This is a genomic window from Desemzia sp. FAM 23989, assembly GCF_045528345.1.
Taxonomy (GTDB): Bacteria; Bacillota; Bacilli; order Lactobacillales; family Carnobacteriaceae; genus Desemzia.
The window spans coordinates 115343-337137 of sequence record NZ_JBGQQT010000001.1 but is presented as its reverse complement, the minus strand read 5'-3'; the positions used below and the strand labels follow the sequence as shown (position 1 = coordinate 337137).

The following is a 221795-nucleotide window of genomic DNA, read 5'->3' as shown; positions in this document are numbered from 1 at the left end:
CACCTTTGTTCCGTTCCACTTGTCGAAAGGCTTCGTTTAAATTATTTCTGGATAGGATTCTATCCAATGTCCTGTTTTCATGCATGTTTGTTACTCCTTTTCTGTTCTCGTAAGGCAGCTATCTACTTTTACGCTGTTGTAACCAGTAGTCTTTGGCGACCTCCAATAAAGATGTTTGTAACGATAAAATTGTTCGGTCCTTCGCTCTTTCTAGCTTTCACTAGCTGTCTTCACTACTACGACCTCGGCTGACTTCTCATGAGTCAAGCACTTATCACTAAGTGTATTTGGGATAACATCATGAGACCTCCCCAGTTAAGGTGCGAACTCTTTCACTCCATCTATCTGCCACATTTATGCTTCGAGTTATAACAGTTATCGGACTTCAGCTTCTTTCGCAGCCTTATCCACTCGACTCACCTCTTATATGGTTTCTGTTCGTCAGACCAGAGTTTTGCCTTGGGCTTCCTTCAGATTCCACCTCACGGTGGACACCCTTGCCGTCAGCTATATGCTTACCACTGTCAGGTCGCATTCGGGACTTGCACCCGTTAGAGTTCGCCCATGCTGGGCGAACAAAAAAGCAGACGTTTCAACATTGGAAACGTCTGCATCTTCTAGGTAATTTTCTTCTTAAAGACTGTCTTTGATCATTTCACTAAATAAACCATAGACGAAATCATTCGGTTCGAATTCTTGTAAATCGTTCATACTTTCTCCAAGACCTACATATTTAACCGGAATACCTAGTTCCTTACGAATAGCCAATACGATACCACCTTTGGCTGTTCCATCCAACTTAGTCAGCACCAATCCTGTAACGTCGGTTGTTTCTTTAAATTGACGCGCTTGGATCAAGGCATTTTGCCCAGTTGTAGCGTCTAAGACCAACAAAACTTCGTGAGGACCGTCTGGAATTTCTTTAGAGATCACTCGTTTCATTTTTTCTAATTCTTTCATCAAGTTAACTTTATTCTGTAAACGTCCCGCTGTATCCACAAAAAGAATATCTGCATTTTCTGCTTTAGCACGTTTGACAGCATCGAAGACAACAGAAGCTGGATCTCCACCCGCTTTACCGGAAACTACAGGCGCTCCAACTCTTTCTCCCCATACTTCCAACTGTTCGATTGCTCCTGCTCTAAACGTATCACCAGCAGCAAGGATCACTTTTTTACCTTCAGTAATGTACTGATGAGCCATTTTAGCGATAGTTGTTGTCTTTCCTACGCCATTTACTCCGACAAATAATACCACAGTAAGCCCATCCTCGTTCAATGCAATAGAACGGTCTCCTGTTTCGCTTTCTTCGTAAATAGCAACCATTTTTTCAATAATCACTTGTTGGACTTCTTTTTTTCCTTTAGGATTTCTCAATTTCACTTCTTGTCTCAATGCTTCTGTGATTTCCATCGTTACTTCAAACCCAACATCCGATTCGATTAAGACTTCTTCCAATTCTTCGAAAAAATCCTCATCAACAGTGCGGAAATTCGCAAATAACTCGTTCATTCGACTGGAAAAAGATTTCCTTGTTTTTTCTAATCCTTTTTCGTATTTTTCCGTGGTTTCATTTTGTTCAACTGGTGCTTGGTCCTGTGTTTCTTCTGGTTTTTCACCAGTAAACGCTTGTTTAATACGATCAAATAATCCCATATCTTCATCCCCTTTTCTTCATGTCCTCACTTGTTCAGTTAAGCATGATCTGTATTCGTCAAAATAAATTTCTTAATAGCTTGGGCGATCCCATGGTTATCATTTGTATCTGTAATGTAATCGGCAACCTCTTTTAAAGCTGTAGTAGCGTTGCCCATCGCAACACCCATCCCAGCAAACTCAATCATAGCATGATCGTTAGCTTCATCTCCAAAGGCCATTACTTCATTTGCTTGGAACCCCAGTAAATGACATAAAATTTCGATTCCTTTTCCTTTATCGACTTCATTATTCATCATTTCAATCAAAATAGGACGAGATTTCATGATCGTGAATTTTTCATAGAATTCGGGTGGGATACCTTTGATTTCTTCGTTCAATACCTTTTCTTCGTAACAGAAAATAATTTTATTGAATCGACTGTCATCTGGAAGTTCTTCCAAAGTAGTCGTCACAAACGGCAACGCTGGTTTAGTGCTGCTGTACCATGACTCTCTGTCTTTCGGATAGGGAAGCTCATAAATATTGTCCAAATCTAACAGATTACACGGCAAATTAAGCGACTTGCTCAAGTTGTATAATTCTACAGCGTCTGCCTTGGTCAGTGACTTCTCAGATAAAATTTCCCCTGTGTCTGCCTTTTGGACTAAACCGCCATTATAAGTAATCACATAATCTCCAGGCTCTCTTAAATTCATTTCATCCAGGATGGCCGCTACACTCAGTAACGGACGTCCTGTACAAATCACGACTTTAATGCCTAGATTTTTTGCACGATTTAAAGCTTCTTTATTTTCTAACGATATACTTCCATCACTCTTTAAAAGTGTCCCGTCTAAATCAACGGCGATTAATTTCATCATGTTAGGATACGCTCCTCTATTTTCAAATATTACTTACCTGAAGGCATAGTTCCGATTTCTTCCAAACGGACAGAAACAATTTTTGAAACACCCGATTCTTGCATTGTAACTCCGTAAAGGCCGTTTGCTTCTTGCATCGTACCCTTTCGATGAGTAATCACAATAAACTGCGTGTCCTTTTCAAATTTACGCAAATAACGTCCGAAACGAACTACATTTGCTTCATCTAAAGCCGCTTCTACTTCATCTAAAATACAAAATGGAACAGGACGAACAAGTAAGATAGAAAAAAGAAGGGCAATAGCTGTCAATGAACGTTCTCCACCCGAAAGCAAACTCAATTGCTGCAGCTTTTTACCAGGAGGCTGAGCAATTATCTCGATTCCGGTAGTCAATAAGTTAGATGGATCCGTCAATTTTAATTCAGCTGTTCCACCGCCAAATAATTGTTGGAAAACAGCAGAAAATTGACCGCGTATCGCTTCAAACATTTCTGAGAAACGTTTAGTCACTTCCGCATCCATCTCATCCATCGTCTCAAACAAACTATTTTTGGCATCCTCCAAGTCGGCTTTTTGTTCCGATAAGAAGGTATACCGTTCATTGACACGTTCATACTCATCTATAGCTGCTAGATTCACTGTACCCAATTCTTCAATGCCTTGCTTCAATAGTTTGACTGTTCGTCTGGCGTCTTCTAAAGATACGGTGATTGTAAAGTCTTTAGCAGCTTCAAACGTTAATCCATATCCTTCACTCAAAAGAGTCAGTCGGCTCTCAATAGCTACATCTAAGCGGTTCATTGCGATTTCGATAGTCGCTCTTTTTTCTAACACAGATTGACGTTGATTGTGTTTAATGGACATTTGCTGATCCAATGCCTCCATTTTTTCTTCCACTAGTTGTTTCTCTTGTTTGTGCTGTTTCAACAGCTCTTCGACCTCTAATTTATCAGTTTTCAGCTGTTTCAACGTTTCTTCGATCTCTTGTTTGGTCAGTTGATGATTGCCGTCAAATTGATTCGTTTCTTTCAGCTGATTTTCCAAGATAGTCAGTTGTTGTTCAAGTTGACTGGTATATTGACTTAAACGCTCTTGCTCTTTCGCCAACCCGTTTAAATGCTCCTGAAGAGTAGCTGATCGAGCGATCAATTGCTGATAATTTTCAGTTAATTGTGTTTTTTTCACTTCTTTTTCTTCGTTTTGAGAAGAGACCATATCCATTTGCTTCGTTAAAACGGTCATTTTTTCTTGCACAGCTGTCAATTCTGTTTGGATAGCGTTCAATCGTTCAGCTGTTTCGTCGGCTTCTTGTTTAGCAGCCGATGCTTCATATTCTTGAGCTTTCAATTCTCTCGTTAATCGGTGAATTTCCTCTTCTAGGTGATTGGACTTGCTCTTCAATTCTTGTTCTTCCAATCTTTTTTGCTCACCGATTTCACGGTATTCGTTTAATAACTGCTCTTCTTTTCTTTCAGATTGTTTAATACCGCGTATATCGATTTCTTTTTGCTGCATCAATTCATCCATCTGTTGGATTTGTCCTTTTAAAGACTGCAAATCATTTTTTCTAGATAGTAAACTGCCTTTATTGCCTTTTTTGTTCGAACCACCCGTCATTGAACCTCCAGCATTCATCACATCTCCTTCCAGAGAAACGACTCGATACTTGTAATGGAAATGTTTAGCTAATTGATTAGCAGCTTCTAAATTTTCAGCTATCAATGTCGTTCCCAGTAAGTTTTGCAAAATCGTTTTCACTTGTTCTGGGTATTGGATGATCTCGCTTCCGATGCCAATGTATCCTGCAATAGATTTAGCTTGTGTTTGAATGGATTCGGGTAAAAATCTTGGTTTGATCGATGTCAAAGGTAAGAAAGTAGCTCTTCCTGAATGTTTTTGTTTTAAAAATTGGATAGCGCGTCTCCCGCTTGTCTCGTCTTGGACTACGATATGTTGTCCAGCGGCTCCTAGAGCTATATCAATAGCTAATTCCAGTTGTTTAGGTACTTCAATCAATTCTGTAACCGCTCCAACTATTCCGCCTATCCGATCTTTTTGCTTCAACACTTCCCTAACCCCTTGATAGAAGCCAGTATAGTCATCGCTTAATTCTTTTAAACTGTCTCGTTTTGCTTTAGCTTGCTGCAACACACGCATAGCATCGTATAACTGATTTTCTTTAACTTCTCGATCTTTTTTTAAGGCTTGCAGCTGAGCTTGTTTTTCTTGGAATTGCAGTAGTTTCTCTGCAATCTCTTGTTGCACAAGTGTTAACTGTTCTTTTTTAATACGCGATTGCTCTGTCAATTGTTGAACGTCATTTTGCAGATGATGCTTAGACGACTGAGACCTCACATTCCGCAGTTCGTACTGAGAAGAATTTTTCAACAAATACGTTTGTTCATTTTTTAAAGATGTCTCTTGTTGCATCATATCAATGTACTCATCACGCAAATTATCTTCCATTTGCTTTTGATTACCAGATAATAATTCGCGTTCTTTTTTAACTTCTTTCAACTCTTTTAACAACTGCTTCTGTTCGTTTTCTTTCAACTTGATACTGGCTGTAACTCCATCTAATTGACCTAATGTTTCTTGCAATTGAAGAGCCAATTGTTCTTTGGATTGAAGGGCTTTTTCTTTGTTTTCTTGCGTGTGTTTCGTACGTTCACTTAAAACATTTTTCTTTCCTTCCAACTGCTCAATAGACTGAATAGAATGAACTAATTTTTCCTGATACAAGTCTACTTGTTGAGACAGTTGCTGCTTCTGTTCACGAAAAACGGTTAAATCAGTTTCCATTCCTTGAGTATTTTTTTTCATCTCCACTAATTGGCTGTCGAGCTGTTCCATTTTTTGCTGTTGTTCTTGCCATTCTAATTTGAACTGATTGATCTCAACCGCTGCAAGCCCAATTTCTACATCTCTTAGTTGTTCTTTTTGTTGAAGATAATCTTTTGCAATGGTACTTTGAATTTTCAACGGCTCAATTTGCGTTTCCAATTCATAGACAATATCTTGCACACGATTTAAATTATCTTTTGTTTCGATCAATTTCTGTTCCGCTTTTTTCTTTTTCGTTTTGTATTTCAACACGCCAGCTGCTTCTTCAAAGATTGCGCGTCGATCTTCTGGTTTGCTATTAAAAATGGATTCAACTTTCCCTTGAGAAATAATGGAGAATGATTCTTTTCCTAATCCCGAATCCATAAATAAATCGACGATATCTTTTAAGCGGCATGCTTGTTTATTAATATAAAATTCACTATCTCCTAATCGATTCAAGCGTCTGGTAATACTGACTTCCGAAAAATCAAGAGGCAAAAATTGATCTTGATTATCCAATACCAGTGTTACTTCTGCTATATTAACTGGTTTACGTGATTCTGACCCTGCGAAAATGATGTCATTCATTTTCCCACCACGTAAACTTTTTGCGGACTGTTCTCCCATTACCCAACGAATGGCTTCAATAATATTGCTCTTTCCACTTCCGTTTGGTCCAACAACAGCCGTTACGCCTTCGTTAAATTCGATAGTCGTTTTAGCAGCAAAAGACTTAAAACCACTAATATCTATTTTCTTCAATTGCACGAAGACTGGCTCCTTCCTATATCCTCACACTGGATAAAATACAGTTTTTATCCATATACATATGTTTATTTTTATCATACACTTAAAAATTTGATGTCCTTCTATCATTACACAAACAACGAACGTTAGCAAAAACACCTAACTTTCGTTGTTTGTGTAATGTATAGAAAGATCCCCATTTTATTCTACGCTCTTTAAATTCTCTAAGGCGTTAGCAGCAGCTACTTGCTCTGCAGCTTTCTTGGATTTTCCTTTTCCTTGCCCAAGAATATTGCCTTCTGCATGGACTTCCACCAAAAATTCTTTTTCGTGTGCAGGTCCGACTTCTTCTACCAATAAATAGTCTATGGCAACTTCTCCATTGCGTTGTAAAAACTCTTGCAAATTGGTTTTATGATCCATCACATGTGAAAAAGCACCGGACTTGATCCGCGGAAAGATTGTTTTATCTAAGAAACTTATCACGCCTACTAGATCTTGGTCTAGATACAAAGCTCCTATAAATGACTCGAACAAATCACATAATAAAGAAGGTCTTTTTCTTCCATTCATGCGCTCTTCGCCTTTACCTAAAAGAATGTATTGGTCGAATCCACATTCTTTAGCAAACTGGCTAAGGCTGGCTTCACAAACGATAGCAGCTCTCAAACGAGTCAATTTGCCTTCTGGAAGATTTGGGTATTCTCTAAACAAGTACTTCGTTACGGTTAACTCTAGTACTGCGTCTCCCAAAAATTCAATACGTTCATTGTCCTTCAAATCCAATTCCCGGTGCTCATTCACATATGATGAATGGGTAAATGCTTCACTTAAAAAGTCAGTGTTGTTAAATTCTATTTGAAACGTTGACTTCAATTTTGCTAAGAACTCTTTATTCATTTGTGATTCCCCTTTTTCCATCATAATACTCTTACTGCCTTATTATACTGGTTTTTGCAACAAAAATAAACGTTTATTCATGAAATCCCACGTCATACGCATGAAAAGTAATTTTCTCCTAAAAATTAAGGTCTTCTTTTTAAAACGCGCTCTTAATAAGTAGGGGCGGCTCTATGAGGTGAAATTTCCTCCAGAAATATCACTGGTCTCAAATGAGTCACAGCTTAAAAAGCGTGTCTCAGTATTTTGAGAAATTCAAAAAAGCAAGTCTTCCTCTTCACTCAACAGATGAAAAATCTCGTTCATGTCGCCCACCTCCGCATTTTTCTTTTAGCAGACTAGAGATGTGAGGATTCGTAATCTTATTTTCTATTTCATTTTTTTCATGCGTATGACGTGATGAAATTCGATTTTAGCCTATACAAAAAAGAAGCAAGAGCATGACACTCTTACTTCTTTTTAGAAAAACTGGAATTATTCAGTTACTGCTTCTTCTTGAGTAACTCCAACTGCATGCCATCCAAATTCTGGATCTGCATCATAACCCCAGTCGTAGTTAGCTACGCGGTTGTTTACTGGTAAGATTTCATTACGGAACAATGTCGGGATGATTGGTGCTTCTTCAGAGAAGTACTCTTGCCAATCGTGGTATTGAGTCGTGATCCATTCGCTATCCCAAGCATTACCGTCTGCATCATCCGCTCTTCCAGAAATTTTGTCAAGAAGGGCATCATTTTCATCACTACTCCAACGAGTGTAGTTGAATGCTGAATTTCTTCCATACAAGCCTTCTGGGTTAGGATCAGTACCTGTTCCCCAAGCTCCTTGATAGATATCGATTCCTTCATCATCTGCTTCAAGACGGTCATAGAAACTGTTGAACTCAAGCAAACGCCCATCTGTTAATTGTACGTTCAAGCCAATTTGTGCCCATGATTGCATGTAATATTCAGCAATTGGTTCTGCTGTATCTCCACCAGCCATAGAAGCAAAGTTGATGACCAATTGTTCACCATTTTGATCCTCACGGAAGTTATCTCCATCTGTATCTTCAAATCCAGCATCATCTAACAATTTATTTGCCATATCTGGATCATATGTGTAACCTTCAACGTCCGCATTATGGAAATCTCCAAATGCAGGGATGATAGCCGTATTCGCATTTGAACGCAATCCGTTATAGAATTGAGTCGCTACAGCATTGTTATCGATAGCGTATCCCATAGCTTGGCGCAATTCTTTACTTGCCATTTTAGCATCAGGATTTGGCACAACTTCGCTGGCTTCAGAATCCCAAGTTCCTAATTTGAACCCAATGTAAGTGTATGCTAATTCTTCTCTACCTAATAACGTGTATCCAGGAAGATCTGCATATGTTGGGTATTCATCAGTCGGCATAGATAAAGCTAGATCGTATTCGCCATTTTCAAGAGCAGCAACGATACTTTCTGGAGGAACAACTTCAACAATAACGTTGTCTAAAATAGGTGCGCCTTTGTAGTAATGTTCGTTAGCTACAAATTCAACTGACTCTCCCGGAACGATGTTCGAAACAGCAAATGGTCCAAAGCCAATTGGATTGTTGCGGATTTCTTCTGAACCTTCCAGATCAGCAATAGCAATATTTTCTAATTGGTGCTTAGGCATTGCGCCAGCCCAAATTCCACCACCAGATTGAAGCATTCCTGGGTGAACTTCTAGGTATTCAATTGTAATACTTTTATCATCATTTACAGTAATTCCAGAGATGGTATCTGCAGCACCACTATTGTATTCTTCCATCCCTACAATATTTGTAAAAGAAGAGTCGTAACGAATTCCTGTATAATCAGGACTTCCGATTACTTCATATGAATACAGTAAGTCTTCAGCAGTAACAGGTTCCCCATCTGACCATGTTACACCTTCATTAACTGTTAGTGTCGCTGTTTTTGCTTCTTGATTAAAATCTAAACTAACAGCTCCATCATTTGTAATTTGGAAATTTTCATCTGTAGAAAAAATTTCTTCCACAGCGAATTGCATTAAATCAGCATCGTATGCATCTTCGTAAAGTTCCAAACTGAAGAGTCCTTGGAAAGGAGAACTAGTAACTAAAGCTACGTTTAAAGTTCCGCCGTCCATAACTTCGCCTTCGTTTGTTACAGCAGATTCAAACTCAACAACTCCTGCTTCTTCAGTGCCTTCAGAAGCGTCCCCGCCATCTGCGGATGATTCTGTCGTGTCATCCGTTCCACCACCACATGCAGCTAAAATTAACGCAAGTGCAGCCGAACCTGTTAATAAACCTAATTTTCTTTTGCTCATGTAACTCTCCCCTTTTCTTATCCTAATCGTTGTTTAGAGTCTGCCGCACGTTTCAATGCTTGGCCGACATAGTTTATACACAACATCAATACTAAAATCAATAACGATGCTGGCAACCAAACCCATGTTTTATTCTCCAAAATATCTGGAGAAGTAGCGTAACTGACCAAAGTTCCTAAACTTGGTGTACTGGACGGTAGCCCGAAACCAAGATAAGAAAGGCCAGTTTCAATTCCGATGTTTGCCGCAAAATTCAAGGTCAAATCAACAATAATGATTGAACTTAAGTTAGGCATAATTTCTCGGAACATAATTTTTAAAGAACTGGTCCCCATTGTTTTAGAGGCACTAACATAATCACGTCTGCCTTCAGATAAAGCTTTACTCCGAACGAGTCGTGCTTGTCCAGTCCAGTAGAACGCACTCATAATAAAAATAAATGTCCAAACATTATAGTTTGGTATGATGGTAATAAATACAATGATCAACATTGTTGTAGGCAATACCATAATAAAGTCAATGATACGCATTAAAATATTGTCTACTAATCCTCCGTAATAACCAGCGATTAAACCAACTGTAATCCCAATCACTGTTGTGATAAAAGTAACCGCGATCCCTATTAAAATAGAGTTTCTACCACCAATTAATAATTGACCGAATATATCCCGTCCACCGGAATCTGCTCCAAGCAGAAACTTATCTCCTGGTGGAGCATACTGGTCTAATAAACTGACCCACATGATCTTATCTTGATCAATAACATAAGATCCTATCATAACGCCGACAATCAAAAGTACCAAAAGAACTAAAGCAATCAAAGCACCTTTGTCTTTAGCAAATTCTCTAACAATAACTTTAACTCCCATAGGCGGGACACTGGTTTTCATATCTTGAGTTTGTGCTTCTGTATTTGTATTAGCAGCCATTTATTTCATTCCTTTCATCTGATTTCCCGCTGTTAGTCAATGCGAATACGAGGATCTACAATTGTCATGATAATGTCCGACAAGAGCGTACCTACTAAAGTAGCTACCCCAAACAGCAGAGTCAACGCCACAATGACACTGTAATCACGAGAAGTTAAGGAACTAATAAACAATTGCCCCATTCCTGGAAAAGCAAAGATTTTTTCAATAAATATTGATCCGCCGATTAAACCGGTGATTTGATACCCCATTGTCGATGCAATCGGCAATGCAGAGTTTCTAAAGATGTGACGACTATAAACCACTTTTTCAGGAACCCCTTTTGAGCGGGCAGTTTTAACGTAGTCTTGTGTTTTAGCATCTACTACTTCACTTCTTAAGTATTGAATGATCGTTGTTGTCCCAAGTAAAGCATAGGTGATAGCTGGCAATATCAAGTGGAAGCCTTTATTTAAATAATAGTCCATTGAACCAGCAGCTAGAGTAACATCAACCGATCCACTAGTTGGGAACCAATTCAGCGTATAGCCAAACAGCCACAACATTAGCAATGCCAGAACAAAAGTTGGAATAGCGTAACTCACATAATTATAGACTACCACTATCTTATCCAACCAAGAGTTGTTGTACCGACCAGCCAGCATTCCTAGTGGAATAGCGATCAAGTACGTCAAAATAAAGGATAATAAAGATAACAGAACGGTATTCCCTGCACGCTGCCCTATGATAGAGGAAACAGGAATCTTATACGTATAGCTTTGTCCAAAGTCCCCTTGAACAGCATTTCCCAACCAACGAACATATTGAACTGGAATAGGATCATTCAATCCAGCTTGTTCACGTAAGTTTTCAATAACAGCAGGATCTGTTTGCGGAGTAATTAATCCAGTAAATGGGTCCCCCGGCATCGCTTGAGCTAAAGCAAAAACTATAATGCTCAGAACAAAAACTTGAGGAATCATGACGAGAACACGTCTTAATATTGTTTTCCACATTAGAAATCTCCTCCTTTATCGTCTGGTTTCAACGCGACAAGATGAGTGTCTGTCAGAGATTTCAAATCATATACACGATTGTTTTCGTCATAATAGTGACTTTCAGATTCAGTGTATTCTTTCTCCACTGCTTTTCGAATGGCTTTATGCTCTTCACGACCTCTGGGATTGATATCCGGAATCGCAGATAGTAAACGTTTCGTGTAAATGTGTTGAGGATTGTTGAAGATTTCATTTTTACTTCCTACTTCAACAAATCTTCCTCTGTGCATAATAGCAATGTCATCAGACATGTGTTTTACAACACCCAAGTCATGTGAAATAAATAAGTAACTTAATTGATATTGATCTTGGATGTTGCGCATAAAGTTCAATACTTGAGCTTGAACAGACAAGTCCAACGCTGACGTAGGTTCATCTGCAATGATCAATTTAGGCTGACAAGCAACTGCTCGCGCAACACCGATACGTTGGCGTTGACCACCTGAAAATTCATGCGGGTATTTATACAGCGCATCTTCCGGCATACCGACAATATCTAACAACTCAAGGATTCGTTTTTTCTCTTCTCCTGGAGTCAATTTAGTAAAGTTGCGGATAGGTTCTGCAATCACATCAATAATACGTTTCTTTGGATTAGAAGAAGAAGCAGAATCTTGGAAGATCATTTGAACTTCACGGTTGTATTCTTCATACTTTCCAGATCGCTTTCTAGCTTTATTGGTGACATCTTCTCCATCATAAAATACTTGACCAGAAGTAATCTTTTCTAATCCAATAATGGATTTTCCAATAGTCGTTTTTCCAGAACCGGATTCTCCGACAAGGCCATATGTTTTCCCAGTTTCTATTTCAAAAGAAACACCGTCCACTGCACGTACGTGATCTTGGATCGTATTAAAAAAACCGCCGCGTATTGGATAATGTACTTTTAAATCTTTAATTTCAATAAACCCCATGCTACTCATCCTCCCCTTCAAAATGGAAATGTTTGTAGCAAGTACATCTGACAAAATGATTTGGTGCTACTTCATGCAAGGTAGGATTTTCTTCATGTTCTTCATCTGCGATCCACGGAATACGCGGAGCAAATCGACATCCTGTACGTTTCATTTTAGAAAGTGAAGGTACCGTTCCTTGAATTACATGCAATTCTTTGTTCTCATCTTCTAATTCATCGCTGTTTTGCGGCATTGAATTTAGTAAAGAACGCGTATAAGGATGCATTGGATTTTCAAACAGTTCCAGTGCAGTAGCTTCTTCAACGATTTCCCCTGCATACATTACAGCCACACGGTCAGCCATTTCAGCCACAACACCTAAGTCATGAGTGATCAGGATGATTCCAGTTCCGGTTTCTTCTTGCAAGTCTTTTAATAAATCTAAGATTTGTGCTTGGATGGTCACATCCAAAGCTGTAGTTGGCTCATCAGCGATAATGATCGGCGGTTTACATGATAACGCAATCGCGATCACTACCCGTTGTCTCATTCCACCCGATAATTCGTGAGGGTATTGTTTCATCACGCGTGGCGGATTTGGGATACCAACTTGATTCAGCAATTCTAAAACACGATTTGTTCGGGCTTCACTATCTAATTTAGTATGATAGATCAACGCCTCAGCAATTTGATCATGGATGGTCATCAAAGGATTTAGTGACCCCAGGGGATCTTGGAAAATCATCCCGATATCATTTCCGCGGATGCGATTATACAATTGTTCATTCAAATTAAGTAAATTCAAATCTTTATATAGCGCTTCCCCTTTGATTTGAGTGTTTAATGGATCGTGTAAACCTACGATAGAAGTAGCTAAAGTGCTTTTTCCACTACCAGATTCTCCAACAATCGCTAAAATTTCATTATTTTCTAATGTTAATGAAACATCATCAACAGCATTGTAATATTGATCATTAATTCTAAACGCGGTTTCTAAATGATTGATTTCTAATAAAGAACGTTCTACGGCCAAAATTATACCTCCTAAAAACATTACATCCCATCAAATATGAGAAAAGTATTAAACTTGCATAATAACTAATTTAATAACATAATTGAATTATACACAGCGAAAACTTACATTGCAATAGTTTTTTAATCATTTTATCATAAAAATGTCTTTAAAATATAAAATATGAGCATTTCATTTGCAAATTCAAGCTTCTTATAATTCAAGCTTCTAATTTACCAAAAGCTGATATTATACAAAATGAACCAGAAATTTTTTTCTGGTTCATCGTCTGTTCATTTATAATTATTTACGGTTATTTGCGATATAAGTAACAGCATTTCCAACTGTGGTTATTTGTTCAGCATCTTCATCTGATATTTCAGTTCCGAAAACATCTTCCATCTCCATCACTAATTCCACAATATCCAATGAATCAGCTCCCAAATCATCTTTGAACGTCATTTCTGCCGTTACGCGGTCTTCATCAATACCAAATCGTTCTACAATAATTTTCTTTACCATTTCAAAGGTTTCTTCGTTAGACAATCAATACACCTCCAACCCTCATTTACAGTCTATGACTATAGTATTCTAACTTTATCCTTTACTATTTTAACTTTATTCCTAAAACATGTCTATCTTTTTTTAGAAAACGTTCTTTTTGTCTTTAGGGATTTTATTCCTCTATGCTTTTTTCAGCTTCATTTTTTGCTTCAAAAGTAGTCACTAAATCTTCCATAACGTTTGAAGACAACATTTCACGAATCTGCTTGATGGTATAATATACAGCTTCCTTTTCTGTAGAGCCATGTGTTTTTACAACGGGAGCTTTCAATCCAAACAGAACTCCACCCCCATGTTTGGAATAATCCAAGACATCTTTCAGATTGGCTAAGCTATCTTTTAACAGCATTCCGCCTAATTTAGCTTTGGTTCCATTTTCCATGATGGCTTTTTTAATTAATTTCATCATGCTCAGTGCTGTTCCTTCCACAGTTTTCAACACAGCATTCCCCGTAAAGCCGTCTACCACCACTACATCAGCTACACCGTTCAACAAATCGCGTGCTTCAACATTTCCAATAAAGTGAATGTCTTTGTTTTCTTTTAATAATGCATAGGCCTGTTTACTCAGTTCATTCCCTTTATTTTCTTCTGTCCCATTGTTTAACAAACCGACTCTTGGTTTGTCGATTCCACGTAAAAAATGAGCGTAATAGCTTCCAAGTGTAGCAAACTGATTCAAATTTTCCGGCTTGCTGTCTGCATTTGCCCCAACATCCATCATATTGAACGCATCGATCCCGCCGCCAAGAGCAGGCAATGTAACCATCAATCCTGGACGATCGATTCCTTTTATTCTCCCCACTACTAATAAACCCGAAGCTAGTAGAGCTCCGGTATTACCAGCTGAGAATAAAGCATCTGCCCGACCTTCTTTAACAGCTTTGGCAGCCAATACCATCGAAGCCTCTTTTTTCCTGCGTACTGAACGTACGGGGTCATCTTCACTATTGATTTTTTCATCCGTGTGAATAATAGTAATGTTTGTTTCATTAATTAGATATTCACGTATCGCACTTTCTTTTCCATACAACTGAAACTCGATATCCTTAAATTCTTGAGCAGCCAGCACCACCCCTTCCACAATCGCTCTTGGCGCATTATCGCCGCCCATTGCATCTACTGCAATTCTCATGTTACTTTTCCTCCTCTTAGGCTGATTCCACTTCATCAGCTTCTATTTAACATTCTTAGTTAATGAAAAGTGTCAGAATCCACCGATTCCATCTCTATTGCTTTTCTTAATGCTGCAAAATCCGGATGAGTATAAAAATCAGAGCGTTGGACCAACTCTGCTGCATCTAAACGTGCCGTTTCCAAGGCTGCAAAATCGTTCACAATATCTCCTATTTTAAAGTCTGGTATTCCTGATTGTTTATTTCCAAACACATCACCTGGACCTCTTAATTCTAAATCTTTTTCACTCAAGATAAAACCATTATTTGTTTCGGTCATTATTTTCATGCGTTCTATTCCGGCATCACCTTTAGGGTCAGAAACAAGAATACAATAAGATGCTTTGTCTCCTCTTCCTACTCGACCTCTAAGCTGGTGCAGTTGTGCCAAACCAAAACGGTCAGCATCATAAATCACCATAGTAGTAGCATTAGGTACATCTACTCCTACCTCAATAACCGTTGTAGAAACTAACACTTGCACTTCATTTTGTTGAAACAACTGCATGACAGCTTCTTTTTCAGCCGGCTTCATTTGACCATGCAATAATCCCACTTTGTATTTACCCTCGTAAAACTGTGACAATTTGCGGTAAACTTCTGTAGCATTTTTCACGTCTAAACTTTCAGATTCTTCAATTAACGGACAAATCACATAAGCTTGCGAACCAATATTCAATTGCCTTTCAATGAACTCCAATGTATGTTCAAATTGTTTTGGTTTTACCCAAGTAGTCTGAATCGGCTTTCGTCCAGCCGGCATTTCGTCAATGATAGAAACATCCATTTCTCCAAAGGCCGTAATGGCTAGTGTTCTTGGAATAGGGGTTGCCGTCATAAACAGCACATCTGGTTCGATTCCTTTGCTACGCAATTTTTTTCTTTGATTGACTCCAAAGCGGTGTTGCTCATCAGTAATCACTATTCCTAGACGGGCAAATTCAACATTATCTTGAATCAGCGCGTGCGTACCAACAACCACATCTATTTCACCCGTACGCAATTGCTCTTCAATAATCCGTTTTTCTTTTGCCGTTGTCGAACCCGTCAAAAGCGCTGTTTTGATTTCCAATGGATCAAATAAGCTGTTCAAGCTTTTCATATGTTGTTCAGCCAGAATCGTCGTTGGCACCATTAAAGCCGATTGAAATCCGGCAGTAGCAGCCGCATAGATAGCAATGACCGCTACTAAAGTCTTTCCGCTTCCTACATCTCCTTGTAATAAACGATGCATATGAACGGGCTGTTTTAAGTCTTTACAGATTTCATTAACGACTCTTTTTTGAGCATTGGTCAATTCAAACGGAAGGGTAGCAATAAACTGTTTCAACCGATGGATATCGTAATCGATCGTTGTACCATAACCCATTTTTTTCTGTTTTTTTCTTAGGAGCTGCATTTTTGTTTGGTAAACCAAAAATTCGTCAAAGACCACTTCTCGACGTGCTTGCTTTGTTTGTTCGGGCGAAACAGGAAAATGCATCGCATAAATGGCTTCTTTATGTGAGATCAACCGATATTTTTGCCGCAATTCTTGAGGAATATTTTCAGGGATCACACATTTATATTCTTCGTAGGCTTGCTTTACTAGATTCACAAGGGTTTTCTGCCGGATCTTTTTATTGACATGATAAACGGATTCGAAATCCGAATCTTCTTGAGCAGAGGACTGTCCGACTATTTTGATTCCAGATAAACTTTTTCGTTTGTCATCCCATTTCCCATAAACGGTTATTTCGTTTCCAGCGACTATTTGATTTGCCAAATAGGGCTGATTAAAAAAAGTCACTACAACAACTGCATGGTCGATTTTCATGCGAAAAGACAACCGACTTTTTTTGTAACCAAAGCGAGAAACAACTGCATCCGCAAGAACTTCTCCTCTTAGACTTGTCTTTTCTTGATCGACCAGCTCAAAGAGATCCTTTACTTGAATATCTTCATATCGAAACGGAAAATGATTGAGCAAATCAGCAATAGTATGGATTCCTAAATCTTGTAAGGCTTCTACTCTTTTCTCCCCCACATGTTGAAGTACCGAGACAGAGTCATAGATTGTTTTTTCCATCATATCTGACAATCTAAGGATGAAAAAATCACTTTTCTTCAGATTGTCTCAAGCCTCCTTTCATTAGGTAATATCTATAAAAGGAGCCGGGATAGAATCCAAGCTCCTTTTATACTACACATCATACTGTTTAGTTGAGTTGAGTTTTAAAAACCAACAGTAGCAATCAGAGGATGAATAATACTTGTGTAGTTTTAGGTGTTTTTCATCCTCTTTCTCTATGTAGTGCTTTATCATGCTTCCTGACTGAATTAAATCAATCAAAAGTAGACAGAAATAAAATAGAAAATCGATTTATTTTTGTCTACTCTTGATTTTATTCTACAGAAAGAAGGTAAGGATAAACAGGCTGTTTACCTTCATGAATTTCAACTTCTATATCTGAGAATTGAGCTTCAATTTCTGACGCAATTTCTTCAGCTTCTTTTTGCGGCACACCTTCACCTAAAAGAATCGTTACAATTTCGCTATCTTCGGTAAGCATTTGTTGTAACGTTTCAATAGCAGCCTCTTTACGCTTTTCTTTAGACAAAACAATATCTCCGTCTACAAGTCCCATAAAGTCATCTTTTTTGATCTTAACACCGTTGATTTCAGTGTCACGTACAGCGTTAGTAACTTGTCCACTGATGACATTTTCCAACTCACTGCTCATTTCTGCTTTGTTAGTCTCTAAATCATTTTGCTCATTAAAGGCCAACATAGAAGTCATTCCTTGAGAAATCGTACGACTTGGAATCACAGCTACAGGAATCTCACTCTCTTGAGCAGCTTGTTCTGCAGCCATAAAGATATTTTTATTGTTTGGCAACACCAAAACTTGTTCTGCATTTACTGCATCAATCGCTTTTAAAATATCCTCTGTACTAGGGTTCATTGTTTGTCCGCCATTGATGATGTAATTAGCCCCTAAACTTTTGAATAGGTCTTGGATACCTTCACCAGCTGCTACAGCAATAATACCGTAAGGAACTTTTTTAGTCGGTTTAGCAGGCTGATCATTGTCCATCAATGCGTCATGTTGTTCACGCATATTGTCTACTTTGATTTTGACCAGTGAACCAAATTTTTGACCATAATTCATCACTTCACCTGGTTTTTCAGTATGCACATGAACTTTAATAATCTCATCATCATTGACAACTAGTAAAGAATCACCGATTTCGCTCAAATGATTGCGGAAAGTATCGTAATCAAATTCACTATCGACAGTTTCTCCTTTTCCAATATGAACCATGATCTCAGTACAGTAACCATATTGAATATCTTCCGTTGCGATATGATTGTGAACTCCCCTGTGGTGTTCAGCATTGATCATATCTGTCATTTCACTTTCAGTAGGTTGATATACTTCTTCTTCAACGACTTTACCAGATAATGCTTCTAAAAAGCCTTCAAAAACATAAACTAGTCCTTGTCCGCCACTATCCACAACGCCTACTTCTTTTAAGACAGGTAGTAAATCCGGTGTTTTAGCCAAAGATTTTTTAGCAGAAGACAAGACAGTTTCCATGACCTCGATCGTATCGGTAGTTTGCTCAGCTTTTTTCTCACCAGCTTTTGCAGACTCACGGGCCACTGTTAAGATTGTTCCTTCAACAGGTTTCATTACAGCTTTATACGCAATTTCAACTCCTCTTGTAAAGGCACTCGCTAAATCAGTTGCATTGATCGTTTCTTTCCCATCTAAAGCTTTACCAAATCCTCTAAATAGTTGAGACAAAATAACTCCAGAGTTTCCTCTGGCTCCCATTAAAAGTCCTTTAGCTAATGCTCCAGCCAATTCTCCGACATGATCCGAATGATTTGACGTTACCGCTTTTGCTCCGCTTGTCATGGATAAGTTCATGTTTGTTCCAGTATCGCCATCCGGCACTGGGAATACGTTTAAAGAATTCACGTATTCTGCATTTTTTTCTAATCGTTTTGCTCCACTAGCTACCATTAAACGGAACTGTTTCGCTTCAATATTTTCAACTTTCACCGTTAATTTCCTCCTTATGTCACTACGTCAAGAAACGGTGACATTAACCTTCTATTTCTAGTCTTGTATTACACGTACACCTTGAACAAAAATATTTACTGCATTCGCAGAAATACCTAACATAGATTCCAAGTTGTATTTTACTTTTTCTTGTACATTACGACAAACTTCTGAAATTCTTGTCCCATAGCTGACAATAATATACACATCTACAGCTACGCCATTATCTTCTTGGCGAACAATCACACCTTTAGAATAATTTTCTTTTTTCAAAATCTCGTTTAAATTATCACGGATTTGATTTTTACTAGCCATTCCAACGATCCCGAAAATTTCGGTTGCTGCTCCGCCTACTACTGTAGCAATCACTTCATTTGAAATATCCACTAGTCCATATTGTGTTTTGATTTTAACTGCCATGTTTAAAATCCTCCTCTTGACTTAAAAAGTCATAAATAACTACCTTACATTGTAGCATAGCATATTGAAGAATAAAAGATAAAAGCGAAAACCAGCTTATCTATAGACCTATTCTCTCATTTTTCTCCCTATTTTGCTAATCGTAAATTAATTGTGTCAAGTAAAAATACTTGAAAGAATTATCTTGCAAATAAGATAAAGATATGCTAAATTGTTTAGGTATGAAGATTGAAGCTTTGCTTCAGTTATTGGCAAAGGAGGAAAGTAAAATGGCAAAAGTATGTTATGTAACAGGACGTAAAGCAAGAAGCGGTAACAACCGTTCTCACGCAGTAAACAAAACAAAAAGAAGTTTCGGCGCTAACTTGCAAAAAGTTCGTATTTTAGTTGACGGAAAACCTAAACGTGTATGGGTTTCTGCTCGTGCTCTTAAATCTGGAAAAGTTGAACGTGTATAATTTTTCTACTTATAAAGAAGATAAAAAAAGCCTAGGCATTCAAGCTTAGGCTTTTTTATTTTGTTTATACCTATCAATCTTTGCTTTGAATTACGGCAATCAACCCTTCTGTAAATGAAAAAGAAGCAGTCTGTTCTTTAAATTCATTACTAGCCAACGAAATTGGATAAGCATAATCTTTTTCTTCCAAGGTGTACTTGACCTCTCTTAAAGACAACTTCTTAACCGGTGTCATGCAAACAAAAGCGATGTATTTTTTATCGTTTTCTTTCGTAACCGTATATTCACCAGGAAGATAAAACGAAACTGTATTCAATTTATCGTACAAATAAATTTTTGATGCTTGGTGCTGGAATCTTGGCTGGAAGATAAAAAACAGGTTACTCATTAAATGGTCTAAACGTCCAGCTGTGGCCCCATAAACGGATATTTTATCGGCTGAGTATTCTTCTAATGCTAATTGGATAGCCAATTCTGTATCTGTATCGTCTTTTTCAGAAGGAAATGAACGGACATCCGTTACTTTTGTGGTTAAAAACTTCATTTCTTCTTTCGTAATTGAATCAAAATCACCTATTGCGATGGCGGGAACAATCTTCTGTTTTAACAGCCGAATAGCCCCATGGTCCACACCAATCCACATCACAGCTTCTTTTTCAGCAGCGTAAACATCCGTCGGAAGAGCTGTTTCCGGACCTCCGACCATAATTTTTATGTGTGTCATTTTTGAACCGCTTCTCTCAATTGTTTCATGCGTTCTAAGGGTTTATCAGCTGAATAAATATAAGAACCAGCTACAAAAACAGTCGCTCCTGCTTCATGACACCATTTGACTGTTTCATCATTGATTCCCCCGTCCACTTCAATTTCATAGGAATAGTCGTTGGTATCTTTCAGTGCTTTCAACTGACGAATTTTTTCAAGGGACGGTTCAATAAAACTTTGTCCGCCAAATCCTGGATTTACGGTCATGACTAAAATCAAATCTACATCGCTTAATAACGGTTCGATTACAGAAACCGGCGTGCCTGGATTGATCACTACTCCGGATTTGACTCCTGCATCATTGATCAATTGGATCGTCCGATGGATATGAGGCGTACTTTCGACATGCACGCTGATGATGTCTGCCCCTGCTTTAGCAAAATCGGCAATGTAATTTTCTGGATTTTCAATCATTAAATGGCAGTCCAAAGTTAACTTTGTCGTCGAACGAATCGCACTGACAGCATTCGGCCCAAATGTAATATTTGGCACAAAATGCCCATCCATCACGTCGATATGGATGTAATCGGCACCTCCAGTTTCAACCAGTTTAATATCTCTTTCTAAGTTGGCAAAATCTGCACTCAAGATCGATGGAGCTAATTTCATTTGTTTTCCTCATTTCTTTTTAGAGTAATCGGGTTTGCGTTGACTAATTTCTTCATAAAACTGGAGATAGCTGGCGTAGCGGTATTCAGCAATCGTACCTTCATCAACCAGTTCCTTTACTTTACAGCCTGGTTCCTTGTGATGAATGCAGCCTCTGAAGCGACACTGATCTTGGACTTGAACGAAGTCTGGAAACAGTTCCCTTAAATCAACCAACTCAATCTCTGCCAAGTCGATCGCACTGAAGCCTGGAGTATCTGCTACTAAACCATCATATAGAGGAATCAATTCCACATGTCTGGTGGTATGCTTACCACGTCCTAAAGACATCGATATCGCAGCTGTTTTTAACACTAATTCTGGCGAGATCGTATTCAGCAGTGTAGATTTCCCTGCTCCAGATTGTCCCATAAAGACGGTCAAATGAGTTGCAAAATGACTGCATAGATCTTGCACAGCTTGGTCTTTTTCAGCATTTGTCGGCAAATACACTGTATAACCGATTGATTCATAGTACTGTTGGTATTTTTTTAAAGATTGGTACGTCTCATCATCGATTAAATCAGTTTTCGTAATGTAAATGATCGCTTCTATTCCTTTATTCTCTAAGGTCACTAAAAACCGATCTAATAATTGAGTAGAAAAATCCGGTTCTACCGCTGATGTCACGACTACTCCTAGATCAATATTTGCGATTGGCGGTCGTACCAATTCATTTCTTCGTTCTAAAAGTTCTTGAACGACACCTTCCTCTTTGTTTCCACTCTCAAATTCTACAAAATCTCCCACTAAAGGGGTTAGATTGCGGTTTCTGAAGTTTCCTCTCCCTCTAGTCTGATAGGTTTCTCCTTGGTAATAGACGTAATAAAATCCACTTAATGCTTTCCTGATCTGTCCTTGTGGCAAATAGGCGCCCTCCTCAACTCTCTTTTCTCTTTAACTTTACTCAACTCTGAACCAGAATGCAAACCTAAAATCAGAAACGTCCATTAATCTCATGCTTTCAAAAACTTAAAAAAGAATAAAACACACTCTCCATGGACTAGGGCAAAATAATTTTGCTTGTCCGTAGAGAGTGTGTTGATTTTACACAGCAGGTTATTCTATTCGTCTGTATCAGGAGCAGCAACGTTGGTGTTTTCTTCAATCGTTTCGCCATCACGTACAACACGGTAACTTCCTGTTGTTCCTTCTTCTAAAATAAAAGGTATTTCTAAATCATGGTCTTCTGTGATCGTAAATTGCTGGAACAATGTGTTCAAGTTATGTTCAGCATCTTCAATATAGATTTCAATAGTATTCGGTACAGGCTGTGATTCAGTCGAACTTTCTTCCGATTCGTTTTCTGAGGATTCATTTTCTGAGGATTCGTTTTCTGAGGATTCACTTTCCGAGGAAGATTCAGCCGCATTTTGATACGGAATCGTTACAGGAACCGTAAATTGACGTGCCGGAATATCTTCTTTTCCAAGGGAGACTACAATGCTTAATGAATCCCCCTTGTAAACGATCGTTCCAGGATCAATATCTTGCGAGATCACATATCCGACTGGGACCTCTTCAGAATATTCTTCCGAAATCTGCAGACTCAATTCATTTTCAGAAGCAAAATCTTCTACACTCTTTTGAGAATATCCATTAAGATCTCTCATCTCAGTTCCAGCTCTTCCGCTGCTGACAGTAAACGTAACCGTCGTCTCCGATGGTACTACTTCTTCATCTTCCCCGATGTCTTGTGAAATGATAGCTCCTTCTGGAATCTCTTCACTGTTTTCTCCCACACTCTCTACTGTAAATCCAATCTCAGTCAGTTCAGCTCGAATTTCCTGATAATCTTCGTTCGTGTAATCCATGAATTCAACTGTTGCTTTTCCTGAACTGATAAACAGATCAACTTGTGTGTTTTCTTTGACACTATTGCCGATAGTCGGGTTTGATCGAACAACAAATCCTTCTTTGATCTCTTCATTCGGTTCTTCAACCACTTCATCAACACTTAAATTCACTTTTGAGAGTTCCATTTCTGCTTCTTCCAGCGTCATCTCTTCCAAGTTTGGGATAGTGACATCTTTAGGCGTTAATAAATAAGCCGCGATGGCAACTCCAATGGCTATGAAAAAAAGACTTAACAAGACTATCCATATCCATCTTCGTTTTTTCTTTTTCTTTTCCGGAACCGACTCTTCTTTCGGTTCTTCTGTCACGACTGGAATAACCATGGTATCTTCCAAATCCGTTTCTTTTGTGACTGATATGGGAGTAATGACTTTCGTCTCTTGCAACATGCTGGCAGGAGCATACGGCGGCTCATCCACTCGACTAGGAGATAAAGCTGTTTCAAGATCCATTTCCATTTCACGAACTGATTTGTACCGGTCAGCTGTTTCTTTAGCAGTAGCTTTTAATACCACATTTTCTAATGCTTGCGGTATTCTGGGATCAAACTTTTTAACCGAAGGGATACTTTCTTGGAAATGTTTTAATGCGATCGAAACAGCTGATTCACCTTCAAAAGGTACACTGCCAGTCAGCAACTCATATAAAATAATCCCCAACGAATAGATATCCGATTGGTTGGTAGCCATTCCTCCGCGAGCTTGCTCTGGAGAAAGGTAATGAACGGACCCTAGTAATGAATTAGTTTGTGTAATAGAAGATTGTGAAACAGCAACGGCTATTCCAAAATCGGTAATTTTTACAACGCCGCTTTCATCTATCAATACATTCTGCGGTTTTAAATCTCGATGGATGATTTGATTTTGATGGGCATAAGAAACAGCTGACAAAATTTGACTCATGATATTCAAGACTTTACGATATGCAATCGGGAAATTATTGATAATGTAATCTTTTAAATCCATACCTTCAATGTATTCCATGACAATATATTGTGTATCGTTTTCTTCGCCTACATCATAAATACTGACAATGTTCGGGTGGACCAGTTCAGTGGAGGATAAAGCTTCACGCTTGAAGCGACGGATAGTATCTTGGTCTTTTCTAAAATCATATCTCAAGACTTTAACGGCAACATCTCGATCTAAAATCAAATCATGAGCTAAGTAAACATTAGCCATTCCGCCGCTGCCAACTGGTTTTATTATTTTATAACGACCATTTAATTTTTTTCCGTTTTCCATTCTTTAAACCTCCTTTCTTCCATTTAAATCAATAATGATCACAGTAATATTGTCTACTCCGCCGCGCTCATTGGCTAAATCAATCAGCATAGTCGCTTGGCTTTCCAACGGTTCAGTTATATTCAAGATTTTTTCAATTTCTTTATCTGCTACCATATTGGTCAATCCATCCGAACACAATAAAATAGGGTTATTGGACCCGTATGCATACGTATCGATGTCGATTCCCAACGTTTCCTCAACACCCAATGAACGTGTCAATACATTCTTTTGAGGATGATTTAAGGCTTCTTCTTCGGTCAATTGACCATTCCTCATCAATTCGCCTACTAACGAGTGATCGTCCGTAATTTGAACTAAGCGACCATCGATCAAACGATAGGCACGACTGTCTCCTATGTTTGCAATCACATAACCGTCCACAGCTTCTGCGACTGCTACTAAAGTCGTTCCCATTCCATTTAAGTCCGGGTACTGACGGGCTTTTTCGACCAATCGCTGATTTTCTCGATTGATACGTACTTCCAGCCATTCCGCAGCATTTTTTGCAGAGTCGAACTCGGTTTTTTCCCAATTATTTCCTAAATGGGATACAACCATCTCGCTGGCAATATCTCCAGCCCGATGTCCTCCCATACCATCACACAATACAGCTAGTGTTAAGCCGTTTTGATTCTTGTATGTATTTGCAAAATCCTGATTTGTTCCTCTTTTTCTACCTTTATCGGTCTTTACAACCAATCTCATACCGACACCTCTTTTTCGCCTGTTTCAAATCTAAGTCTTGTGGCTTTTTCTCTATGTAAGGAAAATATAAGACACTAAAAAGGACAATCTCTCAGAAAAGATGTCTTTTCTGTGAGATTTCCACGTTTATTTCTTTCTTAACGCACTGATAAAAAAACCATCTGATTCAAAAGCATGAGGATAGATTGTTAAAAAACCATCCGTTAGACACTCTTTTGCAGGTCCTTCAACAAAAACCTCTTCTTTTTCAAATTCAGGATGCCCTGTTAAGAAGGCTTCCACGGTTTGACTATTTTCTTCTCTAGTTATTGTACACGTACTATAGATTAGAAGTCCACCAGATTTTAATTTAGGCGCGACATGTTTTAAAATATCTAATTGAATGGTGTGCAATTGTTCAAAATCTTGTGGTTTCTTAGTGTACTTGATATCGGGTTTTCTTCTCATCAAGCCTAAGCCGGAACAAGGAGCATCTACTAATATCCGATCAAAAGTGTCATCGGCAAATATTTCGTCGACCTTACGAGCATCTTGTTCAAACCCTTCAACAACATCTGCTACTTGCAATCTTTCCGCATTTTCTTTGATCAATTTGACTTTGTGTTTGTGCAGATCAAGTGCTGTTACTTTACCACCTGCTTCTTTAGAAAGAAAAGAGGCAATGTGCGTGGTTTTTCCGCCTGGAGCGGCACAAGCATCTAAAACTTGATGGTGTGGTTCTACTTGCAACGCAGGAGCGACCAGCATAGAGGTCTCATCTTGAATCGTGATCTTTCCACTTTTGAAAAGTTCAGAAGACGCAAAATGTCCACTGTCGCTAACTATTCCATGTGCTGAAAGTTCACTTTTGCGCACATAAAACCCTTCTTCTTCCATGTAATCGAGTGCATCTTGCAGGGTCGTCAATTTTTCATTCACGCGGGCACTGGAATGGCTGGGAGACAATAATGATTCTCCCAGCAATTCCGTTTCTTCGTATCCGATCTCCGCAATGAATTTCTCTACCAGCCATTTAGGCAGACTATACGAAACACTTAGACACTCGACTGGATCAGCTATGTCTTCAACAGTTGGGAATCCTTTTCTCTCAGCATTTCGTAAAATACCGTTGATAAATTTACTGATTCCTACATGACCACGTGTTTTTGCTATCTCCACAGCCTCAAATAAAATAGCATGCGCTGGTATTCTTTCCAAATAAACCATTTGATAAATGGATAATCGCAATAAGTTTCTTACCCATGTATCTACTTTTTGATTTTTTTTCAAGAATCGACTCAAATAATAATCCAATGTGATTTTACGTTGCAAGACACCATAAACCAATTCTGTCATTAAACGTGCATCAGCAGAGCTTAAATTATTTTTTTGAATGGCTTCATTCAAAAGAAGATTTGAATAAGAACCACTTTTTTCAGTTTTATCTAAAATTTGCATAGCTTGGTAGCGGCTGCTTTTCTTCACCGCTCGTTTAGCTGAAGGTTGTTCTGCCATGTTATCCTAAGACCTCTCCCGTATTAAGTTTACTGCCTATCCCACTGACAAATGCAGCTGCTGACATTCTTGTTTTACCAGCTGGTTGCACCTCGTCCAGCTGCACCACAGTATGGTTTCCACAGGCAACTAATATACAGTCTTTTTGAATATCGATCATCGTTCCAGGTGCTTGATCGGTTTGATTGGACAAAGGTGTCACTGCCCAGATTTTTAACCGTTCGCCCTCTAAAAACGTATAGGCTCCTGGGAAAGGACGCATGCCTCTGACTTGATGATCAATGGCTGCGGCTTCTTTGTGCCAATCCAATACTTCTTGTTCACGAGTAATATTAGGTGAAAAAGTTACTTTTTCTTCCTCTTGTTTGATAGGATGAATAGTCCCATCAATGATATGAGGGATCGTTTCCATCAATAAATCTCTTCCTAAGATGCTCAAGCGGTCAAACAAAGTTCCGACATCATCCGCTCTAGTGATCGGCAATGATTTTTGAGAAATAATATCTCCCGCATCCATTTTTTTCTCCATGTACATAATCGAAACTCCAGTTTCGGTTTCTCCATTGATCAAAGCATAATGAACAGGAGCGCCGCCACGATACTTAGGCAGTAAAGAGGCATGAACATTTATCGCACCGAGGTGAGGAACATTCAATAATTTTGTAGGCAAAAATTGTCCAAATGCAGCTGTGACGATTATATCAGGATTCATTTCCATAATTTTTTCCATTTCTGGAGATCCAGAGATTTTTTCTGGCTGTAAAACTTCAATACGGTGTCTTAAGGCCGCTTCTTTCACTGGCGTAGGCGTCAATACTTTTTTTCGGCCTACTGGTCTATCTGGTTGTGTTACTACAGCTATTACTTCGTAATCTGATTCCACCAAAGATTCTAATATAGGTACAGAAAAAGCTGGTGTTCCCATAAATACTATTTTCATTGAGCAAAACTCCTTTATCTCGCTTGATAACATACTGTGATTATTTTTTGCTGTTTTTTCATTACATAAATTGCTGCGGTTCTTTATCTATCGCAATTGTTAAACCTTTAGCCATTTCTTTTTGTGATTCGTTTAAGATTTGGTGCAGCAAAGGAATCAATGTGGGTTCTGATTTATATTTTATCAATACTTGGTAATAAAAACGGTTATTGACCCGCGCAATAGACTTAGGCGTAGGACCCAACAGGATCGTGTTTTGGTTCAATTGCGGCGCCAGAAAATTGACGATGTCATACATTTTTTTGGCGGCTACTTTTTCTTCTGTATGACTAGCTGTGATTGAGACTGTAAAATAATAGGGCGGATAATTCCCACGATGACGAATGATCATTTCTTTTTGGTAGAAATGATCGTAATCGTGTTTTTTAGCCAATTGAATGGAATAATGTTCAGGGTTAAACGTCTGAACAATCACTTCACCTGTCAATTCAGCCCGTCCTGCTCGACCACTCACTTGAGTCAGCAGCTGAAAGGTTTTTTCACTGGATCGAAAATCCGGCAATCCCAGAGAGGTATCGGCATTCAACACCCCTACTAAAGTAATGTTCGGAAAATCTAATCCTTTAGCGATCATTTGTGTTCCCAATAGAATATCGGCTTCTTGGTTTCCAAAAGCACTCAAAATTTTCTCATGGGCACCTTTTTTACGAGTCGTATCCACATCCATCCGAATAACTCTAGCTTCAGGAATCACTTGCTCTAATTCCTCTTGGATTTTTTGCGTCCCGGTACCATAATACCGGATTTTAGAACTTTTGCAAACAGGACAAGTGTGAGGGATCGCTTCTTCGTGTCCACAATAATGGCATTTCATACTTTTAGTATCCATGTGGAGTGTCAAAGAAATATCACAGTTTGGACACGGCAGCACAAAACCGCAATCTCGGCACATCACGAATGAGGAATACCCTCTTCGATTGAGCATCAATACAATCTGCTCTTTTTTAGCCAAGCGATCGCGAATTTTTTCTTGCAATACTAATGAAAAACTGCTGCGATTTCCGCTTTTCCCTTCATCACGCATATCTACAATAGCCACTTCCGGCAGCATTCTCTGATTGACTCGATCAGGCAATTCCACTAATGTATATACTTTTTTCTGAGCTCTGGCACGAGATTCTAAAGAAGGTGTTGCGCTCCCTAAAATCAATGGACAATTATGAAATTCAGAACGCCACGCAGCGACGTCTCGAGCATGGTAACGTGGATTTTCATCTTGCTTGTAACTGCTCTCGTGTTCTTCATCCATGATAATGACCCCTAAGTTTTTCACCGGTGCAAATATAGACGAACGAGCACCAACGACTACTTTTGCTTCTTCTCGTTCAATCTTGCGCCATTCATCAAATTTTTCACCGTCAGATAACCCACTATGCAAAACAGCTACTTCATCTCCAAAACGACCTTTAAAACTCGTCACCATTTGAGGTGTCAATGCAATTTCCGGGACCAGCATCAATGCCGTTTGGCCCTTTTCCAATACGGAAGCAATGGTTTGTAAATAAATCTCCGTTTTCCCGCTGCCTGTAACTCCTCTTAACAGAAAAGTCTCTGACCGCTGATGAGTGACTGCTGATTGAATCGCTTCAAAAGCTTGTTGCTGTTGTTCAGTCAGTATATGAGGGGAAGTTTTTTCAAAGGTCTGCTCTTTAAATGGATCTCTGTACACTTCTTCTTCAAACACTGTCAGCCAATGTTTCTTTTCCGCTTCACGAATGACCGGAGACAGCAGCTCGTACAGTTTGCTCAGTTCTTGAGTACTGATGGATTGCTCAGACAAAGATAATGACTGCAGGATATCTAATAAACGCAGCTGCTTTTTAGCTGTTTTTCGCAAACTCATTTTTTCCTCTTCCAATTGTTCAAAAGACAGAGCTGGCTTTACCATTCTTCTTTTTTTCTTACTGGCACGATTTTTTACAGAATAGACCACTTCAACAACATCTTGTTTCTTGAGTTGCGTCAATCTTGGTAAAATTCCGCGGTTTACGGCATCATCCCAGGTAATTTCATCTTTTCCTTTGAACAATTCAAAAAACTGATCTTCATCCAGTTCATCAATGAGACGAATACTTTTCTCATACTTGGCCCGCAATACTGCCGGAAGCATCGTTTGATAACACGTTATTTGAAAACTGAATGTTCTGTCTGCCATGTCTTTTCCTAATTGAATCAATTCATCGTTCAAAACGGGATGTAAGTCCATTACACCTGATATTCTTTTTAATTTCCCGCTAAATGAAGCTTCTTCAACTACTGAAACGACAAATCCTTGGACAACTCTTTTCCCTTGTCCAAAAGGAACTTCTACTCTCATTCCCGGAAAAATTTGTTCTGCAAATTCTTCTGGTATTTGATAATCATATGGTTGATTTGTTTGCATCGTTGGAACATCAACGATCACTTTAGCGATTAAATTCAAAATCACTTCACACCTTTACTTGCTCATTTTCTTAATCACTTGCTGAATGATCTCCTCAGCAACCTCTTTTTTGGATCTAACGGATACTTCCACCGGTTCTTCATCCGTTGAAAAAATGGTCACTTCGTTCGTATCTTTATTGAATCCGGCATGCGGTTTGGAAACGTCATTGGCTATGATCATATCAGCCTTCTTCTTTTCCAGTTTTCCTTTCGCATAGCTTGCTACATCATGCGTTTCGGCCGCAAACCCTACTAAGTATTGATGCGTTTTTTCTTGACCCATTGTAGCTAAAATATCTGTTGTTTTAGCTAAAGAAATCGTTAGAACAGCTTCACTTTTTTTAATTTTTTGTCTGGCTTGATCTATAGGAGTGTAATCGGACACGGCCGCTGCCATAATGACTGCGTCCGCTTGTTCAAATTGATCAAAAACAGCATCATACATTTCTCTTGCAGAATCTACAGGGACCAGCTGGACCCCAAAAGGTTTTTTTAACGCAGAAGATGCAGATACCAACGTCACATCTGCTCCCATATCTCTAGCTGCGGCTGCTAAGCTGTATCCCATCTTCCCAGAAGAATCATTGGTAATGTAGCGAACAGGATCGAGCCGCTCTTTAGTTCCCCCGGCAGTTATTACAAATTTCTTTCCGCTTAAAGGCAAGTCTTGTTGATGTTTTAATAAGAAGCTTTGAATAGTCTCTACAATATTTTCCGGCTCTGGAAAACGTCCTTTTCCATCGTAACCTTCTGCTAAAAATCCTGTATCAGGTTCCATAATAAAGTGCCCATCGTTCTCCAACTGTCGCCAATTGCGTACCGTAGCTGCATTTTCTAACATATGCGTATTCATTGCAGGAACAATCACTATCGGAGCAGTTGTCGCCAACAATGTAGTGGTCACAAAATCATCTGCGATTCCATTAGCCATTTTTGCCATGATATTGGCTGTAGCAGGTGCTACAACAGCCAACTCAGTCCAATCTGCTAAATGAACATGACTGACATTTGCAGAATCCTTTTCGTCAAAAATATCTGTATACACATCGTGTTTGCTTAATATTTGTAACGTATAAGGCGTTATGAATTCTGTCGCTGCTGATGTCATAGCTACTTTCACTTCAGCACCTCCTATGATCAATCGTCTTACCAAGTCTGCTGCTTTATAGGCAGCGATACCGCCAGTAATGTATACCGCTATTTTCTTCCCATTTAACACTCTGATTTCCCCCGATCTTTAGTGCATTTTTAACCATGCATTCTTCTCTATTCTACTAAAAAACAACCCATTTGTCTTTAAAGAGAATGGAATAAAGCGATTGCCGCATTGAATATACGCTATGTCTTAAAGATTTCGCACTATAAAAAAAACAAAAGAGTGGAACATTTTTACGCTGTTCCACTCCTTTATCGATTGATTAAGCTTCTGGTTCTACTGTAGTAGGATCAATCACTAAATCCCCACTTGAAATTTCTTCTAAAGCTCGTCCAACATTTTTAAATGATTTATATTCTTCCAGCATTGGCATTGCTTTTGCTTCCAATTCATACGCTCTTTTACTAGCTACGATTACTAAAGAATATTTTGAATCTATTTTTTCCAATAATGCATCTATAGAAGGATCCAACATCATAATTCTCACATCTCCTCAACGATTTTTTTATATCTGTTTATGACTCTAGGTACTTTTAAATGTTCACTTTCGATAATATGTTTGATTTTAGCGACTGCATTCTCTACTTGATCATTCACAACAGCGTAATCATAGTGATCCATCATTTTGATTTCTTCAACAGCTTTTTCCAAACGTTTTTCGACTAAAGCTATTTCTTCAGTGCCTCGATTAAGAATACGGGTTTTGAGCTCCATAATATCGGGGGGAGTTAAGAAAATAAAAATTCCGTCAGGCATTTTTTCGCGTACTTGCCTTGCTCCATTGACCTCGATCTCAAGGAAAACATCTTTACCCTTGCACAACGTTTCTTCTACATACTCAAGCGGTGTTCCGTAGTAATTGCCTACATATTCAGCATACTCTAACAAGCCGCCAGTTTCAATCAATTTTTCGAAGGCTTCTCTAGATCTAAAAAAGTAATCTACTCCATCTTCTTCACCAACTCGTTGGTTACGAGTCGTCATAGAGATTGAATATTCAAAATCGATTTCTCCACTATCAAAAATTGCTTTTCTTACTGTCCCTTTTCCTACTCCGGACGGTCCAGAAAGAACAATCAATAAACCACGTTCAGTCATATGTTACCCTTCCTATCTACACAGTTTACACCTAAAGATGATCCTCATTACATGAATTCAGACTCTTTTAAAAAATCTGTCAACTTTTTCATTTCTTCATTGGTTAACGTAATCCCTTTACTCATTTTATCATGTTCAGGAGACCATTCGCGTAAATCAAATTTTGGTGGATTACCATTCCAGCTAACTAGATTCAATTCTTTCTGCCAACCCTTTGCATTCTGAGAAAGTACTAAAATTTCTTCTTTGATGTCAAAAGAGATTTTTTGTGCCATTTCGTTCACCTCGATTAAGAAAATTGAAAAAGTCTTTTTAGATTTTTTTTGCTTATCTTCTAGTTTAACATAAAACAGTAACTTACTGTACTACTTTTTAACTTTTAAAGGCTTTATTTGGTATTTTACCTAGTTATAAATAGAAACTAGCCTCTTTTGTTTAAAAAGAATAGAAATAACGCAATTAAAAAAGGATATGGACGAACACGAATTATCAATTGGACTTTCCAATCGTTCAATTCATTTTTATGCTGGTTTTCTAAAATCGATAAGAAATAAAAACATACTTTAAGATTGGATAATAAAGGAATACTTTCTCTAAATTCTTCTTGCCATTCTTTAGCTGTCTTGATGATATCACTCGTTCCCGAATTTTGAATAACTGCGATGACATCATCAAAAGACATTTTTTGAGTCATTTGTTCATATTTCGCTTTAACTTCTTTTTCAAATTCATCAAACGTATAAACTTTTGTTGGGTGCAGATGAAACATCTTACCTGTCAATTCATGAAAAGCATAAGTAAATGCTTCTTTTTGAACTCTGCCATACCAGTTGATATTCAATTGTTCCAATAAAAACCGCTGATTTTTTTCGTCTAGCAAATAATTTTTTATCTGCTGCTGTGACTGTTCAAGAAATAAAGCCACTTCTTTATAAAACTGATTATAATGATCTTGAAAGCTTCTTTTGTCAAATGTATACCACGAACCTTCGTACTTGCCAAATTTTTTCATGGCATCCAAGTAGCCTAGTTGAATATTGACTTCAGCTCGATTTCCGTCGAACAACAACATATCTCCTAAGGGCCACTTGCTGGTAATATGATACGATTCAACATTATCAGGGACAGAATAGTTTCGGACTTTCCCGTTGATGTTGATGTCTGCAATGATGAGGTGTGTGGGATTCCGTTTAAGAGCCACATCTACCGGAACATTTTCGCTATAGCCTCCATCTATATATTCTTTATCTTCAATCATTGTAGCAGACATAGCAGGATACAGGGATGCGCTCGCTAAAAGATAAAGATCCAACTGCCCTTCCGGAATATCTTCAAGGTAAAAAATCTGTCTTTCTCTGCTGACCATTTCAGTAACTGTCAGTCCAAATTCAATCCCGCTCTTTCGAATTTCACTTTCTTTAATGATGTACTCTCTAATTAAAGTCAGCAGCGGCTTAGAACTTATCCCTCTGTTTTTTATGGCCGTTAATAAGAATTTACTTAATATCTCACTGTATTCGTTAAAATTAGACGGCTTGGAAGACAACTCAAACTCTACAACGTGATTGACTTCTAATTCTTTCCACATCCGCTCAGCTAGTTCATAATCTCCTTGTAAAATCACCGCCCCGTTCAAAGCTCCTACAGAGGTACCTGTAATAATATCTAACGCTACTCCCAACTCTTTCAATGCTTTCCAAACGCCAACTTGATAAGAACCACGCGCACCGCCTCCACCAAGAACCAGGGCTATTTTTTTGTCTTCTGGTTGAGGTTGTAATAAGTTTTCTGCTTCCTTCATAAACTAATCCGCTCCTATAGTACGTATTGCTTACAGTATAACTGGAATTCAGTCTTATCTGAAAGAAAAGCGCATTTTACCTCCTTATGGGTCAAAAAAATAGAGAAGAAAGAAAACCAAATTGGTCTTCTTTCTTCTCCTTACAGACTAGCACCAAAGGATGAGCAGTAAACAACTACCGATTACCCCATATCCTTCACTTTCATCAATCGAGTGATTTCAGCACGTTCGCTTTCATCTAATTTCATTTGAATGAAATAAATGGTTTCTTCCAATTGTGGAATAGTGCGGTATTCCAATGCATTCACTCGACGTCTTGTGCTTTCAATTTCATCCGCCAATAATTGACACGTTTTTTCGATTTCTGACAACTCCAAAAGTTCCTTCATAACAGCTGACATTTCTTCGATAGAAACATCTAATTCACTATTGGAATTTAAATAACCATAAGAAATATCACTGGTATTGTCATCTTCTTCGGAGTAATCAAAATTCATTACCGGAACGTTAACACTCATAATATTTTTTTCATAAACACTTAAATTAACCGTACGTGGAGGAACTGCCACCAATTCTTCAATGTATTTTTCATTCAGCAATGATTTCGCCATGACGAAAGATTGCATTGCAGAAATCAGCTTGTCTTCTACCACAGTACGCAGTTGATTGTTTTTTTTGATCAATTCAATAAACTGACGCATCAATTCATCTTGTTTATCTTTTAATAATTTGTGCCCACGACTTGCCAGACTCAATCGGTCTTTCAAGTTCGCCAGTTCCATACGTGTCGGATTAACGTTCAACTTAGCCATTTAGGTTCACTCCCCTTTTGGTAAGTATTCATCTAACATATCATCTTTAATCCGTTTCAATTCAGTTCTAGGCAAGATTGACAACAATTTCCATCCCAAGTCCAGCGTATCTTCGATAGTACGGTTTGTATAGAATCCTTGGTTTACATATTCTTCCTCAAATTGAGTCGCAAATGCTGCAAACTTTTTGTCTGTATCGGATAAAGCAGATTCTCCTAAAACAACTGCTAATTCCTTAGCTTGTTTTCCCTCTGCATAAGCAGCAAACAATTGGTTCATCGTAGCAGAATGGTCTTTTCTGGTTTTACCTTCCCCAGTCCCTTTATCTTTCAAACGAGACAATGAAGGCAATACATCGATTGGAGGTTCAACATTGTTGTTGTACAACTCACGAGAAAGAATAATTTGTCCTTCAGTGATGTAACCAGTCAAGTCAGGGATTGGATGAGTAATATCATCCTCTGGCATAGTTAAAATAGGAATTTGTGTTACAGAACCTTCTGAACCAACTAAACGGCCAGCACGTTCAAACAATGTTGCCAAATTGGTATACAAATATCCAGGATATCCACGACGCCCAGGAACTTCACGACGAGCAGCAGAAATTTCACGTAATGCTTCACAATAGTTTGTCATGTCCGTCATGATAACCAACACGTGCATTCCTTTTTCATAGGCCAAATATTCAGCTGCTGTCAAAGCCATACGTGGAGTAGCGATCCGTTCAATAGCAGGATCATCTGCTAAGTTAAGGAAAACTACTGAACGGTCAATAGCACCTGTTTTACGGAAGTCTTCCATAAAGAATTCAGCTTCTTCAAAAGTGATCCCGATACCAGCAAAGACAACCGCAAATTTTTCGTCAGAATTCAATACTGAAGCTTGACGAGCGATTTGAGCAGCCAATTCCTTATGTGGTAAACCTGATCCAGAAAATACGGGCAATTTTTGTCCACGAACTAATGTGTTCAGGTGGTCAATACTTGAAATACCGGTTTGAATAAATTCATCCGGGTAGTCACGAGCCATAGGATTAATCGCTTCACCATTGATATCTAAGGTTTTTTCCGGAATAATTTCTGGGCCACCGTCGTTTACTTCACCCATCCCGTTAAACACACGACCAACCATGTCTTCAGAAACTCCCAAAGATAAAGGTTTACCGGTGAAACGGACTTTGGTGTCACGTAAGTTGATTCCAGAAGGACCTTCGAAGATTTGAACCATGGCTTTGTCGCCATTGATCTCTAAAACTTGGCCTCTGCGTTTTTCACCGTTTTGCATTTGAATGTCTACTAATTCATCAAATTTAACACCTTCGACACCTTCAACAGTCATCAAAGGACCTACAACTTCATTGATTGTACGGTATTCTTTAAGCATCTGTATCCATTCCTCCTTTTTCAACAACTTGGTGAATGGTTTCTTGAATAGAGTTACGTATGTCTGCAAATTGAGCAATTTTATTCTCAGGTAAGAACTTACCGCGACCAATACGTTCTCTTACGTCTACCGTGCCTTGGATGATTTCATCAAAGTAGGCGCCTAATTCCATTCCTTTTTTCGCTTCTTCTTCAAAAGTCAGAATTGTGTGCAACATTTCGTATTGTTTTTGGATAGAAGTGGTGGAATCTACATCATCAAAAGCATTTTGCTGCAAGTAGTCTTCACGGATCATACGTGCAATAACTAATTTCAAGCGGTCTCTTTCAGATAATGATTCTGCCCCAACTAATTGAACGATTTCTTGTAGTTCTGCTTCATCTTGTAGTAAAGAAGAACTGCGAGTAACCATTTTGTTCCAGTCAACACCTAATGTTTCACCAATGTAAGCTGTCATTTCATTTACATAAAGTGAATAAGAGTCCAACCAGTTAATGGCTGGGAAGTGACGTTTTCTTGATAGACCTGCATCTAGTCCCCAGAATACTTTTGCTACACGCATAGTATTTTGAGTAACCGGTTCAGAAGTATCTCCACCCGGAGGCGAAACAGCCCCAATAGCAGTGATGCTCCCTTCTCTGCCTTCATTACCTAAAGCAACAACTTTTCCAGCACGTTCGTAGAATTCAGCTAAACGACTTCCTAAATAAGCTGGATAACCTTCATCCCCTGGCATTTCTTCTAAACGTCCAGACATTTCACGCAACGCTTCTGCCCAACGAGAAGTAGAGTCAGCCATGATAGCCACACTATATCCCATATCACGGAAGTATTCTGCAATCGTAATCCCTGTATAAATAGAAGCTTCACGAGCTGCAACGGGCATGTTTGAAGTATTGGCAATCAAAATCGTACGTGCCATAATCGATTCGCCTGTATTCGGATCAATCAATTCAGGGAATTCGTTGATAACGTCCGTCATTTCGTTTCCACGTTCTCCACACCCAACATATACTACGATATCTACATCGGCATATTTTGCGATTTGGTGTTGTACAACTGTTTTTCCAGCACCGAAAGGACCTGGAACAGCAGCTGAACCACCTTTAGCAACTGGGAATAACGTATCGATAACACGTTGTCCTGTTTTTAAAGGCGTTGTAGGGTTTAATTTACGAGCTGCTGGGCGTCCCTTACGAACAGGCCATTTTTGAGTCATCGTAAATTCTTTTTTGCCTTCTTCTGTTTCAAGTACGTAGATCGTTTCTGTAATGTTGAATTGTCCAGCTTCAATAGCTGTTACTGTTCCTTCTACTCCCACAGGAACCATAATTTTATGGTCCACAACTGGTGTTTCCTGAACATGTCCAATAACATCTCCAGTAGATACTATAGTTCCAATAGTAACTGCTGGTTTGAATTCCCATTTTTTCTCACGGTCTAGGGGTTCAATAGAAACACCACGACTTAGATAGTTACTTTCTGCGCGATTCAAGAAAGTATCTAAGGGTCTTTGGATTCCATCAAACATTTGTGACATAATCCCAGGTGCAAGTTCAACAGATAAAGCTTCTCCTGTTGTTTCTACTGGTTCTCCTGGTCCTACCATTGAAGTTTCTTCATATACCTGAATGGAGGCAATGCTTCCTCGCATTTCAATAATTTCACCAATCAATCCAAGATTCCCGACTCTACAGATATCTTGAATATTGGCATGTTCCATGCCTTCAGCCGTAACAAGCGGCCCAGAGACACTTACAATTTTTCCTTTATCCAAACTGGTTACCTCCTATAAAATATTTTGTCCCACTGCTTTTTCAACATTATCTTGAATGCGTTTTTTCCCAATATTCAATGTTCCAGTATGATTGGGGATCAAAATAATTGCGGGTTGTATTTTGCTGTCATAACGACTAATCGTATCTGGTATCTTTTCCCCCAATGCTTCAGTGAGGTAAATAATGCCATACTCATTTTTGGCTAAGTGATCAACCGTTTTTCTGGCTTCTTTGGCTTCAGATGCGTAGAAAACATCAAAGCCCAACATTTTAAATGGTAAGATAGAGTCTTTATCTCCAACTACTCCAATTTTATGAGCCATAATTCATACGCATCCTTTCTCTTACGCTCTCTATTGGCAGGCCGTTTTCTTTCCCTGCCAAAATCATCCGCAAGTTTTTAACTTCTGTTTCTTTAGCGTGAATAAAGGCTAATAATGGGAGCGGACCAAAAGGCTGTAATTTAGCTTTTTGCATCGTTTCCATCACAGCATTATCTGTTTCTAAATCAACTTTTACTGGAGATAACTCATGTGTTTCAGTGTCCAATGAAGCTTGCACAATAGAAGCAAAATTACCTTCAGATAAGATTTTCCCAGCACTTTCTAGATCCTCTTTGCCTAACTCTACTAATTCTTCTTTTGGAATATTACCAGAGCTGGACAAAATAGTGACTAAGAAATTACGGCTTTTTTGTTGTTTAATGGCTCTGGATAAAGTAGATAAGTTATTCAAGTCAATGTAATATTTCACAAAATCAAGAATTTTTGCATTACCTATTCTTTCAGCCAACCATCTTAAATGAGTAAAATAACGACGATCCAAGATAATGTCTACAGATTGAATATTGTGGTATTCTTCCTCTGCAATTAAGACTTCTTGTATGCTGTCGATATACGCTTGATCCAAGTCTTCTGAGGTACCCACCTCAACAGCTTGTCGGTAAGCAGACATTGGTGCCTTCCCGATCGGAATCAGCATTGAGTCAAAGTCTTCTCCTGTGATTTTAGCTTTAAATAAAACTTTTAGATTGTGATACGTATACCGCAATGAAAACAGTTCCACTAAGTCAGGATCAGGACTTAGTGCAAACATTTCTGCATAGACACGTTGCAATTCTTTCGTCAGCAAGGCATCGTAATCTCTTGTTTCTAAAAGTTCTTCTACATCATTACGGTAAGGAGTATCTTTTAAGACCAGAGTTGCTTCTTCAAAACTATTGGCTTGCAACATACGTTCAAATTGATCATTTTGAAGGAGACTGCTCTCATAAACGCGAATTCTTGCATTCGATCCAGCAAATGCTGTATCTTTCATTTATTCTCCTCCTCCTTATTGAAACAATTTTTGTGATACAGTTGGTAAGACATCTTCTCTCGTATCATCTACTAAAGCATCAAAAATGTAGTTGTAGTCGATACCTTTGTGACGAATAACAAATCCTGCTTTTTTAGAAACTTGCTCATCACTCAGACGAACATTGTTTCCTGCTTGATTTTGCTTTTCTATCCATTGAGAAGAAACAAATGAACGAGATTTTTCTCCAACCACTAGTTCTACTTCTTTGTTTTCGTATTGCTCCAAAACAGCAGCTAGAAACTGTTGGAATTCCTCTTGATTCAATTGTTCCATTCGTTCTTTAGCTGAATCGAATACAGCAGTTATAGCTTGTTGTTTTTCAGCTAACAATTGATTTCTTTTTTGATTGGATAAGGCATTTTTATCTTTTTCATATTGAGCTTTTTGCTCAGCTTGAATTCGTTCTTGACGTCTTTGCTTTTCCATTGCCAATTCCTCAGTTGAAGCTTGAATTAATTGTTGCGCTTCTTTCTCTGCTTCTTGAATAACGACTTGAATTTCTGATCGTTTATTTTCCATTAATCGATCTGTGAGTAATTTTAAGTCAGCCATGTTTTCCCTCCATTCTGTTTTACTTTATAGACTATAGAATGAATCATTAGCCATTTAATACAAGTAAGAATGAAATAACAAACCCTAAGATAGCATAAGTTTCTACCATGGCAGAATAGATAATCCCTTTAGTTGCATGTTCAGGTTTTTTAGCTAAAATTTGGATACCTGCAGAAGCAACGCGTCCTTGATACATACCAGAAAACAGACCAGTAAAAGCAATTGGTAAAGAAGCCATAAACATATACAGACCTTGAGCTAAAGTAGTATCTGCTCCTGAATTTAAGAAAATCAAGAATGCAATAACGAATCCGTAAAGTCCTTGAGTACCTGGAAGCAATTGAAGAATCAATGCTTGACCGAATTTTTCCGGTTGTTCTGTTGTTAAAGCTGCAGCAGCTTCCCCTGTCATCCCAACACCTTTAGCCGAACCAATACCTGCGAAGATTGTTGCCATACCTGCTCCTAATGCAGCGAACATTAAACCACCATTATTTTCAGCAAAAAAAGTTAACCAGTTTTCCATTTGTAATTCCTCCATTTATAAATATATCAATTTTTTTAAACTATTTTGTGTCTTTCTTTAGATAAATGTGTTTTTCGAGAGTTTTCAGTGGGGATAAAGCTCTACCGCCACCTTCAAAAAACTTGCCGAAAAACTCAACGTATTGCAAACGTGCGGTATGCACATAAGCACTTAAATAAGTTAAGAAGATATTTAATGCATGCAATGCAACAATCAACACTATCCCTATAGTAAATCTAGCAGCCACAGGAAGATAGAGTACAATTGAGTTGAAAGCGACAGCAATACTCCCACCTGATATTCCAAGAGCCATCAGTCTAGTATAACTTACCAAGTCACCTACATACCCTGTGACACCATATAAATTATACAAACCTAACGCAAATCCTAGGCCTTTTTTCTTAGATGCCAAAGTAGAAATAAGAATAATTCCGATAACATTTGCAAAGATTAAGACGTAGGATACTATACGAATGATATCATTCGGCATAACCATCATGTCTACAACTAATAGAACTAAACCGATTAATACACCAGCCCAAGCCCATCCATCGACATAACTTGATGCACGTTGTTGTTGTTTCCATTTTACAACTCCGTTTATCACTAAGCCGTACACCAATTGAACAAAACCAAAGACAACAGAAAGAATGAGAATAGTGATGACATCATTCGTTGTCGATAATAACTGTACTGGCAATGCGGCCCCGAAGAAACTTCCGTAAATGAGTCCCCATACGATGACTGAGTAAGATAGCAAATGGAAAAAGCGTATAAATCTTGCTGTACCTTTGTCTAAATTAAAGAGCTTCAGTGCAGCAAATGTCGCAGCCATCAACACAAGTCCGTAACCTAAGTCAGCACTCATCATACCAAAGAATACTAGGTAAAAAGGCATCATTAAAGGCGTAGGATCTATATCATTGTATTTTGGTAAACTGTACATTTCAGTTACACTTTCAAAAGGCTCAACTACAGAGTTGTTTTTTAATACTGTGGGAACAAAATCATAATCTCTCATGCGGATTTCATCTGACATGAGAGCATAATTTTCCTGCCCCACATGTTTGTCTAATATGATAGTTAAGTCAGCAACTTCTTCTTCTTCAAGCCACCCATTTAAAATAAACAAACTGCTTCCATTTAATAATAAAGATTTAGCGTTCTCACGCTGTACTAAATTAGAATAATATTCTTCTGACAACTTTAGATTGTCAATATCAGAACTATAAGCGCGAAGTTTCTCTTTCAACTTATTTTCTTCTTCAGAAAGTTTATTCAATGAGCCTAAAACTGATTTCAATTCTTCTTTAGGCACATCTTGGTATGGATAATTCAATTTTGTGAACTGGAATTGATTCAACACTTCATTTACTTCTGCAAATGAAGCCGATGGTGCGATGACTAAATACGCTGCTTCATCTTTATATCGGAATATTTCTTCAACATAAGCAAAACCAGATTCTTTTACAGCATCGTTAAAATCTTCAGCATTTACTGAAGAAATAGTCCCGATTCTTCCGGTTGTAACTTTAAAATCCTCTAAATCATTCGGATTAAAGTCTAATCGTTCCCATCTTCTTAAGAAATTTTCAGTATCCGTCAAATTTTTCCGCTGTTGATTAATATCAATTATTTCTTTTTCAATTTGTCTAACTTCATCAATTACTCGATCTAAAGGAAAATCAGCCACTTTTTGTTCCAATTCTTTTAGTGTATACTCTTTTCTTCCTTGTCGCATTTTTTTCAAAGCACTGGGTTGTTTGACGTATTGATTTAGATAAGCCAATGTACTTTGAATCGTTTTCATATTTTCCTCATAGATGCCTCTGTTTTGAGGTAGAGTTTCACGAGAATAATAATCAAGTAATTCAGTTTCTTCTAAAGTTGACAAATCAAATAGTTCAAGCTTTTGCAACTCTTGTACTGCTTTTAAAAGCTGCTCTTTATTGGCTTGTTCCGCTAAAAGTGTTATTTGTTTCATTTTAGCTATTGCCATAACGTTTAAACACCACCTTCAATAGTTCATTGACAACTTCATCTTTATTCTTTTCAACAACTTGTTGAATCTTCTCTTTTTCTTGAGCAACTTCCTCTGCAATAACCTGTTTATCATTTGCTAACAATGTGCTGTATTTCTCTTTTTCATCCTCTTCAAATTTCGTTAAATCTTGTTCAAGGATTTCTTTATTGTGTTGAATTGTTTTTTCAGCATCTGAAACAATTTTCCCTGCTTCAGATTGACTATTTTTTCGCAATTCTTCAATTTTTTCTTCAGCTTGTTTAACATATTCAACAGCTTCGAGTCCCATTCCTTCACCCCCTTAAAAGTGCAAAAAAAGACATCAGCAAAGAAGAATCTTCTCACCCTAGAAGACGTCTTCTTGAAAGCTAATGCCCAACCGATTTTGCTTATTTAACTAATAAAACATTAACACAATCGAATTATTTCGTCAATATAGACTAAGCATGCAAGATCTATATCGGTTATTCAATCAGGGCGTTAAGTTTTTTTTAATAATGAGTAACAATTGCATTACTCTATATAGAATTTATCTTACTCTGGACATTTCCTACATACTAAAAATAATAGCACTTTTTTACTGTTACAACAATATATATAGTATAACATATACCAACTTTACACGCTTAAAAATATTTAATCAATAATAACGAACGTCTCTTATACTCTTTCTTCTCCCATAGAAAAAATCGAGAGTGAACCATACCCAGTATGAGACGCAATCGTTGGTCCATACGGATAAATCTTGATATCTTTTACAGTGATTTGCTCTAGGAGTTCTTGTTTTACCATCTCAGCTTCGTCTGGTACACCTACATGCCCAATAAAAATTGTTTGTTGTTCAGGGTTTATAATTCCTTCAACGGTTTTACTCACTAAATGGTGTAAAGACTTTTTACGTCCTCGGACTTTACCAGCTGGTACTAAACCTCCTGCCGGATTAACAACTATGATAGGTTTTACGTTCAATAACGTTCCTAAAGTAGCTGATAACGCAGAGACTCTTCCTCCGCGTTCCAAATGTTTAATGTCATCAACAGTGACCCACGAATGGAGCTTCATTTTATTGTCTTCCAGCCATTTAGCAACTTCCTCTATTGAAGCTCCTGCTGATTTGCGCATCGCAGCTTCATAAACTAGTAAACCTTCTCCTAGACAAGCAGCTTTGGAATCTACAATAGTGATATTCACATTTGTATAGTCTTCTTTTAATTGTTCTACAGCCGCAACAGCATTATTGTAAGAACCACTTAAAGCTGAAGAAAAAGCTATATACAAAACAGGAATCTCTTCTTTTACGTACTTTTCAAACACATCGATATATGTACCAATATTGATTTGAGAAGTAGTAGCCATAGCTCCTTCTTTTAATTCTTGAAAAAATTGATTGCGGTCAAATATTTTGCCCATATCATCAACCAATTCTTTTCCATTCATATGAACAGTTAAATTCACTACATCGATGTCTTGTTCTTCAATAAACGTATAAGGCAAATCGCAACAAGAATCTGTGATCAATTTATAACTCATTCAACTCACTCCGACCTTTAGTATTTTATTCCTTCTTTATTATGACAGGTTTTGCGAAAATTAAAAAGAGAAAATAAAAGATTGCATTATTGAACATTTGTTCGTATAATATAGAAAACGAACAAATGTTTGGAGGATGCACACATGGAAAAAAATAGTGCCGTAACATTATCTGCTTTTAGCTTTTTGCAAAAAACAAAATTATTTTTGACAGATGCCGCTTCACCCACTCTACTGCCCCAAATGCCAATGGAACAAATCCTTTATTTTTTAGAACAGGCTCACTTAAAATCCAAACCCATTATCATTCAAACCACTGATCGAAGCAACAGTTTCGCTTTTCATGAATACACTGGAAAACTAATGATCTCTCCTAAAGATAACGAGAAAATTATTCTGTCTAGTTTAGATAAAAAAACAATCTCTATGATCAAAATGGATGAAATTCGCTATATCCAATTGACAAAACGCACTGCTAAATAACTCAAAAAAAAAAAACAAAAGATACAGGATTCCGTATAAATGAACCCTGTATCTTTTGTTTTTTAGTGCTTAATTTTTTGGTTGCGCTACCTTTGACTCGAACAATCGGGTGGATTGTGTCGGATCTAATTTTTTTTCGATCCATCCTAAAACGACATCGGCAATAACAGCCATTAAAGCAGTTGGAATAGCACCAGCTAGGATAATCGCTCCACCATCAGTGGCATTAACCCCTCTTGCGATAATGTCCCCTAATCCTCCAGCACCAATAAAGGTTCCTATGGCTCCGATACCAATACCAACTACAAGGGCATTACGAATTCCACCCATGATAACCGATAAAGCTAACGGCAATTCTACCATTGTAGTGACTTGCCTTCTTGTCATTCCCATACCTTTTCCAGTGTCTAGCAAACTGTCATCTACACTTCGGACTCCCGCATAGGTATTTTTTAGAATCGGCAGTAGAGAATAAAGGAAAATCGTCACGACTACGGTTGTAGCTCCTAAACCAAAACCTAACATCAATATCGACAGCATAGCTAAGGAAGGGATCGTTTGAAGCACATTGGCTATCCCGATTACCCATTTAGCTAAATTTCCATGTCTGGAAATCCAAAAACCGATTGGGATACCAATGATGGCTGCAAATAAAACGCCATATATCGACATCAAAAAATGCCGAATAAATTGACTCCACACATAAGCACCGTTTTGAGAGAAATAATAAATCAATTGCTCGAAAACATTCATGTCTGTAATATTCATGCTATTCCCCTCCGTTCGTAGAAACTGACGTATCTTCAAAATAGTTGTTGTCTTGTAAAAATTCTTCCGCAACTACTTGCGGCTCTTTTAAATTGTTGTCTGCTTCATAATTCATTGTTTGCATCTGTTCTTCACTGATCGTTCCTTCTAGTTTCAATAAAATTTCTTCTAATTCGGGATAATTTTCTAATACCTCATTAGTAGCAACAGGACTTGCATCGTAAGGAGGAAATAACCTCAAATCGTCTTCTAGAACTACCAGATCATAACTGGCAATACGTCCATCTGTAGAATAACCTAAGATGATATCCATTTCCCCAGCGGCCAAAGCATCATAAACCAAACCGATTTGCATAGGGTAAACTCTGTTAAAGTCAAATCCATAAGTATCTAAGAAAGCATCGTACCCGTCTCCTTCTCGTTCGATCCACGAATTGTCCACACCAGCCTGCATATCTTGAGCGTATGGTTCCAAATCACTGATTGTTTCCAAATCATATTCATCAGCTGTTTCTTGTGTCACCATAAAGGCATATGAGTTAGCAAACCCATATGAAGGGAACCACGTTTGATCAAATTCCGTTTGGAACCCTTCTACAACTACTTTCAGGGCTTCTTCAGAATCTGTGATCGGCGCATGACCTAATTCTCCCGTCAATGAAGTCCCAGTATATTTAACACCAGCAATATTTGCATCTCCATTTAATAAAGCCTGATGACTTACTGTTGAAGAACCTAAATTATTGATGACTTGAACATCTATATCATCCATATAATGCTCGACCATTCCCTCAACTACATAACTCATGATCAATCCTTCTGTCGAAGTTACACCAGCTACTGTGATTCCTTCACCAGATGTCCCGCTTCCAAGACCTGGTAGAGAACACCCTGCTAAAGCCAACGCGCTAAAAAGCGACAAGGCAATCGTTTTTTTCTTCTTCAAATATTTCATGTTGTATCCTCCTATTTCGCAGTTCGCAAGTTGACTGGAGTGACTTTTTCTTCTACTTTTCCTAAAAGAAAATCTACCAGCAACGCTAGTATGGTAACAGGGATCGTTCCACCAATAATCAACTCGGGAATATATAAGTTTAAGCCGTTAAAGATAAAGTCGCCTAAACCGCCTCCGCCAATGTAAGAAGCTAAAGTAGCCCATGCAATAACATACACACCAGATAAACGTATGCCAGCCATGATAACAGGAGCTGCTTGCGGCAACTCAACAGAGAAAATCAATTGCCTATTAGTCATTCCCATCCCTTTAGCTGCATCGATCAAATCTTTGTCTACTCCTTCCATCCCAATATACGTATTTCTCAATATTGGCATCAAAGAATACAAAAATAACGCAATAATAGCTGGGAATTTTCCAATTCCGAACAATGGAATCATTAAGGCCAATAAAGCCAGTGATGGTATAGTCTGCAACACTGTGATTGCACTAATGAATCCACTTGCGATTCGTTTATATCTAGTCAGTATAACTCCGATGGGTACAGCTAAAAGTATCCCTAAAACTAAAGCAATAGCGGATATATATAGGTGCTCCCATGTCAATAATAGAAGTTGCGAACCATTGTCAGTTAAAAAATCTATCATGCATACCCGTCCTTTCTATTGCTCTCCACTTATTTCAGGAGTAGTTCCCAAGGGAATATCTTTTGCTTCTTCCAGATCTCCCCAAATATTGTCGTACACGATTTCTGCAAGAGAACCTCTTGTTACCAATCCAATCAATTTCCCTTTTTGATCTACGACCGGGATATTTTTAAATCCGATTTTCAACATACGTTGAACAGTATCACGCAACAATGTGCCCGAACGGACAAAGCGGATTTCACCTTGCATCACATCACCAACACTGGTCGCTGTTCTGCGGTAACGGTCAATGTCTTCCAGTCCTACCATTCCTTTTAAAACACCTGAGTCATCAGTAACAAATAAGGTATCTACTTTACGGTCGCGCATCAATCGAATAGCATCTTGTAAAGATTTCCCTGGAGTTACAGAAACGGGATTTTTGATCATGATTTGGTCAACAGTCTGAATGGAAGGTCTAGCTTGCAATAAGCGGTCTTCTCCGAGGAAATCTTCAACAAATTGATTTGCGGGGTTGGCTAAAATATTTTCAGGAGTGTCAAATTGCACCACTTGACCATTCTGCATAATGACAATACGGTCAGCCAATTGCAATGCTTCGTCCATATCGTGAGTAACAAAAACAACGGTGCGTCCCATCTCTTCTTGAAGGTGCTTGACCAATTCTTGCAAAGCATCTCTCGTGATCGGGTCTAACGCACCAAAAGGTTCATCCATGAGAATAATATCCTGATCAGCAGCTAATGCCCGAATAACACCAATCCGTTGTTGTTGCCCTCCAGAAAGTTCATTAGGGTAACGATCTAAGAACTCTTTAGGCAGATCCACTCGTTTGATCAATCTTTCTGCTCTTTCCCTTTTCTTTTCCTCTGGCCATTTCAACAATTTCGGAACCAAAGTAATGTTTTCATAAACCGTCATATGCGGCATAAGTCCGATTTGTTGAATCACATAGCCGATTCCTCTACGCAGTTCAACTGCATCCTTCTTCATGATATCTTCCCCATCAATCAGAATTTGGCCTTTACTAGGTTCGATCATGCGATTGATCATCCGCATAGAAGTTGTTTTCCCACTCCCACTCGTTCCAATAAAAACAATAAACTCCCCATCATTAAAGGTTAAATTTATATTTTCTACTGCTTTTGTGCCGTCTTTATATATTTTAGATACATTCTTAAATTCGATCAATTTAGTCCACCTCTTTAGGTTTTATTTTTAATTGTACTTTATACAAGTGTTGCATAAATGGAAAGAAATTACAAATAATCTGCTCAAACACAAGTTTTCATAACATTTTCAAAATAAACTGCTTCATTTACAAGGATGCAAAAAAAGGAAGTAGTTGATTAACCTGCTTCCTTTTGATAGCCTTTACTTATTATAAAATCGGTGACAATAAACGTGAGAAACTTTGTTTGAATTTGACCCATGAAGATTGTTTTTCGATTAATTCCCTCGTAAATAAATAACTTTTTTCCATATCTTTAAAGAAATAAGCTTCTTGTTGCTTGGCTATTGCCGGGTCATACATGAAAGCATTTACTTCAAAATTCAGTTTAAAACTTCGGATATCAAAGTTGGCTGTACCCACTGAGCAGATTTCTCCGTCGATGACGATCGTTTTACTGTGCAGGAATCCATTATCATAGATGTACACTTCTGCTCCCGCATCTACCATTTGCGCTGCATACGATAACGTAGCTTGGTAAATAAAAGGATGGTCCGGCTTATTGGGAATCATAATTTTAACATCTATTCCCGACATAATAGCTATTTGCAACGTTTCAATCAGTGCATCATCTGGCACAAAATAAGGGGTTTGGATATAAACAGTTTTATCTGCCATACTGATCATTTTGATGTACCCTTTTTTTATTTGTTGGATCTCTGTATCTGGACCACTGGATACGATCTGCAGGTTGGTTTTCCCTTTTCGTTGGATATAAGGAAAATACCTCTCTTCATATTCTATTTTATTGGTAGGTACAGCTGCATTCCAGTCCATGATAAACCTACTTTGCAAGGCCAGCACTCCATTTCCGATTATTTTTAAATGAGTATCTCGCCAATAGCCGAATTTCTTGTCTTTGCCCAAGTATTCGTCTCCTACATTAAAGCCGCCGATATACCCGATTTTTCCATCGATAACGACAATTTTGCGATGATTTCGGAAGTTAATTCGAAAATTGATCAAGCCCAATTTTGATCCAAAAAAGGTCTCGACTTGTCCGCCTAATTCTTTTAATTTTTTAAATGAAGCCAGTTTCAAAGCGCGAGAGCCTAATGCATCGTAAATGACCAAGACTTCTACGCCTGCTGCTGCTCTATCTTCTAAAGCTTTCAACACCATATTTCCTATCTGATCATTATGAAATATGTAATAAATCATATGAATATGATTTTCTGCTTTGTAAATATCGCGAATCAGCGATTTAAATTTTTCTTTGCCGTCTGTAAACATTTCTACGACATTTCCTTTTGTTAACATGGATTCGCTGCTTTCCAAAAACAAACTGGTAATTTCTTTCGAATCCTCAGTGGACTGTTGGCTAGACAACAATTTTTCTTCTTCGATCAGCATTTGTTTCTGAGCTTCCACCAACTCTGGCATACCGATACTTTCTTGAGCTTGTATATCAAAAATCTTTTCTCTGGAGATCTTTTTGCCAATAAAAAAATAAATGATAAATCCTATACCCGGCAAAAAGTTTAATACCAGCAACCACGCCCAAGTAGCTGCAATATCTCTCTTTTCTCGAAACACTGTAACAGCTGCAAATACAGTATTGACCGTTAATAACAATGAAATAAAATAAAAAACGTAGTTCATTAAAGCTCACATCTCTTTCCAACATTCTTATTCTTCAAATAAAAACACTACTCATTGAACACATAGATATCGACTTGTCGTGTCATCACCTTAGCTATCATACTCTTTTTTTCTCATCAGCCATAGTAAGAAAGGACATTTTTTCTTTTATCCACTCTCCCAGCATCCGTTCCATAGCTGATTCGCCTTTTACAGGGTACATAGTTGCGGTTTTCTGCAATTCATTATAATATTCTATAGCTTTAGAGTAATTTCGTTGATGGAAAGCTTCATAAGCCATCATTAACCGTTTCTTATTCGGCAAATAAGTCGTCATTTTAATGTATTTCTGTAATTCATTGGTATAAAATTTCTTCACTATGAACGGGTCAGCATCTTGAATCAACTCTAAAAACAAGCGTTCACAAGTTAATTCATTCTTATATAACACTGACATTTCTTCTATATACGGATCAAAAGCTGTTAAGCATAGTCTCGCTTCTTCAAATTTCAACTGATCTATATACCAGTTATATTCCAATAAATACATGGCGACTTTTAAAGGATTGGAATAGTCTTTTTCTCCTTCTAATTGAAGAGTTGTTAGCGGAATATCTTTCACTCGTTTTCCTTGTGTCATCAAAGCATTTATTTTGAGTTGGGTGTAAAAAGCGTATTTATTTTTCTGATTTTTTAACAACAAATACAAATTGTAGCCATCATTTGGTATGCCTCCCATTTTCATCGGAATTCCATTGGTTGCTGCTGTAAACAAACCTGCCAATGCAAAAGCACTCCAAATTATCGTCAAGACAGGTGAAAAAAATACACCGTTAAAGATTAGCCCAAATAGTGCGATAGAAAGCACTGCATTCACTAAAACTCCGCCTAAATTATATAACACAAATGGAAAATCACCCTCGTTATATGCAGGAGGGGACATCAAACATTGCCCTCCTGTACCAGGTAAGTTCATTCGTTTTTGTTGGATACTTCCTTCTTCTTTGACAAATGTCAAGGAACCTATTCGGAAAGAAACATAAGCATAGCCGGTCATCAACCCAAATACCAAATGACCCATTTCATGAAGTAAAATATGTATCAAATAACTGATAAAAAAAGCTATGAACCCAATAAACAACAGACTTAAATTTAATTCAATTGCATCAGTTTCCAAAAATACTCCTGCAACAAAGCCAATTGTTAAACCGACAATTGCTGAACCTCCCATTACAAGAATCACGGTACTCCACTGGGATTTCTTTCTTTCACTTTTATTTTTTGTCATATGTGCTTCACTTCCTTATGGGTTGGTTGATGCAGTCTCCTAAAAAGGATAACATTACTTATTTAGTATGTACTAGTCGAAAAAAAAGTCAATCATAATTTTGACCGACAACCCTTTTTAGCTTCAAAAAAAGACGAGATAGTAATATCCCGTCCTTTGATCTTGTATTAAAGTGTTGCGGATGAAAATAATTGTGGGGCTGTTTTTTTGATCGCTATCAGTAAGATGCTGACTACGACCGCTGTGATTACTCCACTCAAAATCTGTGTCACGAAAGAATACAATAAAGCACTCATCCCTTCTGGTGCGTAGCTGCCCCAGAAATAATAACCTGCTACAAAATGCCAGAAGAACCGTGCCATCGTACCGGAAAATGTTCCCAGAACAATATACAGATTCAATTTAACCGTCTGATCGGTTTGACTGAGCGAATGGATTTTAGCAGCAAATAATCCTCCGAAACCTGCAAAGGCAAAGGCAATAAAATATTCAATAAATCCTTGTAAAGGACTTAGAATATAGGCATTACCAATTACAAAATGCAAGATCCCCCATAAAAAACCAGCATAAACTGCTGGAACAAAACCTCTCCTAAACGCATAAAGCGTGAGAGGCACCATCCCTAATGAAACTGTAAAAGACGGACCGATATTTGTTGGGATAAGCGATAATACAATGGCTAAAGCAGCTATAATCGTCCCTTCTATCCACACACCAAACTTTTTGTTGCGCATAAAAAAACCTCCTTTATAATTTGAACAATGCCAAACAACAAAGGAGGAGATCACTTGAGTAATTAGACTACATACTTTTGTGCTCTGTCACAATTCCTACGCTCGTGCTAACGAACAGGTTCGAAGGGTCAGAATCATCGATTCAATCTCAGCTTAAAAAAGCACCCCTTTGTGATGGACGTTCATTCAGTTTTTACCTATTCACTATACCGAATATTTCAACCCTTGTCAATACTGCTCTCCGGGTTGAAACGATTTGATTAGTCTAACTTTTTAGCTAATACAAATTCTATACTGTCCCCTATGTTGATCCGTTGTTGAGTATTTGAAAAACCTGATTGAATATACAGCATTTGACTGCTGATATTGTCTATAGAGACAGACAACACAATTTCGTTGATCATGGGATAATGATAGCGCACATAGTCGGGCAGCAGTTCTAAAGACTTTTTAGCATATCCTTCTCCTTGATAATTCAAATCAATCGAATGTGCTCTAAATAGAATTGCTTTTGGATTGTCTGTAAAAGTGGACACCCCTACTCCAAGTTGAAGGATAAAAAAACCAATCAATTCCTGCCCCTTTAAAATCAAAATCGGGTGTTTTTCAGTTTCATGCATACTCTCGGTTAAAGCATCCATTGGCTTAACAATATAAGAATTTGAATCAATGGCATAATTTTCTAATTTTGGAGCATCTTCTATAACCGCTTCTCTTAGAATTATCTTTTCCATAGCCCTTCACCTTGCCTTTTTCATTATTCTTTTTCAGTATAAGAATAACAGACAGGACTAATAAATGTCTCTTGAAACGTTCTTAATTTCTCTGATTTGCAATACTCTGATTACTTCAACCCATCCCACTCCAAATAAAATTCTTGCAAAAACTGTTCCATAAACTGGTGTCTGTTTTCAGCAAAAGATCTTCCTGTTTGAGTATTCATCGTGTCTTTCAACTTTAATAATTTTTCATAAAAATGCATGATCGCTGTATCTTCTCCAGATCGATACTCTTCGTAAGATACCCCTTCTCTCGGCATTTTAGAAGGATCATGAATCAACCGACCACGGGAACCCGAATAAGCCATTGTTCTGGCAATACCGATTGCTCCAATGGCATCTAACCGATCTGCATCTTGCACGAGTTTTCCCTCTATAGAAGTCATCTCTATTTTATTGGTTCCACCTTTATAGGACAAGTTCAGCACAATAAATAAAAGAGACTCTTTTTCGGCGTGGGTTAAAGATAGCTGATTCAACCAATCGGTTAATTTTTTTTCTCCTGCTTCAGGTGTCTCATTTAATTTTTCATCTGGGACATCATGCAGCAATGCAGCCATCTCACAAATAAAAGCATCTACTTCCCCGGGTTCTTCAGCTGCCATTTGCAAGGCTAGATTACGTACACGATGAATATGCCACCAATCATGTCCGGAAGCGTCTTTCTTCAATAACTGAAAGACAAACTGTTCTGTCTGCTTTAAAATCTCTTTTTGAAGGTCTGTTTTCATATTTTGTCCTCTCTAAACTTTTTGAACGACCCATTAAGGGTTTTAAATAAGGCTAGGACAAATGTCCTAGCCTATGCCTTAATTTATCTTCTGCGTTTTGAATTGCTGACTTCCATAATGATCGGTAAGATAACCGGTCTTCTGCGTGTCTTATCGAACAAGAATTTGCTTAATGAGTCTCTGATGTCTTGCTTCAAAGCTCCCCATTCAAATTCATTTTGCTGTAAGTTCTCTTCAACGACTTTTTGGACCATTTCGCTGCTTTGTTCAATCAATTGCGTATTTTCTTTGACGTATACAAAACCACGAGTCATGACTTGTGGACCAGACGTAATTTCTTTTGTTTTACGATTAATTGTCACCACAGCGATCAGAATCCCATCTTGAGACAATAGCTTACGGTCACGCAAGACAATATTTCCGATATCCCCGATTCCAATACCGTCTACCATAGTATTCCCAGATTCTACTTGGCCAGACATCGTCAAGCGGTTGTGAGAATATTCCATGATATCCCCTTTGCCAGGAATAATGATATTTTTATATGAGATCCCTACTTCATGAGCTAAGTCAGCATGAGCTGCCAACATACGGTACTCTCCAGTTACAGGAATGAAGTACTTCGGTTGGATCAAGTTGATCATCAACTTCAGATCGTTCGGTGTAGCATGTCCAGAAGCTTTCAGATTATCGGTGATTTGTTTTACTTCTCCACCAGCACGGTAAACCATATTTTCAGTAGTGGCTACTGTAACTTCCATTTCATTTGAAGGGCTAGTCACGATATAAACTAGATCGCCTTCTTTGATATTCACTTGCGGATGCTTGCCTTTTGCCATACGTTGTAAGGTTTGGATCGGTTCGCCGGTGCTTCCTGTTTCAAGTACAACGATTTCTTGGTCTTCGTATTTTTCAATCTCTTTTACAGAAACGATCAATTCATCGCTTGGCAATTGCAATTTGTCTAATTTTAATGCTTTGTCGACAATCTCTTCCAAATGTTTTCCGGTAATAAAGATTTTACGATTGGAACGATGTGCTGCGTCCAATACTTGTTGGATTCTTAGAATATTGCTGGCCACAGCGGCCACAATGATTCGTCCATTTGTATTTTGGAAAGTATCCAATACTTCTTCAGCAACTTTCAATTCACTCACATTTTCAACAGGACTTTCAGCTTCACTAGAATCACTTAACAGTGCCAATACATTGCTTCTGCCGATATCGCTGATGCGGTTTAAATCTGTTTTATACATCGGTTTAGCACTCTGATCAAACTTAAAGTTTCCTGTATAGACAATGCTGCCTTCATCCGTTTTAACAACGATTCCGACAGAATCAGGGATAGAGTGAGTGGTTCTAAAGAAACTCACTACTGCGTTGCCAAATTCAATTTCGGTATGCTCATCGACTACATGGTAATCATCAAAATGAGCCACTTGTCCTTTTTCTTCGACACTCATTTTAGCTAACGCCATTGTTAATTCAGTACCAAATACCGGCACATTGAATTTTTGCAGAAAATAAGGTAAAGCTCCTATAGAATCTTCATGTCCATGTGTTAAGAACACTGCAGTAACACGATCTTTATTTGCTTCTAAATAATCAAAATTTGGAATGACAACATCGATTCCAAATAATTCTGTTTCTGGATACATCAATCCGCAATCCAGAACAAAAATTTCTTCATCTACTTCCACAACGTACATATTTTTACCATTTTCACGCACGCCACCAAGTGGAATGATTTTAACTTTACTCATTACTTCACCTCTTTGGTTTTCTTTCATTACATTGTTGATACTTTTATGGATAACAAATTGCTAAGATACTTTCTTTTTCTTCAGGCGTACATTCTACTAAAGGCAATCTCAATCCTCCAACAGCTACCCCATTGTGATTCAACACACATTTAGTGGGTGCCGGAGAAGGAACAGAAAACAAACTGTCCATTTTTGGTAACAGCTCAGCAGATAGTTCAGCCGCTCGTTTCAATTGCCCGTCTTCTAAAGCGTCGTACATCTCGGACATTTCTTTACCAAATACTTGACTGGCTACCGAAACCACCCCATTGGCTCCAATGGCTTTAGCTGGAAGGGATAAATTATCTTCACCGGTGTAAACCAAAAAGTCTTCAGACGTATGTGAGATGATTTGGCTCATCGCATCCAACCCTGCACATTCTTTGATCCCTATCACATTATCAATGCCAGATAAACGAATAGTCGTTTCTGGATCTATCGACACACTGGTTCTGCCTGGAACATTGTAGATCATGATTGGTAATGCGGTACTTTTGGCTACAGCTTCAAAGTGAGCGAATAATCCAGCTTGATTCGGCTTGTTATAATATGGAGTAACAACCAATGCTGCATCGATACCGTTGATTTTTTCCACTTCTTGCGTAAAAGAAATCGTTTCAGCAGTATTGTTTGAACCAGTCCCTGCAATAATGGGAATACGTCCAGCAACATATTCAACCGTTTTTTGATACAAAGCCAATTTTTCGTCATGGGAAAGGGTTGGTGATTCGCCTGTTGTGCCACCGACCACGATTCCTTCAGTGCCTGTTGAAATTAAGTATTCGATAAATCTTTTTAATTGTTCATTGTCTACTTTATTTTCTTGATCAAAAGGAGTGACCATTGCTGTAATGATTCTTGCACGTTGAATATCCAAACTCTCACCTTCCTGTAATGCGATTTTTTTACGCTTTGACGCTTAATAAACCTAATTCATGCATTTTTTCGGCTATTTGTACCGAATTCCATGCCGCACCTTTTAATAAATTATCGGATACGATCCACATATGATACCCAGCTTCATCGTCTAAATCTTTTCGAATACGACCGACAAACACTTCTTTTTCGCCCTGTGTAGCTAATGCGGTGGGATAAAGCTGTTGAGTCGGGTCATCTTGAAGAATGATTCCGGGAGCTTCATTTAGCAACGATTGAATTTGTTCCACTGAAGCTGTTTCATCTTTCACTTCAATATAAACGGATTCTGAATGGCCAAATACCACTGGGATCCGCACACATGTAGCGGATACTTTGATTGCATCGTCTCCCATGATTTTTTTGGTTTCATTCGTCATTTTCCATTCTTCTTTTGTATACCCCTCTTCATCAAAGACATCGATTTGAGGCAACGCGTTGAATGCGATTGGAAAATGCTTCTTGTCTCCACCAGAAGGTAGGATATGAGCTTCGTACGGCTCATCGTTCAACATGTGCTGTGCTTGAGCATGCATTTCTTTTAGAGCAGCATTTCCAGCACCACTGACTGCTTGATAGGTAGAAACAATCACTCGCTTCAGCCCAAATTTATTTCGTATCGGATGTAAGGCTGCTACCATTTGAATGGTCGAGCAATTAGGGTTCGCAATGATTCCTTGGTGATGTTTTAAAGCTTCAGCATTCACCTCAGGTACAACCAAAGGAACTTTTGGATCCATACGGTATGCACTCGTATTATCGATTACGATTGCTCCGCGCTTCACGGCTTCAGGAGCAAATTGTTTTGATATGTCTCCTCCCGCACTAAATAATGCAATATCGATTCCATCAAATGATTCATTGGTTGTTTCTTGAATTTCAATTTCTTCGCCATTAAAAAGTAGTTTTTTCCCAGCTGAACGTTTAGAAGCCAATAAGGTTACCTCTTTGATTGGAAAAGCTGCGTTTTCCAACATTTTGATCATTTTGGTTCCCACTGCTCCAGTGGCTCCAACTACTGCAACTGAATACCCATTCATAACTTTCACTCCTGATCGATTACTATTTAACTTATATTGATGCTTTCGAATAATACCCTTACTCATTTTAGCATAATTACTGGCGAAATCATACCAAACAAAATCTTTAGGCAGCTGCTGACAGGATTTGAACTCTCTATTTTTTTATTTCTCTCTATTTTCTTTATAATGGCAGTGAAGTATTCTGATCACTCGTCTATAGAAACAAAAACAGAAAGGATGAAGTACAGATGATTTCAAAAGAACACAAAGAATCATTTACATTAACAGAACAACTCCACCATTCCATCGTTTCTGGTGAGATGTTAACTCATTGGAAGTACCAGAACATTAAAAACTCAGCCTTCTATCCTTCTGTGCATTATGCCATCTCGATGCATGATTATGGCTGGCAAAACTTTGATAAACAGCCTTTTTGGAACGATCGAACTCAGCAACCTTATTCTTTTATCGACTTTCCTATGATGGCAAAATTAGTCCTTTATCAACATGGGATAGATGTAATAGAAAAAGAAATCCCTATGCGGCTCTCTTGTGCAGCTGTCATTATCAAAACTTTTTTGCTGAAGAAAAAGCTGCTGCTGCTAAACAATTTGTGCAGCATGAGGAACAGCGTCAGTTCCAGATCAAAAAGACTTTGCCTCATTTCGATGAAGCACAATTTTTGTATCATTTTGGGTTGCTTAATCTCTTAGATGGGATCTCTCTTTTTACAGCGATCACTGAACCAGAAACTGATAAGGAAACTACTCACCCATTTTTCAAAGACGGGTTGGAGATTCCTGACGTTTTAGGCTTAACGAACGAACGGATAAAATTAAATTGGGTAGATGAAAAAACCATAGAGATCAATCCCTTTCCTTTTGAAGAATCTTTCAGTTGTACGTTTAAACAAAAAGAACTTGCTAAAGAAACTATTGCCCAAGACGGCTTTCTTAAAGCTTATGCAGAACAACCCTACAAATACGTCTCTATCCGCCTCACACCAACTGAAGAGTAAAAAAGAGAAGACCGCACTGAAAAACTCAGCACGGTCTTCTCTTTGGTTCATTAGTTTGATTCCGTTTTTTCTTGTTCGTCATCTGCCATCAATACTTTGTGTGAAAGATTGATGCGTCCTTGACGGTCAATTTCAATAACTTTAACTTCTATTTTATCTCCAATATTGACCACATCTTCTACTTTTGCTACGCGTTTAGTGTCTAATTGAGAAATATGCACTAAACCATCTTTACCTTTAGCAATTTCAACAAATGCACCGAATTTTTCAACACGTTTGACAGTACCGTTGTAGATTTGACCTACTTCGATATCTTTTGTCAATTCTTCAATGATTTCTTTGGCACGTTGAATCATTTCAGCGTCGTCAGAAGCAATGCTGACTTTTCCATCTTGATCGATATCGATTTTTACGCCAGTTTCTTCAATGATAGCATTGATTTGGTCTCCGCCGCGGCCAATAACTACTTTGATTTTTTCTGGTTTGATTTGCATCATTTCGATTTTTGGAGCGTATTTGCTCAATTCTTTGCGCGGTTCAGAAATAGTAGACACTAATTCATCTAAAATCTCCATACGAGCTTTTTTAGCTTGAGTCAATGCTTCAGTTAGGATTTCTTGAGTGATACCTTGGATTTTGATATCCATTTGCAATGCTGTGATTCCTTCAGCAGTTCCAGCAACTTTAAAGTCCATATCGCCTAAGTGGTCTTCCAACCCTTGGATATCGGTTAAAACAGTGTGGTTGTTTCCATCACTGACTAATCCCATTGCAATACCAGCAACTGGAGCTTTGATCGGTACACCGGCATCCATCAATGCTAAGATTCCTGCACAAATACTTGCTTGAGAAGAAGAACCATTTGATTCCAACACTTCTGAAACAACACGGATCATGTAAGGGAAATCTTTTTCATTAGGGATTACTTGAGCCATAGCTCGTTCGCCTAAAGCACCATGCCCAATTTCACGTCTACCTGGCGCACGGCCACGGCCAGTGCTACCAACTGAGAATTGAGGGAAATTGTAATGATGAATAAATCGTTTGCTTTCTTCAATGCCTAAGCCATCAATAATTTGATGTTCTCCTAGAGGCGCTAAAGTTGCAATAGACAACGCTTGAGTCTGTCCACGTGTGAATAAACCAGAACCATGAGCTCTTGGTAAAACACCTGTTTCAGAAGCTAATGGACGAATCTCATCGATTTTACGACCATCTGGGCGAATTTTATCTTCCGTAATCAAACGGCGTACTTCATCTTTTTCCAGATCTTCAACAATTTTCTTGACTTCTTTTTTGATACGAGCTGCTTCATCATGATCAGCGTATTTAGCTTCAAAAAAGGCAACCGCTTCTTTTTTAACGGCTTCTGTTTGTTCAGCACGTTCTTGTTTGTCAAAGATTTGGATCGCATTGACCATTTTTTCTTTGTAAGCTGCTTGTACTTCTTCTTGCACATCTGCATCTACTTCTAATAATAAAACTTCCATTTTTTCTTTTCCAACAGCTGATTGGATTTCTTCTTGGAAGGCTACTAATTTTTTGATTTCTTCATGACCGAACATCAGCGCTTCTAACATGCCTTCTTCAGACACTTCAGCAGCTCCACTTTCAACCATGTTGATAGCTGTTTTTGTCCCAGCTACTGTTAACTGGATATCAGACTCTTCATCTTGTTGAACAGATGGGTTAATGATCAATTCACCATTCACACGGCCAACATTTACTCCGGCAATAGGACCATTAAATGGAATATCAGAAACAACCAAAGCCAAAGATGATCCAAGCATTGCCGCCATTTCTGGAGAGCAGTCTTGTTCAACAGACATAACGGTATTCGTGATTTGGACTTCATTACGGAATCCTTCTGCAAACATTGGACGAATCGGGCGGTCAATTAAACGAGCTGTCAATGTAGCATTTTCGCTAGGGCGGCCTTCACGTTTGATGAATCCTCCTGGGATTTTCCCTACGGCATACATTTTTTCCTCATAGTTTACTGTTAGTGGAAAGAAATCCACATCCATTGCATCTTTGCTGGCAACAGCAGCTGTTAAAACAACCGTGTCTCCATAACGAACCAAAACGGCTCCATTTGCTTGCTTAGCTAACTGTCCTATTTCCACTGTTAAAGGACGGCCGCCAAGTTCGGTTGTAAAAACTTGTTTTTCTGTCATGTGTTGTTCTCCTTTTTTCCGAGAACTATTGGTATCCATGCAATCTACTAAACAAATGTCAGTATTTAATGTTTAAACGCTCACATTTGCATAGTAGGATAACGGATAGATCAACGTTCTCTTTGTATAAGTGATTTCTACTGCTTAACTAGCTGGTAAGCTAAACGCCTAGCTACACTCTCTCAAAAAACGAGTTGCGAAAAGCAGTCTATACGTCCTATAAACTAATACCAACTGTCAGGTAAATAGCACCTGTCTGTTGGTATTTTCTTATAGGCGAAAGGCTAAACGCTTTTCGTCACTCTCTCGAAAAAAAGCGAGATTCCTTAGAACCCCGCTTTTAATATAGACAAACGGATCTTAACGACGTAAGCCTAAGCTCTTGATTAATTCACGGTAACGTGCAACATCGTTGTTACGTAAGTAAGCTAACAAGTTACGACGGTGACCGATTTTTTTCATCAATCCACGGTAAGAATGGTGGTCTTTTTTATGAGTACGTGCGTGCTCATTTAAGTGGTTGATTTCGTCTGTCAATACAGCAATTTGTACTTCTGGAGAACCAGTATCTCCTTCGTGTCTTGCGTATTGTTTGATGATTTCGTTTTTGCGTTCTTTAGAAATAGCCATTTCTAAACACCTCTTTCTGATTTTTTCCTTTTACTGAGAAGTCGTTGGTGAATCGTACAACCAAGTAAAAGGTCTGTGCTTAGCGCACATCTAAATACTACAGAACTTTCTCTTAAAATGCAAGTATTAATCTGGTAATTCCCCTCATTTTACCGAGTTCTTTTTGACACCATTATATTTTGTATTCCGCTCTAATCTCAAGAATAGTATCTCGTAAGTTAGCCGCTTTTTCAAAATCTAATGCTTTAGCAGCAGCTCTCATTTCAAGCTCCATTGTTTCTACAAGCTGAACTCGCTCAGCTTTATTTAATTTCGAAATTTTCCTTACTGGAATATCTTTCGTTTCGTCCACTGCAGTAGTAATAGAAATCAAATCACGAACTTCTTTTTTGATCGTTTTCGGAACAATTCCATGATCGGTATTGTATTGCATTTGAATAGAACGGCGGCGATCTGTTTCATCTATAGCATACCGCATCGAATCAGTGATTCTGTCTGCGTATAGAATTACTTTACCATTCTCATTACGTGCTGCACGCCCGATAGTTTGGACCAGTGAACGTTCACTTCTTAAGAACCCTTCTTTATCCGCATCTAAAATAGCGACTAAAGACACTTCCGGCACATCGAGTCCCTCTCTCAATAAGTTGATTCCGATCAGAACGTCAAATACACCTAAACGTAAATTCCGGATGATTTCTGTTCGTTCTAGAGTCTTCACATCACTATGCAAGTATTCTACCTTTAAGCCGATCTCTTTTAAATAATCCGATAGGTCTTCGGACATTTTTTTAGTCAAGGTTGTAATAAATACCCGTTCATTTTTCTCGATCCGTTCATTAATTTCACCAATCAAATCATCGATTTGACCTTCAATCGGATGAATTTCGATAACAGGATCCAATAACCCGGTAGGACGAATAATCTGTTCTACCACACCATTGGTCCGTTCTAATTCATAAGGACCTGGAGTAGCTGAAATGTACATAATTTGATTGACATGCTCTTCAAATTCTTCTAATCGTAACGGACGATTATCTAAAGCGCTCGGCAGACGAAATCCATGTTCAATTAATTGTTGTTTTCTAGCTCTATCTCCGTTGTACATCCCTCTGATTTGAGACATCGTGATATGTGATTCATCCACTACAAATAATGAATCATCTGGAAAGAAGTCTAATAATGTATACGGAGATTCTCCTGGTTTCCGACCGTCCATATGGCGGGAATAATTCTCGATCCCTGGACAATACCCCATTTCCAAGAGCATTTCAATATCATAATTGGTTCGTTGTTCAAGACGTTGCGCTTCCAGCAGCTTATTTTCTGCGCGCAATTCTTTGAGTCTCGCATCTAATTCTGCTTGAATAGTTCCTACTGCGTGACGTGTTTGTTCATCATTGGCCACAAAGTGTGTAGCCGGAAAAACAGCTACGAATTCTACGTCTGCTTTGACTTCTCCGGTCAAAACATCCACTTCACGGATACGCTCGATCTCGTCTCCAAAAAATTCCACTCGCACGGCTTCACTATCTCTAGACGCTAAAAAGATCTCCACGACATCACCCCGAACCCGAAAACGTCCACGTTGAAAATCAATATCGTTTCGTTCAAATTGCATTTCGATCAATTTACGCAGCATGTCATCTCGACTGATCTCCATCCCAACTCGTAAAGACAAGACAAATTCTTTATAGTCCAATGGGTTTACCAATCCATAGATACAAGAAACTGAGGCTACAACAATCACATCTCGTCTATCGATCAATGAACTGGTAGCGGAATGACGTAATTTATCAATTTCATCATTGATACTGGCTTCTTTTTCAATGAATGTATCTGTTTGAGGAACATACGCTTCCGGTTGATAATAATCGTAGTAACTTACAAAATATTCTACCGCATTATTAGGGAAAAATTCTTTAAATTCACTATATAATTGTCCAGCTAATGTTTTATTGTGTGCAATGACCAATGTGGGTCTATTCACTTCTTGAATGACGTTGGAAACCGTAAATGTCTTCCCAGTTCCTGTTGCACCAAGTAATGTTTGCTCTTTAACTCCTGTTTGGAGCCCTTTAACCAACTGTTTGATAGCTTCAGGCTGGTCCCCACCAGGTTGATATTGAGAAACTAGTTCAAATCTTTTTTCTGACATATAATCTCCTCGCTTCTGCATGACTCACAACACAAATATCTCCTTTATATTCTAGCACTGAACGTATGTTCTTACAAGGTAAAGGGCCGTTATAACAAATGAGGTGTTACATAGTTTTGACAACAACCACTCGTTAGTTGGATAACCCCACTCTTCCCTAACCGAATAATTCTGGTCGGCAAAGCCTAAAACACAAAAACTCTGCTGGATAGGGTCAACCTATCCAACAGAGTTTTTGTGTTTTGTGAGTTGTTTGTAATGAACTTTTGGCGATCGTCAAAAGTTTTGAAATGAACTTGCAGCACTAGATCAAGCTACCACACAACAAAAAAGAGCCTGGAACACCAGACCCGATTCATTGGATTATTTAGCTAATTTAGCTGATAAACGAGATTTATCGCGAGCTGCTTTGTTTTTGTGGATTAATCCTTTAGATGCAGCCATATCAATTGATTTAACTGCACTGTTGAATAAAGCATTTGTGTTGCTGTCTCCAGCTTCAACTGCTTTTTCAAATTTTTTCACAGCTGTACGCATTGAGCTTTTTTTAGTGTTGTTTAAAACTGCTGCTTTTTCATTCGTACGAACACGTTTAATTGCTGATTCGATGTTTGGCATTTAGTACACCCCTCTTTCCTTATAGAACAACTAAAATAATTGTAAAATTATTTCAACATCGTTTATTATACCGGATGAATCTCTTGAATGCAATATTAAAGTGTAAAGTTTTTTTACTTGATAGGATAGAATAATGAATTTTTCTTATTTCTGTCTCCCTATTCCTTTTCCCTCAGCAAATTGCAAGATAAACAATTCAAATTGCATTTTACGATCTCCCTGACCCGTTTTCAATCGGTATTCCGTTTCGATCAATCCTTCAAACGCTTCAGTTAATGTACGCTCATCATGCTTTCTAATCTGCTGGCTAGCCAATTTCACTCGAAATGGATGAACTTTCAGAGTTGTCGCAATTTCGTTTTGCTGGAATCCCTGTTTCGTTAAAATAAATACTTGGATCAACAAACGAAATTGATTCGTCATGATCGCATTGATTTTAATAGGGTCTTCTTTTTGCAACAACAATTCTTGGTACAGATCCAGTGCTGATCCTGCTTGTTTTTTCAACACCATTTCATTTAAAGCGAAGATATTTTGTTCCAGTGATTTCGAAATCAATTCTTCAACAGCCGGCTTAAGTATTTTTTTAGACTCCATTGCATATAAAAACAACTTCGGCAATTCTCCAACTGCCGTACTTAAATTGGCATCTGTCAATTGAATCATCGTATCAAAAGCTTCAGGCGTAATTGTATAGCCTTCGTTTGCAATTGTATCTTGCAAAAATTTCCGAGTGTCTTTTTCTGACAACGCTGCTATATCAATCGTTGTTGCTGATTTTTTGAGCTGCTTGACGACTTTCTTTCGTTGATCTAGTTTTTCATATGGGGCAAAGAAAACCAATACAGTCGAAGGCGACGGATGTTGTAAATAATCCACTAATCCCTCGATATCATGCTCAATTTTTTGCTTGGCCTTTTCACCCGTTAAAAATACTGGGCGGTTGACGAAAATCAACCGGCGTTCCCCAAAAAACGGAATACTTTCCGCATCATTCAGCACTGTACTTAACGGTGTTTCTTCCATATCAAATGAACTGAAATTCAAATCCATTTCATCAGGAGAAATCACATGCTCAATGAAAGCTTTTTTTAACTTATCCGCTAAATAGTTCTCCGTTCCGAGCACCAAGTATACCGCAGATAATTCTTTTTTAGTTATCTTAGCCAGTTCAGTTGTATAATTCAACTTCTTCCCCACTTTCTATATCTCTTTAATCGTACAAATTGCATCGCTAGAAAGCAAGTCTATTTTGCCTATTTTTACATTAGAAGTTGGTTGCACTCTGTAAGATCGTATTAAACCGTCCTAATGGATCAAACCACAGATAAGGAAAGTAAACATAGTGAATGGCTCCCTGTTTATCTGTCCGGTAGATTTTTAGGTTCTCTTGTTCCAATACATCAAGCACTTCAGTATGGGGATGACCAAACTGATTGTTTAACTTAGCGGAAATCAGCGCCACTTGAGGTTCTAACCGCTGTACAAAAAGTTCACTCGTAGAGGTATTGCTGCCATGATGACCCACTTTCAAAATATCTGCTTTTAACCCAGGAAACTGATCTAACAATTCTTTCTCTTCCTCGATCCCCATATCTCCAGTAAACAGCCAATTGTAAGCGCCAATCTTGCCATACAATACAAGTGAATCTTCATTTTCCCCCGTCCCCGTCTCAAATGGCCACACCACATATAAAGAGGAAGTCACTTTGAATGGTGTCTCGCGGTCAGCTAATACACCAGTAAGAGCAACTCCGTTTTTCTTGAGGACTTGAGCTGTATCAGAAAACAATTCTTTTTGCTCCGTTCCTGCCGAGTAAATTACTTCCTCAATGGGCAGCTCATCGGCTAATTCAGCTAATGCCTGAATATGATCGGCGTCACCATGCGTTGCAAAAACACGATCTAAATGTCTAATGCCTTTTGCTTTCAACAAAGGGATCAGATTTCTATTGGCAACAGTTGACGGTTGTTGTTTTTCGGTCCATTCTTCTCGTTCAAAAGAAACCGTCCCTCCAGTATCGATTAAGTAGTTTCCTTTTCCGAAAGGTTCTTTAATAAGAATCGCATCTCCTTGACCCACATCAATAACGATCACTTCTGTTATAGGAGAATACGCTTGGTATTGAGCCACGACTATTAAAGCAACCAATGCAACAACAGATGCTTTTCCAATGCCTTTTTTTGTCTCAAGAGCAATAAACCAGATTGTAAGGACAACACAGAATACGATCATTAAAATCAGCGGTATTCTTCCCGTCACGATCAGATTAAAGGGTATCTTAGAGAAACTTTTGGCTATCCATTCAGGAAAACTCAGCACTTTTTCAAATACGGCTAACAAGCCCGAGAATAAGACAGTATCTCCAATCAAAAAGGAGAATACCAAATAGATCAGCAAAGGTATCAGAACCCACGAAAAAAAAGGAATGAAGATAAGATTCGCTATCGTTCCGATCCAGGGAAACTCAAAGAAATGGAACATCAGCACCGGAATCGATGCTACCGTCATCACAAATGAAATCAATAAATTGTTTTTTAAATACGAGTGTTGAGGAGCTAAAAACGTCTTAGAAAATAAAATCAATAATAAACTCAATAAATAGCTCAATTGAAACCCTACACTGCTGATTTGATAAGGATCGATCAACAAGGCCAGCAATAGTGTGATCGACCAAGCATCAAAACTGGAGAGTTTCCATTGAAAACGGTGAGCGCTCAATGTCATAAAACTAACGACCACAGCTCTAAAAGCACTTGTTCCCCAACCAATCAAACTGCCGTATAAAAAAAGAATCGGCACTATTATAAAATAACTCGTTTCTTTCGTTACCCCAAACCGCAATAAAAGGTACGACAATCCAGCGAATAAGAATTGGATATGTAAACCAGAAATACTCAATAGGTGCAACAACCCCAAGTCTTTAAAATCCTGCAAGAGTTCCGTCTCAAATGATCCCACATCCCCAAGAAGAAGTGTTTTCATATAATTTCCTACTTTAGGTGTGACTTGTTCCTCAATATGCCGCACCAGCCGCTGCTTTAAATGGAGTAAAGAAAATTGTTGCCAATAGCTGTTCGTTTTTGGACTAGTGACCAACGATAAAGTATCTGCTGAAAGTACCCAATGGATCCGTCTATTAAAAAGGTATTCTTGGTAGTCAAATTGATATTGATTGCGATTGCTTTCTGGTTCTGTCAGAATCCCTTCAATCTTTATTTTTTCGAATGATTCTTGAGACTGCCACCACTCTTTTTCTTCAAGAGTCTCAGCATAATAAAACACGACCACTTCTTCAGATACTTGTTTCTGCTGATCAGTTTCTTGAACGGTACCGTAAAATTGCATCTGATTGCCATCGTATTTGATATCCGTTGGTTGGACATCGACTACAAATTGTCCGGCTTCGTTTAACAACTCGGTATGGTTTGAATAATGATGCCAACAAGTCGCTAAACCTATCATACCACCTATAGCTAGTGAACAAACCAGTACCTTTCTATTCTTTAATGAATAGAGACGGACTAAACCGTATAAAACCAACAAGACTGTCAGCCAATAAAATTCGCTTACCACCATACAAACCAGTAGCAATGAGAAAAGAGCAGAATAAAGGTAGTATCCTGTCAATTAAGATTCATGGATGTGTCCAGATTGATTGGTTTTAGACTGTTCTTTTACGAGAAGGTCTAATTTTCCAAAAAAATCTGTCGGTAAACTTACTTTTTCGCATTGAACATGGGCTTGTTCAATCAATTTCTTTGCATACTCATTATTGTGGTAATCTTCTAAGTAATAAATTTTCTTTATTCCTGCTTGCAGAACCATTTTTGTGCATTGCAGACAAGGGAAATGAGTCACGTAAATTTCTGCGTTTTCTGTTTCTACACCAAACTTGGCACACTGGAGAATAGCATTCATTTCTGCATGGATTGTACGCACACAATGGCCATCTACTACATAACACCCTTCATCAATACAATGGCTGTCTCCACTTACAGAACCATTATAACCGCCTGCAATGATTCTTTTTTCTCGAACGATCGTTGCCCCCACCATTAAGCGCGTACAAGTACTCCTTTGCGCTAACAATACACTTTGAGACATAAAATATTCATTCCACGGAATTCTTTCTATCATTCTAATCCTCCTACTTTCCATTCACTGCACGCGACCCTTATCTCATGCGGAACATACAAATAATTACTTCAAGTATACAAAAGCCCAAAATGAGTTGCAACAAGACTTTTAGTCTTCGTTACTGAGAACCTACTACTACAAAGTCTTTCAGTGCTTCAAAAGTTTTGTCTCCGATTCCAGACACGTTTTTCAATTCATCAGTGGATTGAAATGAACCATTTTCTTCACGATACTGAATGATCTTTTCTGCTTTCTTTTCTCCTATGCCATTTAAAGTTTGCAACTCTACTGCATCCGCTGTGTTGATATTTACAGTTCCTTCTTTTTCTTCACTCTCATTTCCGTTTAAATTTCCACTTAAGCTGGTTTCATCAGTGATTTCTTTTGCTTCTTCTCCTATGAGAGGTACATACACCACCATTTGATCTGTTAATTTTAAAGCTAAGTTGATTTGAGATTGGTCCGCGGAGATCAAAAATCCTCCAGCTAGTTCAATTGCATCCATCAGCCGCATATCAGAGGTTACTTGATAAACTCCTGGATTGCTCACAGCTCCTTTTACATCTACATATAGATCTTGTCCCTCTTCAGTTATCCCTTCTGCACTCTCTGCCTTCATAGATTCTTCCTCTTGCATAGGCTCCATCAAATATTGTTCAGTCGTCTCCTCCACTCCCATCTCTGATGTCGTTTCATCTTTTGAGTTCATGAATAGAAATAACGTAACAACAAAAAATAGGAGTCCCATTATACCAACAGCTGCACCGTTCCATAATGGAACTGTCATTATTTTTTCTTTGAACTTTTGCAACATCTTTTAGCACCTGACTTTCCGTTTTTGTCCCATAATTTCTCCTTTTTCTAACTATACGAAAAAGAGCTTCTTTTCATTAAAATTTTTAAAGCAAAAAAAGAGCAGAGACCTTTGTCGTCTTCGCTCTTTACAAACCTCTTCTTTTTGGTTGTTCTTGGTTTAATCTAGTTGATTCAAGTAATCGACCGCATCTTGAATATTTTTTACCGGTACAATTGTCATGTCAGTGTCTATTTCTTTTGCAGCCGCTAAAGCTTCTTCATAATTGCTTTTTAGATCAGGATAATTTTCTAGGATCACTGGATCAATTTCATCATCTGGAGCAAAGAAAATGGTAGCTCCTTCATCGTCTGCAGCAACAACTTTCTTCTCGATCCCGCCGATTCTCCCAATGGTTCCATCAGCTGCTATCGTTCCAGTACCGGCAATTTCATGGCCGTTCCTTAACTCTTCATTAACGAGTTGCGTATAAATTTGTAAAGCAAACATAAAGCCGGCAGATGGACCGCCAATGCCGTCAGAATCTATTTCTACTGGAATATCAGTAGTAATGGAAGTATTGTCCACCAAACTGATCCCTAATCCAGGATATTTAGTTTCTTCCATTTCCATCAATGGAGCAGAAACGGTATTTTCTTCTCCGTTTCTTTGGTAAGTCACTTCGATAGCTTGATCAACTTCTTGGTTTTGAACGTATTCAATAAATTCTTGTGAACTCTTAAAAGTATTCCCGTCTAAAGCAATGATCGTATCTCCGACTTGAAGCAGCCCTTCAAAATGGGAATTTTCTAAAACAGACATGACATACACTCCATTATATGAAAATTCATACGGTTCATTGGCTACTTCAAATGCTGCTTGAACAGCACTATTGATGGAGCTGGTCATATAATATTGCTGAAGGTTATTGTATTCTTCAGATGTCGTGGTTGTCCCGAACAATTCTTCTTCAGTGTAACCATCATGAAAAGGCAAAAATTTTGTTAAGTACGTCAAAGGCGTCGCTCTGCGAACCGCCACTGTGGTCAGCATGTAACTCCCTGGTTCTTGGTCCGCTTCATTATCGACTTGGACCAGTTCATTCAAATGAACAGCTGATCCTGGAGATTCAATATAGTATGGCATAGGCATAAACAACGCCCAAAATACAGCTGCTACAATGAGGATTACACTGATACTTTTGATGATTTTTTTATTCATTCCCACACATCCTGTGCCCGTTATTTACCAAAAACTACTCTATTTCATATTTTTTCTTCATCGCCACGTTGACATTATCCGGTACTAAACCCGATATATCTCCTCCGAACATAGCCACTTCTTTAATCAAACTTGAACTGACGAACCGATACCGTTCATCTGATGCTAGAAATACAGTTTCTACTCGGCTGTTTTGCGTTTTATTCATTGCCGCAATATCCGCTTCGTATTCAAAATCTTTCACACTTCGTAAGCCTCTGAGCAGAATATCAACATTCAACTCATCCGCCAAATCAACAGTCAGACCTCCAGAGTGTTTAACAACTTCAACATTGGATAAAGATGCTACATTCTCCAGGATCAATTGGATTTTTTCATCCTCTGTAAACAACGCTTTTTTCGAAGTATTGGTGGCTACTGCAATGATAACACGGTCAAATAATGTAGCTGCACGTTTGATTATATCAATGTGCCCGTTAGAAATAGGGTCAAAACTTCCTGGATACAACGCAATTTTAGACATCTTTTTCCTCCGTTTCTATCATTAGTTCGTAAATCCCTATAGTGGTGATTCCATATTGTGCTTTTTTATACAGTTTTGCCTGATGAATCTCTTCTGGCAGAGCAACATTTTTGTCTACTTCACACACAATCAATGCATTCGAAGAGAGCAGCTCCCTTTTAAGCATTTGAGCTATTTGTGCGGGGATTTGTTGTTCTGCATACGGAGGATCCAAAAAAACTAAATCAAAACGCATTTTTTTGCTTTTCAGCGTTGTTAAAGCTCTAGTCGCATCACTGCGAATCACTGTAAATTTTTCTTCTTCTTTAGTAACAGCAATATTCTCTTGAATCGTTTTGATCGCCATAGGAGCTTTATCAATCAACACCGCTCCATCCATCCCTCTTGAGACTGCTTCAATAGACAATCCACCCGACCCGGCAAATAAATCCAAGCATTGTCCACCATCAAAATAAGGACCAATCATATTAAACAAGGATTCTTTTATTTTGTCTGTTGTTGGTCGGGTACTATTACCAGGTACCGCTTTTAATCTTCTTCCTCCATACTCTCCAGAAATCACTCTCATACACAATTTATTCCTCTCAATGGTATTTGGCAAATGCAAAACAAGGAATACCGTAAAACGATGTATTCCTTAGTTCTATACATTACGGGGTAGCTTGTCCTAACCCGCTAAAGGCTTCTTCAGTTGTTTTATCTTCAGCTGTTTGACTGAGTTCACCTAAAACATGATCAAAGTCCATATTGACATTCGCCCGGTAAGAACGTTCTACTTTACGCACAAAGTGAAAACTGTTCAGCTTCTTTTCAGTTAAATCGATTTCTGATCGGTTTACGTAAAGTACGACATACTTCATCCGCTTGGAAACATAATGTATTAATCCTTGTCTCTTCAAAGTTTTCATATGTTTTAAACTATATACCCAAACGATGATCCCTTGTCTTTCATTAATATTTAATTCCATAATGTACCTCCAATCCCTGACACGATCTTTTCAATGATAAAGTGTTTTTATTTTTCTACATTATACAACTCTAGTCACACTACTACAACTCGATTTCAGAACCGTCATCTAGTATCAGCAATAATTCGTCTCCTCTAAATGAAATACCTATTCGTTTCATAGCTTTATCCATCACAATTTCACGGTATTCAGCTAAAGTAAACCACTGCAGCACATAAATAGAAGGATTTGTTTGAACAGGCTGGTACAACAATCTGACATTATCTAATTGGATCTCCTCTTCATTTAAATAGGCTTGAATGGTACTTTCATCTAGCAGATTGATTTGAGGAGTCTCTTGTGTAGATTGTTTATTTTCAGAATCTGTACCGGCAGTTTGCTCTTTTTCCTCAACGGTTTCTACCGATGCCTCTTCATTAATGACTAATGCATCATTACTAGATTCTTGCTGTGAAGCGGGTTCCATAGCAGCTTCTTCGTTCTCCTGTGTGAGTTCATTAAAGTCATACAATTCATTTCCCACAGCAGATAAAACGAGACTGTATTCCAATGCCTCTAAGCCCATTTTTTCTCTCAGAATGTTGATGTATTGAAGAATTTGATCCGACTTAACCTTTTCTTGAATAGCCTGATTCATTTGAACAAATGCCTCTTCAGTAAGTGATGAAAAAGTACTGACTTCATATAATCCCGAATGAATCAAACTTTCATTGTTCATATAGTGGATTCCCACAATGGTATTCGTGTGACTGTCCATCGTCAAAATTGCATACGTTTGATTGTCAAAGGCTACTAAAGGCTGATTATTCAGTTCGTCTTCATTTAGATTGATTTGAACCAGCTGATTCTCATACCGGACTTCAAATGTTGGATCAAATGAAGCTACTTGATACATATCCGCTCGCTCCATCCCCATTTCAAATGGAGGGATCTCAACAGCTGAACCCAATACTAAGATTTCAGCGATAACATAATTAGTGACTGTCAGTTGCAGATAATGGGTATTTTCGGTGCCATAGATCCATAATTCGCTGTCATCCGCTATAGTTTTGATTACAGAAGGATCTCCATAGTCTACTATAAAATCATCTACAGCCATGCCTACATAATTAGAAAAACCAGCTGCTGGAACAAGCGTCTGTTCCAAGTCTGATGGTTCTAATCCAGATGCAGATTCCAACTCTTCACTAGAAGACTCTTCCGGAATGACGATCGGTTCTGCTCGGTCAAAATGAAAAATAAGAGGGAAAAGATAAGATCCCAATAGAAAAACAATAAATAATACGAACGTTTTTCTAACTGTTTTCATCTCTATTTCCCTCCATTAAATCACTTTTTATTTTGGATGCTTATCTAGCTACTGTTTCGATCAACAAGTCACCCGAATCGATCACATCGCCCACTTCAACGTAAATTTGATCGACAACACCTTCTGTGGTTGCTTTAATTGTCGTTTCCATTTTCATGGCTTCTGTAGTGATCAAAGACTGGCCTTTTATTACACGGTCGCCTTTTTTCACAGAAATGTCTAAAACAGATCCAGACATTGTCGCACCTACATGTTGTTTGTTTGTAGGCTCTGCTTTTCTGCGTAATGCTGTGGTACTGGTAATGCTCAAGTCTTTGATTTCGATTTCTCTGCCTTGACCATTTAATTCAAAGTACAATACGCGCATACCTTCTGAATTAGGTTCACCGATTTGATTTAACGTAATGATCAGCGTTTTCCCCTTTTCAATTTGGACTTCAATTGTTTCACCTGTACGCATTCCGTGGAAAAATGTCATAGTATCTAACAATGTCACATCCCCATAACGATTGTATGATTGCGTATAATCTAAGAACACTTGAGGATACATCAAGTAACTCAAGACTTCTTCCATCGTTGGTTCTCTATCGATCGCTTCTTGCAGTTCTTGTTTAACTGTATCAAAATCGACATTTTCTGCCAGTGTTCCTGGTCTTTCTGTAAAAGGTTTCTTATCTTTTAGAATGATGCGTTGCAACTCTTCAGGGAAACCTCCTGTAGGCTGACCTAGATTTCCCATGAACAGGTTGATGACAGAATCTGGAAAATCGATCTCCATTCCTTTTTCAAATACATCTTCACGAGAAAGCTTGTTTTGGACCATGAATAAAGCCATATCACCGACTACTTTAGAAGACGGTGTTACTTTAACAATGTCTCCAAACATCTGGTTCACTATGGTATACATTTTCTTGATGTCATCCCATTGCGATTCTAAACCAACGGCGATTGCTTGTTGTTGCAAGTTGGTGTATTGACCACCAGGCATTTCATGTTGGTAGACCTCCGTTTGAGGCCCGGTAACTTTGATCTCAAAGTCTTTGTAATATCGGCGGACATCTTGCCAGTAGTGATCAATTTGTTCCACGTTATCAATCTCAATTTTTGGACGTCTGTCGCTTGATTCAGTCGCGTAATACAAGCTGCTCATACTTGGTTGGCTCGTTCTGCTGCTCATTGCACTAGTAGCAACATCAATGACGTCAACGCCTGCTCGAATGGCTTCTGCATAAGTGAAAATACCATTCCCACTAGTATCGTGAGTATGCAAATGAATCGGCAGATCAATCGTTTCTTTCAATTCACTGATTAACTGGTAGGCTGCTTGCGGTTTTAGAATGCCCGACATATCCTTGATTCCAATCATGTGAGAACCCAGTTGTTCAAGTTCTTTAGCCATTTCTTTATAGTAATTCAATGTATATTTCGTTTGTGCCGGATCTAGGAAGTTTCCGGTATAACAAATCGTTCCTTCAGCAATTTTCCCGTTATCCCTTACAGCTTGAATACTTTTTTCCATTTGCGGAATCCAGTTTAAACTATCAAAAATACGAAACACATCAATACCGTTGGCAGCTGCTTGTTTGATAAAAGCTTCGATCACGTTGTCTGGATAATTTTGATATCCTACCGCATTAGAGCCTCTAAACAACATTTGAAACAATACGTTCGGCATTTCTTTACGCAGTTTTTTTAATCTATCCCATGGATCTTCATTTAAGAAACGGTAAGCCACATCAAAGGTAGCTCCGCCCCACATCTCAGTAGAAAAGAGTTGCGGCAAAGCTTTTTGAGTATCCGCAGCGATTTCTAAGAAGTCTTGAGTACGTACGCGAGTGGCCAATAAGCTTTGGTGAGCATCCCTAAACGTAGTATCCGTCAACTGGACAGCTTGTTGTTCTTTTAACCATGAACTAACCGCTTCTGCACCATTTGTGTCCAACAGTTGTTTGGCAGTAATCATCGGTTCTTTCGGTAAAATCAGTTGTTTAGGCTTCCGTGGTTCTTCAAAGAATGGTTTTTGACCATGATCGATTCCCGGGAATCCATTTACACTGATATTTCCAATATATGCCATCGTTTTGTTTCCACGGTCACGAACTGCTGAAAATTGATACAATTCTGGAGTAGAGTCGATAAACGTTGTTTTAGCATTTCCAGAAAGGAATTCTTCGTGCGCAATCACATTTTGCATAAACGGAATGTTTGTTTTTACTCCGCGAATACGGAATTCTTTTAAAGCGCGCATCATTTTTTGAGCAGCTAATTCAAAAGTACTCGCTTGGACACAAGCTTTTACCAATAGAGAATCAAAGAACGGTGTTACAACTGTTCCTTGGAACCCATTGCCTGAATCTAAACGAATTCCAAAACCACCTGGAGAACGATAGGTATTGATTTTACCAGTGTCCGGTAAAAAGTTGTTCAATGGGTCTTCAGTCGTAATACGGCATTGGATAGCAGCTCCCATTAATGGCATATCAGCTTGTTGAGGGATATGGATATCCTTGTGCAAATCCAATCCTTGAGCAATCAAGATTTGGGCTTGGACAATATCTACTCCTGTGATCATTTCTGAAATTGTATGTTCTACTTGAACACGTGGATTAACTTCAATAAAATAATACTGATTATTTTCTAGTAAAAACTCCACTGTACCAGCATTCTCATATCCAACATGTTGCATCAATTGAACCGCAGATTGACACATTTCTTGACGCAATTCTTCAGAAATGGACACACACGGTGCCACCTCCACAACTTTTTGATGACGTCTTTGGACAGAACAATCTCTTTCATATAAATGAACAATATTCCCTTGTTTGTCTCCCAATATTTGCACTTCAATATGTTTTGGATTTTGTACATATCTTTCGACATATACTTCTCCACTACCAAAAGCGGCTTTAGCTTCACTTTGAGCGCGTTGGAAGCTTTCTTCTAATTCTGAGCTATCATAGACTACACGCATCCCACGTCCGCCGCCTCCAAGAGCAGCTTTAATAATAATTGGATAACCATGTTGGTCTCCAAATTCTTTTACTTCATTTAAGTTGTTTACTGGACCATCTGTACCAGGAATGGTTTGCAGTCCTGCTTCTAAAGCGGCTTGTTTAGCTTTGATCTTATCTCCGAAGATATCCAGATGATGCAATTGAGGGCCAATAAATATAATGCCTTCTTCTTCACAACGACGAGCAAAATCAATATTTTCAGATAAAAATCCATAACCTGGATGAATAGCTTCTGCGCCGCTTTCTTTAGCAATACGGATGATATCTTCAATATCCAAATAAGCTTCAATCGGTTTTTTTCCTTTTCCCACTAGGTAAGCTTCATCCGCTTTGAAGCGGTGGACTGATTTTTCATCTTCTTGCGCATAAATCCCTACCGTATCTATTTGCAATTCTGTAAGAGCTCTGAAAATACGAATTGCAATTTCTCCTCGGTTAGCTACTAAGACTTTTTTCATGCTATCTCTCCTCGTTTATTGGACTCAAGTTGTTCAGCAAACCTTTCTAAAGCAGAATGTTTGCCACAACTAGCCAGCAATTATTTTTTTTATGTATTGCCTTGTGTTGTTTTTGTCATCAATTCTCTTCTTTTTGAGGTAGCACTCACATTTAATACGACTCCTATTGAAACCGAAAGAATCAAAATGCTGGATCCTCCGTAACTAATAAACGGAAAAGTAACCCCAGTGATAGGCATTAATCCTAAGATCCCCCCCAAGTTAATGGTCGACTGGATGAGCAACATGGTAGCAATTCCAATACATACCAATGAGCCAAAAGAATCCTTGGTTTTAATACCGATTAAGTAAATGCGCAGAATTAAAAATCCAAACAGCAGAACAACACTTAAAACACCTACAAGTCCTAATTCTTCACCTAATATCGACATGATAAAGTCCGTGTAAGGTTCAGGCAGATAACCAGTTTTTTGGACACTTTCTCCAATCCCTACCCCAAACAAACCACCTCGACTTAACGCGTAATAAGAGTTGACCAATTGCAGCCCTGTCGATTCAGAAACAGCAAAAGGATCCCAAAATGCTAAAAATCGGTCATATTGATAGCCTTCAATAAAAGGCAGACTAGTCCCAAAGCGACGAATCAATTCCATTACGCCCCATATAACGGTACTACCTGCAACTGCAAGACCTAACCCAAACTTATAAGAGATTCCGCTGGTTAAAACCATTACTACTCCTATCGCCAGTATAATAATAGCTCCCCCAATATCCGGCTGTAAGATGATAGGAAATACGATCCCAATCACGAACAGTAACAAAGGTGCTAAAAAGGCATTGACTGTTTCTCTTAGATCTTGAACAAACCTTTGCTGTCTTTTTGAAAAAATAAAAGCAAAATACCAAATAACCACTACTTTAGCAAATTCTGCTGGCTGTATTCTTCCAAGAGGTCCTAAATCGAGCCACCCTTTTGCTCCATTGATTTCTTCTCCAAAAGCCAAAAGAGACAGCAACATGATTACAATAATGCTAATGGCTGAAATAACAAAGGCCTTATGTTTTAAGATTTCTAGCCGAAGCATATACGCGAAGAAACAAAAGAACAATCCAGCTCCTGCAAATATTGCTTGTCTGATAAAATAATATTGTGCGTTATCAAAATTCTGCAACGCTATAAAACTACTGGCACTGTATACCATTAAGATTCCTATACTGGTCAACACCAAGTAAGGTATCAAGATATAATAGTCAAGATAACTTATTTTCTTCATGAAAGCGGCTAATTTAGCCTTAGCCCCCTTTTTAAATTATGGTCTGTCTGATCTTAATTGCTTTATAAGCTATTTAGTACAGGAATAGGGTGGTTTGTTTCTTCCATTGACCATTCAATCAGAGCTTATAAGTATTCATTATACACCACTTATCGTCAGTGTCCTGTACTGAATTTTTTCTCTGTAGCTTCACCCTATCATCTTCCCAATAACCAATGAGTTTATTATAACAACAAAAAGCCCCCGCAACAATAAGACAGCTACTTTGATTCCTATTTTTTTTAAAAGAGAGTTTAATTATCTAGGTTATTTCAACAAGCAAAAAAAGGGCTGAACTTTTTACAGTTCAGCCCTCATGAAATAAGAAGAGGCTTATTATTTCATTTTATTTTTCTTAGCAGATTTTTCACGTTCGTTTTTGTTAAGGATTTGTTTACGCAAACGGATGCTTTCTGGTGTCAATTCACAATATTCATCATCTGCAATAAATTGTAGTGATTCTTCTAGTGTTAATTTACGCGGAGTTTTAATCACGTTTGTTTGATCTTTGTTTGCTGAACGGATATTTGTTTTTTGTTTTTCTTTAGTAATATTAACGGTGATATCATTGTCACGACTATTTTGTCCAACGATCATACCTTCATAAATTTCAGTACCTGGTTCAACAAAAATCGTTCCGCGATCTTCAACACCCATAATTCCATAAGTGGTTGCTTTTCCAGTTTCAGTAGAAACCAAAGTTCCATTACGGCGTCCGCCAATGTTTCCTTTAACCACTGGAAGATATTGGTCAAACGTGTGATTCATAATTCCGTAACCGCGAGTCATAGATAAGAATTCAGTTGAATATCCGATCAAACCACGTGCTGGAGTTAAGAAAATCAATTTTACTTGTCCGTTACCATTGTTTACCATATCAATCATTTCACCTTTACGTTGGCTTAATGACTCAATGATAGAACCCATGTATTCTTCAGGGGTGTCGATTTGAACACGTTCAAATGGTTCACATTTCACTCCATCAAAATCTTTAACGATAACTTCAGGACGTGAAACTTGCAGTTCGTAACCTTCACGACGCATGTTTTCTACCAAGATAGACAAATGCAATTCTCCACGACCTGAAACGATCCATGCGTCTGGGGAGTCTGTATTGTCAACACGTAAAGAAACGTCAGTATGCAATTCAGATAGCAAACGGTCTTCTAACTTACGAGAAGTTACCCATTTACCTTCACGACCTGCAAAAGGTGAGTTATTTGTTAAGAACGTCATTTGCAATGTTGGTTCGTCAATGTGCAAGATAGGTAGTGGATCGATGTGGTCAACAGGAGTAACTGTTTCCCCAACAAAGATATCTTCCATACCAGAAACTGCAATCAAATCTCCAGCTTTCGCTTCGTCGATCTCAACACGGGTCAATCCAAAGAAACCTAACAATTTAGTTACACGGAAGTTTTTAGTTGTTCCGTCTAATTTACTTAGAGCAACTTGGTCTCCAACTTTGATTGTTCCGCGGAAGACACGACCAATACCGATTCTACCAACGTAGTCACTATAATCCAATAGTGAAACTTGGAATTGTAGCGGCTCGTCGCTATTATCGATTGGTGCTGGGATTTCTTTTAAGATCGTTTCAAAAACAGGATCCATAGAAGCTTCTTGTTCACTTGGATCTTCTGATAAACTACTTGTTCCATTTAATGCAGAAGCATAAACAACTGGGAATTCTAATTGATCATCGTCTGCTCCCAATTCGATAAACAATTCTAAAACTTCATCTACAACTTCAGCTGGACGTGCAGATGGTTTGTCGATTTTATTGATAACAACGATTGGAGTTAATTTTTGCTCCAAAGCTTTTTTCAATACAAAACGTGTTTGAGGCATTGTTCCTTCATATGAGTCAACAACTAAAACTACACCATCAACCATTTTCATGATACGCTCTACTTCTCCACCAAAGTCCGCATGTCCTGGTGTATCCATAATATTAATGTGGTGATTTTTGTATTTAACAGCAGTATTTTTCGCAAGGATAGTGATACCACGCTCTTGTTCGATGGCATTAGAGTCCATAGCACGTTCTGCTAGTTCATTATGCGCGTCAAGAGTATCAGACTGTTTTAACAACTCATCTACTAATGTTGTTTTACCATGGTCAACGTGGGCAATAATTGCGATATTTCTAAGATTTTCTCTTCTATTCATTTTGATATATTCCTCCAAGATTTCTTTTTAAATCATGTACTACTTTTTGTTCAACATCCATTGAGCAAAAATTAAAAAGCCAAACTTTTCTAATGACTGAAATCATTTTTAGATTGTCTTATTTCTCATCGTCCCCGCTAATGAAAACGCTATGAAAACGTGCAATGTTCAACTTTCAACTTTCATAGTGTAACACTTTAACGGGGCTTTGAAAAGAAAAACTTTCATTTTTTTAAGGAACGTATACAAAAGAAAACTTTTCGTGACCGTTTTTATGAAAAACATTTATCAAGCTGCTTACGATTCGTTATTGAGCATCTCAATAATTGTTTGATGGGCTGCAGGAGTAGCAACGACAACCGGATTTTTTTTCAACAAATCAATAGTGCTTCCATCGTGTTGAGTGTAGATTAAACCGAGTTCCTCAGCAATCAATTTTCCAGCGGCAATATCCCATGGCGCTAATGACGCAGCTATATATGCCACAATTCTCCCAGTGCTTGCATAGATGGTTTCAAGACCAGCTGATCCTATCATTCTAACACCATTGCTTTTACGACCGATCTTACGGACAGTATCGTTATTCCCAGACAATAAAAGACTGCTGATAGCTACCAATCCATTTTCCAGCCCTATATCGCTGATTTCACCCACTGGTTGTCCATTACAACTAACTCCATTATCCTTGATTGCAGAATACAATTCATCTTTCATAACGTCATAAATATAACCCATCTGTCCTACGCCGTCTTTATATAATGCAATCATGATAGCAAAATCATTGTGCTGTTTGACAAAATTAAGTGTTCCATCAATTGGATCAATAATCCAAACGTTTCCTGACAAGTCTTGAATGTCTTTATTATTGCTTTCTTCCGCAAAAATACGTTCACCTGGAAAATGTTGTTGAATGTTATCAATCAAAAATTTTTCTGTTTTTTTATCCATCTCTGTTACTAAGTCATTGCGGTTTGTTTTTTCTTCTACTTGAATCGTCTCTTTAAAAGAGTGCTTAATTTTTTCCCCTGCTTCTAAAATCCATTCTGTTATGAGCCGATCTCTTTTTTCTACTTGATCCAACTGATTACATCCTCTCATTTGATTTAGAATAGCGCAGCTTATTTTCTGCCTTTCAAATTTCAACTATTGTTTATTACATTATAAGCGAATGATTTTTTTTTCGCTTTCTTTTGCAGCTTTGACTACTTGATATAATGAATAACCGGAAGCAGCCTCAAATTTATTGCCCCAACTTTTTTCTTCCCCTTTAGAGGGAACTACTTTTTTAAACAATGCATACTGCGCTAAAAACACTTCTCGTTCAACGCCCTTTTCATATGCCAACTCTACTAACCTCCATAACTGAACCACATCTACCAATTCATCTTTTGACCAGTCTAAATCTAATGGATACTCATAATTTTTTTCCATATTACTATCCTCATTTACTCATTTTTATCGTTTTTCTTCTTTTTTATTATAACAAAAAAGGAATGATATTGCTTTACTCAGCTTTCTCCTATATTTGTCGATAAACACGAGAGGGTATTTATTGATGTAGCAAGACGAGAATTAATTTACACAAAAAGAAGCTGAGACAAGGTCCCAGCTTCTTTTTGATAGATTCAAGCAAAAATTTCAACTCGGTAGTTTACACAAATACCGAAACTGCAACAATTTTACATGTGAATTGGCATACCCAATGCTGCTTCAGCAGCATCCATTACAGCTTCGCCTAAAGAAGGGTGAGCATGAATGGTAAGAGAAATATCTTCCGCATTCATACCACTTTCAACAGCTAAACCTAATTCAGCGATCAAGTCACTTGCACTAACTCCAGCAACTTGAGCTCCGACAATAACATTGTCTTCTTTAGTAACTACTAAACGAACAAATCCTTCTGTCGCGTCTAGAGAGAGAGCACGACCGTTACCTGCTAATGGGAATTTAACTGATTTAACATCTAATCCTTTTTCTTTAGCCTCTTTTTCATTCAAACCAACGATGGCAATTTCAGGATCTGTAAACGCAACTGCTGGCATAGCACGATAGTCAACAGCAACTTTTTTACCAGAAATAGCTTCAGCAGCTACTTTAGCTTCATAACTTGCTTTATGAGCTAACGCAGCCCCAGGAACGATGTCTCCGATAGCATAAATGTGATCAACGTTAGTACGCCCTTGTGCGTCAACTTCAATTAAGCCACGGTCAGTCATATTGATTCCAACAGCTTCTAGACCTAAATCGTCTGTGTTTGGACGACGGCCTACAGTTACCATTACATAGTCAGCTTCAACAGATTCTTCTTTTCCATTTGCTTCATATTTAACTGTAACTCCGTTGTCTGTTTCAACAGCTTCTTTAGCCATTGCTTTTGTAACAACAGTAACCCCTTTAGATTTGAAGTTCTTTTCAACCAATTTAACGACGTCTTTTTCAAAACCGCCTAAGATCGAACCTGCTCCTTCAAGAATAATCACCTCAGCACCCAAGTTAGCATAAGCTCCAGCTAATTCACTACCAATATAGCCTCCGCCTACAACAACTAATTTTTTAGGTACTTCTTTCAGGTTCAAACCGCCAGTTGAATCGATCACGCGTCCACCAAATTTAAATCCTTTGATTTCGATTGGACGACTACCAGTTGCGATAATAGCGTTTTTGAACGTGTAAGTTTGTGCGCTCATTTCAGTCATCACACGCATTGTGTGATCATTGTTGAAATATGCTTCTCCGCGTAAAATTTCTACTTTGTTCTTTTTAAGCAACATTTCGATACCGCTAGTCAACGTGTTCACTACTTTGTTGTCTTTCCATTCTTGAGTTTTAGTAAAATCAAGAGTGACGTTTTCTGTAGAAACACCAAAAACTGATGAATCTAGAGCTTCTTGGTACCGATGTCCCGCGCTTATTAATGCTTTTGAAGGGATACATCCAACGTTTAAACAAACGCCTCCAATGTATTCTCTTTCAACAATCGCTACTTTTTGTCCTAATTGTGCTGCACGAATAGCCGCAACGTATCCGCCGGGGCCTGATCCTACGACAACTGTGTCTAATTCTACTGCGAAATCTCCTACTACCATGTAATTTTCACCTTAACCTTCCATTAATAACAATTCTGGATCTGCCAATAATCTTTTAATGTTGTTCATTGCTTTTTGAGCGGTAGCTCCATCGACAATACGGTGGTCAAAGCTTAATGAAAGTTTCATCATACGTCCAACAACAATTTCGCCTTCAGCATTCACAACTGGTTGTTGCGCAATCGTTCCAACACCTAAAATAGCTACTTCTGGGTAGTTGATTACTGGAGTAAACCAGCCGCCGCCTACTGAACCAATGTTACTGATTGAGATTGAACCGTTTCTCATATCTGCAGCAGCTAATTTACCTTCGTGAGCTTGAGCTGCCTTTTCATTAATTTCATCAGCGATAGTGAACATACCTTTTGCATCAGCATTTTTAACGTTTGGTACGTACAATCCATTATCAGTATCTGTTGCAATACCGATGTTAATGTAGTTTTTGTACACAATTTCTTGTGTTGCATCATCAATTGATGCATTCATTACTGGGAAAGCTTTAACTGTTGCCGACAATGCTTTAACAACATACGGTAAGAACGTAAGTTTCGTTCCTTTGTCAGCAGCAATTGTTTTGAATTTCTTACGGTGATCCCATAATTTAGAAACTTCCACTTCGTCATGTAATGTAACATGAGGAGCAGTTTGTTTACTGTTTACCATAGCTTTAGCAATAGCTTTTCTCATACCAGTCATTTTTTCGCGAGTTTCTGATTCTTCCATAGAAGAAGAGAAAGGTTGTGCAGCTGGAGCTGCTTCTTTTTTACTTGCTGTTTCTTTAGCTGGAGTTGCTGCAGCTGTTTCTTCTTTAGCTGGAGCAGCAGTTTCACCAGCCATAAAGCTTTGTACATCAGCTTTAGTTGTACGTCCGCCTTTACCAGATGGAGTAACTAATGCGATTTCTACATCGTTGTCACGTGCAAATTGACGTACAGATGGCATAGCCAATACGCGCTCGTTACGTTCACCAGTTTGAGGTGTTGATGCAGCAGGTTTGCTTTCAGTTGAAGTTGAAGCAGTAGCCTCAGCTGCAGGAGCTGATTCATCAACATATCCTGGAGCATCGATTTCAACAAGAATATCGCCCACACTTGCTACTGTTCCTTCAGAAACTAAAATGCTTTTGATTGTTCCTGATACTGGGGAAGCAATTTCTTCAACAGATTTATCGTTTTGAATTTCAGCAATTGAATCTTCTTCTTCAATTGTGTCTCCTTCAGCGATCAACCATTTTACGATTTCCCCTTCTGCCATTCCTTCACCAACGTCTGGCATTTTGAATTTGTAGATTGAAGAACCAGTTGATCCAGAAGTTGCTGGGTCAACAGCTTTTTCTTCTACTGCAGGAGAAGCTGGAGTAGATGGAGCTGCTGCTTCTTCACTGTCATCTTCGTATCCAGGAGCATCGATTTCAATCAATACGTCACCAACACTTGCTACTGTTCCTTCAGCTACTAAGATTTTTTTGATTGTTCCAGAAACTGGAACTGCGATTTCTTCAACAGATTTATCGTTTTGGATCTCAGCAACTGAATCTTCTTCCTCTACTGTATCTCCTTCAGCGACTAACCATTTTACGATTTCGCCTTCTGCCATTCCTTCGCCAACATCTGGCATTTTAAATTTGAAAGCCATGTTTTATTTCTTCCTTTCTTTCTCTCACTGTAGTTGTTAAATCACTTTTTGATAACAAACACATGAATGAATGTCCTTTTTTATCAAAGTCCATTCATTCATATTTTATTAAAAATCTTCTTTTTAATAAAGTAATTACTCTTCTATATTAGAAGTTTACAGTTTCTTTAATTTGTTCCAAGATATCTTTTGCGTTAACGTTCCAGTCGTCTTCAGCAAGACCAAATGGGAAAATTGTATCAGGAGCTGCTACAAATCCTACAGGAGCTTCAAGAGATAAAACAGAACGTTGCGAGATTTCAGAAATAACGGTTGCACCAACACCTGCTTGGCGTTGAGCCTCTTGAACAACTACCGCGCGTCCAGTTTTTTCAACTGATGCAACGATTGTTTCAATATCCAATGGAGATATAGTACGCAAGTCGATAATTTCTACAGAAATGCCTTCTTTTTCTAATTCATCAGCAGCTTTCAATGATTCACGAACCATTGCGCCGTAAGTGATAACAGAAACATCTTTACCTTCACGAGCCACAGCAGCTTTTCCTAGAGGAACTGTATATTGTTCTTCAGGAACTTCGTCACGGAATGAACGGTAAAGTTTCATGTGTTCTAAGAAAACAACTGGGTCGTTGTCACGAATAGCTGAAATCAATAGACCTTTTGCATCGTACGGGTTAGAAGGAACAACTACTTTCAAACCTGGTGATTGAGCAAATAATCCTTCAAGGTTATCGGCGTGCAATTCTGGAGTATGAACTCCTCCACCAAACGGCATACGGAAAGTAATCGGCATAATACGAGTGCTGCCCATACGGTAACGAGTACGAGCTGCTTGAGCAACGATTGAATCCATTACTTCAAAGATAAATCCAATAAATTGAACTTCAGGTACTGGACGGAAACCTTGTAGAGCTAAACCAATAGCCATTCCACCAATTGCTGATTCAGATAGTGGAGTATCGCTTACGCGGTCCTCACCATACTTATCGCTTAGTCCTTCAGTAGCACGGAAAACTCCACCGTTTTTACCAACGTCTTCACCGAAAATCATCACTTTATTGTCTTGTGCCATTTCTTGATCTAAGGCTTCAGTGATTGCTTGAATCATTGTTTTTTGTGCCATGCTTATTTACTCTCCTTTGCTTCGTACTTCGCAATTTGCTCTTGCGTTACTTGTCCTGGTTCTTCAAACATGTTTTTCAAGAAACCAGAGATTTTTTGTTTAGGTGCTTTGTCTGCTTCTTTAGCAGCTTCTTTGATTTCTTCTTTAGTTTTTTCAATGTAAGCTTCTTCTTTTTCTTCAGTCCATAGACCTTTAGCAGTCAAGAAGTTACGGAAACGGATTAATGGGTCGCGTTGTGCCCAGTAATCGAAACTTTCTTGCTCACGGTAACGAGTTGGGTCATCTCCAGAAGTTGAGTGAGGACCGAAACGAGAAGTAATTGTTTCAATTAAAACAGGACCATTTCCTGCTAAAGCCCATTCTCTAGCTTGTTTAGATACAGCATAAACTGCTAATGGATCCATACCATCTACTTGGATACCTGGAATTCCAACTGCTGCAGCTTTTTGGGCCAATGTTTTAGCGCCAGTTTGTTTTTCGCGAGGAGTTGAAATAGCATATCCGTTATTTTGAATGTAAAATACGATTGGAGCTTTGTAACGGCTTGCGTAGTTGATTCCTTCATAGAAGTCTCCTTGTGAAGAACCACCATCACCAGTATAGGTGAATGTTACAGCGTTATCGCCGTTTAATTTTTGACCAACAGCGCTACCCATCGCTTGAATGATTTGAGCCCCGATAATGATTTGTGGAGGCATAGCGTGTAAATCTTCTGGATAATTGTTTCCTTCAACATGTCCTCTTGACCATAAGAATGCTTTGCTAACAGGAAGCCCGTGTTGAATCAATTGCGGGATATCACGGTAGCCTGGGAACAACCAGTCTTCTTTAGTAAATGCATAATGACTTGCAAGTTGAGATGCTTCTTGACCAGCAGTAGGTCCATAGAAACCTAAACGTCCTTGACGAGCTAATGCCATTGAACGTTCATGTAAGATACGAGACCACACCATTTTCTCCATTAATTCTACTAACTGATCATCAGTTAAATCAGGCATAATGTCTTCGTTTACGACATTTCCGTCCTTGTCTAAGATTTGTACCATTGGATAAGCAGCATCAATTGCACTTAACAACGCTTCATAATCTACAGGTTGTTTATTGTTAGCCATTTAATACCCATTCCTCTCTTTTATAACAATCTAATTTCCAAACCATTAATACAGATTTCAAAAACTGTATTAATTCAGTCCGTTTACTCTACAAATTTATCACTCTTTAAACTATTTTGCAAGCACTTTATATTACACTAATAAACTAAATGGTCCTTTTATCTAAAACAAGAAGGTTTCCTCTTTATTAAAACAAATCTCTTTTTCTGTTTTATAGAAAACTTCCTCGTAATAAGGAGTGGTAACGCTTTTCTTCCATTCATTCAAGGCATGACTTAAGAGCGCAGATAATTAGTACGCCTGTTCACAATATCTGTTATATAAACAGGAAATTCCTGTACCATTTACTAGCGTTTCAAGATTTTTTTCATTCCAAAACCTTAAATTGTCTATACTTTCCGATCCAATCTTACAGCTGAATGAAAAACACTCTGCTTTTTTCGTTAATATTTATTACACGAAACGGCGCACAAGAAAAGGAAGCGGTTTTTATTCCGCTTCCTTTTGCTTCTTTCTATTTAGACTATCCCTTGGCTTAACATAGCAAAAGCCACTTTGTTGAATCCGGCAATATTTGCACCAGCTGCAAAATCACCTTCAATACCATATTCTTTAGCAGTCTCACTAATTTGTCGGTAAATAGTTTTCATAATGGATTTTAATTCAGCATCCACTTTTTCAAATTCCCAGCTTAATCGTTGGCTGTTTTGGGACATCTCCAGAGCAGACACAGCTACTCCACCAGCATTTGCCGCTTTAGCCGGTCCAAATAAGATACCAGCTTTTTGCAATTTCTTAGAACTTTCTAAATCTGTGGGCATGTTAGCACCTTCTGCAAGCGCATAAACTCCATTTGCAATAATGGTTTCTGCAGCTTCACCAAATATTTCATTTTGAGTAGCACATGGCAAGGCAATACCATAGTTTATTTTGTGGTTCCATACATTTCCTTCAAAGTACTCTGCTTCAGGACGTTGAGCAACGTATTCAGAGATACGGCCACGTCTCTTTTCTTTAATCTCTTTTACAAGTTCGATATCAATTCCTGCTTCATCAATAATGTAACCGTCAGAATCAGAACAAGCGATTACGACACCTTCATATTCCTTCACTTTTTCCATCGCATAAATGGCTACATTTCCGCTTCCGGAAACGACTACTTTTTGGTGTTTAAACGTTTTTCCTGCATCTTTTAACATAGCTTTAGTAAAATAAACCAATCCATAACCAGTCGCTTCAGTTCTTCCGATACTTCCGCCATACAATAGAGGTTTTCCAGTTAATACACCGTTTTGAGATTCATTCAATTTTTTGTATTGTCCATACAAATAACCGATTTCCCTTGCTCCTACACCAATATCTCCTGCAGGAACATCCGTGTCTGGACCAATGTATTTTTGCAATTCAGTCATTAGACTTTGGCAAAAACGCATGACTTCTCCATCGGACTTGCCTCTTGGATTAAAATCGCTGCCGCCTTTCCCTCCGCCGATAGGTAATCCTGTTAAACTATTTTTAAAGATTTGTTCAAAACCTAAAAATTTGACGATGCTTTGATTCACTGTAGGGTGAAATCTCATACCACCTTTATAAGGACCAATCGCTGAATTGAATTGAACACGAAAAGCTCGATTGACAACAACTTCCCCTTGATCATTTACCCAGGGAACTCTAAATTGGATAATTCTCTCAGGCTCCACTAAACGTCCTAAAATATTTTGTTGCATCAATTCGGGATGTGACGCCAAGACAGGTTCAATAGAGTCAAAAAACTCGCGAACAGCTTGTAAAAATTCCGGCTGATAAAAATCTCTTTCGCTTACTTCTTGGTACACTTCTTCAATATATTTTTTTGCATCTGACATAAAATTTCCCCTATCCATTAAAATATAAAAGTTTGTTGAAAAGATGACTTTTTTATTATCGCACATTTCATCAAAGATAAAAAGAACAAATACTCGTGCAATATCCCTTCATTCCTGTTAAAATGAAAGAGTTGAAAATAATCTTAAGGGGTACGAAATCCCTATATTTAGTAGGAGTGAAATAGTAATGATTACAATGAAAGACATTATTCGAGAAGGCCATCCTACTCTTCGCCTCGTTGCCAAAGAACTAGAACTCCCTTTATCACAAGAAGTTATTGACACGGGGCATGAAATGATGGAATTCTTAGTCAATAGTCAAGATCCGGAAATAGCAGAAAAATATGAGTTAAGAGCTGGTGTAGGTTTAGCCGCTCCTCAAATCAATCAATCCATCCGTATGCTGGCTGTTCATATTCCCGGAATCGAAGAAAATAGTGATGAATATATTCTAAGTACTGTTATGGTCAATCCTAAAATCGTCAGTCACTCTGTTCAGTCTTCTTGCTTAGCTGAAGGTGAAGGCTGTCTATCTGTTGACCGCGATGTGTCTGGTTATGTTCCACGCCACAGCAGAATAACTGTGACGTATTACGATTTAAATGGCGAAAAACAAAAAGTACGTTTGAAAAATTATGCAGCTATGGTAGTCCAACATGAAATTGATCATTTGAACGGTGTGATGTTCTACGATCGCATCAACGAAGAAAATCCATTTGATTTAGAAGAAGGAACAAACGTGATTTCTTAATCTTTCTATTCATATGAAAATAATGCAGCAAAAAGGAGACGATAAAAATCGTCCCCTTTTTGTGTTGAACAAATTAAATAAAATACGTATTTTTGATTTGGTTTAAGACATTTTGAATCTCGGGCAATGGAAAAGTGAGTTGTGCAAATAAATCTGTCTGCACAATTTGATACACTAAAATTGCCGAAGCAATGATGAAAATAGCCCATTCACTTCCTCTGCCAGTTGTATAATATACTCGCTTTAGTCCAAATTGAATATTTTTATTGTATAAAGGCTGCAACCAAGCGATACCATACTTCGAAAAAGAATCTTCTACTAAATGAGCGAAAAAGCCCATTAAGAACCAAGTCGCCCAATCGATCGGCCAGTCAAACGTCACTGACAGAAACCGAAAAACCGCTGTAAAAAAAACGGCTCCTGCTAAAGAATGGACAATTCCTCTGTGCCCGAATAATTTCCTCATTCCGTCACTCACTATCGGCAGTCTTTTACCTATAAAAGATCCCGGATGGTCAATATCAGGAAATAGCGCTCCTATGCCTAAAACAGCCAGATTTCCTATCGTTAAAGAATCTGAAGAGGCCAACATTGGTAAAGCAGCCGCATAAGTAACGACTAAATGTGTTTTGTACTGCATCTTTTCTCCTTTCAAAAAGTAAACACCTTTAACACTAAACAAAAAAATTCTCATTCTTACTATTCAGGGAGGATGTCTAAAAATAATCATTTGCGGCTAGGTCTCGTTGATAAATACCTGCACACAAAAATGTCTTCGCTCAACAAAAGAAATCCCTCTTTTACACGAGAGAACACACGTTCAATTGTAGCATAATTGCGATTAAATTACTTTATCTTTTAACAGGAGAAGCAAAAAAGCCGCTAAAACATACAGAACATTAGTCCTGCCCAAGTTTTAACGACTTCTTTTAAATGATGGTATGGAGATAAGGGGGCTCGAACCCCTGACCTCTACGCTGCCAGCGTAGCGCTCTCCCAGCTGAGCTATACCCCCAGAAACAACATCCTTATTATACCACTGACGTTGTTTTTGTACACTTTTTTTTGCTCATAAAGTCTTTATTTTTCTATCTGCTCTTGGGACATAGCCCATAATTTTCGAGTAGTATTTGCATTGCGGATCGTTACCTGTTGATAGGATTTTGTCCCAATGATTTTTGAAAACCGCGTCCGACTGTATTTTTCTACTGAAGCACTCCAAAAAAGGATATTGCCTATGTAAGACACTTTTTCTAGATCATTGTTGATAGGCCCCACTCCAGACAATACGTCTTCTGCTGAGGCCGGATAAACGACAAATAGAGCATTGTGTCTCATAGCAGGATTTGCTCCCCACCATGATGGAGCATGTTGAATTGCCTCCGCTAACTCGTCAGCTGTAACAATCGCAACGATCACAGGAAAACCAAATGCTGCTTCAATGATCTGCTGACAATAATCTTGAAGCGTTTGTTCTCTACTTTTCCAATCCGCTTCAAATACGATGTTTCCACTGTTGATATATGTAGCGACTTCTGTAAAGCCTGCATCCAAAAAGCACTTCTTCAACTCTTGCATCGGCACTCTGTTTTTACCGCCAACATTGACTCCTCGAAGCAAAGCAACCATCTTCATAATGTTTGTCCCCTTTTTAGTCATCTCCGATAGGAAAATAACTGTTTCAGCTAAATCAAGTTCATTTCTTTTAATGCAATCGCAATGCCATCTTCATTGTTATTAGCCGTTACTTTATTTGCACGTAGTTTGATCGTTTCGAGAGCATTTCCCATTGCCACACCTGTACCCACTTCTGTGATCATTTCTAAATCATTCAATCCATCTCCGAAAGCAATGATATCTTCTCTCTCAAAACCTTGATCAGCAGATAATTTAAGAATGGTTTTAGCTTTTGATCCACCACGAGGCAATATATCCACTCCAGCATCGTGCCAACGGACAAATTTGAATTTAGGAAATTGTCCATTTTCATAAATTGCTTGATCTTCTTCACGATAAAACAACAGCGCTTGAACAAGCTTATTCGTTTTGTAAAAGTCACTGTTGTATTCCGGTACTCCAAAGCCTACTGCTTCCATAGCAGTTTTGATATTCGCATCGACAAATTCATCTCGTCTTTTAAGCATAAAAGGTGTTTCATACACCATTTGATGTTGATTTCGATCGGCTACCGTCAGTAATCTTTCAAAATCAGCCGCATCTAAAGGGTTTTCGTATACTTGTTCATCATGGAAAAACCCAGCTGATCCATTACAAACAATGTAATTTTTCAAGTCCAGCTCATCGATCACGACTTTAGCCATAGCATAGTTTCTTCCTGTTGCTATTGCAATTTCATGACCATTAGACTGCAATTCCTGCAGCGCTTCTTTAGTACTTGTCAGTATTTTTTTCTCGTCATTTAATAGTGTGCCGTCAATATCAAAAAAAAGGATTTTCTTCTTCATTTGATTACCTACTCTCCAAAATTCTATCTTCCCTATCCCATTCTATCGGATTAGAGACTAAAAGAAAAGCTGATATTGAAAACCTTTTTATGCTAAAAAATCAGCCATGAAAAACCTTTTATCTTCTCCATACTACTGCTCCGGATAGAGAACTTCGTTTGCTTACATCAAGTCTTCCAATCTATACTTAATGTGCAAACTGTGTTAAACTATTTATAGCCGTTGTGGTTAACCACAACAACCAGTTCGGGAGAAAAAATGTACATTAGGAGATAAATCGATCGTCTTTTATCAAAAATCGTTTATTTTTTGTACCCAAATTTAATTTATTTACAGAATTATTTAATTTGCTTTTTACTTTTAAAAGAATGAAAGATTAAAGGAGAGAATAGATATGATATTTAAAGTAACTTATCAAGAAGAGAAAATCAGAAATCCAAAGAGAGAAGAAACAAAATCTCTTTACGTTGAAGCAGAAACAGATGTAGATGCACGTGCAATGGTTGAAGAAAACACCCCCTATAACGTTGAATTTGTTCAACTTTTAGACCCAGCACACTTAGCATACGAACAAAAAAGTCCTGACTTCACTTTGACGGAGTTTAGCTAATGAAACCAAACATCAAAAATAATGAAGCTGCCGTATTTGCCATTGGGGGATTAGGCGAAATTGGGAAAAACACATACGGTGTTCAATTCCAAGATGAAATCATCTTGATTGATGCTGGTATCAAGTTTCCTGAAGATGATTTGCTCGGTATCGATTATGTCATTCCTGACTATAGTTATATCGTACAAAACATTAGTAAAATAAAAGGTTTATTCATTACTCATGGTCACGAAGATCATATTGGCGGGATTCCATTTTTACTGCAACAAGTAAACATCCCTATTTATGCAGGACCATTAGCATATGCCTTAATTCAAAACAAATTAAATGAGCGCGGATTATTGCGTGATGCAGAACTTCATAAAATCGATGAACATGATGTCATCAAGTTCCGTAAAACAAGTGTCAGCTTTTACCGGACGACTCACAGTATTCCTGAAGCATATGGAATTATTGTAAAAACACCGCCCGGTAATATTGTTCACACAGGGGATTACAAATTTGATTTCACTCCTGTCGGCGAACCTGCTGACCTACACCGTATGGCAAAAATCGGTGATGAAGGAGTACTGGCTCTCCTTTCTGATAGTACTAATGCAGAAATACCAAACTTTACAAAATCTGAACAAGTTGTTGGCGACTCTATCACCAGCATCATGCAAAAAGTCGAAGGACGTATCATTTTTGCAACTTTCGCATCAAATATTTCTAGACTGCAACAAGTAGCTGATGCAGCTATCAAGACCGGCCGAAAAATTGCTGTTTTTGGTAGAAGCATGGAAGCTTCTGCAGTTACCGGACGTGAATTAGGTTACATCACTGCTCCCGAGGAAATATTTGTAGATCAAAGAGAGATCAATCGTTATCCAGCCAATGAAACAATCATTTTATGTACAGGTTCTCAAGGTGAACCGATGGCTGCTCTTAGTCGAATTGCGAACGGTACTCACCGTCAGATTCAAATACAGCCTGGAGATACTGTTATTTTCTCCAGCTCACCTATTCCTGGAAATACAACCAGCGTAAACCGTTTGATCAACTTATTGTCAGAAGCTGGAGCAAATGTGATTCATGGTAGATTAAACAACGTCCATACTTCTGGTCACGGTAGTCAACAAGAACAAAAATTGATGCTGCGTTTGATGAAACCGAAATACTTTATTCCTATTCACGGTGAATACAGAATGCAGAAAATTCATGCTGGTCTTGCTGAACAGACTGGTGTTCCAAAAGAAAATTGCTTTATCGCTGAAAATGGAGACGTTATTGCATTTACAGAAGATTCTGCACGCAGAGCCGGTCACTTTGAGGCTGGTGACGTGTATGTTGATGGTAAAGGAATTGGAGATATCGGGAATGTCGTGTTGCGTGACCGTAAATTATTATCTGAAGAAGGTTTATTAGTAGTCGTGGTGACCATTGACTTCAAAACTCATGAAGTTTTAGCTGGACCCGATATTCTTTCTCGAGGATTTATTTACATGCGCGAATCAGGAAAATTGATTCATGATGCACAAAATGTCGTTTCTCGCAGTCTTGCGAAAGAAATGAAAAAAGAGTCTATCACAGAACATTCTGTTAAAAATGAAATCATCCAAAGCTTAAAACCATTCTTGTACGAGCGTACAGAAAGAAGCCCTATGATTTTACCGGTTATTATGCCGATTTAAAAAGAATAAAAAAGGAATTGAGCTAAACAGCTCAATTCCTTTTTTTTTGGTTTAGTTGTATTAATTTGTTACGCGCTCTGCTCATTAAAATGATAAACCGGTTCGTCTCTTTCAGCATCATAATCCACTTCTAGATCGTATCCGCTAAAAAACCAGTCATCATGATTATTGATATAGTAAACGACACCATTTATTTCGGTAGAAACCATTACATCAGAACCAGGTTTATCTACAGCCATTCCCACTGAAAAACCTTCGTGTACTTCTGTTTTACCGTAAACCTTTCCAGAAAAATGGATTCCTGAACCTTCCGATAAACCTAACTCCTCTTGAAACCATTGTTGTGCTGCTTTTGTCACATCTATTTTCATTTTATTTACACAGGAACCGAATCCCTGTGATCCCCCTCTCAGTGATTTGCTTATCTTCAGTTTATCACAGAAAATAAAACTTTACACCTGAGATAAAAAAGAACCACTTTCTTTATCCCTTTATTCAATCAACTGATTTTTAAACGCATAGATCGTTGCTTGTGTGCGATCATCTACTTCAAGTTTTGAGAGGATATTGGACACATGTGTTTTGACCGTTTTTAATGTAATAAAGAGCTCATCAGCTATATCTTGATTCGATTTACCCTGAGCGATCAATAACAAAATCTCTCTTTCGCGGCTCGTTAAATCATCATGTAATTTATGTTCTTGCTTCTTAGAAAAACGCTCCATCATTTTTCCAGTTACTTCAGGCTCTAAAACAGATTCCCCTTTGTATGTATTGCGGATAGCAACAGCGATATCGTTTGCAGTTGACGTCTTCAGGATATAACTGGATGCTCCTGCTTCCAAAGCAGGATATACTTTTTCATCATCAATAAAGCTCGTCAAAATAATGATTTTTGCTTCAGGCCAGTCTTTTAATATACTTTGTGTAGATTCAATCCCGTTCATTTCATCCATGACCAGATCCATTAAAATAATGTCTGGCTTAAGCGATAGGGCTTTTTCATAACCTATTTTTCCATTTTCCGCTTCCCCGATAACTTCAATATCCGATTGAATCGTTAAATAAGACGACAAACCAAGTCGCACCATTTCATGGTCATCTACCAATAACACTTTAATCATGATTCATTTCACTCTCCTTAATGACTGGTATTTTGATCTCAATACTTGTTCCTTTTCCTGAAAAGCTGATGATTTTACAAGTTCCACCCATTCCAATTACTCGCTCACGGATATTTTGCAACCCATAACTTCCTACCGTCTTTTTCTGCGGATCGAATCCTACTCCATCATCCATCACTCTCAAAGACACTGTATTGTCTACATTATCCAAATACACCTCCAACTCGTGGGCTTTCGCGTGCCGTAATGTATTCGACAACAATTCTTGAACGATACGGAACAGATGATCTTCGATTCCTTTAGGCAGAGATATATCAGCCACTGACCAAGACAATTGAATCTGGATTTTTGTACTCAACTCCTTTAATAATTGTTCGATGCCCTGCTTCAAGCTCTTACCTTCTAGATTCACTGGTCTTAAATGAAGGAGCAACGCTCTCATTTCTGATTGAGCTTCATTGATGATTCTCTCAATCATATCCATTTGTTTACGAGTAGCGTCATCTGCGCCAGCTAATTGTTGATTTAAGGCAGATAGCATCATCATTGCAGCAAATAACTGTTGACTGACAGAATCATGTAATTCCCGTGCTAAGCGGTGACGCTCTTGCTCCAGTATTTCTTCTTTAGTCTGACCATCTACAAATTTAGGCAGATTGCTGCTCTTTTGTACTTCTCGAGACAATTCCAATAACTTCTCTCGAATCACATCTATATCCTTTTCAAGGAGCTCTATGGCGGATAAAGAATAAAAATCATTATCTAAAGGTTTTTGAAATGCAACAGCTTCATAATTTCCATTAGCCAATTCTTCTAACAGCTTAAACAATTGCTTATTTTGTTTACGAATCGAAATATAACCATATAAAGCAATAATTGCGGCTATGATTCCAGCCAGTACAAATAAATACAAGAAAATAGGAATGTAAAAAAAATGTCTCGTTACTAATTCAACATACCAAGTGTCCGGGTAAACGGTGTAACTAAAAGAAGCCGTTACAAAAAATAAAATCAAAAAGGCTAAACCAAAGGCCAAAAAGAACAATTTCCCAGTTGCCTTTTTATTCATATGGCGATCACCTCTAAATCTCCCACCCCTACAGAAGTGATAACTTTTAATTTCCGGTTATGAAGATCATAGTCCTTACTGTACATTTTGACTGATTCATTTACCAAAGAAAGCTCTTCTGTCTCAAATAGCACCTTTCCTTTGATTGCACTGTGTTCAATCATTACACCGACACCTTTAGGAACTAAAATGCGTGTCTTTCCAAATCCTTTACGAATAACGATATAACTTTCTGCTTTTGGAAGAAACGTGTTTCCCAAATCTACAATAGTATCACCCATTAAGATGGAAAAATTGATATCATCCCATTCGAAAATCGATTGCCCAATTTTATGATGACCGATCCAATCCTGTTTTTTTCGTTTACCGTTTTTTGGAGTTTGTTCTGCTGCTTCCACTACAATGATGTCTTTTTCATTCCAAGGTGCTTTTTTAAATAATTTACCGCTCAGATTATTCATGAAGATTCCATTGTCTTTGATTGCGATAAACATAAAAGTGAACAACACGATGATCCAAAAAGCACTAGTAGACAGTACCGCAAACGATAGTAGAAAAACACCTACTAAATAAGAGGGGATCTTATTTTCCTTTTTAGATTGGCTAGTGGTAACCAGCATGATTATCCCACTAATAGCTAATACAGCCATAAATAAATTAGTGGTCAATTGATAGAAAAACCAAATAATCAATAAGGCTTCTACGGTCAAGAAAAATTTCCAATGGCTTCTCATTTGCTGTATCTCCTTCTTACTGTCCTATTCTTTAGAACGTTCAATTTCTCTTCCTACAGTATACCGTTTTCTCTAAAAAACATATAGTGTTCTAAAGCAGGAAATTCATCTACGACTTAAGACTGATAGACAATCATTCTAAATTCAAAAAAGCTGCCCCTTTATGAAAAAGGGCAGCTGCATGTAAAACAGAATAAAGAATTAAGCAAATTCAACATTCGTAATTTTAATTGTCATATCTCCACCTGGAGTTTGAATAACGACTTCTTCTCCGACCTTTTTACCAATCAATGATTTAGCAATTGGTGAATCGTTTGAGATTTTTCCGTTAAACGGATCAGCTTCTGCACTACCAACGATAAAGTACTCTTCTTCATCACCATCTGGTAATTCAATAAATGTTACTCTTTTACCTAGTGAAACTTCATCAGCAGCTGTTTCTGAACTATCAATAATTTCAGCAAAACGCAGCATTGTCTCTAGACGAGTAATTCTGCCTTCTACAAATGCTTGTTCATCTTTAGCTGATTCGTATTCAGAGTTTTCAGACAAATCTCCGAAACTGCGAGCGATTTTGATTCGCTCAATAATTTCTTTTCGTTTTTCTGTTTTTAACAGATCTAATTCTTCTTCTAATTTTTCTTTACCTTCAATTGTCATAGGGTATACGCGTTCAATCATTATATTTCTCTCCTCTAAGTTAAGCTACTCAAATTGGTAGCGTCATCAATGCTTGTATATTTATAATAATGACAAGATACCACGACACAAAGCAATTGTAAATAACAAATAAATTAATTTTGGTTCTTTTAGGAAATTCTTTAAAGTTTTAGTCTTATTTAGGGGCTAACTTTCTTTCGTAAGAAATACAAATACACAATTGTATTATTCTCGGTAATCAATGATACTATGAATTTTAGTCGTCATTAAGTCAATTGCCACTTGATTGCGACCACCTTCAGGAATCACAATGTCCGCATAACGCTTTGTCGGTTCTACAAATTGATTGTGCATCGGTTTAACCACATTTAAATACTGTTCAATAACAGAATCCAACGTACGACCACGCTCTTCTATATCTCGTTTGATACGACGAATGATACGAATATCATCATCTGTGTCCACGTAAACTTTTATGTCCATCAATTCACGCAATTTCGGATCATCTAAAATCAAGATTCCTTCTACAATAATCACTTCTTTTGGTTCTTGATGAATGATTTTATCACTACGAGTATGTCTAGAATAATCATAGACCGGTTTATCGATCGCTTTAAATTCAATCAAATCATGCAAATGTTGAACTAACAGCTCTGTATCAAATGCAAAAGGATGATCATAATTGGTTTTTAAGCGTTCTTCAAATGAAAGCTCACTTTGATCCTTATAATAGAAATCTTGTTCCAACATTAAGATAGAATGACCAGAAAAATGATCAAAAATCGCTCGGCTAACACTTGTTTTCCCGCTACCTGAACCTCCTGTCACCCCAATAACGATAGGTTTTGTTAATTTATTCATTGCATTTGCCCCTTTTCATTTAAAAAAGCTGGAAAGTTCTTCCAGCCTCTATCTTTTTTTCTATTCTTACTAAACAACTTACTTCTATTCACCAAAAGATTCGATCATCAATTGTCTACATATTCACGTTTGTATTCCAAATGTTGTTGATAGGTTTCAGCAAAATAAACTTTTTGTGTATCTATATCAGCAAGGAAGTATAAATAATCAGTGTCTGCCGGATTAATAGTCGCTCTGATGCTTTCTTCACTTGGGCTATTGAACGGACCAGGTCCCATTCCTGTATTTTGGTACAGATTATAAGGTGAATCAACTTCCAAATCATCATGAGAAACTCGTTCTTTATGAGTATCAAGAGAATACAATACGGAAATGTCTGTTTGCAACGGCATACCGATCTCAATCCGATTATAGAAAACATCTGCAATCTGAGTCCGGTCTTCGTAACTGAGGCCTTCTCTTTCAACTAATGAAGCGATCGTCAATATTTCATGAACCGTCTGTCCTTGTTCTTCAATTTGCGCATAATACTGTTGCATTACTTCATTCATTTTAGCAACCATACCTTGCACAATTTCTTCTAAAGACATCTCTTCATGGAATTCATAAGTAGCCGGGAATAAATAGCCTTCTAACACATACCTGACTCCTTCTGCTTCAAAAACATCCGTCAATAATGCTGGATATTGAGTCAGCAGTTGCTGTTGGAATTCTTCATTCTCAATCAACGCCATAAACTCTTCAGCGCTGTAGGGAGTTCTTTCTCCAACGATGTCAGCTATCTGAGTAATCGTATACCCTTCTGGTACCGTAATTCTTTCAACAGAATCTGCAGGAAAATCCGTTCCACCCTCTTGTAAAGAATCAATGACATTGTCAATCGTCATTGATGGCGACATAAGATAATACCCAGCTTTAAACTGTCCTTCGTTATTTAAACGAGTATATACATTAAATACTGAAGCACTTTTAATAATCCCATTTTCTTCCAGAATGCGCGCAATACTGGTGGGAGAAGATCCACTTGGAATTTCCACTTGAATTTCTTCTTCACTGGTTGGATCAAGAGGTTCAATAGAGGATGTATAAAAGTTATATGCCGATACACCTAGAACAACTAAAAGAACCATTAAAACAGCCACGATACTCAACACAATTTTCGTCACGACGCTTTTTTCTTTTTGTTCCTTCTTTAGTCTTCCATCTAACTGTTGATTCTTTTTTCCCTGATTAGTATCTTTCAACAAATTCCCTCCTAAATTAGTGCTGGGGACTAGCTCATTTTCTATGCTAATCATAAGAGTAATCACATTTAATTTCTGGAATTCAACACTCCAATCATCCACAAAGCGCTATTTAGCTGCCTTTATTCAGTGCTGAATGTTCTTCCAGCAAAAAGCTCAGGCTCTTTATCTTATAACCTGATAGTGGATTTAAAACCGATTTCTATGTAATCTACTGGCTTAACCTTTACCATTATACATGATATGACTATTAAATAGAACAAAAAAAGCCAACAATATTGTCAGCTTTTAGCGTGGACTGTAATAAGCGACTTATGCTTCGTCTTCATCAGCCATAAAAGTATTTAAGACTTCTTCAATCATGTCCCATTCTTCTTCTGTTTCAATAGGTCCTAATTGTCCTTGTTTGCCGTCTTCTTCTTGAACGAATGAAAAAGCAGATAATTCAACTTCTTCTCCTTCAGAAGCACTAGCTGGATAAACCAATACATAAGATTTTTCAAAATCATCTGAATCAAAAGTGAATAAAATCTCGTATAACTCTTCGTTTCCTTGTTCATCGATTATTGTAATGTGTTCGTGATCGTGGTGGTCGTGGTCATGATCATGATTGTGTTCGTGTGCCATAAATTAGGCTCCTCTCTTTTTACCAAATTAACTTTATTAGTTTACCCTAACACAGACAAAAAAGCTAGTTGTGATGACCATCCAAATAATTTTGTAAAATCATCACAGCTGCCACTTTATCAATGACTTTTTTTCTCTTTTTACGTGACGTATTGCCTTCTTCAATTAGCATGCGCTCTGCTTGAACAGTCGTTAATCGCTCGTCTTGAAACTCAATGGGAAGATTAAAAGCTTCGGTCAGCATTTTTCCATACGATAGCGAAGCTTCCGCACGGGGACCAATAGAGTTGTTCATATTTTTTGGCAAACCGACCACAATTTTAGCAATTTCATATTGTTTGATCAATTCACCGATTCTTTCCAACCCAAACACTTCATTTTCTTCATCGATTTTAACGATTTCAACACCTTGAGCAGTCCAACCAAACGGATCACTCACTGCGACACCAACTGTCTTAGAACCTACGTCTAGCCCCATTATTCTCATCAATCTTCGTTTACACTCTTGTCCATGTAACTTTTCACCAACTCTTCCACGATTTCATCACGTTCATGACGTTTAATTAAATTTCTTGCGTCATTGTGACGTGGAATATAGGCTGGATCTCCAGACAGAAGATAACCAACGATTTGATTAATCGGACTGTATCCTTTTTCCTTCAGTGCTTTATATACAATAGATAATGTTTCTTTAACATCTTTTTCACTGTTCTCTGGAACATTGAAGCGGACTGTTTCATCTTTTGTGCCCATCATTTACACCTCTATTTCTGTTAACTACATCTTTTATTTTACAAGAAACTCATGCAAACTACAATGCTATTCAAAAAAATGATATTACAAATCTATTTTACCATACAAATTACTCTTTAAACTACTCTTCTACGTTCTTTTCAGATTTAATTCTATTCTTTTAATGGTTCCCCTCCATTGTATTGTGCTTTAGTATGCCTTGCCTTCTATATACTAGGTTACCTCATCACAAAATTATTGCAAAGAAAGCCCCTTATATTGGATACATAGTAATATACGTTTTTTATCTCTTCTTTTTTCTATGGATTAAATATTTAAGACTAAAAACAATGCTCAGATACTTACTGACTATTTCGAGGTACCATGAGGACTCCAATCCCTGCTCTTAGAGCTATTTTAACTTTTTTTGAAAGCACAAATGGCTCTTATCTTCGTTCTCAGAGCCATTCAAAGGTTTTCGAAAGCACAAATGGCTCTTATCTCCGTTCTCAGAGCCATTCAAAGGTTTTTGAAAAACCAAATGGCCCCTAGCTTCGTTCTCAAAGCCATTCCTACTTTTCATAGACTACTGAACACATTGAAGCGAACTCATGCATAATCAACCAACAAAAAAAGTCCTATAGGCCACTCGCTATCGGCAGACTCTATAGGACTTCTTATTATTTCATTTCCAAATTATTCGCTTTTTTCTCTTACCCATTCAGCTGCTTTAGCCAAAGCATCTTGTAAGCCGTCTGGATTCTTTCCACCAGCTTGAGCCATGTCAGGACGTCCGCCACCGCCACCGCCTACAAATGGAGCGATTGTTTTGATTAGGTCTCCGGCTTTCAAGCCTTTTTTGACGGTTTCTTCATCAACAGCTGTCAATAAGTTGACTTTTCCATCTTTCACTAATCCTAACACAAGAACATTAGAAGAAGCTTTTTGTTTCCATTGGTCAGCTAATTGGCGCAATTGATTCATGTCTTTGACATCGACTTGAGCTGCAATCACTGTTATGCCGTTTACTACTTCAACCTCGTTAAAGATATCAGCCGCTTGGTTATTGGCTAATTTTGCTTGCAATGACTCGTTTTCTTTTTTCCAGTCTCTAACTTCAGCTTGCAATTGTTCCACTTTTTTCACAACGTCTTTCAATTGTTGTGCTTTTGTTAATGCGCCCACTTCTTCCAAATAAGTCTGGTTTTCGTTGATCAAACGATAAGCTGCCTCACTCGTTACCGCTTCGATGCGACGAACTCCTGCACCAATACCGGATTCAGAAACAATCTTGAAGATTCCGATATCGCTCGTGTTCATGACGTGCACCCCACCACATAACTCGATAGAGTAATTGCCTACATTTACGACACGAACTTCTTGGCCATATTTCTCTCCAAATAATGCCATAGCCCCCATGTCTTTAGCCGTTTCAATATCGGTCTCAACAGTTTCGACTGGGATAGAAGACCAGATTTTTTCATTTACGATCTGTTCCATTTGGTCTAATTCTTCCTTGGTGATTTGACCAAAGTGAGTGAAGTCAAAACGCAAATGGTTCGGAGCTACTAATGACCCAGCTTGGTTGGCGTGTTCGCCCAGAATGTCTTTCAACGCTTGGTGCAACAAGTGAGTAGCTGTATGGTTGCGTGTGATTTTGCGTCGAGCTGCTTCGTCAACAGCTAATACATACGTTTCGCCTGCTACCAACTCTTTTTCAACTTCCACTGTATGCAACGTTTGACCTGCTGGTGCTTTTTTCACATCGGTTACTTTACCAACCACTTCATCAGCAGCATTTAAAATGAGACCGGTATCCGCAACTTGTCCACCCATTTCGGCATAGAAAGGCGTTTGATCAAAAATCACGCGAACGGTTTCTCCAGCTTCAGCCGTATCTGTCAAAGCTGTGTCAGTAGCCACGACCACTAATTTCCCTTTGCTTCTTGTTTGGTTATACCCAACAAACTGGCTTTCTTCAATAACGTCTGCAAATAGACCCGTTTGAACGGCCATTGATGTCTCATCGCTACGAGCAGCACGAGCACGTTCTCTTTGTTCGTTCATTGCTACTTCAAAGCCTTTATGGTCTACAGCTAATCCTTCTTCTTCAGCGTATTCTTCCGTCAATTCTACCGGGAAACCATAAGTGTCATACAAACGGAAAATATCTGTCCCGACAATTTCTTTTTCGCCGCTTTCTTTTAAAGAAGTCACTAAATCATTTAAAATACTTAATCCATCATTGATTGTTTCGTGGAATCGTTCTTCTTCTATACGAATCACTTTCGCAATAAAGTCTTGGTTTTCTAAAATTTCTGGATAGTGGCTTTCCATAATATTGCCTACTATTGGAACTAATTTGTAGAAGAATGCTTTGTCGATGCCTAATTTCTTCCCATGCATAACCGCTCTACGCAATAAACGACGCAACACATAGCCTCGTCCTTCATTAGAAGGCAATGCGCCATCTCCAACCGCAAAAGTTACAGCACGAATGTGGTCTGCAATCACTTTAAATGAGATGTCTGTCGCAGAGCTATCGCCGTATTTTTTACCTTGGCTCATTTCTTCTACAGTATGAATGATCGGCATAAACAGATCTGTTTCAAAGTTTGTCGGCGCATCTTGAATAATCGATACAATACGCTCAAGACCCATACCGGTATCAATATTTTTGTTCGGAAGTGGTTCATAAGTGTCATCTGGCTTGTGGTTGAATTCAGAAAACACTAAGTTCCAAATTTCCAACCAGCGTTCATTTTCGCCACCTGGGTAATTTTCTGGATCCTCTTCAGCCAAGTTGTTGAATCTTTCGCCACGATCATAGAAAATTTCAGAATCCGGACCACTTGGACCAGCACCGATATCCCAGAAGTTGTCTTCTACATCAACAACATGGTCATCAGCTAAGCCAACTTTTTCTTTCCATATTTGTTTGGCTTCTTCATCTTCAGGATAGACCGTTACATACAATTTGTCAGGATCCAATCCTAACCATTTTTCATCGGTTAAGAATTCCCATGCCCAAACGATCGCTTCTTCTTTGAAGTAGTCGCCGATGGAAAAGTTTCCCAACATTTCAAATAAAGTATGATGGCGGGCTGTTTTCCCTACATTTTCAATATCATTGGTACGAATACTTTTTTGCGAATTTGTGATGCGAGGATTGTCAGGAATCACCGATCCGTCAAAATATTTCTTCAGTGTTGCGACTCCTGAATTGATCCACAATAAAGTGGGATCATCAATAGGAACTAATGAAGCACTTGGCTCAATCTTGTGTCCTTTTGATTCAAAAAATTCTAAAAATAACGAACGAACTTCTTTACTTGTCATGTGTTTCATATTCTTCTACTCCTTCTATTTGCTTCCTCAAATGGGGCTTTCTGGATAAAATGGCAACAAAAAAAGCCCAATCTCCCACTGCTAAACAAGGACGACGCATCGCGGTACCACCTTGCTTGCAATGAATGGATTCGACCAACTCATTACCTCTTATAGTCTCGATAACGGGAGAACCGACAATATTTCTATTGTATCTCAAAAGGGAGCGTCCAATTTTGCTTGATGGTTTTCTTTCAGCCAAGGAAAACCTTTCTGCAAAGCAAGTTTAAAATTTGACATATCCTTTATAACATACAAAGTATAGAAAATATCCTGCCGAATGTCAATTGCAAAATTTTAAAAACTGCTTGTCTGAATCAAAAAAGTTTATTTGGCAGATTAACAGATTTTTCGGGTTTACGGACTCTAGTCTCTTTCAATCTAATCAAAATACTCGTCAGTATTGTATGTGTTGCCATCTTCATCTTCAAAAATACGTTCTCCAATGCGCTTTAAGGTAAACGTGAAGCCGTCTTCTGTTTGAATTTCGTATGTATCACCTGAAGCAGAAACATCTACCTCGTATTCTCCATTTGATGGAATAGCCGTTTCTTCTTGTGCCAGTTCTTCAATATCGCTTGGTTCCGTACTTGGTGTAACTTGAAGGTCATTGTTCATCACTCGTAAGGTTCCTTCAGAAAAAAACAGCTGCCCAGAACTACTTTGTCCGCTAAAAAGCGCTCCTTCCAAATGGCTTTCCTCTGCCGGATATTCTGCCCCGCAACCGACCACTAACAATAGACCTAAAGATAAACCAACAACTTTTAGCTTTTTCATTTTATTGATCTCCTCCAATATGAATTCAATAGAATTTTTTTTATATTTTCAGTTTACCATTTATTTGAATTCGATGGCAAATAGATTAAAAAAAGCCACAAACAAACCTCCATCAATGGTTTGAATTCACTGATGGAGGTTTCCACAAAAATCATCTTTTATCTTATTTATTATCGTTCAAATCCAATTTACCTTTAATCTTCTCTACTGCTTGTGTCAAAACTACCTTCATCAGGGTTAATTCGCTCTGTTTGCGGCAATTCAGATTGAACCTCTTCTACTGAAACTGACGCGCTTCTTAAGGAGTTCTTTTGCCGGTAATAACATCATGCATCCTATTTATCAAAAGAGTACTGCCCCTTCATTGTCACAGCGAATGAATTCTCATCAAATTATTGAGAAGCTTCTGCTAATTTGTCCATAAGAGGTTGAGAAACCTTCTTTGAGAAGAAAGTAATCAGTGGCCCGGCAAAAAAACCGGTAATAAATGTTGCTACTCCAACAGGACCACCAACTAATAAGGATATAACGACTACAATCAGATCCTGTGCTATTCTAACAGGTGTATAACTCCATCCCGTTCTATCGGTTATAAGAGGTGCTATCGCATCATAAGGCGAGACACCCAAGTCTGTGTCCATATAAACGGCTACACCTAGAGTAAAAATCAATATAGCGATAATAGTAACGATTATTCGAACAACAAAACTGATTTCTTCAACTGCGAAGTAATTTTCAAACATACTTTTGAAAAAATCGATTTGGTATCCTACTAACACCATGTTAAATATGGTCCCCCACCCAATCAACGATTGTTTCATAAAAAACACGACTGCTAAGATAATAAGATTCACAACGAGTTGATAGTTCCCTAAACTAAAACCCAATAGGGATGATGCTCCTCTATTCATTGCAGTAAAGGGATCCAGTCCCATGTCCATTGATTCACTGAGAGCAGAACCAAGGCTGATTAAAGTAATTCCAATAATCGATGTTAACGAGCGTAAAAGAAAATCTTTCCAATTTATTGACATATTTTTTCTCCTTATCTACAAATTTTTCCATTTATTAAATACGTTTGACCCATTCATGATTATTTTTTGTCAGTAAGTCTTCTGCTTCAATTGGACCAAAAGTATGCGCACGATAATTCGGAAAATCGGGTTCTGGTAATTCTTTCCAAGCAGCAACAATACTATCCGTAATACGCCATTGTTCTTTGATTTCCTCGTAAGTAGAGAAATGAGTTCGATCTCCTGCTAAAGCATCGTAAATCATATTCTCATATGGATCGGCAATGTAATATTCTTTGAACGTATTTTCATCAGGACCGATAAATGTGCTAACCGGCTCATACTCATTGTTCGGCATTTTTTGGTTCAGAACCAGTGATACTCCTTGTGCAGGCTCAGCCATAAAAGTAATCCGTGTCGCTACATCTGAATCAACAGCATCGGTCGATTTCAACAAAATATCGATTGCTGTATAATCCTCTATCAATGCTTTTCCTGTTCGTAAATAGAAAGGCACCCCTTGCCATCGTGGTGCATCAACCGATAACTCAATCGCCACATAAGTATCCGTATCACTGTCACTAGCTACCTTCTCTTCATTGCGGTAACTCTTGTACTTCCCTTCGCTGTCAGCTTTGTACTGACCGCGAACGACTTTTTGCTCCACTTGTTCTGTGGTGAATGTCGGTAAGTTTTGTAAAAGCGTCAGTTTATTTTTGTGAATGGATTCGGTAGTTAATTCAGCTGGTAATTCCATGGCCACAATGGAGAGTATTTGTAATAAATGGTTTTGGAACATATCCAGCAACGCGCCATTTTCCTCATAAAAACTGCCGCGCGTACCAATAGATAAATTCTCAGGAAGTGAAATTTGTACGTTTTCAATAAAATTGTTGTTCCAGATACCTTCAATCAAAGGATTGTAAAATCGTGTGGCTAGAATATTTTGTACAAAATCCATTCCAGGAAAATGATCCATAAAGTATAAATCTTCTTCATCAAATACTTTCAATAATAAGCGGTGATATTCTTCAGCAGTCTCTAAACTGTCTCCAAATGGTTTCTCCGTAATTACACGATGATTCCCTGGCAATTCAGTAATTTCTGCTTTTTGGATATTCGTAGTTGTCTCGTCATACAATTCAGGAGCAATGGAGTAGTAATAAATGTATTCATCTGGTGTTTCAAATTCTTTGGCTACTAATTCTATTTTTTCACGCAGCTGTTTTAAATCTTCCAGATTCGTATTATCCGTTCCTTGGTAACGACAATGTTCAAAGAACTTTTCATCTAACTCCTCAAAATTAGGCCCGTTCTCGACGGATTTACGCACAAGTTCTTGAAACTCTTGATCTGTCATTTGTGTTCGTGATGCACCTAATAGAGCAAAATTATCAGAAACTAGTCCCCGTTGATACAATTGGTGTAAGGCAGGCAACAACATCCGCATTGCTAAGTCTCCTGTGGCACCAAATAAGACAATTAAACCTCCAACTTGCTTTTTAGACATCTATTCTTCATCCTTTCCTATTGGCTGTGGCAAGCAACAAAATGAGTTACCTTTACCATAACATGCATTTATCAAATTCAGATGTATTCTGCTCAATCATTTGCAGGATGAGGCAGCTCAATGGAACAACTAATTAGCTGATTTCTTTTTTAGATTCTTTGGTTTATAATATGAAAGCATGATCGACTAAGAAATATTAACTTATTTAGTAGGAGCTACATATGTCAATGATTAAAGAATTTCATCTCATCATCAATCCTCATTCCGGTTCAGGAAAAGGGGAAAAAATAGGGAAACAAGTCAAACAATATTTAGAACAAAAAGATAAGGTTGTTTTTGTCCATGAGAGTCAATATGCAGGACACACCACGAAAATCACAGCTGATATCGCTCAAAAAATAGCCCAACAGTCCATTAAAGATGGCTTGATCATCGTTATTGGTGGTGACGGGACAATTCACGAAAGCCTGAATGGGTTAGGAGAACGTTACGCCTCTGTTCCTTTAGGGTATATCCCATCTGGATCCGGAAACGACTTTGCTCGCGGAGCTGGAATTTCCCATCATCCCAAAAAGGCTCTCGAACAAATTTTGGCTGCAACTGAACCTAAAGAGCTGGATGTTTTAGCTTTTCTGGATATCCCTACTTACCGTCAAGGTTTTACCGTTAACAACGTCGGACTTGGATTAGACGCTTCGATTATCAAAGCAGTCAACCATTCTTCTTCCAAAACAGTCTTCAATAAACTCAAACTGCATTCGTTGATTTATTTATCCGCAGTGATTTCACATTTTATACGACAACAACCCTTTCCTTTAGCGGTCGATGTAGATGGGAAAAAAGAATCCTTTGAGAGAGCTTTTTTAGTCACTACAAATAATCATCCTTACTTCGGCAGCGGAATCAAAATTTCTCCTAAAGCTGCTCTGACAGATGGCAAAATGGATTTAATTGTTGTAGAACGCATCTCTGGATGGAAGTTTTTAAAACTTTTCTTTACTCTCTTTACAACTGGTAAACATTTAGAGGATGAGGCAGTTCATTACTTTAAAGGAGAACACATGCGCCTGTCAGTTTCGTCCGTAATCGAAGGTCAAACTGATGGAGAAGAACTGGGCTACACTCCTTTTGATTTAAGCATCCGTACGGTAAAAAGACTCTTTTGGTTTGTTGCTCACTAAAGCGCGCACAAGGACCAGGATTATTCTTGGTTCTTTCTTTTTTGCCTTAATCTTTCAACAAGTATGGTAAAATGAAGACTTGTAATATCTAGTTCAAAATGTCTTTATCCCTGTTCATTGGGAGACAAAAAGGAGTTTATTTCTGTGGATGCAACAATTATTTTACTGGTGGTCGGAGTCGTTTTTCTAGGTTCTTTGATGCGTGCTGTTTTTGGATTTGGCGACTCAGTCGTCAGTATGCCATTATTGGCTTTATTGCCGATTAGTTTTTCAACTTCAGTTTCTTTAATCGGGTTAGCAGGATTTACGGTCGCCATACTGACTGTTCTTTCAGGTTGGAAAGAGGTTGATCGGCCTGTTTTACGGCGACTGTCATTGGCTACACTAATAGGGATTCCATTCGGCTTAGGGCTGGTCAAATTTGCTCCGAAAATACTGATTACTTCCATATTAAGTATTTTTCTTATTCTTTATGGGATTTATTCCCTCTCTAACCCAAACCTTAACCAGACTAAACTGGGTAAAAAACTGCAAGGTCCGATGGGTACAGGACCATTTGGTTTTGCTGCTGGTATGTTGGGCAGTGCGTACAATATGAATGGCATACCTATAGTAGTCTATGGTACTATGCGAAAATGGGATCCAATTGTTTTTAGAGAAACGTTACAAGCTCATTTTTTGGTTTCCAGTCTGATGATTATTATTGGCCATTTTTTAGGTGGATTTTGGTCAAAAGAGTTATTTATTTTGTATGGCTTTTCACTCCCAGCAATTGCTTTGGCTATTTGGCTAGGCAACTTCTTGTATAGTCGAATCCCCAGTCAACAATTTAAGCGCTATGTTTTTATCTTGATTATTCTGTTGGGTATTTTCTTATGGATTGATTTTCTTTAGCATACACTACAATAAAAAAACTCTAACTTTTCGGTCTTGACCCTGAAAAGTTAGAGTTTTTATTATGTAATTGATGGGCTGATTTGAGTTTGGAATTTAACCGAACTTAGTCCAGGCAATTTTGCTTTTGATCGAGCAAGGTTGTACCATTTGATGTATTTCCACGTTTCTAAATTTATGTTGGTGTTGGCACTGCTAATCTTTAATAGAGTGAATAATGGAATGAATAGTGTGGAATGCTCTATTCAGCGTGAAATGAAATATTTGTTTAATGAGTAAATGAAGGCTTGCTCCTTACATTATCCCGTTCTTCATCAAGATGGTTTTACTCTTGATGTTCAAACCTCATTCTTCATCAAGAAGACATTAAATAAATCCTTCTTTGAAGAATAGTCAAAAACAATAGCGCTACTAGTTGTCTCTAGCACCCTCGTATACTATTCGAGCAGCGATGATTTGTTTCTTCGTTAATAAATAATCGCTCAAAGAACTCTTAAAAATTCTTGAACAAAGGTAGCTTGAATTCCTCTCTTCCCTATATCTTGCATAGAAAATAACCCCCAAAAATTAGATTTTACTCTAACTTTTGGAGGTCACTCTCAAAAAGGAATCTTTCTTGAATTACATTTGATAAGGAGATATGCCTTCCATGCCGATCATGGGGTCGATTTCTTTCATGTTAGCGGCGGTTAAGCGGTAGTCCAGGACTACCTTCGAAGCTTTTGTTTCTACGGTCACTGCTTGCGTTTCTTCACTTGAAGTTGGAGCAACTTGTTTGCTTGATTCGCTAGTTTCGGCCGCATTTTCCACTTTTGGAGCTTCAGTCGTTGCTTGTTCTTCCCCTGATTCACCCGTGATACGCTCTTTCAACGTGGTCAACCGATTGGCAGAAGATTTCATCACACTTTCGTGAAAAGCTGGAATCTCTCCGCACAAGATCAGCAATTCACTGGCTCTGGTAATCGCCGTGTACAATAAATCTCGCCGAAGCATCCGGTGATAATTGCGCACCATTGGCAAAATAACCATTTTAAACTCGCTACCTTGAGACTTATGGATCGAACAACAATAAGCTAAAGTGATTTTATTCCATTCATTTCGTTTGTAAGTGACCTCATTGGCATCAAACCGCAAAATCAGCTCATCTACCTTATCTTCCGTTTCTTTCGCGTAAGAAATCCCGACGATTTCACCCATATCCCCGTTGAACACATTCATTTCCGGGTAGTTGACCAATTGCAGGACTTTATCCCCGATACGATAGACTTTATTGTTGAACGTTACTTCTTTTCGGCGCCCAGTATCGTTGGGATTAAAAATTTCTTGCAGCATTTTATTCAACGCATCAATCCCAGCTGGACCACGATACATGGGCGCCAATACTTGGATATCTTGAGCTGTGAAGCCTTTTAATTTCGCTTTACTCACTACTTGACGAATCACTTCTTCAATTTGAAAGGCGGAACAATTGAAGAACGATCGATCACGTTGCGGTTTTTGAAAATCGTTGGGCAGCTCTCCATTTTTAATATTGTGCGCCAAAGTGATAATCGACGAACCATCCCCTTGACGGTAGATCTCATTCAACTCCATACTCGGAACTTTCTGGCTGGCAAGTAAATCATGCAGCACTTGGCCGGGACCGACAGAAGGCAATTGATCTTTATCTCCTACAAATAAAACCTGCATATGATTCGGAACAGCTCTCAACAATTGATTGGCCAGCCAAGTATCCACCATGGACATCTCATCCACGATCAATAATCCGCCATCCAATTCCTTTTCAGATTGTTCGCTATCCGGATTTTCCGTTCCATTCAAACCTAATAAACGATGAATGGTACTGCTCGGCAATCCGGTCGCTTCATTCATCTTTTTCGCAGCTCTTCCCGTAGGAGCCGCCAACAAAATAGGAAAAGGTTTCTCTTCCGTATAATCATTGACATCTAACGACAATCCATTTAACTCAGCATACAAGGTCACGATACCATTTAAAACGGTTGTCTTCCCTGTCCCAGGACCACCCGTCAAAATAAACACAGGAGATTGAACCGCTTTTTTTATCGCCTCTTTTTGCGAATTGCCGTATTGGATCGCAAATGTTTTTTCGACGATTGCGATTTCTTTTTCAATATCTTGGGTGTAATTGATTTTTGATTTGCTTTCCAACAACCGTTCAATCGAAGTCGCTATTCCCCATTCAGCAGCAAACAACGATCGGATATACAATTTACCCTCATCTTCAATCAGCTTGTTTTCTTCGATCAAATGCAGGACTTCATCTGCCACGCTTTCAGGCTCAATCAAGAAAGAACGACTGGATTCCAAGACTTCGATTGTTTTGGTAAGCAAATTTTCCGCATTTGTATACGTATCTCCATTAGACATGCACAATTCATTTAATGAAAACATAATAGCAGCTTTGATCCGCATCGGAGAATCAGCTTTAAACCCTAATTGTTCTGCAATTGCATCGGCTTTTTTAAATCCTACATGCTCGACCTCTTCCAGCAAACGATAGGGATTTTCCTGGATCACTTCTAAGGTTTGTTCTTGATAGGTCTGATAGATGCTGTATGCCAGTTGACTACCAAAGCCAAATTGATTCAATCCGATAATGATTTTTTCCATGCCATTATTTTGCTGAATCACTTCTACAATCGTATCGCGTTTTTTTTGATTGAGTTGAGTAATCTGTTCTAAGACATTCGGATCTGCGTTGATCCGATCAATCGCTTCTTCACCCAACGCATCCACGATTGCTTCAGCCGTTTTTTCTCCAATACCTGGGAATTTATCGCTTGATAGATAGGCAATGACTCCTTCAGCTGAAGTTGGTTTCTCTTGATGGTACCGGCTGGAAGTAAACTGCACACCAAACTTAGGATGGTCCACTAACTTCCCATAAAAACGGTACACTTCTTCTTCCTGGATCTGACCAAAATTTCCGGTAATCACGACTTCTTGTTCTTTGTAGTCACTATTGGTTTCGGTAATTTGAATCAACAACACTTTATAAAAATTGGACGGATTTTGAAAAAAGATCGCTTTAACTCCCCCAACGATATATGGTTCTGTTGTTGCATCAAATAACTCTTCTTGAAAATCCAAATTCTCTCCACCCTTTTCTGCGTGTTTCTTAAACGCGTTGGGTAAGGCAGCTCACACGTCTTACCCAACGCTCTTATTTTCGTGCTACTCTTCTTTTTTAGTGACAACTGATTCAATTTCTTTTAATTGCTGCGCATAAGTCAAAAACTGTTTCGGATCCAATTGTTTGGCTTTTTGCAAACAATCTTTCCCCTCTTTAGGGTCTTGCTGCAGGACTCTTTTAGCTAATCCTTTTTTGAACCACGCTTCTGCATTTTTTTCATCCAATGCGATCACTTTGTCAAAATAGCTCTCTGCATCTAAAAACGATTCTGTCTGCAACAAACTATTTCCAATCATTAACAAGATCATCGTATCTTCTGGATGATAGACTTCTGCTTCCAACAAATAGGCTAACGCTAATTTCGGTTGGTGTAAAGCTAGATAACACTGCCCGATCATAGCAGCAGCTTCTCCTTTAAAAATACTCTTTTGTTGTTGGAACACGGATAAGTAATTGTTCAATGCTTCAGTATAGTGCTGTTGCTGATAGTGCCAATTTCCATAAGCATATAGAAATGACTCCTCTGCAGCAAATTTTTCACCCGCCATCTCCAAGACAGCTTTCGCATCTGCAAACTTTTTAGCAGCAATCAATAAACTGATCAGATTATAATAGCCTTCTTTTTCACTTGGTTCTTCATCAATCGCTCTGAATAAGAGTTCTAAAGCTTCAGCAGCTTTGCCGTCATTCCATAACGCCAAGGCTTTTTGATTTAAATCCATACTTCCAGCCTCCTTAAAACACTCCATTCTATTTTACACTAAAAGTGTCTTTTGGACTACCGTCTGAGATAGAACTTGTTTTAATCTCTATCATACACTAGTGAGTCTTCACTATTTGTATTATAATGAACAAACAAACTACGGTCTCAAGAGGAGCTCGCTATGAAAAAGAAAACAATAGCCGGAATCATTCTGTTTCTGACTGGTGTACTGGTATTTGTCTTTGGTATGGGACAATCCATTGAATCGACTGAACTGAAACGCGATCCGCTTATGCCAACTGAAGCTATTTCTAAAACAGATTCTATTTGGATAATCACTGATGTGCATTACTTATCACCTTCTCTGTTTGATAATGGAGAAAATTTTGACTACATCCAACAAACATCAGCTGGAAAAGAACTGGATTACCCAACAGAACGAATGGAAGCACTTGTATGGCAAATAGAAAAAGAACGACCGAAACTACTGATCGTCAGTGGCGATTTGACCTTAAACGGAGAAAAACAAAGCGCATTGGACTTAGCAGATTATTTTCATCAAATAGAAGAATTGGGGACACAAGTCTACGTCATTCCCGGCAATCATGATATCTCAAATGGCTGGGCCAGAAAATTCAATGGAGACAGTCAAGAAAAGACAACCCAAATATTGCCGCAAGACTTTCAAACGATTTTTAGTGACATGGGGTATACCGAGGCTTTTTCGGTAGACGAACATTCTTTAAGTTATGCCGTGCAACCGTATACTGATTTGATTCTATTGATGCTGGACACCAATGTTTATTCCCAGTCAGAAGGAAAAGGCGCCCCTCCTTCAAATGGGTTGTTAAAAGAAGAAACATTGGTTTGGATGGAAACAGTCTTGAAAGAAGCCAAAGAGACTGGTAAAACTATCTTGCCTGTGTTGCACCATAATTTACTGGAGCACAACGACTTTATGACAAACGGATTTACGTTGGATAACGCACAAGTTGTTCAAGAATTATTTACCAAGTATGAAGTATACGTGTCTTTTTCTGGTCACACACATGTCCAAGATATCGCCAGCAAAGAAGAGACTTCATACGATATCACTACAGCTGCTTTTTCCATTATGACACCCAGTATTGGGCAGATCACGATTGATAGCAAACAACTGAATTACCAGAAAAGCACTTTAGACGTAGACAGCTGGGCTGCTGAAACGAACCAAACGGATGAGCAGCTGTTGCATTATGCAGACTACGCTACTTCTTTATTTGTTAAGGACGGTATCGATATGGGATTGCGGCAGATAATCGAAGAACAATGGTATGACAAAACCAATCCTGATGAAGTGGGCACCTTTGTCGGTGAAAACAATCGCCTCTTTTTTAGCGGAGAATCTTCTCAAATCAGTTCCGCTGAAGCTGAACTGATGAAACAGACATCTGCTTATCAAGCCATTAAAGAGTATTCTAGAGGATTTTTGCTACGGTATACGGATAATATTTTAAAACTTAACGGACAGTCCGATCTGACATTGACTCTCCCTCTGTTCAAAGACTAGTCTCCCTACTCTCAAATTAGGAAAAAAAGAAAAAACTCTCTCATTGCTGAATATACAACAATGAGAGAGTCAAACTTTTCATTACAATTGTTCTCCATTTGTTTCGATGACTTTTTTATACCAGTCAAACGAATCTTTCTTGCTTCGTTCCATCGTTCCGTTGCCTTCATTATCCCGGTCTACATAAATCATACCGTAACGTTTTTTCATTTCTCCAGTTGTGAAAGAAACGATGTCAATGATGCCCCAAGGTGTATACCCCATCAATTCAACACCATCATGGTCTATGGCGATGCCCATTTGTTTGATGTGTTCACGCAAGTAAGAGATACGAGCTTCATCATGGATGCTGCCGTCTTCTTCGACAATATCAATCGCACCAAACCCGTTTTCTACAATAAATAGCGGAATTTGATAACGATCCCAGAAACGATTCAATGTATAACGCAGACCTACCGGATCAATCGTCCAACCCCAGTCACTAGCTTTTAGATATGGATTGTCCACTTGATAAGGAATCTTACCATGAACGTTAGCCGCTTCGTCATCGTTATTTTCATCTTTATGATCCACGACATTAGACATGTAGTAACTGAATCCTAAATAATCCACTTTCCCTTGTGCCAATATTTCAGCATCGCCCTCTTGAATTGGAATATTCAAGCCATCGCGTTCAAATTCTTTCAGCGTATAGTTTGGATAATACCCACGTACTTGTACATCTGGGAAGAAATAACGCAAATGCATCGATTCTTCAGCCAGCATAGCATCTTCAGGGTGGGCTGTTAAAGGGTAAATCGGTACATGAGACACCATCGCTCCAATTTGGAAATCTGGGTTGATTTTACGTCCTACTTTCACAGCTAAAGCACTTGCCAACAACACATGGTGCGCTGCAGTGTACATCACTTCTTTAGCATTTTCGCCTTCTTCAACTTGTACCCCAACATTTGTCCATAAGAAAATCGGGTTTGTGTAGTCCATCATGTTGTTGATTTCGTTAAACGTCATCCAGTATTTCACTTTGTTTTTGTAACGCTTGAAAACCACTTCGGCAAATTTAACAAAGAAATCCACTACTTTACGGTTTCTAAATCCACCATAGTTTTGTGCTAAGTGCAGCGGCATTTCAAAGTGAGTCAGCGTAATGACCGGCTCAATACCATTTTTCAATAATTCATCAAATAAATCATCGTAAAATTGAAGTCCAGCTTCATTTGGCTCAGCTTCGTCGCCTTTCGGGAAAATACGCGTCCAGTTGATAGATGTACGTAAACTGTTCAATCCCATTTCAGCAAACAACGCCACATCTTCTTTATAACGATTGTAAAAATCAATGGCTTCGTGATTCGGATAAAATTTACCTTCTTCAACCGTTTTTGTGATTTCGCGTGGCTTACCAGCTGCACCAGCAGTCATCACATCAGCGACACTTGGCCCTTTACCACCTTGATCCCAGCCACCTTCGAATTGGTGGGCTGCTAATGCTCCGCCCCATAAGAAATCTTTTGGAAATTTAGACATTTGTACATCCTCCTATTTTTTAATGGTTATGATCGTGCCTGTAGCTTCTTTTGATTGAGAGACTAACACATCTGTGTAGTCATTGGTATTTGTTACAATGACGGGTGTAATCGTCGGTAGATCCGCTGCTTTGATTTGAGCCATATCAAATTCTACAAGCAGATCGCCTTTCACAATTGATTGTTCTGCTTCAACATCAACGGTAAAGGGTTTACCTTCTAACTCAACCGTTTCCAGTCCAATATGGATCAATACTTCGACACCTTCGTCGGAAGTCAAACCGATAGCATGTTTAGTGCCTGCTACTAATGTTACTTTACCATTAAATGGCGCTACTACTCTACCTTCTGCAGGTTTGATCGCTACTCCTTTGCCCATTGCTCCTGATGAAAACACAGGATCCGGTACTTCATCTAACGGTACAAGTGTGCCATTGATTGGAGATTGAATCTCAATTTCTGAAAAATGATCTACAGCGACTGCACTTTGGTCGTTGTTTTCAGTATCCATTTCTGTCGTAGTCGATGATCCGTCAACTGCTTCTTCTACAGTGTCATCACCATAACCAAAGATTTGAACCAATATAATTGGCAAGATAAGAGCGATGACCGTTCCAGCCAATACTCCCCAGAAAGAAGAAGGATAATCAGCGCTGTATGTGTTGATGATGGTTAGCGGCCCTGGTAATCCTGTATACACAAATGAGAAAGAATTAAAGAAACTAGTCACCAACGAAGCAACTGCCCCAGTAACGATTCCAATAATAAATGGTTTCTTGAAACGCAAGTTAACTCCGTAAATGGCAGGTTCGGTAATTCCAAATAAACCAGTAATGGCAGCAGATAAACTGACACTGCGGACTTCTTTTTTCTTTGTTTTTAAGAAAACGGCTAAAGCAGCTCCCACTTGAGAGATAACCGCAATCGTTTGATACACTTGGAAAGTGTCCATTCCATATTGTTCATGGTTAGCCAGAATGACCGGTGTGATTCCCCAGTGAACGCCCAGCAGTACAAACAACTGCCATGCTCCACCAATAATAATACCAGCTAAGGCCGGGAAAGAAACCGTTAAGGCTGTATAACCTGCTGCAACTACATTTGCTCCGGCTGCAGATAACGGTCCAATCACAATAATGGTTAATGGAACCGCGATCAAAATACTAAATAATGGCGTAAACAAGCGTGTTACGGCCTCTGGTAAAATATGTTCTAAGAAACGTTCCAAATAAGATAATAACCATACCAGCAAAATAGCTGGGATAACCGTTGAAGTATAAACGGTTTCACTTAATGGCATACCGAAGAAAGAGATGGCTTCTCCTGCCCCTGCACGTTGCGCCAACTCTGAAAAACCTGGCGCTACCAAGGCAGCGTTTGCAAAAATTGCCGTATACGTATTTGTTTTAAAATGTTTAGAGGCTGTTACCGCAATAAAAATCGGCAAGAATGTAAATGGCGACCATGATACCACATCAAATACTTGATAAGTACCTGTTTCTACAATGCTTGGCCAAATCTGAGACAAAATGATTAAAGCCCCTTGAATCGTTCCGGCAGCTGCCAATACATAAACAAACGGTGCAAACACAGCTGACATAGTTGCGATAATCCGACTAAAGATATTGCCTTTCTTTGTATCTTCTGACGCTTCTTTCTTCTCTCCACCATCAGTTAGTTCGCTAAATTCATTATAAACTTTGTCGACTGTGTTTCCAATAACGATTTGAAATTGACCGCCTTTACGAACTACATCAATAACTCCTGGTAGTTTTTTGACAGACTGAACCATCTCATCATTTTCTTCTTTCAATACTAATCGTAAGCGAGTGGCACAGTGAGTCGAATTGGAAATGTTTTTGTCTCCCCCTATTTCTTCTAAAATCCGCTCAGCTAAATCGCGGTTTTTATTTTCTTTCATGTTCTTCCTCCTTTTCACTTATAAAGTGTATGGGTATAATTTATTGCCGTGATTACATCATAAATTATACCCACACAATTTGTCAATACCCTTATAATTAGAAACATGCTATAATTATCAGTAAAGGAGCAGAAGTAATGAACAAATACCATGAAGTCGCCAACAAAATTAATACCTATATTCAAGAGAATAATTTAACTCGCGGTCATAAACTACCTACTCTCACTGAATTAGAGGATACATATGAAGTCAGTAAAAACACGATTATTAAAGCCTTGGAAGTTCTAGAGACAAACGGCGTGATTTACCAAGTAAGAGGGAGCGGAACCTATGTCCGCGGTCGTCACCGTAAAGGTTTTGTGAATTTAACGGATGTTCAAGGATTTCATAGTATTTTTAGAGAATTCAATTTATCTTCTGAAGTCATTGAATTAAAAGAAATTGAAGCACCTTCAAATGTCGCAGAAATACTTGAGCTCACCGATCAAAAAACTATTTATTACATTAAGCGCGTCCGCTACATCGAATCACGTCCATTTTGCGTGGAAGAATCCTTTTATCTTAAGACGGTCGTGCCTTATTTGAATGAAGAAATTGCCAGTCAATCTATCTTCAACTATCTAACTGAAGACTTAAAAATAAACATCCGTTTTTCAGATTTATTTATGCGCATCGGAAAATTAAACCAAGAAGAAGCTGAATACTTACAGTTGGAAACTCACGATCCATCTTTAACTATCGAAAGTATTTATTATTTAAATAGCGGTCGCCCATTCAACTATTCCAACATCAAATACCACCATGAAGAAGCTCAGTTCTTTGTGCAAGGGAATAATTTTTAAGTCAGCTTTGAACTATCAACATAATCCATACTTTTCTAAAGGAGACAAACCAAATGCCAGAAGAACTTACTCCAGAAATGCACGACGAACTATATGGTCATATCCTTGTTTTGCATAAACCGGTCTTTTCTTTCATGGAATGCCTAACGACTTATTCAAAAGAAGACATGATCGAAATAGCCAGTGGCCTTCGTTATAAAGTGCGCCGCAGTAAAACAAAAACCGTCATTGCCGAAGATTTCTTCAAAGAATTATCTCTTAAAAGCCAGCATCGATTATCTGTTCAACCAAAAGAAAATATTCAACTCTTAAAAGAACTGATGAATGGCCCAAAAGATATTGATTTCCTTCCTTTCTCCCGTAAAAATCCAGACTTATTTGATTTGCTTTATTCTCGGTGGGTATTCTTGTTTTATTACGAGAATACTTACACCTTAGTATTGCCAAATGAGACCAAAGAAATGTTGCAAAGCTTTATGGATGATACAGAATTTAAAGAAGAAAATAAAAGAAAAAGCCTGATCCGTGAATACGCAGAAGCTTTCATGAACCTGTACGGCGCTTTTGAAACGGACTTTTTCTTAAAAGTGTGGCGTCAACACAATAAACAATACCCATTAGAACACCTTGAATTATTGCATGAATTAATTGCGTTAGCTTGGCTTAATGAACGACTAAGGATTACAGATAATCTGGGACATATCTTTGATAACTCAGTAATGGATGAAGATGAAGTACCTCTTTTCATGTCAAGTACTTCACACCACGATTATTACCAGCCAACAAAATCCGACATCCACTATTTTGCTAAACACGAATTTGACGAGCGAACGGCTCAATTCAAGAAAATGAAACAATTTTTCTCTAAAAAGTTGAGTCCAGAAAAACTTGTAGAGGTTATGGATGTGATTATGTTTTTTATTAAACTTGATTTAGAAATGCAAGATCTAGTTCAAGAAATAAACACTCAGTTTGGCATTCTTTTTCAAAGTTTAGAAGAGATACAACAATTTGCCTTTCTGTATTCAGACTTAAACAACCATTCGCGCATGTGGTCCAACCGAGGCCATACGCCAAGAGAGCTAACTAAAAATCATAACACGTCATCCCCTATTCCTAATAATGTTGTTCCTTTTACAAATAAGAACGCTGGAAAGCAAGAACCTATCCAAGTAAAAAAAGTTGGCCGCAATGAGCCTTGCCCTTGTGGTAGTGGTAAGAAGTACAAGCATTGTCATGGAAAATAGAATGTTACTAAAAAGCCAATAAGCAATCATCTGCTTATTGGCTTTTTAAATATTACTCCTATTGAAAGTCAGTATATTTGTTATTCTTCCCCTTACTCTTACTTACAGGGTATTTTTCATTGTTTTTTTGCAGCTTTTCATCAATGATTGAATCGATATTTAAATTAAGGTTGTCTGCTAACATATGAGAATAAATCAATACATCTGCTAATTCTTCCTTAATCCGTTCTAAGTTGGTTTCCTTTACTTCTTCTGCCGATTTCCACTGAAATAATTCAAGTAATTCTGACGCCTCTAAAGAAATAGAGATGGCTAAGTCTTTTTCGTTATGAAACTGTCGCCAATCTCTATCATCTCTGAACTTATTTACCTTTTCCATACTGCTTTTCTCATTATCCATCGCTTTTTCACCCCTTTGCTGCATTTAATAATGCCTCTTGAAGTTGGTCTATAAAAGTGATTTTATTTGATTTTATTTTTTGTAACTACTCCCAAAAGTGCAGTTCCCGCTATAGTTATTACACTTGTGCCGACTTTATTCCACTTCTCATTTCTCTTTTTTCTACAATTTTCACATATTTTTTTATCTGCAACTATTTCCTTACCACATTTTTTACAATGATTCGTTTTCATTTTGTATAGTCTCCTTTTTGTCTACTCTCTCCAATAAATCAGGTATGAAATGAGCTTCAAGGAATTCTTCTTTATCATCAAGAAATTCAATAATTGAATCTGATGCTGCAATAACATTGTTTGATAAAAACTTAAAAGGGTTCGTTGAGACCGATAAGTGTTCATCAAGGAATAATGCATCTGTTCCAGAGAAATTTTTTATAATCATTTCTTTAAACTCATAAACAGCATAATTAAGTACATCAAACTCACCTAATTCAAATAAAGATGTGATTTGAAGACTAAACGCATCCTTCATATAAGAGAGGTTCTCTAAAGCAATGTTCGCAAGTTTGTCTCCTTCTGCAGCCGATATGTTACTACTAAAAATAGGAATCTTACTATTTGATTTTTGTGATTCCAATTGAATTTTACTTTCAAGTAATTGGTTTAATAATAAATTCTTAGCGTCTGTCGCTTGATTTAGTGCGTTATGCAACAAAGTTTGTTTTAATTCAGTATTTTTAGCAAGCATGGCCATTTCATACTTCTCTTTTGCAGACTGAACTTCCGCATATCGGTTTAAATCGAAATTTCTATTTACACGATCTATTTTTTCACCAAGTACATCTAGTTGACGGGTGATTTCATCTAGTTGCATAGTTAAGCCTGCTGTAGCAATTGCAGGACCAAAATTAACAGGTAACTCTTTGATAGGTATATTTTTATATATTTTTCCTGTCTTAGAATTTACAAATTGAGCGTATTTTTTCCCAGATTCAGCATAAGCACCAAAAGTGATTTCTCCATTAGCTAATTTTTCCGCCATTTCTTGCGAGACATCTAAGACAATCTCGCCATGTCGTTTTAACTCCTCAACAAAGATGGGAATATTAGGCAGCTGTGCTGCAATTGTTGACAACAATTGCAAGTGTCTTTTTTCTTTGTACTTTTCAAACGGTCGTTTACGAATACTAATATTCTTTTCACTGTTGATAATTTTTGACACCATTTCTTTTTTAGTTTTAGAGAATTGATTAGCATTTTTAGTATTTCCCATATTTACTCCTAAAAAGAATTATTTTAGTTAATTATACAACTGTTATTGTGGATTTACTATAAATTTTCAAACTCAAAGTACTATCATTGTTTATGCAATTGATGTTTTAAAATGTATATCGCAACTTATCAAAACTTCTCTTAGGATTTGCATATACTAAAAAGGCATCAAACAAATTATCAAAGTGTTTGATGCCTTTCTTAATTTAATCTATTTTATCTCTTTTGTAGTGGTAAGATTTCTTCTTCAATCAAGTCAGTAAATTGTTCTCTGACTTCTTTCCAATAAGTTAATCTTCTCACCGGTTTTTCTGAATGCAGTTTATAAGTTTCATAATCACTCGTTCGCTTCAACTCATGTTCCCCATTTTGACGTGGTTTTGATGGATTATAGTTTTCTACTACATATTGAAATTCATTTGATTTCAATCCCATTTTATCGGAAAATTCTTTTACTAACGATTGAGTCGTCTCTTGAATCATGTCTTCCAACAATGTCGAAACTTGCGCTCCGCGATAATTATCAGGATTTTCTTGAATATCCTTCCAAAGTTTTTTCATCAATTCTGCTAGTTTTGGATTTCCTCTGCCTAAATCACTAATGTACGAATCAACTTCATTTGAATTTTGCTTAAACTCTTTAACTTTTGAACTGTCGTTATCATTAGGAACAAACGCTTGAATTAATATCAAAATATACTCATAGTTGATTTCGTCCGTTCTAACAGATTCCAATTCATATTCTATATCTATTTCAATTATTTTCGGATCATCGATAGTGCCTGGAAGAGTTTTTAAAAGCTCTATAACATTTACATATTTCCCATGATATTCTTCAATTTCTTCATCTGTTAAATCATATTTGTCTTCCAATAATTCTGGTTCAAATTCAGAATAGACTTTTATTGCGGCCAGAGAACGGTCAAAAAATTGAAAAGCCTTGGCAAATTTCTTCATTTTTGCAACATTTGTATCGTCTACTTCTTCAGGAGTTTCTGCTATCTTCCGTAATTCGTGAACAGAATCTTGAAAGACTTTTTTTGCTTCTTCCCATGTTGGAGCCAATACCTCATTTTCTCCCCCATTTGAATAAAGTATTAAAGCCTCAGTTACTTTTTCTTCAAATGTTTTTGGTGTTTGGAAAGTTACTACCTGGCCGTAATGTTTTGTGTTATCAAATAAACGATTGGTTCTAGAAAACGCTTGAATGATGTCATGCGGCTTCATTGGCGGACGATCGATAAATAGCGTAGATAAACTTGGAGCATCAAATCCCGTTAATAAACGGTCCACGACAATAACAAGATCCAGTTGTTCATTTCTAAACTTATATTTCTCTTGCTTTCTTGCTAGACGATCATTTACATTTCTGTTGTAAGCCTTCATTTCTGTCAAAGAATAATTTGTATGGAACATTTCATTATAGTCTTTAATCGATGCTGACATCTTTGTTTGGTTTTCTTCAGAAGCTTCCTCATTTTCTGAGATAGAATAAGTAATGGCTATTTTCGGAAAATCAGGTAATACACTCTTTGTACGTTTTCCTATTTTTACACTTGTTTGATCATTTATAACTTTTTTAAATAAGTCATAATATTTTTGCGCTTTTGAAATAGATGATGTTGTTAAAATAGCGTTATTCGTATTTCCAACCCCATTAGGAAAACCTAACTTAGAGCGGGACTTATTAACAATCGAATGAATTACTTCTAGCATGTGCTCCTCATCTTCATATATTTCTTTAGGAATCAAAGCTTCTTTTTCTTGGCTAGTCATTGTAGAAAGTTCTACTTTTGGATTCAGTTTTTTCAGCATAATATCTAATTCATATTCAGAAAAAGTACTTTTATATTCGACTTGAAATCCTAATACAGCTTTATCATGAATAGCTTCTTTAACAGTATATTCATGTAGTCGATTGCCATATAACTCTTCTGTTGTACGAGCCAAATCACCTAGAGCAGCTCTTGCATTCTCTGCAAAAATAGGGGTCCCTGTAAACCCATACCACAATGAACGACGGAAAAAGCGCTCAATCTCTTGTTTCTTTTGAGGAGAAACAGCTCTATGACATTCATCTACTACAAAAGCCATCTTCACTTGAGTTAGCTTTTTGTATTTAGGTGATTCTTCTTTACCTTCATACCGCTTCATTACATGATTTAATTTTTGAATTGTAGTGACGACTACTGTTCTTTCTTTAGACAATAATTTATTGACCAATTCAGTTACATTGTCTGTCTCATCAATGTCAATCACATCATGTTCTGCATAAGAAGAAAAAGACGCTGTTGTTTGTTGGTCTAAATCTACTCTGTCAACAATAAATATCGTCTTGTCTAAAGAAGGAATCTGCAATAAGTTACGTGCCACTTTATATGAAGTTAATGTCTTACCAGATCCAGTCGTATGCCAAACGTAACCAGACTCCTGTCTTCTTGAAGCAGCCTTCACAGCTTCAATGGCATGAATTTGATATGGTCTCAGCAAAATTAACCCTTTACGTTTGCTGTCAATAACGGTGTACTGAGTGACCATCTTATGTGCTTGAGGAATAGACAATACTTGTTGAGCAAATTCAAGATAATTGGTTACCGGTTGATTTGCACCATTTACCCATTTAGCTAGAAATGGTTCTTTTAAGTTAGTATCTGTTGCTGCAGCGATGTAACGAGTGTCAGTACCGTTAGAAATCACAAACATTTGCAGTGCTGAGAAAATACCCATGAACTTGCCTTGTACTAAATATTTTTTGATTTGTCTGAAAGCATCCATATACGAATGCGCTCTATTTTTTAGTTCTATATGTATCATTGGTAAACCATTAATAAGTAAAGTGACATCAAACCTACGATTCCTTTGATCAGATTCTTGCTTAAAACTGATAAATTGATTGATTACCTCATATGAAGACATCCCACCTGCAATATCTGCTCGATTCAGCACTTTTAAGCGGATTGTTCCAAGTGACGCATCTTCTCTTTGGACTTGTACTTTAGCAATTCCATTCTCCCCCGAAAGCCACTTAGCTGCATCATAAAAGTTCGCGAAGTTCAATTGATTTTGTATTTGACGAAATTCTTGTGCTGTTAAATTCACTTCATTTAAAACGTCTTTATTATTGTTTTCCAACTTATCTTTAAAATTCTCCCATAACTTCTCTTCGGTATTTAAATCATCCCGGTATGTCCATTGAGAAACCCCATTAGTTAATTGATTAATCAAATTTCTTTCTAACTCTGATTCTGTTGTGAATTTATTTACCATCGTTTACTCACCCCACAAAAATTATCTAGTATGTATTCTTATTATTTAGTATAACACGCGAAATTACAACGGTAGGTATTAATTTTGACGATTGGGAACAGCGTAAGTTTGAAACTGTAATCAGAACTATACAAACAGGCACTAACCTACTTGGATCAGAAAGTAATTATGGAACTCCCTTAATTAAAATGGGAAACATACAAAGAGGATATTTTATCTTTACAAAAACCGAATATCTTAATGAGAATGACAATGTTGAAGAAAAAAATATGGTTAAATTTGGAGATTTTCTTTTCAATACACGTAATACTCTGGAACTAGTTGGAAAAGGAGCTACATGGTTCGGTAAGGATGATGAATTTGCATTTAATAGCAATATCGCTCGTTTTACATTTAAAGGAATAGATACTATATTTTTTAATTATTTATATAATACTCCACAAATGATTAAACAAGTGCAAGCAAGAGCAGTAGGAACAACAAGCGTTGCTGCTGTTTATCCTAGAGACTTAAATTCTATGAAATTTGAGCTCCCAATTATAATTGAACAGCAAAAAATTGGTTCATTTTTCAAACTACTCGACAATGCTATCGCTCTTCATCAGGATAAGTTAGAGAAACTAAAGCAACTGAAGAAAGGATATTTGCAGTTAATGTTCCCTCAAAAAGATCAAAAAGTTCCTAGATTGAGGTTTACTCATTTTTCTTCGGACTGGGAACAGCGTAAGTTGGGAGAACTTGGAGAAATACAGACGGGGAATACACCATCTACAAATGATATAAAAAACTATGACGATGATGGAACACTTTGGGTAACACCAACTGATATAAAGTCTTTAATAACCTTAAATACTGCTAAGAAGTTATCTACAGAAGGCGCTAGGAAAGCTCGTATTGCAAAAGCAGGTTCAATTTTAGTAACGAGCATTGCTAGTATAGGGAAAAACACTTTAGCAACAAAGGATGTGGGATTCAACCAACAGATAAATTCGCTTACTCCATTTTCGGAGAATGATTCATATTTTTTGTTGACTCAATCTGAAATATGGTCGAAAAAGATGAAACGAAGCGCATCATCTGGAACAATGCAGATTGTAAACAAGAGTGAATTTTCAAATATAACAACATTGGTTCCAAAATTTGAAGAACAAAAAAAAATAGGAAACTTCTTCAAACAAATTGATGACACAATTGCTCTTCATCAGAAAAAAATATCAACTTTACAAGAAACAAAAAAATTATATCTTCAAAAATTGTTTGCTTAAAACTATACAAAATTATAAAACCTCCTAATAATAGAACTGATGATACTTTCATCAAAAAAATATTAGGAGGTTTTACTATGGTAAAAAGAAAAAAAACAGAACAATTATTACATGACTATTTTGAAGAATGGATTCATTTATATAAAACTGATGCCATCCGATCTGTTACTTTAAGAAAGTATTATATGTCTTTACAAAAAGTTGCTGAATTAGCCCCTAATTTAAAATTGAAGGATTTAAGTAGAAAAGAATACCAAAAGTTACTAAATGAATATGCTTTGACTCATGAAAAACAAACAACAATGGATTTTCACCATCAATTAAAAGGAGCTATTTTAGATGCAGTTGATGAGGGTCTAATAGATGTAAACCCAACTAGAAAAATAATCATTAAGGGAAAGAAACCTACCCAGAAAAAGCCGAAATTTATAAATCAGTTTGAAGTACAAGCTTTATTAAAGCAACTAAATTTAACAGATGAGGTTAGTTGGGACTGGTATATCCTTCTAGTCACAAAAACTGGTCTTCGTTTTTCTGAAGCTTTAGCATTAACTCCAAATGATTTTGATTTTTCAAAACAACAAATAATTATCAACAAGACATGGAATTATAAAAATGTATACGGAGGCTTTCAACCAACAAAAAATAAATCATCTATAAGAAAAATACAAATTGATTGGCAAACTGCGATGCAATTTTCTCAATTGATTAAAAATATAAATCCTAGTCAACCCATTTTTGTAAAGGGTAGAGTGTTCAATTCTACGATAAATAATCGATTAAAAAATCTTTGTTTAAAAGCTGGTGTTCCAATTATCACTATACACGGATTACGCCATACACATGCTTCTCTGTTGCTATTTGCTGGGGTAACGATTGCGAGCGTTGCCAGTCGTTTAGGTCATTCCAGTATGACAACAACCCAAGAAACTTATTTGCATATCATCCAAGAATTAGAGAATCAGGATAATGATAAAGTAATGAAACACTTAGCTACTTTGTTTTAAAGTAATTATTAATATGAAAACCACAAAGTTGGAATGTTTCTCCCGATTTTGTGGTTGAGGTAATTATATTTAAATAAATAATTTTTGTAAATAGACTTCTTTTACTTGTTTTATTTTTTCTAACTTGTCCTGATTTAGAGCAATAGTATGGTCTAATTGTTTGAAAAAACACCCAATAATTTGTTGTTCGTCTTTACTAGGTAACGTGATTATTGCTTCTTGGATATCTTTGGAATTGATGGATTCAAAAGTAGAACCTGTACTCAGTTTGGTCCAATATTTATCCAGCTTCATTTTTCCTAGTAATTGAAAAAGAAATTCATTTCCTTTTACTGCTGCAACACCGCGCCCCAATACTACATCATAATCAGTTTTCCCAATATCACCGACTGGTGCTCGAACACTAAGAATTAAGTCATCTTTTTCTGCTCGCTTAGTTATTTGTGTTGTCCAAACTCGTGGCACAACTTTCCCGTTTTTCATATCCGCATTACCTTGAACTAAGATATAATCTTTTGGATTATCAGTGTAGTTTTCAGATTTTGGGGATTGTCCCATTGTAAGTTGTGCAACTTCTTCCATTTTACGCTGTTCCCAGTCTGAAGAGAAATGAGCAAATCTCAAACTAGGCGTTTTTTCTCCTTTTTGAGGAAACATTACCTGCAGGTAGCCTTTCTTCAGTTGCTTTAACTTCTCTAGCTTATCCTGATGAAGAGCGATAGTGTCATCAATTTTTTTTAAGAAATTTCCAACTTTAATCTGTTCTTCAATTGTAGGGTATATTAGTTTAACTTTCTTTAAATCAGAATTATGTAAATGTACAATTGATTTTCCTTGTGCTCTTTTACTTAATTCTTTCTGCTGTTTTCCATTCGAGATTGCTAACGCTAAAAAAATCGAGTTAATATCGCTATTAGTTCTAATTATATTAAGATCTCCACCAAGTAGAATTCCAGAATTTTCAACAACTGAAGCTCTAGAAATATCCTCAGAAGATTCTCCTGAAGAAGGAACAATAACTTCGTCTCCTTCACTCACTACTGATTTTTTTTTTATATCTACAAACGTATCAACCTGGTTAATAACAGTTTGGTACTTAGTATATAAACGACCATAAAGTATAATTGGAGTTCCTTTTTTAACTAAATCACCTTTAGTGTATCCAGACCCTTTAGAGAAAGTAGCTATTTCACCTAACTTACGCTGTTCCCAATCCTGAGTATACCCTTTAAACCGAATCTCGGGAGTTCGTTTCTCAATCATTTAGAAACACCGCCTTTGTTGCTTCGATGATGACTCTAGAGTCTTCTGTGACTGCTAGTTCATCTAACATAGCCAAGAATTCATTTTCTGATTTACGAATTTCCATATTTAGTTCGACAATCTCTTTCCCCAGAGCAACCATGTCAATCGGTTCCTCTTCTTCGAAAGTATCAACATAGCGAGGGATGTTTAAATTAAAATCATTCTCTACGATTTCATCAAATGATGCTACATAAGAAAATTTATCTTTATTTTCTCGTTTGATGTAAGCTTCTAGTATTGCACCAATATGCTCATCTGTCATATTATTTTGATTCTTCCCTTTATCAAACCCTTTAGAAGCATCAATAAACAATACATCTTTTGTAGATCGCTTTTTCTTCAAAATGATTACGGTTGTAGGTATTGAAGTGTTAAAGAATATATTTGCTGGTAAGCCAATCACTGTATCAATTGAACCATTCTCTAACATTTTCTTCCGAATTTTCCCTTCAGCATTTCCTCTGAACAGCACTCCATGCGGAAGAACAATAGCCATTACACCAGTATCTTTCAAATGGTAAAAACCATGCAGTAGAAATGAGAAGTCAGCCTTAGATTTTGGTGCCAACACTCCATATTGTGAAAAACGTGGGTCATCTAGAAACCCTTTATCAGCACCCCATTTAGCAGAATATGGTGGATTCATTAGGACTCCATCAAAATTTGTCGGTTCTTCAGTCGGCCAATCCTGATCTAGAGTATCTGCATTATGTAAATGCTGATGCTCTATTGGAACGCCGTGAAGAATCATGTTCATACGTGCCAGATTATATGTTGATGTATTTAATTCTTGACCAAAGTAAGAAATCGTTCCTGGTTCATTCGAATATTTTTTAACGTTTAGTAATAGTGATCCTGAACCCATGGTAGCATCATATACTGAGAGACCTTTCTGATTTTCTTTACCATGCAAGACAATTTGAGTCATTAGTTTTGCTACTGGCTGAGGTGTATAAAACTCTCCTGCTTTTTTACCAGAATCTGAGGCAAATTGCCCGATTAAGTACTCATAAGCATCTCCTAAAACATCTCCAGCATGACCGGCCATATTTAATGAAGATAATTCTTGCATAACTTGAGCAATAGTTTGGTTTTGCTTTTGCGGTGTAGCTCCTAATTTTTTTGAATATAAATCAACGTCTTCAAACATATTTTCAAATGTTTCACTAGATTGTTCAATATCACGAAATCCTTGCGCTAAATCTTCTAATTGAAAACGCCCATCATTTATCGCATTTACTAAAGCAGTAAAAGTGATATCTGGTTTGATAGTGTAAGAAAATTCATTCTGCAATTCAAACAGTAAATCTTCTTTAATGCCTTTGTCTTCATAAGCTTCTTTATAAAGGGTTTGAGCAACTTGTAAGTCATCCGTTTTCCCCTCTAATAGCACTGATGAATAATAAATCATCTTATCAGATAAATATTTATAAAAAACTAATCCTAATAAATAACTTTTGTATTCATTTGCATCCATTTTTGATCTTAATATATCCGCTGAATTCCATAAAACTTGGTACAACGTTTTAGTACTATTTTCACTCATTTTATGTATCTCCCCATTATAACATTTTCAATTATTCTTTTAACTTTAATATGCTTCAACACATTTCCACTTTAACCCATACCCCAACTAACTTACGCTCTATTACAACATAAGTTCAATTACCTTTCATTATAGCAAAAAAATGCGAACAAATGTTTAGTTTTTTTTAAATTCCATCAAATTGGTAACACGTACAAAATTAAATTAAAGCTCTCATCATCAAGTCTTTATTTAAAGACTAATTTAATATGTTTTACACTCCCGAAATTTCTGCAGGAATTGTGGTTGCTTGTAGCCATGCTAAGGATGAAATGTGGATGCACTGTGGGCATTCGCCCAAGTGTACCATGCTTGTAACCTGCTGAAGCAGGAACAATCATGGCAAATTACTAAGCATTGCGCTTTAGCGCGTATGCTTAGTTTGAAGCTTTCAAGCTTTGAGACTCCAGGCTCAAAGCGGTCCCATGGCTCTCACCAAACAACCACGAGGCCGGAAGAAATTTCTGTCCATATATAAAAAGGCTGAAGCAAATTGGCTCCAGCCTAAATCATTTATTATTTATTAACCAATAAAAAGGCAAGTCACTATAAAATAGCGACTCGCCTTTTTTATTCAACTATAAGTTGTATATCAGAAAAATTATTTAGCTACTATAGATTCTAGACCTTCAGCTTTAAGGTACTCGCTAAATGGTACTAATTCTTCAGCTTCATATTTTTCTTTGTAAGCTTTGATGTCTTCTGCGCTATACAATGCAGGGTCTAATTTCAATGTTTCTACTGGAATTGGACGATCTTTAGTAATTTTAGCATCGATGACAACAGTTTTACCTGCTTTGTTAGCTTTAACAGCTTCAGCCATTACTTGATCCATATCTTCGATACGGCTTACTGTGAAACCAACAGCTCCTTGAGCTTCACCAATTTTAGCGTAGTCTACATCAGTAAATTCAGTACCGAAAGTATTTGTGTTCGTATCTTCGTATTTGTTCTTGATGAATCCATATTCAGTGTTAGTGAATACTACGTTGATAGCAGGCATGTCGTAACGTACGTTAGTAACAACGTCTTGGTAGTTCATAGAGAACGCACCGTCACCCATTAAGTTAAATACTTGACGTCCAGGGTAAACATTATTAGCTGCAATACCACCTGGAAGTGCGATACCCATTGAAGCAAATAATGGAGAAGTTCTCCACATGTTTTTAGGAGTCATGTGCAAGTGACGGATAGATGTTTGAGTTGAGTTACCAACATCAATTGAGTAGATTGCATCTTCGTCAGCATATTTGTTGATAGCGTTGTATACTTGATAAAGTTGTAAAGCACCAGATTCTTTTGTTTCCAACTTAGTCATGTAGTCACGCCAGTTTTGAATATTTTTCAAGTTAGCAGTCCACCATGCTGATTCTTCAACAGGTGCAACTTTTTCAAGTAATGAATGAACTGCTTCACCAGCATCACCAAGAATAGCAACATCTGCGTTATGACGTTTACCAAGCATTGTTGGATTGTTGTCGATTTGGATGAATTTTTCAACGCTTCCGAAAGTATTTTCTACTTCAGCAAACGGGAAGTTTGAACCAACGAAAAGAACTGTATCTGCTTCTCTAACAGTTTCGTTAGCTGGTTTCCAACCAACACGGTATGTTGAACCAGTCAACGCTTCAAAGTCATAGTCGAAAGTTTCAAAGTTTTTACCAGTTGTGATAACTGGAGCTTTAAGTTTACGAGATAATTCTTGAACTGCTGGACCATGTCCCATAGTTCCGATACCTGCATAGATTACAGGACGTTTAGCGTTGTTTAATACTTCAACAGCTGCATCGATATCTGCTTCGTTGATTGCAGAAGAAACGTAATCACGGTAGCTGTGACCTGAAGAGTAGAATGCGTCATTAGCAATTTCATGGTAACCGAAGTCGCCAGGTACTTCTAATACAGCTACTCCACGTTTAGAGATAGCAGTACGAATTGCATCGTCGATCAATTTTGGTAATTGTTCAGCGTAAGCAACACGACGGTTGTATACTGCAATGTGATCGAACATTGGGTTTTGGTTTAATTCTTGGAATGCGTCCATGTTTAATTCACGTTGTGGACGAGATCCTAAGATAGCTAAAACTGGTGTGTTATCCATTGCTGCATCGTAAAGACCATTGATTAAGTGAGAAGCACCAGGACCACCTGATCCAACACAAACACCCAATTTGCCTCCGAATTTCCATTGCATTACAGCTGCCATGGCTCCAACTTCTTCATGTTTTACTTGTAGGAATTTAATGTCTGTCTCGTCTTGTTCTCCTAAAGCTTCCATTAAAGGAGCTAGAGTTCCTGAAGGAATACCATAAATTGTGTCTATTCCCCATCCTGCTAATACTTTTAGTGAAGCTGTACTAACTTTAGTTTTTCCATCTGTCATTATAAAAATCCTCCTAGATAATTTCACAAAATAAATGCAAAATCAATTTTACCACGTTTAAATTAAGAATCAAGCTTTATTTCCTTTTAAAACACATTTCTGTGAAAAAAGTACAGCTTTCTCAATCTACTCTAACTAGCCATTCCGATTTTTAAACGCTGTTTCATTCCTTACGAAAAACTGTTTAACCGTTCTACTTCCTGTTCTGTAATGATTTCGCTGCCTTTTGCTAACTCTGATCCAATGTTCTCCTCCACAAAACTAAGTGATTTTCTTACTCCCTTTAATAATAAATGGATTTTCTACTGAATTTAAAAAAACAGTAACTCGTGGCTTCATTTGCTCCCGTTTCGAGAATTGATTCACTAAAGGAACTAATTTTAACAGGGTTACCCCCGAGAAGTTTGACTTCATGTTAGCATGAATCAACACTCGACTAAGGAAATGTTTCAAATAAAAACACTGCATGAGGTATTTATGGAAAACGTATTACACTTAATTTGACAAACTAACGCACAAAAAAGGATTGAAACAAGTCTGTTCCAATCTTTTTTTGTTTACACGTAATGCAATTCTTTCACATTGCTATATGCCTTGTCGATTGTTCCGCCGCCTAAACATTCGTCGCCATCGTAGAAGACAACCGATTGTCCTGGTGTGATCGCTCGCACGGGTTCGTCAAATTCAACTGTAGCGCTCGTTCCATCGCTGTTCATATGAACAGTTACGCCTGTATCTGCTTGGCGGTAACGAAATTTAGCGGTACATTTAAACGTAGCCGGTTTTGCTTCCTTAGAAGTAAAGTGGATATCTGACGCTTCTAAATGAGTTGCGTACAACCATTCGTGGTGGTAGCCTTGACCAACATAAAGAGTGTTGGTTTCAAGATCTTTTCCGATTACGAACCATGGATCATTTGTTTTACCGCCGCCGCCAATCCCTAAACCTTGACGTTGTCCGATCGTGTAATACATCAATCCATCGTGTTGGCCTTTGATTTCCCCTTCAGGAGTCACCATGTTACCTGGTTGAGCTGGCAGGTATTCCATCAAGAATTTCTTGAAGTCGCGCTCTCCGATAAAGCAAACTCCAGTAGAGTCTTTTTTCTTAGCGGTTGCTAAGCCTGCTTCTTCAGCAATGCGGCGTACTTCTGGTTTTTCCATGCCGCCTAATGGGAACATAACTTTAGACAATTGTTCTTGTGACAATTGATTTAAGAAGTACGTTTGGTCTTTATTGTTGTCTACCCCACGCAACATATGTGTTACACCATTTTCATCACGTTCTACTCGTGCGTAATGTCCAGTAGCTACATAATCTGCCCCTAAATCCATCGCGTAGTCTAAGAAAGCTTTGAATTTGATTTCTTTGTTACACATTACATCAGGGTTAGGTGTACGGCCTTTTTTGTATTCTTCTAAGAAATACGTAAAGACTTTATCCCAATATTGTTTTTCGAAGTTGATCGAATAGTACGGAATCCCGATTTGATTTGCTACAAGAGCGACATCATTGTAATCATCCGTTGCGGTACACATACCGAATTCATCCGTATCGTCCCAGTTTTTCATAAAAATACCTACAACGTCGTATCCTTGCTCTTTTAAGACATGAGCTGTTACTGACGAATCAACGCCGCCACTCATTCCTACAACAACACGGATTTTACTGTTGTCTGTCATTTTATCACCATCATTTCAAATAGATTCTGAAAATCTTAACGATTTGAAGGTCGTATTTTTCCAGTCTTACCTATTATACTAACTATTAATAAGAATGCAAGGTTTGCCGATCAAAAAATGGCTTTTTGTTAAAAAGTATGGGTGTCCGTCTCAATCACGTCACACGCATGAAAAAAATTAAATAAAAAATAAGATTACGAATCTTCTCGTCTCTGGTCTGCTAAAAGAAAAATGCGGAGCCGAGCGACATGAACGAGATTTTCCATCTGTTGAGTGAAGTGGAAGACTTCGGTCTTCATTATGAGAAAGACCTGCTTTCTTTGAACTTCCCGAAATATTTAGACACGCTTTTTAAGCTGTGACTCGTTTGATACCCGTGATATTTCTAGAGGAATAGGGGTTTCTTGTAGCCATGTAAAGGATGAAATGTGAATTACGGAGCGTTGGCGCTTCAGCGCTTACGATTCCGTTTGAAGCTTGAAAGTCTGGAGACTACAGGCTCCAGACGGTCCCATGGCTTTCCACAAGCAAACCCGTCCATTCCGGAGGAAATTTCACCCCATAGAGCCGCCTTTACTTATTAAGAGAGCGTTTTGAAAAGAAGACCTTAATTCTTAGGAGAAAATACTTTTCATGCGTATGACACCCGTCTCAATAATGAATCATTGACAAAGAACAAGATAGGCGTAAACTTAAGGTGTAAAGGCTTACACCTTATTTAAATGATTTCACTCCATTTTCAATCGCCCATAATTAGTCTCTCAAACGGTTAGTGATAAGGAGGGAATACCATGATATCCGTTATTGTTCCAATCCAAAATGTTGAAAAAACACTCTCTAAAAGCCTGCATAGCATCAAAAGTCAGACCTATCGTAAATTACAGATTATTTTGATTGATAATGGGTCTATTGATAAAAGCGGTGAAATTTGCGACCGATTCGCTAAAAATGATGCTCGCTTTGAAGTCATACACATAGAGTACAGTAGTCGTTCAGTGGCTAAAAATATCGGTCTTGTACATGCTAGAGGTGAATACGTTTGTTTTGTCAATGCGATGGATTGGTTGGGCGCAGATATGTTAGAAGAACTGATGATGGCCAACCAATCCTTTAATGGAGATATGGTCACCTGCAGGTATTTTGAAAACACTCTTTCAGAATTGTATCTGATTCCTGGACCAGACGAAACAAGACTGATGTCCAAAAATGAAGCTATTCAGCTTTGTCTAGCTCAAACAAGGACTGAAGGTTTCTTGTGCAACAAACTTTATAAATTGGAGCTGTTTCATTCTGCTCCTGAAATTCGTTTTGATGAAGAGATTGACCATTACGAAGATTTATTAGTAGCTATGCAATGCTTTTTTAAGAGCAGCTCTATTGTATACAGCCCGCCTCCCCATTACCACTACTACCTTAGCCGTCATTTGTCTATCAGCGTACTTCAAAATAAACGAAAATTAACCGGACTCACAGCAATCGAGAAAGCCATTGATCTGTTGGTGCAAGATCCTTCCATTGACATTCGGATATTGAAAGATTACTATGCCCGCTTAACGCTTTCTTCTTTGTTCCTCTTAGTGAACTCGGAAAATGTACATGGTCCCTTCATCACACATCTAAGAAAACACCTCAATCATTATGACCTGTCCGATCTTCAAGACAATGATTTGAAAAGATGTGCAATGATCACCCGCAGAAACATTGGATTGGGCAAAATTTATTGGGATATGTTCTACAAAAGTAAAATGGCCGAATAACCTTTCTATTATCTAAAAAAAGCACCTAGGACACTGCCGAATCTCATCGGTGTGCTCTAGGTGCTTTAAAGACTGGTTCTACAATATTTGATGTTGGTAAGTAGAGAATACAATTTTTTTCAACTCTAAACCTATTAGAAACTCATTTTCTAGAAATTTATGGAGGAATATGGGGTTGCTTATAGCCATGAATAAGGATGCAATGGGAATTAATCCCGAGTTAAAGTTTCAGCTTTTACTCGGGGTTTGTTCTCCGCTACGCTACGCATACCATATCCGTACGTCGCTAGCGCTCCAACGGCTTCGGCAACGCTTGCAAGCCTTGAGACGCGGTTTTCGGCTCAAGGCTTTCCCATGGCTTTCCATAAGCAACCCCTTAAGCCGGAGGAAATTTCTTTACCAACATTAGAAGATGAAGAACCTAAAGACTACACTTTTTCTAAAATACCACTCTCTACAAATCCAGCCAAAACATATCCTGCACGGTCTTGTGCTTCTTTAAAGGCATCCCCTTTGTATAAGTTCACCGAACGCAACCCATTTGCGGTTACGACAGACATTTTGAACGTCTTTAGGTCGCTGGCAACTGTCATTTTTAATTTAGGACTTTTTGCTGAACCTATTTCTAAATCCCGACTAAATTGAAAATGGCCGTTCTTCGATTGTTCAAAACCGTTATCTCGTAAAGTGTATTTTTTTACGCTTTCGCTCATACGATACATATCCGTTGAGCCGTCTAATTTATCTTTTGCTAAAAATGCCATTTGACTACCACCTTTGTTGTCGTGTTAAAGCTTTTAAGGATAAAGCCTTTTCACCTTAACTATAGCATATTCTAGTACACGAATTAAGCTATTTTTTTAGTCGGGCAACACTTTTGGTCAGTTCTTCCATAAGAATATCCAATTGTTCTTTTGTCGTTCCTAACCCAAAACTGATGCGGATCGATTCACTGATTCGTGGGCTTTCTTCACCGTACATCGCTCCTAATACATGGCTAGGATCGATATTTCCGGCTGTACAAGCTGAACCTGCAGATAAAGCAATGCCGACTAAATCCAAACTCATCAATAACTGCTCCGAACAAACTCCTTTGACCCATACATTGATAACGTGTGCCAAATGGTGTTTATCAGAACCATTCAAGTCATAATCGATACCGCTCTCGTCCAACTGTTGCATCAAATAGGACCGCAATTCTTGATGATGCAGTTTGCGTTCTTCTCTTTCTGCCAGCATAATTTCAACAGCTTTTTTAAACCCGGCAATACCTGGAATATTTTCGGTTCCGGCCCGACGTTTTTGTTCTTGTTCGCCGCCCAGCATAAAACTAGGCAAATGGATACTGCTGCTGATGTATAAGAAGCCGATTCCTTTGGGTCCATTGATTTTATGCGCTGAGACCGACAATAGATCGATGTGATCGCGTTTCACATCAATATCTTCGGATCCATAGGCTTGAACGGCATCCGCGTGAAAATAAGCCTTCGTTTCGCTTTCGTGGATAATATTCCCAATCGCTGCAATGTCCATCAAGGTACCGACCTCATTATTGCCATACATGATCGATACTAAAATCGTATCCGGGCGTAAAGCAGCTCTCACATCTTCAGGGTTCACGCGACCAGTTTCATCTACAGGTAAATACGTGACTTCAAATCCCAACGATTCCAAATGCTCCATTGGTTTTAAAACAGCATGGTGCTCGATCGCTGTCGTAATCAAATGCATGCCCTCTTCTTTCCTGGATAGAGCTGTTTCCATGATCGCTGTATTGTCGCTTTCTGTTCCGCCACTCGTAACAATGATTTCATTCGGTTTTGCTCCGATACTTTGGGCAAAAACGATTCTGGATTGATCTAATATTCTTCTGCTGTCACGTCCGAATCCATGAATGCTTGAAGCATTACCAAAATGGGCTTTCATCATTTCGTAAGTTACTTCAGCTACTTCAGGATGAACTGGGCTGGTTGCTGCATGATCTAAATAAATTTTTTCCATGTTATCCTCTCATTCACTTATTATTTGTCACCAAATTGTACCACTAATTACTTCATCGAACAACTTCATCACGAAGATTTACAGCACCTTCTTGACGTACTTCGTTTGCTGGTTGTTGCTCTAATTTCAGTTGAGCATGTTGGCGCAGCCACTCTAAGAGATTGATTTCCACTTGCAAGCCGTTGTCAAAAGTATTGCTATTTCCTAAATTCCACCCTGCTTTAGTCCATATCAGAGCTTTAACAGGATCATTTTCTACATAAAGAAAATAGGTCGCAAAAATGCGTTTAAATGTGATCTGTTCATATTTTTGCATCAGCTGCACATCCGTTTGGTGGTACATTTTTGTCGCTTCTTCGGCTGACTGTCGGTGCAGGCTTAAACAAAACAACTTTTCTGCTTGAACCATCATTCTATCTAGCGGAACCAATTTATCTTTAATATTCCACTGCTTCTCTATCAACACAGCTGCTTTGTCAAATTGGAACTGTTTCAAATATTTGTAATACTCCAAGTGCATCACATACAGCGAAAAAGGATCGCTTAGCTCCACCTCATCAAACAGTTCAAATGATTCCGGCGGCAAACTGGTTAACGTCCGGCTTTCCGTTAAATAGTACACCGTGCGTAATTGATGATACATCATTTGACGGTAAGCTGGATTCTTGCGGCATTTCTTTAAGATCGCTCCATCATTCATCCTTTTTGGAAGACCATTTGATAAAGTCAGAAATAAACCGATTCCGCTAAATAATAGAGGAAAGATAGCTGGAATAAAATCACTGGTTAAGAGAAAAAGGGCGCTCAATGAACAGATCGCATTGAAAAGTACACCTCCGCTTAGGTACAATTTATACGGATAGCGGGTCGGATTCCATTCTTTATCTGGAACCATCAAGCATTGAGCAACAGCTTCATTAACAGCTTGTCGTTTAAAAACCAGTTTCCCTTTTTCTTTCAGAACTACAAAACTGAAGATCCGGTAAGATAAAAACCGGTATCCTGTAGCCCACCCACAAAGGAAGTGTCCTGCTTCATGAAGAATGATTTGAAGTCCTGCAAAAACAAAAAAAGATAAGACAGTCAGACTAAAAAAGTAAGGTGGTAAATCAATCGTGGTAAACATCAACAGTGTTTCAATAATCAACAGCAGTAAAAATGGCCACCATATAGCGAGCATCTTTTTTACATTCACAGCCTCACTCCTTTTCTCAATTGTTTAGAGTTCAGGAAACAGCATTGTCAAAATCTCTTTGGTCAAACGACGATTTTTTCCTTTGTATACATAGGCGTGCATATGCATAGCGGGATTAAAATTGGCTTCAATCACTGTGTATCCAGGTGATTCAGGCGTACTAGCTTTGGTTAGATCCGGGATGATCAAATCGATTCCTGTTACGTTAGCTTCGATCGCTCGTGCCATTTGGACTGCGATTTCTTTGTAGCTTTCGTCCATTTCATCCGTCACATCGATGGAGTCTCCACCCGTACTGATATTGGAGTTTTCTCTTAAATAAACGGTTTCTCCTTTTTCGGGAACACTCTCCACAGAATACCCTTGTTCTTTCAACATCAGTTGCTCGATTTCACCCAATTGGATGATTTCCAATGGTGCTCGGTGATTTGTTCCGCGTAAGGGATCTTGGTTCTTCTGTTCAACTAAAGCTTTAACTGATGATGTTCCATCCCCTACAACGTTGGCTGGTGTCCGCAATAAGACAGCAGGTACTTTGTTGTTGACGACAAACAACCGGTATTCCGTTCCTGGAATGTACTCTTCTACAAGAATCGATTCATCTTCTTTAAAAGCGATCGTTACAGCTTGGTTGAAGTCTTCTTTTGTAGGACCTTGTTTAAAAATAGAGATTCCTACCCCATAATTGGTTGATTTAGGTTTTATGACGATCGGTCGGTTTTCATAACGCCAGAATGCCTGTTGAGCTTTTTCAACTGTTTGATATTCTCCTCCCGCTGGAATATGAAAACCATTTTCAGCAAGTATTTTTTTCGTCACCGTCTTATTAGCCATGATCAAAGAAGAAATATACGTATCTTTAGCTGTCATATTGCCGTTTTTAACATACTCCACATGACCTTTATAGGTCAATTTGACAAATTGATCGTACTCATCAATCACTTTTACTTTGATTCCCAATTGGATCGCGTCATGGATCAACAATTGAGTCGACATCTCAAGCGATGTAAACCCACGTAATTGATAAGGTTTCTCCATAGCATCTTGTTTGTATTGCTTCGCTAATTCCATACCAAAGGAGACATAATCGCCAGCTGCTTGAATACCGTCTACAATTTGAGCAGCTACTGTTTTTTCTGGATGCTCAAATACATCTTCCGCCCATGACACGAGTTCCAAAGCTTTTTCATGTTGATTAGTGGACTCTATCATGTCCCGCATCTCTTCCAGTAAAGCCAGTCCTTCAGCTTTAAACTGCGATTCTTTTTTAGGATGTTCTAAAGCGGTCAAATGATTTTTGTCATCTCCGGTTTTGGAATTGACTGCAGTACTTTCTTCGTCCATCCAAATCAAGGCGAAACAAAACAATTTTACAAAGTTCAGTGTCTGCTTGTTGATACTGAATGCATCAAAAGGATTCAAATCAAAATTGCGCAACTCTACATACGAGATTCCTTTATCCAATAACCCATGGACTTGTTTTGTTCCTCTCAAGCGAATCGAAGCATAGAACTCTCTTTCTTCCGATAAATCGCCTGATTCTACTAATTTTTCAATGCTGTCCACATAAGCATTTAAAGTTTCATAGGATACTACAACATTTTTGCTGTTCACATACCCTAATTGACTATTGCGCAAGCTGCGCACAAAATCCTTCGGCACTGACTCACTATCAGAGTAAAAGTCATTGCAAACCGTTGGAGAAGCACCAAATAAATAGCTCAATACCCAGCGGTAACGTAAAAAGTTCCGAGACAATTTCATATAAACGGCTGATTTAAACGCCTCTTTATTTATGATTTCTGTTTGCTTTTGATACAGTGAATCGATAAACGATTGATCAAACTCAAAATTGACGTGTATTCCGCTTTGCATTTGCTTTTTCTTGCCGTAGATACCAGCTAAATATTCTCGATAAGCTACATCAGCCTGATTTTCTAATTTAGCGATCGGAATTTGTTTTTCTTCCGGCAATGTACCAGGCATGCTCAGTGGCCAAATCAGTTCTTCTTCTTTCATAGAATGATACGTAACATCATGCAAAGCTGCCAACCACCGTTGCATACTCTTGCTGCTTTTTAGAGGAGGCGTAATCAATTCCAATTGTACTTCACTAAAATCCGTTTGAATATAAGGGTGATGGCTTCTGCTGCCAAGTGTTTCGGGATGATCAGTAGTCGCTAAGCTGCCATCTGGGTTAACTCTCAAACCTTCTTTTTCAATTCCGATGATGGATTCGCTCCATACCGGTTCAATCTTATTTTCTTTGATTAATTGTTTTATTGTTTTCATAACGATTATCTGACACTACCTTCCTGCCAACTTCTTTTTCTCATCTATTGTAAATCAGAAGTTTCTTTTGTCAAAACTATTATCGCAAAATTGGCTAAAAAAAGCGAACCTATTTAATTTTCTAAGGACAACATCCACTATTTAGCGAACTAATGTTCGTTTCGGATGGAAACAAATGGCTAAAAATGCTATACTAAAAGAAAGTTTTTCTAGGAGGAGTGATTCAAAATTGACGAGTAAACCATTAGCTTTTCGAATGCGTCCTACAAATATTGATGAAGTCGTCGGACAAAGTCATTTAGTAGGTGAAGGAAAAATCATTCGCCGGATGGTAGACGCTAAAATGCTGTCTTCCATGATCTTATACGGTCCTCCAGGAATAGGAAAAACCAGTATTGCCAGCGCGATTGCAGGGTCTACCCAATATGCTTTTCGGATGTTGAATGCCGCAACCGATTCTAAAAAAGATTTGCAGATTATTGCAGAAGAGGCCAAAATGAGTGGTTCCGTTATCTTGATGCTGGATGAGGTCCATCGTCTGGATAAACCAAAGCAAGACTTTTTGCTGCCCCATTTGGAAAATGGACGCATCATTTTGATTGGTGCTACTACTGAAAATCCCTATATTACCATTAACCCCGCCTTAAGAAGCCGGGCACAAATATTTGAATTGAAACCTCTTTCTATTGAAGATATTCAATTAGCCATGGAACGAGCTTTACAAGACACCGAAAGTGGTTTGGGTAGCTACTCATCAGAAGTCAGTGAAACAGCCTTGCTGCATTTTGCTCGGGCCACTAATGGAGACTTGAGAAGTGCTCTAAACAGCTTGGAACTGGCCATTAAATCGACCAAACCGGATGAAAACGGAACGATTCATATTTCGCTCAACATTGCGGAAGAATGTGTTCAAAGGAAAGCGTTGACTCATGATAAAGATGGCGATGCGCATTACGATGTCATTTCAGCTTTACAAAAATCGGTTCGAGGCAGCGACGTGAACGCTGCACTTCATTATTTAGGCAGATTGATTGAAGCAGGTGACTTGCCGATCATTTCCAGAAGATTAATGGTTATTGCGTATGAAGACATTGGTTTAGCCAATCCCGGAGCCTGTTCACGTACTGTTACTGCCGTCCAAGCTGCAGAGCGCATTGGTTTTCCTGAGGCAAGAATTCCATTAGCCAATACGGTCATTGATTTATGTTTATCACCGAAGTCCAATTCCAGTATCTCAGCGATTGACGCAGCAATAAGCGACATTCGAAACGGAAACAGCGGTGATGTCCCAGATCATTTGAAAGATTCTCATTACAGCGGAGCCAGCAAATTAGGCCGCGGCGTCGATTACAAATATCCGCACAGTTATCCTGGTGCTTGGGTAGATCAACAATATTTGCCGGACAAATTAAAAAAAGCACGCTACTTTGAACCTAACCATACTGGTAAATATGAAGACACATTAGCTCAGCAATACGACTCTATCAACCAAAGGACTAAAAACTAGCCGTAAGCGCTGCCTCCATTGTTTCTTCACGTTTTTTGTCCTTAGCTTGAGCGTATCTAGTTGACAGGAAATACCCTCCGTGCTAATATAAGGATAAGAATTCTGAGGTATGCGCGATGTCCTGACATGTGTTGACCGAACATTTTTTACGAATACTTTGGGATCCAAACTGAATCAAACGGATAACATGCCTTTTCACTTGGTAGTTAGATGCTTGACAGTGGAGCCCACCTGCTAACGTGCGGGTTCAATACTAATTGGACGTATAAACGGTACCATCGGAATTTTTACATAAAGTTTCGACTTTAAAGCCATTCCTTTTTGGAATGGCTTTTTGCGTGGTGTATAATGAATTAAGAAAAGAATTTAGTCTTTTAGGAGGAATGAATATGATTTTATCCATTTTATTTGCCATTTTCGCGTTGCTTTTATTGTATACAGCTTATTTCTTCTTAACGATGAAAGCACAGGTGTTTCTTTACTATAAAAGCAGCGATGCTAGTGAACGAACAAAACCGATTTTTATGGGGTTCGGAGTCGGATTTTTATTATGCGGTCTCTTCTCTCTCTTTCTCACTTTCTTTTATACTATACCTCTGGCTTTTATTTTCTTAGGAATCGTTATGGTACTCATATTGGCCTTCTTAGTTTATTTGAACAAAAGTATGTAATCTAGATTGGTGGGATAGAATAATAGCGCCAGTAAACTAACCTTCCTCTTTTTCGTTTTTTTGAAAACGCTGCTCTTTTTATCGTTTCATTATGAAAATGAAAAAATAAACGTTATACTATAGATGAACAAAGCGTAGTTTCATTGCTTTCAATTGATATAGAATGGAGTGGTTTATATGTTACAACAATACAATCGAATTTTAGTGGCTATCGATGGTTCCAAAGAAGCTGAGTTAGCATTCAAAAAAGCGGTTCAAGTTGCCGTTCGAAACAATGCTGCTTTACTGATCGCAAATGTCATTGATACAAAGGCTTTCCAAAGTATTTCTACTTTCGATGGTTCCATGGCGGACAAAGCGAGTCAACAAGCAAAAACAACATTGGAAGAATATGTAAGATACGCTAAAAACCACCGTGTTAAAGACGTCAGTTATGTTATTGAATACGGTTCTCCAAAAGTATTGATCTCTAAACAAATCCCTGAAGAACACAATGTTCATTTGATTATGTTAGGAGCCACTGGTTTAAGTGCTGTGGAACGAATCTTCATTGGATCCGTTTCAGAATACGTTATCCGCAATGCTGCCTGTGATGTCTTAGTAGTACGTACCGATTTAGAAAATCAAGCGACAGACTAGTTGAAAAAAATATTTTTGATGGAGGCAGGATATTGTTCCTGTCTCTACTTTTTTGTGGTTCGATTTATTGCGTAAAAGTTGGTTAATTAATGGTCTGTTCTCTTTTGTTTGATTGAGCTTTGAGCTGTAGGAGTTATAGTCCCTATTACTGGCCGTATTTTTGGGTGGATTATGAGGTAGAATAGTTATAGCTCATGTTACTGCTTGTATTTTTGGGTGAATTGTGCAGTAGACTGGTTATAGCTCATATTATTGTTCTTTTTTCTTGGTGGATTGTGCAGTAGGCGGACTTTAGCTCATATTATTGCTCTTTTTCTCTGATGGATTGTGAAGTAGACAATGTATAGCTTATATTATTATTCGTTTTTATTAGTCTATTGTGAGGTAAACAGGCTTTAACTCGTATTATCACTCGTTTTTTTCTGGTGAATTGTAAGCTAGAGAGGCTCTACCTTACAATTCTGGTTATTTTTTCATTCGTATTATTAGCTAGATGCCTTACAGTGCGAAAAAAGCACCTCACTATGAATTTTCTTCATAGTGAGGTGCTTTTAGAATGCTCGATGAGCTCGATCTCTTAGACGCGTTGCGCAAGGCAGACTTTCTATGGTTTCATTTATCCTTTTTGATGGTAAAGAACACCATCTAAAAGGATAAAGTGAAACCTACGAAAGCCTAAACGCCTTGTTCCACGCTCTTATTTAGACGCGTTGCGTAAGCCAGCTCTCTCTCCCAGTAGCCGAATGACAAATGTTAGGAAAAGCACCTAACTTTTAACATTCAGCTACTGTACAGAGAGCTAAACGGCTTACTTCACGCTCTTATTTTTTTAGTCGTTCTACGTCACGGGCGATCATGACTTCTTCGTCTGTTGGAATCAACAAGACTTTAACTTTTGAGTCGTCTGTTGAGATAATGCGTTCTTCGCCACGAACGTTGTTTCTTTCGTCGTCGATTTCAGCACCAAACCAGTTGATACCATCGATAAGGATTTTACGAGTTTCAACTGAGTTTTCACCGATACCAGCCGTAAAGATGATTGCGTCTACTCCATTCATCAATGCTACGTATTGGCCAATGTATTTTTGAACTCGGTTATAGAAAATGTCTAAAGCTAATTGCGCTCTGTCGTCTCCTGCTTCAGCAGCATCTTCCACATCACGCATGTCGCTTGATACACCTGATAAACCAAGTAATCCAGATTTTTTGTTAAAGATATTGATCATTTCGTTAATATCAGTAATACCTTCTTTTTCCATCAAGTATGGAATAATAGAAGCATCGATATCACCTGTACGAGTTCCCATTGTTACACCAGCTAAAGGAGTGAATCCCATAGATGTATCTACTGATTTTCCACCTTCAACAGCTGTAATAGAAGCACCATTACCTAAGTGGCAAGTGATCAATTTCAAGTCTTCTAGTGAACGTCCAAGCATATCTGCTGCACGTTCAGATACGTATTGATGAGAAGTACCATGTGCTCCATATTTACGAGCTGCATGTTTTTCATAGTATTCCATTGGTAAGCTGTACAAGTAGTTTACAGCTGGCATTGAAGTGTGGAAAGAAGTATCAAATACCGCTACACTTGTGATGTTTGGCAATAATTTTTTAAATGCTTTGATTCCTGTTGCGTTTGCAGTATTGTGTAAAGGAGCTAAATCAGCTAATTGTTCAATTTTTGCTAATACATCGTTGTCGATAAGAGCAGATTCTTTAAAGTCTTCTCCCCCAGCAACTACACGATGTCCAACACCTTCGATTTCATCGTAGCTTGCGATAACGTTTAATTCAATTAATTTATCCAATACTTTTTGGATAGCAATTTCATGGTTGTCGATGTCTTCTGTGATATTGTATTTTTCACCATTGTATTTTGTTGTAAAGATTGAATCTTTCAATCCGATTCTTTCAACGATCCCTGAAGCGATTTCTTTTTCTTCAGGCATTTCAAACAACGTAAATTTTAAACTTGAACTACCTGCATTAATTGCAATTGTTTTTGACATGTTTCTTCCCCTTTTCTTCTCTTACAAATTTTCTTTCTTCCAGCTATCCACTTCCTGCATAAATTTTAACATGGATTGTTGATTTTTCAAATCAGGAATGTTCCCAAGCAATACTTGTTTAGCTTGTTCTGCTTGGTCCCCATCTTTTTGAAGCAGTAAAATAGATTTTTGTGATTGTTCATTTGCAAATAATTCTTTTGGCAAATGCAACATACCTTGTAAATATCCTGATTTTTGAATAGCTTTCATCAAAGATGCTGCTTCTGGTGTTTCAAACAATAGTTTCGGTACAAGAAATAAACCAAATGCATTTGGTTTCAAATACTTCATACTTTGTTCAATCAGCAAATGATGGGCAAAGGAATGTCCTCCTTTTGCTGCCGATGTATAGGATTTCGCTCTTTCGTCAACTGGATAGTAGCCAATCGGTAAGTCACTCACCACTAAGTCTACCGGGTCTACTAATAGATCCTGAATAGCATCCTGATGGGTTAATTTAACGTTTTGTCTTTGGAGTCTTGTAGCCATAGCTGCTAAGTCAATGAGTAAATCATCATTTTCAATTCCTTCTGCTTGTACCTCAACATTGGCAGTCGCTAAAGCATTGTAAACTGTTGAAAGCAAATTGCCTGTACCAACAGTGGGATCTAGAATCCGCATTTTCGTCAAAGAAGTGTCTCGCACTTTTTCGATAAAATACACAAACATAAATCCGATAGCATCTGGTGTCATTTGATGATTCGCCTGCACTTTGTCCTCTTTCAATCCTTTTAAGATTGCTAATTGCAAACTTTTTCGGATGTCTTCAGGTTCCATGTCAGCTGTATTTGCACCTTGATAAATCTCTGTTAATTTATCTGCTGTTGCTGGATTTAAAATATTCTTCATTTCAGTAGGAATATTTTTTTCAATCAGATTGCTGCCTGATTCAGTCAGTGCTTCCAAGTATGAAAAATCAATTTCATTTCTTAACAATTGAACGGTACTATCTAATTGATTAAAAAGAGTTTCCATGTCTTTTTGAGACAAAAAAATCAACCTCTCTTCCTCATACCTGTCTTTTACGTAAGATAAAAATTAGTCATTTGAATTCAAGACTACTTTATCATTTTATCTAATCTGCACTATGTACACAAGATACAAAGCGACTTATTGCATAGAACTAGACTTAAAGTTCTTGATTTCATCAATAAGTATACCTTATTCCATACAATATTGCTCTTATTGAGGACATGGCAAGGCACTTAATTTTTCGGGGGATTCACTTTTTTCTTTTAGAAGGTGTTCTTTAACATCTAAAAATAACTAAAAAATAGGGGAGTGAACGATTGTCCACTCCCTTTTTTGGATCTTATTATTGAGCTACTGGGTATACAGAAACTTGTTTTTTGTCACGGCCTTTACGTTCGAAACGAACAACGCCGTCAACTTTAGCAAACAATGTGTCATCTCCGCCGATACCTACGTTAACTCCTGGGTAAATTTTAGTACCGCGTTGGCGGTATAAAATTGATCCACCTGAAACAGTTTGACCATCAGCACGTTTAGCTCCTAAACGTTTTGATTGTGAGTCACGACCGTTAGCAGTAGATCCGCCCCCTTTTTTGTGAGCGAAGAATTGTAGATTCATTTTCAACATTTGGAATGCACCTCCATCATGATTTAATCTTTAATTGAATGTATTTAGAGTATTCTTCTGCTATTCCATTTAAGGAAATAAGCAGACTCTCAAGCAACACTTGAGCTGTCTTCAACTGTTCTTCTGTTAAGTCTTGAATCAGTTCAACATATAAGTAGCCACCTTCGACCTCATCATTTTGCTCGATGATTGGAGCAACTCCAGTCAAGGTGATCAAGCTATTTGTAGTCCCAATCACTAACGCAGAAACAGCTGCACAAACGATGTCGCTGCCATAGGGTCCTGACTCCGCATGTCCCGTCACTTCAAAAGAAACGATATTTCCTTTGTCATTTCGTTTAATAGATGCTTGAATCAATATGGATCACCTCTTTATTATGCGTTGATAGCATTGATGACAACTTTTGTATATGGTTGACGATGACCTTGTTTACGGTGACTGTGTTTTTTAGGTTTGTATTTGAAAGTAGTAACTTTCTTTTGTTTACCATGTTTTTCAACAGTTCCTTCAACAGTTGCGCCTTCGATGAATGGAGTTCCCACTTTAGTGTCTTCTCCACCAACTAAGATTACTTCGTCAAAATTGATTGTTTCGCCAGCTTCAACGTTTAATTTTTCAACGTAGATTGCTTGTCCAACCTCAACTTTTACTTGTTTACCACCTGTTTTAATAATTGCGTACATTTATTCGCACCTCCTTATTAGACTTAGACTCGCCGTTGTGAGTGCCGTAATGGACTTACAAACTCATTTCCGTGCGGTTGTAGTTGTGGTGCTACACATTTACAACATTAACATCATACCAAAAACAAAAGAACCCGTCAACGTATTTTTCTCATTGACAAGTTCTTTTTATGTTTGATCAAATAAAGGCATCAGATGAAACGGAACGAGTTCCGTATTGATCGGCAAAAGCCGTATCATGAGTAACGATTAAGATACCCGTTCCACTTGCGGCGATTTCTTGGATCATTTTTCCAACTCCGTCAGCAGTGTCTCGATCAAGAGCTGATGTTGGCTCGTCAAAGCACAAGATCTGCGGATTCAACATCATGGCACGTGCGATAGCAACCCGTTGTTGTTGTCCACCAGATAAAGTTCCAGGATACACATCTTTTTTATTTAAAATAGCCATTTGATTTAACAAAAGTTCTGCTTTTTTTATGGCTTCTTCTTTGGACAATAATTTCTGAGCTAGAGGAGCTTCAATACAATTTTCTAAGATCGTCAAATTAGGAAACAATTGATAATCCTGAAATACCATTCCGATTTGGTTGTTGTACACCATACGTTCTTTTTTTGGCACATAATCAGCTTTTCCATCAGTTTCGCGGCATAAGTAGGCATCATTAATAGCAATCGTCCCATTATCCGCTTTTTCCAGCTGATTCAACAGTCTCATGAACGTCGTTTTCCCAGTACCAGATTTCCCTATAAGATTCACTATTTCTCCTGTATCAATTGTAAAATCAAAATCTTTAATGATATTTACACCATTGAATTGTTTTGAAACATTCATTGCTTTCAATCCCATGTTTAACCTTCTCCTTTAGTAATCTGATTTCTTCTCAATAACATTTAAGAGCAACGTAATGATTCCCGTCACCACTAAATAAACGATTCCCACTGCTGCATATGGAATCAAAGAAGCATACGTGTTAGCAGCAATTTGACCGGCTCTTAATAATTCGCCTAATCCTAAAATATAAATCAATGAAGTATCTTTTACTAGAGAGATAACTTCATTTCCCACAGAAGGCAGCACTACCCGCATTACTTGCGGAATAATGATTTTTTTAAAGCCGTTTATTCTGCCGATTCCTAAAACTTTGATCGCTTCAAATTGACCATTTGGAACAGAAAGAATTCCGCCTCGAAAAATTTCAGCGTAATAAGCAGTATAATTAATAATAAATGTAAAAACAGCTGCTGGAAAACGTTCAAACGTGATCCCTATAAATGGCAGTCCAAAAAAGACAACCATCAATTGCAATAGAAGCGGTGTTCCACGCATCACATAAATGTAGACTTGAATGATCCAAGAGATCCATTTAGGTGCATATACTCTAATGCAGGCAATCAAAAATCCCAAAGGAATTGTCACAATCACGATAATAAAAAATAATAATAAGGTTGTCTGTAGTCCATCTAACAGACTGGGGGTTATCTCAGCAATCAAATCCATTTCTCACTCATCCTTTATTTAACTTAATTTATTCAGCAATCCATCTGCCTTTGATTTCTTGCAATATTCCATCTTCTTCCATCTCAGCTAGTACAGCATTCAGTTTATCGCGAAACTCTGTATCCGATTTTCTCAACCCTACTGCACTGTCTTCATAGCCGAAACCTTCTTCTAAAATGCGGTACTTCTCTTCCTCTTTTTGCTTCATGTAATAACGAGCATACGTTTCGCTGACTGCGATAGCTTCACTGCGTCCACTCTCCAAGTCATTGAAGACATCGTTGTACGAAGGGTATTGTACGATATCCCCGTCCGCAAATGTGTCCACGATGCCGGTCTCATGATTTTTCAATAAGTCAACCGTGCTGGAAGACTGTTGCGAGGCGACAATCTTCCCTGCCAAATCGTCCCAATTTTCAATTAAGCTGTCAGCCAGTACAACAAATACTTGTCCGCTGCTGTGATAAGGAGTACTGAAAGCTACCTTCTCTTCTCTTTCTTTAGTCATAGAATATCCGTTCCAGATAGCATCAATTTTCCCTGAATTCAATTCTGTTTCTTTCATTGCCCAATCAATGGGTTGAAATTCAATTTCTACATCCAAGCGATCTACGGCTTCTTTTGCGAGATCAACATCTAAACCAACTAAGCGCCCTTCATTATCCCTAAATCCCATTGGTACAAAAGTATCATCTAATCCTACAACAAAAGTGTCTCCTGGTTCACCTATAAAGATTTCTTCATTGTCCGCAGCAGTTGTATTTGCATTCCCACAAGCCATTAGAAGCAACGGAAACAGCAGTACACTGCCCATCGTTTTTATTTTTTTCAGTTTCATTTTGACACCCCCTAAAATGATTACTTAAAAATCATCAGCTGCTTTTTTTTATTCCGCAAACCATTTGGCATAGATCTCATCAAACGTGCCGTCTGCTCTCATTTCCTCTAAAGCCCCGTTTACAGCTTCCGTCAATTGGTCATCAACCTTACGGAAACCGACTGCATATTCTTCTTCACCGAAGTTTTCTTCCAGCACACGGTAAGCCATATCCTCATTTTGTTTCATATAGTACCGACCAAGTGTTTCATCTACTACGATAGCATCGCTTCGGCCTGAACCCAGATCATTAAAGACATCATTGTTTGAAGGGTATACGACAATTTCTTGGTTGGCAAATTGATCAACTATATTTGAAGGATCCGCATTGATCGCATCCACAGCACTTGACGATTGTTGTGCAGCAACTACTTTCCCACTTAAATCAGCTATCGTTTGGATGGGACTATCTTCCAATACGATCACGATTTGGCTATTTTCTAGATAGGGTGTACTGAAGTCCACTTGCTCTTGACGCTCTTCTGTAATCGTATAGCCGTTCCAAATAGCATCAATGTTCCCATTATTCAATTCTGTTTCTTTCAAAGCCCAATCAATGGGTTGAAATTCTACATCTAAGCCCAATCTATCTCCCACTTCATTTGCCAAGTCAATATCAAAACCGACAACTTCACCATTACTGTCTCGAAAGCCCATTGGAGCAAAAGTATCATCCAATCCTACAGTAATTTTCCCCTCTTCAACAATTTGTTCATATGAATCTGTCTCTGTATTATTTGAACCGCACCCTGCTAAAACTAACGTCATTGCGCCAACAAAAGATGTAATAATTTTTTTATACATTCCTATTCTCTCCCTTTTTTAAAATGATTCATTTTTAAAGCTGCAGTCCTTAAAAACAAAAAAACGTCCTTTGAATTCCGAAATTCGAAATTCAAAGGACGATGATGATCATTATCGTGGTTCCACCTTTATTTGCAAGTTCTTCACAGAAACTTGCCTCATCACGTTCAAAACTACTAAACGCTAGTACTGTAACGGGTACTCCCGAGTCAACTTACTTCTATACTTTCAGCTGCCAGCTTAAAGGTGTGTGTTCAAAATTTCATCTTAGCTGCTTTCACCATCCGCAACCTCTCTTGAAAGATTCCATTTCTACTTTTCCTCATCCATGCTTTTTTAATGGATATTTAATTTAAATGTACTATAGCACAATTATTTCTTTTTGCCAAATATTTTTTGCCAAAAAGTTGGTTTTTCTGATTTCAGTGACATTAAAGGTACCGTCTCACCCAATATTCTGCGGGCAATATTCCGATATCCTTGAGAAGCCGCATTTTTCGGATTCAATACAATAGGGTCTCCATTGTTGGATGAACGGACAACATCATCATCATCAAATATGATCCCTAACAAATCAATAGACAAATGACGTGTAATCTCATCTACATCCATGACTTCTCCATCTTGCATCATTCGTTTGCGAATACGGTTGATGATCAATTTAGGATCAGAAATTTCTGTTTGTTCCAACAATCCAATAATTCTATCTGCATCTCGAATAGCCGAGATCTCTGGAGTTGTTACAATGAACGCTTGATCTGCAGCAGCAATAGAGTTTTTAAATCCTTGTTCGATACCTGCAGGACAATCAATCAGAATATAGTCATAATCACCGCGCAACTCTTCCACAATATTGATCATTTGTTGTTCATTGATGGAGTTTTTATCTGCATTTTGTGCAGCTGGAAGCAAGTACAAGTTATCGTTAAAACGTTTGTCTTTGATCAATGCTTGATGCAATTTTGCACGTTCTTCCACTACATCCACAATATCATAGATAATGCGGTTTTCTAGACCTAGAATCACATCTAAGTTCCGCAAACCGATATCCATATCGATCAAACACACTTTTTTCCCTTGCAGTGCCAATGCTGTTCCTAAATTAGCCGTTGAAGTTGTTTTTCCAACCCCACCTTTACCAGATGTAATGACAATAGCTGTACTCATTCAAATAATCCTCCTGTCACTTTATCAATAGATGGCTGTATCTTCTTTAAGCGATCCAACGTTTCAAAAGATAAGATATGTAAATCATTTATATACGCCACTTCTACCTTGCTTTTTCTGCTTTCTTCCTCTTCATTTTCAATAACTTCAACATTATCGGCAATACGGATTTGCGCTTTAGTGAGGAAATCAGCCACAATAACTGCTGAAGTATCGCCGTCAATACCCGCATGAGCTACTCCATGAAGTTCTCCCATAATAAAGATACTGCCCTTAGCTCGGATACTGCCTCCCGGATGAACTTTCCCAATCAATAAAATATCTCCAGGAGCTTCTAAAATTTGTCCGCTTCTTACGGTTTGAACTTTCATTTCTAAACTGACTTTTTTTTGCCATTCAATGGCACGTTCGTAAGTCAATACAGTTGCGTCAAAAGATTTGATGGAGAAATGACTTTTTTCTTCAATTTTTTTGGTCAACAATTCCTTTTGTTCATCGTTCAATAAACGATATCCCGAATGAATCTCTAAATGAATGTCTTTACGCGTTTCACCAGATAGCTTACGCTCTGCTCTCAAATGATCTAACAACTCATCCAATTCATTAGTCAATTCTTCAAAAGAAGCCGCATCATTCAAATTTAACAAAAAGCCTTCCTTAATTCCCTTTAATGTTACATTTTGTTTCATTAAACCCTTCCCCCAATCTCAAAAGACTTACGAACAAATTTTTTAATCCTGCACAATGGTTGCAGCCGTTTTTTTTAGTGGATAGTAAAGTACCAACAAGAACATACTGTTTAACAACAGTGTTGGTCCCAACCGATTTGCTAAAAATGTTGCAATATCGATTGTGGTCAGATCAATAACCGAGTAGAAGCCAAACAACAAGGTTTCTACCAGGCTAATGTGAATAATTACTATCATAACCAACACCAATAAATTAGGGTTTAATATTTTCCGCATTTTATCGCTTAAATAAATGATGATCGGAAATAGAGACGTGTACAACCCTAGAATCCCTACATAATAACTATCGTATAGTAAACCAAAGAGAATACCAAAAAGAATCATGTACTTCCGATCCACATAAAAAGAAAACAATACAATGCAGATAATAATCAATCTGGGAACCATATCGCTGGTTGCGGTGTAGAGTCGAGTTGAAAAGATCGATGCAATGATACCATCAAACAACAGAGCTATCAAAAAAGTCACTGGGACAAATAGATTGATTCTTGCTTTTTTGGTCATTCTCTATTCCCCACTTCCAGATGCTCTTTGAATAATGGTCACAAAACGAATATCATTCATGTCTGCTGCTGGAGTAATATAGGCTTCCATCGCTAATCCATGAGAGTCTAATCGTATTTCATCTACCGTACCGATCAATAAAGAACTTGGTGAAAGACCTCCCAATCCTGAAGTCATGACTTGGTCTCCTTCTTTCAAAGTAGCATCCGTAATGATTTGGTTCAGGATCAGACGATTTGTTTCTGCTTCATAGCCGCTGATGATTCCATGTACTGCTCCGTTATCTGTCAGTACTTGTGCAGAAACTCGTCCTGTATTTTGGTGGGAAGTTGTCACCAATTGAACTTTGGAACTGGTAGGACTAACTTCTACAATTCGTCCAATGTAACCATTTCCGCCCATAACCGACATATCTACTTCTACTCCATGCTGACTTCCTCTATCAATCACTAACTGATCGACCCAGTTATCTGGATTTCGACCGATCACTGCACCATTGATACTATTGTAATCAGACAATGTTTCCGTTAATCCCAATTGTTCTTGCATTTTGTCGTTGTCTTGTTGTAATGCAGCAATTTCTGCTTCTGTTTCATACAATCCATCCATTTTGGACTTCAATAATTTATTTTCTTCATACGTGTCAAGCAATCCTTCTACAGAGTCAATGATACTGACTACTCCATTAGCAGGTTTACTGATGACTCGACTGATTAGTGCTGTTACATCATTAGTAAATCGCTGAACTATAGGAACATTTCCACTGCCCGTAATGGAAACTGCAATAAGCCCAAGAACAACAATTACACTAACTAATAAAATAATAAGTTTTTTGTTTGAAAAAAACTGGTTCAAAGTACCACCTCGTTGATTTTTGCAGGCTGTGTATATTTTACCATAGGTTGCTCAAAATAAGCAGACTGTTTTCGATTTTATTTCAAATTCCTTTTTACTCAAACCCTCAAATTCCTTCACTCAAAAAGAGCGGGATGGATAATCCATACCCGCTTGATAATGGTCAGTTTTATTTAAGGCCGCGTTTTTGGTAAATGTCCATGTGTTTCAAAGCTTCTCCTGTACCGTTAGCCACACAATCCAAAGGTTCATTTGCAACAAATACCGGTACATCTGTTTCATGAGCGATCACATCGCTGATGTTTTTAAGTAACGCCCCGCCACCAGTTAAGACAATTCCATGATCGATAACATCTGCAGATATTTCCGGCGATGTTTCTTCCAAGGTTTCACGAACCGCTATGACGATTCCTTCAACAACTTCTTGAATAGCCTCAGCTACATCAACTGCCGTTATTTCAATAGTTTGCGGTAAACCAGTAAGTAAATCTCTACCTCTAATGTCCATCGTGCCATATTCAGCTGCTTTTTCAACCGATGCACACCCAATTTCCATTTTGATTTGTTCAGCGGTTCTTTCACCGATCAGCAAGTTGTGTTTTTTACGTATGTGGTGGATGATCACTTCATCCATTCGGTCTCCAGCTAAACGAATCGTTCTGCTGCTGACAATACCGCCTAAAGAGATGGTTGCCACGTCCGTTGTTCCACCACCAATATCCACTACCATGCTACCTGTAGGATCCATTACCGGTAATCCAGCTCCAATTGCTGCTGCAAATGGTTCTTCAATGATATAAGCATCCTTAGCTCCAGCTAAGCGAGTAGCGTCGATAACCGCTCTTTTTTCAACTTCTGTTACACTGCTGGGCACACAAACTACCACAAAAGGTTTAGAAGTACGTTTACCCACCGCTTTTTTAATGTAATATTTCATCATTTCAGCCGTGATATCAAAATCCGCAATAACTCCATTTTTCATTGGACGAATCGCAATGATCGAACCTGGTGTTCTACCAATCATATTTCTGGCTTCTTCCCCGACCGTTACGATTTCTCCTGTGTTTATATCTTTAGCAACAACAGAAGGTTCTCTTAAAACGATCCCTTTACCTTCAACGAATACATTCGTATTGGCTGTTCCTAAATCGATTCCCATGTTTTTATTTCCAAAATTAAGCACATATTTCATCCTCTCAGTTGTCTAGCCTATACAGGCTTTGCTTCTTCAACCCAATTTTTTTGAGAAAAGAACCAGTAGACTTTTCACAATAGCATTACTGCATTTTACTGTATTTTTTCACTTTTACTATCATACTTTAATTTCAATCACTTCGCATCAATAATCGTTGTTTTTAATACAAATTTAAGTAGAACTCAACATTCTAGTAATCTTTGCAATTGAGTTTTTTTAATAGCAAGCATGCTTAGTATACATTTTTCTGCGAGGAATATAAAGGCATTCAACTATTTCACCGGTTATTATAAAGAAAAACGACAAATTTTGTTTCTAATTTAAACAACAGAAATGACATTTTCCGATTCTGCATGTTCTCATTACTTGCGGATCATCAAAGCCGGGTCCAGCCATTGATCCAGTTCTTCTTCAGAAGCGAGTTCCAACTGTAGAGCGCCTTCACGGATAGATAATCTGTGCGCATATGCGTATTTTGCAATTTGTGCACTCTTTTCATAACCGACGTGAGGAGAAAGAGCCGTTACGATCATCAACGAATCTTTTAAATAGCTGTCCATCTGTTGCTCATTCGCTTCCATACCAGACAGACAATGGATCCTGAATGACCGCATCCCCTCTGTCAGCAATTGAACACTTTTCAGCATATTAAACAAAATAACCGGCTTGAAGACATTCAATTGAAGATTCCCTTGGCTGGCAGCAAATTGAATCGTTGCATCATTTCCTATGATTTGAGCTACGATCATCGTTAATGCTTCCGCCTGAGTAGGATTTACTTTTCCAGGCATGATAGAGCTGCCTGGTTCATTAGCTGGAATCCTAACTTCTCCCAAACCACCTCTTGGACCACTTGCCAGCCATCTGACATCATTAGCGATTTTCATCAAATCAACTGCTAAACTTCGAAGCGCGCCATGAGAATAAGTCAAATTGCTGTGACTAGACAGACCATAAAATTTGTTTTCTTCAACTTCAAAGGTAAATGGCAACGATCGATTTAATTCCGCTACTATTTTTTGATCAAAGTCATCTGGAGCATTTAAACCAGTACCCACAGCGGTACCTCCAATGGGCAATTTTTTCAACGCCTCACTGCTTTCAGTAATGAAATAAGTATTCTTCTCCAACATCGTCCGCCATCCGCTTATTTCCTGTCCAAATGTCATCGGAACGGCGTCTTGCAAATGAGTACGACCGATCTTAATCAGTGATTGATACTGCTGTTCTTTCTCTTTGAGTACAGTGATCCATTCTCTGCATTCCATAAGCAATGCAGTCTGGATCGATTGATAAATCGTCATTTGCATCGCAGTTGGAAAAACATCATTCGAGCTTTGTGAAGCATTGACATGATCATTTGGATGCAATTTAGGCAGGTCTTTCGACTGATTGGCAATAGCTGCAATAACTTCGTTCACATTCATATTGGTTTGCGTACCGCTTCCCGTTTGCCAAATTTTCAATGGAAATTGCTCATCGAATTTTCCGTCCAATATCTGATCACAAGCTTCGACTATTCGATTTCTTTCTTCCTCAGATAACAATTGCTCCTTATGATTGATTGTTGCGGCAGCTTTTTTGATGCTGACCAGTGAATAAATAAATTCGAGCGGCATTTTTTCAGACCCAATAGCGAAGTTTTCTAAACTCCGTTGCGTTTGGGCTCCCCATAAATTTTCTGTTTTGACTTGAACTGTACCTAGCGCATCTTTTTCTTGCCGATATCCTTGCATATCACTTTTCCTCTCTAAAATGCCATTTTTCTCTCCTATTTAAATGATCCCATCAGTTATTCGCTAAGTTATGTGAATACCATTAAATTTCCACTCTGACTTAGACCCGACGAATAATCATTTATTCCACTAATAGTATATGATAATTTAACGTAAAAAAATATTTAGCAGTAAAAAAAGACAAAAAAGAACAGCCTAGTTATAAACTAGGCTGTTCTGAGCTAACTTTTAATTTTTTAGTTAAATTAAATTTTGTTAACGTTAGCAGCTTGAGGTCCACGGTTTCCTTCTTCTACGTCAAAAGAAACTGCTTGTCCTTCTTCTAAAGTTTTGAATCCGTCTCCTTGGATAGCTGAGAAGTGTACGAATACATCGTCTGCGCCTTCGCGTTCGATAAATCCAAATCCTTTTTCTGCGTTAAACCATTTTACTGTACCTTGTTCCATGAAAAATTCCTCCTCGTGCTTGAAAGCACATTATAATTCACATTGTTGCTGACGGTACGATTCGGAATGTTTTGAAACAATTCTTTTTTCCACCTAACAAAATGCTAAACAAAGTATAACACGATAAAAAAAACTTAGCAAGCTATATTACAAAGTTTATTTATTTATTTCTGGATAATCTTAAATACCATTGCTGCGACTCACTTTTCTTTAAATGATACCGATTTCTTTTAAACTTACGTATCTGTTTTGACCAATGATCAAATGGTCCAACAATTCTACTCCCATCAACTCGCCACATTCTGCTACACGTCTAGTAAATGAAATATCTGCCTCAGAAGGATCTGGACAGCCTGATGGGTGATTGTGTACAATCGCTAATCGAGCAGCTGAATAACGAACGGCACCTTTGAATATTTCTCTCGGATGCGCGACAGATGAATTTAATCCTCCTTTAAAAATAGTTTCTTTTTTAATGATTTCATTCTTAGTGTTCAAGTACAACACAATAACGTGTTCTTGCTGTAAATCACTCATCTCAGCCAACATCATCTCACCTACTTGGCGGCTGGAAGTAATTTGTCCGGTTTTCAGTTGTGGGGCTTGTGCGATCCGCGTCCCTAATTCAATTGCTGCTTTCAATTCAACAGCTTTTGTTTTTCCAATACCCGATACCAACATTAATTCTTCCAACGACACTGTTTTTAAATAATACAGATCATCAAATGCATTGAGCAGTTGCAGAGCAACGGAAACGACATTGGTTCCTTTTATTCCCGTTCGCAGTAAAATAGCCAAAAGCTCATGGTTGGCTAAAGCTTTTTCACCGTATTGTTGCAATCTTTCTCTCGGTCTTGATTCTATTGGCATTTCAGCTAGTAAGTTCATTCCTTTTGTAGACATAAAAAAACCTCCTTTGCAGATAATATAAGTAAAAAAGAGGTTATTTAGTTATTTAATTGTCTAAAATCCAATTTCTTTGAAGAAACTGTTTGACTTCTCTTAAATCATTCTGTATAGCAACTGTTTTTTCTCTGGCTTCTTCATTCGGCTCAAACAAATCCGGAACCATAACGACCGAAATTCCTGCATCATAAGCCGCACGGATACCATTTAAAGAATCTTCCAAAATAACGGTCTCTTCTTTTTCTCCCTCAAACAGCCCCCAAGCTTTTTCAAATATTTCTGGATCCGGCTTAGCAAATTCAACTTGATCACCAGAAACAACTTCGTCAAAATAATGTGCTACGCCTGCGTGATCCAAACACATTTGAACCATGGAGCGAATACTGCTGGAAGCTACCACTTTGCCGATTCCGCGTTCATGAAGGAAGTCTAACAATTCAACTAAGCCAGGCTTTACTAAAATACCAGCTGATTCGATTTGCTCAAACAAATATGTTCGGCTGTTTGCGATAAACGCATCCACCTTTTGGTCATCTTTAAAATCACGGTACATACTCGCAAAAAACTCTTCATCTGATATTCCGATGTATTTGGCGTAATATTCATAAGTAAATGGCAAGCCTAAGTCATCGGCTGCTTTTTGATTTGCCTGGTAATACATCGTTTCTGTATCAAACATCAGCCCATCCATATCAAAAATCACGGTTTTTAGTTTATTCATCACTCTATCCCCCTTATTCCTCTTCATCCGTATTTAACAAGTTCCTTCTCACTTCTGAGATAAAGTACAGTGACCCAGTGATCAATAGGATACTGCCTTCATCCCTATTTTCCAGCTCATTTAGCAAGGCTTCCTGCCATTGTGCATAATAGTTCACTCCAGATTGAGTATATGGGTGCAGCTCTTCTCTGGAGGCTGCTTTTTCGAAATCAAAAGACGTCAAGGTGAGTTGAACATTTGACAATTCCTGAATCAAATCCACCATTTTTTGGATATCTTTGTTTTTTAAGGCTGCAAATATCACATGCACTTCTTGTTGAGTAAAGTCGTTCTGAATCGTTTCTACTAGTCGTTCAATTCCCGGTTCATTGTGTGCACCATCCAATATGATAACCGGATCATCACTGATTTTTTCCATTCTCCCAGGCCAAAAAGCTTTTTTCAACCCTCTTAATAAAGCCTCGTGATTTAATGTCAACTGCGTTCTCTCAGCGTAAATCTCCACCGCTTGGATAGCTGTCGCAGCATTTTCTACTTGATGTTTACCCAGCATAGATAATTGGATCGTTCTTAAGCGCATCAACTCATCTTCATAACTGAATTGTTCTCCCCAAGTAGGTAAAGTATGCCAATCTGAAATGGCAAAATCTTTTTGATAGGCGTACAATTTGCTGTCGCAGTCAGTAGCTACTTTTTCAATTTCCTTCATCGCTTCTGGAGGGATATTTCCTGTCACAACTGGAACAGCTGGTTTAATGATCCCAGCTTTTTGTTGGGCAATTTCCGGCACTGTGTCTCCTAAAATAGCCATATGATCCATTCCAATAGTGGTAATCACGGATACTTCAGGCAAAACGACATTCGTCGAATCGTATAATCCGCCTAAACCAACTTCAATTACTGCAACGTCCACATGACCCTCCCCAAAATAAGAAAACATCATCGTTGTGATGACTTCAAACTCACTTGGTCCGCCAAGATCAGTCTCTTCTAAAGCTCCCGCTAAAGGGTACACTATATTGGCTAAACGCAGAATCTCTTCATCAGCTATCGGTTCACCGTTTACACTGATGCGTTCATTAAACACTTCGATAAACGGCGAAGTGAACGTTCCGACGACCAACCCCTGTTCTTCCAGCATACTGCGAATAAAAGTGACCGTTGATCCCTTTCCATTTGTTCCTGCTACATGGATAGCCGGGACTTTTTTATCTGGGCGGCCTAACCGTTCCAACATCCATTCCATTCGTTTTAAACCGGGTTTCTTACCAAATACTCGAATGCCGTGAATCCATTCAAGTGCTTCTTCATATGTGTTCCACATGTCTTTTCCACCGTTCTGCATTAAACTATTGTCTTTTCCATTATAGATGATTTGCTCTCGATTTGCAGTAGAAAAAGCTGTGCCTCTAATATCAGAGACCCAGCTTTTTCATTCAGTACTGTTTCAATTAACGTTTTTGTTTCAACACAGCAATTCTATCACTGACAGTTGCTTGTCTTTCCAAGTACTCAGCTTCTTTGGCTTTTTCTTCTTGGACAATTTTTTCTGGAGCGTTGCTGACAAACTTCTCGTTGGCTAATTTACCTTGGACACGTTTCACTTCTTTGTTCCATTTGTCCAATTCTTTTTCCAAACGAGTGATTTCTTCTTCAATATTGATCAATCCTGCTAGAGGAAGATAGATTTCTGCACCCGTAATGACCGCTGTCATTGCTTCTTCAGGAGCTTCGATCGATTTAGAGATCGTTAGTTCTTCCGGATTACAGAAACGTTCAATATAAGAAATATTTGCGTTCAAGAATGTTTCAACTGTTTCATCATTGGTTTTGATCAGGATGTTGATTTTTTTCGACAATGGTGTATTCACTTCTGAACGAATGTTACGTACAGAACGAATCAATTCCATCAAGACATCCATCCCTTTGGCAGCTGCTTCATCAGACAACTCCGGACGAACCGTTGGGTATTCTGCTACGACTAATGATTCTCCTTCGTGCGGAATATTTTCCCAAATTTCTTCCGTTACAAAAGGCATAATCGGGTGCAACAAGCGCAAGATTTGATCCAACACATGTGCCAAGATACTTCTTGTCGTTTGTTTCGCTGCTTCATCTTCACCGAATAAAATCTCTTTACTCATTTCGATATACCAGTCACAGAAATCATCCCAGATGAAATGATATAAGTGACGACCAGCTTCACCAATTTCATATTTCTCTGTTAAATCAGTTACCGATTGGATGGTATCATTTAATTTAGTCAAAATCCAACGGTCAGCAACCGTTTTTTCGCCTGTTAAATCAATGTCTTTTACATCAAAATCCTCTAAGTTCATTAAAACAAAACGGCTGGCGTTCCAGATTTTATTGATAAAGTTCCAAGCAGCATCCATTTTATCGTAACTAAAACGGACATCTTGTCCTGGAGCAGATCCCGTAGATAAGAACCAACGCATAGCGTCCGCACCGTATTTGTCAATAATATCCATTGGATCGATTCCATTCCCTAAAGATTTGCTCATCTTGCGTCCTTGTTCGTCACGAATCAATCCGTGAATCAACACATCTTTGAATGGTCTCTCATTCGTAAATTCCAAACTTTGAAAAATCATACGGCTAACCCAAAAGAAGATAATATCGTACCCAGTTACCAATGTGCTGGTCGGGAAGTAACGTTTGAAATCTTCTGCGTCTTCGTTAGGCCAACCCATCGTTGAAAATGGCCATAGCGCTGAACTAAACCAAGTGTCCAATACGTCTGGATCTTGTTCCCAGTTTTCACTGTCTGCCGGTGCTTCCATTCCAACATACAATTCGCCCGTTTCTTTATGGTACCATGCTGGGATACGGTGTCCCCACCACAATTGACGAGAGATAACCCAGTCATGAACGTTATCCATCCATTGAGTAAAGGTCTTTTCAAAACGGTCAGGCACAAAGTTGACTTTTCCGTCTGACTCTTGGTTTTCTAAAGCGTCTTTTGCCATTGGCGCCATTTTAACAAACCATTGAGTAGACAATCGAGGTTCAACCACTACTCCGGTACGCTCGGAATGTCCAACACTGTGAACCATTTTATCGATTTTCACCAAACGTCCTTCAGCTTCTAAATCTTTCACCACAGCTTTACGAGCTTCAAAACGGTCCATACCTGCATATTTGCCTGCTGTATCATTCATAGATCCATCTTCATTCATCACATTGACACGTGGGAGGTCATGACGGTTCCCGACTTCAAAGTCATTTGGGTCATGAGCTGGAGTGATTTTAACGACACCCGTACCAAATTCCATATCCACATAATCATCCGCAATAATCGGAATTTCGCGATTCATCAATGGCAGCATAACTGTTTTACCAATCAGCGCTTGATAACGTTCATCTTCAGGATGCACGGCAACAGCTGTATCCCCTAGCATCGTTTCTGGACGAGTCGTAGCAATTTCTACTTCTCCGCTGCCATCAGTTAAAGGATACGTCATATGATAAAAAGCACCTTCGATATCTTGATGGATCACTTCAATATCCGATAAAGCTGTTTTCGCTTTTGGATCCCAATTGATGATGTATTCGCCACGGTAGATCAGCTCTTTTTCGTACATCGTAACAAATACTTTACGAACTGCATCAGATAGACCTTCATCTAATGTAAAACGTTCGCGGCTGTAATCGACAGAGATCCCGACTTTTGCCCATTGTTCACGAATCACACTAGCGTAATCTTCTTTCCATTCCCAAACTTGTTCAATGAACTTTTCTCTTCCTAAATCGTAACGAGAAATACCCTCTTCAGCTAATTTAGCTTCCACTTTCGCTTGGGTAGCAATTCCAGCATGGTCCATCCCCGGCAGCCACAATGTGTCGTATCCTTGCATGCGTTTTTGACGCACTAAGATATCTTGTAAGGTGGTATCCCATGCATGTCCTAAATGCAATTTACCCGTAACATTTGGAGGTGGAATCACCACTGAAAAAGGTTTTTTCGTTTTGTCTCCACTGGGTTTGAATAAATCTTTTTCCAACCATTTTTCGTAACGGCCAGCTTCAACTTCATTCGGTTGATATTTCGTCGGCATTGTAAGTTCTTTTGCCATATTGCACCACTCCTTTTCTCTTTTAAAGTGTAATCTTGTTTTAAAACGCTAAAAAAGCACCCATCCTAATCTACATTAGGACGAATGCTTTTGGATTCGCGGTACCACCTATATTGCCTGTTCTTCTTCAAGAACAGACCACTTCATTCACGTGTTTAACGTCACGTTAGACCGGTCAAAGCTACTCTTCTTTCACTTCGACAGCTCCCAAGCTACCTTCATTTCAGTTCCATTAAGGACTTCCACCAATCGCCCTTTTCTCTTCAAATGAAACCTGAAACTACTCCTCTTGTTCATCGCTTTATTCTGTATTATAGTAGCATGTTAAACTTCAAAATTCAATAACGGAATTCTTGTATTGCTGATTTATCGAGCAGATTTCGCAGCTTCGATCACGGCTTCATAATCTGGCTCATCCACCATTTCAGAAACAATTTCTTGATACACAATCACACCATTAGCATCAACCACAAATACTGAACGCGCCAGTTTTTCTAGTTCCGGCATGTAAAGACCATAAGCATCACCAAATATCAGGTTCGTATCATGAAGCATTTCCATTTCAATACCTTCTCCTGCACACCAATTATCTTGTTGTTCTTTGGTATTGTTTGAAATGGTTACTAATTGAACTCCTTCAATATTGCTTGCTTTTTCATTGAAGGCTCTTGTTTGTTGAGCACACACGCGAGTGTCAATATCTGGGATGACACTGATTAACACTACTTTCCCTGTAAAGTCTTGCAATTGGATCATGTCACCTGTTAGATTTTTGACTGAAAAATCTGGGGCTTTATCTCCCACGTTGGTTTGCTTTCCATTTAATTGATAAGGTGTCCCTTTTCTTGTGATTTGCACACACTTCACTCCTCTAAATTACACTCTATTCCCATTATAAAATTCTTTTGCGTTAAACGCTAGCGAAAAATATAGGTTCTGCAGCATACAGAACTTGCTTTACTAAAAAAAGCTGTCCCAACGTCGAATAATCATACTCAATGCTGGAGACAGCCTTTTATTCTTCTCTATAGTAATTCACTAAAAGCTTCATGCTGTTGCTCTTCCAAGGTGTCTCCCACACTGATCGTAGAGATGACTAAGCCATCCATCGCCCGTTCGATCAATCCTTCTACATCTAATCGAGCTTCAAAATCTCTTGTTTTTTGCAGATCGGGTTTAGTTTTGGGTGCTGGCGGTGCAAAAATAGTACAGCAATCTTCAAATGGTTGAATAGACAATTCAAACGTATCGATTTTTTTAGCAATATCAATAATTTCATTTTTATCCATTGAGACAACTGGACGCAATACAGGAGTATTGGTCACATCATTGATAGCAATCATACTGTGCATCGTTTGAGAAGCCACTTGTCCTAAAGATTCTCCGTTCAATATAGCCAAACCTTTGCGTTGTTCACGAATCCGATCTGTGATGCGCATCATGAAACGACGCGTCACTGTCATTAAGTACCCTTCAGGAACATTCTTTTTGATCTCTTCTTGGATTTCAGTAAAAGGCACTTCAATAAATTGCAGATTTCCAGAAAAGGCAGCAATTTTAGAGGTTAAGTCTTTCGCTTTCTGCAAAGCTCTTGGACTAGTGTATGGAGGACTGTGGAAATGTACAGCTTCCACCTCAACTCCCCGTTTCATAGCCAAATAGCCAGCAACTGGAGAATCGATTCCGCCAGATAACATCAGCATCCCCTTACCACTTGTTCCTACTGGAAGGCCACCTGCTCCTTGGATCGTTTGGCAAGATAAGAAAATGCCGTTTAGCCGCACTTCAACACGTAACGTAATATCCGGTTTTTTCATTTGAACTTGAATGCCTTCAATATGGTCGATGACTTCATCACCCAACATCAAATTGATGTCGTTAGTATCCAAAGGAAACTCGTGGTCTGATCGACGAGTAGCGATCTTAAATGTTTTACCTGGGACATACTGCTCTTTCACCATTTCGACAGCGACTTTTTTCACTTGTTCCATGTCTCTGTCCAACTTCATCACAGGAGAATAATTTTGAATCCCAAATATAGGCTCCAATCTTTTCAATACTTCCTCGCTATCGGCATCTTTCAATTCCAAATGCATGCGATCGCGTTCTCCATGAACTTTTACTTCGGGAAAATCGTGCAAAGCTGCTTTAACATTTTGAGCCAAGCGACTGATAAACGTTTTTTTATTTTTCCCTTTTGTAGACAATTCGCCGTAACGAACCATCACCTCATTGTATTGCATGACTTACTTCCTCTCTCAATCTCTTATTTAATATCTTTAAAGTTTTCGTACAATTTAGCAAATGAATTCAAAAATTGTTTGGCCTCTTCTAAGGTGCTGGTATCTGTTAAACTCACGCGAACCGCTCCTGTAGCGATCTTACTAGGCACATTCATCGCTGCTAACGTACTCGAACTGGTTTTGCTGCGGCTCGAACAAGCACTCGTAGTCGAAATAAAAATAGCTTCTTTTTCAAATGCATGCACACTCACTTCACCACGAATACCTCCTAAAGCGAAACAAACGATATGCGGTGCACCTTGTTTGGCAGAGAAAATGTGTACTTTGCTATAGTTCGCTAGTTCATCCATCAAGTAATCTCTGATGTGTTTTTGATGCGCTATTTTTTGTTCTTTTTGATCAAATAATAGACGTAAGGCTCTAGCCATGGCTGCAATACCAGCTACATTTTCTGTCCCGCTGCGGCGCCCTTTTTCTTGTCCGCCGCCACTCAGTAGAGGAGCGATTACTCTTCCGCGTTTGATGTACAGGAACCCTGTGCCTTTTAAACCATGAAATTTATGTCCAGAAAATGTAGCTAGATCAATACGTGAAGTCGCGCTTAAATTGAGAGGCACCTTGCCTACTGCTTGTACAGCATCTACATGAAAGTGAATCGTCGGATAATCTCTCAATACTTCTCCTACTTCTTCAATCGGCTGGATACTGCCTACTTCATTATTTACCGCCATAATCGACACCAATATAGTATCAGGACGAATGGCCGCTTTTACATCTGAAATGGAAATGACTCCTTCTGCATTAACGGGCAAATAAGTCACTTCAAAACCTAATTGTTCCAATTGAAGCATACTTTCCTTCACTGCCGGATGTTCAATCGTAGTTGTAATCAGGTGTTTTCCATAACGCATTTTTTCGATCGCTGTTCCCTTGATGGCCCAATTGTCCCCTTCTGTACCGCTGCTCGTAAAGAATATTTCCGATTCTTGAACGCCCATAATAGAAGCGACCTGTTTTCTTGATTGTTGTAACAACCCATCTGCCATATCTCCTAATTGATGCAAGCTAGAAGGATTTCCATTCATTTTTTGGCTAACTTTCATAAAAGTTTCCAATACGCTGTCATCAACTTGAGTTGTTGCGCTATTGTCAAAATAAATCATTTTTCCACATTCTTTCTACTTCAACTATTTTTTTACTCGTTGAAAAATTCTTTACCTATTATAACAAAATCTTCTGCAAGTACAAGATTTCATTTCCGGTTTTCAACATCTAGACACAATCACAGCGGGATGAAAAATAACTCTTTCATCAAAGGCTCCAAAAAATAAGAAGCTGAGATTTTTCTCTCAGCTTCTTATGCCTTTAGGTTTTTGGTTTGATTTCATTGAAATACATTGTTTCGACTTTTTTATACGCTCCTGGTTCTACTTCCTCTAATGCTGTTGAGATAGTTTCCAGTGCCTCACGGTAATTGTGCTCTTGATTGAACAATTTAAAACTCTTTTGAGTAGCTGAAGCAATTTGAGGAGTACTTTGACGATACCGATTAGCGTATTGCGTCATGTATTCTGTCAATAATGCAGTATCAACGATTTCTTCTGTCTTATCCAGCAATAGCTCGATGTCATCCTCAATAAAGTCTGCCATTTTCTTTATTTCGTCCATATCGATTCTCAATTTATTGATCTCGATGGACAGATTTTCAATTTTTTGTGTAACCGCAAAAAACAGATCCATGTAATCAATCGGAAGACCCGGAAGATGTTGCTTTTCAATGTAACGCTTCATAGCACGCATATTAAATTCAAAGTCATCGATACTTTCTTTCACTTCTGTTTCTTCTTTGCGCAGTTCTTTTAAATGTTGGGCAATATCATTTTGACCTTTGTCAATTGTTTCCAATTTTTCAATACTGGAGTGGAAACTTTCTTTGGCTTCAGAATAAACAATGTCTTTTTGTTGCAAGGCTTCCAAATAATAATTCACTGTTTCTGTCAGTTCATCTAATTGGTCTTTAAAATCTTGTGTTTGTTTTAATTCATTGTGATTCAGTTTATAGCTTTGAGAAACTCGATCGATCTCAATAAGCAGCTTACTGTTTTTGCGTGTCAAGTAAGTGATCAATTGCTCGATTTTTTCTTTATTCTCTGCTACATACTGACTAGCTTCCATTTCAAATTCCATTACTTCATACAACTGATCGATTTCGTTTTCTATCACGGGAATTTTTTCTTGTGCTGCCTCTATCTCTAAGTTTCCCGCTAATTTTTCAGCAGCCAACCGCTCTGTCTCGATTTCTGCAATTTTTTCTAAAATGCGATCTTCTGGAAACTTAAATTCTTCTTCTATTAACATCTGATACCCGATTTTGATTTCTTTTAATTGCTCTACAAATTCACCATTGATCTCTTTTAATAACGCCGGGATGTCCTGAGCAAGTGTGTTCAAGTTTTTCGTCTTAGTCCGAACTTCTTCCAATACTTCTTTAGCCTCTATGTGATCCCCTTGAGAAGTATATTCAGAAAAAGTAGCAAAATCAGTTTCCAGTACGGTTAATTTATGCTCCATTTTTTCTAGAGCTGGTCCAAAGCTGAAACTGTGTGTGAGCAATTTCTTCCGAATGCTTTGATACATTTCTTTTACTTTTTCAAGCTCTAAACGGTTTTTTTCTTCGCCTCTCACAAGTTCGCTCAATGCTTCTTGAATACGGAGCAGTGTTTCTTTAGTTTCTTTTATCTTACTTTCTGCTAGCTCCTCAGCGTCTTTTGCTTTTCCAAATCGTAATTTGTCAATAAAGCGTTCTGCTTCAAACAAGTGATTCTCGATTGCTGGGATAGATTCTTTTTCTACTCCTTCCCACACTGTTTTCCATTTTTGGAATTTTTTTTCTGTCTGTCCAGTGAGATTCAGTGTTTTGATCATATGTATGTCATCCACTATTGGCATATCAGATAATTGCAGTTTTTGCCCTTCCAACTCGTCGACGATTCGGTAGTGTTTTTTTCTCATCGTATAACTGGCTACAAAAGCAGCTATCGCTAAGACGATGATAACGATGACGGTAATTTCAACATTCATGTAAAGCCCTCCGTTTGAAAATGAATACTCCATTTTTTAATAGTCCGTTTATCATTTCTTGTATAATGGGATGGATTTTTTCCGATTTTCCTAGTAAAATACCTATTAATTAGTATAACATAATGGAAATGTTCTAACAGTACAAATAAAAAAATTCTGAAATAATCTTTACGTTTATTTCTAAGTGGAAAGTTGGGTCTTTAACATGTCAAAAGAAAAAAAATATCAATTAATGAACAACCAACTCCGTGCACTAATAGCTGGAGAAAAAAACTTGATTGCTAATTTAAGTAACGCTTCTGCTTTACTGTATGAATCTTTACCTGAAATCAATTGGTCTGGATTTTATTTGTTTGAAGAATCTTCTCAAGAATTGGTGTTAGGACCATTCCAAGGAAAAGTAGCTTGTATTCGCCTCCAACTGGGTAAAGGCGTCTGTGGGACAGCCTTCGAGCAAAATAATTCTATCATAGTAGAAGATGTGAACCAATTTCCTGGTCATATTGCATGTGATGCCGCTAGCCAATCGGAAGTTGTTGTGCCACTTCAAACGACAGCTGGTGAATTGATTGGAGTATTAGATATCGATGCGCCTATCACAAATCGTTTTGATGAAATTGATCGCAAATACTTAGAAGAATTCGCAGCTATTTTAATGGAAACTTCAGTTGCAGTAAACTAAATAGGGGTTAATTTGAAAAGAATGTTGACGTTGCTATCTGATTTAGGCTATAATGATGGATGTGTAAAATAATGCAGCAAAAAAAGTGGTAACCGCGTCAACAGTTCATTGCCTAAGGGATTCGTTTTCTTTAGAACAGCACAATTGTGTAACCTGCGGCTGCAAAGGTGAAGATTGAAAATGAACTGCACGTATTACTGAACTTTTAACTTAATTATTTTACTCCAAAAAATTGATTTATTGGAGGAATTTTATAATGGCTCGTTATACAGGTCCAAGTTGGAAAAAATCACGTCGTTTAGGAATCTCATTGACTGGTACAGGAAAAGAAATCGAACGTCGCCCTTACGCACCAGGAGATCACGGTCCAAATAGCCGTAGAAAATTATCTGAATACGGTATGCAATTACAAGAAAAGCAAAAATTACGTTTCATGTACGGTGTAAATGAACGTCAATTCTTCAACCTTTTCTTAAAAGCTGGTAAAATCAAAGAAGGTAAACATGGGGATAACTTCATGATCCTTTTAGAACAACGTTTAGACAATGTTGTTTTCCGTTTAGGTTTAGCTACTACTCGTCGTCAATCACGTCAATTAGTAAACCACGGTCACATCCTTGTTGATGGTAAACGTGTTGATATTCCATCATACAGCGTTCAACCAGGACAAGTAATCTCTGTTCGTGAAAAATCTAAAAATATGGAAATCATCAAAGCTGCTGTTGAATCAGTATTTGGTCGTCCAGAATTCGTTTCTTTTGACGAAGAAAAATTAGAAGGTTCATTAACTCGTCTTCCATTACGTGAAGAATTGATTGCTGAAATCGACGAAACTCTTATTGTTGAGTACTACTCTCGTTAATAAAAGTTGTCATTTCAAAAGCTCTCCCATCTTATTTATTAGGATGCGGGAGCTTTTTTTGTTCTCCCTATTTCAGTAACCTCCATTACAAATCCAATCAATTCTTGTTATATAGAAAAAGATTTTATTTCAAAAGGAGCATCAATCATGACAAAGAAAATGAATGCTGAAAGCTTCACGAAAACTCTGATGAGATTTTAGACGTTTTGGAACAAACGATGAAAGATGTCTTAGGAGCTGTTGAAGTTCCAGCTAGCAATGAAAAGCAATGCGGGTGGGCAGCTCATCTCACCCTTGAAGGTGCACAACAATTAGCTTGCGACTTTTTAGCAAAACGCAGCGAATGGCATTTAGTTTTTTCGCATAATGAATAAGCAGTAAAAAAAAGACTTCCGTAATGGAAGTCTTTTTTTTACTATACAGTTTCCTTTGGATAAGCTGCATAAGCCTGTTTATATAATGGAACAAGGTCACGAACCGTGTCCAAAATGAACTGTTCTGTCTGGTCGGCAGTATCTAAAATCGGGTCGTCTTCTTTTAAATATCTTCCTACCATGAACTCCCCTTTTTTCACTTTCTGCCATCTTGTCAACGCAGCAGTAATATCCATCTCGTCTATCACTGTCACCTTATCTTTTGTATGATCTAAGGAAACAATGTAATCTTTAGAAAGTTGTGCAATAGACTCAGGGAATTTCAAAAAGGAAGATGCCATTTCATTTTCAAATTGCGGATTGTCAATAAACGCCAACCATATGTAAACAGCTTTTCGGTCAATAGCAATTTGGAAATGAGGGTATTTCTTATATCCTCTGGCATCTCCGCCAATTCCGACCCAAGTGCTCTCAGGAGCAAATTTAGTTCGACGCAAATGTTTCGCTACATGTACTGGTAGTACCGCCCCACCCAATTGTGCGATCAATGATTTGGAAATGAATTCTCCTAACGACTGAAACGTTGGCTGGATATGTGTTCTAATTTCCTTCATCCGTTCTTCTAAGCCTTCAATTGAAAAAATCGAAAATGTTGTTTGTGTAAAGTATGGTTCTTCTTTTGTCTGCATATTAGTGAAACACCTCTCTTTAGTACTTGTTCTTATTTTACCATTATTGTATCGCTGGAACGAATGGATGAGGATCTTTTTGTCCATTTGAATTAAGATTTTGTAAAACAGGCTTTTTTATCATTGCTGTAGAGAATAAAAATAGACACAGAAAACCTTTAGAGATTTTCTGCATCCGTTTAGTGATTTTATGAAATGATTTATTTAGTGTTTTTGTCAATGAAAGCTACAAATGCATCAGCAATACTTTGTAAGAATTCCACAGTTCCTTCTACAACTTGTCCATCTTCACCAATAGCTTTAGTTGCATCAATGTAAAGTTCTGGTTGGGCCATAACTGGGCTGTCACCGAATACTAATGATTGACGAACTTGATGGTTAGCTAGTGCACCAGAGATACCTGACGGGGAAACAGATCCCACAAGAACTGGTTTGCCTGGCCATACACCTTCTCCCCAAGGACGAGAACCAACGTCAATAGCGTTTTTCAATGAAGCTGGCATACCTCGGTTGTATTCAGGTGTCATGAAGATATAAGCATCTTGTTCTTTCATTTCTTTACGGAAACGGTTATAACTTTCTGGAGCATCTGCTTCTAGGTCTTCATTGTAGACTGGTAAATCACCAATTTCAATAAAGCTTAAGTGATAATCAGCTGGAAATAACTCAGCCAATTTTTTTGCGACTATCTTATTTAATGAATCTTTACGTAAACTACCTACTAAGACTCCAACATTTTTTCCCATCTGTCATTACCTCCGATTAGTGGTTGTTTTTTACTACAAAATTAATGATACACCACGAACTTACTTTTTACAAGTAAAATGCATGTAAAGTTTCAACCCTATTTTTAACCGGATTTATTTGAAAAAATTCGACTAAATAAAAAAAGAGCAACGAGTTCTAATAAATTCGGTATAGACATTTCACAATAATCTTTTCATAATTCGAATGGACTAGATCAACTCTTGAACAAAAAAAGACATCCTTCTTATTTTTCTTTTGGAATATGTGATAGAATAAATGATGAGACTAATTATTTTTGAATAAGGGGTTTTTGATATGGTCAATAAAGATCCAAACGATTATTTACAAAAAGGACAATACGGTGCAAAACAAACATTGCTTTCAGAACGGAAAGAATTTTTGGGCAGTTTACGAGAAAGAATTTATTTGACAGCAACTTTAGATCAACTCTCTCTAAACAATAGTTTAAAGGCCTTTACAACTGAATTTCAACGTCATCCTGATGGCAGCTTACTGCTGAATGGTAATTTAGATATGAAGCCATTCGAGCCTTTCATTAAAGCCAGTAAACAAGCTGATATTCCGTTCACACTAGTCGCTAATGAATATGCTCAAACTTGTCCTTATGCATTGATTTTCGCTGCCCCTACGGACGTAAATGAATCCATTATTGATGTCGCCGAAAAGTATCCTTTGCCTAAAAAAGAAGAGCCTCAACAAACTGAGCAGAAAAAATCGTTTTTTAAACGTTTCTTCTCTTAATTTTTTATTCGGAACCAGGAGTGAATCACACGTGCAAATAGTAGAAACAAAAGACCCTAAATTAATGGGTCAATTAGGAAAAACTATGCAAGAAAAACACCGCAGTATGTACCCGGAGTTTTTCAAATCTTATGACGAAGAAGCTATTGCGCTTCATTTTGAAACAGTTTTTCAAAATCCGAAAGCCAGAGTATTTCTTTGGATTGATGAAGCAAAAGAAGAAGGTCCGATTGCTGCTTATCTGTGGTTGGAAGAACAAGAGATGAAAGAATCGGTTTATCGTTACGGCTATACGCGCTTATACATCAGCCATATCGCTGTTTTGCCGGATTATCAAGGACAAGGATTAAGTAAAGAATTGCTCCAATATGCGGATGATTATGCCCGCAAAAAAAATATTGCATTTGTAGAATTGCATTATTGGGCAACCAACGAAATCGCCAAAGAAACCTATCGCAAAAATGGTTTTGTGATCTATAATGAAATTGCTCAAAAGAAACTTTAGTCTTTTGCCCTAAGTGAAAAAAGCGGCCTTCAAAAATTAGAGTGACATCTAATTTTTGAAGGCCGCTTTTTTACCTCTTTATGAATACTTTTCTATGTTTTAGACTATAGATGCTTAATAACTTCCATCACCATCTCAGCTGATTTTTTTCCAGCTTCAATAATAAATTTGTCGAAACTGATTCCTGCTTCATCATCAGCTGAATCTGAAACAGCTCGCACGATAACAAATGGAGTTTTAAACTGGTAACAAACTTGTGCTACAGCAGCCCCTTCCATTTCCGATACCATAGCATCAGAGAAATCTGTTTTGATACGTTGGATTGTCTTTTTATCTGCAATGAAAGAGTCGCTTGTGACAATAAGCCCTTTCACTGATTTTAACCCTACTTTTTGAGTAGCTGCTTCGATCACGCTGATCAGCTGTTCATCAGCTGGATAACGAGCAGGCATTTGCGGTACTTGCCCCATAACATAGCCAAATGCTCGTGCATCAGCATCATGGTAAGACAGCTCAGTAGAAATAACTACATCGCCTATGGCTAAACTAGAATCTACCGCTCCTGCTGACCCTGTATTAAAAACAACGTCTGCTTGATAGTCATTGATCAATAATGTAGTTGCTATTGCTGCATTGACTTTTCCAATCCCTGATTGGACTAATATAATATCATGGCCCGCCATTTTTCCAGAAGAAAATGTCGCTCCTGCCTTCGCCCAATCGTTTCGCTCTGTTAAGTTGTTTTTCAACGCAATCGTTTCTTCTTCCATTGCTCCGATGATACCAATTCTCATTTCATTTCTCCTCATATCTCTCTATTTGCAATTATCCATGGATGTTTAACTGTTTTACACTAAAAAGACAATCAACAACGCAACGACCAGCAATACAGACACAATCAATATCGCTAGATTGAGTTTTTTCCCGGCTTCTCTCACTTTGTCATTCTCGCCTTTTCGACTTCTAGTAGCAAAGCCTTGTTTTTCTTGTTCTTTTTGGTATTTTTTTTCTGCTTTATCACGTTTTTTTGCGAATTGTTTTTGCTTTTTTAATTCAGCTTGTTGTTTTTTTCTCTCTTGTTCTCTCAAACTGTTTCCCATATCCACCATCCTTTTAATCAGCGGCTAATCGTTCGATTTTCCAATAAAGCAACGCCATAATGGTTTTTGCATCCACTATTTGGCCAACTTCATAAGCTTGCCATGCTTCTTCAAAAGACAATTCTTTAAGTTCTAAAAATTCATCTTCATCTAAAGCCAATTCTTCTGTTTTTTCCAGCTCAGAAGCCCGATACAAATGAATCACTTCATCCGTAAAACCTGGTGTGGTATAAAAAGTTTTGACTAGTTCAAAAACATGAGCATAATACCCTGTTTCCTCTTTTAACTCTCTTAATCCTGTTTCATGAGGATGTGAGTCTGTATCATCTATTTTACCAGCTGGGATCTCAATAATGGTTTTTTCAATTGGTTTACGAAACTGCTCTACAAAAATCATTTTTCCATCGGGAGTAAATGGCATAATTGCTACGGCTCCAGGATGTCTGACGATTTCTCTGGTAGAAGTTTTCCCATTCGGCAATTCAACGGACTCTACAAAATATTCTGTTAGGTTTCCTTTATAAATCTGTTCACTAGACAACGTTTTTTCTTCAAACTTCATGACGCTTTCCTCCGTTCGACAAGGTCTTGTTCTATGATACCGTTGAATGTTTAAAAAAACAAGCAGCCAAACAGCTATCAGTCGAAAGAATCCTTATTTTACTTTATACTGAGAGTAACAATTCATTCTTAAGTCGGATGTATTTGTAGGGAGCATTTATGCTAAAATATACTTAACCAGAAAAGACTACGAATTTTTTCAAATTTATTTAAGAGGTGGACAAATATGGATAATTTTATCAAAAGTTTAGGCGAAATATTAAAGTATACATTTACAACTGCAGGAACAATTGCTGTTTTTTTAGTGTTGTTAGTGCTTGATTTTGGATTTTGGCCATCTTTAATAATCAGTTTAGTCATCGGCGGTTTTCTTTTTTTAAAAAAAGAACCCAAGAAAGCTTCACGAACTAAAGTACAAAAATTAAGACGTTTATCTCCTGAAAAAGAAGCTTTTTACAGATCGCAAGGCTTATCCAAGGATGAAATGAATTTTTTTAGAGAAACGATGCAGACGGCAAAAATCAATATCTTGGAATTAGAACAAAACATGCGCCAATCTACTAAGCTGACGGCGATTGAAAGACGCAATAACACTGTTCATTTAGCAAAAGCGTTATTTAAAGAAATTACTCAAGAACCTCATCGTTTGCATGACGTGGATAAATTTTTGTACGTACACCTTCCTTCTTTAAAAGACTTGACCACTAAGTACAATGAAGTAGACAGTCATGAAGTGAAACACAAATCTACCTTTGATGTACTGGAAGAAAGTGCTAATACAATTGATGGCATGTGCAACTTGATTGCCGAAGATTATGTATCTTTTAAATCAGATGACATTGATGATATTGAATTAGAGGTCGAACTTGCAAAGAAAACCATTACAAGAGATAATGATACAACAAATGAAATCACTAACGAGGAACTATAATTTTAGGAGTTGACACTATGGTCGATACAAACAAAGAACCGATGAATACCAATCAAAATGAACCTTCTACAACAATTAAAGATGTTAACGCAGAACTGGACAGTTTACTGGCAAATCCATTTGCAGACCCTTCACTGCCTGCAGCAGCTGATCCTATCGATACAGAATTGCAAAAAGAGCAAAAAAGTGAACGGTTAGTAGATAAATTACCCAAAGAACGACAAGAACAAGCTTATTCCTTAGCCGGACAGATTGATGAAACGAATATTGAATCTGTGATGTCTTATGGAGCAGCTGCTCAAAAAAAATTAGGTGACTTCTCTCATTCTATGCTGGATCATGTTCAAAACCAAGATACAGGTGAAATTGGAGAAACCCTCAATGAATTGATGTATCGCTTAAATGAAGCTAATCCTGATGATTTAAAAGCTGAAGATAACAATATTTTCAAAAAATTGTTTGGAAAAATCAATCGCTCTATTTATGAAGTTACCGCTAAGTATCAAAAAATTGGTGCGCAAGTAGATAAAATAGCTGGAAAGTTGGACAAAGAAAAAGATTTGTTGTTACGAGATAATTCCATGTTGGAACAACTTTATGTCAAAAACTTAGATTACTTTGAGGCATTGAATATTTACATTGCAGCAGGCGAAGTAAAAATTGAAGAATTGTTAACTCAATTGATACCTGCAGCTGTAGAACAAGCAGAAAGCAGCACCAACCAAATGGATGTTCAACGAGTGAACGATTTGAATCAATTCCTTGATCGATTGGAAAAAAGAGTCTATGATTTAAAATTGGCTCGTCAAATGACGATTCAACAAGCTCCTCAGATCCGCTTGATCCAAAATACGAACCAAGCTTTGTCAGAAAAAATTCAATCTTCTATCAATACGGCTATCCCCCTTTGGAAAAACCAAATTGTGATCGCTCTTACATTGCTCAGACAAAAAGATGCGGTTGAAGCTCAACGACAAGTTTCTGAAACCACGAATGATTTACTGAAGAAAAATTCAGAGCTTTTGAAGACTTCTGCTATCGAGACAGCTAGAGAAAATGAGCGAGGCATTATTGACCTTGAAACATTGCAGCAAACACAAACTGATTTGATTGATACTTTACAACAAACCCTAGAGATTCAAAAAGAAGGACGAATTAAACGTAAAGAAGCTGAACATGAATTAACGACTATGGAAACCACATTACGCGATCAATTGCTTGAATTGACCAGTAAAGATTCTTAACAAAAGAAACCAAATATGGATAACAAGCATATTCTTTGAGTTTTGTACAAATTGTGTCTATACTAATAATTGTAATAGTTCATTACAAATATTATTTATATAGGAGAGTGGAATTTATGTCACTTATTTGGTCATTAATCGTTGGTGGTGTCTTAGGAGCTATCGCAGGTATGATAGTTGGACGAGACGTACCATTCGGAATCGTTGGTAACATTGTTGCCGGATTTATTGGTTCATGGTTAGGTACATCGTTATTAGGAGAATGGGGATGGAACGTCGGTGGATTTTATGTCTTCCCAGCATTAATTGGTGCTGTTGTTCTTATCTTTATCTTCTCATTAATTGCCGGAAGACGAAAAGGATAAGTTATTTTACCCCCGTTAAAAGGCTCGCTTATGGCGAGTCTTTTTTCTTCAATAAATAGGCAAAAAAATAAAGGAACAGGAAAATTGTCCTGTTCCTTTTCTATTTGTTAGATCAATTATAATTTAACAACGTTAGCTGCTTGAGGTCCACGGTTACCTTCAACAATTTCAAATTCAACCGGTTGGCCTTCTTCTAAAGACTTGAAGCCTTCTCCAGTGATTGCGCTGAAATGTACGAATACATCGTCTCCGCCTTCAACTTCGATAAAGCCAAAACCTTTCTCAGCGTTAAACCATTTTACTGTTCCTTTTTCCATACTATCTACCTCCATATATCGTATTGCAATAGATCTTTTTTCGTTAGAGGTTTATTTATGTAACTCAACTATCAAAAAGCATTTATAGTCATATAAACGACGTTGTTAATTAATGATTGATGTGACATAAATTCAACTTTCTCATTTATTAAAAATAAATCCATTACACAACATATTATAACGCAGTCTCTTTTAGTTTGCAAGGGCTGCCAATTGCCTTTTAAAAGTATTTTTTTATTTACAGCTTTTTATCTCTTCATCCATCCCCTTCTCATCTTCTTCTTACCTCTATAGGTTTTCCGGCCTCAAATTTAAGCTGAAATGTTGTTCTACAATATTCGACTTTAGTAAGTAAAAAAATATACTTCTTTTTAATGCTGAAACTATTAGAAACACATTTCTAGAAATTTCCAGAGGAATATGTGGCTGCTTATAGCTATGAAAAAGGATGCAAAATAGGAAATACTATGGGCTTAGTTTGTTCTATCCTACACATACCCATATCCCATATCCCCTCTAACGGCTACGAAAATCACTTGTTAGTCTTGACACATGTTTTGGTTCAAGGCGTTTCCATAAGCAACACCATAGGTTTCTTTATCAACGTTAGAAGATAAAGAGCTGACGTGTTAAGAGAATCTGCTCAATAATAAATAGAAAAAAACTCTTATGAGACAGAAGATTCTGTCTCATAAGAGTTTTTGTTTTTATTCTTGATTTTACAACAGTTGACGTTGGTAAATAAAAATAGTTTCCTTTTAAATACTAAACCTTTTAAAAACACATTCTTAGAAATTTTTGGAAGTATATGAGGTTGCTTATAGCCATGAAAAGGATGTAAAAAAAGGAAACACTGTGGGCGTACGCCCAAGTGTACCATGCTTGTAAGCTGCTGAAGCAGCTTACAAGCATGGCAATTACTTAGTGTTAGGCTTTAGCCGTTACACTAAGTTTGACGCTTGTAAGCCTTGAGACGCTTTCGACTCAAAGGCGGTCCCATGGCGTTCCATAAGCAGCCCCCCAGGCCGGAAAAAATTTTCTTATCAACGCTAGAAGATGACGATTCTGTATGAAAGGATTTGCTTATTATTCTTCTTCCTCAGCTGCTAAAGCTTCAGGATAATGTTCTTTTACAATATGGTAACAACGAGCACAAAGTGTTGGAGCATCTTCAAATGATCCTACTTCTTCGCTGATGATACGACATCTTTCACACGTTTCACCATGTGCATGTTCGATCGTAACAGCTACATCTGCAAATTTACGAGCTGACTCAGGTGCAGCTTCATAACTATCTGCTATTTCTAATTCAGAAATAATCAATAACTGACCGATGTTCGCAGATAAGTTGGTCAACAATTCTTTTACTTCTTTTGTTGGGTAAAGCGTAACTTTTGCTTCAAATGATTTCCCAATCACTTTTTCATTACGCGCTTCTTCTAAAGCTTTCAATACATCATCACGAACAGCCATAAATGCTTTCCAGTCACTTAAAACAGCGTCTTGATTCTCGAATGTTTCTACTTCAGGCAACTCTGCCAATTGAACAAACTCTTCTTCTTCTTTCAAGTACTTCCAGATTTCTTCACTTGTGTGTGGAAGAATAGGTGTCAATAAAGCTGTTAATTTAGCAGCAATGTCATAAAATACTGTTTGCATAGCACGACGGTCATGGCCATTTTCTAAATCAATGTACACGACATCTTTAGCAATGTCTAAATAGAATTGTGACAAATCCACTGTACAGAAATTCATCACTGTTTGATAAATTCCTTTGAAATCATATTCTGCATAAGATTTTCTGATTTTTCCTACCACTTGGTTGAAACGAATCAACATATATTGATCTAATGCATTTAAGTCTTCATAAGCTACTGCATCTTCGGTTGGATTAAAGTCAGATGTGTTGGCCAATAAGAAACGCATAGTGTTACGGATTTTACGGTACCCTTCTGATACTTGTTTTAAGATATCGTCCGATACCCTTACATCATATTCATAGTCTACACTAGATACCCACAAACGAATAATATCTGCACCCATTTGTTTGATCACTTTATTTGGAACAATAACATTTCCAAGTGATTTGCTCATTTTACGGCCTACTCCATCCATTACAAATCCTTGAGAAAGAACATTCTTGTATGGAGCTTCTTCGTTAACCGCTATAGACGTTGTTAAACTTGAGTTAAACCAACCGCGGTATTGGTCTGATCCTTCTAAATACATGTCAGCTGGGAAGGATAATTCTGGACGAGCTTTTAATACAGCTGCATGCGATGATCCGGAATCAAACCAAACATCCATGATGTCTTTTTCTTTTGTAAATTCATTGTTTGGACTGCTAGGATGTGTAAATCCTTCAGGCAATAAGTCTTTTGCCTCACGCTCAAACCAAACATTAGATCCAAATTCGCCAACTAAACCAGCTACATGATCGATAGTTTCAGGAGTGATAATCGGTTCTCCATTTTCACCGTAGAAAATCGGCAATGGTACTCCCCACACCCGTTGACGTGAGATAACCCAATCTCCACGATCGCGAACCATATTGTAGATGCGTGTTTTTCCAGATGGATGCAACCAAGTGACATCATTCTTAATGGCCTCTAAAATTTGAGCACGGAATTTGTCAATTGATGCGAACCATTGTGGAGTTGCTCTGAAAATAACCGGTTTTTTCGTTCTCCAGTCATGTGGGTAGCTGTGAGTAAAGAAGTCTAATTTCAACAAACTTTCCTTTTCATCTAACCATTCCGCAATTTTTTTATTGGCATCATCGTAGAAAATGCCTTCCAAACCAGGAGCTTCATCAGTGAAACATCCTTTATCATCGATTGGAGAAAGAACACCTAATTTGTATTTTTGACCCACGATGTAGTCATCTTCCCCGTGTCCTGGAGCAGTATGAACTAATCCTGTACCCGCTTCTAAAGTAACGTGATCGCCTAAAATGAGTAAAGAAGTACGGTCATACAGTGGGTGTTGAGCGGTCATGTATTCTAAATCTTTACCTTTGATTTCAGATAAGATTTCTACATTTTCCCAGCCGATTGCAGCAGAAACATCTTTTAACAAGTCTTTTGCTACAACGTATCTTTTACCATCCGCCTTTACCACTGCGTAAACGTAGTCCGCATTCACGGTAATAGCTAAGTTAGATGGAATCGTCCACGGTGTAGTCGTCCAAATAACAAAAGAAGTATCTTCATCTAATAGACCTTTTCCGTCTACCACTTTAAAAGCAACATAAATACTTGGTGATTTTACATCTTGGTACTCGATTTCAGCTTCAGCCAATGAGGATTCACTGGAAGGTGACCAATAGATTGGTTTTAATCCTTTATAAATATAACCTTTTTCAGCCATTTTACCGAATACACGAATTTGTTCTTCTTCGTATTCAGGAAGTAACGTAACATATGGATTTTCCCAATCTCCAGCCACTCCTAGACGTTTAAAGTCTTCTCTTTGTTGGTTGATTTGTTTCCACGCATATTCTTCACAAATTTTACGGAATGCGGCTTCTGACATTTCTTTACGTTTTACACCACTATTGGTAACAGCTTGTTCAATTGGTAATCCGTGAGTATCCCAACCAGGAACATAGGGTGAACGAAAGCCACTCATGCTTTTAGACCGGATGATGATATCTTTGGTAATTTTGTTTAATGCATGTCCCATGTGGATATTTCCGTTTGCATATGGAGGCCCATCATGTAAAATAAACGTTGGTTTTCCAGCGTTTTTTTCTTGTAGTTTTTCATAAACCTCTGCATCTTTCCATTCTTGTTGCCATTCTACTTCACGAACCGGTAAATTTCCGCGCATTTTGAACTTAGTTTGACCTAAATTCAATGTCTCTTTCATTTTCATTATCATGAAATCCTCTCTATTATTGTATTCTTATTGGTTTTGAATGATTCTTCCATAGAACCTAAAAAAGCACAAAAAAAGACCTCTTCCCAAAAGGGACGAAATCTTCGTGGTACCACCCATAGTTCAAGAAAAGAGTGTTCTTTTCTCCTCTAATAATTGTTAACGCCAATCAAACGATTAATTTTACTTAAAGTTCAAATTAATACTCATGGAGGATCTTACAACAATAGGGACTTGTTAGACTCACACTGTTCTCTAACTCGCTGTAAAGTATATTGCTGCTTTCTGTTCCAATCATTGTTCTAAACTATTTTAATAACGCCTTGTTTTATAAAGGTAATTCTACTGCTGGCATATTGCCCTCTTCATACTCTTTTTTCTCTGCTTCATCTGATGCAGCCTGAGAAACATTTTCTGAATCTGCTGATTCAACGTCTGCTGTTTCTTCTTCTGAAGAATCATCATCTGTTATTATAGCTTTTTCAACATCTACTGGCAACTGTTTTTCTTCAGTTTCAGTTTTTTGCAAAAATTCTTTTACAGTAGGAATTTCAATGACTTCTTCTAAATCACTTTTCAGTAATTCATCCCACTCGTTATTTTTCACCATTTCCAATTGTGACTCAATCATCAACTGCAAACGTTGTTTAAAGACACGACTTTGTTTTTTTAATTCTTCCGTTTCAGCCGTAATTTTTCTTGCTTTTTCAACTGAATCATTCAATAAACGATCTGCATTATTTTCAGCTTCTTGTAGAATAATAGCAGCTTCTTTATCCGAATTTACTTTTAATCGGTCTGCGGCTTCTTGCGCCACAAGAATTGATTTGTTTAATGAATCTTGAATATTGTTGTAATGCTCCACTTTTTCTTCAGAAAATTTTAATTTCTTTTCCAATTCTTTTTTGTCTTTTAAAACTGTTTCATAATCTCTGATGATTTGATCCAAAAAGTCGTTTACTTCGTCTTGATCGTAGCCGCGCATTTTTGTCGGAAATTCTTTATTATGTATATCTAATGGTGTTAGTCCCATTATTGACACCTCCAAAAGTAAAATTAGTTGATAAGTAATCATTGCCTATTTGAATAAAACACCTAACACAAGCTTCCACTTGTCTTTCTTGCTTTTTCCTTCGATCTCTTGTATCTGAAAGCGTCCAAATCCGCGTATAGAAACAATATCCAATAGATCCAATACGAAATCTGGTCGTTTCATCTCAGTCCAATTTACTTTAATATGCCCTGATTCTATCATTTGTTTTGCTCGTTGTCTAGAAATCTTGAAGACACTCGAAATCAGTGTGTCGATCCGCATAGACGAGACTGTATCGTGTACAATAGTCCAACTGTCTTTAGGAACAATCAGTTCTGTGTAATTGCGTTCTTCTAATCGAACAGAGACGCGCCCTATTTTATCGATTTGAGAGATAACGTAATTTTTGATGGAGTCATCAATAAAAAATTGCCATCTTTCTCCATCAGAAATAATATCTCCGAAAAATTCTCTTTTGATTCCACTGGAAAGTAAAGTTCCTAAAATTTTCCCATGAGACATGGTAGCGAATTTAGTAGGGTAATTTACTTCATACAGTTTAACGTTAAAGTCTTCTTGTCTTGGTTCAAAATAAGCAGGGCAAATAAAAGCACGGTTTCTTTCAGAGGCTTCATATCCTCCGAAAGAATACAGTTTGATATCCATATTTTTACCGATGATCGATTCTAAAATGTAATATTGTCTAGGATCTAAAAAGTTTGTCAATACGGGTGTGTATTGATCCTCTACTTCTCTGACCCATTCTGCTACAGAATCAATAAACGGTATTTCTTCTTTTCTAAAATGCTGATAGACATTTTCAATCACTGCGACCTACTCCTTGCTTAAAAAAGAATTAATCGATAAATGAATATAAAAATACTGTCCAAGCCCCTACTTACCAAGTTCAGCGCAAGTAAAGCTACAATACCTGATATACTGATCATTCCGATTGGTGGAATGAATCGTCTAAATATATCAAGATACGGTTCACAGACCTGAGCCAATATTTGGCCCAACTTTGATTGATAGGCATTTGGAAACCATGACAATAGTATATAAATGATCAATAACACAGAATAAATTTCTAATGCTGCTGATAAAACTTGATGTAGCGTACCTAATAAATTTAACACTGCTTAAAATTCCTCTCTATTAATAGATCTCAAGATCATCGAAGCTGTTTGATTGGTCTAAGGCACCATCGATTTCTACATTTTTAGGTGTGCAAAGAAAAATTTCATTTCCTACTCGCTGCATGTCTCCTTCAATGGCATAAATAGTTCCCATTAAAAAGTCTACAATTTTTTTAGCTTCATTTTTTTCAATTCGATTGAAATTTAAAATCACAGCTTGATTAGCTAGTAACAGATCAGCAATTTCTTTTACTTCCGAATAAACTCTTGGCTCAACAACAATAATTTTCCCTTGCTGTTGAGGTTGATTGATAGAAACTACATTGCTTGGTTTTTTCGTATCTTTGCGTACATTCATGGCAACTGAACTTCCTTGTCTATTGGATACTTGAGGTTGTTGTTTCGTATTTTTTACTTTGGTTTCTTGTTCCATTTCTTCCATGTAAAAGGATTCCTCTTCATCATCTAAACCAAAAAAACTATTCAATCGGTTTATCATTCCCATTTCAAACCCTCCTCAGTTAAAAAAAATTAGGTTTTATCAGCTTCTATTTCGTTAAAAAAAGCCGATCCAATACGAACAAAAGTGGCTCCTTCTTCTATAGCAATGGGATAATCTTGACTCATTCCCATACTTAATTCTGCACATGGAGCATACTCTAAATCAAGTGATACGATTTTTTCTCGCAATTTTTTTAAATCACTAAAGGTTTTTCGAATCACTTGTTCTTCAGCCAATTTGGGTGCCATGGTCATTAAGCCGACGATCCGTATTTTTTCAAACTTGGATAGTGCCTCAATCGTCTCTATTACTTCATCAGATGAAAAACCACTTTTAGATTCTTCACCTGAAACATTTACTTGTAAAAAGCAAGAGACAGGCTTTTCAGCTCTTTTCTCAATCTCTTCAGCTAAAGACATTCGATCCAGCGAATGCAAATAGTCAATCCGATTAATGATCTGTTTTACTTTTCTTGTTTGAAGAGATCCAATGTAATGCCAGACAATTTCCTTTTGCTGTAGAACTTCTTGCTTTTGAATCAATCCTTCTGGTCTGTTTTCTCCCAGATGTGTGTAACCGAGCGATACAACTTTTTCTGCCTCCTCAATAGACACATATTTTGTCACAACTACAACACGAAGATCAACTCTATCACGGTTTGAAATATCCAGTGATTTTTTCAGTTGATCTTCTATATCGTGAACATTTTGTTCTATATGGTTCATTTACTTCCGTCTTCTTCTAAAGAATGGAGGAGTATCTAAACTATCTTGAGGCGTTTCTTTTTTCTCTTCTGTTGCATGGTCTCGGTTTGAAGGTTCAAATTCAGTTTTTTCTTGATCATCAAAAATAGTCGTATCCGAACTTTGTACATTACGGTTGCGTGTATTAGGCTCGCGACGAATATCCCAATCAGCAAATGGATCATTTTGTTGATTGTCCGAAGTACTTTCTGGAGCTTGCTGGCCGCGGTTTGAAGCAGGCTTAGTACGAACTCGGCTGTTTTGAGCTACTCGTTTATCAGCTTCTGTAGTATCGATCCCAGTAGCAATAACCGTTACGATAACTTCATCCCCTAATTCTTCATTGATAGAAGTACCAAAGATGATGTTTACTTCAGTTGTTGAAGCAGAGGATACAATATCAGAAGCATCTTGTGCTTCAAATAATGTTAAGTCTGAACCGCCAGTAATGTTTAACAAGACAGATTCTGCTCCGTCAATAGACACTTCTAGTAAAGGAGAAGAGATCGCTTTTTTAGTGGCTTCAACAGTACGGTTTTCTCCACTTGCTGTACCAATTCCCATTAATGCAGAACCTTGATTTTCCATAACTGTTTTAACGTCGGCAAAATCCAAGTTTACGTAACCAGGTGAAGTAATCAAATCAGAAATACCTTGTACACCTTGGCGTAAAACGTTGTCCGCTTCACGGAATGCTTCCAGCATAGGCGTTTTTTTGTCTACAATTTCCAGCAGACGATTATTTGAGATTGCCACTAATGTATCTACGTATTCTTTCATTTGAGCTAAACCTTCAGCAGCAAAACGGCCACGTTTTGGTCCTTCAAATGAAAATGGGCGAGTGATCACACCAACCGTCAAAGCGCCTTGTTCTTTAGCTATACGAGCCACAATAGGAGCTGCACCAGTTCCGGTACCTCCACCCATTCCCGCAGTAACAAAAATCATGTCTGCTCCTTTTAAGGATTCAGCAATTTGTTCTTCACTTTCTTCAGCAGCTTTATGTCCAATATCAGGATTTGCTCCTGCACCTAGTCCACGAGTCAATTTTGGTCCAAGTTGAATTTTAGTTTCAGCATTTGAATTTGCTAAGGCTTGCAAGTCTGTATTGGCTACAATAAACTCTACACCTTTTACGTTATCGCTAATCATGCGGTTTACTGCGTTGTTTCCCGCTCCACCTACACCAATTACTTTAATAACAGCTCCACTAACTGGTGCTGTGTCGAATTCTAAGTCCATCTTATTTCCCCCTACTATCTAGTTGATTTCTTTTTAGTCTCTTTACCGTTTAATCGAAAAAGTTATTGAACATTTTTTTCATTTTGAATACAAAACTATCTTCTTCATTCTTAGGTTTTTTAACGGGTTTTTGCTTGATTGAGTATTCATCCGCTGCATCCTCACGCTGTATTTCAACAACCGATTGGCGAGGTGCAGAATCCGTCTCAATATTGAATCCTGTTGCTGTTTGATTCGCAATTCTTTGAATATCGTTTAACTTAGCTTGATACTCTATTAAACCAATACTTGTTGTAAAGGATGGATAACGCATCCCCATATGATCAGGGATGTACAGCTTAACGTTTACTTCAAATATCTCTTTAGCTAATTCTACCATACCTGGTATAGATGCTGCACCACCAGTTAACACAATTCCGCCCGGTAGTTCTCTGGCTCTTACAGAATCCAATTCTGTTTTGATGGTCTCAAAAATTTGTACTACACGAGCTTCAATGATTTCAGATAAATACAATTCAGTTATTTTCACTGGATCTGTTTTTCCAACAACTTCTACTGGGAAGGATTCTTCTGCTGAAGCTTCAAGAGAAGTTGCATATCCAAAATCACGCTTTATTTTTTCTGCATTCTCTAATGTAGTATTTAGTACAATCGAAATATCTTTTGTAACATATTCCCCACCCTCAGGATCTACAAATGCAAATTTCAATTGATTATCATGGATAACAGAAGCAGCAGTTTGACCGCCCCCCATATCAATCAAAATAGTCCCAAAGTCTCTTTCACCACTAGACATACTAACTGTACTAGCAGCTAAAGGCTGTAATACAATATTTTCAATTTGCAATCCCGCTTTTTCAACACAACGTTTAATGTTATGTACAATGGTTTTTGGTCCTGTGATCATTGTGGCATGCATTTCCAAGCGAACCCCTATCATTCCACGAGGATCTTTAATACCGTCAAAACCGTCCACAATAAACTCTTCAGGGATAATAGCTAAAATTTCACGTTCTGGAGGAACGGATTTTACCATAGCAGCCCCAATAGTATTGCGTACATCTTCATCCGTAATTTCACGATTTTCACCTGAAACTGCAATCATTCCATGGCATGTCTCAATTTCTGTAGATGTACTTTGAGTTCCAACGATAACGTTATAAATATCAACATTTGCTTTTTTTTCGGCTTGTTTAATCGCTTTCTTGATCGATTCTACCGTTTTATCGATATCAACTATGATACCTCTGCTTAATCCTTCAGATTTTTCATTTCCTACTCCAATAATATTCATTTGTCCATTAACATATTCAGCTACAACAACTTTTATTGAAGTGGTTCCAATATCTAAACTAACATACATCTCAGAATTTCTCATAGATTGAAACCTCCTAGCTTTTAATTTCAATTTAATTATTTGTTCTTGACTTATATAAATACAATTCTACCATACTTGTGACCATTTTTTGAAGATTTTCCTGTAGATTACAGATTATTTTTATTAAATACATCAGTTTGGTTTGCTTGGAAATACTGAATTTCATTATTCCACTATTTCGTCATTATTTTCTGATTCTGTCACAGGCTCTTCTTGAGTATTTCCTGCTTCTCCAGACTCCTCTGAAGAGTCATCCACCTCTTTTTCAAATGGTACAAAATATCCCCCGACTTCTAAATTGATGACTCCTTTTTGGTTGCCGATTTTTTGAACCATATCAGGATAGTAATTCATCTTTTCAGCAAAAGTAGGCAAAGTTGCCACTACTTGATTTCCATCATTCATGTAAACTGTCACCAGATACTGATCAGTGTCGCTTGGAGTATGTTCAATTTCAGAAATGCCGTTTTGTACGGAAGTATTCAAGGAGTTGTATTGTTCAATCAAATGGTTTAAAGGTTTCCCTTCAGAAAAATTTTTAAAAATTGGATTGTTGCCCATTGAAACTTTTCTGCTTTCATCTACAATTTTTCCATTTTCTAAAATGGGAAAATACTCGTTATCCTTATGCGAATAAGCAATAATTTTGTACTCATCAATTTCGATTAAAACATCATTCCAACCTTCTAGATTTAATTCGACTGTTTTTACTTGTGGAAGCTCATCTAAAATAGCTTTTTCAGAGACCTCATCATTCCATAGAGAATCCCACAAGGGTAATCCAGAAGTCAATTGACTGGAATTAATCACTTTTTGATCTGTGACATCATTATTTCCATCAACTGATAAAGTTCCTATTTTACTTAGCGGAGAAACGAAGTAAATAACGATCAAAATTGCACATAAAAACAGTAAAAGAAGCGGAATCAAACGACTATACATCTTTTTTTGCCGCTGCTTTTTTAACTTAGGCAAATGTTGTTCCAATGTCTGAGTTTCTTTTATCGTTTTTAGTCCCTTGCTTGAAGAGGACTCACGTGCATGGTTGTTTTGATCTTTATTTTTTTGATTCATGTGGAATTTACCCATGACATATCATCCTCCTTAACAAGGTTAATGCGAAGTGATTTCGTTGATCACTTCAATCAGTCGATCCGCTGCATCTGGGACACCGATTTCTTTAGCTCGTGACGCCATTTCTTTTCTTTTTTCCGGATGGTCCATCATTTCATCAATGGTTTCAAGTAAGAATGCTGCAGTCAATTCTTTTTCTGTAATCATTTTAGCTGCATCATGTTTGACTAAACTTTTCGCATTACTTGTTTGATGATCATTGGTCACAATAGGACTTGGAATCAAAATACTAGGCAATCCTAGTGCTGTCAGTTCTGCTAATGTGGTTGCCCCGCTTCTGGAGACAACTACAGAAACATTCGCGAATATTTCCGGCATATTGTGGATATAAGGCACTACCGAAACGTTTTCGCTTGTTCGGCCAATGAGTTTAGTGAAAGCCTCATAGTGAACCTCTCCTGTAGCAAATAAAACTTGATAGTCTCTTTTAGCTAGTTCAGGTAAGGATTCTACAAACGCTGTATTGATCGCTTTTGCGCCACGACTTCCTCCAAAAATCAGTACAGTAGGTACAGCAGGTTTTAAATGATATTCGCCTAGCGCATCTGAGGGCAAGATTCCAGCGACTTCTTGAGCTCTTGGGTTGCCAGTATAAACTACTTTGGAAGGGTATTTGCTGAATTCAGCTTCGGCTTCCTCAAAACATGTAGCGATTTTATCCACATAACGAGCCAGAAACTTATTCGTTACCCCAGCAATACTGTTTTGTTCATGTACAATAGTTGGAATGCCTAATTTGGCTGCAGCATACACTACTGGACCGCAGACATATCCCCCTGTACCAATAACCACATCAGGAGCAAACTCTTTCACGATTTTTCGAGCTTTAAAAATACCTTGTAAAAATAATTGAATCGTTTTTAAATTTTTTAACGACAATGATCGTTTGAAACCTTCTACTTTTACCGCCTTAAAAGGAATCCCTGTTTTTGGAACGATTTTACTTTCTAATCCTCTTTCAGTTCCTACATAGAGGAATTCGGTTGTCGGATCAATCGCTTTTAAACGTCTCATTAAAGCTAAGGCAGGATAAATATGCCCACCTGTACCTCCACCTGATAACAATACTTTCATTATAAATGTAAGACCACTAAAAAGGTCTATTCCTCCTCTTCTTCTACGTTTGCAATTAATTGTTCTATAGAGTGAATAAAGGCATCTCCTCGTACTTCAAAGCTGCGGTATTGATCCCAACTTGCACAAGCAGGTGACAATAGAATAACATCTCCAGCTTCACTAATATCGTAGGCGGCAGGAACTGCTGCCTCGACATTTTGTACAGACAAAATCGTTGGTACCCCAGCTGCCTCACCAGCTTCAGTTATTTTGCCAGCCGTTTCTCCGAAGACGATCAATCCTTTTATACCCTTCAGTTGAGGAATCAAGTCATCAAAATCATTCCCTCTATCTAATCCGCCAGCCAACAGAATAACCGGTTGTTTAAAACCGTTCAATGCATTGATCGTAGCTAAAGAATTGGTAGCTTTAGAGTCATTATAAAATTTTCTTTCTTTAAATTCCGTTACAAACTGAGTACGGTGCTTCACTCCAGCAAAATTGGCCAACACTTGTTGGATAACTTCATTGTCCTGTCCCATTAATTTAGCAACTGCAATAGCTGCCATGGCGTTTTCCAAATTATGCTCACCTGGAACTAAAATACCTTTTTTATCCATGATGACTTCGTTTAAGTAATAAATGGAATCTCCATCAATATAGACACCCTTTTCAACCTTGCCTAGTCTAGAAAATGGAATGATTGTAGCTTTACTCACTTTTGCCAATTCCCGTAGTTCAGGTTGATCCCAGTTGACGATTAAATAATCTTCAGCCGTTTGATTTTCTGTGATTCGCATTTTAGCTGCTACATATTCATCTCTTGTTCCATGATAGTCAATATGAGCAGAATGGATATTAGTGATTACTGCTATATGAGGTCTAAAAGTAGTGATACCCATCAGTTGGAAACTAGACAATTCCATTACAACAGCATCTTTATCTGTTACATTTTGCGCAACTTGACTTGCTGGAGTTCCAATATTTCCTGCTGCAAAAGCTTTTCCATGTGTACGTTTGCCATTCAGCAAATCTGTGATCATTGTTGTTGTAGTGGTTTTACCATTTGTTCCTGTGATCCCAATAATAGGACTTTCTGCAACTTCATAAGCCAATTGGACTTCCGTTAAGACAGGAATGCCTTTTTCGATTGCTTTAGCCACAATTGGGTTATTGTACATAATCCCTGGATTTTTCACAACAAATTCAAAGTCTTCGTCCAACAATTCAACAGGATGTCCGCCAGTAACGACACGAATTCCATCCTCCAACAATTCTTGTGCTTCTGGATTTTCTTCAAAACTTTTATAATCGTTCACAGTCACTAATGCTCCAAGTTTATGCAGCAGCTTAGCTGCATTTACTCCACTCAAAGCCAGTCCTAAAACCAATACTTTTTTATTTTGATACGTCGTTACATCTTTCACGCGAAATCCCCCAGTTCTCTTTCAATGTTAAAGTACAATCCATAGAGTAAGCAGTGCCATCACTAATCCAACTGACCAAAAAGTCAGCACAATTTTCCATTCACTCCACCCACTCATTTCAAAGTGATGATGGATAGGTGCCATTTTAAAGATTCGTTTGTTTCTTATTTTTACAGATCCCACTTGCAGAATTACCGAAGTAGTTTCCATAATAAAAATCAATCCTACTAAAAGAAGTGTCCATTCTTGCTTCAACAAAATAGAGACAGCGGCAAGCCCACCTCCTAAAGCTAATGAACCAACATCTCCCATAAATATTTTGGCCGGTTTTTTATTAAACAGTAAAAATCCGATTAATCCACCAATAACGGCTAAACAAAAAATCAAGACATCTGTTTGTTGTTGATGGAAGGCAATAATAGCGTAAGTTCCATAAGCTACAATACTGGTTCCTGTTGCCAATCCATCCAAACCATCTGTTAAATTAACGGCATTTGAAAAACCGACTAGCCAAAAGATAATAAGTAAGCCATAGAACCAGCCTAAATTAACACCGCCTAAACCAGGAAGGGTTAAGTCACTCGGAAATCCCTGTATACGGTAAACAATATAAAATAACAGTCCTCCTGCTACTTGACCAATCAATTTTTGTAATGATGTTAAACCAAGGTTTCTCTTTTTGATCAATTTAATGTAATCATCCAAGAAACCTAGAACTCCATATAAGACAAGAATAAACATCAATAAACCTAAACTAACTGTAAAAACATTTTGCCAAAGACCACTCCAGATCATAGTTACGATTCCTGAGATGATAAAAACGACTCCGCCCATTGTCGGTGTTCCCGTTTTTACTTCATGCCAAGTCGGTCCTTCTTCTCTAGTAGTTTGTCCTAGTTGTTTGACTCTGAAATACCCGATAACAAACGGCATCAAGATAAGTGTGATTGCAAAACTACTAACTGTTGCAAGTAGCATTTCTTCCCATTGCATAATGATTCGCTCCTAATTTTGCTTTTCATCAGATTGCCTGTCCATCTCTTTGGACAAAGCCCAAGATCATTCTCTTGTTCTCCTTCTGACTTAAAAAACGTGTTTTTTTATGGAGATTCTAGTACAATTTCAATTTGACTTTCCTCAGTCAACAAGGCATTCGGTTCTAAACTTTGCTGAGTGACATAACCATCTCCACTAAAAGTAAACTCTATCCCTGTGATTTCAGAAACTTTTAATACGTCATTTTTTGACCATCCTGTCATATCTGGCATAGTCATCGCTCCATTGGTTAACAGAATAATTCGCTGGTCTTCAATAACGGTCTCATCCGCCAAAGGCAATTGCTGTACTATTGTATCACCATTTCCCACTACGGTCACGTTTAATTGCATTTCTTCTAATTTTGTTAACACGTCGCTTTTGGCTTCACTAGTGACTTTTGGCATGACAATTTGATTCTCTAATCCATTTTGAGCTTCGTCGTCTAAATGCAGGTATTCCAAACCTCTTTTCATTACAGGTTTAAATATCGAAGCCATAATATCTGTAGTTGTTACAGTTGGGTCATTAACAGTCGGGCGTTCCATAGTAATGTACATGACTAATTCCGGATCATCTGCCGGAGCCATTCCCACTACTGAATAAAGAAAATTTTTGCCTCCACTATAGTATTTTCCTGTTTCTGCATTGTAAATTTGTGCAGTTCCGGTTTTAGCTGCAATCTCATATCCATCAATCGCATACTTTTGACCTGTTCCATTTTCGTTGTATACAACTTCTTTTAAATATTCCAACGTTTGATCAGCCGTTTCTTTTGAAACAGGAGTGCCTACTACTTCCGGCTCTACAATAGTTTCTGCTCCTGTGTTTGGGTCCACGTATTTATCAATGAATTGTGGTTTCATCATTTGCCCATCATTCGCGATGGCACTAAATGCTTGCAACATTTGTAAAACCGTTACTGTGAGTCCTTGTCCAAATGCCGTATTAGCTTGATCAATGGCTCGTTTGTATTTGTTTGAACCTGCATTTTCATTGTATAGTCCGGATTCAGTCGATTTGCCTATTCCAAATGCATCCATGTATTCTTTCCATGTTTCAGCACCCATTTGTTGAGCAAGTTTTACAAATGCTACGTTACTAGAACGTGCTAAGCCTTCCAAATAAGTGATTGTTCCCCATCCATTGCGGTTAACATCTCGTATAGGTATTCCAGACACTTCAATGGAACCCGATTCAAAATAAGCATTTGGGTTAAAGACTCCTTCGTTTATTGCTGCTGCAAGAGTCAATGTCTTTAAGGTAGATCCTGGCTCATAAGTATACTCAGCCAGCAAATTCATCCATAGTTCATCGATTCCTTCTTTAGTCGTTCCATTAAAAGAGGGACGCTGAGAAGTTGCAATGATTTTACCTGTTTTCGGATTCATCAAAGTAGCCGTCATTGCCACTGGATTGTATTTATCATCTACCTCTGTCATCACACTTTCCAGTAAAACTTGCATTCGTTTATCCAATGTCAAATAAATGTCTACCCCATCTACAGGATCGATCACTTCTGCTTCTTCATTCGGCAAAGCATATCCAAAACTGTCTTTTTGATACTTCAACTTGCCATCTGTTCCGGTCAATAAATCATTGTAGGTCTGCTCGACTCCCATAAGACCGACCATTTCTTTTCCAGTTTCCGCTTCTCCATCCTCTGCAGTAGGCAATTGTGCCACACCAACTAAATGTGAGGAGAATACTCCATTAGGGTATAGACGAGTAGGCGTTTCTGTAAAAAAGATCCCTGGAAGGTCAGCGGCTTCAATATCACTTTTAATATCATAAGTGAGGTTTTTACCTGCTGTTCCAAATTCAACCTGACTTAGGTCCTGATTCAATTTTTGCAAAATTTCTTCTTCACTCATTGATATGTATTGCGACAATGTTTCTGCAGTTTTTTCTTTGTCGACTACATATTGAGGATTTTTTTTGTTGTTTGACCATTCATCGGTTAACACTGCATACAATGAATAAGAAGTAGCATCCATTGCAACCGGATTCCCTCCTACGTCATAGATGGTACCACGGTTAGCTTCAAGGACACTACTTCTTGTATATAAATTATTCACATTCGTCTCTAAGTTTTCCCCGTTGACTTCCCCTTTAACCATAATATAAGAAAAACGGCCAGCAAATATAGCGTAGATCACTATACAGGCAAAAAATAAGAGAATAGAGATCAGCTTTCTATTTTTTAAAGGATTTCTTTTTTTCATTTCGAGACATTCCTTACATTTTCTTCATTCATTTCTAATCCATGTGCTCTAGCAATTTCATATACCCGATCGTAACGAGACAATTCTTGAACTTCTTGTTCTAGATTAGTATTCACAATAGCGATTTCTTCGATTTCTCGATTAGTATCTTGAACTTCTCGGTTCGAGGTTGCCACCATAATTTCTAGTGAAACACAGGCCACACCCAAAGAAAAAATGATTATACTCGCTACTGTGATAAGAAGTTTTTCAACTTTTGAAAGTTTTTGTTTCTTAGGTTCAGATGTATAAGCAGGTCGTTGCTGCGGTCTTTGAGGGTATACTTGTGGTGCTTGTTCAGGCATCACACTATGTAAGTCTCTAGCTAAATTATTCTCTAATGCCATTAAGATACTTCCTTTCTTCTGAATTCTACAGGGTTATTTTTTGCTTTTCACTTGTTTTTCAGCGATTCTCAATTTTGCGCTTCTCGCTCGATTATTTTGTTCCAGTTCTTCTTCACTAGGCAAAATAGGTTTGCGGGTAATGATTTTTAGTTCAGGCATGTATTCAGTGGGTAATACTGGCAGTCCTGGAGGCAATTCAGGGCCTCTGGCACGATCTTTGTATATTGATTGGACGATTCGGTCCTCTAAAGAATGAAACGTGATCACGCTGATTCTCCCTTTGACAGTTAACAAATCGATAGCTTTTTCCAACGATTCCTCTACCGCTGACAATTCATCATTTACAGCAATCCGTATAGCTTGGAAAGTCCTTTTAGCTGGGTGTCCGCCTTTTCTTCTGGCTGGAGCAGGAATTCCCTCTTTAATCAACTCTACTAATTCTCCAGTTGTTTCAATAGGAGCAATCTCTCGCGCTTTTTCAATTTTTCTGGCGATTTGTTTAGAAAATTTTTCTTCTCCGTAACGATAAAAGATTTTGACTAATTTTTCATAAGGCCATTCATTGACAACAATACGAGCTGTCAGTAGTGAATCAGTATCCATTCTCATATCTAAGGGTGCATCTTGATGGTAACTAAATCCACGCTCAGCTTGATCTAATTGTGGAGAAGAAACTCCTAGGTCGTATAAAATACCATCTACAGCATCAACATTTCGTTCATTCAACTCTTCTGTGATATTTCGGAAATTCGATTTGATAAAAGTGACCATTCCCTTTTCAATATATCCAGCAAGCTTTTCTTTTGCATTTGCGATAGCTGTTTCATCTTGATCAAATGCATATAAGTGACCATTTTCATTTAATTGGGACAACAAATATTCACTATGTCCCGCTCCTCCAAGTGTGCAATCTACATAAATTCCATCAGGAGAAATAGATAATCCATCTACTGTCTCATGCAGTAAGACTGTTTCGTGTTTAAATTCAGGCATCAATATCTCCCTTTCATCTTCTCGAGTAGTTAAAACCCAAAATCGATCATATTTTCAGCGATGTCTTCATAAGATTCTTCTGCTTCCAAAGCATATTCAGACCATCTTTCATTGCTCCAAATTTCAATGCGCTCAGAAACTCCAATGACATGACATTCTTTGTCTAATTTTGCATATTGTCGTAAATTTTGAGGAATGTTGATTCTTCCTTGCTTGTCTAATTCACATTCCGTTGCTGCTGAATAAAAGAAACGTGTAAACTGCCGAGCATCTTTTTTAGCCAACGGCAATTGCTTCAGTTTTTCTTCTAAATCAGACCATTCTTCTTGCGGGTATCCAAATAAACAGCCATCTAAACCACGAGTAATAATAAATTTCTCGCCTAAATCTTCTCTAAATTTAGCGGGCATAATCAAACGGCCTTTTGCGTCGATATTATGCTGGTATTCACCGATAAGCATGTTTACTGTCACCCCTATCATTTTTATTTAAATTCAGTCTACCACAATCCCCCACTTTCCACCACCACAATCCAAAAAAATTCTCAACTTTTTCCGAACCTTATATAACGCTTCCATTACTGACATTACATTAAGATCAGAAATATATCACGAGATTTCTTTTGTCTCATTTTAGTTACTTCCGTTGAAATTTTTTATACATTTAAGAAAAAGAGGCTTTTTTTGCAATTAATGGTACGAAGTGGAGATTCTTTATAGATAGTCGTCAAACTATTTCTTCCATACTTATAATAGCTTTATAATAGGCTCTTCAGATAAAAAACGGTTCTACATCATTTGACGTTGGTAAGTGAAAAAAAATTAATTCCAAACCTTTAAAAAACTCATTCCTAGAAATTTTTAGAGGAATATGGGGTTGCTTATAGTCATGAAAGAGGATGCAATGGGAATTCCTTAACGTTAGCCTTTAGCCGTTACGCTAAGTTTGTTCTGCGCTGCGCATACCATATCCGTACGTCGCTAACGCTCTAACGGCTACGGTAACGCTCGCAAGCCTTGAGACCCGGTTTTCGGCTCAAGCGTTCCCATGGCTTTCCATAAGCAACCCCGTAGGCCGGAGAAAATTTCTTTATCAACGCTAGAAGATGAAGACCCAAAAAAAACAGAGCAGTGAGTTTATCTCACTGCTCTGCTTAAATTCTTTTATGAAGTCTGCAACTTTTCCCACACTCATCCCCTGATGCATTACTCTTTTAAAGAGAAATAACGATAGTAGTGGCTGCTAATCCGTAATATGTAATCATTGAACTGATGAAAACAAAACGCCACCAGCTTTTGAAGAATTTATAATACAGAATTTCCCCTTTTTTTACGGCTAAATACAGTAATAGTATAATGGCGAGAGTAAATATAAAAATAAGGAAATATGGGAAAAGCGACATCCCAAATGTTAAAGAACTGATGATATGGATTCCTACAATTAAATAAGGTACCAACAAGTCTGCCATTTTAACGGTTAACTGCTGCTTCATGAAGTGATGGTTAATTTTCTTATTGAAAAGCACAAATAATATTATTGGCAATAACAACAACACTATGTAGATTGCAACATTAGAATCCATCCACATTTTCTTGTCCCCCGTCCGTTCTTGATCGTTTCTCTATTAAATTGTACAACATTTTCAACTTAATTACTCTAACAATTTGACAACAAAATAGCAAAAAAAATAACCTTAAGAGATATTCTCAAGGTTATTTTTCATTTATCCATTGAATTGACTATTCAATTCGATTAAGCTTCTTTAGATGCTACCTCTTTTCCATCATAGAAACCGCATGATGCACATACGTGATGGCTTTTTTTCAATTCCCCACAGTTAGGGCAAGCGTTCATACCTGGTACTTCTAATTTAAAGTGAGTACGACGTCTATTTTTCTTAGCTTTTGATGTTCTTCTTGCTGGTACTGCCATTCTATACACCTCCTTAAACAATTGTTTCATTTTCTATTTAACCTAGAAACAAGTTAGTCTTCTTCTTGATTACCGGATTCTTCTTGGTTAAAAAAATCTTTCAGACCTGCAAAACGCGGATCTATTGTTTCTTCAGATTTTTTTTCTTCTGAATAATAGTAATCTTCTTCTGAAATTACCGTCCAATTATTTCCGCTTGGCATATTATGAGCTTTCTCTTCTTCTTCAGTAAAAACTTGTAAAGGAAGATTAAGCAAAATCGTGTCTTCGATACTCTCTGACAAGTCGATCCAGTCATGCTCCAAATAGATCACAACATTCTCTTCATCAACAGGTTTTTCATAAGAATCCGATTTTGGAATATAAACTTCATCTATCACAAAATCCATCGGAAATAATACAGGTTCTAGTGATCTTGCAGAAGGAAGTGTTAATTTCAATGAAACATTCATATGAAGAATTAATTCATCATCATTAACAGTTAAGATTCCATCTAAATGAATGGGTGAAACGTCTAATATTTCTTCTTCTCTTTTTACTAAAGATTCTTTCAAATCTACGTTGTCAGAAAAGACGAATGGCTCATTTAGATATCGTTTTAATTCGTTTAGTGACCACTTCATTTTCATTTTTTTCACTCCTAAAGCAACAAAATTTATTATACTAGTGAAAAAATCCTTTGTCAAGATATTTTACCTTACACCTAAAAGTTATATTTTACCTTACACCTAAAAGTTATTTTCAGCTTATTTAAAGCATCTTTTCACTTCTTTTTTTGCAACGGTGAACGATTAAAGTCTTGGTCATCTTGATTTTGTTTCACTGCCAATTGATACACTTTACCTGCTAGAATATCCATTTCCCATAAAGAGTTGTTTTTTTGATTCAAACGACTAATGATCGGTAAAGGAACTTCTTTTTTCACTTCACTTAAATAGCGTTGCCCTTTTTCTGTAAATCCTAACACACGAATAGCCTTCGGACTTCGTAAAGCTTCTTGCATGTCTGTTTTTTTCAATTGCAGCAACACATAGATAAACAATCGTTGCAGGCGCACCCGCGGGTATCGTTTTGTCTTTACCAATTCAATAAAGTGTTCAAAGGAATCGGCTTCAATTGCTTTTTGTTTCAATCGATGCTCAATACCTTCGTTCATTTGGTAAATTTCTCTTAGTTGCTCTTCTGACTGAAGGATCAGTTGATAATTTAAAAAGGGCCAAAATTTTTCCCAATTAGCAAAATCACTTTGTTGAAGGCTATCTAACGTTGCCGGCGGGACAGCTGTTTGAATAGCTGCTAATTTCTCAGAACCTTCAGCAGCTTTCAACAATACTTTTCGCAATGCCGTAGCACTTTGAAAGGGTGTATCCCCCAATTTTTCATCATGATATCCAGATCCAACACGTTTGACTGGATATAGGGTCATGGGCTTAGGATAGCGACTGTTTTCTTTCGCGTAAGCTAATCCTAAGATAGTATTCGGGGCTCCAACATTGAGTTCGTTACCTGGTATAACAGCTCTCACTGCTTGCTGCATTTGAGCCGCATAAGTCTCGCCATTATTCTTCAGCTGCCTGAACTTAGCTTCGATCTCTTTTTCATGGCGATCCCAGTTTTCAGTAAATAGCTGAAATTTCTCTCCGGTACCACTTTCAGTACCAAACGAGAGAGAATCACACTGCAGCGCTTGAAGAAGAGAAACACCGCCTTTAGCGAAATAATCAGCTGGTTGGACACTAAATGCTACCGGCAACTCAATGACCAGATCTGCTCCGGAAGACAACGCCATGTCTGCACGGTGCCATTTATCTACTATTGCGGGTTCTCCACGCTGTAAAAAATTTCCACTCATGACAACGATGATCACTTCAGCCGAAGTCTGTTTTTTAGCCTCTTGTATTTGATACCGATGTCCATTATGGAAAGGATTGTATTCGGCGATAATTCCGCAACTTTTCATAGTTGGTCCACCCTTCTCATTTCATTCAGCAAAAATGAAACCCTATTTTGTTTCTTTGCGGCAAACGAAAAACCAGCGTGTTGAATCATTAAGTATCTTTCCTTTTCCATAATCTGCAGAGACTTCAACTGAAGTAAAACCGGCCTTTTTCAACATTGAAAGATACTGTTTGATTGGATAAGTTCGTTCTTTATGGGTCTCATCAAAACGCTCGTATAAGTCGATCTCCTCTTGGTAAACAAAAAATGTTAAATCGTGTTCAATGGAATGCGGAAATTCTCCTACATAACTTTTCCATAAAAAACTGATTTCTTCGGTTTGATCGTTAAACGTATAGCCGGGAAAAATTTCATCGATCTGATGAATAGAATGTACGTCAAACAGGAACACGCCATCTTCTGTCAAATGTTGGGAGATTTCTTCAAATGTTTTTTGAACAGCTTCTGCATCTGGCAGATAGCAGAGCGAATCGCAATAACATGTCACAGCATCAAACTGTTCTACCACGCTTAAATCCAACATATTGCCAATGATAAAAGGAATCGCCATGTCTACTTCTTCAGCTCGCTCTTTTGCAAGAGCGATCATTTCAGAAGACAGATCCAATCCAGTAACCTGATAGCCTTCTTGTTTCATTTTAATGGCTAAATGACCTGCTCCGCAAGCCAGATCCAATACATTTTCGTGTGTATCAGATAGGTTTTTTTTCGTGAAATCAATCCATAAATCGTATAGCTCTTCATCCATTAAATCATCATAGACTTGAGCGAAAATATTGTAACTCATTCCGTGATCATACCGGAAATATCCACTAAAGGAGCATCGCTCCATAATTTTTCCAAGTTGTAGAATGAACGTTCTGTGTAGTGGAATACATGGACCACAACGTCTCCTAAATCGACTAAGATCCATTTAGCTGAATCTTTTCCTTCGATTTGTTTGACAGAATATCCAGCTTCTTCAACGCTGTCGACGATTGCTTCCGCAATTGCGACAACTTGTCGATCATTATTTCCATGCATGACTACAAAATGATCGGCTAAAAGAGAAATATTTCGTACATCCATTACCATAATATCTTCCGCTCTTTTATCGTCCGCCGCTTTCACTACAAGTTCAAGCAATTCTTTATTTAATTCACTCATGTCTTTCCTCCTATTTGTTTGCTACCCATTTATTGAAAGTAGCCACTGCTTTTGGGTAAATCTTTTTTTTCGTTTGAATCAAATGCATCAATGTCTGTTGCGTTTCATATGTCACAGCTGCTTCTAAATCGTTGGATGCAAGACTTCTTGCTTCGTCTACTCCAGAAAATTTTCTTCCCGGTTCAATAAAATCTGCCACATAAATCACTCGTTCTAATAAAGACATTTCGCTTCTACCAATGGTATGGTAGCGAATCGCATTTAAGATGTCTTCATCCAAGAGGTGAAACTCTTTTTTGGCTATCTCTGCAGCGCATGGTCCATGCCATATATTGCTTCCATAGTCTAACAACTCTTCTTCCAAATGTTCATCAACAATAATCAGTTCTTTCATTTCATGATCAGGTCGCTCTTTAGCGTAATCATGACAAAGAGCTGCAATACTAGCTGCTTCTACTGAGGCGCCGTATTTATCTGCTAATTGTATAGCAGTCTCTTCCACACCTAATACATGCTTGAACCGTTTGGAACTCATCTGTGTCTCCACTTGAGCTGCCAGTTTATCTCTTGACAGCGAGATGAATCGACCTGAATAAACAAGCTGTTCTGGTTTAAGTTTCATAACTATACAACCCTTCTTGATAAATGTACTCAAGAACTTTTTGAGGAATTAAATAATTCACTGTACAGCCGGTGGCAATTTTTTTTCTTAAAGAAGTTGAACTAACGGCTATTTCAGGAACATCTACCCAAATCAAAGGATATTGACTCTCAATCACATATCCCGGTCTTTTGACCCCTACAAATTGAATCAATTGAGCCAATTCATCGATCTTATGCCATTTGGGCAGATAGTTCACCATGTCTGCACCAATAATAAAATAGTATTCTGTATCTGGATTCTGCTGAGTTAACTGCAGCATTGTCTCATAGGTATAGCTTTTTCCGCCACGTTCAATTTCAATCGTTTCAAGATCAAACTTAGGATTGTCTTGAATAGCTCTTTCCACCATTTTTAACCGATGCTCAGCCGCAATTGTTTTCTTAGTATCCACATGCGGCGGAGCAGCGGTAGGCATAAAATAGACTTTGTCTAATCCCAATTGTTGACATACTTGATCGGCAATCATTAAGTGTGCAACATGTGGAGGATTAAAAGTTCCTCCAAGAATACCAACTCTTTTCTTTGTTGTGGTTTCAGCAACTGGTTCACTTAAAACCTGTGTCCGTTTCCCAGAAAAAAACGATTCTTTCACACGACTTCCACTCCTTCTTACCTGTGTGCTCTTAGACGCGTTGCGAAAGGCAGCTCACACTACCGTTTCACAACCACAACTGTTTGGAAAGAACCCTAAACTGTTGTGGTCGTGAAACGTCCGGTGAGCTAAACGCCTTTCTTCACGCTCTTGGTATTTCTAATGATACTTTACGGTATTTTTCTTGCGTCGAAGGTTTGTACAGCACAATTACTCGGCCAATTTTTTGAACGGCTTGACATCCTACTGCCTGTTCAATTTCTTCAGCCACTTCTGGAACTTCTTCATCTGAGTTTTGCAGAATGGATACTTTGATCAATTCTCTTTTTTCTAATGCTTCCCCGATTTGTTTTAACATATCCGGATTCATTCCGTTTTTCCCAATTTGAAAAATAGGATTTAAATGATGTGCTTTACTACGCAAAAAACTTTTTTGTTTTCCTGTTAAGGCCATGCTGATTCTCCATTTCTGTATACGAACTTTTTTATATAATTGACTTTCTGATTAAAACATCGATTCCTTTAGGAGCCCATCCAGCTACTACAACTCCTGGTTCAGGGACTGTTACCCAGCCTAAACCAGCAAATACGATATCTGTCTTTTCTTTGATTGAAAATTCAAAGCGAACAAGTTCTGGGAAAGTATCTTTTTCTTCATTACGAGGCGGTTGCAATAATTCGCCTTTTTGTTTTTGATACAATTCATCTGCTTTTTCTAATTTAGTTCGATGAATATTCAAATCGTTTGAAACGTAACAAGTAAAGGAACTTCTATCCCCTTTGATAAAGTCAAATCGAGCCACTCCACCAAAAAATAAGGTTTGGCCTTCATTCAATTGGTAAACTTTAGGTTTGATCTCTTTTTTAGGAGCAATCAGTTTTAAGTCTTTTGCACCTAAAACATGCGCCATTTGATGACGATGAATAATTCCCGGTGTGTCAATCAATGAATTACCATCTTCTAAAGGAATTTCTATTTGATCCAACGTTGTACCTGGGAATTGAGACGTTGTAATCAAATCTTTTACTCCAGCAGAAGTATTGATGATTTGATTGATCAAGCTGGATTTCCCAACATTCGTGACACCGACTACGTAAACATCTTTTCCGTTACGATATTGTTCGATCATCTCTTTTAAGTGTTCTACTTCATCGGCTTTCATTGCACTAGTCAAAACAACATCTGTCGGTCGCAGACCAGCTTCATGAGCTCTTTCGCGTAACCATTGAGTCAAGCGTCCTCTTTTTTGTGATTTTGGCAATAAGTCTACCTTATTTCCAACCAGCAATACTGGATTTTTCCCAACAAAACGGTGCAATCCAGGAATCAAACTACCATTAAAATCGAACACATCTACTACGTTGACAATCAAGGCATCTTTAGAGCCTATTTCATTCAATAATTTTAGAAAATCATCATCTGTCAAATGAACATCTTGAATTTCATTGTAGTGACGCAATCTAAAACAACGTTGGCAATAAACTTCGCCCGTTTCTAAGCCTTTTTCTAAAGCTGTTTTTGGAGTATAACCCGCTTTAGTTTTATCAGTGGTTTGCAGCAGAGCACCGCATCCAATGCACCGAATTTCTTCTTCAGTCTTTAACTCTGTCTTTGTCATGTATCGATGTCCTCCATCTCATGTTTGGATCTTTTTTAATTAGGTGATTCATAATGTGCAACTCAAAGAAACGATTGATCTTGGTGTTCCAGGCATCTGAATTGAGAATCGGCTTCACTAAGACATTTCGGATTCCGGCAAGATTGGCGCCCCAAATATCTGTCATGATCTGATCTCCCACCATTAAAATCTCTTCTTTCGACAATTCTAATCCTCTAGTCGCTTCATTAAAACCTTTAGACAGCGGCTTCAATGCTCTGGCAACGTAACGCACACCTAATACATCTGCTACACGTTTCACTCGTTCATCGTTGTTGTTTGAAAGGATAACGATTGGTATATCAGCTGTTTTCATGGCTGAAATCCAAGCGATCAATTCTTCGGTACCATTTGGATTATTCCAGGCAATCAGTGTATTGTCTAAATCTGTTAACACCGCTTTTATGCCGTGCTCATTTAATTGTTCTGGTGTAATTTGGTAGATTGCTTCTACCATCCATGTTGGCTTAAATAAATTTAACATAACATCTCCCTACCCATTAAAATAGGAGCACTTCGTTCAGTACTCCCATAGTCTTCTATATTTTTATTATACGCAAAAAAGAAGGAATTTCAATTTTTGCTTTAATTCTTATGCTTCCTCTGGTGGATGTTGTTTAAACTTCTTAAAGAAGTTTAGTTTTGCCGATTCAATATACATTCGACGTTTTAAAGTAACCCCATCATTGCAGTCCAGCGGGTTAGATACTTTTCCAGTTTTGTAAAATCCTTTGATTTTATCTTTTAGGATTGGGTCTTTAATGTATTTCAACAGCAGCCTTTTAGGGACTACGTTAAAGAGTGCTTCATTTTTGACGATAGTCGGTTCAATCGGTTCCTTAGTCAGCCAGTCTTTAATATAGTAGGCAGCTACGTTTTCTCCAGCAGCACAGACATAATAATGACTAACCCCTAATCGGCCATTCAATTCAAAAAACTTGTATTGTCCATCACGAGCATCGTATTTCAAGTCATAATTTGAAAAGGCATCAAAGCCGAACTCTTCGACTAATTTACGTACATTCTCATACACGCTTTCTTCTTCACGCGATAAAATGGCTAAATGATTTCCGATTCCTGATGGCGTGTGGTCTTCTAGTAGAATTTGTCCAAAGGAAATCAATTTCACTTTTCCATCTTGGATAGAACGGTATGCGGTAACCACAGCTTGTGTGCTGTCATCTCCGGGAATGTACTCCTGAAGAGCTACTTCGCCTTGATAGCCGCCTTTGCGCATAGCTTCAAAACTTTGTCTGTATTCTTCCTGATTCTCTAAGATGTACACTTTTTTCTTTCCTTCAAAATGTAAATCTTGATAATTTTGAGAAGTAATAGGTTTCATGACAATCGGAAATTCAAATGGCAGCTCTGCTTCAAATTCAGCACTGATTTTTGTCTTTGGATAGGGCACATTTAGCTTTTCACACGCTTCATAAAAATATTGCTTATCTGTAGCTCGTTTAAATACATTTTCGTCCACATAAGGAACTATCCAATTTTTAGGAAATCGTTCCTTATTGACGATCACAAATTCAGCATACAGATCGTCGCTTCCAAAAATAATTTTAGGGATATCCGGCGTTTCATTTTCCAACTTATTGACTTCATCAAATAGCACTTTTTCTTCTTTGATATCTGGCAAAACGTGGTATTCAAAAAAAGGCACGTCAGCAACAGGACCAATAATTCGCGAACAAAAGACATGGACTTTTATTTTATACTCTTCGTACAAAGAACGTCCAATCCCATAAGCTCCACGACTACCTCCAAGTACTACCGGTATAAATGTTTGTTTCATTACTATCATAGCCTTTCTTGATTATATATGATGCTTATTGTAAGTTTCTAGGTTCTTGATGACATGGAATGCATCACCTTCGTATTCAACATAGCCGTTTCCCACTCGTTGATTTATTTCTGCACCTTTCCCAACCACAGCAACGACAGTCGGCATCTCGATATGGCTCATTGCTTTACGGATAGCTTCTGCACGATCTTCAATAATTTCATAAGATCCGTTTTCAGCTATTACAGCTTCCGCTACTTGTTCAGAAATTGAGCGGACAGATTCATTGGCTGGATCATCCTCTGTAATATACACCATATCTGCAATGCGTCCCGCTACTTCCCCCATCTCTTTACGGCGGTTAAAAGCTTTGCCTCCTGGACAACCAAATACAGCGATCATTTGATGATTTGGATACTCTTTTTTCAACGAATTGAATAATACTTCAAAGCTTAATCGATTGTGAGCATAGTCTACGATTCCTACTAAATTAGTATCATGGCTCGTATACAATTCCATGCGTCCTTTTGCTCGAGCTTTCAACAAGCCTGACTTGATATACTCTACCGGGATCTCCAATACGTACATTGCAGCAATTGCAGCTAGAGCATTTTCAACATTGAATAATCCAGCAATTCCTAAAGTCATTTTTTCTGTATACTGAGGAGTACGAACATCAAAAGTAATGTGGTGATCCTCTTTTTGAACGTTGTATCCATAAACATCAGCTTTTTCATTGTGTTGGCTAAACGTAACAACTTTATTGGCTTGTTTAGCGGCATTCTCTATTCTTGCAAGATAATCCGTATCCAAGTTCAAACAAATGGTTTTTGATTGCTTAAACAATAAGAGTTTTGAATTTAAATAATCGTCCATGTCACTGTGTTCTAAAGGACTTAGATGATCTTCCGATATATTCAGAAAAATTCCTATCTCAAAATCCAGGCCTTTTGTCCGATCGTATTTTAATGCTTGGCTGGAAACTTCCATTTCAAAAAATTCTACTCCAGAATCCACTGCCGTTCTAAAATTTTGTTTTAATACCATAGCTTCAGGTGTGGTCATACGAGAAGAAGCTTTCGTTACCCCATCATAGTTTTCTACTGAAGAGAAATAAGCAGAATTTTTTTTCTGATTGGCTACCAGATAGTCATCTAAGATAGAACGAATAAAGTTCGTAGTCGTTGTTTTTCCTTTTGTACCTGTCACACCCACTAAGGTCAAATCTTTTTCTGGAAAATCAAAGAATAAAGAACTTAACAAAGCCATAGCTTCGCGTATATCCGTTACTAAGATCACCGGTGCATCTACATCATATTCCACTTCGCTCACATAAGCTACAGCACCATATGAAACTGCTTGTCTCAAATACTCTTCTTTAAAATTTGCTCCTTTACAAATAAACAAAGAAGGGTCACTGACTTCTCTTGAGTCATAAGTCATCTGTAAAATGACATTCTCAGTAATCATCGAGTTTTGGTCAATGGTTGTTTTGATCAGAATATCATTTGCAACTAATTGATTGATGTATTCTTGTACTTTTAAAGCTTTCATGTATCCATAACTCCCTTTGCTTAAACTAATGGTTGAGTCCGTCGTGCCAGTTCCACTGTTTTCCGAACCAAAACATCATCAGCATCTACTACATTACTCTTCTTTTTGTGGTCGTAACTATTGAAGATAGATAATTCAGTGCATCCCAGCACTACATAATCACACTGTTCCGCTTCGAAACAGGACACCATCTTATTGTAACGAGGCATATTGATATTGGAATTTTGCTTGATATCTACATAGATCAAGTCGTTAACGATTTTTTGCAACTCTTTGTTCGGTACGTAAGAAGCAAATCCAGCTTCATTGAGTTTATCTTCATAGATTTTTGATTCGATCGTACCTTCAGTGGCAGCAATCCCGATTTTCATCCCTGGTTTTGCTCCCCGTACCATCAGTTCTTTAACTGTTTCATCAATCATGTTTAAAAAAGGAACATTGATCAATTGGGCTAATTCATCGTAAAAGAAATGTGCCGTATTGCAGGGCATCACAATAAAATCAGGCTCCATCGCTGCCAGTTTTTGCAAACCAGAAGCTAGCACAGGAATTGGGTTTGGCGCGCTTTTGTCTAAAATATATTCCGTACGATCCGGAATACTAGCTTTATTGTATACAACATAGTTTAAATAATCTTGGTCTTTATTAGCAGCAGATAACCGGTTTAGTTCCTGAATAAAATTTTCAGTTGCTAAAGTTCCCATACCACCTAAGACAGCAAATAAATGTTCACTCATCCGCTTCTACTCCTTAAGTTAACTTAAGTTTAACAAACTTCTATTCATTATAACAAAATATTCTACTGATTTCATAAATATGAGAGGGCAAACAGATAAAAACACCCATTTACTCTAAAAAACTGTAGCAGTTTCTAAAACTTGACGTGCCAAACAGGCCCTTTATCAAATACAGCGAACGAATACGAAAGGGATTTTATCATTATGGACAAAATAAAACAACCGATGCAGAAATACGACTATTTCTGCATCGGTTGATTGCTTAATCTTGAAGTAGTTCAAATATTTCTATGGCTACGATGTCGATATCATCAAATTGATATACTTGACCGGTTGCTCTTTCTTCTAGTTCATAGATTCCTGCTTTTCCATCATAAGTAATCAAACAGCGCTCAGCGCCCTCTTTTTCAAAACGACGAACTTGTACTTCTCCGTCTGTGCCTTCTTGCATAGCTTCTAATCTTCGTATAATGGCTGTTAATTGTGAAGACTTCATGATTCGTGCCCCTTTCAAACTTGACTCAGTACCATTTTAACAGATTTTATTGCAAATAACACTATACTCACTTGTCTTTTATGAAAAAAAATATCCATCGTCTCTATATCCCTGTTAAATAAAGCTTTCCTCATCATCCAGTACTCACATTTGCCCCACAATTATGATAATTAAATGATAGACACATCCTTAGAATAATCAATTATTATTCCATTAACTGATATCTAATAAAAAAAGAGCTGCAATCATTTCGTCGCAGCTCCTGATAAAATGAACCTAATCAATTTTCCCACCATAGTTTGATCAAAGCTTGAGTTCCATCATTGCCATTCCCTTTGCCTTCTAATTCTTCATAAAGTTTTTCAGCAAGAGCAGTAGCGGGTAAATTAAGATTCATTCTTTTGGCTTCATCTAGAACGATCTTCAAATCTTTCACAAAATGTTTGATGAAAAAACCTGCAGAATAATCTTCTTTTAAGATACGAGGTCCATAATTAGAAAGCGACCAATTTTGAGCGCTCCCTCCTCCAACGGTGTCCAAGACTTTTTCTATGTCTAACCCTGCTGCTTTTGCGTAAACCAACAGCTCTGTCATTCCAGTCATTGTACCTGCAACCATGATTTGATTTGCCATCTTGGTGTGTTGCCCGCTGCCAGCAGACCCTTGCAGATTTAATTTCCCAGAAAACTCTTCAAGAATCGGCTTCACACTATCAAAAACTGGTTCATCTCCACCTACCATAATCGTTAACGTTCCATTTTTCGCGCCTAAATCTCCTCCTGACACAGGAGCATCTAAAACAGCGATTCCTTTTTCTATACCGGTTTGATAAATTCTATTTGCTAGTGTTGGGGTGCTGGTCGTCATATCAATTAAGATATGTCGTTTTGTAGCTGTTTTAAATATTCCGTTTTCGCCATAATACACTTCTTCTACGTCCGACGGGTAACCTACGATGGTGAAGATCACTTCTGCATTTTCAGTTACTCCAGCAGGCGTATTTTGCCATTTAGCCCCCAACTCTATCAACTCACTAGCTTTGCTTTTAGTACGGCTATAAATTTGCACCTCATATCCTGCTGACAATAAATGTTTCACAATTGACGTACCCATTACGCCAGTCCCAATAAACCCTATTTTTTTCTTCGTCATTGATCTATCTCCCCCAATTTATTCTTATAGTGCATCAATTATACCATTTAATGTTGCCCAATAGTCATTACCCAGACATCAAAAGAAGCTTCTACTTCTTGTCGTGAAGGAACTCGCTTTCTAGTTGCTGTTGTTGATAGAACTCTAGCCATAATGCTGCTAACCGTTCTTCAGAATAATAGTGGTTCCCTTCTACAGCTTGCTGTTTCAGTTCAACATACGCATCAGGTTCATTTTTCAAGCGGGATATAGCTTCTTTCATACTCGATCTATCAGCACTAGGAAGATAATAGCCTTTCAAAACTGGTTCATAAAGCGGTAAATCTCTTAACATCACTGGAGTATTACTAGCGAAAGATTCTAATATACACATTGGAAACAGCTCTTCATAAGAAGGCAACAAGAATAAATCAGCCAGGTTGTAGTAGTCCCGCATTTCATCACGCTGAATAATCCCGGTAAAGGACAAGTTTTTTGGCGGTTGCTCCATTATTTTTTTAAACTTCTCATAACCATCCGTGATTTTCCCAAATGAAAATCCGCCAGCCCAAATAAATTGCACATCCGGCATCTCTTCTGCTAATTTCACAAAATCATAGACTCCTTTACGTTCTTGCACTTGACCGGCACCAAAAACAACAAATTTCTCTGCAGAAATTCCTTTAGCTTCTCTGAGTTGTTTTTTTTGTTCTGGCAAGTAAGCAAAAAAATCCTTTTTCGCTACAAAATTAGGAATATATGTAATTTTATTTTCAGCAATTCCGTATTTCTTTAATTCTTCAATAAAAATAGGATTTACCACAACTAAATGGTCCATCCTTTTATAAAAAGATATGACGTATTTGTAAAAAGTATTTTCTATGATACGCGGTAAATGAATACTGCCTTTAAGAGTAGACGGTAAAAAATGCACATACCCTATCTTTCTTCCAAATCGCTTTCTAAAAAAAGTGCTGAGATAAAAAGGCAGGTCAATAGTGTGGTAGTGACTGATAGCCGTTTTAGAATATTTATTGATCGATAATTCGATAGAATGAGGATGGTACTTCCTTAACAGTTGAATCAGCTCTAAATAAGCGCTCCCCACTCCTTGTCCTTGTACTTTATCAGCAGAAGAAAACATATTTACTTGAAGCATTTTTTACCCTCTCCTTACTGATTTTCGATAAACTTTTGAATCCACTTGTTTTTCTTGATTGTGGATGTGTATCGCCTCTTCGTAATACTGCAATACCTCTTCCCCAAAAACGGTCGCTGAGATAGAGTTTAACAAGTTTTTTCTTTCTTTTGTAGTTGTTTCTTGTTTCTTATCATTGGTTAAATACTCAATGATCGTTTGTCCCAGTTCTTCATCTTTTTGATAAGTTTTACCCAATTTACCACTGTAGATCAACATATCGGTATACGAACTGGATCTTGCGACAATATCTGTTCCTGCCGCGATAGCTTCAATATAAGTAAGACCTTGAGATTCAGAAGTTGACGCATTCACATATAGATCTGATGCTTGATAATAAGCATTTACTTCATCGACGCTTACTTCTCCAGCAAATCGAATCGAATAATCGATTCCCAATTCATGGCTCAATTGTTCCAATGCACCTCGAATAGGCCCATCTCCGACAACGATTAATTTAGCGGTCGGAAACTCAGCCAATACTGTTGGAAAAGCACGCAAGATAGCTTGGATATTTTTTTCTTGCGCTAACCTGCTTAATGACAACAATACCAGCTCATCTTCTGAAATAGCTAATTTCTGGCGGATATCACGTGTAGATTTGGCACTTAATTTCTTCAAATTAACCCCAGTTGGAATCACTTTAATGCTTCTGGTAACGCCATAAGAAATCAATTTATTTTTTGCTTTTTCACTCGGGGCAATAACCCCAGCAGTTTGATTGCAAAAATACTTCGAAACCAATTTTACATGTGAGGGTCTGAGGACTTTCCCTTTTGCCACGTAATGCAAATAATCTTCATACATCGTATGGTACGTATGAACACAAGGAATGTTCAGTTGGCGCGCTACATACTTACCTGTCATTCCCAAACTGAATTCCGTATGAGTATGCACTAAATCAAGTTTCAATTCCTTTGAAGTTTTTAGCGCACTAAGCATTCCGCGAAATGCTACACGTCGATCTTTGAATGAGAAAAAAGGGATGCTCGAAAAGCGGACAATGTTGGGCTCAGATTTCTGCGCCATGGGATCTGTCGTAGTAAAAATAATCACTTCATGTCCATGTTCTTCCAACTCTTCTTTAAGCGTTTGGATTGAAGTAGCAACACCACTAACTTGCGGGAAATACGAATCAGTGAAAATTCCAATTCTCATTTATTTTCACTCCTTTAATAAGATTATACGTTTTTTTTATAAAAAAAACAGTTTATATACTGTAAAAATTCTATGTAAACTTATTTCTATTTATCACCATCTTACCTTATCATATAAAAATTAAAAACTTATCCAACTTTAGCATGAAAAAAGATAATATTTTTAGTCTATACACAAAAAGGTTCATTAGGCTTATCTCCTAATGAACCTTTTCTATTTGTTTCAATTAGCGTTATTTCACGTATTCTTCAACCAATGCAACAACTTCATCAGCAGTATCACAATCATTGATTGCTTTTTCTGCAAGTTCAGTCATCTTAGTAGAATCTAATTTTTTCATTAAGCTGCGTGTTTTTAACACACTTGAAGCACTCATTGAAAATTCGTCTAATCCTAATCCTAACAATAATGGAACAGCCGTTTGATCTCCAGCCATTTCTCCGCACATACCAGCCCATTTGCCCTCTTTGTGAGCTGAATCAATTACATTTTTAATCAAACGTAAAATTGATGGGTTATATGGTTGATACAAGTAAGAAACACGTTCGTTCATACGGTCAGCAGCCATTGTGTATTGAATCAAGTCATTCGTTCCAATACTAAAGAAATCAACCTCTTTAGCAAATTTATCTGCAATCACAGCTGCAGCTGGAATTTCAATCATGATACCAACTTGGATAGAATCAGAAACTTCAATACCTTCATTGATCAAGTTTTCTTTTTCTTCCATCAAAATAGCTTTCGCTTCACGGAATTCAGCTAAAGTAGCGATCATAGGGAACATGATACGTAAGTTACCATGAACTGAAGCACGTAATAGCGCACGCAATTGTGTTCTAAACATATCAGATTCATTTAAACTAATACGAATCGCCCGATATCCTAAGAACGGGTTCATTTCATGAGGCAAGTCTAAGTATGAAAGTTCTTTATCCCCGCCGATGTCCATTGTACGGACAACAACTGGTTTGCCTTCCATACTTTCTAATACTGTTTTGTAAGCTGTGTATTGATCATCTTCTGTAGGGAAATCTGTAGAATCCATGTATAAGAATTCTGTACGGTATAAACCAACAGCTTCAGCACCGTTATTGTGAACTCCGTCTAAATCTTTAGGCGTTCCAATATTAGCAGCTAATTCAATGTGTTTTCCGTCAGAAGTAACCGTAGCTTCTTCTTTTAATTTATCCCATTCAGCTTTTTGAGCTTCAAAAGCTTCAGCTTTTTTAGCATACACTTCAATAGTATCAGTATCTGGTTTAATGTAAACTTCGCCTTCTAAACCGTCTACAATAATTTCGTCTCCATCTACTACACGTTGAGTGATTTCTTTAGAACCAACAATTGCAGGGATTTCAAGAGAACGCGCCATAATCGCAGAATGTGAAGTACGACCTCCAACATCTGTAACAAAAGCTTTTACGTATTTACGGTTTAATTGAGCTGTATCACTTGGCGTCAAATCATGCGCCACAACAATCACTTCTTCATCGATTGTTGAAGGACTTGGCAATTTAACTCCTAATAGATGTGCTAGAACACGTTTACGGACATCTTTGATATCTGCAGCACGTTCTTGCATGTAAGGATTGTCTTCCATGCCTTCGAATATAGCGATGAATGTATCTGTTGCTTCTTGCAAAGCACTTTCTGCATTGATTTTGTTGTCTTTAATGTTGCTTTCAATCGTTCCAATTAAATCAGGATCAGAAAGCACCATTAAATGAGCATCGAATACTTGCGCTTCTTCTTCTCCTAGGCTTTTTGCAGCATTTTCACGGATCTGTTCAAGTTCCCCTTTAGCTTTCGCTACAGCGTCGCTTACACGTTGAATTTCCTTTTCAGAATCTTCAACTGTTTTTTTGGTGAAAGTTAGATCAGGTTCAATGAGCATATAGGTTTTTGCTGTGGCAATACCATCACTTGCTGCAATCCCTTTCAACACTTCTACCATTATTCAGATAAGCCTTCTTTCTTCATTGTTTCCTCAATACCGTTGATTGCTTCAGCTTCGTCTGCACCTTCCGCAGTGATGGCAACGTCAGCACCTTGTCCAACACCTAAAGACATTACGCCCATGATTGATTTTAAGTTTACTGATTTACCTTTGTATTCAAGGTTGATATCTGAGTTGTATTTACTTGCTGATTGTACTAATAGTGTAGCTGGACGTGCGTGGATTCCTGTTTCAGCTACGATATGAAATTCGCGTTTTTCCATAATTGGTTATTCCCCTTTATTTCGAGTATTTTTTTATGAGAGTCAGATTCAGCTGTTTTTTTACTGAAACCAGTAATTTCAACGACCAAAAATAACCCTTTCACAAGATAGATTACCATTTTTTTATTCTTTTCACAACTATTTTTACATTCAACTCATTATTTAATCAGAAATTTAATTATTTTAGTCTTTTTCGTAATGATAAATGACATTCCCACCTAATTCTGCTTTCCCTACAATACGGCTTTTTTCTGGATGCTTATTCCATACCTCAAGAAATACCATGAAATTTTCTTTAGAAACAGCCAATTCACTTTGTTCCTCAGAAACTAATGCATTTAATTGAGCATTCATTTCTTCCATTGTCATGTAATCACCTCACAAAAATTTAGTTCTCTCTATAGTGTATCACTTTATTAAAATAGAAAATAGATGTATCCTGTCGGTAGAATGTAGATTGCCTATGGTTAGAGAAATCTTTTTAATAGAAAATACTTGAAAGTCAGTATTGGTCAGTGTATAATAAATCCATAAAGGTCAGATATAGTCAAATTCTAATTTGACCTATAAATCAATCTTTGAAAGGTTGTGTAACGATATGTTATGTCAAAATTGTAATCAAAACGAAGCAACGATTCATTTGTATACAAGCATGAATGGTCAAAAAGGTCAACTAGATCTTTGTCAAAATTGTTATCAAGAATTAAAAAATGCACAAGCTAGAGGAATGGGAAACAATAGGCCCCCACAAAATCCTTTTGGTTTTGGAAACCTAGATGATTTATTCCGTTCTATGCAAGGCGGAACAAAAAATTATTCAAATTCAAATGTCCCTCCTACTCAGAATGGTTCTGGTGGCGGCAATCAACCTCCTACTAGAAGAAAATCTGGAATTTTAGGTGAATACGGTACTAATTTAACTGATCTCGCAAAATCCGGTGCAATCGACCCCGTTATTGGCAGAGATCAAGAAATTGAACGTGTTCTGGAAATTTTAAATCGCCGTACAAAGAACAACCCAGTTTTAATCGGTGACCCAGGTGTAGGTAAAACTGCCGTGGTAGAAGGTTTGGCTCAAAAAATCGTGGATGGAGACGTACCGCAAAAATTAATGAATAAAGAAGTGATCCGCTTAGATGTAGCTTCCTTAGTACAAGGTACGGGTATCCGTGGTCAATTTGAAGAACGTATGCAACAATTAATGAATGAATTGAAACAAAATAATCAAGTCATTCTATTTATTGACGAGATTCATGAGATTGTTGGTGCTGGAAGTGCTGACGGCAGCATGGACGCAGGGAACATCTTAAAACCTGCTCTTGCTCGTGGCGAACTGCAATTAGTTGGTGCTACTACCTTGCGAGAATATCGTTCTATTGAAAAAGATGGTGCTCTTGAACGTCGTTTACAACCTGTACGGGTAGATGAGCCTACTGTAGAAGAAACCTTCAGTATTTTAAAAGGAATTCAAAAGAAATACGAAGATTATCATCAAGTAAACTATTCAGATGAGTCTATTCGTACTGCTGTTAATTTATCTGATCGTTACATTCAAGATCGTTTCTTGCCGGACAAAGCTATCGACCTTCTTGATGAAGCAGGTTCAAAGAAAAACTTAACGATTCAAACAGTTGACCCGCACATTATTGAAGATAAAATCGCTGAAGCTGCTCAAGAAAAACAAGCGGCTTTGCAAAACGAAGATTATGAAAAAGCAGCTTTTTATCGCGATCAAGCAGCTAAATACGCGGCTATGAGAGATCAACAACAACTCGATTCCGATAAACCAGTGATCACAGAACAAGATATGATCAATATCATTGAAATGAAAACCAACATTCCTGTTGGCGATTTAAAAGAAAAAGAGCAGACTCAATTGCGTAATTTAGATAAAGATTTGAAGAAACACGTTATTGGACAAGATGCTGCGATTGAAAAAATTGCTAAAGCTATTCGCAGAAATCGTGTTGGATTTAATAAAAAAGGACGCCCGATCGGTTCATTCCTTTTCGTTGGACCTACGGGTGTGGGTAAAACAGAATTGGCTAAGCAACTAGCTTTTGAATTGTTTGGAAATAAAGAGGCCTATGTGCGTTTTGACATGAGTGAATACATGGAAAAACATAGTGTGTCTAAATTGATCGGTTCTCCTCCAGGCTATGTCGGTTATGACGAAGCTGGACAACTGACGGAAAAAGTTCGTCGCAACCCGTACAGTATTTTACTATTAGACGAAATTGAAAAAGCTCATCCTGATGTATTGCATATGTTCTTGCAAATTCTAGATGATGGACGCCTAACAGATGCTCAAGGGAGAACTGTCAGTTTTAAAGATACGATCATTATTATGACAAGTAATGTAGGACAAGGGGAGATTGAAGCTAGTGTAGGATTTTCTGCAACCAACCAATCTAACCGCAGTTCTGTCTTAAACCACTTGACCGACTACTTTAAACCAGAATTCATCAACCGTTTTGACGGTATTATCGAATTCAATTCTTTAACTAAAGAAAATCTGCTGCAAATCGTAGACATTATGATCCATGACGTCAACAATATGCTTCAAGACCAACACATTACACTTGATGTGGATCAACAAGTCAAAGAAAAACTCGTTGATTTAGGTTTTGATGCTAAACTAGGCGCTCGTCCTTTACGCAGAGTAATCCAAGAACAAATTGAAGACCGTATCGCTGATTTTTATCTAGATCATCCAAACGTCAAAGAATTAATCAGTACCACAACTGATGATGGAGAAATCACTATACAAGCTAAAGATAACCACACAGCTGTAGAAGCAGTGAAGGATTCATCTTCTGAAGAAGCAGAAGACTAATTTAAGCCCCTCTTTTCATGTGTAACCTTCAAAAGGTAGCGCGTAACGCCTAGCTTTTGAAGGTTTTTTCTTTTTTTAGGCAATAATCTTTTGTAAAACGCTTTTCTGAGGTTTATAATAAAATTATATAAATTTAAATTCTTTAAAAATTGAGGTGGAGAACGTGAAATTAATCGATGTAACCAATAGTCATTCTCATTTAGTGAATAATCAGCTGGAAAATACAGATGCCGTTTTTATAAAAGTTTTTTCATTAGGTTCCACCACGGTCATTTTTTCTGGAGCACCAACACATCAAGATGTGATTCTTCAAAATAAAAACCGGAATATAAAAAATTCCGAGATTCATTTTGCAATTGAGAATATTTTAGAAGTGAATCCCGAGGACGTTGAAATCTTTCCTGCTCCTCATCTTGTTGAACTATCTATTAAAGTTTAAACTGATTCATAATAAGCAGCCTGGAAAACTTATTCGGTTTCCGGGTTGTTTTATATGCCGATTCAGCAAGCCCCTCTTGTTGATCTTTACTACTGATGTAATACTTAAGACAACCATTAAGCAAAAAACTACTCTAGAGGTATTTCCGATCAGCTTTTCAAAAAACTGGAAGTTCAATAACATTTTGATACAGGACCCTCCAACATGCAGTTTAAAACAGTCAGAGAGAAAAAAAGTTTATTCTGCTGTTTCAAACTGCATGAAAATTCTATTGCTTACGTATCAAATTGAAACGACTTCATTGATTTTGTCGAATTTATTCCTCACCAAACAAAAACGTCTCTTTCAATCCTGATACAGGAATGAAATGAGACGTTTTTTTATACTAAGCAAGGATAATTCATTGCTTTTTACAGTAAGCTTTTTAATTCCACGTCTGGATATTTGTCTGCAAACCAGCGCATAGCAAATTCATTTTCGAATAAGAACAACGGATTGTCGAAACGGTCTTTCGCTAAGATATTCCGACTAGAAGACATATTTTCATCTAAGTCTTTTTCATCGATCCAACGTGCAATCTTAGTTCCCATTGGCGTCATAATGATTTCTGAATTGTATTCGTGTAACATTCTGTGTTGGAATACTTCAAATTGCAACTGACCTACAGCGCCAATAATGTAGTCTTCTGTATGATACGTTTTGTACAACTGGATGGCTCCTTCTTGAACCAATTGTTGCACACCTTTGTGGAAAGATTTTTGTTTCATGACATTTTTAGCGGAAACTTTCATAAACAACTCAGGCGTAAATTGTGGAAGATTTTCAAATTCCACATTTAAGTTGTTTTCATAAATGGTATCTCCAATTTGGAAGTTACCGGTATCGTATAGACCAATAATGTCTCCAGCAACTGCATGTTCCACTGTCTCACGTGTTTCAGCCATAAATTGAGTGGAATTGGACAATCTCATTTTCTTAGCCGTTCTAGCAAGCGTTACGTCCATTCCCCGTTCAAATTTCCCTGAACAAATACGCACAAACGCGATTCGGTCACGGTGAGCAGGATTCATGTTCGCTTGAATCTTGAAAATAAAACCTGAAAATTTTTCATAAGCTGGGTCAACTTTTTCATCTTCTTTTGTTTCATGAGCAGATGGTCCTGGAGCGAATTCTAAATAAGTATCTAAGAACGTTTGAACTCCAAAGTTTGTTAAAGCAGAACCAAAAAATACAGGTGTCAATTCTCCAGCTTGTATTTTTTCTCTTGAAAATACATTTCCTGCTTCACTTAATAATTGCGCATCTTCTAACGCTTGATTGTATAAAGAATATTGCTTCAATGGATGTTCTCCAATGATTTCGCCATCTTCGTCCAATGGAGCGTATGCTTCGCCGTTCACTCCATTTACTTCAGGACGATGAACTTCTACACGATTATTGTATAAATCATATAAACCAAGCAGCCCTTTACCCATACCAATCGGCCAGTTCATAGGGTAAGCATCGATCTCTAACACTTCTTCCAACTCATCAATCAGATCCAATGGCTCTCTTCCATCACGGTCTAATTTATTGATAAAGGTGAAAATTGGAATCCCTCGCATACGACAAACTTTGAATAATTTCTTCGTTTGCGGCTCGATCCCTTTGGCACTATCGATCACCATAACTGCACTATCTACAGCCATCAACGTTCGATACGTGTCTTCTGAGAAATCCTCATGTCCTGGTGTGTCCAAGATATTGATGCGTTTGTCTTGGTAATCAAACTGCATAACTGAACTGGTAACAGAGATTCCACGTTGCTTTTCAATTTCCATCCAGTCAGATTTTGCAAATTTTCCGGTTTTTTTCCCTTTTACTGTCCCAGCTTGACGAATCGCTCCCCCAAAAAGCAACAATTGTTCCGTAATGGTTGTTTTACCAGCATCCGGATGGGAAATAATGGCAAAAGTTCTCCGGGATGACACTTCCTCTTTTAACGTTTGTTTCATTTTTAAATCCCTCTTTTTTTAGTATAATCTATATTTTTTATATGAATAAACGAACACGGTTGCTCGTGATAAGTTCAACTTACCAATGATATTTATACATCTTATCATCAATAACCTATCATTTGCTGCGTGCTTTTTAGTTAAATTTCAACTACAACTAATGTATTATATCATAACTTGAAACTAAGGGCGAGACAAATGTCGTTTTATGCGCAGCGGATCTCTTTTAATCAAACAAATACAAAAAAGGCTGGGAAAAATCCCAGCCTTTTTCATCTTGGTCTATTTTTATACGGTTGCTTCTACTTTGATTTTTCTTTCTTGTTCTACTGCAGCTTGTGCAAGTAAGTTCAAGTAGTTCCAAGGACGATCGAATACTGGTTGGAAGAAGAAATCAACGTAAGCCAAGTCTTCAATAGTCATTTTGTTTTGAATAGCTAAAGACAATGTATTAGCAGATTGAGTGATATCGTATTTAGACATTACTTGTCCACCCACGATACGGTTTGTTCCTACTTCGTACACTAATTTCATCAATAGTTTTTCGTTTGTCGGCATAAATTCAGGACGGTAGAAATCTTCCACTACGACTGAACGTACGTCTAATCCAAAGTGAGAAGCACTGTTCACGTTCACACCTGTAGAACCAATATTGAAACCAAACAAGTACAATCCAGAAGTGGATTGAGTCCCACGGTATTTAACAGTTGGTTCAATAATGTTTTTACCAACTAACGTACCCATACGAACAGCATTTGTAGCTAACGGAATGTAAGCATATCCGCCGTTTGGATTGTAGTGTACTGCACAACTGTCTCCAGCAGCGTAAACATCTTCGTTGCTTGTTCTCATGTATTCGTCAACTAAGATAGCGCCATTTGGCAACATGTCTACTTGACCTTTCAATAGTTCATTGTTTGGACGGAATCCAACACACATGATAACCATTTCAGTATCAAATGAACCGCCAGAAGTAA

200 protein-coding genes, 1 tRNA gene, 3 pseudogenes, 1 riboswitch and 5 other annotated features (1 of these 210 cut by a window edge) are annotated in these 221795 nt (G+C 37.8%); of the genes and pseudogenes, 27 read left to right on the top strand and 177 right to left on the bottom strand.

Going from position 1 to position 221795, the window contains the following annotated elements; translation table 11 throughout:
• Window positions 1–633: 633 nt before the first annotated feature.
• From ftsY to ACEN36_RS01455, 14 genes are all read right to left on the bottom strand, one after another.
• Window positions 634–1656 carry a signal recognition particle-docking protein FtsY gene (gene ftsY / locus ACEN36_RS01520; protein WP_407125794.1) on the bottom strand — a complete coding sequence of 341 codons (1023 nt, stop codon included), beginning with the start codon at window positions 1654–1656 and terminating at the stop codon, window positions 634–636.
• A gap of 38 nt (window positions 1657–1694) precedes the next feature.
• Window positions 1695–2519 carry a Cof-type HAD-IIB family hydrolase gene (locus ACEN36_RS01515; RefSeq protein ID WP_407125793.1) on the bottom strand — a complete coding sequence of 275 codons (825 nt, stop codon included), beginning with the start codon at window positions 2517–2519 and terminating at the stop codon, window positions 1695–1697.
• Between the two features lie 29 nt (window positions 2520–2548).
• Entirely contained in the window at window positions 2549–6115 is a 3567-nt protein-coding gene (gene smc, locus ACEN36_RS01510) for a chromosome segregation protein SMC (protein WP_407095351.1), read from the bottom strand.
• A 180-nt stretch (window positions 6116–6295) separates the two neighbouring features.
• Entirely contained in the window at window positions 6296–6994 is a 699-nt protein-coding gene (gene rnc / locus ACEN36_RS01505) for a ribonuclease III (protein WP_407095353.1), read from the bottom strand.
• A 474-nt stretch (window positions 6995–7468) separates the two neighbouring features.
• Entirely contained in the window at window positions 7469–9301 is a 1833-nt protein-coding gene (locus ACEN36_RS01500; RefSeq protein ID WP_407095354.1) for an oligopeptide ABC transporter substrate-binding protein, read from the bottom strand.
• Between the two features lie 17 nt (window positions 9302–9318).
• Window positions 9319–10230, bottom strand: coding sequence for an ABC transporter permease (locus ACEN36_RS01495; RefSeq protein ID WP_407095356.1), 912 nt, complete (start codon window positions 10228–10230; stop codon window positions 9319–9321).
• Between the two features lie 32 nt (window positions 10231–10262).
• Complete coding sequence (opp4B, locus tag ACEN36_RS01490; protein WP_407095357.1) at window positions 10263–11225, bottom strand: oligopeptide ABC transporter permease; 963 nt, start codon at window positions 11223–11225, stop codon at window positions 10263–10265.
• Window positions 11225–12184, bottom strand: coding sequence for an ATP-binding cassette domain-containing protein (locus ACEN36_RS01485; RefSeq protein ID WP_407095359.1), 960 nt, complete (start codon window positions 12182–12184; stop codon window positions 11225–11227). The genes opp4B and ACEN36_RS01485 overlap by 1 nt, the downstream gene beginning before the upstream one ends.
• 1 nt (window position 12185) lies before the next feature.
• Window positions 12186–13220 carry an ABC transporter ATP-binding protein gene (locus ACEN36_RS01480; RefSeq protein ID WP_407095361.1) on the bottom strand — a complete coding sequence of 345 codons (1035 nt, stop codon included), beginning with the start codon at window positions 13218–13220 and terminating at the stop codon, window positions 12186–12188.
• A 261-nt stretch (window positions 13221–13481) separates the two neighbouring features.
• Window positions 13482–13724 carry an acyl carrier protein gene (acpP, locus tag ACEN36_RS01475; protein WP_407095362.1) on the bottom strand — a complete coding sequence of 81 codons (243 nt, stop codon included), beginning with the start codon at window positions 13722–13724 and terminating at the stop codon, window positions 13482–13484.
• A gap of 130 nt (window positions 13725–13854) precedes the next feature.
• A complete protein-coding gene (gene plsX / locus ACEN36_RS01470; RefSeq protein ID WP_407125792.1) occupies window positions 13855–14877 on the bottom strand; it encodes a phosphate acyltransferase PlsX in 1023 nt (340 codons plus the stop codon).
• 59 nt (window positions 14878–14936) lie between these two features.
• Window positions 14937–16985 carry an ATP-dependent DNA helicase RecG gene (gene recG / locus ACEN36_RS01465; RefSeq protein WP_407125798.1) on the bottom strand — a complete coding sequence of 683 codons (2049 nt, stop codon included), beginning with the start codon at window positions 16983–16985 and terminating at the stop codon, window positions 14937–14939.
• A gap of 316 nt (window positions 16986–17301) precedes the next feature.
• Complete coding sequence (locus tag ACEN36_RS01460; protein ID WP_407101740.1) at window positions 17302–18969, bottom strand: DAK2 domain-containing protein; 1668 nt, start codon at window positions 18967–18969, stop codon at window positions 17302–17304.
• A gap of 57 nt (window positions 18970–19026) precedes the next feature.
• The gene (locus ACEN36_RS01455; RefSeq protein WP_204210742.1) at window positions 19027–19389 is read right to left on the bottom strand and encodes an Asp23/Gls24 family envelope stress response protein; all 363 of its coding nucleotides are present in this window, start codon (window positions 19387–19389) and stop codon (window positions 19027–19029) included.
• 269 nt (window positions 19390–19658) lie between these two features.
• On the opposite strand from ACEN36_RS01455, the gene rpmB reads away from it, so the two are divergent.
• Entirely contained in the window at window positions 19659–19847 is a 189-nt protein-coding gene (rpmB, locus tag ACEN36_RS01450) for a 50S ribosomal protein L28 (RefSeq protein ID WP_204210741.1), read from the top strand.
• Between the two features lie 73 nt (window positions 19848–19920).
• Here rpmB and ACEN36_RS01445 read toward each other — a convergent pair whose 3' ends face one another.
• From ACEN36_RS01445 to ACEN36_RS01335, 23 genes are all read right to left on the bottom strand, one after another.
• A complete protein-coding gene (locus ACEN36_RS01445; RefSeq protein ID WP_407101738.1) occupies window positions 19921–20571 on the bottom strand; it encodes a thiamine diphosphokinase in 651 nt (216 codons plus the stop codon).
• Window positions 20568–21221: a ribulose-phosphate 3-epimerase gene (rpe, locus tag ACEN36_RS01440; protein ID WP_407101736.1), complete on the bottom strand. Its 654-nt coding sequence runs from the start codon at window positions 21219–21221 to the stop codon at window positions 20568–20570. The genes ACEN36_RS01445 and rpe overlap by 4 nt, the downstream gene beginning before the upstream one ends.
• A 9-nt stretch (window positions 21222–21230) precedes the next feature.
• Complete coding sequence (gene rsgA, locus ACEN36_RS01435; RefSeq protein WP_407101734.1) at window positions 21231–22127, bottom strand: ribosome small subunit-dependent GTPase A; 897 nt, start codon at window positions 22125–22127, stop codon at window positions 21231–21233.
• A 197-nt stretch (window positions 22128–22324) separates the two neighbouring features.
• Complete coding sequence (gene pknB / locus ACEN36_RS01430; RefSeq protein WP_407101732.1) at window positions 22325–24361, bottom strand: Stk1 family PASTA domain-containing Ser/Thr kinase; 2037 nt, start codon at window positions 24359–24361, stop codon at window positions 22325–22327.
• Between the two features lie 3 nt (window positions 24362–24364).
• Window positions 24365–25108, bottom strand: coding sequence for a Stp1/IreP family PP2C-type Ser/Thr phosphatase (locus tag ACEN36_RS01425; protein ID WP_407095371.1), 744 nt, complete (start codon window positions 25106–25108; stop codon window positions 24365–24367).
• Between the two features lie 126 nt (window positions 25109–25234).
• Complete coding sequence (gene rsmB / locus ACEN36_RS01420) at window positions 25235–26602, bottom strand: 16S rRNA (cytosine(967)-C(5))-methyltransferase RsmB (RefSeq protein WP_407101730.1); 1368 nt, start codon at window positions 26600–26602, stop codon at window positions 25235–25237.
• 1 nt (window position 26603) lies between these two features.
• Window positions 26604–27542 carry a methionyl-tRNA formyltransferase gene (fmt, locus tag ACEN36_RS01415; RefSeq protein ID WP_407101728.1) on the bottom strand — a complete coding sequence of 313 codons (939 nt, stop codon included), beginning with the start codon at window positions 27540–27542 and terminating at the stop codon, window positions 26604–26606.
• A gap of 61 nt (window positions 27543–27603) precedes the next feature.
• Complete coding sequence (gene priA / locus ACEN36_RS01410; protein ID WP_407101726.1) at window positions 27604–30024, bottom strand: primosomal protein N'; 2421 nt, start codon at window positions 30022–30024, stop codon at window positions 27604–27606.
• Between the two features lie 15 nt (window positions 30025–30039).
• On the bottom strand, window positions 30040–31245 hold the full coding sequence (gene coaBC, locus ACEN36_RS01405; protein ID WP_407101724.1) for a bifunctional phosphopantothenoylcysteine decarboxylase/phosphopantothenate--cysteine ligase CoaBC: 1206 nt from the start codon (window positions 31243–31245) through the stop codon (window positions 30040–30042).
• Window positions 31246–31444: 199 nt separating this feature from the next.
• Entirely contained in the window at window positions 31445–31660 is a 216-nt protein-coding gene (gene rpoZ / locus ACEN36_RS01400; protein ID WP_304511187.1) for a DNA-directed RNA polymerase subunit omega, read from the bottom strand.
• A gap of 5 nt (window positions 31661–31665) precedes the next feature.
• Window positions 31666–32280 (bottom strand): guanylate kinase, encoded by a 615-nt coding sequence (gene gmk, locus ACEN36_RS01395; protein WP_407095378.1) that lies wholly within the window; start codon window positions 32278–32280, stop codon window positions 31666–31668.
• A gap of 47 nt (window positions 32281–32327) precedes the next feature.
• Window positions 32328–32555, bottom strand: a complete 228-nt coding sequence (locus tag ACEN36_RS01390; protein ID WP_204210730.1) for a YdbC family protein — start codon at window positions 32553–32555, stop codon at window positions 32328–32330.
• Window positions 32556–32701: 146 nt separating this feature from the next.
• Window positions 32702–34081, bottom strand: a complete 1380-nt coding sequence (locus ACEN36_RS01385) for a patatin-like phospholipase family protein (RefSeq protein ID WP_407101722.1) — start codon at window positions 34079–34081, stop codon at window positions 32702–32704.
• A 182-nt stretch (window positions 34082–34263) separates the two neighbouring features.
• Window positions 34264–34893: a V-type ATP synthase subunit D gene (locus ACEN36_RS01380; protein ID WP_407101721.1), complete on the bottom strand. Its 630-nt coding sequence runs from the start codon at window positions 34891–34893 to the stop codon at window positions 34264–34266.
• Between the two features lie 6 nt (window positions 34894–34899).
• On the bottom strand, window positions 34900–36276 hold the full coding sequence (locus tag ACEN36_RS01375) for a V-type ATP synthase subunit B (protein ID WP_407095384.1): 1377 nt from the start codon (window positions 36274–36276) through the stop codon (window positions 34900–34902).
• On the bottom strand, window positions 36269–38053 hold the full coding sequence (locus ACEN36_RS01370) for a V-type ATP synthase subunit A (RefSeq protein WP_407101719.1): 1785 nt from the start codon (window positions 38051–38053) through the stop codon (window positions 36269–36271). The genes ACEN36_RS01375 and ACEN36_RS01370 overlap by 8 nt, the downstream gene beginning before the upstream one ends.
• 12 nt (window positions 38054–38065) lie before the next feature.
• Entirely contained in the window at window positions 38066–38377 is a 312-nt protein-coding gene (locus ACEN36_RS01365) for a V-type ATP synthase subunit F (RefSeq protein WP_407095388.1), read from the bottom strand.
• A complete protein-coding gene (locus ACEN36_RS01360) occupies window positions 38367–39371 on the bottom strand; it encodes a V-type ATP synthase subunit C (RefSeq protein ID WP_407101717.1) in 1005 nt (334 codons plus the stop codon). Before ACEN36_RS01360 ends, ACEN36_RS01365 begins: the two co-directional genes overlap by 11 nt.
• A 15-nt stretch (window positions 39372–39386) precedes the next feature.
• Window positions 39387–39965, bottom strand: a complete 579-nt coding sequence (locus tag ACEN36_RS01355) for a V-type ATP synthase subunit E (RefSeq protein ID WP_407101715.1) — start codon at window positions 39963–39965, stop codon at window positions 39387–39389.
• A 46-nt stretch (window positions 39966–40011) separates the two neighbouring features.
• Entirely contained in the window at window positions 40012–40491 is a 480-nt protein-coding gene (locus ACEN36_RS01350; protein ID WP_407101713.1) for a V-type ATP synthase subunit K, read from the bottom strand.
• Between the two features lie 40 nt (window positions 40492–40531).
• A complete protein-coding gene (locus ACEN36_RS01345; protein WP_407101711.1) occupies window positions 40532–42490 on the bottom strand; it encodes a V-type ATP synthase subunit I in 1959 nt (652 codons plus the stop codon).
• Window positions 42477–42803, bottom strand: a complete 327-nt coding sequence (locus ACEN36_RS01340) for a hypothetical protein (RefSeq protein WP_407095395.1) — start codon at window positions 42801–42803, stop codon at window positions 42477–42479. Before ACEN36_RS01340 ends, ACEN36_RS01345 begins: the two co-directional genes overlap by 14 nt.
• 46 nt (window positions 42804–42849) lie before the next feature.
• Window positions 42850–42895 (bottom strand) — a sequence feature (sodium ion sensor (DUF1646 type); this cis-regulatory element may regulate processes involved in with the transportation of sodium ions).
• 279 nt (window positions 42896–43174) lie between these two features.
• Window positions 43175–44044, bottom strand: coding sequence for a DegV family protein (locus tag ACEN36_RS01335; protein WP_407095396.1), 870 nt, complete (start codon window positions 44042–44044; stop codon window positions 43175–43177).
• Between the two features lie 144 nt (window positions 44045–44188).
• Here ACEN36_RS01335 and ACEN36_RS01330 point away from each other — a divergent pair, with 144 nt between their 5' ends.
• Window positions 44189–44527 carry a hypothetical protein gene (locus ACEN36_RS01330; protein ID WP_407095397.1) on the top strand — a complete coding sequence of 113 codons (339 nt, stop codon included), beginning with the start codon at window positions 44189–44191 and terminating at the stop codon, window positions 44525–44527.
• Window positions 44528–44596: 69 nt separating this feature from the next.
• Here the strand turns inward: ACEN36_RS01330 and ACEN36_RS01325 are convergent, their stop codons facing one another.
• The 12 genes from ACEN36_RS01325 to ACEN36_RS01270 all read right to left on the bottom strand — a co-directional run bounded on the left by ACEN36_RS01325 (window position 44597) and on the right by ACEN36_RS01270 (window position 56998).
• Entirely contained in the window at window positions 44597–45295 is a 699-nt protein-coding gene (locus ACEN36_RS01325) for an ABC transporter permease (RefSeq protein WP_407101709.1), read from the bottom strand.
• 1 nt (window position 45296) lies between these two features.
• Window positions 45297–46241, bottom strand: a complete 945-nt coding sequence (locus ACEN36_RS01320; protein WP_407101790.1) for an osmoprotectant ABC transporter substrate-binding protein — start codon at window positions 46239–46241, stop codon at window positions 45297–45299.
• Between the two features lie 20 nt (window positions 46242–46261).
• A complete protein-coding gene (locus ACEN36_RS01315; RefSeq protein ID WP_407101707.1) occupies window positions 46262–46897 on the bottom strand; it encodes an ABC transporter permease in 636 nt (211 codons plus the stop codon).
• A 15-nt stretch (window positions 46898–46912) separates the two neighbouring features.
• Window positions 46913–48088 (bottom strand): betaine/proline/choline family ABC transporter ATP-binding protein, encoded by a 1176-nt coding sequence (locus ACEN36_RS01310; protein WP_407101705.1) that lies wholly within the window; start codon window positions 48086–48088, stop codon window positions 46913–46915.
• A 190-nt stretch (window positions 48089–48278) separates the two neighbouring features.
• The gene (gene cls / locus ACEN36_RS01305) at window positions 48279–49730 is read right to left on the bottom strand and encodes a cardiolipin synthase (protein WP_407095406.1); all 1452 of its coding nucleotides are present in this window, start codon (window positions 49728–49730) and stop codon (window positions 48279–48281) included.
• 97 nt (window positions 49731–49827) lie between these two features.
• Window positions 49828–50997: a hypothetical protein gene (locus ACEN36_RS01300; RefSeq protein WP_407101703.1), complete on the bottom strand. Its 1170-nt coding sequence runs from the start codon at window positions 50995–50997 to the stop codon at window positions 49828–49830.
• Between the two features lie 167 nt (window positions 50998–51164).
• Window positions 51165–51731, bottom strand: coding sequence for an energy-coupled thiamine transporter ThiT (thiT, locus tag ACEN36_RS01295; RefSeq protein WP_407101701.1), 567 nt, complete (start codon window positions 51729–51731; stop codon window positions 51165–51167).
• A 76-nt stretch (window positions 51732–51807) separates the two neighbouring features.
• Window positions 51808–51910, bottom strand: a riboswitch (TPP riboswitch).
• Window positions 51911–51991: 81 nt separating this feature from the next.
• Complete coding sequence (locus ACEN36_RS01290) at window positions 51992–52465, bottom strand: GNAT family N-acetyltransferase (RefSeq protein WP_407095410.1); 474 nt, start codon at window positions 52463–52465, stop codon at window positions 51992–51994.
• Between the two features lie 110 nt (window positions 52466–52575).
• Complete coding sequence (locus tag ACEN36_RS01285; protein WP_407095411.1) at window positions 52576–53241, bottom strand: HD domain-containing protein; 666 nt, start codon at window positions 53239–53241, stop codon at window positions 52576–52578.
• A gap of 83 nt (window positions 53242–53324) precedes the next feature.
• A complete protein-coding gene (locus ACEN36_RS01280) occupies window positions 53325–55004 on the bottom strand; it encodes a ribonuclease J (RefSeq protein ID WP_407095413.1) in 1680 nt (559 codons plus the stop codon).
• A gap of 43 nt (window positions 55005–55047) precedes the next feature.
• Window positions 55048–55920, bottom strand: coding sequence for a 4-hydroxy-tetrahydrodipicolinate synthase (gene dapA, locus ACEN36_RS01275; protein ID WP_407095415.1), 873 nt, complete (start codon window positions 55918–55920; stop codon window positions 55048–55050).
• A 28-nt stretch (window positions 55921–55948) separates the two neighbouring features.
• Window positions 55949–56998 carry an aspartate-semialdehyde dehydrogenase gene (locus ACEN36_RS01270; protein WP_407095418.1) on the bottom strand — a complete coding sequence of 350 codons (1050 nt, stop codon included), beginning with the start codon at window positions 56996–56998 and terminating at the stop codon, window positions 55949–55951.
• Between the two features lie 230 nt (window positions 56999–57228).
• Here ACEN36_RS01270 and ACEN36_RS01265 point away from each other — a divergent pair.
• A pseudogene (locus ACEN36_RS01265) lies at window positions 57229–57998 on the top strand (DUF3891 family protein).
• 50 nt (window positions 57999–58048) lie between these two features.
• Here ACEN36_RS01265 and pnp read toward each other — a convergent pair.
• From pnp to gdhA, 23 genes are all read right to left on the bottom strand, one after another.
• A complete protein-coding gene (pnp, locus tag ACEN36_RS01260; protein WP_407101699.1) occupies window positions 58049–60175 on the bottom strand; it encodes a polyribonucleotide nucleotidyltransferase in 2127 nt (708 codons plus the stop codon).
• A 360-nt stretch (window positions 60176–60535) separates the two neighbouring features.
• Window positions 60536–60805 (bottom strand): 30S ribosomal protein S15, encoded by a 270-nt coding sequence (rpsO, locus tag ACEN36_RS01255; RefSeq protein WP_407095422.1) that lies wholly within the window; start codon window positions 60803–60805, stop codon window positions 60536–60538.
• 172 nt (window positions 60806–60977) lie between these two features.
• A complete protein-coding gene (uvrB, locus tag ACEN36_RS01250) occupies window positions 60978–62963 on the bottom strand; it encodes an excinuclease ABC subunit UvrB (protein ID WP_407095424.1) in 1986 nt (661 codons plus the stop codon).
• 363 nt (window positions 62964–63326) lie between these two features.
• Entirely contained in the window at window positions 63327–63581 is a 255-nt protein-coding gene (gene rpsT, locus ACEN36_RS01245) for a 30S ribosomal protein S20 (protein WP_407095426.1), read from the bottom strand.
• 144 nt (window positions 63582–63725) lie between these two features.
• The gene (holA, locus tag ACEN36_RS01240) at window positions 63726–64781 is read right to left on the bottom strand and encodes a DNA polymerase III subunit delta (RefSeq protein WP_407095428.1); all 1056 of its coding nucleotides are present in this window, start codon (window positions 64779–64781) and stop codon (window positions 63726–63728) included.
• A 67-nt stretch (window positions 64782–64848) separates the two neighbouring features.
• A complete protein-coding gene (locus ACEN36_RS01235; protein ID WP_407101697.1) occupies window positions 64849–67161 on the bottom strand; it encodes a DNA internalization-related competence protein ComEC/Rec2 in 2313 nt (770 codons plus the stop codon).
• Window positions 67162–67212: 51 nt separating this feature from the next.
• Window positions 67213–67719, bottom strand: coding sequence for a ComE operon protein 2 (locus ACEN36_RS01230; protein WP_407095565.1), 507 nt, complete (start codon window positions 67717–67719; stop codon window positions 67213–67215).
• A 121-nt stretch (window positions 67720–67840) separates the two neighbouring features.
• The gene (locus tag ACEN36_RS01225) at window positions 67841–68536 is read right to left on the bottom strand and encodes a helix-hairpin-helix domain-containing protein (protein WP_407095430.1); all 696 of its coding nucleotides are present in this window, start codon (window positions 68534–68536) and stop codon (window positions 67841–67843) included.
• Between the two features lie 159 nt (window positions 68537–68695).
• Window positions 68696–69736, bottom strand: a complete 1041-nt coding sequence (locus tag ACEN36_RS01220; RefSeq protein ID WP_407095432.1) for a SepM family pheromone-processing serine protease — start codon at window positions 69734–69736, stop codon at window positions 68696–68698.
• A gap of 34 nt (window positions 69737–69770) precedes the next feature.
• Entirely contained in the window at window positions 69771–70259 is a 489-nt protein-coding gene (gene coaD, locus ACEN36_RS01215) for a pantetheine-phosphate adenylyltransferase (RefSeq protein WP_407101695.1), read from the bottom strand.
• Window positions 70252–70827: a 16S rRNA (guanine(966)-N(2))-methyltransferase RsmD gene (gene rsmD / locus ACEN36_RS01210; RefSeq protein ID WP_407095435.1), complete on the bottom strand. Its 576-nt coding sequence runs from the start codon at window positions 70825–70827 to the stop codon at window positions 70252–70254. Before rsmD ends, coaD begins: the two co-directional genes overlap by 8 nt.
• An 82-nt stretch (window positions 70828–70909) precedes the next feature.
• Window positions 70910–71227 carry a YlbG family protein gene (locus ACEN36_RS01205; protein ID WP_407101693.1) on the bottom strand — a complete coding sequence of 106 codons (318 nt, stop codon included), beginning with the start codon at window positions 71225–71227 and terminating at the stop codon, window positions 70910–70912.
• 82 nt (window positions 71228–71309) lie between these two features.
• Complete coding sequence (locus ACEN36_RS01200) at window positions 71310–72536, bottom strand: CAP-associated domain-containing protein (protein WP_407101692.1); 1227 nt, start codon at window positions 72534–72536, stop codon at window positions 71310–71312.
• Between the two features lie 40 nt (window positions 72537–72576).
• Window positions 72577–76008, bottom strand: a complete 3432-nt coding sequence (locus tag ACEN36_RS01195; RefSeq protein ID WP_407101690.1) for a pyruvate carboxylase — start codon at window positions 76006–76008, stop codon at window positions 72577–72579.
• An 89-nt stretch (window positions 76009–76097) separates the two neighbouring features.
• On the bottom strand, window positions 76098–77282 hold the full coding sequence (locus tag ACEN36_RS01190; RefSeq protein WP_407101688.1) for an FtsW/RodA/SpoVE family cell cycle protein: 1185 nt from the start codon (window positions 77280–77282) through the stop codon (window positions 76098–76100).
• Between the two features lie 375 nt (window positions 77283–77657).
• A complete protein-coding gene (gene typA, locus ACEN36_RS01185) occupies window positions 77658–79493 on the bottom strand; it encodes a translational GTPase TypA (protein ID WP_407095440.1) in 1836 nt (611 codons plus the stop codon).
• 297 nt (window positions 79494–79790) lie between these two features.
• Entirely contained in the window at window positions 79791–80573 is a 783-nt protein-coding gene (locus tag ACEN36_RS01180) for an inositol monophosphatase family protein (RefSeq protein WP_407095441.1), read from the bottom strand.
• Window positions 80574–80651: 78 nt separating this feature from the next.
• A complete protein-coding gene (locus ACEN36_RS01175) occupies window positions 80652–80924 on the bottom strand; it encodes a UPF0223 family protein (protein WP_407095442.1) in 273 nt (90 codons plus the stop codon).
• A 248-nt stretch (window positions 80925–81172) separates the two neighbouring features.
• On the bottom strand, window positions 81173–82579 hold the full coding sequence (gene lpdA / locus ACEN36_RS01170; protein WP_407095443.1) for a dihydrolipoyl dehydrogenase: 1407 nt from the start codon (window positions 82577–82579) through the stop codon (window positions 81173–81175).
• 12 nt (window positions 82580–82591) lie between these two features.
• Window positions 82592–84214: a dihydrolipoyllysine-residue acetyltransferase gene (locus ACEN36_RS01165; protein WP_407101686.1), complete on the bottom strand. Its 1623-nt coding sequence runs from the start codon at window positions 84212–84214 to the stop codon at window positions 82592–82594.
• A 148-nt stretch (window positions 84215–84362) separates the two neighbouring features.
• Window positions 84363–85340 (bottom strand): alpha-ketoacid dehydrogenase subunit beta, encoded by a 978-nt coding sequence (locus tag ACEN36_RS01160; RefSeq protein WP_407101684.1) that lies wholly within the window; start codon window positions 85338–85340, stop codon window positions 84363–84365.
• A 2-nt stretch (window positions 85341–85342) separates the two neighbouring features.
• Window positions 85343–86452 (bottom strand): pyruvate dehydrogenase (acetyl-transferring) E1 component subunit alpha, encoded by a 1110-nt coding sequence (pdhA, locus tag ACEN36_RS01155; protein WP_407101682.1) that lies wholly within the window; start codon window positions 86450–86452, stop codon window positions 85343–85345.
• Between the two features lie 518 nt (window positions 86453–86970).
• A complete protein-coding gene (gene gdhA, locus ACEN36_RS01150; protein ID WP_407101680.1) occupies window positions 86971–88317 on the bottom strand; it encodes an NADP-specific glutamate dehydrogenase in 1347 nt (448 codons plus the stop codon).
• Window positions 88318–88504: 187 nt separating this feature from the next.
• Here gdhA and def point away from each other — a divergent pair, with 187 nt between their 5' ends.
• Window positions 88505–89068, top strand: a complete 564-nt coding sequence (def, locus tag ACEN36_RS01145) for a peptide deformylase (RefSeq protein ID WP_407101678.1) — start codon at window positions 88505–88507, stop codon at window positions 89066–89068.
• Between the two features lie 73 nt (window positions 89069–89141).
• Here def and ACEN36_RS01140 read toward each other — a convergent pair whose 3' ends face one another.
• The 4 genes from ACEN36_RS01140 to ACEN36_RS01125 form a co-directional block, all read right to left on the bottom strand.
• Entirely contained in the window at window positions 89142–89708 is a 567-nt protein-coding gene (locus tag ACEN36_RS01140; protein ID WP_407095449.1) for a metal-dependent hydrolase, read from the bottom strand.
• Window positions 89709–90010: 302 nt separating this feature from the next.
• Window positions 90011–90083: transfer RNA gene (locus ACEN36_RS01135), tRNA-Ala, on the bottom strand.
• 65 nt (window positions 90084–90148) lie between these two features.
• Window positions 90149–90703 (bottom strand): DUF1697 domain-containing protein, encoded by a 555-nt coding sequence (locus tag ACEN36_RS01130; protein WP_407125791.1) that lies wholly within the window; start codon window positions 90701–90703, stop codon window positions 90149–90151.
• Window positions 90704–90753: 50 nt separating this feature from the next.
• Complete coding sequence (locus ACEN36_RS01125) at window positions 90754–91533, bottom strand: Cof-type HAD-IIB family hydrolase (RefSeq protein ID WP_407095451.1); 780 nt, start codon at window positions 91531–91533, stop codon at window positions 90754–90756.
• 394 nt (window positions 91534–91927) lie between these two features.
• Here ACEN36_RS01125 and ACEN36_RS01120 point away from each other — a divergent pair, with 394 nt between their 5' ends.
• Together ACEN36_RS01120 and rnjA are read left to right on the top strand one after the other, a co-directional pair.
• On the top strand, window positions 91928–92143 hold the full coding sequence (locus ACEN36_RS01120) for a DNA-directed RNA polymerase subunit epsilon (RefSeq protein ID WP_407095452.1): 216 nt from the start codon (window positions 91928–91930) through the stop codon (window positions 92141–92143).
• The gene (gene rnjA, locus ACEN36_RS01115; RefSeq protein WP_407095453.1) at window positions 92143–93813 is read left to right on the top strand and encodes a ribonuclease J1; all 1671 of its coding nucleotides are present in this window, start codon (window positions 92143–92145) and stop codon (window positions 93811–93813) included. The genes ACEN36_RS01120 and rnjA overlap by 1 nt, the downstream gene beginning before the upstream one ends.
• 68 nt (window positions 93814–93881) lie before the next feature.
• Here rnjA and ACEN36_RS01110 read toward each other — a convergent pair whose 3' ends face one another.
• The 15 genes from ACEN36_RS01110 to zwf all read right to left on the bottom strand — a co-directional run bounded on the left by ACEN36_RS01110 (window position 93882) and on the right by zwf (window position 107551).
• Window positions 93882–94184, bottom strand: a complete 303-nt coding sequence (locus tag ACEN36_RS01110; RefSeq protein ID WP_407095454.1) for a HesB/YadR/YfhF family protein — start codon at window positions 94182–94184, stop codon at window positions 93882–93884.
• A 120-nt stretch (window positions 94185–94304) separates the two neighbouring features.
• Window positions 94305–94937 carry a response regulator gene (locus ACEN36_RS01105; protein ID WP_407095455.1) on the bottom strand — a complete coding sequence of 211 codons (633 nt, stop codon included), beginning with the start codon at window positions 94935–94937 and terminating at the stop codon, window positions 94305–94307.
• Window positions 94930–96006, bottom strand: coding sequence for a sensor histidine kinase (locus tag ACEN36_RS01100; protein WP_407101670.1), 1077 nt, complete (start codon window positions 96004–96006; stop codon window positions 94930–94932). The genes ACEN36_RS01105 and ACEN36_RS01100 overlap by 8 nt, the downstream gene beginning before the upstream one ends.
• Complete coding sequence (liaF, locus tag ACEN36_RS01095) at window positions 96003–96740, bottom strand: cell wall-active antibiotics response protein LiaF (RefSeq protein WP_407095457.1); 738 nt, start codon at window positions 96738–96740, stop codon at window positions 96003–96005. The genes ACEN36_RS01100 and liaF overlap by 4 nt, the downstream gene beginning before the upstream one ends.
• Window positions 96741–96941: 201 nt before the next feature.
• Complete coding sequence (gene greA / locus ACEN36_RS01090) at window positions 96942–97421, bottom strand: transcription elongation factor GreA (RefSeq protein WP_407101668.1); 480 nt, start codon at window positions 97419–97421, stop codon at window positions 96942–96944.
• A gap of 204 nt (window positions 97422–97625) precedes the next feature.
• The gene (udk, locus tag ACEN36_RS01085) at window positions 97626–98261 is read right to left on the bottom strand and encodes a uridine kinase (RefSeq protein ID WP_407095459.1); all 636 of its coding nucleotides are present in this window, start codon (window positions 98259–98261) and stop codon (window positions 97626–97628) included.
• A gap of 107 nt (window positions 98262–98368) precedes the next feature.
• Window positions 98369–99505, bottom strand: coding sequence for an endolytic transglycosylase MltG (gene mltG / locus ACEN36_RS01080; RefSeq protein WP_407095460.1), 1137 nt, complete (start codon window positions 99503–99505; stop codon window positions 98369–98371).
• 312 nt (window positions 99506–99817) lie between these two features.
• The gene (locus tag ACEN36_RS01075) at window positions 99818–100132 is read right to left on the bottom strand and encodes a DUF1292 domain-containing protein (RefSeq protein ID WP_407095461.1); all 315 of its coding nucleotides are present in this window, start codon (window positions 100130–100132) and stop codon (window positions 99818–99820) included.
• A gap of 64 nt (window positions 100133–100196) precedes the next feature.
• Window positions 100197–100619 (bottom strand): Holliday junction resolvase RuvX, encoded by a 423-nt coding sequence (gene ruvX, locus ACEN36_RS01070; protein WP_407095566.1) that lies wholly within the window; start codon window positions 100617–100619, stop codon window positions 100197–100199.
• A complete protein-coding gene (locus tag ACEN36_RS01065) occupies window positions 100619–100885 on the bottom strand; it encodes an IreB family regulatory phosphoprotein (protein ID WP_407095567.1) in 267 nt (88 codons plus the stop codon). The genes ruvX and ACEN36_RS01065 overlap by 1 nt, the downstream gene beginning before the upstream one ends.
• 675 nt (window positions 100886–101560) lie before the next feature.
• On the bottom strand, window positions 101561–104212 hold the full coding sequence (alaS, locus tag ACEN36_RS01060; RefSeq protein ID WP_407125790.1) for an alanine--tRNA ligase: 2652 nt from the start codon (window positions 104210–104212) through the stop codon (window positions 101561–101563).
• A complete protein-coding gene (locus tag ACEN36_RS01055) occupies window positions 104193–104411 on the bottom strand; it encodes a hypothetical protein (protein ID WP_407095463.1) in 219 nt (72 codons plus the stop codon). The genes alaS and ACEN36_RS01055 overlap by 20 nt, the downstream gene beginning before the upstream one ends.
• A 221-nt stretch (window positions 104412–104632) precedes the next feature.
• Window positions 104633–105028, bottom strand: a complete 396-nt coding sequence (locus ACEN36_RS01050) for a hypothetical protein (protein ID WP_407095464.1) — start codon at window positions 105026–105028, stop codon at window positions 104633–104635.
• A gap of 392 nt (window positions 105029–105420) precedes the next feature.
• Window positions 105421–106062, bottom strand: coding sequence for a YczE/YyaS/YitT family protein (locus tag ACEN36_RS01045; RefSeq protein WP_407095465.1), 642 nt, complete (start codon window positions 106060–106062; stop codon window positions 105421–105423).
• Window positions 106063–106096: 34 nt separating this feature from the next.
• Window positions 106097–107551 carry a glucose-6-phosphate dehydrogenase gene (gene zwf / locus ACEN36_RS01040; protein ID WP_407125789.1) on the bottom strand — a complete coding sequence of 485 codons (1455 nt, stop codon included), beginning with the start codon at window positions 107549–107551 and terminating at the stop codon, window positions 106097–106099.
• A gap of 221 nt (window positions 107552–107772) precedes the next feature.
• Here zwf and ACEN36_RS01035 point away from each other — a divergent pair, with 221 nt between their 5' ends.
• Both ACEN36_RS01035 and ACEN36_RS01030 read left to right on the top strand, forming a co-directional pair.
• Complete coding sequence (locus ACEN36_RS01035; protein ID WP_407095467.1) at window positions 107773–108732, top strand: diacylglycerol/lipid kinase family protein; 960 nt, start codon at window positions 107773–107775, stop codon at window positions 108730–108732.
• A gap of 144 nt (window positions 108733–108876) precedes the next feature.
• A complete protein-coding gene (locus ACEN36_RS01030; protein ID WP_407095468.1) occupies window positions 108877–109626 on the top strand; it encodes a sulfite exporter TauE/SafE family protein in 750 nt (249 codons plus the stop codon).
• 62 nt (window positions 109627–109688) lie between these two features.
• On the opposite strand, the gene ACEN36_RS01025 is transcribed toward ACEN36_RS01030, so the two are convergent.
• The 3 genes from ACEN36_RS01025 to ACEN36_RS01015 all read right to left on the bottom strand — a co-directional run bounded on the left by ACEN36_RS01025 (window position 109689) and on the right by ACEN36_RS01015 (window position 113502).
• Entirely contained in the window at window positions 109689–109805 is a 117-nt protein-coding gene (locus ACEN36_RS01025; protein WP_407101788.1) for an IS3 family transposase, read from the bottom strand.
• Window positions 109806–110247: 442 nt separating this feature from the next.
• Window positions 110248–112737 (bottom strand): ATP-dependent RecD-like DNA helicase, encoded by a 2490-nt coding sequence (locus ACEN36_RS01020; RefSeq protein WP_407125788.1) that lies wholly within the window; start codon window positions 112735–112737, stop codon window positions 110248–110250.
• Between the two features lie 84 nt (window positions 112738–112821).
• Window positions 112822–113502, bottom strand: coding sequence for a tetratricopeptide repeat protein (locus ACEN36_RS01015; protein ID WP_407125787.1), 681 nt, complete (start codon window positions 113500–113502; stop codon window positions 112822–112824).
• A 162-nt stretch (window positions 113503–113664) separates the two neighbouring features.
• Here ACEN36_RS01015 and ACEN36_RS01010 point away from each other — a divergent pair, with 162 nt between their 5' ends.
• Window positions 113665–115032 carry a metallophosphoesterase gene (locus ACEN36_RS01010; RefSeq protein ID WP_407101655.1) on the top strand — a complete coding sequence of 456 codons (1368 nt, stop codon included), beginning with the start codon at window positions 113665–113667 and terminating at the stop codon, window positions 115030–115032.
• An 81-nt stretch (window positions 115033–115113) separates the two neighbouring features.
• Here the strand turns inward: ACEN36_RS01010 and ACEN36_RS01005 are convergent, their stop codons facing one another.
• Entirely contained in the window at window positions 115114–116556 is a 1443-nt protein-coding gene (locus ACEN36_RS01005) for a 6-phospho-beta-glucosidase (protein ID WP_407125786.1), read from the bottom strand.
• A 12-nt stretch (window positions 116557–116568) separates the two neighbouring features.
• Window positions 116569–118476, bottom strand: coding sequence for a beta-glucoside-specific PTS transporter subunit IIABC (locus ACEN36_RS01000; protein WP_407125785.1), 1908 nt, complete (start codon window positions 118474–118476; stop codon window positions 116569–116571).
• A 137-nt stretch (window positions 118477–118613) separates the two neighbouring features.
• On the opposite strand from ACEN36_RS01000, the gene ACEN36_RS00995 reads away from it, so the two are divergent.
• Both ACEN36_RS00995 and ACEN36_RS00990 read left to right on the top strand, forming a co-directional pair.
• Complete coding sequence (locus ACEN36_RS00995; RefSeq protein WP_407125784.1) at window positions 118614–119318, top strand: GntR family transcriptional regulator; 705 nt, start codon at window positions 118614–118616, stop codon at window positions 119316–119318.
• A 1154-nt stretch (window positions 119319–120472) separates the two neighbouring features.
• Window positions 120473–120565, top strand: a pseudogene (locus ACEN36_RS00990) (SEC-C metal-binding domain-containing protein); the annotation flags it as partial.
• Between the two features lie 58 nt (window positions 120566–120623).
• On the opposite strand, the gene ACEN36_RS00985 reads toward ACEN36_RS00990, so the two are convergent.
• The 4 genes from ACEN36_RS00985 to ACEN36_RS00970 form a co-directional block, all read right to left on the bottom strand.
• Window positions 120624–120965, bottom strand: a complete 342-nt coding sequence (locus ACEN36_RS00985) for a nucleotide pyrophosphohydrolase (protein ID WP_407125797.1) — start codon at window positions 120963–120965, stop codon at window positions 120624–120626.
• 62 nt (window positions 120966–121027) lie between these two features.
• Window positions 121028–121198: a hypothetical protein gene (locus ACEN36_RS00980; RefSeq protein ID WP_407125783.1), complete on the bottom strand. Its 171-nt coding sequence runs from the start codon at window positions 121196–121198 to the stop codon at window positions 121028–121030.
• Window positions 121179–122237 carry a hypothetical protein gene (locus ACEN36_RS00975; protein WP_407125782.1) on the bottom strand — a complete coding sequence of 353 codons (1059 nt, stop codon included), beginning with the start codon at window positions 122235–122237 and terminating at the stop codon, window positions 121179–121181. Before ACEN36_RS00975 ends, ACEN36_RS00980 begins: the two co-directional genes overlap by 20 nt.
• Before the next feature lie 215 nt (window positions 122238–122452).
• Window positions 122453–125503, bottom strand: coding sequence for a type I restriction endonuclease subunit R (locus ACEN36_RS00970; protein WP_407125781.1), 3051 nt, complete (start codon window positions 125501–125503; stop codon window positions 122453–122455).
• A 50-nt stretch (window positions 125504–125553) separates the two neighbouring features.
• Between ACEN36_RS00970 and ACEN36_RS00965 the strand changes: the two genes are divergently transcribed.
• Together ACEN36_RS00965 and ACEN36_RS00960 are read left to right on the top strand one after the other, a co-directional pair.
• Window positions 125554–126768, top strand: a complete 1215-nt coding sequence (locus ACEN36_RS00965; RefSeq protein ID WP_407125796.1) for a restriction endonuclease subunit S — start codon at window positions 125554–125556, stop codon at window positions 126766–126768.
• Window positions 126769–126845: 77 nt separating this feature from the next.
• Window positions 126846–127775, top strand: coding sequence for a site-specific integrase (locus ACEN36_RS00960; RefSeq protein ID WP_407125780.1), 930 nt, complete (start codon window positions 126846–126848; stop codon window positions 127773–127775).
• A 69-nt stretch (window positions 127776–127844) separates the two neighbouring features.
• On the opposite strand, the gene ACEN36_RS00955 is transcribed toward ACEN36_RS00960, so the two are convergent.
• From ACEN36_RS00955 to mnmA, 4 genes are all read right to left on the bottom strand, one after another.
• A complete protein-coding gene (locus ACEN36_RS00955; protein WP_407125779.1) occupies window positions 127845–129038 on the bottom strand; it encodes a restriction endonuclease subunit S in 1194 nt (397 codons plus the stop codon).
• Window positions 129031–130626 (bottom strand): type I restriction-modification system subunit M, encoded by a 1596-nt coding sequence (locus ACEN36_RS00950; RefSeq protein WP_407125778.1) that lies wholly within the window; start codon window positions 130624–130626, stop codon window positions 129031–129033. The genes ACEN36_RS00955 and ACEN36_RS00950 overlap by 8 nt, the downstream gene beginning before the upstream one ends.
• Before the next feature lie 640 nt (window positions 130627–131266).
• On the bottom strand, window positions 131267–133048 hold the full coding sequence (gene spxB, locus ACEN36_RS00945) for a pyruvate oxidase (protein WP_407125777.1): 1782 nt from the start codon (window positions 133046–133048) through the stop codon (window positions 131267–131269).
• A 557-nt stretch (window positions 133049–133605) separates the two neighbouring features.
• The gene (gene mnmA, locus ACEN36_RS00940; RefSeq protein WP_407102966.1) at window positions 133606–134730 is read right to left on the bottom strand and encodes a tRNA 2-thiouridine(34) synthase MnmA; all 1125 of its coding nucleotides are present in this window, start codon (window positions 134728–134730) and stop codon (window positions 133606–133608) included.
• Window positions 134731–135521: 791 nt separating this feature from the next.
• Here mnmA and ACEN36_RS00935 point away from each other — a divergent pair.
• Window positions 135522–136487, top strand: a complete 966-nt coding sequence (locus ACEN36_RS00935) for a glycosyltransferase family 2 protein (protein WP_407095478.1) — start codon at window positions 135522–135524, stop codon at window positions 136485–136487.
• A 428-nt stretch (window positions 136488–136915) separates the two neighbouring features.
• On the opposite strand, the gene ACEN36_RS00930 is transcribed toward ACEN36_RS00935, so the two are convergent.
• The 4 genes from ACEN36_RS00930 to gshAB all read right to left on the bottom strand — a co-directional run bounded on the left by ACEN36_RS00930 (window position 136916) and on the right by gshAB (window position 141975).
• Window positions 136916–137251 carry a cysteine desulfurase gene (locus ACEN36_RS00930; RefSeq protein WP_407095479.1) on the bottom strand — a complete coding sequence of 112 codons (336 nt, stop codon included), beginning with the start codon at window positions 137249–137251 and terminating at the stop codon, window positions 136916–136918.
• Window positions 137252–137339: 88 nt separating this feature from the next.
• On the bottom strand, window positions 137340–138488 hold the full coding sequence (locus ACEN36_RS00925) for a cysteine desulfurase family protein (RefSeq protein WP_407095480.1): 1149 nt from the start codon (window positions 138486–138488) through the stop codon (window positions 137340–137342).
• A gap of 52 nt (window positions 138489–138540) precedes the next feature.
• Complete coding sequence (locus tag ACEN36_RS00920; protein ID WP_407125776.1) at window positions 138541–139683, bottom strand: hypothetical protein; 1143 nt, start codon at window positions 139681–139683, stop codon at window positions 138541–138543.
• Window positions 139684–139707: 24 nt separating this feature from the next.
• Window positions 139708–141975, bottom strand: a complete 2268-nt coding sequence (gene gshAB, locus ACEN36_RS00915; RefSeq protein ID WP_407125775.1) for a bifunctional glutamate--cysteine ligase GshA/glutathione synthetase GshB — start codon at window positions 141973–141975, stop codon at window positions 139708–139710.
• A 256-nt stretch (window positions 141976–142231) separates the two neighbouring features.
• Here gshAB and ACEN36_RS00910 point away from each other — a divergent pair, with 256 nt between their 5' ends.
• The 3 genes from ACEN36_RS00910 to ACEN36_RS00900 all read left to right on the top strand — a co-directional run bounded on the left by ACEN36_RS00910 (window position 142232) and on the right by ACEN36_RS00900 (window position 144792).
• Window positions 142232–143482: a replication-associated recombination protein A gene (locus ACEN36_RS00910; protein WP_407125795.1), complete on the top strand. Its 1251-nt coding sequence runs from the start codon at window positions 142232–142234 to the stop codon at window positions 143480–143482.
• A gap of 389 nt (window positions 143483–143871) precedes the next feature.
• A complete protein-coding gene (locus tag ACEN36_RS00905; protein WP_407095483.1) occupies window positions 143872–144153 on the top strand; it encodes a hypothetical protein in 282 nt (93 codons plus the stop codon).
• A 177-nt stretch (window positions 144154–144330) separates the two neighbouring features.
• The gene (locus ACEN36_RS00900) at window positions 144331–144792 is read left to right on the top strand and encodes a universal stress protein (protein WP_407095484.1); all 462 of its coding nucleotides are present in this window, start codon (window positions 144331–144333) and stop codon (window positions 144790–144792) included.
• Between the two features lie 821 nt (window positions 144793–145613).
• Here the strand turns inward: ACEN36_RS00900 and ACEN36_RS00895 are convergent.
• The 24 genes from ACEN36_RS00895 to ACEN36_RS00780 all read right to left on the bottom strand — a co-directional run bounded on the left by ACEN36_RS00895 (window position 145614) and on the right by ACEN36_RS00780 (window position 170009).
• Complete coding sequence (locus ACEN36_RS00895; protein WP_407095485.1) at window positions 145614–146804, bottom strand: acetate/propionate family kinase; 1191 nt, start codon at window positions 146802–146804, stop codon at window positions 145614–145616.
• A gap of 21 nt (window positions 146805–146825) precedes the next feature.
• Window positions 146826–147833 (bottom strand): class I SAM-dependent methyltransferase, encoded by a 1008-nt coding sequence (locus ACEN36_RS00890; protein WP_407125774.1) that lies wholly within the window; start codon window positions 147831–147833, stop codon window positions 146826–146828.
• 325 nt (window positions 147834–148158) lie between these two features.
• Entirely contained in the window at window positions 148159–148443 is a 285-nt protein-coding gene (gene rpmA / locus ACEN36_RS00885) for a 50S ribosomal protein L27 (protein WP_407095487.1), read from the bottom strand.
• Between the two features lie 16 nt (window positions 148444–148459).
• A complete protein-coding gene (locus tag ACEN36_RS00880; protein WP_407095488.1) occupies window positions 148460–148801 on the bottom strand; it encodes a ribosomal-processing cysteine protease Prp in 342 nt (113 codons plus the stop codon).
• Between the two features lie 17 nt (window positions 148802–148818).
• Window positions 148819–149127, bottom strand: a complete 309-nt coding sequence (gene rplU, locus ACEN36_RS00875; protein WP_204210639.1) for a 50S ribosomal protein L21 — start codon at window positions 149125–149127, stop codon at window positions 148819–148821.
• Window positions 149128–149142: 15 nt separating this feature from the next.
• Window positions 149143–149216 (bottom strand) — a sequence feature (ribosomal protein L21 leader region).
• A gap of 89 nt (window positions 149217–149305) precedes the next feature.
• Window positions 149306–149977, bottom strand: coding sequence for an amino acid ABC transporter ATP-binding protein (locus tag ACEN36_RS00870; protein ID WP_407095489.1), 672 nt, complete (start codon window positions 149975–149977; stop codon window positions 149306–149308).
• A gap of 15 nt (window positions 149978–149992) precedes the next feature.
• The gene (locus ACEN36_RS00865) at window positions 149993–150628 is read right to left on the bottom strand and encodes an amino acid ABC transporter permease (RefSeq protein WP_407095490.1); all 636 of its coding nucleotides are present in this window, start codon (window positions 150626–150628) and stop codon (window positions 149993–149995) included.
• A gap of 28 nt (window positions 150629–150656) precedes the next feature.
• Complete coding sequence (locus tag ACEN36_RS00860; protein ID WP_407125773.1) at window positions 150657–151466, bottom strand: amino acid ABC transporter substrate-binding protein; 810 nt, start codon at window positions 151464–151466, stop codon at window positions 150657–150659.
• Between the two features lie 48 nt (window positions 151467–151514).
• Window positions 151515–152309, bottom strand: coding sequence for an amino acid ABC transporter substrate-binding protein (locus ACEN36_RS00855; protein WP_407102975.1), 795 nt, complete (start codon window positions 152307–152309; stop codon window positions 151515–151517).
• 91 nt (window positions 152310–152400) lie between these two features.
• Window positions 152401–152647 (bottom strand) — a binding site (T-box leader).
• A 34-nt stretch (window positions 152648–152681) separates the two neighbouring features.
• Window positions 152682–153476 (bottom strand): septum site-determining protein MinD, encoded by a 795-nt coding sequence (minD, locus tag ACEN36_RS00850; RefSeq protein WP_407102976.1) that lies wholly within the window; start codon window positions 153474–153476, stop codon window positions 152682–152684.
• Complete coding sequence (locus ACEN36_RS00845) at window positions 153473–154165, bottom strand: septum site-determining protein MinC (protein ID WP_407102977.1); 693 nt, start codon at window positions 154163–154165, stop codon at window positions 153473–153475. The genes minD and ACEN36_RS00845 overlap by 4 nt, the downstream gene beginning before the upstream one ends.
• Before the next feature lie 42 nt (window positions 154166–154207).
• Window positions 154208–154729, bottom strand: a complete 522-nt coding sequence (gene mreD / locus ACEN36_RS00840) for a rod shape-determining protein MreD (RefSeq protein ID WP_407095495.1) — start codon at window positions 154727–154729, stop codon at window positions 154208–154210.
• 3 nt (window positions 154730–154732) lie between these two features.
• On the bottom strand, window positions 154733–155584 hold the full coding sequence (gene mreC, locus ACEN36_RS00835) for a rod shape-determining protein MreC (protein WP_407102978.1): 852 nt from the start codon (window positions 155582–155584) through the stop codon (window positions 154733–154735).
• Window positions 155585–155753: 169 nt separating this feature from the next.
• Window positions 155754–156767, bottom strand: coding sequence for a rod shape-determining protein (locus ACEN36_RS00830; RefSeq protein WP_407095497.1), 1014 nt, complete (start codon window positions 156765–156767; stop codon window positions 155754–155756).
• A gap of 374 nt (window positions 156768–157141) precedes the next feature.
• Window positions 157142–158515 carry a class II fumarate hydratase gene (locus ACEN36_RS00825; protein WP_407125772.1) on the bottom strand — a complete coding sequence of 458 codons (1374 nt, stop codon included), beginning with the start codon at window positions 158513–158515 and terminating at the stop codon, window positions 157142–157144.
• Window positions 158516–158760: 245 nt separating this feature from the next.
• A complete protein-coding gene (locus tag ACEN36_RS00820) occupies window positions 158761–158961 on the bottom strand; it encodes a cold-shock protein (RefSeq protein ID WP_204210628.1) in 201 nt (66 codons plus the stop codon).
• A 210-nt stretch (window positions 158962–159171) separates the two neighbouring features.
• Window positions 159172–159864, bottom strand: a complete 693-nt coding sequence (gene radC, locus ACEN36_RS00815; RefSeq protein WP_407095499.1) for a DNA repair protein RadC — start codon at window positions 159862–159864, stop codon at window positions 159172–159174.
• 52 nt (window positions 159865–159916) lie between these two features.
• Window positions 159917–160588 (bottom strand): HAD family hydrolase, encoded by a 672-nt coding sequence (locus ACEN36_RS00810; RefSeq protein ID WP_407095500.1) that lies wholly within the window; start codon window positions 160586–160588, stop codon window positions 159917–159919.
• Window positions 160589–160601: 13 nt separating this feature from the next.
• Window positions 160602–161912 (bottom strand): bifunctional folylpolyglutamate synthase/dihydrofolate synthase, encoded by a 1311-nt coding sequence (locus tag ACEN36_RS00805; RefSeq protein ID WP_407095501.1) that lies wholly within the window; start codon window positions 161910–161912, stop codon window positions 160602–160604.
• 127 nt (window positions 161913–162039) lie between these two features.
• Window positions 162040–164685 (bottom strand): valine--tRNA ligase, encoded by a 2646-nt coding sequence (locus ACEN36_RS00800; protein ID WP_407095503.1) that lies wholly within the window; start codon window positions 164683–164685, stop codon window positions 162040–162042.
• Between the two features lie 73 nt (window positions 164686–164758).
• Window positions 164759–164991 (bottom strand) — a binding site (T-box leader).
• A gap of 60 nt (window positions 164992–165051) precedes the next feature.
• The gene (gene tpx, locus ACEN36_RS00795; protein ID WP_407095504.1) at window positions 165052–165543 is read right to left on the bottom strand and encodes a thiol peroxidase; all 492 of its coding nucleotides are present in this window, start codon (window positions 165541–165543) and stop codon (window positions 165052–165054) included.
• A gap of 167 nt (window positions 165544–165710) precedes the next feature.
• The gene (gene thiI / locus ACEN36_RS00790) at window positions 165711–166928 is read right to left on the bottom strand and encodes a tRNA uracil 4-sulfurtransferase ThiI (protein WP_407095505.1); all 1218 of its coding nucleotides are present in this window, start codon (window positions 166926–166928) and stop codon (window positions 165711–165713) included.
• A gap of 23 nt (window positions 166929–166951) precedes the next feature.
• Entirely contained in the window at window positions 166952–168091 is a 1140-nt protein-coding gene (locus ACEN36_RS00785) for a cysteine desulfurase family protein (RefSeq protein ID WP_407125771.1), read from the bottom strand.
• Between the two features lie 202 nt (window positions 168092–168293).
• Window positions 168294–170009 carry a septation ring formation regulator EzrA gene (locus tag ACEN36_RS00780; protein WP_407102982.1) on the bottom strand — a complete coding sequence of 572 codons (1716 nt, stop codon included), beginning with the start codon at window positions 170007–170009 and terminating at the stop codon, window positions 168294–168296.
• Window positions 170010–170214: 205 nt separating this feature from the next.
• Here ACEN36_RS00780 and ACEN36_RS00775 point away from each other — a divergent pair, with 205 nt between their 5' ends.
• The 3 genes and pseudogenes from ACEN36_RS00775 to ACEN36_RS00765 all read left to right on the top strand — a co-directional run.
• The gene (locus ACEN36_RS00775; RefSeq protein WP_407125769.1) at window positions 170215–170691 is read left to right on the top strand and encodes a GAF domain-containing protein; all 477 of its coding nucleotides are present in this window, start codon (window positions 170215–170217) and stop codon (window positions 170689–170691) included.
• 256 nt (window positions 170692–170947) lie between these two features.
• The gene (rpsD, locus tag ACEN36_RS00770) at window positions 170948–171553 is read left to right on the top strand and encodes a 30S ribosomal protein S4 (RefSeq protein ID WP_407095509.1); all 606 of its coding nucleotides are present in this window, start codon (window positions 170948–170950) and stop codon (window positions 171551–171553) included.
• A 176-nt stretch (window positions 171554–171729) separates the two neighbouring features.
• A pseudogene (locus tag ACEN36_RS00765) lies at window positions 171730–171927 on the top strand (S-ribosylhomocysteine lyase); the annotation flags it as partial.
• A gap of 41 nt (window positions 171928–171968) precedes the next feature.
• On the opposite strand, the gene ACEN36_RS00760 reads toward ACEN36_RS00765, so the two are convergent.
• Both ACEN36_RS00760 and ACEN36_RS00755 read right to left on the bottom strand, forming a co-directional pair.
• The gene (locus ACEN36_RS00760) at window positions 171969–172616 is read right to left on the bottom strand and encodes a DUF1054 family protein (protein WP_407095510.1); all 648 of its coding nucleotides are present in this window, start codon (window positions 172614–172616) and stop codon (window positions 171969–171971) included.
• Between the two features lie 200 nt (window positions 172617–172816).
• Window positions 172817–173362, bottom strand: a complete 546-nt coding sequence (locus ACEN36_RS00755; RefSeq protein WP_407095511.1) for an NADPH-dependent FMN reductase — start codon at window positions 173360–173362, stop codon at window positions 172817–172819.
• 316 nt (window positions 173363–173678) lie between these two features.
• Here ACEN36_RS00755 and ACEN36_RS00750 point away from each other — a divergent pair, with 316 nt between their 5' ends.
• Window positions 173679–174125 (top strand): YueI family protein, encoded by a 447-nt coding sequence (locus tag ACEN36_RS00750; protein WP_407095512.1) that lies wholly within the window; start codon window positions 173679–173681, stop codon window positions 174123–174125.
• A gap of 31 nt (window positions 174126–174156) precedes the next feature.
• A complete protein-coding gene (locus tag ACEN36_RS00745; RefSeq protein ID WP_407095513.1) occupies window positions 174157–174630 on the top strand; it encodes a GNAT family N-acetyltransferase in 474 nt (157 codons plus the stop codon).
• A gap of 104 nt (window positions 174631–174734) precedes the next feature.
• Here the strand turns inward: ACEN36_RS00745 and ACEN36_RS00740 are convergent, their stop codons facing one another.
• From ACEN36_RS00740 to ACEN36_RS00730, 3 genes are read right to left on the bottom strand one after another with little or no spacing between them, the layout of a single operon-like run.
• Window positions 174735–175424: a 5'-methylthioadenosine/adenosylhomocysteine nucleosidase gene (locus ACEN36_RS00740; protein WP_407102984.1), complete on the bottom strand. Its 690-nt coding sequence runs from the start codon at window positions 175422–175424 to the stop codon at window positions 174735–174737.
• 54 nt (window positions 175425–175478) lie between these two features.
• Entirely contained in the window at window positions 175479–175730 is a 252-nt protein-coding gene (gene macP / locus ACEN36_RS00735; RefSeq protein ID WP_407095515.1) for a cell wall synthase accessory phosphoprotein MacP, read from the bottom strand.
• Window positions 175731–175743: 13 nt separating this feature from the next.
• A complete protein-coding gene (locus tag ACEN36_RS00730) occupies window positions 175744–176292 on the bottom strand; it encodes an NUDIX hydrolase (RefSeq protein ID WP_407095516.1) in 549 nt (182 codons plus the stop codon).
• Window positions 176293–176517: 225 nt separating this feature from the next.
• Here ACEN36_RS00730 and ACEN36_RS00725 point away from each other — a divergent pair, with 225 nt between their 5' ends.
• The 3 genes from ACEN36_RS00725 (at window position 176518) to ACEN36_RS00715 (ending at window position 178831) form a co-directional block, all read left to right on the top strand.
• Window positions 176518–177222: a 5-bromo-4-chloroindolyl phosphate hydrolysis family protein gene (locus tag ACEN36_RS00725; RefSeq protein WP_407095517.1), complete on the top strand. Its 705-nt coding sequence runs from the start codon at window positions 176518–176520 to the stop codon at window positions 177220–177222.
• A gap of 17 nt (window positions 177223–177239) precedes the next feature.
• Window positions 177240–178466, top strand: coding sequence for a toxic anion resistance protein (locus tag ACEN36_RS00720; RefSeq protein ID WP_407095518.1), 1227 nt, complete (start codon window positions 177240–177242; stop codon window positions 178464–178466).
• A gap of 116 nt (window positions 178467–178582) precedes the next feature.
• A complete protein-coding gene (locus ACEN36_RS00715) occupies window positions 178583–178831 on the top strand; it encodes a GlsB/YeaQ/YmgE family stress response membrane protein (RefSeq protein WP_407095519.1) in 249 nt (82 codons plus the stop codon).
• Between the two features lie 116 nt (window positions 178832–178947).
• Here the strand turns inward: ACEN36_RS00715 and cspD are convergent, their stop codons facing one another.
• From cspD to ACEN36_RS00525, 38 genes are all read right to left on the bottom strand, one after another.
• Window positions 178948–179148, bottom strand: coding sequence for a cold-shock protein CspD (gene cspD, locus ACEN36_RS00710; protein WP_407095520.1), 201 nt, complete (start codon window positions 179146–179148; stop codon window positions 178948–178950).
• Window positions 179149–180234: 1086 nt separating this feature from the next.
• The gene (gene ileS, locus ACEN36_RS00705; RefSeq protein WP_407125768.1) at window positions 180235–183024 is read right to left on the bottom strand and encodes an isoleucine--tRNA ligase; all 2790 of its coding nucleotides are present in this window, start codon (window positions 183022–183024) and stop codon (window positions 180235–180237) included.
• A gap of 91 nt (window positions 183025–183115) precedes the next feature.
• Window positions 183116–183334, bottom strand: a binding site (T-box leader).
• 21 nt (window positions 183335–183355) lie between these two features.
• Window positions 183356–184060, bottom strand: a complete 705-nt coding sequence (locus ACEN36_RS00700; protein ID WP_407095522.1) for a DivIVA domain-containing protein — start codon at window positions 184058–184060, stop codon at window positions 183356–183358.
• 45 nt (window positions 184061–184105) lie between these two features.
• Window positions 184106–184888, bottom strand: a complete 783-nt coding sequence (locus tag ACEN36_RS00695; RefSeq protein WP_407095523.1) for an RNA-binding protein — start codon at window positions 184886–184888, stop codon at window positions 184106–184108.
• Window positions 184889–184905: 17 nt separating this feature from the next.
• Complete coding sequence (locus tag ACEN36_RS00690; protein WP_407095524.1) at window positions 184906–185196, bottom strand: YggT family protein; 291 nt, start codon at window positions 185194–185196, stop codon at window positions 184906–184908.
• 19 nt (window positions 185197–185215) lie between these two features.
• Entirely contained in the window at window positions 185216–185701 is a 486-nt protein-coding gene (locus tag ACEN36_RS00685) for a cell division protein SepF (protein WP_407125767.1), read from the bottom strand.
• Window positions 185702–185727: 26 nt separating this feature from the next.
• Window positions 185728–186423 (bottom strand): YggS family pyridoxal phosphate-dependent enzyme, encoded by a 696-nt coding sequence (locus ACEN36_RS00680; protein ID WP_407095527.1) that lies wholly within the window; start codon window positions 186421–186423, stop codon window positions 185728–185730.
• A complete protein-coding gene (ftsZ, locus tag ACEN36_RS00675) occupies window positions 186424–187683 on the bottom strand; it encodes a cell division protein FtsZ (RefSeq protein ID WP_407125766.1) in 1260 nt (419 codons plus the stop codon).
• Between the two features lie 49 nt (window positions 187684–187732).
• Window positions 187733–189061, bottom strand: a complete 1329-nt coding sequence (gene ftsA / locus ACEN36_RS00670; RefSeq protein ID WP_407102482.1) for a cell division protein FtsA — start codon at window positions 189059–189061, stop codon at window positions 187733–187735.
• Between the two features lie 165 nt (window positions 189062–189226).
• Complete coding sequence (locus ACEN36_RS00665) at window positions 189227–190150, bottom strand: cell division protein FtsQ/DivIB (protein ID WP_407125765.1); 924 nt, start codon at window positions 190148–190150, stop codon at window positions 189227–189229.
• Window positions 190151–190174: 24 nt separating this feature from the next.
• Window positions 190175–191269, bottom strand: a complete 1095-nt coding sequence (gene murG, locus ACEN36_RS00660) for an undecaprenyldiphospho-muramoylpentapeptide beta-N-acetylglucosaminyltransferase (RefSeq protein WP_407125764.1) — start codon at window positions 191267–191269, stop codon at window positions 190175–190177.
• Window positions 191270–191295: 26 nt separating this feature from the next.
• A complete protein-coding gene (murD, locus tag ACEN36_RS00655; protein ID WP_407125763.1) occupies window positions 191296–192678 on the bottom strand; it encodes a UDP-N-acetylmuramoyl-L-alanine--D-glutamate ligase in 1383 nt (460 codons plus the stop codon).
• A 27-nt stretch (window positions 192679–192705) separates the two neighbouring features.
• Window positions 192706–193671 carry a phospho-N-acetylmuramoyl-pentapeptide-transferase gene (mraY, locus tag ACEN36_RS00650; protein WP_407102486.1) on the bottom strand — a complete coding sequence of 322 codons (966 nt, stop codon included), beginning with the start codon at window positions 193669–193671 and terminating at the stop codon, window positions 192706–192708.
• Between the two features lie 107 nt (window positions 193672–193778).
• Window positions 193779–195938 carry a penicillin-binding transpeptidase domain-containing protein gene (locus ACEN36_RS00645; RefSeq protein ID WP_407102487.1) on the bottom strand — a complete coding sequence of 720 codons (2160 nt, stop codon included), beginning with the start codon at window positions 195936–195938 and terminating at the stop codon, window positions 193779–193781.
• A complete protein-coding gene (gene ftsL, locus ACEN36_RS00640; protein ID WP_407125762.1) occupies window positions 195935–196324 on the bottom strand; it encodes a cell division protein FtsL in 390 nt (129 codons plus the stop codon). Before ftsL ends, ACEN36_RS00645 begins: the two co-directional genes overlap by 4 nt.
• Before the next feature lie 33 nt (window positions 196325–196357).
• On the bottom strand, window positions 196358–197317 hold the full coding sequence (rsmH, locus tag ACEN36_RS00635) for a 16S rRNA (cytosine(1402)-N(4))-methyltransferase RsmH (protein WP_407102488.1): 960 nt from the start codon (window positions 197315–197317) through the stop codon (window positions 196358–196360).
• A 29-nt stretch (window positions 197318–197346) separates the two neighbouring features.
• The gene (gene mraZ / locus ACEN36_RS00630; protein WP_407102489.1) at window positions 197347–197778 is read right to left on the bottom strand and encodes a division/cell wall cluster transcriptional repressor MraZ; all 432 of its coding nucleotides are present in this window, start codon (window positions 197776–197778) and stop codon (window positions 197347–197349) included.
• Between the two features lie 752 nt (window positions 197779–198530).
• The gene (locus tag ACEN36_RS00625; protein ID WP_407125761.1) at window positions 198531–198905 is read right to left on the bottom strand and encodes a DUF3397 family protein; all 375 of its coding nucleotides are present in this window, start codon (window positions 198903–198905) and stop codon (window positions 198531–198533) included.
• Window positions 198906–199069: 164 nt separating this feature from the next.
• Window positions 199070–199249: a 50S ribosomal protein L32 gene (rpmF, locus tag ACEN36_RS00620; RefSeq protein ID WP_407095540.1), complete on the bottom strand. Its 180-nt coding sequence runs from the start codon at window positions 199247–199249 to the stop codon at window positions 199070–199072.
• Window positions 199250–199302: 53 nt separating this feature from the next.
• The gene (locus ACEN36_RS00615) at window positions 199303–199878 is read right to left on the bottom strand and encodes a YceD family protein (protein WP_407102491.1); all 576 of its coding nucleotides are present in this window, start codon (window positions 199876–199878) and stop codon (window positions 199303–199305) included.
• A gap of 134 nt (window positions 199879–200012) precedes the next feature.
• Complete coding sequence (locus ACEN36_RS00610; protein ID WP_407125760.1) at window positions 200013–201209, bottom strand: nucleotidyltransferase; 1197 nt, start codon at window positions 201207–201209, stop codon at window positions 200013–200015.
• A gap of 42 nt (window positions 201210–201251) precedes the next feature.
• Window positions 201252–201995, bottom strand: coding sequence for a class I SAM-dependent DNA methyltransferase (locus tag ACEN36_RS00605; protein WP_407095543.1), 744 nt, complete (start codon window positions 201993–201995; stop codon window positions 201252–201254).
• A complete protein-coding gene (gene rsfS, locus ACEN36_RS00600) occupies window positions 201992–202354 on the bottom strand; it encodes a ribosome silencing factor (RefSeq protein WP_407095544.1) in 363 nt (120 codons plus the stop codon). The genes ACEN36_RS00605 and rsfS overlap by 4 nt, the downstream gene beginning before the upstream one ends.
• A gap of 10 nt (window positions 202355–202364) precedes the next feature.
• A complete protein-coding gene (gene yqeK / locus ACEN36_RS00595; protein ID WP_407095545.1) occupies window positions 202365–202976 on the bottom strand; it encodes a bis(5'-nucleosyl)-tetraphosphatase (symmetrical) YqeK in 612 nt (203 codons plus the stop codon).
• The gene (locus ACEN36_RS00590; protein ID WP_407095546.1) at window positions 202966–203610 is read right to left on the bottom strand and encodes a nicotinate-nucleotide adenylyltransferase; all 645 of its coding nucleotides are present in this window, start codon (window positions 203608–203610) and stop codon (window positions 202966–202968) included. The genes yqeK and ACEN36_RS00590 overlap by 11 nt, the downstream gene beginning before the upstream one ends.
• 142 nt (window positions 203611–203752) lie before the next feature.
• Window positions 203753–204064 (bottom strand): ribosome assembly RNA-binding protein YhbY, encoded by a 312-nt coding sequence (yhbY, locus tag ACEN36_RS00585; protein WP_407095547.1) that lies wholly within the window; start codon window positions 204062–204064, stop codon window positions 203753–203755.
• A gap of 31 nt (window positions 204065–204095) precedes the next feature.
• Window positions 204096–205229: a ribosome biogenesis GTPase YqeH gene (yqeH, locus tag ACEN36_RS00580; protein WP_407102494.1), complete on the bottom strand. Its 1134-nt coding sequence runs from the start codon at window positions 205227–205229 to the stop codon at window positions 204096–204098.
• Window positions 205204–205752 carry a YqeG family HAD IIIA-type phosphatase gene (locus tag ACEN36_RS00575; protein WP_407125759.1) on the bottom strand — a complete coding sequence of 183 codons (549 nt, stop codon included), beginning with the start codon at window positions 205750–205752 and terminating at the stop codon, window positions 205204–205206. Before ACEN36_RS00575 ends, yqeH begins: the two co-directional genes overlap by 26 nt.
• A 108-nt stretch (window positions 205753–205860) precedes the next feature.
• Complete coding sequence (locus tag ACEN36_RS00570; protein WP_407125758.1) at window positions 205861–207066, bottom strand: carbamoyl phosphate synthase-like protein; 1206 nt, start codon at window positions 207064–207066, stop codon at window positions 205861–205863.
• 21 nt (window positions 207067–207087) lie between these two features.
• Window positions 207088–208608: a Mur ligase family protein gene (locus ACEN36_RS00565; RefSeq protein WP_407125757.1), complete on the bottom strand. Its 1521-nt coding sequence runs from the start codon at window positions 208606–208608 to the stop codon at window positions 207088–207090.
• A gap of 20 nt (window positions 208609–208628) precedes the next feature.
• On the bottom strand, window positions 208629–209345 hold the full coding sequence (locus ACEN36_RS00560) for an aspartate/glutamate racemase family protein (RefSeq protein ID WP_407125756.1): 717 nt from the start codon (window positions 209343–209345) through the stop codon (window positions 208629–208631).
• A 262-nt stretch (window positions 209346–209607) separates the two neighbouring features.
• Window positions 209608–209841, bottom strand: a complete 234-nt coding sequence (locus ACEN36_RS00555; RefSeq protein WP_204210536.1) for a YkuJ family protein — start codon at window positions 209839–209841, stop codon at window positions 209608–209610.
• A gap of 280 nt (window positions 209842–210121) precedes the next feature.
• A complete protein-coding gene (locus ACEN36_RS00550; RefSeq protein ID WP_407095553.1) occupies window positions 210122–210994 on the bottom strand; it encodes an NAD(P)-dependent oxidoreductase in 873 nt (290 codons plus the stop codon).
• A gap of 91 nt (window positions 210995–211085) precedes the next feature.
• A complete protein-coding gene (locus tag ACEN36_RS00545; protein ID WP_407095554.1) occupies window positions 211086–212132 on the bottom strand; it encodes a glycosyltransferase family 4 protein in 1047 nt (348 codons plus the stop codon).
• 3 nt (window positions 212133–212135) lie between these two features.
• Complete coding sequence (locus ACEN36_RS00540; RefSeq protein ID WP_407125755.1) at window positions 212136–213329, bottom strand: glycosyltransferase family 4 protein; 1194 nt, start codon at window positions 213327–213329, stop codon at window positions 212136–212138.
• 232 nt (window positions 213330–213561) lie between these two features.
• On the bottom strand, window positions 213562–215283 hold the full coding sequence (gene ptsP, locus ACEN36_RS00535) for a phosphoenolpyruvate--protein phosphotransferase (protein WP_407095556.1): 1722 nt from the start codon (window positions 215281–215283) through the stop codon (window positions 213562–213564).
• A complete protein-coding gene (locus ACEN36_RS00530) occupies window positions 215283–215549 on the bottom strand; it encodes a phosphocarrier protein HPr (RefSeq protein ID WP_204210516.1) in 267 nt (88 codons plus the stop codon). The genes ptsP and ACEN36_RS00530 overlap by 1 nt, the downstream gene beginning before the upstream one ends.
• 183 nt (window positions 215550–215732) lie before the next feature.
• Window positions 215733–215918, bottom strand: coding sequence for a hypothetical protein (locus tag ACEN36_RS00525; protein ID WP_407095557.1), 186 nt, complete (start codon window positions 215916–215918; stop codon window positions 215733–215735).
• 229 nt (window positions 215919–216147) lie between these two features.
• On the opposite strand from ACEN36_RS00525, the gene ACEN36_RS00520 reads away from it, so the two are divergent.
• A complete protein-coding gene (locus ACEN36_RS00520; protein WP_407125754.1) occupies window positions 216148–218385 on the top strand; it encodes an AAA family ATPase in 2238 nt (745 codons plus the stop codon).
• Between the two features lie 163 nt (window positions 218386–218548).
• Window positions 218549–218824: a DUF1827 family protein gene (locus tag ACEN36_RS00515; RefSeq protein WP_407125753.1), complete on the top strand. Its 276-nt coding sequence runs from the start codon at window positions 218549–218551 to the stop codon at window positions 218822–218824.
• A gap of 410 nt (window positions 218825–219234) precedes the next feature.
• Here ACEN36_RS00515 and ACEN36_RS00510 read toward each other — a convergent pair whose 3' ends face one another.
• Both ACEN36_RS00510 and ACEN36_RS00505 read right to left on the bottom strand, forming a co-directional pair.
• On the bottom strand, window positions 219235–220818 hold the full coding sequence (locus ACEN36_RS00510; protein WP_407125752.1) for a peptide chain release factor 3: 1584 nt from the start codon (window positions 220816–220818) through the stop codon (window positions 219235–219237).
• 288 nt (window positions 220819–221106) lie between these two features.
• Window positions 221107–221795, bottom strand: the 3' portion of a protein-coding gene (locus tag ACEN36_RS00505; protein ID WP_407125751.1) for an FAD-dependent oxidoreductase. It continues 679 nt past the right edge of the window; the window shows 689 of its 1368 coding nt (coding positions 680–1368); its start codon lies off the right edge, out of view — the gene reads right to left on this strand; it ends in the stop codon at window positions 221107–221109.

Bases quoted from the DNA above. Each gene is read 5' to 3' on its own strand.
- ftsY (WP_407125794.1), bottom strand. From the start codon at position 1,656: ATGGGATTATTTGATCGTATTAAACAAGCGTTTACTGGTGAAAAACCA.
- ACEN36_RS01515 (WP_407125793.1), bottom strand. From the start codon at position 2,519: ATGATGAAATTAATCGCCGTTGATTTAGACGGGACACTTTTAAAGAGT.
- rnc (WP_407095353.1), bottom strand. From the start codon at position 6,994: ATGAATAAAGAGTTCTTAGCAAAATTGAAGTCAACGTTTCAAATAGAA.
- ACEN36_RS01500 (WP_407095354.1), bottom strand. From the start codon at position 9,301: ATGAGCAAAAGAAAATTAGGTTTATTAACAGGTTCGGCTGCACTTGCG.
- ACEN36_RS01495 (WP_407095356.1), bottom strand. From the start codon at position 10,230: ATGGCTGCTAATACAAATACAGAAGCACAAACTCAAGATATGAAAACC.
- opp4B (WP_407095357.1), bottom strand. From the start codon at position 11,225: ATGTGGAAAACAATATTAAGACGTGTTCTCGTCATGATTCCTCAAGTT.
- ACEN36_RS01485 (WP_407095359.1), bottom strand. From the start codon at position 12,184: ATGGGGTTTATTGAAATTAAAGATTTAAAAGTACATTATCCAATACGC.
- ACEN36_RS01480 (WP_407095361.1), bottom strand. From the start codon at position 13,220: ATGTTTTTAGGAGGTATAATTTTGGCCGTAGAACGTTCTTTATTAGAA.
- plsX (WP_407125792.1), bottom strand. From the start codon at position 14,877: ATGAGAATTGCAGTAGATGCAATGGGCGGCGATAATGCGCCAAGAGCG.
- recG (WP_407125798.1), bottom strand. From the start codon at position 16,985: ATGGAAAAAACAATCTATGACTCTGTCTCGGTACTTCAACATGTGGGG.
- ACEN36_RS01455 (WP_204210742.1), bottom strand. From the start codon at position 19,389: ATGGCAGTTAAAATCAAAACACAATATGGACTAGTGGATATTTCAAAT.
- rpmB (WP_204210741.1), top strand. From the start codon at position 19,659: ATGGCAAAAGTATGTTATGTAACAGGACGTAAAGCAAGAAGCGGTAAC.
- ACEN36_RS01445 (WP_407101738.1), bottom strand. From the start codon at position 20,571: ATGACACACATAAAAATTATGGTCGGAGGTCCGGAAACAGCTCTTCCG.
- rpe (WP_407101736.1), bottom strand. From the start codon at position 21,221: ATGAAATTAGCTCCATCGATCTTGAGTGCAGATTTTGCCAACTTAGAA.
- pknB (WP_407101732.1), bottom strand. From the start codon at position 24,361: ATGGAAAACGGAAAAAAATTAAATGGTCGTTATAAAATAATAAAACCA.
- ACEN36_RS01425 (WP_407095371.1), bottom strand. From the start codon at position 25,108: ATGAGATTGGTTGTAAAGACCGATAAAGGTAGAAAAAGAGGAACAAAT.
- rsmB (WP_407101730.1), bottom strand. From the start codon at position 26,602: ATGGCAGAACAACCTTCAGCTAAACGAGCGGTGAAGAAAAGCAGCCGC.
- fmt (WP_407101728.1), bottom strand. From the start codon at position 27,542: ATGAAAATAGTATTTATGGGAACACCAGCTTTTTCTGTACCTATATTA.
- rpoZ (WP_304511187.1), bottom strand. From the start codon at position 31,660: ATGATGTTGGATCCTTCTATAGATGCATTATTGGAAAAAATAGATTCA.
- gmk (WP_407095378.1), bottom strand. From the start codon at position 32,280: ATGACTGAACGTGGTTTATTGATTGTTCTTTCTGGACCGTCCGGAGTA.
- ACEN36_RS01390 (WP_204210730.1), bottom strand. From the start codon at position 32,555: ATGGCACAAAAAATCTCTTTTGACATCAAAGAAGAAATTTTAGTACTT.
- ACEN36_RS01385 (WP_407101722.1), bottom strand. From the start codon at position 34,081: ATGAAGGAAGCAGAAAACTTATTACAACCTCAACCAGAAGACAAAAAA.
- ACEN36_RS01380 (WP_407101721.1), bottom strand. From the start codon at position 34,893: ATGGCTAAGTTGAACGTTAATCCGACACGTATGGAACTGGCGAACTTG.
- ACEN36_RS01375 (WP_407095384.1), bottom strand. From the start codon at position 36,276: ATGCTTAAAGAATACCGTACAATCAATGAAGTTGTAGGTCCTTTGATG.
- ACEN36_RS01365 (WP_407095388.1), bottom strand. From the start codon at position 38,377: ATGGCTCATAAAATTGGAGTAGTTGGAGATAAAGACTCTATCTTACCA.
- ACEN36_RS01360 (WP_407101717.1), bottom strand. From the start codon at position 39,371: ATGAAAGATACAGCATTTGCTGGATCGAATGCAAGAATTCGCGTTTAT.
- ACEN36_RS01355 (WP_407101715.1), bottom strand. From the start codon at position 39,965: ATGGCTGACTTAAAATTACTCACAGATCGATTAATGGAAAATAAACGA.
- ACEN36_RS01350 (WP_407101713.1), bottom strand. From the start codon at position 40,491: ATGGAAAACTGGTTAACTTTTTTTGCTGAAAATAATGGTGGTTTAATG.
- ACEN36_RS01345 (WP_407101711.1), bottom strand. From the start codon at position 42,490: ATGGCAATAGCTAAAATGAAACAAATAACACTTTTAGCGGAACAAGCC.
- ACEN36_RS01340 (WP_407095395.1), bottom strand. From the start codon at position 42,803: ATGGGACTCGAAGCTGTTGAATATGTTAAACAAGCTGAAGAAAAAATT.
- ACEN36_RS01335 (WP_407095396.1), bottom strand. From the start codon at position 44,044: ATGAGTTATAAATTGATCACAGATTCTTGTTGCGATTTGCCTTATACG.
- ACEN36_RS01330 (WP_407095397.1), top strand. From the start codon at position 44,189: ATGGAAAAAAATAGTGCCGTAACATTATCTGCTTTTAGCTTTTTGCAA.
- ACEN36_RS01325 (WP_407101709.1), bottom strand. From the start codon at position 45,295: ATGAATATTACAGACATGAATGTTTTCGAGCAATTGATTTATTATTTC.
- ACEN36_RS01315 (WP_407101707.1), bottom strand. From the start codon at position 46,897: ATGATAGATTTTTTAACTGACAATGGTTCGCAACTTCTATTATTGACA.
- cls (WP_407095406.1), bottom strand. From the start codon at position 49,730: ATGAACTACGTTTTTTATTTTATTTCATTGTTATTAACGGTCAATACT.
- ACEN36_RS01300 (WP_407101703.1), bottom strand. From the start codon at position 50,997: ATGACAAAAAATAAAAGTGAAAGAAAGAAATCCCAGTGGAGTACCGTG.
- thiT (WP_407101701.1), bottom strand. From the start codon at position 51,731: ATGCGCAACAAAAAGTTTGGTGTGTGGATAGAAGGGACGATTATAGCT.
- ACEN36_RS01290 (WP_407095410.1), bottom strand. From the start codon at position 52,465: ATGGAAAAGATAATTCTAAGAGAAGCGGTTATAGAAGATGCTCCAAAA.
- ACEN36_RS01285 (WP_407095411.1), bottom strand. From the start codon at position 53,241: ATGAAAACAGACCTTCAAAAAGAGATTTTAAAGCAGACAGAACAGTTT.
- ACEN36_RS01280 (WP_407095413.1), bottom strand. From the start codon at position 55,004: ATGAGTAAAGTTAAAATCATTCCACTTGGTGGCGTGCGTGAAAATGGT.
- ACEN36_RS01270 (WP_407095418.1), bottom strand. From the start codon at position 56,998: ATGAATGGGTATTCAGTTGCAGTAGTTGGAGCCACTGGAGCAGTGGGA.
- pnp (WP_407101699.1), bottom strand. From the start codon at position 60,175: ATGACAGAAAAACAAGTTTTTACAACCGAACTTGGCGGCCGTCCTTTA.
- rpsO (WP_407095422.1), bottom strand. From the start codon at position 60,805: ATGGCTATTTCTAAAGAACGCAAAAACGAAATCATCAAACAATACGCA.
- uvrB (WP_407095424.1), bottom strand. From the start codon at position 62,963: ATGTCAGAAAAAAGATTTGAACTAGTTTCTCAATATCAACCTGGTGGG.
- rpsT (WP_407095426.1), bottom strand. From the start codon at position 63,581: ATGCCAAACATCGAATCAGCAATTAAACGTGTTCGTACGAATGAAAAA.
- ACEN36_RS01235 (WP_407101697.1), bottom strand. From the start codon at position 67,161: ATGGTGGTAAGCGAATTTTATTGGCTGACAGTCTTGTTGGTTTTATAC.
- ACEN36_RS01225 (WP_407095430.1), bottom strand. From the start codon at position 68,536: ATGTTGCAAAAGTTCAAAGAAAAAATAATGACAGTTCCATTATGGAAC.
- ACEN36_RS01220 (WP_407095432.1), bottom strand. From the start codon at position 69,736: ATGAATAAAAAAATCATCAAAAGTATCAGTGTAATCCTCATTGTAGCA.
- coaD (WP_407101695.1), bottom strand. From the start codon at position 70,259: ATGTCTAAAATTGCGTTGTATCCAGGAAGTTTTGACCCTATTTCTAAC.
- rsmD (WP_407095435.1), bottom strand. From the start codon at position 70,827: ATGAGAGTGATTTCTGGAGAGTATGGAGGAAGAAGATTAAAAGCGGTA.
- ACEN36_RS01205 (WP_407101693.1), bottom strand. From the start codon at position 71,227: ATGGAATTAAATATTAATGAAAGACAAGGGATCATCGTTTGGGTATAT.
- ACEN36_RS01200 (WP_407101692.1), bottom strand. From the start codon at position 72,536: ATGAAAACAGTTAGAAAAACGTTCGTATTATTTATTGTTTTTCTATTG.
- ACEN36_RS01195 (WP_407101690.1), bottom strand. From the start codon at position 76,008: ATGAAAAAAGTCTTAGTAGCTAACCGAGGAGAAATTGCAATTCGTATT.
- ACEN36_RS01190 (WP_407101688.1), bottom strand. From the start codon at position 77,282: ATGAAGAAAATAAGTTATCTTGACTATTATATCTTGATACCTTACTTG.
- typA (WP_407095440.1), bottom strand. From the start codon at position 79,493: ATGAATAGAAGAGAAAATCTTAGAAATATCGCAATTATTGCCCACGTT.
- ACEN36_RS01175 (WP_407095442.1), bottom strand. From the start codon at position 80,924: ATGGAAAAAAATTATGAGTATCCATTAGATTTAGACTGGTCAAAAGAT.
- lpdA (WP_407095443.1), bottom strand. From the start codon at position 82,579: ATGGTAGTAGGAGATTTCGCAGTAGAATTAGACACAGTTGTCGTAGGA.
- ACEN36_RS01165 (WP_407101686.1), bottom strand. From the start codon at position 84,214: ATGGCTTTCAAATTTAAAATGCCAGATGTTGGCGAAGGAATGGCAGAA.
- ACEN36_RS01160 (WP_407101684.1), bottom strand. From the start codon at position 85,340: ATGGCACAAAAAACAATGATTCAAGCAATCACTGAAGCCTTAGATCAA.
- pdhA (WP_407101682.1), bottom strand. From the start codon at position 86,452: ATGGCTAACAATAAACAACCTGTAGATTATGAAGCGTTGTTAAGTGCA.
- gdhA (WP_407101680.1), bottom strand. From the start codon at position 88,317: ATGTCAGATGCAAAAAAATATATTGAAGAAGTGTACCAAGAAGTAAGC.
- def (WP_407101678.1), top strand. From the start codon at position 88,505: ATGATTACAATGAAAGACATTATTCGAGAAGGCCATCCTACTCTTCGC.
- ACEN36_RS01140 (WP_407095449.1), bottom strand. From the start codon at position 89,708: ATGCAGTACAAAACACATTTAGTCGTTACTTATGCGGCTGCTTTACCA.
- ACEN36_RS01130 (WP_407125791.1), bottom strand. From the start codon at position 90,703: ATGAAGATGGTTGCTTTGCTTCGAGGAGTCAATGTTGGCGGTAAAAAC.
- ACEN36_RS01125 (WP_407095451.1), bottom strand. From the start codon at position 91,533: ATGAAGAAGAAAATCCTTTTTTTTGATATTGACGGCACACTATTAAAT.
- ACEN36_RS01120 (WP_407095452.1), top strand. From the start codon at position 91,928: ATGATATTTAAAGTAACTTATCAAGAAGAGAAAATCAGAAATCCAAAG.
- rnjA (WP_407095453.1), top strand. From the start codon at position 92,143: ATGAAACCAAACATCAAAAATAATGAAGCTGCCGTATTTGCCATTGGG.
- ACEN36_RS01110 (WP_407095454.1), bottom strand. From the start codon at position 94,184: ATGAAAATAGATGTGACAAAAGCAGCACAACAATGGTTTCAAGAGGAG.
- ACEN36_RS01105 (WP_407095455.1), bottom strand. From the start codon at position 94,937: ATGATTAAAGTGTTATTGGTAGATGACCATGAAATGGTGCGACTTGGT.
- ACEN36_RS01100 (WP_407101670.1), bottom strand. From the start codon at position 96,006: ATGAATAAAAAGGCAACTGGGAAATTGTTCTTTTTGGCCTTTGGTTTA.
- liaF (WP_407095457.1), bottom strand. From the start codon at position 96,740: ATGAGAAGCCATTGGAAATTTTTCTTGACCGTAGAAGCCTTATTGATT.
- greA (WP_407101668.1), bottom strand. From the start codon at position 97,421: ATGATTGAACGCGTATACCCTATGACAATTGAAGGTAAAGAAAAATTA.
- udk (WP_407095459.1), bottom strand. From the start codon at position 98,261: ATGAATAAATTAACAAAACCTATCGTTATTGGGGTGACAGGAGGTTCA.
- ACEN36_RS01075 (WP_407095461.1), bottom strand. From the start codon at position 100,132: ATGGCACACGAACACAATCATGATCATGACCACGACCACCACGATCAC.
- ruvX (WP_407095566.1), bottom strand. From the start codon at position 100,619: ATGAGAATAATGGGGCTAGACGTAGGTTCTAAGACAGTTGGTGTCGCA.
- ACEN36_RS01065 (WP_407095567.1), bottom strand. From the start codon at position 100,885: ATGGGCACAAAAGATGAAACAGTCCGCTTCAATGTTCCAGAGAACAGT.
- alaS (WP_407125790.1), bottom strand. From the start codon at position 104,212: ATGAAACACATGACAAGTAAAGAAGTTCGTTCGTTATTTTTAGAATTT.
- ACEN36_RS01050 (WP_407095464.1), bottom strand. From the start codon at position 105,028: ATGAAAAAGCTAAAAGTTGTTGGTTTATCTTTAGGTCTATTGTTAGTG.
- ACEN36_RS01045 (WP_407095465.1), bottom strand. From the start codon at position 106,062: ATGTCAATAAATTGGAAAGATTTTCTTTTACGCTCGTTAACATCGATT.
- zwf (WP_407125789.1), bottom strand. From the start codon at position 107,551: ATGTCTAAAAAGCAAGTTGGAGGTTTAATTGTCTTATTTGGTGCCACA.
- ACEN36_RS01035 (WP_407095467.1), top strand. From the start codon at position 107,773: ATGTCAATGATTAAAGAATTTCATCTCATCATCAATCCTCATTCCGGT.
- ACEN36_RS01015 (WP_407125787.1), bottom strand. From the start codon at position 113,502: ATGGATTTAAATCAAAAAGCCTTGGCGTTATGGAATGACGGCAAAGCT.
- ACEN36_RS01010 (WP_407101655.1), top strand. From the start codon at position 113,665: ATGAAAAAGAAAACAATAGCCGGAATCATTCTGTTTCTGACTGGTGTA.
- ACEN36_RS01005 (WP_407125786.1), bottom strand. From the start codon at position 116,556: ATGTCTAAATTTCCAAAAGATTTCTTATGGGGCGGAGCATTAGCAGCC.
- ACEN36_RS01000 (WP_407125785.1), bottom strand. From the start codon at position 118,476: ATGAAAGAAAATAAAAACCGCGATTTAGCTGAGCGGATTTTAGAAGAA.
- ACEN36_RS00995 (WP_407125784.1), top strand. From the start codon at position 118,614: ATGAACAAATACCATGAAGTCGCCAACAAAATTAATACCTATATTCAA.
- ACEN36_RS00985 (WP_407125797.1), bottom strand. From the start codon at position 120,965: ATGGATAATGAGAAAAGCAGTATGGAAAAGGTAAATAAGTTCAGAGAT.
- ACEN36_RS00980 (WP_407125783.1), bottom strand. From the start codon at position 121,198: ATGAAAACGAATCATTGTAAAAAATGTGGTAAGGAAATAGTTGCAGAT.
- ACEN36_RS00975 (WP_407125782.1), bottom strand. From the start codon at position 122,237: ATGGGAAATACTAAAAATGCTAATCAATTCTCTAAAACTAAAAAAGAA.
- ACEN36_RS00970 (WP_407125781.1), bottom strand. From the start codon at position 125,503: ATGGTAAATAAATTCACAACAGAATCAGAGTTAGAAAGAAATTTGATT.
- ACEN36_RS00960 (WP_407125780.1), top strand. From the start codon at position 126,846: ATGGTAAAAAGAAAAAAAACAGAACAATTATTACATGACTATTTTGAA.
- ACEN36_RS00955 (WP_407125779.1), bottom strand. From the start codon at position 129,038: ATGATTGAGAAACGAACTCCCGAGATTCGGTTTAAAGGGTATACTCAG.
- ACEN36_RS00950 (WP_407125778.1), bottom strand. From the start codon at position 130,626: ATGAGTGAAAATAGTACTAAAACGTTGTACCAAGTTTTATGGAATTCA.
- spxB (WP_407125777.1), bottom strand. From the start codon at position 133,048: ATGACAGATGGAAAAACTAAAGTTAGTACAGCTTCACTAAAAGTATTA.
- mnmA (WP_407102966.1), bottom strand. From the start codon at position 134,730: ATGACAGACAACAGTAAAATCCGTGTTGTTGTAGGAATGAGTGGCGGC.
- ACEN36_RS00935 (WP_407095478.1), top strand. From the start codon at position 135,522: ATGATATCCGTTATTGTTCCAATCCAAAATGTTGAAAAAACACTCTCT.
- ACEN36_RS00930 (WP_407095479.1), bottom strand. From the start codon at position 137,251: ATGGCATTTTTAGCAAAAGATAAATTAGACGGCTCAACGGATATGTAT.
- ACEN36_RS00925 (WP_407095480.1), bottom strand. From the start codon at position 138,488: ATGGAAAAAATTTATTTAGATCATGCAGCAACCAGCCCAGTTCATCCT.
- gshAB (WP_407125775.1), bottom strand. From the start codon at position 141,975: ATGAAAACAATAAAACAATTAATCAAAGAAAATAAGATTGAACCGGTA.
- ACEN36_RS00910 (WP_407125795.1), top strand. From the start codon at position 142,232: ATGCGTCCTACAAATATTGATGAAGTCGTCGGACAAAGTCATTTAGTA.
- ACEN36_RS00905 (WP_407095483.1), top strand. From the start codon at position 143,872: ATGATTTTATCCATTTTATTTGCCATTTTCGCGTTGCTTTTATTGTAT.
- ACEN36_RS00900 (WP_407095484.1), top strand. From the start codon at position 144,331: ATGTTACAACAATACAATCGAATTTTAGTGGCTATCGATGGTTCCAAA.
- ACEN36_RS00895 (WP_407095485.1), bottom strand. From the start codon at position 146,804: ATGTCAAAAACAATTGCAATTAATGCAGGTAGTTCAAGTTTAAAATTT.
- rpmA (WP_407095487.1), bottom strand. From the start codon at position 148,443: ATGTTGAAAATGAATCTACAATTCTTCGCTCACAAAAAAGGGGGCGGA.
- rplU (WP_204210639.1), bottom strand. From the start codon at position 149,127: ATGTACGCAATTATTAAAACAGGTGGTAAACAAGTAAAAGTTGAGGTT.
- ACEN36_RS00870 (WP_407095489.1), bottom strand. From the start codon at position 149,977: ATGGGATTGAAAGCAATGAATGTTTCAAAACAATTCAATGGTGTAAAT.
- ACEN36_RS00865 (WP_407095490.1), bottom strand. From the start codon at position 150,628: ATGGATTTGATTGCTGAGATAACCCCCAGTCTGTTAGATGGACTACAG.
- ACEN36_RS00860 (WP_407125773.1), bottom strand. From the start codon at position 151,466: ATGAAACTGAAAAAAATAAAAACGATGGGCAGTGTACTGCTGTTTCCG.
- ACEN36_RS00855 (WP_407102975.1), bottom strand. From the start codon at position 152,309: ATGTATAAAAAAATTATTACATCTTTTGTTGGCGCAATGACGTTAGTT.
- minD (WP_407102976.1), bottom strand. From the start codon at position 153,476: ATGAGTACAGCTATTGTCATTACATCTGGTAAAGGTGGGGTTGGAAAA.
- ACEN36_RS00845 (WP_407102977.1), bottom strand. From the start codon at position 154,165: ATGAAACAAAATGTAACATTAAAGGGAATTAAGGAAGGCTTTTTGTTA.
- mreD (WP_407095495.1), bottom strand. From the start codon at position 154,729: ATGACCAAAAAAGCAAGAATCAATCTATTTGTCCCAGTGACTTTTTTG.
- ACEN36_RS00825 (WP_407125772.1), bottom strand. From the start codon at position 158,515: ATGCAAGGATATCGGCAAGAAAAAGATGCGCTAGGTACAGTTCAAGTC.
- ACEN36_RS00820 (WP_204210628.1), bottom strand. From the start codon at position 158,961: ATGGAACAAGGTACAGTAAAATGGTTTAACGCAGAAAAAGGATTTGGA.
- radC (WP_407095499.1), bottom strand. From the start codon at position 159,864: ATGTCTACAAAAGGAATGAACTTACTAGCTGAAATGCCAATAGAATCA.
- ACEN36_RS00810 (WP_407095500.1), bottom strand. From the start codon at position 160,588: ATGAATAAACTAAAAACCGTGATTTTTGATATGGATGGGCTGATGTTT.
- ACEN36_RS00805 (WP_407095501.1), bottom strand. From the start codon at position 161,912: ATGTGGAACACATATGAAGAAGCACTTGAATGGATTCACGGCATTCGA.
- ACEN36_RS00800 (WP_407095503.1), bottom strand. From the start codon at position 164,685: ATGGCAAAAGAACTTACAATGCCGACGAAATATCAACCGAATGAAGTT.
- thiI (WP_407095505.1), bottom strand. From the start codon at position 166,928: ATGCAATACAATGAGGTGATGGTTCGTTACGGCGAATTGTCTACAAAA.
- ACEN36_RS00785 (WP_407125771.1), bottom strand. From the start codon at position 168,091: ATGATTTATTTTGACAATAGCGCAACAACTCAAGTTGATGACAGCGTA.
- ACEN36_RS00780 (WP_407102982.1), bottom strand. From the start codon at position 170,009: ATGAATGTTGAAATTACCGTCATCGTTATCATCGTCTTAGCGATAGCT.
- ACEN36_RS00775 (WP_407125769.1), top strand. From the start codon at position 170,215: ATGTCAAAAGAAAAAAAATATCAATTAATGAACAACCAACTCCGTGCA.
- rpsD (WP_407095509.1), top strand. From the start codon at position 170,948: ATGGCTCGTTATACAGGTCCAAGTTGGAAAAAATCACGTCGTTTAGGA.
- ACEN36_RS00760 (WP_407095510.1), bottom strand. From the start codon at position 172,616: ATGCAGACAAAAGAAGAACCATACTTTACACAAACAACATTTTCGATT.
- ACEN36_RS00755 (WP_407095511.1), bottom strand. From the start codon at position 173,362: ATGGGAAAAAATGTTGGAGTCTTAGTAGGTAGTTTACGTAAAGATTCA.
- ACEN36_RS00750 (WP_407095512.1), top strand. From the start codon at position 173,679: ATGGTCAATAAAGATCCAAACGATTATTTACAAAAAGGACAATACGGT.
- ACEN36_RS00740 (WP_407102984.1), bottom strand. From the start codon at position 175,424: ATGAGAATTGGTATCATCGGAGCAATGGAAGAAGAAACGATTGCGTTG.
- macP (WP_407095515.1), bottom strand. From the start codon at position 175,730: ATGGGAAACAGTTTGAGAGAACAAGAGAGAAAAAAACAACAAGCTGAA.
- ACEN36_RS00730 (WP_407095516.1), bottom strand. From the start codon at position 176,292: ATGAAGTTTGAAGAAAAAACGTTGTCTAGTGAACAGATTTATAAAGGA.
- ACEN36_RS00725 (WP_407095517.1), top strand. From the start codon at position 176,518: ATGGATAATTTTATCAAAAGTTTAGGCGAAATATTAAAGTATACATTT.
- ACEN36_RS00720 (WP_407095518.1), top strand. From the start codon at position 177,240: ATGGTCGATACAAACAAAGAACCGATGAATACCAATCAAAATGAACCT.
- ACEN36_RS00715 (WP_407095519.1), top strand. From the start codon at position 178,583: ATGTCACTTATTTGGTCATTAATCGTTGGTGGTGTCTTAGGAGCTATC.
- cspD (WP_407095520.1), bottom strand. From the start codon at position 179,148: ATGGAAAAAGGAACAGTAAAATGGTTTAACGCTGAGAAAGGTTTTGGC.
- ileS (WP_407125768.1), bottom strand. From the start codon at position 183,024: ATGAAAATGAAAGAGACATTGAATTTAGGTCAAACTAAGTTCAAAATG.
- ACEN36_RS00700 (WP_407095522.1), bottom strand. From the start codon at position 184,060: ATGGGACTAACACCATTAGATATACATAATAAAGAATTTCCGACAAAA.
- ACEN36_RS00685 (WP_407125767.1), bottom strand. From the start codon at position 185,701: ATGGGAATGATAAACCGATTGAATAGTTTTTTTGGTTTAGATGATGAA.
- ACEN36_RS00680 (WP_407095527.1), bottom strand. From the start codon at position 186,423: ATGAACCATATAGAACAAAATGTTCACGATATAGAAGATCAACTGAAA.
- ftsZ (WP_407125766.1), bottom strand. From the start codon at position 187,683: ATGGACTTAGAATTCGACACAGCACCAGTTAGTGGAGCTGTTATTAAA.
- ftsA (WP_407102482.1), bottom strand. From the start codon at position 189,061: ATGAGAAATTCTGAGATGTATGTTAGTTTAGATATTGGAACCACTTCA.
- ACEN36_RS00665 (WP_407125765.1), bottom strand. From the start codon at position 190,150: ATGGGTAAATTCCACATGAATCAAAAAAATAAAGATCAAAACAACCAT.
- murG (WP_407125764.1), bottom strand. From the start codon at position 191,269: ATGAAAGTATTGTTATCAGGTGGAGGTACAGGTGGGCATATTTATCCT.
- mraY (WP_407102486.1), bottom strand. From the start codon at position 193,671: ATGCAATGGGAAGAAATGCTACTTGCAACAGTTAGTAGTTTTGCAATC.
- ACEN36_RS00645 (WP_407102487.1), bottom strand. From the start codon at position 195,938: ATGAAAAAAAGAAATCCTTTAAAAAATAGAAAGCTGATCTCTATTCTC.
- ftsL (WP_407125762.1), bottom strand. From the start codon at position 196,324: ATGGCATTAGAGAATAATTTAGCTAGAGACTTACATAGTGTGATGCCT.
- rsmH (WP_407102488.1), bottom strand. From the start codon at position 197,317: ATGCCTGAATTTAAACACGAAACAGTCTTACTGCATGAGACAGTAGAT.
- mraZ (WP_407102489.1), bottom strand. From the start codon at position 197,778: ATGCTTATCGGTGAATACCAGCATAATATCGACGCAAAAGGCCGTTTG.
- ACEN36_RS00625 (WP_407125761.1), bottom strand. From the start codon at position 198,905: ATGTGGATGGATTCTAATGTTGCAATCTACATAGTGTTGTTGTTATTG.
- rpmF (WP_407095540.1), bottom strand. From the start codon at position 199,249: ATGGCAGTACCAGCAAGAAGAACATCAAAAGCTAAGAAAAATAGACGT.
- ACEN36_RS00615 (WP_407102491.1), bottom strand. From the start codon at position 199,878: ATGAAAATGAAGTGGTCACTAAACGAATTAAAACGATATCTAAATGAG.
- ACEN36_RS00610 (WP_407125760.1), bottom strand. From the start codon at position 201,209: ATGAAAAGTTGCGGAATTATCGCCGAATACAATCCTTTCCATAATGGA.
- ACEN36_RS00605 (WP_407095543.1), bottom strand. From the start codon at position 201,995: ATGAGTTACAATATTTTCGCTCAAGTCTATGATGATTTAATGGATGAA.
- rsfS (WP_407095544.1), bottom strand. From the start codon at position 202,354: ATGAGTGAATTAAATAAAGAATTGCTTGAACTTGTAGTGAAAGCGGCG.
- yqeK (WP_407095545.1), bottom strand. From the start codon at position 202,976: ATGAAACTTAAACCAGAACAGCTTGTTTATTCAGGTCGATTCATCTCG.
- yhbY (WP_407095547.1), bottom strand. From the start codon at position 204,064: ATGGCCTTAACAGGAAAACAAAAAAGTTTTTTGCGTAGTAAAGCACAT.
- yqeH (WP_407102494.1), bottom strand. From the start codon at position 205,229: ATGACAAAGACAGAGTTAAAGACTGAAGAAGAAATTCGGTGCATTGGA.
- ACEN36_RS00575 (WP_407125759.1), bottom strand. From the start codon at position 205,752: ATGTTAAATTTATTTAAGCCAACATGGATGGTAGAAGCAATCTACCAA.
- ACEN36_RS00570 (WP_407125758.1), bottom strand. From the start codon at position 207,066: ATGAAACAAACATTTATACCGGTAGTACTTGGAGGTAGTCGTGGAGCT.
- ACEN36_RS00565 (WP_407125757.1), bottom strand. From the start codon at position 208,608: ATGAAAGCTTTAAAAGTACAAGAATACATCAATCAATTAGTTGCAAAT.
- ACEN36_RS00560 (WP_407125756.1), bottom strand. From the start codon at position 209,345: ATGAGTGAACATTTATTTGCTGTCTTAGGTGGTATGGGAACTTTAGCA.
- ACEN36_RS00555 (WP_204210536.1), bottom strand. From the start codon at position 209,841: ATGAAGTCTTCACAATTAACAGCCATTATACGAAGATTAGAAGCTATG.
- ACEN36_RS00550 (WP_407095553.1), bottom strand. From the start codon at position 210,994: ATGACGAAGAAAAAAATAGGGTTTATTGGGACTGGCGTAATGGGTACG.
- ACEN36_RS00545 (WP_407095554.1), bottom strand. From the start codon at position 212,132: ATGCTTCAAGTAAATATGTTTTCTTCTGCTGATAAAGTACAAGGACAA.
- ACEN36_RS00540 (WP_407125755.1), bottom strand. From the start codon at position 213,329: ATGAGAATTGGAATTTTCACTGATTCGTATTTCCCGCAAGTTAGTGGT.
- ptsP (WP_407095556.1), bottom strand. From the start codon at position 215,283: ATGGTAGAAGTGTTGAAAGGGATTGCAGCAAGTGATGGTATTGCCACA.
- ACEN36_RS00530 (WP_204210516.1), bottom strand. From the start codon at position 215,549: ATGGAAAAACGCGAATTTCATATCGTAGCTGAAACAGGAATCCACGCA.
- ACEN36_RS00525 (WP_407095557.1), bottom strand. From the start codon at position 215,918: ATGACAATGGAAGAAATGAATGCTCAATTAAATGCATTAGTTTCTGAG.
- ACEN36_RS00520 (WP_407125754.1), top strand. From the start codon at position 216,148: ATGTTATGTCAAAATTGTAATCAAAACGAAGCAACGATTCATTTGTAT.
- ACEN36_RS00510 (WP_407125752.1), bottom strand. From the start codon at position 220,818: ATGAAACAAACGTTAAAAGAGGAAGTGTCATCCCGGAGAACTTTTGCC.